Annotated in this window: 143 protein-coding genes and 2 tRNA genes; 75 read left to right on the top strand and 70 right to left on the bottom strand. The window is 45.6% G+C overall.

Going from position 1 to position 166,300, the window contains the following annotated elements; all coding sequences use genetic code 11:
- Window position 1: 1 nt before the first annotated feature.
- From JK130_RS06380 to orn, 3 genes are all read right to left on the bottom strand, one after another.
- Window positions 2-77, bottom strand: a tRNA-Gly gene (locus JK130_RS06380).
- 149 nt (window positions 78-226) lie between these two features.
- Window positions 227-302, bottom strand: a tRNA-Gly gene (locus tag JK130_RS06375).
- A gap of 121 nt (window positions 303-423) precedes the next feature.
- Window positions 424-969 carry an oligoribonuclease gene (orn, locus tag JK130_RS06370; RefSeq protein ID WP_218353475.1) on the bottom strand — a complete coding sequence of 182 codons (546 nt, stop codon included), beginning with the start codon at window positions 967-969 and terminating at the stop codon, window positions 424-426.
- Window positions 970-1,054: 85 nt separating this feature from the next.
- Here orn and rsgA point away from each other — a divergent pair, with 85 nt between their 5' ends.
- From rsgA to JK130_RS06350, 4 genes are all read left to right on the top strand, one after another.
- The gene (gene rsgA / locus JK130_RS06365) at window positions 1,055-2,080 is read left to right on the top strand and encodes a small ribosomal subunit biogenesis GTPase RsgA (protein ID WP_218353474.1); all 1,026 of its coding nucleotides are present in this window, start codon (window positions 1,055-1,057) and stop codon (window positions 2,078-2,080) included.
- 126 nt (window positions 2,081-2,206) lie between these two features.
- Window positions 2,207-3,082 carry an archaetidylserine decarboxylase gene (gene asd, locus JK130_RS06360; protein WP_218353473.1) on the top strand — a complete coding sequence of 292 codons (876 nt, stop codon included), beginning with the start codon at window positions 2,207-2,209 and terminating at the stop codon, window positions 3,080-3,082.
- Entirely contained in the window at window positions 3,082-3,951 is an 870-nt protein-coding gene (locus JK130_RS06355; RefSeq protein ID WP_218353486.1) for a DMT family transporter, read from the top strand. Before asd ends, JK130_RS06355 begins: the two co-directional genes overlap by 1 nt.
- Window positions 3,952-3,953: 2 nt before the next feature.
- Window positions 3,954-4,667 carry a glycerophosphodiester phosphodiesterase gene (locus JK130_RS06350; RefSeq protein ID WP_218353472.1) on the top strand — a complete coding sequence of 238 codons (714 nt, stop codon included), beginning with the start codon at window positions 3,954-3,956 and terminating at the stop codon, window positions 4,665-4,667.
- Here the strand turns inward: JK130_RS06350 and JK130_RS06345 are convergent, their stop codons facing one another.
- From JK130_RS06345 to JK130_RS06335, 3 genes are all read right to left on the bottom strand, one after another.
- Window positions 4,668-5,105: a MerC domain-containing protein gene (locus JK130_RS06345; RefSeq protein ID WP_218353471.1), complete on the bottom strand. Its 438-nt coding sequence runs from the start codon at window positions 5,103-5,105 to the stop codon at window positions 4,668-4,670.
- 98 nt (window positions 5,106-5,203) lie between these two features.
- Window positions 5,204-6,049, bottom strand: coding sequence for a divergent polysaccharide deacetylase family protein (locus tag JK130_RS06340; RefSeq protein ID WP_218353470.1), 846 nt, complete (start codon window positions 6,047-6,049; stop codon window positions 5,204-5,206).
- A gap of 85 nt (window positions 6,050-6,134) precedes the next feature.
- Entirely contained in the window at window positions 6,135-7,283 is a 1,149-nt protein-coding gene (locus tag JK130_RS06335) for a murein hydrolase activator EnvC family protein (RefSeq protein WP_218353469.1), read from the bottom strand.
- Between the two features lie 258 nt (window positions 7,284-7,541).
- Here JK130_RS06335 and JK130_RS06330 point away from each other — a divergent pair, with 258 nt between their 5' ends.
- Genes JK130_RS06330 through gpsA form a run of 4 tightly spaced genes read left to right on the top strand, consistent with a single transcriptional unit; the run spans window position 7,542 to window position 9,788 of the window.
- Entirely contained in the window at window positions 7,542-7,967 is a 426-nt protein-coding gene (locus JK130_RS06330) for a rhodanese-like domain-containing protein (RefSeq protein WP_218353468.1), read from the top strand.
- A 9-nt stretch (window positions 7,968-7,976) separates the two neighbouring features.
- Complete coding sequence (gene grxC, locus JK130_RS06325; protein WP_218353467.1) at window positions 7,977-8,234, top strand: glutaredoxin 3; 258 nt, start codon at window positions 7,977-7,979, stop codon at window positions 8,232-8,234.
- A 39-nt stretch (window positions 8,235-8,273) separates the two neighbouring features.
- A complete protein-coding gene (secB, locus tag JK130_RS06320; protein ID WP_218353466.1) occupies window positions 8,274-8,771 on the top strand; it encodes a protein-export chaperone SecB in 498 nt (165 codons plus the stop codon).
- Between the two features lie 6 nt (window positions 8,772-8,777).
- A complete protein-coding gene (gene gpsA / locus JK130_RS06315) occupies window positions 8,778-9,788 on the top strand; it encodes an NAD(P)H-dependent glycerol-3-phosphate dehydrogenase (protein ID WP_218353465.1) in 1,011 nt (336 codons plus the stop codon).
- Window positions 9,789-9,857: 69 nt separating this feature from the next.
- On the opposite strand, the gene JK130_RS06310 is transcribed toward gpsA, so the two are convergent.
- The 7 genes from JK130_RS06310 to JK130_RS06280 all read right to left on the bottom strand — a co-directional run bounded on the left by JK130_RS06310 (window position 9,858) and on the right by JK130_RS06280 (window position 17,734).
- On the bottom strand, window positions 9,858-11,276 hold the full coding sequence (locus JK130_RS06310) for a PepSY-associated TM helix domain-containing protein (RefSeq protein WP_218353464.1): 1,419 nt from the start codon (window positions 11,274-11,276) through the stop codon (window positions 9,858-9,860).
- A gap of 6 nt (window positions 11,277-11,282) precedes the next feature.
- Window positions 11,283-11,810, bottom strand: coding sequence for a hypothetical protein (locus JK130_RS06305; protein WP_218353461.1), 528 nt, complete (start codon window positions 11,808-11,810; stop codon window positions 11,283-11,285).
- Between the two features lie 16 nt (window positions 11,811-11,826).
- On the bottom strand, window positions 11,827-13,959 hold the full coding sequence (locus JK130_RS06300) for a TonB-dependent siderophore receptor (RefSeq protein WP_218353459.1): 2,133 nt from the start codon (window positions 13,957-13,959) through the stop codon (window positions 11,827-11,829).
- A 105-nt stretch (window positions 13,960-14,064) separates the two neighbouring features.
- Window positions 14,065-14,529, bottom strand: coding sequence for a tRNA (uridine(34)/cytosine(34)/5-carboxymethylaminomethyluridine(34)-2'-O)-methyltransferase TrmL (gene trmL / locus JK130_RS06295; protein WP_218353485.1), 465 nt, complete (start codon window positions 14,527-14,529; stop codon window positions 14,065-14,067).
- 58 nt (window positions 14,530-14,587) lie between these two features.
- A complete protein-coding gene (locus JK130_RS06290) occupies window positions 14,588-15,571 on the bottom strand; it encodes an alpha/beta fold hydrolase (RefSeq protein WP_218353457.1) in 984 nt (327 codons plus the stop codon).
- A 54-nt stretch (window positions 15,572-15,625) separates the two neighbouring features.
- Window positions 15,626-16,993 carry an ATP-binding protein gene (locus JK130_RS06285; protein WP_218353456.1) on the bottom strand — a complete coding sequence of 456 codons (1,368 nt, stop codon included), beginning with the start codon at window positions 16,991-16,993 and terminating at the stop codon, window positions 15,626-15,628.
- 3 nt (window positions 16,994-16,996) lie between these two features.
- A complete protein-coding gene (locus tag JK130_RS06280) occupies window positions 16,997-17,734 on the bottom strand; it encodes a response regulator transcription factor (protein WP_218353454.1) in 738 nt (245 codons plus the stop codon).
- 146 nt (window positions 17,735-17,880) lie between these two features.
- Between JK130_RS06280 and JK130_RS06275 the strand changes: the two genes are divergently transcribed.
- Window positions 17,881-18,660, top strand: coding sequence for a hypothetical protein (locus tag JK130_RS06275; protein ID WP_218353452.1), 780 nt, complete (start codon window positions 17,881-17,883; stop codon window positions 18,658-18,660).
- Window positions 18,661-18,682: 22 nt separating this feature from the next.
- On the opposite strand, the gene JK130_RS06270 is transcribed toward JK130_RS06275, so the two are convergent.
- A complete protein-coding gene (locus JK130_RS06270) occupies window positions 18,683-19,129 on the bottom strand; it encodes a methylglyoxal synthase (protein ID WP_218353451.1) in 447 nt (148 codons plus the stop codon).
- Between the two features lie 460 nt (window positions 19,130-19,589).
- Between JK130_RS06270 and argC the strand changes: the two genes are divergently transcribed.
- The 9 genes from argC to JK130_RS06225 all read left to right on the top strand — a co-directional run bounded on the left by argC (window position 19,590) and on the right by JK130_RS06225 (window position 28,708).
- Window positions 19,590-20,606, top strand: coding sequence for an N-acetyl-gamma-glutamyl-phosphate reductase (gene argC / locus JK130_RS06265; RefSeq protein ID WP_218353449.1), 1,017 nt, complete (start codon window positions 19,590-19,592; stop codon window positions 20,604-20,606).
- Window positions 20,603-21,394 (top strand): acetylglutamate kinase, encoded by a 792-nt coding sequence (gene argB / locus JK130_RS06260; protein WP_218353447.1) that lies wholly within the window; start codon window positions 20,603-20,605, stop codon window positions 21,392-21,394. The genes argC and argB overlap by 4 nt, the downstream gene beginning before the upstream one ends.
- The gene (locus JK130_RS06255) at window positions 21,391-22,302 is read left to right on the top strand and encodes an ornithine carbamoyltransferase (protein WP_218353445.1); all 912 of its coding nucleotides are present in this window, start codon (window positions 21,391-21,393) and stop codon (window positions 22,300-22,302) included. Before argB ends, JK130_RS06255 begins: the two co-directional genes overlap by 4 nt.
- Window positions 22,303-22,316: 14 nt before the next feature.
- Complete coding sequence (locus JK130_RS06250) at window positions 22,317-23,525, top strand: argininosuccinate synthase (RefSeq protein ID WP_218353443.1); 1,209 nt, start codon at window positions 22,317-22,319, stop codon at window positions 23,523-23,525.
- Window positions 23,526-23,536: 11 nt separating this feature from the next.
- Window positions 23,537-24,919 (top strand): argininosuccinate lyase, encoded by a 1,383-nt coding sequence (argH, locus tag JK130_RS06245; RefSeq protein ID WP_218353441.1) that lies wholly within the window; start codon window positions 23,537-23,539, stop codon window positions 24,917-24,919.
- Between the two features lie 8 nt (window positions 24,920-24,927).
- Window positions 24,928-26,241, top strand: coding sequence for an amino-acid N-acetyltransferase (gene argA, locus JK130_RS06240; RefSeq protein ID WP_218353439.1), 1,314 nt, complete (start codon window positions 24,928-24,930; stop codon window positions 26,239-26,241).
- A 68-nt stretch (window positions 26,242-26,309) separates the two neighbouring features.
- Entirely contained in the window at window positions 26,310-26,714 is a 405-nt protein-coding gene (locus tag JK130_RS06235; RefSeq protein WP_218353437.1) for a hypothetical protein, read from the top strand.
- A gap of 285 nt (window positions 26,715-26,999) precedes the next feature.
- Window positions 27,000-27,875 (top strand): alpha/beta hydrolase family protein, encoded by an 876-nt coding sequence (locus tag JK130_RS06230; protein ID WP_218353435.1) that lies wholly within the window; start codon window positions 27,000-27,002, stop codon window positions 27,873-27,875.
- A gap of 278 nt (window positions 27,876-28,153) precedes the next feature.
- On the top strand, window positions 28,154-28,708 hold the full coding sequence (locus JK130_RS06225; protein WP_218353433.1) for a TMEM165/GDT1 family protein: 555 nt from the start codon (window positions 28,154-28,156) through the stop codon (window positions 28,706-28,708).
- Window positions 28,709-28,738: 30 nt separating this feature from the next.
- Here the strand turns inward: JK130_RS06225 and JK130_RS06220 are convergent, their stop codons facing one another.
- The 4 genes from JK130_RS06220 to JK130_RS06205 all read right to left on the bottom strand — a co-directional run bounded on the left by JK130_RS06220 (window position 28,739) and on the right by JK130_RS06205 (window position 36,272).
- Window positions 28,739-30,052 (bottom strand): Na+/H+ antiporter NhaC family protein, encoded by a 1,314-nt coding sequence (locus JK130_RS06220; RefSeq protein ID WP_218353432.1) that lies wholly within the window; start codon window positions 30,050-30,052, stop codon window positions 28,739-28,741.
- A gap of 155 nt (window positions 30,053-30,207) precedes the next feature.
- Window positions 30,208-31,059 (bottom strand): glutathione-dependent disulfide-bond oxidoreductase, encoded by an 852-nt coding sequence (gene yghU, locus JK130_RS06215; RefSeq protein ID WP_218353430.1) that lies wholly within the window; start codon window positions 31,057-31,059, stop codon window positions 30,208-30,210.
- 824 nt (window positions 31,060-31,883) lie between these two features.
- Window positions 31,884-33,575: an NAD-dependent malic enzyme gene (locus JK130_RS06210; RefSeq protein WP_218353428.1), complete on the bottom strand. Its 1,692-nt coding sequence runs from the start codon at window positions 33,573-33,575 to the stop codon at window positions 31,884-31,886.
- 63 nt (window positions 33,576-33,638) lie between these two features.
- The gene (locus JK130_RS06205) at window positions 33,639-36,272 is read right to left on the bottom strand and encodes a penicillin-binding protein 1A (RefSeq protein ID WP_218353426.1); all 2,634 of its coding nucleotides are present in this window, start codon (window positions 36,270-36,272) and stop codon (window positions 33,639-33,641) included.
- Between the two features lie 139 nt (window positions 36,273-36,411).
- Here JK130_RS06205 and pilM point away from each other — a divergent pair, with 139 nt between their 5' ends.
- The 10 genes from pilM (at window position 36,412) to JK130_RS06155 (ending at window position 47,289) form a co-directional block, all read left to right on the top strand.
- Window positions 36,412-37,476, top strand: a complete 1,065-nt coding sequence (gene pilM, locus JK130_RS06200; RefSeq protein ID WP_218353424.1) for a type IV pilus assembly protein PilM — start codon at window positions 36,412-36,414, stop codon at window positions 37,474-37,476.
- Window positions 37,464-38,054 (top strand): PilN domain-containing protein, encoded by a 591-nt coding sequence (locus JK130_RS06195; protein WP_218353422.1) that lies wholly within the window; start codon window positions 37,464-37,466, stop codon window positions 38,052-38,054. Before pilM ends, JK130_RS06195 begins: the two co-directional genes overlap by 13 nt.
- Entirely contained in the window at window positions 38,051-38,668 is a 618-nt protein-coding gene (locus JK130_RS06190; protein ID WP_218353420.1) for a type IV pilus inner membrane component PilO, read from the top strand. Before JK130_RS06195 ends, JK130_RS06190 begins: the two co-directional genes overlap by 4 nt.
- Complete coding sequence (locus JK130_RS06185; RefSeq protein ID WP_218353418.1) at window positions 38,658-39,200, top strand: pilus assembly protein PilP; 543 nt, start codon at window positions 38,658-38,660, stop codon at window positions 39,198-39,200. The genes JK130_RS06190 and JK130_RS06185 overlap by 11 nt, the downstream gene beginning before the upstream one ends.
- A 64-nt stretch (window positions 39,201-39,264) precedes the next feature.
- Window positions 39,265-40,962, top strand: a complete 1,698-nt coding sequence (locus JK130_RS06180; protein WP_246587713.1) for a type IV pilus secretin PilQ — start codon at window positions 39,265-39,267, stop codon at window positions 40,960-40,962.
- A 269-nt stretch (window positions 40,963-41,231) separates the two neighbouring features.
- The gene (gene aroK / locus JK130_RS06175; RefSeq protein ID WP_218353416.1) at window positions 41,232-41,750 is read left to right on the top strand and encodes a shikimate kinase AroK; all 519 of its coding nucleotides are present in this window, start codon (window positions 41,232-41,234) and stop codon (window positions 41,748-41,750) included.
- An 18-nt stretch (window positions 41,751-41,768) separates the two neighbouring features.
- Window positions 41,769-42,836 (top strand): 3-dehydroquinate synthase, encoded by a 1,068-nt coding sequence (gene aroB / locus JK130_RS06170; RefSeq protein WP_218353414.1) that lies wholly within the window; start codon window positions 41,769-41,771, stop codon window positions 42,834-42,836.
- A 59-nt stretch (window positions 42,837-42,895) separates the two neighbouring features.
- Window positions 42,896-44,491, top strand: coding sequence for an SPOR domain-containing protein (locus JK130_RS06165; RefSeq protein ID WP_218353413.1), 1,596 nt, complete (start codon window positions 42,896-42,898; stop codon window positions 44,489-44,491).
- Window positions 44,492-44,734: 243 nt separating this feature from the next.
- Window positions 44,735-46,204: a sensor domain-containing diguanylate cyclase gene (locus JK130_RS06160; RefSeq protein WP_218353411.1), complete on the top strand. Its 1,470-nt coding sequence runs from the start codon at window positions 44,735-44,737 to the stop codon at window positions 46,202-46,204.
- 242 nt (window positions 46,205-46,446) lie between these two features.
- Window positions 46,447-47,289, top strand: coding sequence for a Dam family site-specific DNA-(adenine-N6)-methyltransferase (locus JK130_RS06155; RefSeq protein ID WP_218353409.1), 843 nt, complete (start codon window positions 46,447-46,449; stop codon window positions 47,287-47,289).
- Here JK130_RS06155 and JK130_RS06150 read toward each other — a convergent pair.
- The 3 genes from JK130_RS06150 to JK130_RS06140 all read right to left on the bottom strand — a co-directional run bounded on the left by JK130_RS06150 (window position 47,286) and on the right by JK130_RS06140 (window position 48,643).
- Window positions 47,286-47,483 carry a DUF2970 domain-containing protein gene (locus JK130_RS06150; RefSeq protein WP_246587709.1) on the bottom strand — a complete coding sequence of 66 codons (198 nt, stop codon included), beginning with the start codon at window positions 47,481-47,483 and terminating at the stop codon, window positions 47,286-47,288. The genes JK130_RS06155 and JK130_RS06150 overlap by 4 nt on opposite strands.
- Entirely contained in the window at window positions 47,484-47,780 is a 297-nt protein-coding gene (locus JK130_RS06145) for a hypothetical protein (RefSeq protein ID WP_218353407.1), read from the bottom strand.
- A 134-nt stretch (window positions 47,781-47,914) separates the two neighbouring features.
- On the bottom strand, window positions 47,915-48,643 hold the full coding sequence (locus tag JK130_RS06140; RefSeq protein WP_218353405.1) for a TorF family putative porin: 729 nt from the start codon (window positions 48,641-48,643) through the stop codon (window positions 47,915-47,917).
- A 421-nt stretch (window positions 48,644-49,064) separates the two neighbouring features.
- Here JK130_RS06140 and rpe point away from each other — a divergent pair, with 421 nt between their 5' ends.
- The 8 genes from rpe to JK130_RS06100 all read left to right on the top strand — a co-directional run bounded on the left by rpe (window position 49,065) and on the right by JK130_RS06100 (window position 57,555).
- Window positions 49,065-49,739, top strand: coding sequence for a ribulose-phosphate 3-epimerase (rpe, locus tag JK130_RS06135; protein ID WP_218353404.1), 675 nt, complete (start codon window positions 49,065-49,067; stop codon window positions 49,737-49,739).
- A 37-nt stretch (window positions 49,740-49,776) separates the two neighbouring features.
- The gene (gene trpS / locus JK130_RS06130) at window positions 49,777-50,784 is read left to right on the top strand and encodes a tryptophan--tRNA ligase (protein ID WP_218353402.1); all 1,008 of its coding nucleotides are present in this window, start codon (window positions 49,777-49,779) and stop codon (window positions 50,782-50,784) included.
- A 5-nt stretch (window positions 50,785-50,789) separates the two neighbouring features.
- On the top strand, window positions 50,790-51,395 hold the full coding sequence (locus JK130_RS06125) for an anthranilate synthase component II (protein ID WP_218353401.1): 606 nt from the start codon (window positions 50,790-50,792) through the stop codon (window positions 51,393-51,395).
- 61 nt (window positions 51,396-51,456) lie between these two features.
- Entirely contained in the window at window positions 51,457-52,689 is a 1,233-nt protein-coding gene (locus tag JK130_RS06120; protein ID WP_218353399.1) for an HDOD domain-containing protein, read from the top strand.
- Window positions 52,690-52,988: 299 nt separating this feature from the next.
- Window positions 52,989-54,194, top strand: a complete 1,206-nt coding sequence (locus JK130_RS06115; protein ID WP_218353397.1) for an aspartate aminotransferase family protein — start codon at window positions 52,989-52,991, stop codon at window positions 54,192-54,194.
- 24 nt (window positions 54,195-54,218) lie between these two features.
- The gene (gene astA, locus JK130_RS06110) at window positions 54,219-55,253 is read left to right on the top strand and encodes an arginine N-succinyltransferase (RefSeq protein WP_218353395.1); all 1,035 of its coding nucleotides are present in this window, start codon (window positions 54,219-54,221) and stop codon (window positions 55,251-55,253) included.
- An 11-nt stretch (window positions 55,254-55,264) separates the two neighbouring features.
- Complete coding sequence (astD, locus tag JK130_RS06105) at window positions 55,265-56,737, top strand: succinylglutamate-semialdehyde dehydrogenase (protein ID WP_218353482.1); 1,473 nt, start codon at window positions 55,265-55,267, stop codon at window positions 56,735-56,737.
- A gap of 11 nt (window positions 56,738-56,748) precedes the next feature.
- On the top strand, window positions 56,749-57,555 hold the full coding sequence (locus tag JK130_RS06100; RefSeq protein WP_218353393.1) for a DUF1338 domain-containing protein: 807 nt from the start codon (window positions 56,749-56,751) through the stop codon (window positions 57,553-57,555).
- Between the two features lie 77 nt (window positions 57,556-57,632).
- On the opposite strand, the gene JK130_RS06095 is transcribed toward JK130_RS06100, so the two are convergent.
- The 3 genes from JK130_RS06095 to JK130_RS06085 form a co-directional block, all read right to left on the bottom strand.
- On the bottom strand, window positions 57,633-59,252 hold the full coding sequence (locus tag JK130_RS06095; protein ID WP_218353391.1) for a methyl-accepting chemotaxis protein: 1,620 nt from the start codon (window positions 59,250-59,252) through the stop codon (window positions 57,633-57,635).
- Window positions 59,253-59,435: 183 nt separating this feature from the next.
- Window positions 59,436-60,917, bottom strand: a complete 1,482-nt coding sequence (locus tag JK130_RS06090; protein WP_218353390.1) for a mannitol dehydrogenase family protein — start codon at window positions 60,915-60,917, stop codon at window positions 59,436-59,438.
- 9 nt (window positions 60,918-60,926) lie between these two features.
- The gene (locus JK130_RS06085) at window positions 60,927-62,642 is read right to left on the bottom strand and encodes a purine-cytosine permease family protein (RefSeq protein WP_218353388.1); all 1,716 of its coding nucleotides are present in this window, start codon (window positions 62,640-62,642) and stop codon (window positions 60,927-60,929) included.
- Window positions 62,643-63,333: 691 nt separating this feature from the next.
- Between JK130_RS06085 and JK130_RS06080 the strand changes: the two genes are divergently transcribed.
- Window positions 63,334-63,993: an HAD family hydrolase gene (locus JK130_RS06080; RefSeq protein ID WP_218353386.1), complete on the top strand. Its 660-nt coding sequence runs from the start codon at window positions 63,334-63,336 to the stop codon at window positions 63,991-63,993.
- Between the two features lie 159 nt (window positions 63,994-64,152).
- Here the strand turns inward: JK130_RS06080 and parC are convergent, their stop codons facing one another.
- Complete coding sequence (parC, locus tag JK130_RS06075) at window positions 64,153-66,438, bottom strand: DNA topoisomerase IV subunit A (RefSeq protein ID WP_218353384.1); 2,286 nt, start codon at window positions 66,436-66,438, stop codon at window positions 64,153-64,155.
- Window positions 66,439-66,637: 199 nt separating this feature from the next.
- Here parC and JK130_RS06070 point away from each other — a divergent pair, with 199 nt between their 5' ends.
- Window positions 66,638-69,772, top strand: a complete 3,135-nt coding sequence (locus tag JK130_RS06070) for a hybrid sensor histidine kinase/response regulator (RefSeq protein WP_218353481.1) — start codon at window positions 66,638-66,640, stop codon at window positions 69,770-69,772.
- Window positions 69,773-69,788: 16 nt separating this feature from the next.
- Here JK130_RS06070 and JK130_RS06065 read toward each other — a convergent pair whose 3' ends face one another.
- Window positions 69,789-70,490 carry a DUF2982 domain-containing protein gene (locus tag JK130_RS06065; protein WP_218353382.1) on the bottom strand — a complete coding sequence of 234 codons (702 nt, stop codon included), beginning with the start codon at window positions 70,488-70,490 and terminating at the stop codon, window positions 69,789-69,791.
- A gap of 322 nt (window positions 70,491-70,812) precedes the next feature.
- Here JK130_RS06065 and JK130_RS06060 point away from each other — a divergent pair, with 322 nt between their 5' ends.
- From JK130_RS06060 to JK130_RS06050, 3 genes are read left to right on the top strand one after another with little or no spacing between them, the layout of a single operon-like run.
- On the top strand, window positions 70,813-71,829 hold the full coding sequence (locus JK130_RS06060; protein ID WP_218353380.1) for an aspartate carbamoyltransferase: 1,017 nt from the start codon (window positions 70,813-70,815) through the stop codon (window positions 71,827-71,829).
- 1 nt (window position 71,830) lies between these two features.
- A complete protein-coding gene (gene hemL, locus JK130_RS06055) occupies window positions 71,831-73,111 on the top strand; it encodes a glutamate-1-semialdehyde 2,1-aminomutase (RefSeq protein ID WP_218353378.1) in 1,281 nt (426 codons plus the stop codon).
- A 26-nt stretch (window positions 73,112-73,137) separates the two neighbouring features.
- Window positions 73,138-74,235 carry an adenylate/guanylate cyclase domain-containing protein gene (locus JK130_RS06050; RefSeq protein ID WP_218353376.1) on the top strand — a complete coding sequence of 366 codons (1,098 nt, stop codon included), beginning with the start codon at window positions 73,138-73,140 and terminating at the stop codon, window positions 74,233-74,235.
- A 50-nt stretch (window positions 74,236-74,285) separates the two neighbouring features.
- On the opposite strand, the gene JK130_RS06045 is transcribed toward JK130_RS06050, so the two are convergent.
- The 3 genes from JK130_RS06045 to ggt form a co-directional block, all read right to left on the bottom strand.
- On the bottom strand, window positions 74,286-74,933 hold the full coding sequence (locus tag JK130_RS06045; RefSeq protein ID WP_246587707.1) for a DUF6624 domain-containing protein: 648 nt from the start codon (window positions 74,931-74,933) through the stop codon (window positions 74,286-74,288).
- Between the two features lie 1,010 nt (window positions 74,934-75,943).
- Window positions 75,944-76,861, bottom strand: a complete 918-nt coding sequence (locus tag JK130_RS06040) for a Dyp-type peroxidase (RefSeq protein ID WP_218353374.1) — start codon at window positions 76,859-76,861, stop codon at window positions 75,944-75,946.
- A 59-nt stretch (window positions 76,862-76,920) separates the two neighbouring features.
- Window positions 76,921-78,600 carry a gamma-glutamyltransferase gene (gene ggt, locus JK130_RS06035; protein ID WP_218353372.1) on the bottom strand — a complete coding sequence of 560 codons (1,680 nt, stop codon included), beginning with the start codon at window positions 78,598-78,600 and terminating at the stop codon, window positions 76,921-76,923.
- Window positions 78,601-78,961: 361 nt separating this feature from the next.
- On the opposite strand from ggt, the gene JK130_RS06030 reads away from it, so the two are divergent.
- Complete coding sequence (locus tag JK130_RS06030; protein ID WP_218353370.1) at window positions 78,962-79,804, top strand: glycosyltransferase family 2 protein; 843 nt, start codon at window positions 78,962-78,964, stop codon at window positions 79,802-79,804.
- A gap of 704 nt (window positions 79,805-80,508) precedes the next feature.
- On the opposite strand, the gene JK130_RS06025 is transcribed toward JK130_RS06030, so the two are convergent.
- From JK130_RS06025 to JK130_RS06005, 5 genes are all read right to left on the bottom strand, one after another.
- Window positions 80,509-81,453 (bottom strand): transposase, encoded by a 945-nt coding sequence (locus tag JK130_RS06025; protein ID WP_218353367.1) that lies wholly within the window; start codon window positions 81,451-81,453, stop codon window positions 80,509-80,511.
- 371 nt (window positions 81,454-81,824) lie between these two features.
- Window positions 81,825-82,379, bottom strand: a complete 555-nt coding sequence (locus JK130_RS06020; RefSeq protein ID WP_218353365.1) for a DUF6470 family protein — start codon at window positions 82,377-82,379, stop codon at window positions 81,825-81,827.
- A 49-nt stretch (window positions 82,380-82,428) separates the two neighbouring features.
- Window positions 82,429-83,205 (bottom strand): PRC-barrel domain-containing protein, encoded by a 777-nt coding sequence (locus JK130_RS06015; RefSeq protein WP_218353363.1) that lies wholly within the window; start codon window positions 83,203-83,205, stop codon window positions 82,429-82,431.
- 452 nt (window positions 83,206-83,657) lie between these two features.
- Window positions 83,658-84,905, bottom strand: coding sequence for an ammonium transporter (locus JK130_RS06010; RefSeq protein ID WP_218353361.1), 1,248 nt, complete (start codon window positions 84,903-84,905; stop codon window positions 83,658-83,660).
- A 27-nt stretch (window positions 84,906-84,932) separates the two neighbouring features.
- Window positions 84,933-85,271: a P-II family nitrogen regulator gene (locus JK130_RS06005; RefSeq protein ID WP_218353359.1), complete on the bottom strand. Its 339-nt coding sequence runs from the start codon at window positions 85,269-85,271 to the stop codon at window positions 84,933-84,935.
- A 176-nt stretch (window positions 85,272-85,447) separates the two neighbouring features.
- Here JK130_RS06005 and JK130_RS06000 point away from each other — a divergent pair, with 176 nt between their 5' ends.
- On the top strand, window positions 85,448-86,272 hold the full coding sequence (locus JK130_RS06000; protein WP_218353357.1) for a hypothetical protein: 825 nt from the start codon (window positions 85,448-85,450) through the stop codon (window positions 86,270-86,272).
- A gap of 99 nt (window positions 86,273-86,371) precedes the next feature.
- Window positions 86,372-87,283: a DUF808 domain-containing protein gene (locus JK130_RS05995; protein WP_218353355.1), complete on the top strand. Its 912-nt coding sequence runs from the start codon at window positions 86,372-86,374 to the stop codon at window positions 87,281-87,283.
- Window positions 87,284-87,749: 466 nt separating this feature from the next.
- Here JK130_RS05995 and mrcB read toward each other — a convergent pair whose 3' ends face one another.
- Both mrcB and JK130_RS05985 read right to left on the bottom strand, forming a co-directional pair.
- Window positions 87,750-90,071, bottom strand: a complete 2,322-nt coding sequence (mrcB, locus tag JK130_RS05990) for a penicillin-binding protein 1B (RefSeq protein WP_218353354.1) — start codon at window positions 90,069-90,071, stop codon at window positions 87,750-87,752.
- Between the two features lie 405 nt (window positions 90,072-90,476).
- On the bottom strand, window positions 90,477-90,878 hold the full coding sequence (locus JK130_RS05985) for a DUF4168 domain-containing protein (RefSeq protein ID WP_218353353.1): 402 nt from the start codon (window positions 90,876-90,878) through the stop codon (window positions 90,477-90,479).
- 344 nt (window positions 90,879-91,222) lie between these two features.
- Between JK130_RS05985 and JK130_RS05980 the strand changes: the two genes are divergently transcribed.
- The 3 genes from JK130_RS05980 (at window position 91,223) to JK130_RS05970 (ending at window position 94,197) form a co-directional block, all read left to right on the top strand.
- Window positions 91,223-92,443, top strand: coding sequence for a lytic murein transglycosylase (locus tag JK130_RS05980; protein WP_218353352.1), 1,221 nt, complete (start codon window positions 91,223-91,225; stop codon window positions 92,441-92,443).
- Between the two features lie 568 nt (window positions 92,444-93,011).
- Window positions 93,012-93,503, top strand: coding sequence for a hypothetical protein (locus tag JK130_RS05975; RefSeq protein ID WP_218353350.1), 492 nt, complete (start codon window positions 93,012-93,014; stop codon window positions 93,501-93,503).
- A 31-nt stretch (window positions 93,504-93,534) separates the two neighbouring features.
- Window positions 93,535-94,197, top strand: a complete 663-nt coding sequence (locus tag JK130_RS05970; protein WP_218353349.1) for a hypothetical protein — start codon at window positions 93,535-93,537, stop codon at window positions 94,195-94,197.
- A 115-nt stretch (window positions 94,198-94,312) separates the two neighbouring features.
- Here JK130_RS05970 and JK130_RS05965 read toward each other — a convergent pair whose 3' ends face one another.
- The 6 genes from JK130_RS05965 to hrpB all read right to left on the bottom strand — a co-directional run bounded on the left by JK130_RS05965 (window position 94,313) and on the right by hrpB (window position 103,690).
- Window positions 94,313-94,981 carry a hypothetical protein gene (locus JK130_RS05965; RefSeq protein WP_218353347.1) on the bottom strand — a complete coding sequence of 223 codons (669 nt, stop codon included), beginning with the start codon at window positions 94,979-94,981 and terminating at the stop codon, window positions 94,313-94,315.
- Between the two features lie 99 nt (window positions 94,982-95,080).
- A complete protein-coding gene (locus tag JK130_RS05960) occupies window positions 95,081-95,518 on the bottom strand; it encodes a hypothetical protein (protein ID WP_218353345.1) in 438 nt (145 codons plus the stop codon).
- A 3-nt stretch (window positions 95,519-95,521) separates the two neighbouring features.
- Window positions 95,522-97,609, bottom strand: a complete 2,088-nt coding sequence (locus tag JK130_RS05955; RefSeq protein WP_218353343.1) for a site-specific integrase — start codon at window positions 97,607-97,609, stop codon at window positions 95,522-95,524.
- Window positions 97,602-99,506: a hypothetical protein gene (locus JK130_RS05950; protein WP_218353337.1), complete on the bottom strand. Its 1,905-nt coding sequence runs from the start codon at window positions 99,504-99,506 to the stop codon at window positions 97,602-97,604. The genes JK130_RS05955 and JK130_RS05950 overlap by 8 nt, the downstream gene beginning before the upstream one ends.
- Window positions 99,507-99,508: 2 nt before the next feature.
- A complete protein-coding gene (locus tag JK130_RS05945) occupies window positions 99,509-101,035 on the bottom strand; it encodes a site-specific integrase (RefSeq protein WP_218353335.1) in 1,527 nt (508 codons plus the stop codon).
- A gap of 78 nt (window positions 101,036-101,113) precedes the next feature.
- Complete coding sequence (gene hrpB / locus JK130_RS05940) at window positions 101,114-103,690, bottom strand: ATP-dependent helicase HrpB (protein WP_218353333.1); 2,577 nt, start codon at window positions 103,688-103,690, stop codon at window positions 101,114-101,116.
- Window positions 103,691-103,790: 100 nt separating this feature from the next.
- Here hrpB and thpR point away from each other — a divergent pair, with 100 nt between their 5' ends.
- Both thpR and purU read left to right on the top strand, forming a co-directional pair.
- Entirely contained in the window at window positions 103,791-104,438 is a 648-nt protein-coding gene (gene thpR / locus JK130_RS05935; protein WP_218353331.1) for an RNA 2',3'-cyclic phosphodiesterase, read from the top strand.
- A 67-nt stretch (window positions 104,439-104,505) separates the two neighbouring features.
- Window positions 104,506-105,360: a formyltetrahydrofolate deformylase gene (gene purU, locus JK130_RS05930; protein ID WP_218353330.1), complete on the top strand. Its 855-nt coding sequence runs from the start codon at window positions 104,506-104,508 to the stop codon at window positions 105,358-105,360.
- Window positions 105,361-105,384: 24 nt separating this feature from the next.
- On the opposite strand, the gene JK130_RS05925 is transcribed toward purU, so the two are convergent.
- On the bottom strand, window positions 105,385-105,915 hold the full coding sequence (locus tag JK130_RS05925) for a YgjV family protein (protein ID WP_246587706.1): 531 nt from the start codon (window positions 105,913-105,915) through the stop codon (window positions 105,385-105,387).
- 247 nt (window positions 105,916-106,162) lie between these two features.
- Here JK130_RS05925 and JK130_RS05920 point away from each other — a divergent pair, with 247 nt between their 5' ends.
- A complete protein-coding gene (locus JK130_RS05920; RefSeq protein ID WP_218353328.1) occupies window positions 106,163-108,346 on the top strand; it encodes a M3 family metallopeptidase in 2,184 nt (727 codons plus the stop codon).
- A 326-nt stretch (window positions 108,347-108,672) separates the two neighbouring features.
- The gene (locus JK130_RS05915; RefSeq protein ID WP_218353326.1) at window positions 108,673-110,592 is read left to right on the top strand and encodes a methyl-accepting chemotaxis protein; all 1,920 of its coding nucleotides are present in this window, start codon (window positions 108,673-108,675) and stop codon (window positions 110,590-110,592) included.
- Between the two features lie 12 nt (window positions 110,593-110,604).
- Here the strand turns inward: JK130_RS05915 and JK130_RS05910 are convergent, their stop codons facing one another.
- On the bottom strand, window positions 110,605-111,477 hold the full coding sequence (locus JK130_RS05910; RefSeq protein ID WP_218353324.1) for a hypothetical protein: 873 nt from the start codon (window positions 111,475-111,477) through the stop codon (window positions 110,605-110,607).
- 230 nt (window positions 111,478-111,707) lie between these two features.
- Here JK130_RS05910 and JK130_RS05905 point away from each other — a divergent pair, with 230 nt between their 5' ends.
- Entirely contained in the window at window positions 111,708-113,507 is a 1,800-nt protein-coding gene (locus tag JK130_RS05905) for a cation:proton antiporter (RefSeq protein WP_218353322.1), read from the top strand.
- Between the two features lie 209 nt (window positions 113,508-113,716).
- On the opposite strand, the gene waaA is transcribed toward JK130_RS05905, so the two are convergent.
- From waaA to rpsJ, 12 genes are all read right to left on the bottom strand, one after another.
- Window positions 113,717-115,027, bottom strand: a complete 1,311-nt coding sequence (gene waaA / locus JK130_RS05900; RefSeq protein WP_343210983.1) for a lipid IV(A) 3-deoxy-D-manno-octulosonic acid transferase — start codon at window positions 115,025-115,027, stop codon at window positions 113,717-113,719.
- 1,130 nt (window positions 115,028-116,157) lie between these two features.
- Complete coding sequence (gene rpsQ, locus JK130_RS05895; protein ID WP_218353320.1) at window positions 116,158-116,415, bottom strand: 30S ribosomal protein S17; 258 nt, start codon at window positions 116,413-116,415, stop codon at window positions 116,158-116,160.
- Window positions 116,415-116,606 (bottom strand): 50S ribosomal protein L29, encoded by a 192-nt coding sequence (gene rpmC / locus JK130_RS05890; protein WP_218353319.1) that lies wholly within the window; start codon window positions 116,604-116,606, stop codon window positions 116,415-116,417. The genes rpsQ and rpmC overlap by 1 nt, the downstream gene beginning before the upstream one ends.
- Window positions 116,606-117,019, bottom strand: a complete 414-nt coding sequence (gene rplP / locus JK130_RS05885) for a 50S ribosomal protein L16 (protein WP_195810561.1) — start codon at window positions 117,017-117,019, stop codon at window positions 116,606-116,608. The genes rpmC and rplP overlap by 1 nt, the downstream gene beginning before the upstream one ends.
- A 2-nt stretch (window positions 117,020-117,021) precedes the next feature.
- Window positions 117,022-117,723 carry a 30S ribosomal protein S3 gene (rpsC, locus tag JK130_RS05880; protein WP_195810562.1) on the bottom strand — a complete coding sequence of 234 codons (702 nt, stop codon included), beginning with the start codon at window positions 117,721-117,723 and terminating at the stop codon, window positions 117,022-117,024.
- A 9-nt stretch (window positions 117,724-117,732) separates the two neighbouring features.
- Complete coding sequence (gene rplV, locus JK130_RS05875) at window positions 117,733-118,065, bottom strand: 50S ribosomal protein L22 (protein ID WP_195810563.1); 333 nt, start codon at window positions 118,063-118,065, stop codon at window positions 117,733-117,735.
- Window positions 118,066-118,076: 11 nt separating this feature from the next.
- Window positions 118,077-118,352 carry a 30S ribosomal protein S19 gene (gene rpsS / locus JK130_RS05870; protein ID WP_013785731.1) on the bottom strand — a complete coding sequence of 92 codons (276 nt, stop codon included), beginning with the start codon at window positions 118,350-118,352 and terminating at the stop codon, window positions 118,077-118,079.
- Between the two features lie 14 nt (window positions 118,353-118,366).
- Window positions 118,367-119,191 (bottom strand): 50S ribosomal protein L2, encoded by an 825-nt coding sequence (gene rplB, locus JK130_RS05865; protein ID WP_218353318.1) that lies wholly within the window; start codon window positions 119,189-119,191, stop codon window positions 118,367-118,369.
- A gap of 14 nt (window positions 119,192-119,205) precedes the next feature.
- Entirely contained in the window at window positions 119,206-119,505 is a 300-nt protein-coding gene (rplW, locus tag JK130_RS05860; protein ID WP_218353317.1) for a 50S ribosomal protein L23, read from the bottom strand.
- Window positions 119,502-120,107 carry a 50S ribosomal protein L4 gene (gene rplD / locus JK130_RS05855; protein WP_218353316.1) on the bottom strand — a complete coding sequence of 202 codons (606 nt, stop codon included), beginning with the start codon at window positions 120,105-120,107 and terminating at the stop codon, window positions 119,502-119,504. Before rplD ends, rplW begins: the two co-directional genes overlap by 4 nt.
- A gap of 18 nt (window positions 120,108-120,125) precedes the next feature.
- Entirely contained in the window at window positions 120,126-120,764 is a 639-nt protein-coding gene (gene rplC / locus JK130_RS05850) for a 50S ribosomal protein L3 (protein ID WP_218353314.1), read from the bottom strand.
- A gap of 18 nt (window positions 120,765-120,782) precedes the next feature.
- Window positions 120,783-121,094, bottom strand: a complete 312-nt coding sequence (rpsJ, locus tag JK130_RS05845) for a 30S ribosomal protein S10 (RefSeq protein WP_006012796.1) — start codon at window positions 121,092-121,094, stop codon at window positions 120,783-120,785.
- Between the two features lie 793 nt (window positions 121,095-121,887).
- Here rpsJ and JK130_RS05840 point away from each other — a divergent pair.
- Together JK130_RS05840 and JK130_RS05835 are read left to right on the top strand one after the other, a co-directional pair.
- Window positions 121,888-124,104: a GspE/PulE family protein gene (locus JK130_RS05840; protein ID WP_218353313.1), complete on the top strand. Its 2,217-nt coding sequence runs from the start codon at window positions 121,888-121,890 to the stop codon at window positions 124,102-124,104.
- 290 nt (window positions 124,105-124,394) lie between these two features.
- A complete protein-coding gene (locus tag JK130_RS05835) occupies window positions 124,395-126,086 on the top strand; it encodes a potassium/proton antiporter (RefSeq protein WP_218353312.1) in 1,692 nt (563 codons plus the stop codon).
- Window positions 126,087-126,100: 14 nt separating this feature from the next.
- Here JK130_RS05835 and JK130_RS05830 read toward each other — a convergent pair whose 3' ends face one another.
- Window positions 126,101-126,835 carry a sugar-binding protein gene (locus tag JK130_RS05830; protein ID WP_425514591.1) on the bottom strand — a complete coding sequence of 245 codons (735 nt, stop codon included), beginning with the start codon at window positions 126,833-126,835 and terminating at the stop codon, window positions 126,101-126,103.
- Window positions 126,836-127,161: 326 nt separating this feature from the next.
- Between JK130_RS05830 and JK130_RS05825 the strand changes: the two genes are divergently transcribed.
- Window positions 127,162-127,737, top strand: a complete 576-nt coding sequence (locus tag JK130_RS05825; RefSeq protein WP_218353310.1) for a hypothetical protein — start codon at window positions 127,162-127,164, stop codon at window positions 127,735-127,737.
- On the opposite strand, the gene JK130_RS05820 is transcribed toward JK130_RS05825, so the two are convergent.
- Both JK130_RS05820 and JK130_RS05815 read right to left on the bottom strand, forming a co-directional pair.
- On the bottom strand, window positions 127,734-131,717 hold the full coding sequence (locus tag JK130_RS05820; RefSeq protein WP_218353309.1) for a helix-turn-helix domain-containing protein: 3,984 nt from the start codon (window positions 131,715-131,717) through the stop codon (window positions 127,734-127,736). The genes JK130_RS05825 and JK130_RS05820 overlap by 4 nt on opposite strands.
- A 253-nt stretch (window positions 131,718-131,970) precedes the next feature.
- Entirely contained in the window at window positions 131,971-132,480 is a 510-nt protein-coding gene (locus JK130_RS05815) for an HAD family hydrolase (RefSeq protein ID WP_218353308.1), read from the bottom strand.
- A 285-nt stretch (window positions 132,481-132,765) separates the two neighbouring features.
- On the opposite strand from JK130_RS05815, the gene JK130_RS05810 reads away from it, so the two are divergent.
- The 5 genes from JK130_RS05810 to JK130_RS05790 all read left to right on the top strand — a co-directional run bounded on the left by JK130_RS05810 (window position 132,766) and on the right by JK130_RS05790 (window position 137,093).
- The gene (locus tag JK130_RS05810; RefSeq protein ID WP_218353307.1) at window positions 132,766-133,170 is read left to right on the top strand and encodes a LexA family protein; all 405 of its coding nucleotides are present in this window, start codon (window positions 132,766-132,768) and stop codon (window positions 133,168-133,170) included.
- Window positions 133,167-134,435, top strand: a complete 1,269-nt coding sequence (locus JK130_RS05805) for a Y-family DNA polymerase (RefSeq protein ID WP_218353306.1) — start codon at window positions 133,167-133,169, stop codon at window positions 134,433-134,435. The genes JK130_RS05810 and JK130_RS05805 overlap by 4 nt, the downstream gene beginning before the upstream one ends.
- Before the next feature lie 185 nt (window positions 134,436-134,620).
- On the top strand, window positions 134,621-134,908 hold the full coding sequence (locus JK130_RS05800) for a YebG family protein (RefSeq protein WP_218353305.1): 288 nt from the start codon (window positions 134,621-134,623) through the stop codon (window positions 134,906-134,908).
- A 104-nt stretch (window positions 134,909-135,012) separates the two neighbouring features.
- Window positions 135,013-135,717 (top strand): ABC transporter ATP-binding protein, encoded by a 705-nt coding sequence (locus JK130_RS05795; RefSeq protein WP_218353304.1) that lies wholly within the window; start codon window positions 135,013-135,015, stop codon window positions 135,715-135,717.
- Window positions 135,711-137,093 (top strand): ABC transporter permease, encoded by a 1,383-nt coding sequence (locus JK130_RS05790; protein WP_218353303.1) that lies wholly within the window; start codon window positions 135,711-135,713, stop codon window positions 137,091-137,093. Before JK130_RS05795 ends, JK130_RS05790 begins: the two co-directional genes overlap by 7 nt.
- A 329-nt stretch (window positions 137,094-137,422) precedes the next feature.
- Here the strand turns inward: JK130_RS05790 and JK130_RS16735 are convergent, their stop codons facing one another.
- The 3 genes from JK130_RS16735 to JK130_RS05775 all read right to left on the bottom strand — a co-directional run bounded on the left by JK130_RS16735 (window position 137,423) and on the right by JK130_RS05775 (window position 140,483).
- Window positions 137,423-138,517, bottom strand: a complete 1,095-nt coding sequence (locus JK130_RS16735) for a methyl-accepting chemotaxis protein (protein ID WP_218353302.1) — start codon at window positions 138,515-138,517, stop codon at window positions 137,423-137,425.
- A gap of 354 nt (window positions 138,518-138,871) precedes the next feature.
- Window positions 138,872-139,033 (bottom strand): hypothetical protein, encoded by a 162-nt coding sequence (locus JK130_RS05780; RefSeq protein WP_218353301.1) that lies wholly within the window; start codon window positions 139,031-139,033, stop codon window positions 138,872-138,874.
- 133 nt (window positions 139,034-139,166) lie between these two features.
- Window positions 139,167-140,483 carry a methyl-accepting chemotaxis protein gene (locus tag JK130_RS05775; protein ID WP_218353299.1) on the bottom strand — a complete coding sequence of 439 codons (1,317 nt, stop codon included), beginning with the start codon at window positions 140,481-140,483 and terminating at the stop codon, window positions 139,167-139,169.
- Between the two features lie 548 nt (window positions 140,484-141,031).
- Between JK130_RS05775 and JK130_RS05770 the strand changes: the two genes are divergently transcribed.
- Window positions 141,032-142,216 (top strand): MFS transporter, encoded by a 1,185-nt coding sequence (locus JK130_RS05770; RefSeq protein WP_218353298.1) that lies wholly within the window; start codon window positions 141,032-141,034, stop codon window positions 142,214-142,216.
- Window positions 142,217-142,329: 113 nt separating this feature from the next.
- Here JK130_RS05770 and JK130_RS05765 read toward each other — a convergent pair whose 3' ends face one another.
- Window positions 142,330-143,544, bottom strand: coding sequence for a sensor domain-containing phosphodiesterase (locus JK130_RS05765; protein WP_218353297.1), 1,215 nt, complete (start codon window positions 143,542-143,544; stop codon window positions 142,330-142,332).
- A gap of 972 nt (window positions 143,545-144,516) precedes the next feature.
- Here JK130_RS05765 and JK130_RS05760 point away from each other — a divergent pair.
- On the top strand, window positions 144,517-145,365 hold the full coding sequence (locus JK130_RS05760; protein ID WP_218353296.1) for a siderophore-interacting protein: 849 nt from the start codon (window positions 144,517-144,519) through the stop codon (window positions 145,363-145,365).
- 168 nt (window positions 145,366-145,533) lie between these two features.
- Here the strand turns inward: JK130_RS05760 and JK130_RS05755 are convergent, their stop codons facing one another.
- Window positions 145,534-145,959, bottom strand: coding sequence for a hypothetical protein (locus JK130_RS05755; protein WP_218353294.1), 426 nt, complete (start codon window positions 145,957-145,959; stop codon window positions 145,534-145,536).
- 194 nt (window positions 145,960-146,153) lie between these two features.
- Window positions 146,154-147,446 (bottom strand): NAD(P)/FAD-dependent oxidoreductase, encoded by a 1,293-nt coding sequence (locus tag JK130_RS05750; protein ID WP_218353293.1) that lies wholly within the window; start codon window positions 147,444-147,446, stop codon window positions 146,154-146,156.
- A 428-nt stretch (window positions 147,447-147,874) separates the two neighbouring features.
- Here JK130_RS05750 and JK130_RS05745 point away from each other — a divergent pair, with 428 nt between their 5' ends.
- On the top strand, window positions 147,875-148,369 hold the full coding sequence (locus tag JK130_RS05745; protein ID WP_343210982.1) for a DUF2721 domain-containing protein: 495 nt from the start codon (window positions 147,875-147,877) through the stop codon (window positions 148,367-148,369).
- A gap of 70 nt (window positions 148,370-148,439) precedes the next feature.
- Here the strand turns inward: JK130_RS05745 and JK130_RS05740 are convergent, their stop codons facing one another.
- On the bottom strand, window positions 148,440-149,060 hold the full coding sequence (locus JK130_RS05740; protein ID WP_218353291.1) for a flavin reductase family protein: 621 nt from the start codon (window positions 149,058-149,060) through the stop codon (window positions 148,440-148,442).
- Window positions 149,061-149,924: 864 nt separating this feature from the next.
- Here JK130_RS05740 and gpmA point away from each other — a divergent pair.
- Window positions 149,925-150,674: a 2,3-diphosphoglycerate-dependent phosphoglycerate mutase gene (gene gpmA / locus JK130_RS05735; RefSeq protein ID WP_218353290.1), complete on the top strand. Its 750-nt coding sequence runs from the start codon at window positions 149,925-149,927 to the stop codon at window positions 150,672-150,674.
- 291 nt (window positions 150,675-150,965) lie between these two features.
- Here gpmA and JK130_RS05730 read toward each other — a convergent pair whose 3' ends face one another.
- Window positions 150,966-151,436 (bottom strand): arsenate reductase ArsC, encoded by a 471-nt coding sequence (locus JK130_RS05730; protein ID WP_218353288.1) that lies wholly within the window; start codon window positions 151,434-151,436, stop codon window positions 150,966-150,968.
- Between the two features lie 609 nt (window positions 151,437-152,045).
- Here JK130_RS05730 and JK130_RS05725 point away from each other — a divergent pair.
- The 10 genes from JK130_RS05725 to nagA all read left to right on the top strand — a co-directional run bounded on the left by JK130_RS05725 (window position 152,046) and on the right by nagA (window position 162,201).
- On the top strand, window positions 152,046-152,906 hold the full coding sequence (locus tag JK130_RS05725; protein ID WP_218353287.1) for an STAS domain-containing protein: 861 nt from the start codon (window positions 152,046-152,048) through the stop codon (window positions 152,904-152,906).
- Window positions 152,907-152,915: 9 nt separating this feature from the next.
- The gene (locus JK130_RS05720; protein ID WP_218353286.1) at window positions 152,916-153,275 is read left to right on the top strand and encodes an STAS domain-containing protein; all 360 of its coding nucleotides are present in this window, start codon (window positions 152,916-152,918) and stop codon (window positions 153,273-153,275) included.
- Window positions 153,276-153,281: 6 nt separating this feature from the next.
- A complete protein-coding gene (locus JK130_RS05715) occupies window positions 153,282-153,686 on the top strand; it encodes an anti-sigma regulatory factor (RefSeq protein ID WP_218353285.1) in 405 nt (134 codons plus the stop codon).
- Between the two features lie 2 nt (window positions 153,687-153,688).
- Entirely contained in the window at window positions 153,689-154,696 is a 1,008-nt protein-coding gene (locus JK130_RS05710) for an ATP-binding protein (RefSeq protein WP_218353284.1), read from the top strand.
- Between the two features lie 7 nt (window positions 154,697-154,703).
- A complete protein-coding gene (locus tag JK130_RS05705; RefSeq protein WP_218353283.1) occupies window positions 154,704-155,993 on the top strand; it encodes an ATP-binding protein in 1,290 nt (429 codons plus the stop codon).
- A 394-nt stretch (window positions 155,994-156,387) separates the two neighbouring features.
- Window positions 156,388-158,118, top strand: a complete 1,731-nt coding sequence (locus JK130_RS05700; protein WP_218353282.1) for an alpha-amylase family glycosyl hydrolase — start codon at window positions 156,388-156,390, stop codon at window positions 158,116-158,118.
- Window positions 158,119-158,294: 176 nt separating this feature from the next.
- A complete protein-coding gene (zntR, locus tag JK130_RS05695) occupies window positions 158,295-158,720 on the top strand; it encodes a Zn(2+)-responsive transcriptional regulator (RefSeq protein ID WP_218353280.1) in 426 nt (141 codons plus the stop codon).
- Window positions 158,717-159,949, top strand: coding sequence for an SO_0444 family Cu/Zn efflux transporter (locus tag JK130_RS05690; protein WP_218353279.1), 1,233 nt, complete (start codon window positions 158,717-158,719; stop codon window positions 159,947-159,949). Before zntR ends, JK130_RS05690 begins: the two co-directional genes overlap by 4 nt.
- 236 nt (window positions 159,950-160,185) lie before the next feature.
- The gene (locus tag JK130_RS05685; protein ID WP_218353278.1) at window positions 160,186-161,049 is read left to right on the top strand and encodes a glucosamine kinase nucleotide-binding domain-containing protein; all 864 of its coding nucleotides are present in this window, start codon (window positions 160,186-160,188) and stop codon (window positions 161,047-161,049) included.
- A 30-nt stretch (window positions 161,050-161,079) separates the two neighbouring features.
- On the top strand, window positions 161,080-162,201 hold the full coding sequence (nagA, locus tag JK130_RS05680) for an N-acetylglucosamine-6-phosphate deacetylase (RefSeq protein ID WP_218353277.1): 1,122 nt from the start codon (window positions 161,080-161,082) through the stop codon (window positions 162,199-162,201).
- Between the two features lie 50 nt (window positions 162,202-162,251).
- Here the strand turns inward: nagA and JK130_RS05675 are convergent, their stop codons facing one another.
- Window positions 162,252-162,836 (bottom strand): outer membrane beta-barrel protein, encoded by a 585-nt coding sequence (locus tag JK130_RS05675; RefSeq protein WP_218353276.1) that lies wholly within the window; start codon window positions 162,834-162,836, stop codon window positions 162,252-162,254.
- Between the two features lie 300 nt (window positions 162,837-163,136).
- On the opposite strand from JK130_RS05675, the gene JK130_RS05670 reads away from it, so the two are divergent.
- Entirely contained in the window at window positions 163,137-163,478 is a 342-nt protein-coding gene (locus JK130_RS05670; RefSeq protein WP_218353274.1) for an FKBP-type peptidyl-prolyl cis-trans isomerase, read from the top strand.
- Between the two features lie 239 nt (window positions 163,479-163,717).
- Here JK130_RS05670 and JK130_RS05665 read toward each other — a convergent pair whose 3' ends face one another.
- On the bottom strand, window positions 163,718-164,365 hold the full coding sequence (locus JK130_RS05665; protein WP_218353273.1) for a YrbL family protein: 648 nt from the start codon (window positions 164,363-164,365) through the stop codon (window positions 163,718-163,720).
- A gap of 895 nt (window positions 164,366-165,260) precedes the next feature.
- Complete coding sequence (locus JK130_RS05660) at window positions 165,261-166,157, bottom strand: DUF6492 family protein (RefSeq protein ID WP_218353272.1); 897 nt, start codon at window positions 166,155-166,157, stop codon at window positions 165,261-165,263.
- Window positions 166,158-166,300: the final 143 nt, after the last annotated feature.

Below are 166,300 nucleotides of genomic sequence, written 5' to 3'. Positions count from 1 at the left end.
TTGGAGCGGGAAACGAGACTCGAACTCGCGACCCCAACCTTGGCAAGGTTGTGCTCTACCAACTGAGCTATTCCCGCGCACCATATTGCAATGTCGTTCTATTGGATTTTCTACTTTCGTCACACCTTGCCAATGCTTGGCAATCACCTCGTGACGACCGTTTCTCGGCGAGGTAAGTGTGCTCTACCAACTGAGCTATTCCCGCATAGAAGAAGGGCTAGAAATTTGGAGCGGGAAACGAGACTCGAACTCGCGACCCCAACCTTGGCAAGGTTGTGCTCTACCAACTGAGCTATTCCCGCGCACCATACTTCTTAAACTTTTACGATTTAGGTGTCCCGTAAAAGTGGAGCGCATTTTACAAAAACTGTGCTAATGCGCAACACCTAATTTAGATTATTTATTAAAATTCCGTTCAATTGTCTAAATACTAAACACATTTTCGCGGTAAAATTTCATTTCTTCTATAGATTCGCGAATATCATCTAATGCCAGATGCACGCCTTTTTTGTTGAAGCCCTCCAGGATCTCAGGTTTCCAGCGTCGAGCCAGCTCTTTAACCGTGCTTACATCAATACTGCGATAGTGGAAGTAACTTTCTAATTCAGGCATATACTTCACCAAGAACCGACGGTCCTGTCCGATGGTATTTCCGCACAAGGGGGATTTGCCAGCATCGACATACTGACTTATAAAGTCGATGGTTTGTTGAGCAGCTTCAGCTTCGGTCACGTTGCTCTGTTGACAGCGTGCAGTCAGCCCGCTCTCGCCATGCACCCGGGTACACCACTCATCCATAGAGTCCAACAAACTGTCTGGCTGATGGACTGCAATAACGGGGCCTTCGGCTAGCACGTTGAGCTGCGCATCGGTCACTATCGTGGCAATTTCAAGAACTTTGCATGTTTCAGGGTCTAAACCGGTCATTTCCATGTCAATCCAGACCAGATTTAAATCATGCTTACTCATTTTGACAGATCCTTTTAATAGGCGTGGCACCTTAGCCACACACACGTTATTATTGCATCAGTATACGCTAACTTATCATGGAATCGTGGCGAAAAAACCTAAACTCACTCATCGACAAAAGCGTCGGGTAGCGGCAAATCGTAAGCGCCGCATCCAGGACACCCATCAACCTGAAACAGACAGCAATACCGACAACCTACAGGTTGGTAAGGTAGTGGGTCGCTTTGGTAAACATGCCGATGTTGAAGACACTTGCGGCACCGTCTCGCGTTGTCATATTCGCCGTACTATAGACTCGGTAGTATGTGGCGACAATGTGTTATTTCAGGCGGGCGACGACACCGGCGAAGGCGTGAGCGGTGTTATCGAAATTGTGCAGGACCGACATTCGGTATTAACCCGTCCCGATTTTTATGATGGTGTAAAACCTATTGCCGCTAATATCGACCAGATTATTATTGTTAGTGCTGTGGTCCCCAGTTTGTCTTTAAACATTATCGACCGGTATCTGATTGCTTGTGAAGACATCAATATTACGCCGGTTATCGTGCTTAACAAAGTTGAGTTACTGGATGAGGCCGAACGCAATTTGGTCAGGCAACAGCTGGCCATATACGAAGAGCTTGGCTATCAGGTCTACTATGCCAGCTGTAAAACCCAGGAAGGTATTGAAGATATAACAGCGTTGTTAAACGATAAAATCAGTATTTTTGTAGGCCAGTCAGGGGTAGGTAAATCAAGTTTAATCAATCAAATTTTACCCGAAGCAGCCGAGACAGTTGGCGCAGTCTCTGACAACTCTGGTCTGGGTCAGCACACCACAACCGCGGCTAAACTATTGCACTTGCCTAGTGGCGGCGAGCTTATTGATTCGCCAGGAGTGCGTGAATTCGGCTTGTGGCATATTCCTGTAGAACAGGTGACCCGAGGTTTTATCGAGTTTCGGGCGTTTTTAGGCGGTTGCAAATTCAGAGACTGTAAACACCTTAATGATCCGGGCTGCATTATTCGTCAGGCTGTCGATGAGGGTAAAATTAGCGCAGTACGTTTTGCCAGTTATCATAAAATACTGGCCTCAATGCAAGAAGGCAGACCTAGCCATCTGAGTTAGTTATGCATAATGTTAGTGCGTGATGACCAGGCCTTATGATATTTGGTGTTTTCTCATAACCGTAAAATCCTTTTATAAGCGTTAAGATAAGGTACAATTGCGCGGTCTGATTAAAGGAGAATTACTGTGTTGGATTGGTTTAAAATTAACCTGCAATATGTATTGCCCAAACACCTGCTGTCCCGGCTTGTGGGAAAATTAGCAGCGGCTCAGGCCGGCTGGCTGACCACCGCGCTAATCAAGTTATTTATTAAGCATTATAACGTCAATATGAGTGAGGCGTTGTATTCAGATCCCAAACACTATAAAAGTTTCAACGAATTTTTTACCCGCCCTTTAAAAGAAGAAGCGCGCCCCATAGAAGGCAATCCTGACACTTTGGTACATACGGTTGATGGCGCGGTAAGTCAGTTCGGCAAAATTCGTCACGACAGTATTTTTCAGGCTAAAGGCCATGATTATAGCCTGACGACTCTATTGGGCGGTAATCCGGCGCTGTCCAATACCTTTAAAGATGGCCAGTTTGCTACGGTTTATCTGGCGCCACGTGATTATCACCGTATCCATATGCCCATAGACGGTACGCTGACTGATATGGTCTATGTACCGGGTGAATTGTTTTCAGTAAATCCGCTTACAGCACAAAATATTCCTGGCCTGTTTGCCCGAAACGAACGGGTTGTGGCTTTTTTTGATACACCGGTTGGCAAGATGGCAATGGTGCTGGTAGGTGCAACTATTGTGGCCAGTATTGAAACCGTGTGGGCAGGCACAGTATCGCCACCGGCGGGCAAAAATGTTCAGCACTGGACTTATCAAAAAGACTCCGAAGCCAGCGTTAGTTTAAAACGAGGCGAAGAAATGGGTCGCTTCAAACTGGGTTCAACCGTTGTTGTCTGTTTTGAGAAAGATGCGGTTAACTTTACAGACCTTGCCCCGCGTCAGGTTGTTCGGTTGGGCGAAGAATTTGCCCGTGCTGCACAGGTATCAGATCAGGTTTGATGGACCCGGTCAAACGTAGCCTGCTGACGCTTCATGTCACCGTGGTGCTACTTGGCGGCACCGCCCTCTTTTCGCAAATTATCCCGCTGTCGGCTCAGGACATTACCCTGGGTCGTTCGGTGTTTGCCTGTATTGCGTTATTTGCTTTTATGGCGCTCTCTAAAACCTCGTTTTTACTCGCCACCAAGAAGGACTATATTGTTGCTCTGGTGCTGGGCTTGCTAATGGCAGCGCACTGGGTAACCTACTTTGCGGCAATGCAATATGCCGGGGTGTCTGTGGGTATGATAGCTCTGTTTACCTTTCCGGTGATCACTGTGCTTATTGAACCGTTATTTGAACGCACCCGGCTGGTATGGCAAGACTTCTTTAGTGCAATTATTGTTTTTGCCGGGATTGCATTAATTGTACCTGAGGGCTCGCTAAACAACGACATCACCCTGGGCGTGATGGTAGGGGTGGTTTCAGCGGTGCTTTATGCTATCCGAAACCTCGGACACCGACACTTTTTTTCTCAATACTCGGGGGCCAAAGCGATGGCCTGGCAAATTCTGGTGGTTTGTCTTTGCATGTTGCCAATGCTTAACTCTTCGTTGTTACAAGCCAGCGACAACAGCTGGTGGTTGCTGCTGGTTTTGGGTACGGTGTTCACTGCCCTGCCCCATGCTTTAATCGCTGCCACTTTAGCGCATTTGAAAGCCAAGACCTTTTCATTGATTGCCTGCATGCAGCCCTGTTATGGGGTATTACTGGCTATATTACTGTTAGGTGAATCGCCGTCATGGCAAACTTATGTGGGCGGCGTTTTGATCACTTTGGCTTCAGTGTATGAAACGGTAAAAACACATCGCCAGCAAAAGGCCCTTTAAATATGTGGATTTTAGCTCATCGTGGGGCAAGTAAGGCGGCACCAGAAAATACGCTTAAAGCCTTTAAACTGGCTTTTGAACAACACGCTGACGGAATTGAGTTTGACACCTACGAACTCGATTCTGAAATAATTGTTTTTCATGATAAGACACTTCGCCGAACCACTAATGGCAAGGGGCGTCTGTTAGATAAATCGCTTAGTTATTTGCGTGGTCTGAATGCGGGAGATAATCAACAAATTCCTTTGCTTTGTGAAGTGTTAACACTTGCCCCTGCCAGTGCACTTTGCAACATTGAAATAAAGCACTTGCAGGCCACAAATACCTGGCTACAAAAGCTGGAATCTGTCTGCCCGGCTGTTAATCAACCTAATAACAACCTTCTTATTTCATCGTTTCATCATCATTGGCTGGCCCAGATAGCCCAGCAAAAGCCTAATCTGCGAATAGGTGTACTTACTGCAAGTATGCCTCAGGAGGGCATTACGAAAGCAGTTAAGATGCAGGCTTATTCAATTCATTTTGCGCTAGAAAACATAGATGAGCGTTACGTTGTGCAGGCCAAAGAAGCAGGTTTGAAAGTTTTGGTTTATACGGTGGATACCCCTGCAGATATGCTTAAACTACAGAAGATGGGTGTAGACGGTATCTTTACTAATGTACCAGATGTAGCAAAATCAACGCTTAATGCCCTGCCTACAGCAACCACATCATAATTATCGGCTGGTTTGCACTGCTTTATTCAACGGGCTGGCTGTTACCGCCCTTTTTACACGCTGGGCACCTTTACACAACCGAATATTAATATAGTGCGCTACCACAATTAACAATGCGCCAGTTGCAATAGTGAATGGCTCGTATTGTTCACCAAAAATATCTTTATGCCAGTAAATAGCGCCGCCTACCGCCAGCATAGCTACCGGATAATATCGACTGTGATAACGCAGAGCGCCGCTTATCAGAGCAACCGCACCAATTAATATTGATATACTTAAAATCGTACGCTCAAACCAAGTTTGGGCAAAAAAGGTACTGGAAATCAACGGTAGCAGAGGTATCACTATAGGCAAAGATAGACAATGAAACGCGCACAAGCTGGAAATCCAGATTCCTACCCGGTCGAGTTTTGTTGGATTGTCTGTCGTTAGTGACATAGCTACACGGTACTCTTCGTTGACTCAATGACGTTATAATATAACATTAAGGCTCAATTGCAAAATACCAAGCATAAATTTAATGTTTTATTGCAAATCTACGGTTGCATAGTTTTTTGAGTCTGAGCCGGCTCTGTGGGCAAAGACGGCTTTATAGCATGTGATATGGGAATCAGCTGAATTTGCTGAGAGCCCAGGGTCTCAAATTGTTGTTTTAAAAAAGCCAGTGTCTGAGGGTGCGGATGAACAATACCGATAGCCAATGACTGTTGGTGCGCCAAGGCTATCAGTCGTGAAAATTGTTGCTGCATAGACTCAGGGCTTAACCGGTGATCAATAAATACATGGCGCCGGGCGACAGGAAGACCCAATTCGCGGGCGGTCGACTCTGCCACCGACTCTGAAGTTGTGCGGCTGTCGACAAAAAACAGGCCCCGGGTTTTAATGGTTTTCATCACCTCATGCATGGCCCAGTTTTTTTCGGTCAGCCAACTGCCCATATGGTTATTCACCCCAATGGCCATTGGCACGCTATTGAGGGCTCTGTGGGTTACTTCACCTATTTGTTCAGCAGACATATCTGCGGTCAGTGCTATCGGCCCAAGATTTGCCTGGGTATACGCCGCCATAGGCAGATGCAGCATTATCTCGCGTCCCTGCTGATTTGCCCGTTGGGCCAATTCTTGGGCAAGTGGCGCATCGGGTAATATTGAAAACGCAATCTGGAGCGGTAACGACAGCGCGAGGCGATCGCTTTGCCGGTAGCCAATATCATCCATAATCAGGGCGATGTGAGCGGGTACCGATGAACCTGTTTCGTTATCGGCTGACTGGGTCGCAGAAGTATTAGCCGCCTTAAGCTCACTATTAAAAAATAGTAAAAACAGCAAGGTAGCCGGCGCTATCCATAGTTTTGATAAATAGCGCCTGAAACGATTTGTCACATTATTATTCTTATATTACTGACCCAGGTCAGGTGCATTTTGGTGTTATTGTATTGTCGGCTTTTTATTTTCAAGCTTTGCCCAATCATAAGTTGAGCCAGGAAGTAGGGTTCAACGCCTTGCCTTTGTGACGTATTTCAAAATAAAGATTGGGGTAGCTTTGCCCCCCACTTTGACCCACCAGTGCAATTGACTCGCCGTTCGCGACATTATCGCCAGCTTGCTTTAGCAGCGCCTGATTATGCCCGTAAACGCTCATAAAGCCTTTGCCATGATCAACAATGGAAACCAGTCCGAATCCTTTGAGCCAATCAGCGTAAAGTACTCTGCCATGAGATATCGTTTTGACAGCGCTGCCCTCTGAGGCTTCTATAACAATGCCTTTCCAGCGCACCTGGCCCTGCCGGCGAGTACCAAATAATCGCCGAACCTTGCCTTTCGCTGGTACGCTAAGCTTACCTTTGTTTGCTTGTAATCCCGCCAAGGTGGTTTTTGCTCGCACGGCAGCACGGCGCGCTTCTTCAATTGCAGCGATAAGTGCCTGCTCATTGGCTTCCATATTTTTAACCCGCTCGGCATCGCTGGCAATCTTTTTGTTCAGTTTTGCAAGAGTTTGGGCGCGATCCTGTTGCCGGGCCTGCAGTGCAGCCTGTTGCGCTTTTTGCTGTTGGACCAGCTGCTGTAGCTGTTCGGCTTTATTCTGTAAACTGGCTGTTACTTCTTGCAGTCTGGCTACATTTTGTTTGAAACGCGTAATTTCTTGTTGACGTGCTTTGCTCACATACTTGTAATAGGTCAATACCCGCTCAAACGACTTTGCGTCTTCCTGAAAAAAAATCATTTTGGCATAATCGTAATGCCCAGCCATAAAGGCACTTCGAAGCTGACTGGCCAGCATGTCTTGTTGATCAACAATAGCCTGTTTAAGCGAACGCTGTTCTTGTTCAAGCTGCTGTTGTTGCTGCCGATTTTCAGCCAGTTTCTGATGCGTTTGATTTAATAAGCTCGCAGCACGGCCAATTTCAATTTCAGACTCAGATAAAAATTCTTGCAACTCTTCAGCATTAGCCTGATTTGCTTTTAATGTTTGCTGACGAGATTTTAGTTGCTGGCGTAAATCTTCAAGTTGAGCTTGTTGTGTTTCCTGACCGAACGCCTGCGAGGCAAAAAGAACCCCGGCGCCAAGCAATAAAAACCAACCGCCTACGGCCGCCCAACCAAGCTTTGATATCATTAAATTGCACTGCAGTAAAAAGAAAGTAAGAGGGCTATTTCAGCAGGTTTTACGGTTCCCGGCAAGCCAGCAACCTATTGCGGTCTATTCTTATTTTGATACCAAACACAAAGAACACCAGGGTGAACTGCAAAGCAATAACCGTCTGCCCCGAAGTTAAATGGCGTTAAAACGGGTTTGCACACGGGTCCCACTGGTTTCTTAGCTGTTTTTCTATATACTTTGCACTCTTTTTTATGGTCTGTAAGGTTTGAAGTAATGGATCAGCTGATCGAATTTGCAAGTAATAATATTATTTTGGCGGGCCTGTGGGTAGCGCTGGTGGTTATGTTGGTTTATAGCTTTGTTACCGGTTTTACTTCTTCAGTAAAAGAAGTCGGCACTCACGAGCTTACACAACTGGTCAATAAACAGGATGCGGTTATTTTAGACGCCCGCTCTCCTAAGGAGTTTAAAGCCGGTCATATTCTGGGTGCGCGACAGATAAAACCTGAAGAGCTTAAAAAGCGTGACTTCAAAAAGCTTGAAAACCAGAAGGGTAAACCCATTATCGTAGTGTGTGCAATGGGAAATACCGCTCGTCCGGTTGCCTCGGCTATGGCCAAAGAAGGCTTTAGCGATGTTAAAATACTGAAAGGCGGAATGAATTCCTGGCAGAGTGCGAATCTGCCGGTCGCGAAATAAGGGCTACCTATGAGCAAAGTTGAAGTTTACAGTAAAGGGTACTGCCCGTTTTGTCACCGTGCTAAAGCACTGTTGAACCAAAAAGGGGTAGAGTTTATTGAGTATGAGATTGATGTACGCCCTGAATTACGTGACGAAATGATTACCCGAGCTAACGGGGGCTACACCGTTCCACAAATTTTTATCAACGATCAGCACATTGGCGGTTGTGATGAAATGCTTGGTCTGGAAGCCCGGAACAAGTTGGATCCTCTGCTGGCAGTGTAACGCTAAGCTGGTATTAATAACGATAACTAGGAAATAAACATGGCTGAAGAAAATCAAACAAACGGCGCAAACAATGCGCAACAGGGTACACAGTTTAATATTCAACGAATTTACACCAAAGATATTTCTTTTGAATCACCTAATGCCCCTGCCATTTTCACCAAAGATTGGAAGCCAGAAATAAAACTCGATCTGGATACAAAAACCGCTCAGCTTGAAGAGCATGTTTTTGAAGTGACTTTGTCAGTTACAGTAACCGCCTCAATGGGTGAAGAAACCGCTTTTTTATGTGAAGTACAACAAGCTGGAATCTTTGCACTTGGCGAAATGCCAGATCAAAACAAAGCACATATGCTGGGTTCTTACTGCCCAAATGTGTTGTTTCCTTATGCTCGTGAAACTATTTCTAATTTGGTCAATCGTGGTACCTTCCCGCCACTGAATCTGGCACCGGTTAATTTTGACGCCATCTTCGCTGCGTATATGCAAAAGCGCGCTCAGCAAGAAGAAGGTCAGCAGCAAAACCTTGATTCGTAGTTGCGCATGACCTCTTTGACCGACTCGACCACGGTACTGGGGGCAGGCTCCTACGGTACCGCTCTGGCATTTTGTCTGGCCAGAAACAATCAGCCTACCTGGTTGTGGGGCCGTGATGCTGAGCACATGAGCCAGCTTTCGCAACAACGCGAAAATGCCCGGTATTTACCGGGTTCACGCTTTCCTGAAGCATTAAAAATCAGTGCAGATCTGGCCCAGGTGGTCGCTCAAAGCCGTGATATTTTAATTGTGGTGCCCAGTCATGGTTTTAAAGCGATGCTCGAAGCACTACAACCCTTGTTGCAGCCTGAGCATCGAGTTATCTGGGCCACCAAAGGATTAGAGCCAGGCAGTGGTCGTTTGTTACGTGAGGTCGCCTTAGATGTATTGGGTGACAACTACCCATTGGCGGTATTGTCAGGCCCTACCTTTGCCAAAGAAATGGTGGCTGGCTTACCCACTGCTATTTCTCTGTCTTCACATGACGAAGCGCTTATCGACAGTTTTGCCGCCAAGCTGCATTGCAGCAAAACATTTCGGGTGTATAAAAACCCTGATTTTATTGGCGTACAACTGGGCGGTGCGGTTAAAAATGTGATTGCGATTGGGGCTGGGCTTGCCGATGGTCTGGGATTTGGTGCTAATGCCCGCACCGCGCTCATTACCCGTGGATTAGCCGAGCTTACCCGGTTAGGCGTGCGCTTAGGTGCTCAGCCTGAAACCTTTATGGGTATGGCCGGGCTTGGCGATTTAGTGCTGACCTGTACTGATAATCAATCTCGTAACCGGCGGTTTGGCCTGGCCTTAGGTGCAGGTAAACAGGTTGATGAAGCTATGGCTGAGATTGGTCAGGTGGTCGAAGGCTTTCGCAATACGGAAGAAGTTCATACGCTGGCAGCACGAGTTGGTGTAGAAATGCCCATCTGCGAGCAAATTTATGCTGTCCTCTATGAAGGCAAAATGCCTAAAGAAGCTGCTTTAGCGCTACTTAGCCGGTCGTTAAAAACCGAAAGTTAAGTTACCCTGCTACATTGTAAAATTGCAAGCGACAAGCCCGTTCAAGGGTTTGCCGCTACTTTTATTGCATTAGTGACTAACCGCGTTTATTTTATTCTCCTGATGCGCCTTCCAGCCACACCACATAATAAACAACATCAACAGACTGTTAACTGGCAGACTTGCCGGCGATAGCGCCCACTCACCATATTTGACCAGGTGACAAATTAACAGCAGCAAGCAACTCCCCGCACAAATAAGCAGCCAAGTGAACTTATCTATTTTGGCCCAAAGCGTACTGACACTGCATCCCAGTATGAGTAACCCCCAAAACGCGGCATAAGACGATACATTAAAATATAGAGAAACGGCAGCGGTTATAGCCAGTGCGCTTATGCTTCCCCATACAAAGCCTTGCCAGAGCCTGTTTACTCGCGCTGGGCGGCCTTGCTTTTCTAACCAGATGTCCATTCCTGATACACATAAAGCGGTTAACATAATTCCTAATACAAAATACAAAAGCTTAACCGGCCAACCTGCAAAATCGCCAAAATGCAGTCGATACAGCGAATAAATAAGCTTTTTACCCCAAACGCCATCTTCATAGCCTGCGGTGCCTAAAAATTCACCGGCTGAGGTAAATCGGTAATTTTCAGAGTAGATGAGTTGTTCAGGTACCTGTGCGTAAATTTCAATAAATTGTTGGGGGGTGCCAACATCATGTACGGTTAAAAATATAGGCTTATGGCCGGTTTGCATCGTCTCAAAATACTGCAGTGCGGTGGTAATATCCGGCGGCTGAACACGATGACTAAGGGTGGGCTCGGGGGTGAATACTTTATCAACCACCGCTTGTCTGTCACCCTGAGTATCCAATTGCGCAACGACAGTAAGTACAATACCGGCCAAACCAAAATAGGTGCCGGTAATACCAATCATGGCATGAAAAGGCGAAGCCCAGACGCCAAAACGATTATGTAAATCAATACGTCCCGGCTGACCGGTGCCCCCTCGCCGCCATTTAAATGCATCTTTAACAATACGCTTATGAGCAATAAAACCGCTGACGACTAAAGCGCAGATAATGGCGCCTAAGGCACTAACCAGCAATAACCCCCAGGTCGAGGGCAAATGCAGATAATAATGCAAATCGACGAGCATTTTTGACCAGGGAAAATGTTCAGTCTGTAGCAGGTCACCCTGCGCGTTAGCGAAGACCGCCTGATGATCGTTTTCAGCCACCAGACGTGGAATTCCCGAGCCCGGAAAAACCACATGATAATGCTCAGTAGCCTGCGGATAACGCTGTATAAACGTTTCTAAGGCACGACCTGCGGCAGTAGGAGTAACCGTGTTTAATTCAGGAACATCAGCTTGTTCCCATCGTTCAAGTTCCTGATTAAATACCACCAGGGTGCCTGATATACACACCAGAAACAGCAAGGCGCCTAAAAAGACCCCCAGCCAGCGATGGGCGTTAAGCGCGGGTTGACGCGAAAATAAGGACATAAAATCTTACAACAATAATAGCGCGCCAAAAATCAGCGCCACAATAAAATGAAAGGCCAGTGTGCGTACCGGTTGCTTACTGGCTAAAAAGTGGTACGCCATAAATGCCCATACCACCGGCTGAGTTACGATACACAAAGCAAGCTGACCACTGTAGGTTATGGGTAGCCAACGAGCTACCGTCAGACATATCGTTAAGCTAAAGACAAGCTCTGCGCCAAGCACCACACCCGCCACAACAACGTGTTTACCGATATTACTCAGACTTGTATTTAAAGGCCTGGGCTTAGTTATGTAATGCTGCAAAGGTTTGGTAGTGGCCTGATAAATAATACCAATCCAAACCAATAAAGCGGGCAGCAGCAATGAATAAACCATTGCGTATTGCCAGCCAGTACCATAATAAAATAATACCATTGACCCCGCCCAAAGCAGCAGCGCTAACCCACCAAGCCAACGTTTACTTTGTCGCCAGCCAGCATACAACGAGCCCACTCCAAGACCAGCACAAACTAACGCAGAATAAACAACCACAGTGTGCTCCTTGTGTTTAGAACTGGTAAGTCAGCGATGCATTAATTTGTCGACGCACACCCGGAAAACAATCGCCCCGGGTCAGGCACGAGGTGAGGTAGGTTTTATCGGTTAAGTTACGCACATTAATCTGAGCAACCAGATTATCGCTAAGCACTTTTTCTATCATCAGGTCAGCCAGTGTATAGGAAGGAGTTTCATAACGAAGCTGTGCGTTTTGCGCTACGCTTTGTCCGACGTAACGCAGTCCGGCGCCAAAGCGCCACTGCGCCAGTATCTCCGGACGCCAGGTCACCCATAAAGATGCGTTTTCTTCAGGTTGTGCCGATAACGCATAGCCGTTGGGGTCACGGGTATCAGATACCGCGGCATTTAGCTCAGCAGTGAATTCGCCCAGCACCACATAACTTTCAAATTCAATTCCTTTGATTGAAGTTTCGCCTTGTTGTTGGGCGGCTTCTACCGGTAAAGAATTGGGGTTGGGCAAATTAGAGATTTCAATGTCATACGCTGACAGCGTCATAAATCCCGGAACATCCTGAAATGCATATTTAAGCCCGGCTTCGTATTGACGGCCTTCTTCAGGTTGCAGCTGCTCGCCGTCAAGGGTAAGACCTACCACGGTTTCAAATGACTCGGCGTAACTGACATACGGCGATAGTCCATTTTCAAATCGATATAAAATACCGGCTGAATAAGACGTATTTGAGTCTTGCTGAGAGGTACTGCCGTTGTCGTTATCTACATTGTCGTAACGCATACCCAGGGTTAAACGCCAGCTATCTAAAGACACCTGATCAGACAAATAAATACCCAGATCTTTTACTTCCTGAACCGGCCCGTTGACAAAATAGTTTGCCAACACTTCGGCATCGGGCGCCCCGGTATACTGCGGGTTAGCCAAATCAAGCACATAGCTGAAATCGCCCGAGTAAGCGCCGCCACCGGCGAAATACGCCGAATCGGTATCAGTTTCTACTTGCTGGTACTGTGCTCCTGCCAAAATATTATGTTGTAAAAGACCGGTGCTTACCGTTTTACTTAAACGTACATCTACAGCTTGTTGGGTGAAAGTATTATCGGCGCTATAGAAGGTGCGCGCGACAGTAGTGTCTGAGCTGGTGTCACCAGGCAGCTGGGTGTTATCTAGATAACGCGAATTACCAGCTCCGGTAAACACCGGCCAGGCTTGCTGATAATCGGCTTCACCGTCACGCCATAACGCAGTGAATGTTAATTGCGTAGTCTCATTAATGGCATGCTCACCCAATAATGTTAACTGACTTGACTGAGTATCATATTTATTAAAGTCAGGTTCGCCAGCGTACACATCCTGATCTGGCAGGTAGCCGCCATTAGCTAACGGCAATAAGGTTCCTTCAATGGGGATAAACTGTGCGCCTGTATCGCTGTTGGTATCCTGAAACAGCCCGATTAAAGTGAACCGGGTGTCCGATGAGGGGGCAAAGCTGATAGAGGGCATGGCTACCCGGGTATCATCGTTTACATAATCAACCTGCGAATCAGCATCACGGTAAATACCGACAAACCTTCCTAGCCAGGTGTTGTCATCACTAAGTGCATGGTTAGTATCAACACTAAGCTGCTTTTTATCAAAGCTGCCATAATCCAGCCTGACTTCGCTGGCCTGAGTCTCTTTGGGGGTTTTAGACACATAATTGACCAGCCCTCCCGGAGACCCCTGGCCATATAGCACCGAAGCCGGACCTTTTAATAGTTCTACCTGCTCCAGTGTGTACACTTCGGCGCGGGTACTATTGTAGCTACCAAATAATTCCTGAATAGAGTCGCGATAGCGAGGAATCGTTAATCCGCGGCTGCTTATAGTATCGCCGCGAGTAGCAAACCCGTATGTTTCACCGGTTACACCGGCCATGTACGTGGTCGTTTGCGATAAATTGAACGCCCCTTTGTCTAGCAAGTCGTCTAACGTTTCAACTGACACAGACCGCGCCATTTCAACAATGGGCACCGATGTTTTAGTAGCTCCAAAGGCGCTTCTTACCCCTTTCACCTCTATGGTTTCAAGATTCGATGAAGCGTCTGCTGAAGAGTTTTGAGCCTGGGCGGCCATGGGCGAGGCAAGCACGGCGCCTGTTACCAAAGCAATAGAAGATAATTTTCGCATTTTTATACTATCTGGTCAGTGAAGAAGCAGACAGTAGTCTAGCCAGTCCAAAATCAAATGTAAATAGGAATGGTTATCAATTGCGTTCTCAGTACCCTTTGGCTTTTATCGCGCGTTGGGGTATCCAAACTGCCGCCAACTTTCATAGACAAATACCGAGACCGCATTAGATAAGTTCATGCTACGACTGTTGGGCAGCATAGGAATTCGCACACGCTGTTCAGCAGGCAGTGCATCAATGACGTCGTCAGGTAGCCCTCTGGTTTCAGGGCCAAATAACAGTGCATCACCAAGCTGATACGTCACCTCACTATGAAAAGCTTTGCCCTTAGTCGTACACGCCAATACGCGCTCAGGCTTTTCGCTTTGAAAGTAAGCCTCTAAACTGGCATGCCGTTTTACGTTGGCAAATTCATGGTAATCGAGCCCGGCACGGCGCACCCGTTTATCATCCCAGTCAAATCCCAACGGTTCGATAAGGTGCAGGGCAAAACCACTGTTTGCGCAAAGACGAATAATGTTGCCAGTATTGGGGGGTATTTCCGGCTGGTATAATACTATATCAATCATGGGTATGTTTATTTGAAAGGTGGGCATGTTGAGCCGTTCAGCATAAAACCAAAGTTTGCTACGGGCAAGTTTTGTGACTATCGGCAAGCATAAATGCGCAAAGTTGTTGCATAACCGGTTCGCGGTATTGGTCAGCTTCAATCAGAAGTTCGTGCGCCGCGCCGTCAATTTCGACCCAGTGACAGTCAGGGATATGACGAGCAATGCGAGCCTGAGCGCGATTATCGACCACTTTGTCTGCGCCGGCAGAAAAAATAAGACATGGCAGGTTTAGCTGATGTGCCTGATGCTCAATAATTGCCATAGCGTCATGGGCCGCCGCCAGCCAGTCGGTAGTCACGCCGCCTAACTGAATTTGAGGTTGAGCATCGTAGATTTGACGAAACAATGTGTACCGCATGTAGCTGTGAGTAAGTTTATTGGCGGCAAAAGGAATGGCCTGGTAATCCTGTTGCCCGAAAAAATAATCGGTAAGTAATCCAGCCCGGGTATCTCGGCATTTTCCCAGCCATAATAAACTTTTTGCCAACAAGGCGGGTAATGCCGGTCGAATACCGAACATAGGCGAGCAAAACACGGCTTTATGAAACCAGTCGGGCTGACGCAAAATAGCTAACGCGCCAATGGCGCTGCCCATAGAATGACACAATAAGTTAAGCGGGCCGCGCTGATTGGGTCGCACGACACTGGAGCAAAATGCCAGCAAATCCTCTACGTAATCGGTAAAACTAACCACATAGCCATGATGCGGGTTGTCTGTCATACGCCCCGACAACCCCTGCCCGCGATGGTCAAAAATAAAGACTGCAAATCCCTGCTGATACAAATCAAAAACAACTTCTTTGTACTTCAGCAATGACTCGATGCGACCGGAACTAATTAACACACTATGTTCGGCCTGAGGAGGAACGCACCATGCATAATGAACCGGGACATCATGTTTGCCGACAAACTGACCCGTAGTGACCTTGTCATTCCAAAACGGCTCAATTTTATCGTCAAAACGAGCCGCCAACTCTTCTTCTTTAAATAAAGATACCATGCCTGTCTACTGTTCTGTTGCCTATTGACTGATGACTTATTAAACCGCCAGCGGTTAAGCTGTCTGGCTTTTAAAGGGAAAATACAACGTTATTCTTAACCCACCGCTATCACGAGAACTGGCCTGTATTGAGCCTTGATGCGCACTCACGGCCGCCCTAGCGATGGCCAGCCCCAGACCCACTCCGCCAGAGCTTCGGTCTCGTGCCAGCGACGCACGGTAAAAAGGGGCAAATATTTGTCGTTGGTCATCTGCAGACAAACCTGGTCCATCATCCTCAACAACCACTTGCCAGCCATTGTGCTCAATGGTTACCCACATCCATACCTGACTTTTTGCATAGCGAATAGCATTGCGAAGCACATTTTCAACCGCGCTACACAATAAAGCCGGATTGGCTGAGACTACCTGGTCAGGAAGATCGCTGTACTCGAAATTTTTTCCGCTGTTCTGGGCTTCAAATTGTGTGTCCTGACACAGGTTATCGAACAAGTCGATCATCGTCACCCGTTGCATTTTAGCCGGCGCGGCTTCGGCATGAGTCAGTGTTAAAAGCTGCCCAATCAGATCTTCCATTCGATCCGCTTCTCGCTCGATACGCTTCAACGTAGGCAGATTAATATTTTGCTGATGCGCCAGGCCCAACGCCATTTGCAATCGGGTTAATGGAGATCGCAGCTCGTGCGAAATATCGCCAAGCAAACGCTTCTGCCCTCGCCATAGCAATTCTAACTGGGTGGCCATGTTATTAAAATCCCGAGCCAGCATACCCAGTTCATCAGATCTTTTTGTAGGTTCATGGGCCCGCGCCTGCCAATCACCCTCAGCCAGCTTTTTACTGGCCTGGCGAAGCTGCTGTATGGGCCTGACAAGCGTACGCGCAAACCAGTAAGACAATAGCATACTCACTACAACGCCCACCGATATTATTCCGAACAGTAACTTTTGTGGTTTGATAGGCGGCCCTCTTTCGGCTAAAAACAAGACGTAGGGGCGAGACTGGTATACAAATGCTTGCGGGCCGATAAGTAAAAAATTACGCTGCTTTATTACAATGGGAGCTTGCTGGGTGACAACATTTAGCAAGTGTTTCTGTGCTGGGGGCGGCAAAGGAGAATTATCACTTCGCACTATCTCACCCGTATCCACTGCCACCGCAATAAGTTGTAACGGAAGTTTTTGGCTCAGTCGCGACAATTTTCTGGGTAGCGTCGATCCCATTATTGGTGTGCGCTCAAGTCTTTGGGATAACTGGGCCAGCATCTGGCTATGACGCGGTGTTATAGAGCCAATTTCGATAGTGTCATCGGTTAGCTTGCTTATCCAAACTGCAATACCGGCGGTGGCCAGCGCCGTTAGCCAAAACCACAAAAACAGGCGACCCACCAAATGCCGAGCGGGGTTCAGCATACCAATATTCATGTATTATCCTATGATCAGTAAATAACCTGACCCGCGTATCGTTTTTATTTTTTCCTCAGCATTTACCGCAGCGATTTTTTTTCGAAGATTGCTTACATGCATATCGATACTGCGATCGTAGGTCATCATCTTCTTTGCCAGCACCTTTTCTGAAATTTCTTTTTTGGTAACCAGCATTCCTGCGTTTAACATTAACAGGTGCAAAATAGAAAACTCGGTGCCTGTCAACGCAACCTCCTGGCCATCGCAAGATACTTGTTGGCGAGCAACAGAAAGTCTCAGGCCATGCACCAGCAAGTCTTGTTGTTGGAAGGCAACGCCGGTGAGCTCCAGCCGTCTTAAGATGGCTTTTATACGCGCAGCCAGTTCACGATGATTAAATGGCTTAGGCAAATAATCGTCCGCCCCAAGCTCCAGTCCTAAAATACGATCGTAGTCATCGCCCCGGGCGGTAAGCATAAGTACGGGTGTCAGTAAGGTTTTTCGTAAATTTTTAAGCACATCGAACCCATCCATACCCGGCATCATTACATCTAATAAAATTAAATCAAAGACGGCGCCGCCTGAGGCAACGTTAAGCCCTTCAAGGCCATTGTCAGCAACAGTGACCGAATACCCACATGTGCGTAAATAGCTGTCTAACATGTCGGTAAGTTCAGTATCATCATCGATAATAAGGATAGAGTGCTTAAAGCTTACCGGCGTTTCAGTACTGTTCACTAAGGCCTCTGAGGATGACATTTGTTGCGGATGTTACCTAGCTTACCCGCCTCATAGGCCAGTGCAATATTCTAATGCTTTCTTTACAGAAGCTTTACACTGTCTATACCCACCTTTGCACTGCACCAAAGTACACTTATCCTCGTCCTCACCCACAGAGTATTACTATGAATAAGCGTATTGCGATAATTTTTTTGAGCACCGTATTAACCTCAGGAGCAGTGTTTGCCAAGCCGGGTCCAAATCATGGCCCCCGAGCGCATCATTCAGATCTGCGACCAATAATAAAACAGTTGCAGGAACTGGATCTAAACGCGACGCAAAAAGAGGATATTCGGTTGATTATTAAGACCTTGCAAACCGATATCAAAACCCAGCATCCAAAAGCCCCGACAAATCAACAGCGTGACAAAACCGCTTTAGATGAAAGCGAAATGATCGCCAGGGTTGAGTCACGCTTTGAAGTCACCCAGGATAAAAAACTCAAGCAGGCACAGGCCAGCCATGCCATTTATCAGATTCTTGATGAAGGCCAGCGTCAGCAACTGCTTTCACAAGAATCAAAGCGTAGGTTAACTCACCGCGAAGCGCGCGATCACGCTTCAAAACCTGAGCTGCCTTTTGCTTTTGAGCTGCTTGATTTAGAGGCCAGCCAACGAACTGAATTAACGGCTCTCATGCAAAAAAAGCGTGAGCAACGTCTGCAATATGCTGAAACAATGAAGGTATTGCGTTTACAGGAACGTGCCATTATTTATACGCAAGATTTTGATCAGGACGCCTGGCTGACATTGTCACAGCAATTTAAACAAGCGTTAATCGAGCGTCAAGTGCATAAAATACAACACAAAAAGGCCATAGCATCTGTTTTAACTCAGACACAGCTAGACGAGTTGAAGAGTACCTTGAAAAGGCCTTTTCACGGTCCTCGTCAACCTCATAGCTAAGTATTTCTAAAACCTGTTTCAATCATTTTTTAAGAGTCTGCAAGGTTTGTTCAGGCTCTTGAAATTGCGGTTTTTTAATTTGATAGTCGGCCGACAAAAACAGCGGCGAGGTTACCAGCATGTCGGCTGTCGATTCGTTACAAGCTACCGGCACATTCCAGACTGAACACAGTCTGAGCAAGGCTTTAACGTCGGGGTCATGCGGGGCCGGGTTCAGCGGATCCCAAAAAAAGAACAACGCATCCAGCCTGCCTTCTGCAATCAGCGCCCCTATTTGCTGATCGCCACCAAGAGGGCCACTTTGATAGCGGGTAATTGGCAGGCCAGTGCGTTCTGCCAGCATGGTTCCGGTAGTGCCCGTTGCCACAAGTTTGCACTGCTGCATGATAGCCTGATGAGTTTTAACCCAGTTTAGCAGGTCGCTTTTTTTGTGATCATGTGCCACCAGCGCCACTGTTTTTTGTTGCATTAACCTATTTCCTTTTTATTGCGGCTTGTACCACCTGATTAACTTAGATCTTTAGTGTATACCCGAATGGTTTCAAAAGCGCGCAAAAGACATCGGATGAGATAATTATACATTTATATTGAATAACTATTCCGATTCTGTACACTGGTATTCGTCGTTAGCCAGCATAGATTGTGTGGCTGCGAACTTTGAAGGTTAATACGTTATTTTCAGGTGGAGGCAGAGCTTACTTATGGTAATTCATCAAAAATTGCAGTACCGCACTGCTTTCACGCTACAGCAGAACTCTCCCACCCTTGGCTACGCGATGTTTTACCGTCAGCGACGATAGTGGCTTTCTTCTTAAGAATCACGCGCTAGCACACTTTTTGACCTTGTTCAGACTCGAGGATTTCTACGGTAAATTCGGCAGCAAGGTTAAAAGGTGTATTTTCTTTTTTACCTATATGTAGTGAACATTATGTTGGATGTCTGTGTTATTGGCGCTAGTGGCTACACTGGCGCACAACTGGTTGAGTTGTTACTTGGCCATAGTGAAGTTCAGTTAAAACGTGTGTTTGTATCGCCTAATAGCGCTGATGCAGGTAAGTCTATTGGTACGCTACATGGACGTCTGGCCTCTTCCTCGTTAATGCTTGAACCGATAAGTGACAGCGCGCTGGCTGCTCTGCCTCAAACTATGGATGCAATTTTTCTGGCTACCCCGCATGAAGCCAGTCATCAATGGATGGCACAGCTAAGCAGTGGTAAAGCAAAAGTGCTGGATTTGTCCGGCGCCTTTCGGTTACAAAATACGAACGACTTTGAGCATTTCTATGGATTTGCTCATACAAGCCCGGAGGCGCTATCACAAGCAGTTTACGGGCTGGCCGAGTGGTATTCAGACAAAATCAGCAACGCCAAAATAGTTGCCGTCCCCGGTTGTTATCCCACCGCCTCGTTGTGTGCATTAAAGCCGTTGACCGAACACAATTTACTAAACCCAGACCATCGGCCTGTGATTAGTGCCGTATCAGGGGTAAGTGGTGCCGGACGCAAGGCGGCATTAGCAAATAGTTTTTGCGAGGTCAGTCTGCAGTCCTACGGTGTGTTGGGGCATCGCCACACGCCTGAAATTGAGGCTTATTGCGGGGTGCCCGTTATTTTTACTCCACATCTGGGTAACTTTAAACGCGGCATACTGGCCACCATCACGGTGAAGCTGGCCGCCGGGGTAAGCACCGCTATGCTGCGTGAGGCGTATCAGCAAGCATACCAACATCATCCGCTGGTGCGTTTAAGAAACGACTGGCCTAAACTAAACGATGTGGTGCATACCCCATTTGTTGATGTGTACTTTAAAGCCGATACCGATAGCGGATATGCGGTTATTTCTGCGGCTATTGATAACGTTATGAAAGGCGCCGCGTCTCAAGCCCTGCAGTGCCTTAATTTGATGAACGACTTCGCACCAGAAAAAGGATTGTTGCCGTTATGACAAGTTATCCGGTGGTCATTAAAGTAGGCGGGGCACTGTTAGAAAACACCACAGCGACCGACACTTTATTTCAACATATTCAGGCGTTATCCGTATCACGCCCGGTGGTACTGGTTCATGGCGGGGGCCCGGTGGTAGAAACCCTGATGGCCAAATTAGCACTCACCAGCACTAAACTGGATGGTCTGCGTGTGACCCCCGATGAACATATGCCCTACATTTGCGCGGCACTCGCCGGAACAGCCAATAAAATGCTGTGCGCCGCCGCTATTTCTCATCAGCTTATCCCGGTAGGATTATCTTTATTAGATGGCAATTTAGTAAAATGCCATAGCAAGGCGCCCCAGTACGGCGCAGTGGGCAGCCCCGAGCCTGCGGATGCCACTTTATTAAAAAACCTGCTGGTGCAGGATTATTTGCCGGTGGTCAGCTCAATTGGATGTGACGACACGGGACGCTTGCTTAATATTAACGCCGATGAAGCCGCTACCGTAATCGCCAGACTGTTACAGGCGCAACTTATGCTGCTATCGGATGTTACCGGGGTGATGGATGCTTCCGGTCAGGTGCTTGAGACCTTAGATGCAAACCGTATCAATGCGCTGGTGGCAAGCCGTACTATCACCGATGGGATGCAGGTGAAAACTGCCGCTGCTTTGCAGGCGGCCACGACTTTGCAGCGTCCGGTAATTATTGGTAGCTGGCAGGCCGATCTGTCTGCACTACTTGCCCATGCTGGGGGTACGCGGGTTGTGCCGTTACCGCCGACTCAGGAGTTAGATATATGAAACAAAATTTACTTACTTTTGCCGACTGGACACCCTCTGCTATGCAGAACCTGCTGGAGTTGGCACATACGATAAAACAAACACCTGCGGCCTACGCTAAAGTATTGGCCGGTAAGTCGGTGGCTGCGGTGTTTGAAAAGCCCTCTCTGCGCACCCGGGTTAGCTTTGATATTGGTATCAATAAACTGGGTGGACATATGGTCTATCTTGACTGTCAGGCCGGCAAGCTTGCTGGCCGCGAAGACGCTAAAGACATGGCCGCTAATTTGTCGTGCTGGGCTGACGCGATTGTAGGGCGGGTAAATGCTCATTCAACATTAGAGCAATTTGTCAGCGCCTCACGGGTGCCGGTAATCAATGCTTTGTGTGATATGTATCATCCATGTCAGGCTCTGGCTGATTACCTGACCCTGTATGAAACCTTTGGCAAGGTAGACGGCCTTACGATGGCCTATGTAGGCGATGGGAACAATGTCACTCATTCACTATTGTTGGTTGGCGCTTTGCTGGGTTGTCATCAGATCGTGGTGACGCCACCGGGACACACGGCTGATGCGACGATTGTAGCCAAGGCCAAAGCTATTGGTCAGCAAACCAGAGCGCAAATCAGCGAAACCACGCAAGTGAGTGATGCCAGGGGGGCGGATGTACTCTACGCTGACACCTGGTTGTCGATGGGCGACACTACACCACTTGCAACGATTAAAGAAAAATTCATGCCTTATCAGGTAAACGAAGCATTAATGGCACAAACCGGGGCGCGCTATGTACTGCACTGTCAGCCTGCGCACCGTGACCTTGAAATCACCAGCACGCTTATTGATAGCGAACAGTCCCTGGTGATGCGTCAGGCAGAAAACCGGATGCACGGCCAAAATGCCATTCTTACTCATCTTTTAGGCGCATAACGAGGATTAAAACTATGCAAAATGTGAAAAAAATTGTACTGGCTTATTCAGGTGGACTGGATACCTCGGCCATCATCCCCTGGTTGAAGGAAAACTACGGTGCTGAAGTGGTCGCCTTTGCTGCCGATGTAGGTCAGGGCGACGAAGAGCTTGAAGGTCTGCACGACAAAGCTATCGCGTCGGGCGCCAGCGAGTGCTATATCGTCGACTTAAAAGAAGAATTTGTTCGCGATTATATCTTCCCCACCGTAACCACAGGCGCCGTCTACGAAGGCGAGTATTTACTGGGCACCTCAATGGCGCGGCCGGTTATTGCTAAAGCACAGGTTGAAATTGCCCGTAAAGTAGGGGCTGATGCCTTATGTCACGGCTGTACCGGGAAAGGTAATGACCAGGTGCGCTTTGAAAGTACTTTTGCGGCTCTGGCACCCGACCTACGGGTTATTGCGCCGTGGCGTGAATGGGATATGGTCTCGCGTGAAGATTTGCTTGACTACCTGGCCAGCCGCGATATTAAAACCAGTGCATCGGCCACCAAAATATACAGCCGTGATGCCAACGCGTGGCATATTTCACACGAAGGCGGCGAGCTTGAAGATCCGTGGCAACAACCCTCTAAGCAAGTCTGGACCATGACCACCGATCCTGAAGATGCACCTGACAAAGCAGAGTATATTCAGCTGAGCTTTGAACAAGGAAAGCTGGTTAAAGTCAACGACACCGCCCTGTCGCCTTATCAGGCACTAGTAAAGCTTAATACTCTGGCTGGCGCTCATGGTGTGGGCCGTATCGATATTGTTGAAAACCGGTTGGTGGGTATGAAATCCAGAGGCTGCTATGAAACACCGGGTGGTACGGTGCTTATGAAAGCTTATAAAGCACTGGAAACCATGGTACTGGACAAAGCAGCAATTAAATATCGTGAACAGCTGGGATTGGAGTTTTCTCATGTTATGTACGATGGCCGTTGGTTTACCGCCCTCAACGATGCGCTGTTAGCTGGAGCGGCTTCTTTTGCTCAAAAGGTAACCGGCGATATTGTCGTGAAACTGTACAAAGGCCAGGCCACCGTCACTCAGCGGCGCTCAGTGAACAGCCTGTATTCAGAAGATTTTGCCACCTTTGGCGCTGATGATGTGTACGACCAGAAACACGCTGAAGGCTTTATCCGGTTATTTAGTTTGTCGAGCCGGATTGAAGCACTAAAAGCTCAAAGCAAATAAGGAGCACCATCATGGCGTTATGGGGAGGCCGGTTTGCCGCTGGCAGTAGCAGTATGTTTCGACAGGTCAATGACTCGCTGCCGTTTGATCAGGTAATGGCAGTGCAGGACTTGCAAGGGTCGGTGGTATGGTCGCGAGCCTTACACAAGGCCGGCGTACTTAGTGCTGACGAACAAAACCAGTTAGAAGACGCGTTAACTCAGCTTCAGCAGCAGGCCGAGGCTGGCGACCTGGATTTCGCGGGCTCCAGTGAAGAAGACATTCACAGTTTTGTCGAAGCTGCGCTTATCGACAAGTTAGGTGATGTAGGCCGTAAACTGCATACCGGACGCAGCCGTAACGATCAGGTTGCTACCGATTTTCGGTTGTGGGTACGCGAACATGTGGCCTCACTTAAGCAAGATCTATACACCGTAATTCGTTCATTGTTACATACCGCCAACCGTCACCAGCAAGCCATTATCCCTGGCTATACCCACCTGCAGCGGGCGCAGCCCATTATGTTTGCGCACTGGGCGCTGGCCTATGTTGAAATGTTTAAACGTGATATTTCACGGCTGGATGATTTAGAAGCGCGTATGAATCAGTGCCCACTGGGCAGTGGTGCTCTGGCAGGCACAACCTACCCGGTAGACCGGCATGATATTGCGCAACAGCTGGGGTTTGCCAGTCCCTGCCTAAACAGCCTCGACGCCGTTTCAGACCGGGATTTTGTGCTCGAACTGCTGTTTAGCGCCAGTACCAGCATGATGCATATTTCAAGAATGGCTGAAGACCTTATTTTTTATAATTCGGGAGAAGCTGGCTTTTTGCAACTGGGCGATACTGTAACCTCTGGCTCATCATTAATGCCGCAAAAGAAAAACCCGGATGCGTTAGAGCTGATGCGCGGGAAATGCGGTCGGGTCTTTGGCTCGCTGCAGGCCTTGCTGGTCACCATGAAGGGCCTGCCGCTGGCTTACAACAAAGATATGCAGGAAGACAAAGAAGGTGCCATTGATACGGTTAATCAGTGGCATTGTTGTTTGTGCATCGCCAGTGAAGTGCTGGACTCTTTGAGCCTTAACGAACAAAGATGTCGTGAAGCCGCTGCCCAGGGCTACGCAAATGCAACCGAACTGGCTGACTATCTGGTGGAAAAAGGCATTCCGTTTCGAACCGGCCACGATATTGCTGGCAAAGTTGTACTAAGTGCAATTGAAGCAAAATGTCCGATTGAAGATTTGCCACTGACAACATTGCAATCGGTCTGCGACAAAATTGAAGACGATGTATACGCGGTGCTACAGCTGGAATATGGCATTAATAAACGAAACATTTTAGGCGGCACCAGTGCCCAGACGGTTATTGAAGCGCTATACCGGGAGCTGGAAGCGATGGACAGTCAGGAGTAGCTACATCCATGAGGCTTAACCCGCAAGATGGCATTACCTTGTTTCGTAGCTCGCTGCCGTATATCAATGCACATCGGGGTAAAACCTTTGTGCTGATGTTTGGTGGCGAAGCAATTGAACAAGCCAATTTTGCTAACATTATTCATGATATTGCCTTATTAGCCAGCCTCGGTGTCAGGCTGGTACTGGTGCACGGAGCCCGTCCGCAAATTGATGAACGTGTCGCGCTGCGTCATGTAGAAAGCCGGTTTGCAGACGGAGTACGAATTACCGATAAGCAAACCTTAGAATGCGTGAAAGATGCCGCCGGTTCGGTGCGCTCACATATTGAGGCGCTACTGACTATGGGTCTGGCAAACTCACCCATGCACGGAGCCCAAATTCGGGTTTGCTCTGGCAACCTGGTGGTCGCCAAACCGATGGGCGTACGCAATGGCACCGATTTTGAAAATACCGGATTGGTGCGTCGCATTGACACTACGGGTATTAATGACCACCTTAGCGACGGTTCAATTGTATTGCTTTCTCCCACCGGTTACTCACCTACCGGCGAAGTGTTTAATTTGTCGCATGAAGATGTAGCCACGCAGGCCGCTATTGCTCTTAAAGCTGACAAAATTATTGTGTTTTCTAATCAGGCCGGGGTCTATCATCGTTCTGGAAAGCTGCTTAGAACCGTTGAGCGTCCCGAGTTAGAATCATTGATAGCCCAACAGCAAATTACAACCGAACCCTCGGTGCTCAAAGCATTGACCACCAGCGTGGCGGCGGGCATTTCGCGAGCTCATTGTATTAGCTATGAAACCGATGGCGCGTTGCTGCAAGAGCTGTTCACCCGCGATGGTACCGGTTCATTGGTACTTGAGCATCATTATGAACAGCTACGCGGTGCCACCATTGATGATGTGGGCGGTATTTTAAGCCTGATTAAGCCTCTGGAACAAAGTGGTGCGCTGGTAAAACGTTCGCGAGAGCGGCTAGAAAACGAAATTGACCAGTTTACTGTCATTGTCCGTGACGGCACCATTATCGCGTGTGCGGCGGTTTATGAATACCCTGAAGAAGCTTGTGCCGAATTAGCCTGCGTTGCAACGCACCAGGACTACCGCGGCAAAAACCGGGGCGAACGTATTTTAGAGGAGATTATCTCTCAGGCCCGAAATAACAATATCGAGACCTTATTTGTGTTAACCACCCTTACCGCGCACTGGTTTTTAGAGCAAGGCTTTGTGCCTGCTAACATCAATGCCCTGCCTGCAGCCAAACAACAGCTTTATAACTTTCAGCGCGGGTCGAAGGTATTTACCTTAAACCTGCGATAGTTTTCAATATAGCAGGACTTTAGTCAAACAGGTTACAATGGCCGTTAATTGTTTGATGAGGTTCTGCTATGAAAAAATATTCAGTGTTCTGGCTCTGTTCTCTATTGGCGCTGTTGATTGTCTCGGGCTGTAGTTATGTAAAACAGCCCAACGACAAAAAAATGAAAAAATTGCTTTCGGGTATGCCCGAATATTACGCTAATGAAGCCTTTGGCAAACGCGACTTTCGCTTTTTTGTGGTTAACGATGGCTCTGCAACGACCACACCCGATGTACCTACCTGTTTAATTATTCGTTTTGGGACTCGTGAAATGTCTAACGACAGCTACGAGGCCGGCACCTATGCCTACGAAAAATATGCAGCGGTAGCTAAGGTGTATGCCCGCTACTTTAATCAAACCTTATTAGAGCTGTTAAAGCAGCGCGACTGGCATCATTGCGAAGCTGATATTCCTGCGGCTGAAAATACGTAGTTAATTTGCTCTACAACTTAAACAAGCATAAGAAAAGCACTATACACCTCACCGTTGAGTCGTTAGCCGAAAGTTAACTATGCGCCATTGACTGCTGCTGTACACTGGGTCGAACGATAGAGTATTGTTATTGGTTAGTATAAGACTTAAAAAAATGTCGGAACAAATGGAATTCTGATCCACTTGTGCGGTCTATTGTAGATCTAATTATCCATTGATTGTTTTATAGATTCTAAGTCTTTAACCAATAACGATTATCCCAGCGATGTTTTGTGAGGAATATCTATGCAAGAGCCTGTCAGGCTTACCTGTGAAGATGGTCAAATTTTGTCAGCCACCTTGTTCCGGCCAACTGAACCATTAAAAGGCGCCGTTTTAATTGCCCCGGCTACCGGCATCAAACGGCAATTTTATACAAATTTTGCGACATTCTTAAATCGCCAAGGTTTTGCGGTACTTACCTTTGATAACCGGGGTATTGGCGAGTCTTTAACAACATCGCTAAAGCGCTGTAAAGCCGACCTGGTTAGCTGGGGCCAGCAAGATATGCCCGCTGCTCTGGAAGCCTTGAGTCAATACTACCCCAATCAACCTTATTTTCTGGTGGGCCACAGCGCTGGCGGTCAGTTGGTGGGGTTAATGCCTAATGCTCACAAGTTGGCAGCTTTTATAAACTTTGGCAGCTCGTCAGGCTCGCTACGTAATATGTCTAAAAAATACCGGCTTAAAGCGCACTTTTTTATGAATGTTTTTATTCCGGTGTCTAATTTATTGTTTGGTCATACTAAGTCACATTGGGTCGGCATGGGCGAGCCCTTACCTAAAGGCGTGGCTCGGCAATGGCAGCAGTGGTGTAATGGTTCAGGCTACGTGAAAACCGCGTTTGGACGACAAGTTCAGGAACATAATTATACCTCGTTAAAAATTCCGTCAAAGTGGATTATTGCCAGCGACGATGCCATTGCAAATCGTAAAAATCTTAAAGAAATGTTAGAGGTTTTTGAAGGCAGTAAAGCCCGCAGCTGTATATTGTATCCTTCGGCGTTCGGACTTGATGAGATTGGTCATATGCGCTTTTTCTCGCGAAATGCTGAACGTTTATGGCCATTGATTACCAATTTTTTCGACGAGTACTTACACCCCTCCCCTCATATGTCCTAGGTGACCCCCTTGCATGAAGTAAGCTGATATTTGCCAGTTCAGTGTTGTTGATTTATAATCCGGGGACTTCGTCAGGGGAGTAGCCGGCTTTACGGGTATCACATATTTTTGATACTTATAAAGAGAGCACATCAACATAGTTGCGCGCACAAGGCGCATGGTGTGTTTACTGTTTTATTAGTATTTACAGCGGCAAGACCTGAGGTATGATTATCACCGCACAGACAGGACGGCGATAAGATACCTTTGGTTTTTCTTTCCTGTCACGAGCCCTATCTATGGATGCGTTTTCTACTTCTGTTATTACCGTTGCCCTTGCCGAAATAGGCGATAAAACTCAACTTCTGACCTTATTATTAGCGACCCGCTTCAAAGCTCGTACTGCGCTTATTGCCGGCATTTTGCTGGCTACCTTAGTCAATCACGGAATATCTGCCTGGCTGGGCAGTTATGTAGACACGCTGTTGCCTGATGACCTTGCAACATGGCTGGTGGGGTTAAGTTTTATAGCAGTGGGTTTTTGGCTGCTGGTACCTGATAAAGAAGAAGCCACTACCGGTCGGTTTGATAAATTTGGCGCCTTTTGTGCCACTTTTATTTTGTTTTCGGTGGCCGAGCTTGGTGACAAAACGCAGGTAGCGACGGTTCTGCTCGGGGCTGAGTATCAGCATGTTATCGTGGTGACTATAGGCACCACCATAGGCATGCTTCTGGCCAATGTGCCGGTTATTTTCTTAGGCGAAAAGTTACTACGTCAGTTGCCGGTTAAGCAGGTGCACCGCGTCGCCGCGGCGCTCTTTATTGCGTTAGGTGTTGCTACGCTATTGTGGTAGCCCGGCACTGGTTTAGTCATCTGCTTTCGTTTAAAAGGTTTCTTTTGCAGGCGAAGAAAAGCGTGGCCAGCCCAGCGCTATACTAATAAGTCCGAAAACAAGAATTAACATGGGATACCAGCAATACGGAGTAATCGCCAAGGGGGAAATTCCGGCAATGGCGGCCGCACTAAGAAGCTGTCCGCCATAAGGTACCATTCCCTGAAAACCGCATGAAAAGATATCCAGTAAACTGGCAAGCCTGCGTGGGTCAGCCTGGTACTGATCGCCTAATTTTTTTGCAATTGGCCCCGCCGTAACAATCGAAATAGTATTATTCGCCGTGCTTAAGTCTAATACACTTACCAAAGAGGCGATGCTAAGTTCGGCGCCTCGTTTTGAACGGACTTTGGCGGTTAATGCACGCAATAACCACGCAATGCCGCCATAGGCGGTCATAAGGCCAACGATGCCGCCAATGGTCAGCGCAATCATGGCCAGATTCTGCATCCATCCCATGCCCTTTTGCACGCTTTGTAATAACCCCAGCACCGACAGTGCGTCGGTGTACCAGCCGGTAAGTGCTGCACTGATAATGCCCATAGCTAATACGACTACTACGTTTAGTCCGGCCAGCGCACAACCAATAATAACCACAAAAGGCAGAATATTAATCAGCTCAACCTCGCGAGGGTCCAAGGTTTTTGCTGTTCCCGTGTCAATATTAAACAGAATCAATACAGTAATAAGCGCCGCCGGAAGTACCACCAACAGGTTAGCTTTAAATTTGTCAGTAAGCCTGACCCCCTGACTACGGGTGGCGGCAATAGTGGTGTCTGAGACAAACGATAAGTTATCTCCAAACATGGCGCCACTTACTACAATACCTAACGCCATTGGCTCAGAGATATTCAGGGTTTGTGCAATACCAATACCTATTGGCGATAGAGCGGTAATGGTACCGACCGACGTACCCATGGAAAAAGAAATAAAACAGCAGATGATAAACAGCCCCGGTAACATCCAGTCCTGCGGCACAAAGTTAAGCGCAAGATTAACGGTGGCATCGCGGGCGCCAATATCAATAGTGAGTGCATAAAACGCCCCAGCCATCAAAAATATCATCACCAGCAAAATAATATTTTTGTTACCACCGCCTTCACAAAAGAGTTGTACTTTTTCGCCAATCCCTAATTTTTTTCCCTTAGGGTTAAGTAGCAGTGCATAGCCCGCAGCTATCATAAAACCCACAAGTACCGGCATAGAGGTAACGTCCTGGGTCAATACTCCGGTAGTGATAACCAAAGCAATAAAAACCAGAATTGGGGTCAGGCCCCAGGCGTTGGGGGTAATGGGCTTTTCCACAGCGACTTACTACCTTTGATAAAAATTAGAAAATGAATCGCAGAAGGGTACGTCAAACAATCAGGCTTGCAAGTAAAAACTCGCCTTTGACGAGTGCCAAAGGCGAGTTTGATAATGTCGAAGTCGGTGTATTTACTACAAACCAGACAAAATGCTTATTTTAATGCTTTATCGATATCTTTTGCACTATGGCGTTCTTTAAGGTTGGCGCCATCGCCCCAGAAGCGGTTAACGACCTCTCCGCGCTTAACCGCATCACGTTCACCGATTTGTTTAGCCCAGCGTAGCAAGTGGGTGTAATCCTCAACCTGCAAGAATTCCGCAGCATCATATACTTTACCTAACACCAAATTGCCATACCAGGGCCAGATAGCCATATCTGCAATTGAATACTCGTCGCCAGCCATGTAAGTGTTATAAGACAAATGTTTATCTAAAACATCTAATTGCCGTTTAATTTCTAAGGTAAAACGGTCGATAGGATATTGCATCGCATAGGGCGCATACGTATAAAAATGGCCAAAGCCGCCCCCTAAATAAGGCGCCGAACCCACCTGCCAGAACAGCCAGTTGCGACATTCGGTCCGGGCAATAGGGTCTTGAGGAATAAATGCGTCAAACTTTTCCGCCAGATATTGCATGATGGCCCCCGACTCAAACAAGCGTAGCGGCGGGTTTACACTATAATCCATCATGGCTGGAATTTTGGAGTTAGGGTTGTTTTGCACAAACCCGGAAGAAAATTGGTCGCCATCGCCAATAGAGATTGGCCAGGCATCGTATTCAGCCTCTTTTATTCCTGCTGCCAGCAATTCTTCAAATAAAATAGTGACCTTTTGGCCGTTTGGGGTTGCCATAGAATACAGCTGCAGGTCGTGATCGCCTACCGGCAATGCTTGGTCATGGGTTGGTCCAGAGGTAGGTCGATTAGTGCTTGAAAACTTGCTGCCGTCTTCTTTTTCCCATTTCCATACCCGGGGTACCTTGTATTCGTCCTGCTTGCTCATAAAAGCTCCTGTTGACATTCAAATGGACAATTCTCATTACGCAACGAAATCGATTTCGGTTGTTACAGATACAAAAAAGCCTCCGCTATGGAGGCAATTTTAAATGAAAAAGCGAGCCTTCCGTTGCCCGCAAACTGGCTTATCTCACACCGGCACATTTTTATGCAGACCAGTGTGACTAAATGTGGTCCTGTCCTGGTTTATCGTGAAAACCCCTCACAATCAGGGTCAAAGTAAACAGGTGATTACAACGCTGTATACTGTTCTTTCATAGTGTTGGTAAACAGCAAACGAAATCGTCTGAGGTTCAGCTTAAGGTAATTTAACAATTTTATGCTATCAGTCTATTGCTATCAACCTTCGTGCCAATCTATTAAATTCAATAAAAAACAATAAGTTAATTATTATAATGTAAGAGAAAAAACAATTATTTCAGAGTTTCTGTTACTTCTCGGTAACACATTGACTGCTGTTTGCTTGTTAACAATATTGACTCAAATGACCTATCAGGTTTTACGCATCCTGGCTGCCAAAAGGTCAGCGCCCTGTATTAAAATGTAACACAGCCCCATTTGATATCTGCTGAAGAATTGAGTCACATACTGTTTAAGATTAATTTATTTCAACGAAATCAATTCTTTAAATCACGTTGTGATTAATTAAAATTTATCGGAGCAAGCTCACGAAATTTTAGAAAACACATACCGAAGCGTCGCAAAACAAAGACAGTTATTATAATAATAAGGGTCAAAGTGAACGCTGAAATAAAATAGCCAAAGAAACAAGATTCGCGGCGCATCCGTTAAGATACGCCACTAAAAGGTTTATATACTCACGCGCTTATACGGACGATATTCAGGTGTCCAAAAATGCCGGTCGATAGCTTCGTGTAAGGCTTCATCGGTCATCTCCAGTGCCAGGTCCTGCTCCATGGCTACTCGCGCTACCGCAAAGGCGATACGTCGGCTTAGCTCTGCAATTTCGGTCAATGGTGGTAACAACGCCCCACTACCACAGTTAGCCATAGGAGAGGCTTCTGCTAACGCATTACTGGCCGCCATCAGCATTGCATCGCTGATTAACCGCGCCTTTGCAGCCACCACGCCTAAGCCAATACCCGGAAAAATATAGCTATTATTGCACTGCGCTATTGGGTAAAGTTTGCCCTTGTATTCAACGGGCCTGAATGGGCTGCCGGTAGCAATAACCACTTCCCCGTCGGTCCATTCGATAACCTGTTCAGGCCGAGCTTCTACCTGACGCGACGGATTACTTAGCGGAAAAATAATAGGCAGCTCACAATTTGCCTTCATGGCGCGAACAACCTGTTCTGTGAAAAGCCCAGGCTGGCCGGAAACCCCTATCAAAATATCGGGTTGGGCACAGTTTACAACGTCAAGTAACGAGGCGTATTCACCACTAAACGTCCAGTCGCTTATATTGTGGGTACGTGTGGCCAGCCGTTGCTGAAAATCGCGTAGATTTTCCATGCCATCGGTAACCAGGCCATAACGGTCGACCATAAATACTTGCTTGCGGGCCTGCTCGTCACTCAGGCCTTCTTTACACATCTGCTGCACCAGCATTTCGGCAATACCGCACCCTGCCGAACCGGCGCCAACAAACACTACTTTCATATCTGATAATTGCCGGGTCTTCATTCGGCAAGCTGCTAAAATAGTGCCCAATGTTACCGCAGCGGTGCCCTGAATATCATCATTGAAACAGCAAATTTTATCGCGATAGCGACCTAAAATTGGCATTGCATTGGGTTGTGCAAAATCTTCAAACTGAATCATGACCTCTGGCCAGCGACGCTTAACAGCATTGATAAACATATCAATAAATTCGTCGTAATCTTCCTGCCCAATACGTGGATGACGGGCGCCCATATACATCGGGTCGTTTAACAGTTTTTCGTTGTTGGTACCTACATCAAGCATTACCGGCAATGTATAGGCAGGACTAATACCACCACAGGCAGTGTAAAGTGACAACTTACCAATAGGAATGCCCATGCCTCCAATACCCTGGTCGCCTAGTCCTAAAATACGTTCACCGTCAGTGACCACAATCACTTTTACTTTACGTTTGGTCGCATTACGCACAATATCATCTAACTGATGACGCTCTTCCCAAGACACAAACAAGCCACGTGAGCTGCGATAAATATCAGAAAACTGTTCACAGGCATCTCCTACCGTAGGGGTGTAAATGATTGGCATCATCTCTTCAATATGGCGCTGTACCAAACGGTAGAATAAGGTCTCGTTGTTGTCCTGAATGGCCCTTAAATAAATATGCTTGTTAAGAGGATCATCAAAGGCGCTATATTGCATATAAGCCCGCTCAACCTGCTCTTCGATATTTTCAAAGCGTGGTGGCAACAGGCCGGCCAAATTAAATGAGGCTCGTTCACGGGCCGTAAACGCGCTGCCCTTATTAAGCAAGGGAGTTTCCAGCAATGAAGGGCCAGAATGAGGAATATAAAGATATCGGTTTTCGTCTTGTGACATTGTTCTTCCGAAATATATTTGCCCGAACAACTTTTTGTTCAGGCCTGCAGGGTACGCAGCAAGTTAAAAAATTTCTTCTGGTTCAGGAGCACTGTTGGTTTCTTCCTGAGCCGGATCGTTCACCTGATCATCCATGACGTAGACTGTTGGCTCCGTGCCAGTGATGAAGTATTCGAATAGTGTCGTATGGTCTGTTCTTCGGGTCAACTTTCCACTGGTACGATCAATACGAACCCGCACCATATCTTCAGGTACCGACACAAACTGTTCGGGCACATCTTTTAGCGCCTGCTCCATAAACCGAATCCAGGCTGGTTGTGCAGCATGCGCGCCGCTTTCGCTACCAATCATTGCATTACCAATCCAGTTAAAACGATCTGGATTACGATTGATTAAGTTTTGATTACGGGTAGCGCGTCCCAAATTTCGATTCATATCATCAAACCCTACCCAGGCGGTGACCACCAAATCTTTTTGAAAGCCAGAAAACCATGCGTCCCGAGAGTCGTTCGTGGTTCCGGTTTTTCCGCCTAAATCGTCACGTTTCAGTAGGTTTTTGGCTCGCCAACCGGTACCCATCCAATAGGTTTTTTTACTCCAGCTGCCGTTCGCCTGAACCCCGGTGCGCATCATATCGGCAACTAAAAATGCATTTTGAGCACGAATAACCTGCGGCGCTGAGCGCTTAATGGTGGGCGCTTCTCCGGTAGCTACCTTCACATCAAGTACCTGGGCCAGCTGTTCTTCCTGGCTAAGCTCAGCATTATTTCTGCGTGCTGCCGCTGACTGATCTTCACAAGGATCGCAAGCCCAAACCGGGTCAGCCTGCCAAAGTGTATTACCTTCTTCGTCTAACACTTTGTCAATAAAATGTGGCTGAATCAAAAAACCACCATTCGCAATAGTTGACATCGCTCTGGCAACTTCAAGTGGCGTGTGCGACCCAGAACCCAGCGCCAGCGTTTCATCACGAGGTATATCTTCTTTTGCAAATCCAAAGCGCTCAAGATATTCGGCGGTTTTTGACAACCCTACTCCACGTAGTAGCCGCACCGACACTACGTTTTTAGATTTCCCCAGCGCCACCCGCATTCGTATCGGGCCATCATACTGCGGCGGAGAATTTTTAGGACGCCACGCCACTCCGGTAGCTTCATTCCACTGGTTAATAGGAGCATCATTCATGATTGAAGCCACCGTATAGCCACTATTTAAAGCGGCTGAATAAATAAACGGTTTTATATTAGACCCCACCTGCCGTTTGGCCTGAGTTGCCCGGTTAAACTGACTTTGATAAAAACTATAGCCACCAACCACTGCCTGGACTGCGCCATTTTCAGGGTGTATGGCAATAAGCGCGCCGCTGGCCTGAGGCATTTGGGCTAACCGCCATTTTTGGTTGTGTTGACGAATATAGACCACCGCACCAGCACTAAGAATGTCGCTTGCCTGCTCAGGCTCATCACCCTGACGCGAGTCAGTGATATAAGGCCGGGCCCAGTCTAAGCCTTCCCAGTTTAAGGTATGACGCACGCCATTTATCGCTAAAACCTCAGCGCTTTGTGCATCAACCTGGGTCACCACCGCAGGTACCAACGGCGCAATCTGATCAACCTGTTGTAACGCTTTTAACAGGTCTGACTTGCTCCAGTCTTCAACCGTTTTGGCTACAGCGGGGTCTGAGTCGGTCTGTGTGGGGGGCGTATCACTATCTGGTTTATTCCACAAATACTGAATAGGCCCCCGATAGCCATGACGCTCATCATAGTCATGCAAATTTGAAACAACCGCCTCGCGTGCGGCCAGCTGTAAGTGGGTTGGGGCCGTAGCATAAACCTGGTACCCACCGGTCTCCGCTTCTTCCTTACCGTATATTCGAACCATTTCAGAATAAATGAGGTCGGCCAGATAAGGAGCCTGGGTTTCAATTTCTGCCCCATGTTTTCGGGCTGTTACCGGCGCGGCCTCGGCTTCATCAAACTGCGCTCGGGTAATCAATTTCTCATCAAGCATTCTTAATAGCACCACCCGGCGACGTTCAACTGAGCGTTGGGGTCCGCTAACCGGGTTGAGCACCGAAGGCGCCTTAGGCAACCCCGCTAGCGTCGCGGTTTGCGCTAAAGTAAGCTCTTTTAATGATTTACCATAATACACCTGAGCAGCGGCACCCACCCCAAAAGCTCGATGCCCAAGCTCTACCTTGTTCAGATAAAGCTCAAGTATTTCTTGTTTGGTCAGCAGCTGTTCCATGTGCCAGGCTATAAAAATCTCTTTTATTTTGCGAATATAGGTTTTTTCGCGGGTCAAAAAGAAGCCCCGCGCTAACTGCATGGTCAGGGTACTGGCGCCTTGCTGTTTTTCGCCGGTGGCAATTAAATTAACTACTGCCCGGGTCATGCCAATGGGGTCTATACCATAATGATCGAAAAACCGGCTATCTTCGGTGGCCAGGATCGCGTCGATCATTTGTTGCGGCACATCCTCAAGTTTTACCGGGATCCGCCGTTTAACTCCATATTGGGAGATCAAACTGCCATCTTTGGTGTAAATACGCATTGGTGTTTGCAAGCGCACGTCTTTTAGAACCGCAACGCTTGGCAAATCTGGTTTGAAATAAAAATAAATGCCAGCCAGTGCAGCAGAGCCGACCAGAGCACCTATGATGATAAGCAGAAAAAAGGTTTTTAGTAACTTCACAAAGATTTTAATACCGAGGCAAGCTCGCCCATTTGATTTATATTCTATACATACGTGCTTTTATTAGAACCCTATGGTTCAAAAAAACTGCGTATCATACTAATTTGGAGCTAAAAATTTTGACCACTGGCTGGAACCAATGAAATCGTTGCTGAAGAAAAAGTTGCCGCTTATTGTGGGCCTAGATATAGGCACCCGTCAAATCAAAGCGGTACTTATAGAAAAAACAGGCGATACTTACACCTTGCAAGGTTTTGCATGCGAAGCCATCACCAAGGTTGCCTTCAATGAACGCGAAATTCGCGATTACGAAGCGGTGAGTCTTGCGCTTAAAAAAGTACACAATGCACTTAAAGCAAAAACCAAGCTAGCTGCAATTGCTGTCTCCGGTACGTCTGTTATCAGCAAAGTGGTTCACATGGAGCCAGACCAGAGCGACTTCGAGCTTGAAGGTCAGATTGAAATTGAAGCAGACAGCTTGATTCCCTACCCTCTTGATGAAGTTTATCTTGATTTTGAAGAGTTGGGGATGAGCAAAACGCACTCAGGAAAAATGGATGTTTTGTTGTCAGCCGCTCACAAAGATTTGGTCGACAGTCGCATTACACTGGTGCGTGAAGTGCCGTTAGAACCTAAAGTTGTCGATATCGAAGGTAACGCCTTGGGTAATGCGCTAGCCAGGTTTTATCCGGCCGCCGAAGACGAGCGGGTATGCTGCATCAATATTGGAGCGTCGCTGTTACAGGTTTGTGTATGGCAGGACCATAAGATTGTTTATTCCAAAGAGCATAACTTTGGCATGAGCATGCTTGTACAGGATATATCTGTCATTCAGATGATTGAGCGCGATGAAGCTGAACGGCAATTGCTCGACAAATCTCTGCCTGCCAGCTGGGAACAGGAAACCCTGCCTATTTTCACCGCTAACCTGGTACAACAAATTAACCGGGCCTTGCAAATGTATGTCAGCACCACTCACGCAGAACGTCCTGCCAAGCTAGTGTTAGCGGGCGGCGGAGCTACGCTCCCTGCGTTGGTAGAAGCCCTTGCCCAGGACTTAGGGTTAGAAATTGAATTGTTTAACCCCTTTGCTGCAATGACCATAAATGACAAGCTTGATCGCCAACGGTTATCCCAGGTAGCCCCGCAACTGGCAATTGCTGCCGGTTTGGCCAGCCGGAGTTTTAATACATGGCACATATAAATCTTTTGCCCTGGCGCGAACAAATGCGCCAGCAACAAAAACAAAATTATCTGGCAATGCTGGGGTTAGTCGCGGTCATTGTGGGTTTAATTTTTTACTTGGTTGGTATGGCTATCGAACAGCAAACCGACAATCAAAATATGCGCAATCGCTACCTTGAACAAGAAATAGGTAGGCTGGATGCGCAAATTGCTCAAATTCAAAAAATCAAAGAAAGTAAAAATGCGATAGAGCAACGCATGGCATTAATCGGCCAGTTGCAAATCAGTCGAAATGTAGCGCCCAAAGTATTTGATGAGCTGGCTTCAATTGTGCCTGCAGGGGTAACCTTTAAAACCCTGAGACGCACGGGTAATTTGATTACTATCGAGGGTATAAGCGACTCAAACAATCGGTTATCTGACTTTATGCGTCGCCTTGAACGTTCAGATGTTTTTTCTGCCGGCGATTTATCTTCAATTGTTGCCGATACCACTGCGGCTGATGCCATGAGCGGGTTTAAGCTGACGTTTTATATCAACCCCGAAATTGCCCCGGTCACAGCGAAAGAAACAGCCCAGCAGGAGAGCGCTTCATGAAATTTGATGTCGCCAAGCTTAAAGAGCTAAACGAACTGGACTTTGAACAAGTCGCCGTCTGGCCTAAAGAAATTAAGATAGTCGTAGCCATTTTTGTGGCTATTGTTATCGCCGGCCTGAGTTACTGGTTTATTGTTAAACCCAAATTACCAATTTTAGAGCAGGCTCAGAAACAGGAATCTGAACTTAAGCTACAATTTGAAGCGAAGTATCGAATTGCGGTTAATTTAGAAGCGTATCAGGACCAGTTGTCGAAAATTAAAAAAGATTTTTCTTCCATGCTGCGTTCGCTTCCCACCAGTAATGAAACGCCGGGTCTACTTGATGATATCACCTATGTAGGCACTTCGTCGGGGCTCACCTTCAAGCTGTTAAACTGGCAAAATGAAGTACCAAAAGAGTTCTACACCGAATTACCAATAGAAATGGAAGTCAGTGGCGGCTATCATCACTTTGGTCATTTTGTTTCAAAAGTCGCTGATTTACCAAGAATTGTTACTTTGCACGACTTTTCTATTGAACAAGATGATAAACGTTTGCACCTTAAGCTACAGGCCAGAACTTACCGGACCGCGTTAACCGATGATCAACAGGAGGCAAAGGATGCACAGTAAACTGTTGATAATCGTCGTCGTTGCCGGGGCATTAAGTGCGTGTTCGCCCAAAATGGATGATTTAACGGCCTATACGGCGCAGATCAAACAAAATACTCAAATACAGGTAGAACCCTATCCTGAGTTTTCGTCGCAACCTGCGTTTCAGTATCAGGAAACTGATCGACGTAGCCCGTTTGTACGCCCGACCGACCGCACCGAGCGCCTGGTTACACAAGCGCAGACAAACTGTTTACAACCCGATTACGAGCGCCCTAAAGAAGCACTTGAACAATATGGTCTGGATGCCTTAGCTTACACTGGAAGCTTTAAAAGTCGCGGTACCCAGTGGGTGTTATTCAAAGCCTCCGATGGCAGTTTATTAAAAGCAAAACATGGCAGCAGAATTGGGCTGTTTTACGGAAAGATAAAAACAATAGGCCGGGAAGAAGTCAAAATAGAACAGCTTCTTCCTGACGGCGCAGGTTGTTGGCAGCGTGAGGAAACCTCTCTTAGCTTAGCCTCGTCTGCAGGAGAAAATAACAATGTCTAAGCGAGTTCCCATGCACCGTTTTTTATTCAACCACCGTTCTCTCATGTCATTAGAAAAATGCGTGATGGCGCTGGTGCTGCTAATGCCTGTTGCCCCCACGGTATTGGCTCAGGAAGATCCGGTACTGCTTGACCCCTACGAGCAAACCCAAACCGGTTTTAATAATGTACTGACGAATATTGATTTTACCCGCTCGAACGACAATACCGCGGTCACTACCCTGCAATTTGAGAGCAGTAATGTTAAGCCTCAGCTGGTAGAAGCCCAAGGCCGGCTTACAGTAACCCTTCCCGGGGTTAAATTAGATGATGAACAATTTGTGGCGCTGGATGTCACTCAGTTCGGAACGCCGGTTACACAGGTCGAAAGCTTTCAGGATGAAACCGCAACCCGTTTAGTCATAGAATATGTTGACCCGGTAGTGGCCCGGCATCAAATGACCGACGAAGGCATGCGTATTGAAATTACGCCCATGAGCGAAGAACAGCAGGCCGAGCTTGAAACCCAGACCCAATACACCGGCAAACCTATCTCACTGGATTTTCAGGATGTTCCGGTTCGTCAGGTTTTACAAATTATTGCACAGGTTAACGACTTTAATCTGGTAACGACCGACACTGTAACTGGCAATGTCACTATTCAGCTTGCCAGCGTCCCGTGGGACCAGGCCTTAGCAATGATTCTCAAAATCAAAGGATTAGATAAACGTCTGGAAGGTAATATATTGTTGGTCGCGCCCGCTGAAGAATTGACCGCCCGGGAAACTCAGTTGCTGCAATCAAAAAAACAGGTGTCTGATTTAGCGCCGTTAACCACAGCCAATATTACCGTAAATTATGCCAAAGCCCAGGCAATGGCCACTATTTTAAAGTCTCAGGAAGGCGGCATACTCAGTGAGCGAGGTTCGGTAAGTGTAGATGAGCGCACCAATACATTATTGCTACGAGATACACAGGAGTCTATTGACGAAGCCCGACTTACTATTCAAGCCCTTGATATTCCGGTAAAACAGGTCTTAATAGAGTCGCGCATGGTAACGGTTCGTGACAATGTAGGTGAAGAGTTAGGCGTTCGTTGGGGCGTAACTCAACGCGACGGCGACTTTACAGTTTCAGGCTCGTCTAATTCAGCTGACATTGCAGCCGGGGGTGTGGTACCTGCGGTAGACAACCGCATGAATGTGTCGTTGCCGGTTACCAGCCCGGCTGGCCGTATCGGTTTTCAGGTAGCAAGCTTGCTAGACGGTACCATTTTAGATTTAGAGCTCTCGGCGCTAGAATCTGAAAACAAAGGCGAAATTATCGCCAGCCCGCGTATTACGGTAGCAAATCAACAGGAAGCCTACATAGAGCAAGGTACCGAAATACCCTATGTTCAGGCAACTTCATCTGGGGCTACGTCGGTTGAATTTAAAAAAGCGGTGTTAAGTCTTAAAGTTACGCCTCATATCACCCCTGATAACCGCGTTATTCTGGATTTAGTGATTACTCAGGATACCCGTGGCGAAACCGTTTCAACTTCAACCGGCCCTGCGGTTGCTATTGATACACAAGAGATTAAAACCCAGGTATTGGTTGAAAATGGTGAAACCGTAGTGCTGGGCGGTATCTTTCAACAATTAAACACCGACGATACATCAAAAGTACCTTTATTTGGTGATTTACCGGTCGTCGGCAGACTGTTTAAGAAAACCTCAACCGTGTATCAAAAACGAGAATTGCTAATCTTTGTGACGCCAAAAATCGTAACAGAAAGACTCTGATAGCTGGGTAGTCGATAAAAAGGCACCTTTTTGGTGTCTTTTTGTTATTTATCTACTAACAAAATCATAGAGTTACAGAACTGTCGATTAAAACCGCAACAAAACTTGCATCGTCAGGGATGAAACTGAGATAATCCCGCTCTCGAAATTTTAGCGAGGTTCTAGGAGTGGTGCTTATTTAGCAAGTCTATAAGCACACATAAATGGGTGGGCAAAGAAGGTTAGACAGCACTACCCTTAACATAATGAAAGTTGTGATATAAGCAAATATGGCTGAGAAACGTAATATCTTTTTGGTTGGCCCAATGGGCGCAGGCAAAAGTACCATTGGCAGACACCTGGCAGACGAACTTCACCTGGATTTTTTCGACTCCGATCAGGAAATTGAGCGCCGTACCGGGGCTGATATCGCCTGGATTTTCGATTTGGAAGGTGAGGAAGGGTTTCGCCAGCGTGAAGAAACCGTGATTAATGATCTGACCGACAAACAAGGTATTGTGCTGGCCACCGGCGGCGGTTCGGTCACGAACAAAGCAGTACGTAATCGGTTATCGGCGCGTGGCATAGTGGTTTACCTGCAAACTACCATCGACAAACAAGTTGCTCGTACCCAGCGCGATAAGCGTCGCCCGCTGCTTCAAAACGGCGAGCCCGAAACCGTGCTTCGTGAGCTGGCTGATACCCGCAACCCACTGTACGAAGAAGTCGCCGACTACGTGATTGACACCGACGATCAGTCTGCCCGTGCGGTTGCAAACCAGATTATCAACAAAATTGGTCAGTTTTAATTAACAGGAGGTACGCTCATGTCCACGCTGACGGTGAATCTTAACGAGCGTAGCTATCCTATCCACATAAAAGCCGGTCTGCTGTTGCAGGCTGGTTTTTTTGTGCCCTATATAAAAGGTCCGCTGGCAGTCATTGTTACCAACCATACGATTGCGCCTTTATATCTTGATCAAGTAATTGCTGCATGTGGTGATAAACAAGTGGCAACCATCGTTATTGATGATGGTGAACAATACAAATCACTTGAGCAATATGGTTTCATTATGAACGAGCTGCTAACCATGAATGCAGCACGCGATACCACATTAATTGCTTTAGGTGGTGGTGTAATTGGTGATTTATGCGGCTTTGTGGCCGCCACTTATCAGCGCGGGGTTCCGTTTATCCAGGTACCTACCACGTTACTGTCACAGGTAGACTCGTCGGTAGGTGGTAAAACTGCGGTTAATCACCCACTAGGTAAAAATATGATTGGCGCGTTTTATCAGCCAATCCTGGTGGCGATTGATTTAACGACGCTCCAAAGCTTACCTGCACGCGAATTTGCCGCAGGTATGGCCGAGGTCATCAAGTACGGCATAATTTACGATGCGCCCTTTTTCAGTTGGCTCGAGAAAAATGCCGAAGCCTTGAAAAAATTAGAAACGGAAACCCTGGCCTATGCTATTGAGCGCTGTTGTTCAATAAAAGCCGAAGTGGTCGCAAAGGATGAACGCGAAGGTGGCATTCGTGCTATTTTGAATCTTGGCCATACGTTCGGGCATGCCATTGAGGCAGAGCAAGGCTATGGTAACTGGCTTCATGGTGAAGCGGTTGCCGCAGGAATGGTCATCGCATGTCATGTATCAAAACATCTTGGATGGCAGACCGCTGACCAGGTTCAACAGGTTGAAGCGCTGATTGCTTGTTTTGACTTGCCTGTTCAGGGACCTGATACAATGAATTTGGCTACGTACATGCCGCATATGCGCCGCGATAAAAAGGTTGAGGCGGGCAATATCCGCTTTATTTTACCGCAAGGAATTGGCCAGGCTGTGGTCACAAAAGAAGTCAGCGATTCCTTATTGCATACTGTATTGGGCTAATAAAAAACATCGTTTGTATGCCGTAATAGTCGCTTACAAACGTATTCAAGGATACGCGCATGCACTCACCGTTGCATGAACGGCTAGAGTATTTAGTCAATTATTCATCGCAACTGATTTTTGTCAGTGGCGATTCTATTGCTCAGCAGCAAAAAAATCTTGAAGCGTTTGTTTTTAACCAGCACGACGAAACCGAAATAGCGTATCTGACCGCGACCAGCAACCTTGAACTTTCAGACTACCGCCGACAATTGTGCCAGCAGCTTTTGGGCCAGCAGGTAGGCAGCTATATTAAGCCATTAAATGAACTTTTAGCTGGGCTCAAAAGTCATGATGGCCCCGTTTTAGTGACAATCACCGCGTCTGAAAATATCCCCGATGCATTTTTGCAGGAACTGTGGGATTTGGTATTACAAAGCCGGTTTGCCGATAATCAGCAACACCTCAATGTTCTGTTATTTGGTCAATCAGAGTGGGCTGAAGCCGCTAAGCAATGGCTTCCGGCCAATAACTCTGACACGCCGCTATTAATAAGCAGTCATTCGGTTGTGGCTGAGCAGGTTAAATCAGACCTAGACCAGCTAATAGATAGCCGTCGTAAAGCCTTTGAACGTCATTTATCTGAACGCAAGCAGCTTCAATCTAGCGATGCTACAAACCGGTTAAAGTCGCCGTGGTTCTGGACAACTGCAGTTATCTTATTTTTGTTGTGTTTTACCGGACTGGTAGCCTGGCAATACGGCAGTAATATCAACGATCTGTTCGACCCGATCAACTCATCGACTGATTCCAGTCCACTGGTCTCACCTGGCTCTGCGTATCAGCAGTTAACCCAACCACAGAGTAATTCGTCAGATTCAGGTAATCAGGTTGAGATAATTTCTGCCAACTCAGGCTCTGTCAACAGTGCCCTTACCAATAATACATCCGATAATGATACAGTTGAAATTAATACCCGGTCTGACGATTCAGCGGTTCGCTTGACCCCGGTTAATACCAAGCCTGGGCAAAACAATAACCAGACTGCAGACGCCAATGAACCGGTCGCTACGTGGGCGCAACAAGTGGCCTGGTGGGATAAAAACACCGGACATGAGCCATTAACTACACGAACGCAGGATACTGGCTCCCACAACACCCGCCAACCCAATGAAATAGCTAACCAGCAGGCGTCGACATCAAAACCGGTCGAAAACAGGGAGGCCTCGGATACCCTTGCCTCCACCGAATTACCCGCTTCTGGGGCCAGCGCAAACGTTTCGTTAAACCCTCAATGGGTACGCCAGGCCCAAAATCTGTTAAAACAGCTGGACCAAATGCCGGGTAAATCGTCTACGGCTCCTGTAACTCTTGATAATGCCCGGCTACAAAAACTGCTCACCCCCAACGACTATGTACTGCAGTTAGCAGGGCTTAAAGATGAAACGTTACTGCGGGATTTTGTGAATGAGCATAATCTCAATGATAAAGTTTGGATATACCAGACCCAACGTTATGGAAGTAATTGGTTTGTTCTGTTATTTCAACAGCCCTTTGCCTCGGTGGATGAAGCGCGGCGCGCCATTGAGTTGTTACCCAACTATCCTCGCAAAGAGCAGGCATTTGTTAAATCTGCTACTCAGGTATTAGAAGAGATTAGCATTAGTTCTTTATAATCATCTATTTATCTTCATTTTCCCGCTCTTTGCATGTATCCATACTTTATATATCCCGCACATTAGCCGCTATTTATTAGAATTTATCCGACGATAGCTTCAAGATCTCGTGATCAAAAAAAACGTTTACACGGTATATATCATAACTTTGATATATCATTCATTTTACCGTGGACTATCACCTATCCCGATGCATTTTCATCATGATGCCTCAACAGCCGCTGGATTATCTTAATTATTCGTATGCACAGATACTCAGAATTAGTCACCGCGTCGAGTAAGACGCAATACATTGTTCTAACCCTGCTGACGTTAGGGGTAGTAGGTGGCTCGGCATGGGTACTGACCATCGCCCAAACCCCCAGTATTCCCTCATATGGCTTTTTAGGGGTCTATGGCACAGCGGTTTTTATACTAGAACTTATTTCGGCCATTCTGTTATTTTCTCACTTTCGACAAACCGGCTCACTTACCTTTGCATTGTTAGGGATGGCCTATTTATGGGTTGCGCTGCTTGCGCCTTTTCAGGTGTCTCTGCTCACCGATAGCTTAGGTCAGTTTTCGCTTATCACCGCATCAAATGGTGATGCTGCCTGGCTTTGGCTTGCCTGGCACCTGGGTTTTCCTTTATTTGTGACGGCCGCCATGTGGGTAGACGATAGTGCCCCCATTTCTACACATAAAATCAGTCGCTGGGCGGTCAGCCTGATAGGTGTTGAAATAGCGGTTGTGGCGTTGCTGCTATTGGTAACCTTATTGTCATGGGTTACTTTTCCTACCCTGGTGCCCGACGGGCGTGATTTTTCTGATAGCTTGTCACTTATTTACGGGCCCGCCGTTATGTTTTGCTGTGCCTTGGCATTAACGGTGGTTGTGGTTAAGGGAAAGTTTGCGTCGACCATTTATTCGTGGCTGGCATTAGCATTGGTGGCCGCGTTGTGTGAAAGTATTATTGTGGTGTATTCCGGCTCCCGATTTAGCTATGGATGGTATGCTGCCCGGGTTCTGAGCATGATATCGTCAGGTGCTGTGGTTATTTCGCTGTTCATTGAAAACATCCAGCTTCAGCACAAAGTTGTTGAACAAAACGCAACTTTAAAGCGCATGGCAACAATGGATGAGTTATCCGGCCTGGCAAATCGACGTGAGCTGGATGAACGTTTAAAGGCAGAAATTAAGCGCTCAATGCGAGAGCGTACCCCCGTTAGTATGATTTTGGCCGATGTGGATAATTTCAAAAAATTTAATGACACCTACGGTCATGTAGTGGGCGATTTGTGTCTTAAACATGTGGCAAGCTGTCTGCAACGCAATATTTTGCGGCACACTGATTTGGCCGCCCGGTATGGCGGAGAAGAGTTTGCTATTTTATTGCCTAACACGTTTGAAGAAGACGCTGCCGATCTGGCTGAACACATCAGAAAGACCCTTGCCTATTCACCTATTATGCTAGAGACAGGTCAGATAATTTCAGTTACTGCCAGTTTTGGCGTGGCTACGCTTACCCCCAATTCAGCGGCCGATGCTATCGAATTAATTCGTACCGCAGACAGCGCACTGTACAAGGCAAAAGAGGCCGGGCGAAACTGTGTTATGCGTCCGCCCCAAAGCTGGCATCATCAGCGCGATACGCTAGAGCAGAAGATCAGTGAAAATACCCGCTATCTTCGCAATGGTACCGCCGTAACCTCTATCTCACAATCGGGTGGGTAAGCGGCTTATTGCTATTTTTGCTGTGCATCAGCAAGCTCATATCTGCTAACTATTCTTACACTAAAGACTTTTGCTGTTGTCCACAGGGGTGTTGCCAGATACAATCACCCTTTAACGGGTATTGTGTTGGTCTGTTCTGTACGACTTAAGAAGCGCTACACCTTTCAGATAACTTCAGTGCATTTGCTATCGCCAGCAAGTAAACAGCCGCATTGACTGCGTGTAGGTATGATTCAATCACCATGATGCAAAAGAAAAACCGGGCTTTTTTAAAATGGGCCGGGGGTAAATATAGTCTGGTAGAACACATTAATGCCAAGCTGCCACAGGCCAATAAACTTATTGAGCCGTTTGTGGGGGCCGGATCAGTGTTTTTGAATACCAGTTTCAAAAATTATTTGCTCAATGATATTAATCCAGATCTTATCAATCTGTACAATTTACTGAAGGCTCAACCAGAAGCAGTCATTCACGACACTCGCCAGTTTTTTTCTTCTGACTGTAATCAGGAAGCTCGTTATTACGACTTAAGAGAAGAATTTAATACCACCAGTGATGAATATTATCGGGCTATTTTATTTATTTATTTAAACCGTCATGGTTACAACGGATTATGTCGGTACAGCTTAGGCGGCAAATTCAACGTACCTTTCGGGCGCTATAAAAAGCCTTATTTTCCTGCTGCAGAAATGCATTATTTTGCCGAAAAAGCGCAAAAAGCCACCTTTACCTGTTTGTCGTTTGAAAAGGTGTTTAGTCGGGCCCGAAAAGGCAATGTTATTTATTGCGATCCTCCTTACGCGCCCATAAGTAAAACTGCAGCATTTACCAGCTATTGTGCACCTGGTTTTGGTATGGAAGCACAAAGTACTCTGGCGGCACTTGCTTCAGCCACCTCTTATAATCGTGGTATTCCGGTACTTATTTCTAATCATGATCTACCGGCTATCCGCCAGCTTTACAGCAGCGCAGCATTTACCGAACTTACGGTAAAACGCTCAATTAGTCAGAAAGGAAATATGCGTAAACCCGTAGCTGAAATACTGGCGTATTTTGCTCCCAACGAGTTGCCTGTAAAAAGCTAACCGGTAATTATTCTCACCAGAAAAAACAACATTACCACCAGCAGTATTACCATTACCACACCCACAATAATGTAAGGCAAAATGGACGACTGAGAAAAGTCTCTTTGATAGTTTTTTTGACTCTGCACTCCAAACAGACTTGCCAGCACACTCATTACCACCGCCATCCAATGGCCTAACGAGCAGAAATACATTTACTGACCTGATGAAAAGCGATTGTCGCTACGGCTACCATCTAAAAGTTCGAGTAAGTCAAAAAAGTGAAACTGATAGGAACGAGAATCGCCAGACATCCAGTCAAACCAGCTAACTGACGCAGTTTTTAAACATTCAGGCAAAGTGCCTGAAATTACCGAGGCCGATACTACTGTGTCGGGGGGGATTAAACACTGAGCTTGCTCTTGCGGAACATACACCCCTGCTATTGCCCATACAGCAGTAATGGCAAAGACTGCAGGGGCAACCTTTTTCAGGTATGTTTTAGTTCGCATGAGCATTAATTGTGATTAAATTTTAAACTCATTATAATGCCCAGGCTGCTAAGCACAAGTGTTAATTAGTACTGTTTTTTGACTGACAAAAACCACCTTCTACGGCTCTTAAAGCCGCTACACCCACCCCCGCTTTACAGTTGAATATCTACGGCATATGAAACCACAAATTTTATGTCATCGTTGGTATACGCAGAAGCCGCCGCAGGTTCTGAACTGTCCATGTCGGTACCGGTTACCGCCAGGGTAAATCCTTGTTTTGCAATCGACACCGCCCAATCGTTATAGCTTTCGGTTAATCCGTTAAACGCTTCGGCAAAATCTCCCTGATGATGACCAACATGCAGTCCAAGTTCGGTGCCCGAAAAAATCTCCAACGCATAATCCAGTGACAAGTACGTGGCTTTTCCGAAACCAAAGTCTTGATCAGCCACCTCATCGGCCTCGGTATGCGCTAACACGTATAAAGTAGCACTGGCGCCGCCATAACCTACGCCGGCATATACTTCGGCAAAATCGAAGTTAGCCTCATCATCATAGTTGTAATACAGATAGCCGATATCGTAACTCACACCCTGGGCTTCGCCTGCAAACCCTACGTACAGATCATGTTCGTACGAATACACATCATCAGCGGCGTACTGAACATTAGAGACCCACGTACCCACATATAATCCTTGGTCAAAGGCATAATCCAGCCCGCCCTGTATTGCCGCTTCGTTTGTAGTCTGCGTCAAGCCACGCCAAATATAGTTATTGGTAGCGCTGACGTTTGCTGTTGCCTGGGCATAACTTTGCGCCGACATCAGTAAGCTGCCAGCCGCGGCACCAATGATATAACAAGGTAATAATTTGGATTTCATAATGTGGTTTCCTTTGCATACTGTGCGTTAAAGCGTGTGCGTAAATTTGAGTGACATCGAATAATCACTTCTGCACAGGTAACGCAAATCAGAGGCCCGAAACTCACCCCTTTCATGTCGCCCTACTCATAATGAACATAACCACATGAAAATATTGATATTTTATTTTAATTCCGGCTTTTATATCTGGCTTTCTACACAAGCCTTGGGCTTAAGCATTGCACTAACAAAAAGCAATATCACTAAGACGGTGCACAACATAAAAGTATTAAAGCACTGTCTTTACGCTTAGCTTTTGCATTATATTCAAGCCCGGTGAGCAGAGCATTACCGACAATTTTCAGGTATGCTGCCCCCCTTCACAAATCGCCATCACCTTTTAAAATGGTGCTTTATTTTTGTCGAATTTCAGGAATGAGCTATGTCAGAATTTTTAATTGCGCCGTCTATTTTGTCGGCTAACTTTGCCCGTTTGGGCGAAGAAGTAGATGCAGTATTAAAAGCCGGTGCTGATATCGTCCATTTTGATGTTATGGACAACCATTATGTACCCAACCTCACCATTGGTCCGATGGTATGTAAAGCCTTGCGCGAGCATGGTGTTACTGCCCCCATTGATGTTCACCTGATGGTGAAGCCAGTGGATGAGATGATAAACCAGTTCGCTGATGCCGGCGCCAGCTATATTAGCTTTCATCCTGAGGCTTCTGAGCATGTTGATCGCTCTTTGCAGCTTATTATTGATGCCGGTTGCAAGCCGGGCTTGGTATTTAATCCGGCCACGCCGCTGCACTACCTTGATCACGTAATGGACAAGCTACACCATATTCTGGTGATGTCGGTAAACCCAGGCTTTGGCGGTCAGCAGTTTCTGCCATCAACCTATGATAAACTGCGCCAGGTTCGCCAGCGCGTTGTCGAAAGTGGCAAAAATATAAGAATTGAAATTGACGGTGGCGTAAAAGTGGATAACATTCGTGCCGTCGCTGAAGCGGGCGCTGATATGTTTGTGGCCGGCTCAGCCATTTTTAATGAATCAGATTACCAACAAGTTATTAATAGCATGCGTAACGAATTGCGGCATGCCGACTGTTAGATCGCCAATTGTAATGTAAGGATTTTGGGTAAGTATCATGAGTAACAAACCTATTGTGTTAAGTGGCTGTCAGCCGTCCGGGCAGTTAACCATCGGTAATTACATGGGCGCACTGAAGCAGTGGGTTGCAATGCAAAATGACTACGACTGTTTATATATGCTGGTCGATCTGCATGCTATTACCGTACGTCAGGAACCTAAAAAATTGTATGATGCGTGTCTGGACGGACTGGCACTGTACCTGGCCTGTGGTATTGACCCCAATAAAAGCACCTTGTTTGTACAGTCGCATGTGCCTGAGCATGCACAGCTCTCATGGATACTCAACTGCTACGCACAAATGGGCGAGCTTAATCGCATGACTCAGTTTAAAGACAAGTCAGCAAAAAACGAAAATAACATCAATGTGGGCCTGTACGCCTACCCGGTGTTACAGGCAGCAGATATTCTGGCCTATCAGGCTGATAAAGTGCCGGTGGGCGAAGACCAAAAGCAGCATTTAGAGCTTACCCGCGACATCGCTACCCGCTTTAATAATCTTTACGGCGAGGTGTTCAAATTACCCGATCCGTATATTCCTGAATTTGGTGCTCGCATTATGAGTCTGCAAGAGCCCGATCGCAAAATGTCAAAGTCTGACACCAATCCCAATAACTTCATTGGTTTGCTTGAAGACCCTAAGAAACTGACGAAAAAGATTAAACGCGCCGTCACCGACTCTGATGAACAAGCCCGCATTTATTTTGATACCAGCGAAAAGCCGGGGGTGTCGAATTTGTTAAGCTTATTAGCCCTGGCCACCGACCGATCTATAGAGTCACTGGTACCCGAATACGAAAATAAAATGTATGGTCACCTAAAGGGTGATGTGGCTGATGCGGTGGTGGCATTAGTAGAACCTATCCAGGCTCGGTACGAAACCATACGTAATGATCGCGCTTATTTGAATGAAGTGATGAAACATGGCGCCGACAAAGCATCGCAAAGAGCGAGCCAGACCTTGCAGAAGGTCTATGACACCATAGGGTTCATTGCTAAACCTTAATCCCTGTGCTGCTGTTAATAGATAATTTCGACTCATTTACGCACAACCTTGCCCGCTATTTCACCGAGCTGGGCGAGGAGGTATTGGTGGTGCGAAATAACGAACTTACGCTGGGTGATATCGAGGCGCTGTGCCCTGATAAAATTGTCATATCGCCCGGCCCCTGCACACCAAATGAATCAGGCATTAGTTTAGCGGTCATTAAGCACTTTGCCGGCCACATTCCGCTGTTGGGGGTATGTTTAGGTCACCAGGCTATCGGACAAGTATTTGGTGCCACCGTTACGGGAGCACGACAAATACGCCATGGCAAAGTATCTCAGGTCGAGCATCGCAAAGGCGGCTTGTTTAACGCCCTGCCTTCCCCGTTTACGGCTACCCGTTACCACTCACTGGTTATTGAGCCGTCCAGCTTACCTGATGAGTTTGTAGTAGATGCCTGGTGCAGTGAAGTTGACGGTTATCACGAAATCATGGCCATCTCGCACCGCAATCTGCCAGTCTGGGGTCTGCAATTTCATCCCGAGTCACTATTAACTGAGCACGGACACGCTATGCTGAAGAACTTTTTAGACTTAAGCCAACCAAGCCCAAGTCGCAATTCTGATTAAAGAAAATTTTTCGCAGCCGATATTGATAATATTCGTCTAAATTAATATCAGGTCATTGGCTATGCTCAGCGCTTATGCGGTTGATACTTCAGCAAAACAAGATTACCGAGTTCTTAATAATATTGTGCCTATAGATAACACAGTTTCACGCCCGCCACTTGAAGAGCGTTTTGCTAACTTGCTGATTTGTCCTGTCAGAGTAGCCACTATGCTGGGTCAGCGTAGTTCTGGTGAAGTCTTGTTTGAAGACTCTGAACAAAATTTTGCACGGCGTCGTTTGTTACACATTGAAAAAATAGCCATAGAAAACAAGCGACTCGAAAATCTAAGTGAAGCGTCTTTTATTGATTATATTAGCCATGAATTACACGGCCTGATATTACAGGACATTACTGATCAGCTTAAGCATGCCAATATCTTATTTTCCAGTACCCTACATTTTTCTGATGATGTTCCGGTGATGCTGGATGTCCTATCAAGTCGTACCGCTTCTGTTTCTCGGCTGGAGCCTAGTGTGGCATCCATGCCCTGGTTATATGACGAATTAATACAGATAGTGAACAGTCAGAAATTTCGTAAAAAAGATGCCCGGGGCCGGGTCATTATGGTCGAAAATCTGCGTACCGCGTTAAGTTTCATCGGTATTGACAATTTACGGCTATTGTTGCCCTCGCTGCTACTAAAACGGGCAATGCCACAAACCACCGATCCATTTTCACAAATAAAAGTGACCCTTACCCAGTATGCCACCGCAACCGGACTATGTGCCCGGGCCTTGGCCCCTCATTACCAGGCCGACCCGTTTGCAGCCTATGTAACCGGAATGCTGGCTAATTTAGGTCGCTGTTGTGTCACCCGGTTGTATTTTAAAACCTTTGCCTACATGCATCGGCATCAGCTTGAACAGGCTCAACGCTTGCGTCAGCGAGATGTACACCAGACACTATTAAAAATCACCCCTTCAGCGAACTACCTGATTGCGCTACAAAATGAATTTTCAGATAAACTCACCGCTGATTTATTTGAATTTATGCCATTTAAACGCTTACCGGCGTCGTCTATTATTGAGGCGGTTAGGCTGAATGACGTTGCAGTCAAAACGTCTTATCACAAAGTGTTAAATGCGGCCCGCAGTTATGCGCAGATCAAAATGCTACATCAGGCAAAGGCGGCCGACAAATGCGAAATTAAACACCAGCTACGCCAGCAGCAATTTCCCCCCGGCGCCTTAGAAACGCTGAAGTCGGTGGACATTTTTAATCTGCCTTTAACCGTCGACACCGATCGCCGATAAAAAAAATTTATGGATATTCATGCAAAGCCGGGCGTGTCTGGCTCTGTCCCCGGGCGCCTGTCTATGTCGTTAATAATTGTGCCGACAACGTAATAATAGTGTTAAGCACCGCTCGCTAAATAGTTATTCACTTTTCTTGCAAAACAAGCCAAAGCCCTTGAATATTAAGGGATTGAGCCTTATCGGCCGCAAGACAAAGCGGCAAATAACTGGCATACTGTTACGCTAATTCCTTTTCTTACTACGTCCTTTTTGCTGTAATTTTACACACAGGACGCCTGCTACAGAGGTAATGACCTATGAATGTGACTCGTGCAACGTTTGATGAAGTAATGGTTCCTAACTATAACCCGGCCGGCATGGTGCCCGTTCGTGGTGAAGGTTCTCGCGTGTGGGACCAGGACGGCGCAGAGTACATTGATTTTGCCGGAGGCATTGCGGTAAACGTACTAGGCCACTGCCATCCCGAATTAGTCAATGTATTGACCGAACAAGGCAGCAAGCTTTGGCACTTAAGTAATGTGTTTACGAATGAACCCGCCCTGCGTTTAGCGACCAAACTGACTCAGGCGACCTTTGCTGACAAAGCCTACTTTGCAAATTCTGGCGCCGAAGCCAACGAAGCGGCTTTAAAGCTGGCCCGTCGTTTTGCGCTGGAAAAATTTGGTCAGCATAAAGATCAAATTATCGCCTTTAATAAAGGTTTTCATGGCCGTACGTTTTTCACTGTTACGGTGGGCGGTCAGGCAGCATACTCGGATGGTTTTGGCCCTAAACCTGGCGCAGTAGACCATTGCGAGTACAACAACTTAGAAGCATTTGAAAAACTGATTTCTGAGAAAACCTGTGCTGTTATGATGGAGCCACTGCAAGGTGAAGGCGGTATTATCTCTCCCGATCCTGACTTTGTTAAAGGCGTACGCGAATTGTGCGATAAGCACAATGCTCTGCTTATTTTTGACGAAGTTCAGTCTGGCGTAGGCCGTACTGGTCAGTTGTATGCTTACATGGGCTTAGGTGTCACACCGGATATTTTAACGACTGCCAAGTCATTAGGCGGCGGATTTCCTATTGGTGCCATGTTAACCACCACCGAAATTGCTGATTACCTGAAACCAGGTACTCATGGCAGCACTTATGGCGGTAACCCGCTTGCTTGTGCGGTTGCCGAACGCGCTTTAGATATTGTTAATACCCCAGAGGTTTTAAACGGTGTAGAAGCCAAAGAAGCGTTGTATCGTGAGCGCCTGGCGCAGATAAACGAAAAATACAATGTGTTCAGCGAAATTCGTGGTAAAGGCATGTTGTTAGGCTGCGCGTTAAATGGTGAATACGAAGGCCGCGCACGTGACTTTTTAGTGGCTTCTGCCAATGAAAAACTCATGGTATTAGTGGCAGGTGCTAACGTTATTCGTTTTGCTCCTTCATTAGTTATTCCAGATGAAGACATTAAAGAAGGTCTGGATCGCTTTGAACGTGCGGTAGCTGCTGTTGCTAACGCATAAAATTGCGTCTAATGGATAACGACTATGAATATTATTCGCCCTATCAGGCAGAGCGATTATGCGTCCTTGTATGATATTGCGGTAGAGTCAGGTATTGGCTTTACCTCATTGCCCGTAAATGAAGGGCTGCTAAAGAAAAAAATTCAGCGTGCCGAAGACGGCTTTCGCAGTCAGGCCACCAAGCCTGGCTGTGAGTCATACTTGTTCGTAATGGAAGACACCCAAACTGGTGACGTAGTAGGTACCAGCGGCATTGAAGCGGCTGTAGGATTAGACGATGCTTTCTATCACTACCATATGGGTAAAGTTGTCCATGCCTCTCGTGAACTAAACATTCACAATACCGTGGATATTTTGACCTTCTGTAACGACTACACCGGGGTTTCTGAAATTTGCACCTTGTTTTTGCGCGAGCAGGCGCGAGGCGGTATTAATGGTCGGTTTTTATCCAAAGTTCGCTTTTTGTTTATGATGGAACACCGGGAACGGTTTTCAGAAACGGTTATTGCTGAAATGCGTGGGGTAAGTGACGACGAAGGAAGTTCGCCTTTTTGGGAGTGGCTTGAAGAACACTTTTTCTCTATGGACTTTCCGACTGCCGATTATTTAACCGGCATTGGCAATAAAGTATTTATTGCTGAGCTTATGCCCAAATACCCCATTTACGTTAACCTGTTAAGCAAAGAAGCTCAGGCGGTGATTGGTCAGGTACACACCAAAACCCGACCTGCATTGCAGCTGTTGCAAGAAGAAGGCTTTAGCTTTCGTGGTTACGTTGACATTTTTGATGCCGGACCCACCGTAGAAGCGAACCTTAGTCATATAAGAACAGCGCAAAACAGCCGAAAGCTGCCTGTGGTGATAGACGATCAAACCGCCGCGCAGGGACGTAGTCATTACATTATTAATACATCGGTAGATAACTTCAGAGCAGTAGCCACCGAAATCGCGGTGAGCGAAGAGCAGCAGGTGGCGGTGATTTCTCGTCAAGCTGCAGCAGCGCTAGAAATTTCAACCGGAGAGATAATTCGATTTGCCCCGGTTAACTATCGAGACTAACAATAGGACCTATCATGCAATCAACACACTTTATTAATGGCGAGTGGGTCGCAGGCCAGGGCCACGATATCCGCTCTATTGATCCGGCTAAAAATGCCGTGATTTGGGAAGCAAAATCGGCCTCTGCCGACCAGGTAGATGCCGCCATTCGCGCTGCCCGTCAGGCCAGTGTTCAATGGGCCGCTAAAACAGTTGATGAACGTCTTGAAATCATTAAATCGTTTGGGGCACAGCTAGAGCAAAATAAAGACGCCCTGGCTAAAGTTATGGCTCAAGAAACCGGAAAGCCAGAATGGGAAACGGCCACTGAAGTTGGTGCCATGATAGGCAAAATCGGCATCTCAGAACGTGCGTATCATGAGCGTACCGGTACGGTTGAAAACCCCATGCCAGTGGGTAAGGCAATTATTCGTCACAAACCGCATGGCGTAGTTGCTGTATTCGGACCTTATAATTTTCCGGGCCATCTACCTAATGGCCATATTGTACCTGCCCTACTGGCAGGCAATACAGTAGTGTTTAAGCCTAGCGACCTGACACCTATGGTAGCGCAGGAAACCATGAAATTATGGGAACAAGCCGGTCTTCCAGCTGGGGTATTAAACCTGGTACAAGGTGAAGTTGAAACCGGCAAGGCCCTGGCCTCACATGCGGGCATTGACGGCTTGTTCTTTACCGGCAGCTCACGCACCGGCAAGTTATTGCATGAGCAAAATGCAGGTAACCCGGGCAAAATCCTGGCGTTAGAAATGGGCGGTAATAACCCTTTAATAGTACGTGAAGTAGAAAATACCGATGCTGCGGTACACGATATTGTGCAGTCAGCCTTTATTACTTCAGGTCAGCGCTGTACCTGTGCTCGTCGTGTCTTTATACCAGCATCGGAACAAGGCGACACCATTGTAAAACGCTTAATCGAAGTCACAGGAAATATTAAAGTGGACGATTATGACGCTCAGGAACAACCGTTTATGGGCGCAATGATTTCCGCGCAGGCCGCCAGACAGATGGTTGATGCACAGCAGCAACTTGAAGATCTGGGCGCTAACGTGCTGTTGCGTCTGACTCAACCAGATGAAGCCAAAGGCTTCGCTACCCCCGGTATTGTTGACGTTACCGACATCGCAGACACGATGCCTGACGAAGAGCACTTTGGACCGCTGATAAAAATTATTCGCTATACCGACTTTGACCAGGCCATCAGGCAGGCTAATAATACCAGCTTTGGTTTGTCAGCCGGCTTGCTAAGTGACAGCCAACAGGACTGGGATTACTTTTTTGCCCGTATTCGTGCAGGTATCGTAAACTGGAACCGCCCCATTACAGGTGCCAGCAGTGCGGCGCCGTTTGGCGGTATCGGCGAAAGCGGTAATCATCGCGCCAGCGCCTATTATGCAGCAGATTATTGCGCATATCCGGTGGCCTCTGTAGAGCTGGATAAAGTCACCATGCCGGGCAAATTAAGCCCTGGCCTAAGCATGTAAGGACCCTAGCTATGCATTCGAATGTAGATACATTATTTGAAAACTTGTGGGAAAACTACGTCGACATTACGCCATCAGCTTATAAAATACATGAGCTGTTGGCAGACAACGAAAACGATTCTCACATTGTTAATGACCATGTGGCGTTTCGGACGTTTAATTTGTCTAAAACATCATTAGACAAACTGGCTGCGCATTTTTTAGCATTAGGCTATAAAGAAAAAGGTGACTACGATTTCGAAGCTAAGAAATTAGACGCCAAACATTTTGAACATCCTGATAAAACAAAACCCAAAGTTTTCATAAGCGAACTTCGTGTTCAGGAAATGTCAGACCCCGTTCAAAAAATCATTCATAAGCTTGTAGAGCAAATGGATGAGACCGCGGTGGAAAAAGAAAATTTTCTTTATTCAGGTCAGCACTGGTCATTGACAAAAGACGAATACGAAACCTTGTTAGAAGAATCAGAATACGCAGCCTGGCTTGCTGCGTGGGGTTTTCGTGCCAACCACTTCACTGTCAGCGTTAACTTTTTGAACAAGTCTCAGGAATTGTCTGACGTGAATACTCTGTTGAAAAACGCAGGATTTACTCTCAATACATCGGGTGGCGAAATTAAAGGCGGTGAAGACGTATTTTTAGCGCAGTCTTCGACCATGGCCGACCATGCCTATGTAAAATTTGAGACAGAATCAAAGCTCATCCCAAGTTGCTTTTATGAGTTTGCCCAGCGCTATAAAATGCCTGATGGTCACTATTATCAGGGTTTTGTCGCTGCGTCTGCCGATAAAATTTTTGAAAGTACGAACAGTAAATAGTGGATTAAATGCCAATAATAAAAAAAGCGCATAGCGGAATATCCGTTATGCGCTTTTTTGTTTTAGCCAGAGAGTTTTCAGACTGAAAACTGTTGGGTCAGCCCGTTGAGGTTTTCAGCTAATTTAGCTAACTCGGCGCTGGACTCTCGAGTATTGTTCACCCCAGTAGCAATATCAGCAGATAATGCTTTAATTTTTAATGTGCTGCGATCAACATCTTTTGACACCTGAGCTTGTTCTTCGGTAGTACTGGCCACCGACACAGTTTGTTTGTTCATACGCTCAATTGAGCCAGTGATTTTTGACAGTGCCGCTCCCGACTCCTGAGCTATTTTCTGTGTTTGTTGGGCTACCGTAAAGCTGGTATTAATCGCGGTGACCGTATTCTGGCTCCCCGTTTGCAGTCGCTTGATCATTTGCTCTATTTCTTCAGTCGATACCTGCGTACGATGAGCCAGCGCTCTGACCTCATCGGCAACCACCGCAAAACCTCTGCCTGACTCACCCGCGCGGGCTGCTTCTATGGCCGCATTTAAAGCTAGCAGGTTAGTTTGGTCAGCAATAGCGCGAATAACATCCAGCACTGCCCCAATATTATCAATATCACTGGCCAGCGTGGTTAATCCTTTTACACTGGAGTCCAGATTACTGAGTAAATTGTCCACCATGGTCAGGCTTTCCTCAACCTTTTGCGCACCCTCTATCGAAGCCTGCTGCGCCTCACGGGCATCTTGCGAGGTCGCATCTGCGCTACGGGCTACATCGTCAATAGATACCGATAACTGTGTGACCGCAGCTGAAGACTGTTCCAGCTGTTCGCTTTGCTGCTCGACCCCGTGGCTTGACTGTGAGGTGACAACAGCCAGTTGTTCAGCGGTAACCGATAAACGACCCGATGCATGCTGAATCTGCGAAATAGTGCCATGTAGCATCGACTGCATGTTACTCAGTGCCCGTAGCATAATGCCGGTTTCGTCTTTGGCATCATCCTGAATATGTTGAGTCAGCTCACCACGTGCAATACCTTCAGCAGCATTAAGCGCGGTGCGCATAGGCGTTACAATTGCCCGGGTGAATGTAATCGCAAAAATAATTACACAGCTTATAGCAAATAAACTCACCAGCGCGATGGCCCAAAGCGTACGGGTAATCATATCGCGTGCTTCCGACTGACTGTCTGTGATACGGGTTACCTGAAAAGCTTCAAGCTGTTCAATATTGCCAGCTGTACGCTCACGAATGGTTTTCATTTGCGCATTTTGCATAGCCACAGCCGCGGCTTTCTGACCTTGTTCAAGCAGTTGCATTTGCTGTTGTTGCAATGAGAAAAACTGTTCAATATCGGTACTGATATTGGTTATTAGTTGTTGGGCTTCAGACGCTTTGGCCAGCGTTTGCATGCGCTGTAACGCGGCATTAAGTGAATTCTTAGCCAAATCATAATTGCTTTTGTATTGGTTGCGTGCCGAAGCACTGGCTTGCAAAATATTCGCGTTTTCTAAGCGAACTTTGAAAAACTGTGATTCAATTTGTTTAATAGAAACCAACGCAGGAGAGCGATGATCAACAATCAGGTTAAAGCGGTCAGCCAGGTTGTTTAAACTAATAATACCTACGGCCCCCACAATTAAAACAAAACAGCCAATAACACCAAATGCGGCTGCCGAGCGTTTACCGATAGAAAAATTTCTTAACATAGGAGGTACTCCATTTACCCGCCAGAGTGGCGTTAAGAGAAAAGGAAGTACTTAGCTTAGCGTGTTACACCCGAATAGGAGGTATTAAAAAAACGGCTGCCTTAGCATTGTTAATACCTAAGCAAACCGTTTTTTGCTGTGGCCGGACATAGACCAGGATTGTGTTATGACACTATTTTTAAGCTAGCAACTTAGTTCGGTTATTATCGATTGGACAGACTCACCCCGTTGTAATCGATTCACCCCGTCTATATAGACATGGTTAAACTCTGAGAATTGGCTCAGATTTCCAAAAATATGGGTAAGTTTTAAAAACGCTTCAGGGCCACGTTGGGCTCCAGCTTTCAGCTCAGTTGCCAGACTATCGTCTATGTGCAATGGCTCGCCAGCCTGAGTGCAGCCCCGGGCGCTGTAATAATACCAACACGCTATAGTGAACGCGCCAATATGATAACGACCCGTATGCTTCAGATTGTCTAAAATAGTAGGAAGCAAAAACACCGGGATTTTGGCTGAGCTTTGTGAGCAGATACGCGTTAATGTATCTTTGATATTCGGATTGGCAAACCGTTTTAACAAAATTTGCTGATACTCTTTAATATCGATACCGGCAACCGGGTCAAGCGTAGGTGCAACTTCGCTTTCCATAAACACGGTCAAAAGATGGTAAAACTCATCAAGCTGCATACACTCATGAATTGTCTGCACACCCGCTAAAGAGCCACACAAACCTAAAATAGAATGACTGGCATTAAGCATGCGCAGTTTTAATTTTTCATAAGGTGCAACATCTTGCACAAACTGAGCGCCTACCTTATCAAGTGCGGGTTTATCATGACAGAAACTGTCTTCAATGATCCACTGAGCAAACGGTTCACACACCACCGGCCAGGCATCATCAACACCACACTCGGCCAGTTGCGCAATATCATCTGTTGTCGTAGTGGGAGTAATTCGGTCTACCATAGAGTTAGGAAATGCGACATTCTCGGTAACCCATTGCGCAAATTCTTTATCTGCCAGTTCAATGTAGGCACACAACATTTTCTTTAATACCGAGCCATTATGCTGAATATTGTCGCATGACAGTAACGTAAAAGGCGCGAGTCCACGCTCTTGACGTAACTTTAAGCCCGCCATCAAGTAGCCAAACACCTGTTTAGGGGTCTCAGGATTTTTCAGATCGTGTTGCACCGCGGCATCTTCACTCTGAAACTCTCCGGTAGACGGGTCCATATTGTAGCCGCCTTCCGTGATAGTCAGTGACACTAGCTTTACCGACGGACTGGCGAGTTGCTCAATAACTGCTTTGGGGTTGTCTACCGCCAACATAAAGTTAGTCAGGGCCCCAATAACCCGGGCACTGCGTTCACCATCTGCATGTTTTTCAACTAACGTGAACAGGTGGTCCTGACTGGCCAAAGCTTCTTGCATGCGGCGATCGCCTTCGCGTAAACCCACCCCACAGATACCCCAGCTAAGATCGCCCGTTTGCGCCATAAAAGCGTCGGTATACATGGCTTGGTGAGCGCGATGAAAGCCCCCTACGCCAATATGAACAATACCCGTCTCTACCTTTTCGATAGCATAGTCAGGCTTAGCGATAGTGGTGGGCAGCTGCGACAAAGTTTGCCGGCTAAGTTTTTTTGCTGTTGAAGTTTGCATAACAACCTCTTATTTACAAAGCGCTTTTTGACGACGCATCGCCCAGTAAGCAGAAGAAAAATAAATGAGCGTACAACCAAAGGCGATATTAAAGAACAAGTCACGATGGCTTTGATATTCCGACATTCCTGAACTGAACAAAAAGGTCTGCAGAGCCAAAGCAAGAGTCACTAACAAGCTACCGACGGCCACCCACTTTAAAACTCGTGAAAACATTGAAGTATCTGGCTGAAATGCAGGTTGGGCGTCGGCCTCGTGCTGCTGATGCTGCCTTACCTGTTTATAGAAAGATTCCAACGCCATTTTTTCTTCAGGATACTCTCGGTTAGCCCCATACTTTGCTGCTAACACCGTATAAACCCCGATAGTGAAGAACCAGGTAGGAATAAATAAATAGTAAAACGACATAACATCAAGCATGTTAAGACCAAAACCAAAGACTAATCCCAGACCCCAGCTAGCCACCGCAGGCGTACTATGAGTCAGGTTCTGGTAGTAAGCCCAATAGCGGCTAAAACCAATTTTGGGAAACAGAACGTGTTCAGCAAAAACGATAGCGCCTACAGGAACCACCAACAATCCGGCATACGTAAGCAGCGGCAATAACTTTGTAAATACAAAGGGGAAGCAGGCGATTGCTACGGTTACCAGACCGACTAAAAAGGTGGTCCGGTTACGTGAGCTTTTTGGAAATACAGCCTGAGCGGCTAATCCGGCTCGATACAGGTTTGCATTTGCGGTGGTCCAACCCGCCACAATAACAATGACAAGGCCTGATAGGCCCAGTGCATGGTAAGCCACATCCCCAGGGTCAAGCTGAACAATAGATTTTTGTACAATTATTGCGGTACCAGCGCCCATAATACCGGCTGATATCCAGGCGATGTAGTGGCCAAATAACATGCCCGCCGAGGTGGTCAGACCGTAAACTTTGCGTTTTGCAAAGCGCAGAATTGCCATATCGATAAGGCCAAAGTGGGTAATGGTATTCGCTGCCCAGGAAAAACCGATAACCTCTAATAGTCCAATTCCAGGCTCACCATTTGCATTAAGTCCGGTCCAGACCGACGCACTGCCTATCTCTAAAAAGTCGCCCCACCCGGCTACCGTAGTTTGTCCTATTACCGCTTCAGCTAATACCGGCATTAATACGAGGGGTCCGCTCAAAAACATAATAAAGAGCCATGGCGCACAGATACCGGAAAATTCTGAGACCGCATTAAAGCCATACATCGCAACAATAACCACAATGATGCCAACCGCCAATACAACAAGGACAAAAGCCAGGTTAGTGGGATACCAGTCCAGTTGCGCCGGTATATTTAAGGCAAAACGTACAGCGGTAGCAGATACCGTGATCATGGCGGCCGAAATGACCGTAAAAATGATGACATTGGCCCAGTTGTACAAACGCGTCATCGAGTCGCCCGCAATTTTTTGCAGGTATGTGTACAGACTCATTCTGGTTTCTACAGCAATGGGAGTGGTAATGAGCGTCCAGCTCAGTACTGCGAGCAGGTTACCGATTAACAGACCCAACAGAATGTCTGTCATTGTCGCGCCCAAGGCCACAAAGGTAGCCCCAAAGACAAATTCAGTCGCGGCTACATGTTCTCCGGCATATAAGCCCAAAAAATGTTTCCAGTTTTTTAGCTTATGCTCAGCCACCGGTAGCTGTTCTTCGCTGATCTGATTTAAATCAACATTGCCAGATGTCGACCTCATACGCTTCTCACTTTTAGATTATTTACAGTGCAAGCCAATACTTTGGCTTTCCGCGCGGAGACAAACGCCGGCGCGACACGAAATTAATTAATGAAACTCTATGCCTGGGCATTTGCCAAAAGAGTGAATTATTTCTCACCGACGATCCTACATATAACTATTTAAATGTAAATACAATTAACATAAAGTTTGATCAAGATGTGTTAAAAACAGCCTAGGCCGCTGATGTTTATAGCTATTTATTTGCCTCTTTTATTATTCAATAATGTAGCGAATTGAGTAAAATAATAACAACCTGATGTTAAGCTCAGGTAAATAGTCATTGCCCGCCTGTCTAACCTGTGAAATTATCGCCTGCAACTACCCGGTCTCACTTCTAAAGTTTCCTGCAGATTATTGATAAAAAGCAGCGAAGATCAGGCCGATTAAACCAAGACTCTTAGGCAACGAGGCTGCGTTTCTCGTTCACACTGCACTTTTTATTAAGCCTCCAAGACGGTTGTGCTATTGCCCTTTGTAATACCAGCAGGTTGTGGTGAGAAAGGCATTACGGGAGTGACAAAAGTTGTTTTGAGCCAGGTACATTACCCTTAAGGTCTGAAGTACCTGCCGTGCAATGCAAAGTAGCTAAGGGTGCACTAACTCATAGCCTTTTAAGGCAATTTTTTTAAATAGGTTTAGGGATAACAGCATGAATAGCACCATTGATATGGTTATTTTTGATTGTGATGGCGTACTCATAGACAGCGAGGTTTTATCGTTAAAAGCATGGCAGAACGTGTTGGAGCCTCGCCAATGTGCATTGACTGCAGCTTACTTTAATGAGCATTTTTTAGGTAAAAGTTTACAGCATGTTCTTGAGCGTTTAAAAATCGACTTTTCTTTAGTGTTGACCCAGACTGACGTCGATGTGTTTTATCGTGAATTGCAGCAACTGTTTTCTGACCATCTGCAGCCTATGCCCGGCATAAAAACGGTTTTGTCTGGATTGAAGGTTCCATACTGCCTGGCCACCAGCAGTAGCCCTGAACGAACAAAGTTTGCCTTAGAGGCAACGGGCCTGAGCACTTACTTTACAAACAATCGCTTTACGCGAGATGAAGTAGTGCACGGAAAACCCGCCCCTGATCTGTTTTTGCATGCCGCCAGGAAGATGAATGTAACGCCCGGAAATTGTCTGGTGATAGAGGACTCTGCTGCGGGATTACAGGCGGCGCAATCGGCCAATATGGCTTACCTGCATTATACCGGTGGCTCTCACTTAAGAGACTTAGAGCATACCGGCACACATAACTTAGCTAGCTGGGAGGCGTTTAAACCTAGTTACGCTTATTTATTTAAGAGTAACTAAGCTGGATAAAAGCCGGAAAATAAAGGCGACAGCCGTGGCTTTGCAAGCTTGCGCCGTGTCTGAAAAGACCGGTAGCGTGGGTCTGGAAAATTTAAAACAAAGTCACGGCACAAAAAAAGGAGCCTATGCGGCTCCTCAGTCTGGGGTTTGTGCCGCCGTTTATTCGGGGTCGGGTTCAGATGAACTGACTGTTTCTGCCAAAACCTCTATTTCATCGACTCGCTGTAATCCTCTGGGTAGCTTGTTGCCACGGCGGCCTCGTTCGCCGTAATAATGTTCCAGATCAGCGGGCGATAATGTCATATTCCTTTTGCCCGCCTGCACCCGTACTGAAGCAGACTTTGGTACCACCGCTATCACTTTTACAAATTCATCACGGCTTTTTACTTTAGCTGAGGGAATATTAATAATTTTATTACCTTTCCCTTTACCCAAACTAGGCAAATCTTTTAGAGGGAATATTAACATCCGGCCTTCATTTGATATCGCCAGACACAGGTCAGTGGTAATATCATTGACTCGCTGTGGAGGTAACACCTCAGCCGACTGTGGCAAGCTAAGATAAGCCTTACCTGCTTTGTTTTTACTGATCATGTCGCCAAATTTGCCTACAAACCCGTACCCTGCATCTGAGGCCAATAAGAATGGCTGCTCTTCAGGGCTCATTAACACCCGGGTGAACTGCTCTTTACCCGCCAAACTAAACCGGCCGCTTAGTGGCTCGCCCTGGCTGCGGGCTGAGGGCAGTGAATGCGCATCGCAGGCAAAGGTCCGACCCGAGGTGTCCATAAATACCGCCGGCTGGTTGCTGCGCCCAGAGGCGCTGGATTTATAGTTGTCACCCGCTTTGTAGTTTAACCCTAACACATCAACATCGTGGCCTTTGGCACATCGTGCCCAGCCCTTTTCAGACAACACCACGGTTACGGCTTCACTGGGTATCAATTCTTTTTCTGATAATGCTTTGGCCTCAATGCGCTCTTTTAGTGGCGAACGGCGATCATCACCATATTTTTCGGCATCAGCCAAAATCTCTTTTTTGATAAGCGTTTTTAGACGGCGGTCTGAACCTAATAACTGTTGCAGTTTATCTCTTTCTTGTTCAAGCTCGTCTTGTTCACCCCGAATCCGCATTTCTTCAAGTTTGGCCAAATGACGCAATTTCAGCTCAAGAATTGCCTCAGCTTGTTTGTCGCTAAGGCCAAACCGGTCTATCAGTTCGGGTTTAGGCTTGTCAAACGTGCGAATAATTTCAATGACTTCATCTATGTTTAAAAAGGCGACCAGCAAACCTTCCAGAATATGCAGACGTGCCAACACCTTGTCTAAACGGTACTGCAAACGACGGGTTACGGTATTTTTACGCGACTCCAGCCATTCAGACAGTATAGTTCGAAGATCTTTAACCTTCGGGCGCCCATCCAGCCCAATCATGTTCAGGTTCACCCGATAGCTTTTTTCCAGGTCAGTTGTAGCGAACAAGTGCAGCATCAGCTGTTGTGAATCGACCCGGTTCGAACGCCGGGTAATAACCAATCGGGTAGGATTTTCGTGATCAGACTCATCGCGCAAATCACTGACCATAGGAAGTTTTTTAGACTGCATCTGGCCAGCAATTTGCTCCAGAATTTTTGCACCAGAAGCCTGATGAGGCAGCGCAGTGATAATAATATCGCTGTTGTCTTCATGATAGACCGCGCGCATTTTAAGCGAGCCCCGTCCCGTTTCATACAGTTTGGTAATGTCCGCACGCGGCGTAATAATTTCGGCCTCGGTCGGATAATCAGGTGCCTGTACAATCTCTAGTATGTCGTTTAACTGAGCTTTACTATTATCCAGCATATAGGCGCAGGCGTGGGCGACTTCACGCAAGTTATGGGGAGGGATATCGGTTGCCATTCCTACCGCAATACCACTTACTCCGTTCAGTAGAATATGCGGCAGACGAGCCGGTAATACTTTTGGTTCTGATAAGGTTCCGTCAAAATTAGGCACCCAATCTACCGTGCCCTGTCCCAGTTCGCTTAATAACAGCTCAGAAAACCGCGATAACCGGGCTTCGGTGTAACGCATTGCTGCAAACGATTTAGGATCATCCGGTGCGCCCCAGTTACCCTGTCCGTCGACCAATGGGTAGCGATACGAAAAAGGCTGCGCCATCAATACCATGGCTTCGTAACAGGCTGAGTCGCCGTGGGGGTGAAATTTACCCAGCACGTCGCCCACGGTACGGGCCGACTTTTTATACTTGGCGGTCGCTGACAGTCCCAGGTCTGACATTGCATAGATAATACGTCGCTGCACGGGCTTTAGCCCGTCAGCAATGTTTGGCAATGCCCGATCCATAATGACGTACATGGAATAATTCAGGTAGGCATCTTCGGTAAAGCGGCTTAACGGAAGTTGTTCGATTCCGTCCTGACTGATTGTTATTTGATCGCTCATGGATTTTTTTCGTTGTTGGCTGGCCACTGCATCTATTGCCATTTTGGGGCAAAGCGCTTTGCAACGCAACTTTGCTGGTGGTCAGTCGTTACATATACCCAACATCAAAGACCCCAAAATAAACGGTCAGAATTTTTGTAATTCACCCCGCGTTGGTGTTTTAATAGACAACTTTCCTGGTTGGTTTAATGCTATCACTATGCGCGTAGTACTATTGATTTGGTTAACAATTTTTTCAGCATCAGTGCTATGGCCAACCGTTAGCCATGCCCAGTCGACTATTCAGCTATTTGACGAAGATGCGAAAGTAAACCTGTCCGATAACTTTGCTTTGTACTACGAAGACGATGAACCTCTTACTATTGACCAAATTCTTGAACGACAACAAAGTTTTCAATGGTTCATGGGCGGCAATCCTAACTTCGGCTTTCGGGATAATGGCCTGTGGTTAACAAATAAACTAAGTAACGTAAGTAATTTACAAAGCTGGGTGTTCAATATCGAATTTTCGCAGCTTGATAAAGTTGATTTTTATTTAGTGTCCGACGGGGTGTTGTTGCTTGAAAGTCATCAGGGAAAACTGCAATCTGAACAGCTTTTTCGTAACCCAACCTTACGAGCCGACCTGCCAATAGCCACCCCCATCGAGTTATTTATAAGAGTTCAAAGCAGCTCCTCAAGCCTGATTGTACCCCTTACCGTTGCCCCCGAACCTGTGCACAGTCTATCGGTACAAATAGACAGTACTATGTGGGGGCTATTTTACGGAGGCCTGTTTATTCTGGCCGTGTATAACCTGGTCATTTTTTTTAGTGCCAAAGAAGTTAGTTTGCTGGCTTATGTGGGTTACATTGCCGCCGTGACAATGTGGCAGTTTGTATGGGGGGGCCACTTACAGGTTGTTAATGGTGGCGAGTCGCCAGTGTGGATTATGCACCATACAGAGTTGCTGTTTGTTATTAACGGACTTATGGCGGGGCTTTTTACTCTTTATTTTTTGGAAACCCGAATTAACGCGCCGACGGCTCACCCGGTAGTGGTTTCGTTGTTGGTAATACAAATACTATTAGGCCTGATATGTGTAACCGGTATTTTGCCAACTATATTGAAACACAACCTTGTTTATGGTGTGGGTATAGCCAGTGTCTGCAGCTACCTTTATGCTGGGTTTGAGGCGTTAAGCAATCGTTTTCAGCCCGCGCGATATTTTACCTTTGCCTGGACAGTTTTAGCGCTTAGCGCCGTGGTGGGAATATTAAGTCTGACAGGGCTGCTTCCCTCGACCAAATTTACCACATACTGTTTTCAGGTAGGCGTGTTTTTAGAAGCGGCGTTGTTTTCGCTGGCGTTAATGGAAAAGAACCGAAGTAAACTTGAAGCTGAGGTAGATCAGGCCACCGACGACTTGCGCAATAATATGGAATTAATCGAAGAGCAAAATGCGCGGCTTGATATTGCCCGCAAAGATGCGATTAAAGCCAGTAATGTAAAGTCGCAGTTTTTGGCCAACATGAGCCATGAAATTCGAACGCCACTGAATGCCATTTTAGGGTTTAGTCGGGAACTGGGTAATGCAACCTTGCCCGCCGACCAGCAGGAACAAGTACGAATTGTAAATACCGCAGCAGACAATTTGCTGAGTATCGTAAACGATGTTCTCGATTTTTCTAAGATTGAAGCCGGCAAACTGCAAATCAGTAATCAGCCTTTTGAGCCTAATCAGTTGTTAGAAGAAATGGTCACCATCATGTCAAAATCGGCCCATTCTAAGCGGCTGGAGTTTGTGTTCGATTTAGGTCCTCTGCCTGAAAAGCTGATTGGTGACTTGTTCCGAATTAAGCAAATTTTAAATAATTTGTTGAGCAATGCTTTGAAGTTCACGTCCACGGGCACGATTACCTTAGGTGTGAAAGGACGTGCTTTGCCTCATGGCAATCACGAACTTACTTTTACTATTGAAGATACCGGTATTGGCATCAGTCGTCAGGATCGAAAAAAACTATTTAGTGCCTTTTCTCAGGTAGATGATGCGTTAAACCGAAGTTATCAGGGCACCGGGCTAGGCCTGGTTATTTGCCGCGAACTGGTAAGGCTGATGTCTGGTAGAATGGACTTACGCAGCGAACCCGGGCTGGGCAGTACCTTCATCATCACCCTGCATACTAACCGGCTAAGTAAAAAAAGTACTCTAAAGCCTTCCGCAGACTGGCTTAATAAACACGTGGTTATTTTTGACCCGATTCCACAAACCCGACATGCCAGCGCCCAAATGCTGACCGCGTTGGGGGCAAAGGTACACTGCGTAGAAACCATTGCGTTTTTACATACTCTAGAGGTTAAGCCTGATTTTTTGTTTGCTACCGTGCCCGGCAGTATGTTGGTAGCTCGTGATGCCCTGCTGGGTAATTTAATTCAGTTTAAAGCCGGCAAACGCATTTTGTGGTATTCAGGCCCAGAGCCCTTCAACCAATACCCCAGCCTGACGCAACATTTTGATACTCAGGTACGTATGCCGTTAACCTTATCCAAGCTTGATGATTTGCAGCATCGCAAAATTAATCAGGTCAAAAATCCGATGCAGCATAAGCTAAACCGGTTGCCCGGCATACGTATACTGGCAGTGGATGACATGGAAATGAATCTGAAACTGCTTACTACCTGGCTGGCTGATAGCCCAATAGAATTAACCACCTCGATGAGCGGCCAGGATGCAGTTAATCGTTGCCAGAGTATTGAATACGACATGATTTTAATGGATGTACAAATGCCAGGGATGGATGGTTTACAAGCTTCCCGGGCAATTCGCAAAACGCCATTAAACTTAGGCACCCCCATTATTGCCGTGACCGCGCATGCCTTTAAAGAAGAACAAGAGCGGCTGCTGGCTTCGGGAATGGATGACTATTTACCCAAACCAATGGAAATAAGCGGTCTGCTCGACCTTATACGGCGGTGGTGTCAAACTCAAAATGCACCAGAGATAAATACCACAACGCTTGACTGGGAACTGGCCACCAGACGAACCAATCACAATAAAGAAACCGCTCGCGAACTACTGACAGACTTTTTGCGATTGCTGCCTGAGTCAGTGCAGCATATAGAGGCAGCGTGGGAGGAGTGCGACTATGATACCTTGCAACGTCATGTTCACCGTATTCACGGCGCCTGTTGTTACACCGGTGTGCCTGCGCTGCAAAGAATCACCGACCAGCTAGAAAGCGCTCTGAAGCGTCAGCAATATATGCTGGTAGCAGAACTTGTCACCGCGTTTTTAGCTGAGGCAAAAAATGTACAGACACAAGGTAGTGAGCTACTTGTAGAACCGGGTTCATAAGCCTTTGACGCGCGTTTTATACGACCACTTGTTTGGTGTCAGGACGGGTTTGCTGGCATTGTCTTAAAAAGTGTACAAATTCCATGGGAGAGCGGTCCAGGTCAGCTCCCGAAATATAAATGTCATAACCCAGCTGCGTTCTTAACTGAGACATTCTGTTAGCCAACATCGCTTTTATACCGGTTAAAACGTGACCATCTTCAAGGGTGTAATGCCGGTCATTAAACATTTCCTGGTTAAAGCAATCGCCGGTACGGCAATTTTTGTCGTGGCTATGGATAAGCAATGGACGCTGTTCCATCAACAGATGAGTAGCCAACCGCGGAGATACTCTATGTAAAAAGGGGGCATAAGATTTAAGCCGGATACCTACAGCATCCAGTTCAACCTGGTCCAAACCCTGTGACACCCTGGGGCAATCGATTCGCTGAATATTGTCCCAAAAAATTTCCCAGTTGCCGCGCCGATGATGATACAAAATACGAGAAGGCGAAATTTCAATACTATGGTCGGGGTCGCGCAGTTTAAACCAGCCGATTAAAAGCGTAACCAGTGACGCACTGGTTAAAAATATCCCCGCTAAAAACAACCAATCGGGTGCCAGCGTTAACCACATCACTGACAACAATAGCCCCACCATGCCAATAAGCAACGTAGTAAAACCATTACGCTTAGACATGGCCTTGATATAAATGGGCGCAGACTCACCTGAAGACATACAAATATACCACCAACATTAGAATTGCCCATATAATGTATAGGCGGGTTCGACGACACGCGACGCAACTTGTTTGCCACCAGGATTGACGCGAATGACGTGGCGACTTTTTCATTATTACGACCGTATTTTAATAAGCTAGTTTTAAAGTACATAGTTTACATTATGTATTGATGAATACGACCATAGAGCATTTTGGTCGCTTTGTTTTGAATTAAATTTTACTTAACTGACCCAATTAATCAGATTGTTAGAGCGGCGACTCTACACCCTGACGGGAGTTTGCTAAACTAAGCCTTCAACACTTTCAGGTGAGGCACTTATGTCGCAGTTTACCGGTCATCATATTCTTTCGGTCAGCCAGCTTGACCGTGACGCTATTGAAAAAGTCTTTGCTGTAGCTAATATGATGCAGCCTTATGCCAAAAGACAAAAGCGTACTACTGTGCTAGATGGCGCTATATTAGGAAACCTGTTTTTTGAGCCCAGTACCCGTACCCGGGTGAGCTTTGGCACGGCGTTTAACCTGCTTGGGGGCGAGGTCAGAGAAACCACTGGCATGTCCAGCTCGGCACTCGCTAAAGGCGAGTCGCTGTATGACACCGCCCGGGTCCTTAGTGGTTATTCAGACATTATTGCTATGCGCCATCCCGCCGCCGGTTCAGTAGCTGAATTTGCGCAAGGTAGTCGGGTTCCGGTTATCAATGGTGGTGATGGCGCCAATGAGCACCCCACCCAGGCGCTACTCGATCTTTTTACTATTGAACGGGAGCTCAGATACGAAGGTAAAGGTATTGATGGACTCCACATAGCGATGATTGGCGACTTACGCTATGGGCGCACCGTACACTCATTGTCACGGCTGCTGTGTCTGTACAAAAACATACATTTTACGTTGGTGTCACCGCCCGAGCTGGCCATGCCGACCCCGGTAATTGATGCTATCGAAAACGCGGGGCACCGACTTACCATTAGTACCAGGCTTGAGGGCTCTCTGAATGCCGATATTTGTTATCAAACCCGCATTCAGGAAGAACGTTTCGAATCTCAGGCCGAAGCCAATCGATATCGCGGTAAGTTTCGTTTAAACCAGTCGATATATACCAAACATTTTCAGTCTAAAACTGTGATTATGCATCCGTTGCCCAGAGACTCTCGTGCTGAAGCTAACGAGCTGGACAACGACCTGAATCAAAATCCAAACCTTGCCATATTTCGACAAACCGATAACGGTGTACTGGTTAGAATGGCGTTATTTGCGCTAACGTTAGGTGTTGAGCACCTGCTTACCCGTTACGAAAAAGACGTTATATGGCACAGCAATAAGAGTAGCGAATAATATGCAAAAATCTGAAGCCTTATTTACCCGCGCACAGCAAACGATTCCTGGTGGGGTAAATTCTCCGGTACGCGCATTTAAAGCGGTAGGCGGAACGCCGCGCTTTATAACAAAAGCCGATGGTCCTTATATGTGGGACGCTGACGGCAAACGCTATATCGACTATGTGCTGTCCTGGGGGCCGATGGTCTTAGGGCACAACAACGATAAAATCAGAGAAGCGGTAATTGAAGCCGCAGCCAGCGGCTTAAGTTTTGGTGCGCCTACCGAAGCCGAAATTCTGATGGCAGAAAAAATTAACCAGCTGGTACCCTCAATGGAAATGGTACGGATGGTAAATTCGGGCACCGAAGCCACCATGTCTGCTATCCGAATCGCCCGAGGCTATACTAATCGCAACAAAATAGTAAAGTTTGAAGGCTGCTACCATGGTCATGCGGATGCTTTGCTGGTTAAGGCCGGCTCAGGAGCATTAACCATGGGCGTGCCCAGTTCTCCGGGTGTACCCGATGAAGTAGCTAAACACACTATTACGGTGGACTTTAACAATATCGACAGCGTTAAAGAGGTGTTTGCCCAGGAAGGTGACGATATTGCCTGCATTATTGTTGAGCCGGTAGCCGGAAATATGAATTGCATCCCCCCTGTACCCGGCTTTTTAGAAGGCTTGCGCGAGTTGTGCGATGAACACGGCAGCATACTTATCTTTGATGAAGTCATGACCGGTTTCAGAGTGGCTCAGGGCGGTGCTCAGCAGCGTTATCAGGTTACGCCAGATATGACGTGCCTGGGTAAGGTTATTGGTGGCGGCATGCCGGTGGGCGCATTTGGTGGAAAAAAAGAAATTATTACCTATGTTTCGCCTACCGGACCGGTTTATCAGGCAGGGACCCTGTCGGGGAACCCGGTAGCCATGGCCGCTGGTCTGGCTACGCTAGAGCAACTTGAAGATGCTACACTGTACGACAGCATTTTTGAAAATACACAAAAACTGGCAGAGGGTATGCAACAACTTGCCGACAAGCATGGTATTGCTCTTACAACTAATGTAGCAGGCAGTATGTTTGGACTTTTCTTCACAGATGTTGATAAAGTGACTAATTATCAGCAGGCTACTAACTGCGATACTGAAAGGTTTAAACGTTTCTATCATGGAATGCTAGAGCAGGGTGTCTATTTAGCCCCAGCGTCGTACGAGGCTGGCTTTGTCTCTAAGTTGCATGATGAAACCGTGATAGAAGCGACTCTGGCCGCCGCTGACAAGGTGTTTGCCAGTCTTTAACAGGTCATATAAAAAGAGGGATCGCGATGGCTGGATTGACGATATTACTACTATGTGTGGCAGTCACGGCCTGTATCTATGGGATTTGGGCTACCGTGTCACTGCGCCAATCAAAACACGCATTGCGCGTGGCTAATGAGCGAGTATTCAGTCATCACCAAGGCCCCCTGGCAGAAACCGAACAAGAAAAGGCACGTATGTATCGACAACGTGCCGACGAAGCGCTGGATCTTACCCATACATTCCAAAAGTTTGTGCCCCGACAGTTTGTAGACCATCTGGCTAAGAGTCAGGCCACTGAACTTAGATTAGGGCACGCAGCAGAAGATGAAGTAGCCATCTTGTTTTGTGATATCCGTGGGTTTAGCGGCCTATCTGAGATAATGCAACCACAGCAACTTATGCGGTTTCTCAACTCGTATTTTTGCCGCATGAATGAGCCTATCCATCAAAACCGGGGGTTTATCGATAAGTTTATAGGCGACGCCATTATGGCCTTGTTTGACCATCCCGGAGGCACTGCCAAACAAAAGGCGGCCGATGCATTACAGGCTGCCCTGGATTTGCGCGTAGCGCTGTCGCTTTACAATGAACATCGGGCAAAATCGGGCTATGAACCATTAGGCGTGGGTATTGGCTTACATTTTGGCGATGTAATTTTAGGCACCGTTGGCAGTGAAGATCGCATGGATACTACGGTTATTGGCGACAGTGTTAATATTGCCTATCGTTTAGAAACGCTAACGCCACGCTTTAACGCCGATATTATTATAAGTGAACAGATGCGTGACATACTAGGTGATAGCCCCGGTTTGCAAACCCGGCTGCTTGATTGGGTCAGAGTAAAAGGGCGGCGCACGCCACTGCGCATTTATGAAGTACTTAATCATTTATCCAAAGATGAGCAAAAACGCAGGCAAGCAATACAAACTGAAATTTCTGAAGGCCTGAAATGTCGAATCGAGCGTGACTGGGACGGCGCATTGTTACACTTTTATAAAGCCGTAGGCAAAAACCCGACAGACTCACTACCTCGTCATCACATCTTAGTGATAGAACAGTTACGCCAACGCGAGCTGGACGAAAACTGGGATGGGGCCAACGAAGCAAGCTCAGTGGGGTAAGCGGTAAAGCACTTTATCGGTGTTTAGAAGCTTCGCCCGAAATAGGCAACTTAGTCTAAATCTATGTCGGGGTGTTCTTTTAGACCATACATTTTTTCTAAAAGCTTTTTGTAGAGTGCCAGCGAAGGCATTTTCATCCTGGCCCGGCGGCTATCTACCGTATCGGGGTTTTCGATAGGCTCAAAAATAACTTTCCCGGTACTAATGTCAGCCTGAGTACCGTAAAGCTGTTTTTGTCCTTTATTTATGCGAATACGATCAGTTAAAAGAGCGACTTCCTGACCCGTAATCCCCTCACCATTGGTATAAGACTTTTTGAGCAGCGGCAGCATTTTTTCTTTGAATTTGTAATCAGCAGAGTGCTGAACGATTAAAAAGGCAGCGCTCATACCATCCTCCCCCACTTCTGATTTGGTAAACCATGTACGGCCAGAAAGTAGAGCCTTCAATTTAAGGGTGTTTTGTTTGTCTATGGTTATTACTTTGTTCCGTAATTCTTCGGATGCATCATGCCACCCTGCATCAGAGAGTTTTTTGCGAACAGCCTGGTCAACTTCAGCCATCTGCAATAATTGACTTTGCAGAGCGATATCTATTTTAGCTGACGCCAAAAAAGGCAGAAGTAATAACAAAAAAAAGAGCCGCATTATGAAAGTCTCCTTGAATATGAAATTCCTAAAAGCAATATACTTTAGCAAACTAGCCTAGGAAGAACTAGCCTAGGAAGAACTAGCCTAGGACACCCACATTTATTTTGGACACCCACTTTCCATCCATGTCAAACCAGGCCGAGCAACGAGCTACTTCTAACTAAAATTGACTACTATCACGAGTTACTGAAGAGAATTACCCTAGAGAAAGTGGCGTAGGACACCCACATTTATTTTGGACACCCACTTTCCTTCCATGTCAGACCAGGCCGAGCAACGAGCTACTTCTAACTAAAATTGATTGCTATCACGAGTTATTTAAGTGTTTCTGCTCCACTGATAAAAGCCCTGCTTCTGGAACACCTACGAATAATTGAGCATCCACATTTATTTTTGGACACCCACTTTCCATCCATGTCAAACCCGGCCGAGCAACGAGCTACTTCTAACTAAAATTGACTACTATCACGAGTTACTGAAGAGAATTACCCTAGAGAAAGTAGCGTAGGAGAAAGTAGCGTAGGACACCCATATTTATTTTGGACACCCACTTTCCTTCCATGTCAGACCAGGCCGAGCAACGAGCTACTTCTAACTGAAATTGATTGCTATCACGGTTTATTTAAGTGTTTCTGCTCCACTGATAAAAGCCCTGCTTCTGGAACACCTACGAATAATTGAGTGTGTCCTAACACAAGTCCTCTAACACAAGTCCTCTGAAAAGTACCTATACCCTACCAATAACAAGTCATTAACCAGCAAACGTCTAAGCCATCGAAAACTAATATCAGAAAGCGAACCTGGAAGCGAACCTGGACACCCACCTGCTGATTGTTTGTGATTAATTCGAAACGTGTGGATACCTATGGCTAAAACAGCCTCTTTTGGATTTATCTGTCGCCAACATCCGGCCTGAACATCCCTAAGGTATTCTGATGCTTTTCTTTTTATAAAGTGGGTGTCCATTTACAGCTTTATACACAGGCTACTCAGTTTCTCTCCCACAGCACTCCGGACTTGCAACAATCACAGGCTAACCAGAAAACAGCATATATAAATTAGCTAGCATGATGTCTGATAAATCCTATTGCCGGGGCAAAGAAAGCGCCCCCGGTCTCGGCACTGGCAAAGTCCAGCCAGCGATCATAATCACCGTCGGAATTACCAATAACCTGGCTGTAGAGCATAGATTCAAATGCTTTGCCTGAAGCAGCACAACAAACTGAAAACAAGCCCTGCAGTATTACGTTGCCATAGGGCATCCCCTGCTTGATGAGTGTCGGGGTTTGGTCTTCAGGTAATTCTGCAAGTGCCCGTACACAATGAGAAGAGGCTGATTGTTCGTTGCTGTCGATATTGTGTTGGCGGGTTTTACCTATAACCTGTTCTTGTTGTCGAGAGGACAACGTGTGCCAGCGTCGTAGATCGTACCGATATCGCTGTATATGTAAGTAGCTACCGCCTTCAAATTCAGGCTCTATATCGCCGTTGACTACTGCCACTTGCCGGCGCAACATACCCCGAGGGTTCTCCGCTCCATAGATAAATCCACTTAAATCACGGCCATCTAAATACCGAAACCCCTGAACCTGCTCTTGCAGCTCAACGTGTAAATGCAGCAACGCCATTACCTCATTGGCAATGGCGTGACATACATCTAGCCGGTCTGCACGTATTTGTATAAATACGTCGCCACCAGTGTCAGGTGCGCTTCTGTCTTCGCATTCCATTTTTGGAAAGGCACTAAGCTGGGTAGGCTTTGAGCCAGGGTAAAGTTCATCCCAAAACCCAGCACCAATGGCAATTATACCGGTGACCATTGCCTCAAAGTATTCGTTTTCGTAGTCATCAAAAACGTCAAGAATACGCGAAAGCTTTTCGCGTAATATTTGCGGATCGTCATCGACTACATTGAACAATAAATACTGCGCATGTAAGCTGGGTTCGGCGCAAACACCTTTTTGGGGTTGCATCATGGATTAACCATTCCTTGTTACTAACTAAATGATTGTGCTTAGTTTTGTTTCAAGTGTGGCTAATAGCCCGCAGCTTGTCCATCTTTTCGGCTTTCAGAAGCACCCACATAAACCTGTTGCTCTGCGTCATACATAATGGCTTGGTAACCACCATATACCCCAATAGCTGGCTGTAGAGTATGACCACGCTCAAGTAGTGCTCGTTGAACCTTTGGTGTAACGCCGTGCTCTAAATGTACCTGACCACCGCTAGTCATCATCGCGCCTACTGGACTTGATGAGCCGCTGTGCAACATACGCGGAGCATCGCCCGCTTCTTGTAGATTCATTCCAAAATCGACCAGGTTCATTACAATTTGCGCATGCATCTGGGGTTGTGTAGCCCCGCCCATCACTCCAAAACTGGCGTAGGGCTGGTTATTTTTGGTAATGAAGCCAGGGATGATGGTATGAAAGGGCCGCTTACCAGGCTCATATTCGTTAAAATGTCCTTGCTCAAGAGTGAACAATTCCCCTCTGTTTTGTAGTATAAAACCCAGTCCCGGCGGGGTCATACCTGAGCCCATGCCCCGATAATTACTCTGAATTAGCGACACCATATTGCCTTGCTTATCGGCTACCGTAAGGTATACCGTATCGCCTTTATTGATGCCAACATCTACCCGCTTCGCCGCTTGTCCGGGGTTAATTAGCTCGGCGCGCTTACGGCCATAGTCTGTGCTAATAAGCTGTTGTACCGGAATACGATTAAAAGCGGGGTCGGCATAAAATTTCGCGCGGTCAGCAAACGCTAACTTTTTTGCTTCTACAAAAGTGTGAATATAGTCTGTAGAGCCAAAACCCATGCCTTCTACATCAAAGTTTTCCATAATATTAAGAATTTGAAGTGCAGCAATGCCCTGGCCATTAGGTGGCAACTCCCAAACATCATAACCTCGATAGTTGGTCGAAACCGGCTCTACCCATTCACTGGTATGACTGGCTAAGTCGCTATAACTAAGGTAACCGCCCTGCTCTTTAATATAAGCGTCGATGGTATGTGCTATGTCACCTTTATAAAAAGCGTCGGCACCGCCAGTGGCAATTTTTTCGTATGTGGCAGCAAGATGAGGATTTCGGAAAATATCTCCTTTTTGGGGTACTTTGCCTTCAATTAAAAAGGTTTCTGCAAAACCCGGGTAGTGTCCTATTCTGTCCTGGTTCATCTGCCAGTAATAGGCAATAAGCTCAGACACCGGAAATCCCTGACGCGCATAGCCAATAGCCGGACTTAACACGGTTTGCATAGGCAAACTGCCAAATTTATCGTGTAATGCAAACCAGCCATCTACCGCACCAGGTACTGATACCGGCAAAGGTCCGAAAGTAGGGATTTTGGCATGTCCTAATTTTGCAAATTCTTCTTTTTTCAAACTTTTGGGAGAGCGACCTGACGCATTCAGACCAAAAAGCTTTTTATCTTGCGCTGACCAGACTATAGCGAAAAGATCGCCACCGATACCAGCTCCGGTTGGTTCGACCAAACCCAGCATTGCATTCGCCGCAATTGCCGCATCAACAGCGTTACCGCCCTGCTTTAGAATATCGAGCGCTACCTGAGTGGCGAGGGGCTGACTAGTGGCTGCCATACCCTGTTGCGCTAATACTTCAGACCGGCTTGCAAACGGCTCTCCGGTTATCCGATCATATGCCTGACCCGACAAACTGACTAGCGTCAGCAATAAAATACTCCACCGCATAGTTTTCTCTTATAAAAACAATAGTGTTGAGCAAATTATCATACAACATTGTAAATACGATGTAATATTTACTAAAATTAATACTCTTCCTATTAAGTCATCTGATGTTTATTTTTTTTAGAGGTCGCTTAACACCTTACTGATGCCATTCGGCGCGGCAAAACTTCCCTTAATCTCGAATTATTTTCTATTTATCAGACTGGCACAAATTACGCTTGTTTACCGGTTGTAACAAATCAACTATCGGTGACACGTTAGCCATTTTTGTGGGTAGCTGTAGGTCGTCGGAAGTATTGTCGGGACGTTTTAATGTTGCAGTTCCGTGCTCAGTATCTGCATTGTGCTAAGGAGGGACAACAATATGCATCCATCTGTCAGCGTTGTAACCATAGTGAAGAACCGGATCGACCAGTTAATTAACCTGGTCTCAAGCATCGAACAGGCCGACCAAAAACCCGATGAACTTATTGTGGTATGGATGACTTCACCGTGCCCCACATCATTGTTGACCAGCCCCTGTTTTTCAATCCGCCACAAGTTTATGACTCACGATGTATTGCCAATTACGAAAGCCCGCAATAAGGGATTTTTGGCTTGTATGCATGAGCATATAATTTACATGGATGTTGATTGTCTGTGTCCGCACAACTTTTTCACCCATGTGGTTGAGGCAATGCGACCCGGACGAGTAGTGACCAGCCAAATTCTTTATTTGTGTCACACACCCAAAACCTTTAATTATTCTGCGTTGCAGAAGGAAGCACAGTGCCGTCCGGATGAAGATTATTGCTTCAGGCAAGACGACCCACACTTTAGCGGGTTCAATACATACTGGTTCGCTATATTGCTAAGAGACTTTATCAAGATTGGCTGTTTTGATGAGCAGTATGAAGGCTTCGGCGTAAGTGATGTGGATTTTACCACACGCTGCAAACAGGCGGACATGTCGTTGTATATCTTGCCTGATAAGGTGTTGCATCAGTTTCACCCTCGTGTAGATCCCCCTATCAATCATTTATCAGATATTGTGAATAATGCTCAGCGATATCGCAACATTTGGGGAACATATCCTTTAAAAGAATGGTTGCATGCATTTGCCCAGAACGGATTAATTAACCAAGATTATGATACTAGGGGATTGAAAGTTCGCCGACTTCCAAGCTATGAAGAAATTCAGGCATATATGACTCAAAATCCCTATTGAGTATTGTTGGTTACAATACGGTCAATTCTGCGATATCACTAACTTAGCACGCTTACACCAACTCGGAATATCAATATTATCGTCGTGTATCCGGCAAAAATATAAGATTGCCTTTTACGAGCATTTAATAGTTCATCAATTTTGAAGCCGACTGGGCCTTTCAGGCGCGCTCGCCATAAGATAAACCAGAAAATTCTTAGTTGGTACGGCTGTTGATTCAATATCAGGTTAACACGTCTGAAGGGCCATAAGCCTAACCAACAGTGATAAACAGGTTTGGTTTGGGATATCACTGAAAATCGTGTGGTAAACCGATCATAACAAATATCGAGCGTTCCATGAGGTGTGTGATGTTGCTGACGAACAAGACGCATATTGACGGTAACTGACATTATAAAGTAGCCAACTTATAACGAAACGTCACAGCTTTTTCAATAAAAAGCTTATGGAGACGAATCCTTATGGACACTCACTATTATTTTGGACACTCACAAAAACTTTAGGCTGTACTTTGAGGCTGTACTTTGAGGCTGTACTTTGGACACTCACTTTACATTTAATTTTTGTTTTCTGTAATTTTAATGTCAGTTTATAAGCGATTATTTATGGGCGACTTTAATTAAGTTCATCCATGATGATAAAAAATACACAATGCAGGTGACAAATAGGGAAGACGAGTTATGAGAGCTAAGAATGGGGGTTTATTAGGCGATAGTAACTTTCTGCTGTTTTAACTTTTTTTGGGCCACGCCCAGACTGATATGGGTACTAAATTTTTTCTCTATATTAGCCACCAGCCAGTACCATTCTTCAATCGCTAATGTTGAATTTTCCAGCATGGATATCGATGCCGGTAATCGACTACCTTTAGTTGCATAATACTGGCGACTAGTGAGCTCAACTATTTGTATATAATCTTTCAATAGAAATGGCAGGCCAGAGGATAACCTTTTTGATGATTGCCCAATAAAAGGGCTAAGCCGACGGGGCTGCTTTTGATTCTTCGCTGCTTTGATACGCTTTTTTATACTTGTATACGATGACTGCTTCGGGGATTTCGCCAGGCCAGCGCGCATCGGATTCAAATCAACATAGGCCATACAGGCTGCCAATGCGGTCTCACCCAGAAGAGCTTGAGATTTGAAGCGTCCTTCCCAAAAACGCCCTGTACAGTTATCTTCTTTGTTCGCCCGCCTGGCAATTGGTTCGTTCAAAAGACGCATAAACCAACTAATATCATACAGGCGCTGGCGATAGATTGCTGCGGTACTTTCTACACTTGTAATTTCGGCCGAAGACATAGTCGCTCTTTCGGCGGTATTCAAATACCGATTAGTGAGTATTGTGCCTTTGTGGAGTTGATGCCAGCGCTGCAATACTTCATCAGTGGTCCATTGCTGAACTCTGTCTTTGTCAACGTGAAGTACTACGTGAGTATGATTACTCATCACCGCATAGGCGCAGATGTTTATACCAAATACCGACCCGAGAAATAACAAGCGATCTTCTACCCAGTGCCGGCGATGTTCATAGCTTCTGCCCGAAAATTTGTCCCGTCCACACAGAAACGCCCGGCGAACGCATCGTGAGATACAATGATAATAAGGTGTATCGGATAGTGACACTAAGCTTTTTCTTGGTCTGGGCATATAAGTTCAGGAGTTAATTATCAATACATCAATTTGACGTAAGACTGTATAAAAAACTACTGTACCTAAAGCCAGATTAAAAAATTTATTTCATTAGCTTCCATCTTAGGATGGATGTCCCAGACTTTACTTTTCACTCTCAAACGGTGGGTGTCTTGAGTTTTTATACTGCGTTTTTAAAGTGGATGTCCCAAATTTCTCCAAATTTCTCGAACGGTGGGTGTCCTAAATCTCTCTTGCTCTAAAAAATACTTAGGATGAATTTGATTTTATATATTTTTGTCTTTCATTAAAAGAAGAAGCCAACTCAGTTGGCTCCTTTTTATTCAATAATGATTTAAATGTCTTAAAATAATTATGACTGATAGGACCTAGCGGTCTTGGTCAATTTCAATTTCTGGCTCTTGTGACTCAATTGAGACATCGGCCTGCGGCTGCTCGACATTTATTTCGGGGTCTTCGCGCTCTACATCAACGGCTGGCTTACCCGCGCTCACACGAACTTTGGGGTCCGATTGGTCTACCGTAACTTCTGGCTTACGTTGATCTATGGAAATATCAGGGTCCTGAGTGGTAATAGTAACTTCAGGTTTAGGCTGCTTAACGGTAATATTAGCCGGTTTTTGATCAACGGTAACTTGCGCAGGTTTTTGGGTGACGGTAACTTTATCGCCCTTTCTGGCCTGCTTTTCGCCCTGCATAGCCGAATTATTAGATTGGATATAACGTTCTAATTCGTTTTTATCTAATGAGCCGTTGTTATTTACATCGTATTGAGACAGAATTTGTTCCATCTTCTGAGGTTTTTGAGACGCCTCTTTTTCCACGGTTGGTAATGATACCGAGCCATTGTCTTGGGTAAATGAATAAGCTGATTGGGCAGTAAACGCGGCGGCCACAACAATGCCTAAAGTAGTAATTTTCATGATGCTCTCCTAAATCTTTAAATAAACTGGATCGAATAAAAGAATTAAATTAATTGCTTCGTACAAGCTCTTTTATTTGCTTATTTTTTTCAGAAAGAGTGGTGTAGCCCGCTTCTGTATATTTTGGCAACTTCTCTACACTGGTATTTTCATTCCAAACCAGATTGTTACCTTCCAGTTTAACTTCTTCTAATGGTAAAGCGACTTTTGAGCCGCCGAATCCAAAAAAACCACCCGCTTCTAACACTAGCGACATTTTGCGGGTGTCTTTATTCATAACAACTTTACTGATGTCACCAACATCATCACCCATTGCGTTTTTAACCGTTTTAGATTCTAACTCTCTTATCGTGAGCTGACTGATTGCTGCAATGTCGCTTCCGTCACGCAACTGACCATCTTTATTCTTGCGAACAATTTTTATTTCTGGTTCGCTGGTTTGAATATCAATATTTGGCTCAGCTTTATTAACGGTAACTTCGGGCTCAGCTGAATTAACAACCACTTCTGCTTCTGCCTGTTCAATATCTACCTGAGGCTTTTGCTGATCGATATTAATATCCGGTTTTTCGTACTCAACATCTACCGTGGCTTTTCCCACGTTAACATCGACCTGGGCATCTTTTTGATCAATATCTACTGAAGGCGCTGGCTGTTTAACTTTTACATCGGTTTCGCCTTTCATTACTTCTACTTTAGCGTTATCTGATTCTTGGGGAATCGCAAATGCCGAGGCAGACACTACGCTTGCGGTAAACAAGCTTGCTAAAGTAAGTGCATGCGCTTTAAAGACCGGACGGCGGCGTTGTGAATTACGTAGCTTCATCGTTGTCTCCTGATATGTAGAAAGGTAATTAATAAAATAGGGTTTGTATTTACTTCTAGCAGAATGACAGCAAAGACCGCACCATTACTTGAAAATATATTTACCGGGGACCGTTCTTATTACTAATTAAAGCAGTAGCAAGTAATGTGTCTATATAGATTAACTTTTTGTAACAAAAGCGATTTTAGGGAAAGTTATTTAGGATTTGTTAATGTTTTCAGGAAGTATTAAATAGCAGTAAAATGTATTGCAAATGTTTATTAAAGAATGCCAGTGACAAATGAGAACTTGAACCTATTAGAATTTTTTACAATCACAATGATATTTATTTCATTACAGACTTTGTAAAAATAACCGTTATTAATTGCTGATCATTTAACTACTACTTATTTACTAAAAAAGTGTCTTATCCATACAGATAAGACACTTGGCGTAATTTCTTATTATTATTATTATTTCCGACTTCCAACAAAATCCGGATAGGCTTCTAAGCCGCATTCGCTGGTATCCACACCTTCGAACTCTTCTTCTTCGCTTACTCTTATGCCGAATAGGGCCTTTATTGTTAACCATACCAACAAGCTTACTACGAATACCCATACAAAGATGGTTGCCGCACCGACCAGTTGCCCGGTTAACGTTACCTCTGAATTAGTGACCGGCACCAATAAGAGTCCCAATAACCCTACCACCCCATGTACAGATATCGCACCCACCGGGTCATCAATTTTCCGTTTGTCTAACCACACAATACTTACTACTACCAATAATCCACCTAAGGCCCCAAACAGTGATGCCTGAAGTGGCGTAGGGGTCGAAGGTTCGGCAGTTATTGCAACTAAGCCCGCTAATGCCCCGTTTAATGCCATCGTTAAATCGGCTTTTTTAAACAGTACCCGAGCAAGTAATAGTGCTGCGATAGTACCACCAGCGGCAGCGGCATTTGTATTCATAAAGACTACCGCAACCGCGTTAGCACTTTCTACACTGGCTGTGGCCAGCACTGAGCCACCATTAAAGCCAAACCAGCCCATCCATAAAATAAAGGTGCCAAGGGTTGCTAAGGGCAGATTGGCTCCTGGTATCGCATTAATTTTACCGCCTGCGGTGTATTTACCACTACGCGCGCCTAATACCAATACCCCCGCCAGAGCAGCTGAAGCGCCAGCCATATGCACTATCCCCGAGCCGGCAAAATCAGAAAAACCTAAATCAGCCAGAGTATATAAACCAAATACCGCTTCTCCGCCCCAGGTCCAGGCTCCTTCCATTGGATAAATAAAACCTGTCATGATCACAGTAAAGGTTAAAAACGCCCACAACTTCATGCGTTCAGCCACAGCGCCTGAAACAATCGACATCGCGGTAGCTACAAACACTACCTGAAAGAAGAAATCGGCAGAAGGCGCATAAGTTGCTGCGTTCTCGCCTACCCCGGTCGCACCGTCGTCGGTAATGCCAGCCAGAGCCCAGGTAAAATCTGCGCCACCGTACATAAGCCCATAACCACACAGCATATACATGGTGCAGGCTATAGCATACAGAGCGATATTCTTAGTCAGGATTTCGGTCGTATTTTTAGCTCTGACCAGGCCTGCCTCAAGCATGGCAAAGCCCGCAGCCATCCACATAACTAACGCGCCACATATCAAAAAATAAAAGGTATCCAGGGCATAGCCCAACTCAAAAGTTATTTCCATTAGAGTTATCTCCACATCGGTTTCAGGCTACAAAGCTTCACTGTCTTTTTCGCCGGTACGAATACGTACCGCTTGCTCAAGGTCATAAACAAACACTTTGCCATCGCCTATTTTCCCGGTTTTGGCTCCCTGAGCGATGCCCTCCACGAGGCGATCTACCTGAGCGTCGTCTACCGCAATTTCTAATTTTATTTTTGGCAGAAAATCGACCTGATATTCAGCCCCACGGTATAGTTCGGTATGTCCTTTCTGACGACCGAAACCTTTTACCTCAGTGACGGTCAAACCTTCTATGCCAATCTCTGATATGGCTTCGCGAACATCATCCAACCGAAATGGTTTAATGATAGCGGTGACTAATTTCATACGTGGCTCCAAACCGGTAATGTATAAATTTCAAAAGTTGTTACCAGTAATACAAATGCTACGCCACTTAAACAAAACAAATAAAATCAATAATTTAAATAAAATTTAATGGATATTTGCCAGGCTTGATGCACCATTATGGTGCGCTTGCCCATTTATAAGGAAGAATGCAGGCAATGATAACGCCGCCATACCTGACGCCCTCGGCTACTGAAAAAAATGACTCATGGCTGGCATCGACCCCTTCAGGCCTCAGACCAGCTTCGCCTCATAAGTCATGGTTGGCCGGGGCAAACTCACTGCTGCTACACACTGTGATTATCAGTGCTCTGGTATGGCTGACGCCTTTTTCCAGCTCGTCCCCGACGCCCAATATCAAAGCTCGGGTCATTAATGCCAGCCTCTATACCTATTCAGACCCGGTGGTTGCACCGCAACAGATTCCGGTGCCGAACTCTGATAAATCGCCGCGACCTCAGGGTACAAATGTTCCCCTATCCGGGCTGACAGTTAACAAAGACAACAATACTATTGTGAAGGCACCCACACTGCGCGCCGCTTCTGGCACCGTACAAACCGAACCGCCCCGGCAAACTCTATCCCAGAGCGCTGAAGTACCGGTTCTCCCTTCTGCTACTTCCCCTTCTTTACCTAGTAGTTCCCCACTTTCTGATAACAAAAGTGGTTCTGTGAGACAGGCTACAGCCAGTTATTTTTCCGCAGCCCACGCCCGGCAAAGGCTGCAGCATGCCCAAGAAGCCGCGCATACTATTCAGCAACGTAAAACAACCCGTATTCTTACGGACCCCCGTACCGTGAGCCAGTTACAGCAATTACCTGATCCGGCTGCCCCGGTATCTGTAAATTGCACCGGAAATATCAATAAAACGCTGGCATTTATCAGTCAATACACGCAAGGCAGAGTCCGCTGCAGTGAGGTTACGCAACATCTTCAACACACCATTGACAGCCGGGTTAAACAGCACTCGGCTAAACGCTAGCTATTTACTATAAAAGCCGGTAGCGTTTACCAAATTATGTCTCTACCCCACCAATTCATTACTTTTGGTGGTAACCATCAACAACACGGAGATCTGCACGTGGCCGCAGCAAATTTACTGGCTTTAATAGACGACATTGCCACCCTACTTGACGATGTTTCGGTCATGTCAAAAGTAGCGGCCAAAAAAACCGCCGGTGTTTTAGGCGATGACTTAGCGCTTAATGCTAACCAGGTGCAAGGCGTGCGCGCCGAACGTGAACTTCCGGTGGTATGGGCGGTAGCAAAAGGCTCATTGTTAAACAAAGTGATTTTGGTTCCGGCGGCATTACTTATCAGTGCATGGGCGCCGGTACTCATTACAATATTACTGGTGATTGGGGGGCTATATTTGTGCTACGAAGGGGCCGAAAAGGTTATTCATCGTTTATTTCCTAAAGACTCTGCAACCGAAGCCAGCGTCCGAATACAGCGCTTAGCGGATGAAACGGTTGATTTAGTCGCGCTTGAAAAAGAAAAAATAAAAGGGGCGATTCGAACTGACTTTATCCTATCTGCAGAAATTGTTGTCATTGCGCTAGGTACTATTCAACAGGCAAGCTTTGTTACCCAGGTAGGGGTGCTGTGTGCCTTAAGCCTCGCCATTACTATTGGCGTTTACGGACTGGTCGCGGCCATTGTGAAGCTGGATGATGTCGGGCTTTATTTTATTAGAAAATCTTTAACCGGAGGCTTTAATCGCTTACAGCATTTTATGGGCCGGGCATTACTTGTTGGTGCGCCTTTACTTATGAAAGCGTTAGCCTTTATTGGCACCATTGCTATGTTTTTGGTAGGCGGCGGTATTTTAACCCACAGTATTGCGTATCTGCATCACCTTATTGAACCCGTTTTGACTGCAACGGGCGAGATGGCCACTGTAACCAGCATTGTGCTTGACGGCATTACCGGATTTATTGCCGGCGCACTGGTGGTAGGTCTGTTAGCGACAATTAGCAAACTGAGAAAATAGCATTATAGAGTTGGTTATTTTCACCACCTCTATAATGCCGAAGTAGCTAAAAATTAGCTAATCTCACCCAGTAAGATTTTTTCACTTAGCTTATATATGATAATACGCTATATTTATCATACGCTTAGCGAAAATTCTTAATGTGGCACAACTATCGCTATGCTTTAGGCAACTAAATGTAAATGCTCCTGCCCATAATGACGGAGCAATCGCGTTGGTATTTACAGGCCAGGATTAGGTCTGATTGTAGTTGCCAGCACAGGGTTAAGTGAGGCCACCATGATAAGCTATACTGCTGTATTTATTGCCGCTATGGCACCGCTCGTTGCCTATATTACCTGCGCTTTAATTTTTAGCAGCGTATATAAATTTATCGAGCGCAGATAACCTGCTTGGTCAATTTTAATTTGCCTGGACTTTACCCTTACCTCTCAACCTTGTTGGGGTTATTTGGTAAGGGTATTTTTTAAAACCAGCGCTCCCACCAGCTTTTTTCTTTGTCACCATTACCAGACGCATCGATAGACTTGCCTCTGCAGTCAGTTCGCGGTGGTGGTAACACCTCTAAAATAGCCGGAACACTTAATGAGTCCGGGCACCCGGCTACCGTAACTTCTCCGGTGTCTTTATTGAAGTGGGCGATACCCAGCCCGTTGGGAAAACGGCGTGACAACGATTTAGGTGCCTGCATTTTTTGATAATTAATAAATACTGGTAACGCGCCACTGGCTCCTGTCAAATTTACCGATTTATTTTCATCGTTACCCACCCAGATGGTACTGACGTTATTTCTGTCAAAGCCGCTGAACCAGCTGTCACGATAGTCATCAGTAGTTCCGGTTTTACCTGCCATATTGACCCTTGAAAATTCTCGTCCCAGACGCTTAGCAGTCCCCTCTCGGGTAACTTTAAATAATCCATAATTCAATAAATACGTGGCAGCTTCATCGGCGCGCTGCGCATAAAACTCAGCATGCTTCCATAGCAATTTATCACTGGCAGAGACCACCGCTGAAACAGTATGCAAAGGAATATAACGCCCATTATTTGAAATGGTCTGGTACATCTGGTTGGTCTGTAATACAGACATACTCATTGAGCCCAGTGTTAATGCCGGTACTTTGCGAATGTCAGTTTCTACGCCCAGTTTTTCTACCGTCTTTATGACTTTATCCAGCCCTACTTCCATGCCCAGATTTACCGTAGGTACATTCAGCGATTCAATCAATGAGGTGATAAGCGGTACCTGCCCGCGAAACTCCTTATCGTAGTTACGAGGCGACCACATTTTGTCATCGCGACTTTTAAGCGTAATGGGTTTATCTTCTAATGGCGTGGCCAAATTGTATTGTGTCGGGTCCTCCAGTGCACTTAGATACACCGCAGGTTTTATCAGTGAGCCCACCTGTCGCTTGGCGTCCAGCGCGCGGTTGAAACCGTTATAGTCAGGCTGACGTGACCCCACTATAGCGCGTACCTCCCCACTGCCAATATTGGTGACTACCATCGCCCCTTCAAGTGCCGCTTTACGATCTTTTTGTAAATTATCAAGAGTTTGAGTTAACGCTTTTTCGGCTCGACGCTGCGCGTAGATATCTAAGGTAGTAAATACTTTCACACCCGAGTCGCGCAAGCTTGAATCGGCTAAAATCTGCTGAAGCTCTTCGCGGACTTTTTGCATAAATGCCGGATGCTTACCACTGGCCAAACTTGCCCCTGAAGCAAGCTTTAAAGGCATAGTCAGATATTGTTCGTACTGCTTGGCGCTTACTTCATTGGCTTCAAAGAGCAAGCGCAAAATTAAATTACGACGCTCCAGAACACGTTCAGGATGACGGCGGGGGTTATAGTATGAGGGGCCCTTTATCATCGCCACCAGGGTGGCAATCTCTGGGACATTTAGCTCTGCAGCAGGCCGGTCGAAAAAGTAATAGCTGGCCAGACCAAATCCGTGTACGGCGGTTTCACCGTCCTGGGCTAAAAAAACTTCGTTCATATAAGCCTGAAGAATTTCACTTTTACTGTAACGGGCATCAATGATAATCGCCATTAATGCCTCTTTTGCTTTACGAACCAACGACTGCTCGCGGGTTAAAAATAAGTTTTTCACCAGCTGCTGAGTTAGTGTACTGCCGCCCTGCACGGTTCTGCCCGCTTTTATATTTGCAATTAGTGCTCGTAAAATAGACAGGGGCGCAACGCCGTGGTGATCGTAAAAGTCACGGTCTTCAACCAAAGTTAGTGTTTTAGGTAGCATGGCCGGAACAGTTTCAAGATTTAGCAGCATTCTATCTTCTCGCAAGCTACTGACCAGGCGCGTAACCAGCCACGGCTCAAGACGCACTGTACCCACCTTTTTACCCGCAGTGTTGTCGGTAATACTGTTAATACGATTACCCTGCCAGGCAATAGTTAGCTTACGCATACCCTGGGCTCCGTCAGGAAACTGAAAACCTCTACGCATGACTACCAGGGTTTTGTTCCAGTAAACGTACTCGCCGCTGCTATCTGGCCGACTAACCTTGCGGTAGCCTAACAACGATAGTTCTTCAAGAACTTCATTTGGGGTAATTTCGAGATTTTTGCTGAGCACCAATGGACGCGCGTAAATTTGAGCAGGCACCTCCCATTTATTACCGGTAAAGGTATGCTTTATTTGGGCGTCCAGATAAAACATGTATCCTGCAGCGACCACAACCACCACGATAAAAAGCTTAAAAAATAAGCCTGGAAATTTTTTCTGCGAGGGTTTGGATTTTGTTTTAGATTTAGAGTGTTTTTTCGCCACAAGAATGCCTGCTCTGTTTGCACAAAAATGGTGCCTGAAATACGGATATTAAAACGTTATACGCTTTTTTAACGCTAACCGCTGGCATTGTATCATTCCCAAGGCGTTGAGCGCATTGCGCATGTATACACAGTTGGCAAAAATTGAGCTCATTCTATATCTATTATATTAAAAACAGGAGGATGGTAATTTATGAAGATAGACTATCAAACAATGATAAGACGATTTAACTGAGCGTTAAATCCAAAGGTAAGTGACAATAAGCAATAGCAGACTATGGTGCTGAACAGGTAGGAACAAAAAATCAGAAAAAAGTTAGCGGCATATACACACAGTACATTAAAAGGTCAGGCAAACTACAACCCCAGGGAAAAAATCCCTGAGTATTGTATGACAGCGTCTGAATTAGCTGTTTTCCTGACGGTTGTCGCGAGCAATAGTAAGCACTCGCTCACGCAGTTTTTCGTTTGTTTGAACCTGCTGAGCAATGGTGGTATAAGTTTCTACCGTTAAACCGGTTTCCTCAATTTGCTCTACCATTTCAGTTTGCGCTTGCTTTTGAATTTCTTGCGCTTTTTCCGGACTCTCTACACTTTTAAACTTCGAGTCGTACTTATTAGCCACATCGCTTACTGCTTCCATTGCCATGGTGAATTTAAGCAAGGTGGTGTCGTCGAAGTTTGCAGACTGTTGTTGCATGCTATCTTTGGGTGCCTGCTGCATAGTGTCTTGCTGCGCATTTACAGAAAAAGAAGCACAGCTTGCAATAACGGCACCGGCGGCAATAGTCTTAACAAAATTATTCATACGTTGACTCCAGGTCAGTTTCGATTTGCTCATTAAATTCAAATAATGAGCGTGCACCATAACCAAAGCCAATTTCATACCAGGTCTTTATAATCAATAAAAATCAACAAGTTAAATGTCACCTCAATAATAAGATGTAAAAAAACCGTGGTAATGTGTCTGTTTTTCTCACACCCCCACCCGGTAAATTTGCATCACTTTGCCGGTTTTGGTCGTAGCAATCATTTACACAATAATTTACATCGATAAGTTAAATAAACACGCGTTCACTCGATATGAAATTTTTGTCGCATCTGAGCGTGGCTTTGCGATAGCATGAAAATACGGTATTTTGGGGTAATAGTATGAAGCGTTTTTCCAGTAAGAAAGCCGGTCTTTTGACCGCCTCAATTCTTTTTTCTATCGGCGCTCAAGCGGCTGAAAATTTTGAGCAATGTAAAACCCGGTTACAGGCGAAAGCGGTCGACGAAGGCGTAGCTAAGTCAGTGGCAAATGATGCCTTTGCCAGCATAAACTTTGTGCCCCGAGTGATTGAGCTTGACCGAAGCCAGCCCGAATTTGTGACGACATTTCCTTCATATTATAGCAAGCGGGTGACAGATTGGCGGGTAAACAAAGGGCGCGAACTGCTGCAAACGCATAACGCCCTGTTAACCAGGCTAGAAGAAAAATACGGAATACCAAAACATTATCTGCTGTCGTTTTGGGGATTAGAAACCAACTTTGGTTCTTACAAAGGCAAAATGCCAGTACTTAGCTCACTGGCTACCCTGGCGTGTGATAAGCGTCGCAGCAGCTATTTTACCGGCGAACTAATGACCGCGCTTAAGCTGATTGAGCGTGAGCAGCTTTCTACCGACACGATGGTAGGGTCGTGGGCCGGTGCGATGGGACACACACAGTTTATGCCGTCTGCTTATTATCGTTATGCCACTGACGGCGATAACGACGGGCTGGCTAACTTATGGGAAAGCATTCCTGATGCTCTGACCTCGGCAGCTAATTTTTTGAACAATCTGGGATGGGAACCCGGCTTTCGGTGGGGCCGCGAAATTGCTTTGCCCGAGAACTTTGACTATCGGTTATCGGGTTACAGTAATCGCCAGTCGGTTTCTCAGTGGCAGGAAGCTGGCCTGACCCAACCAGATGGTACTCCATTACCCGACAGCGATTTATCGGCCTATGTGGTAGTGCCGGCGGGTCATCAAGGCCCCGCCTTTTTGGCATACCCAAACTTTCGGGTCATCATGCGTTGGAACAATTCTGAGTTTTATGCGATCGCCGTGGGCAAGCTTGCTGAGCAAATTGCCGGAAGCAAAGGGTTAAGCGCCAGTTTGCCTGAATTACCTGCTTATAGTCGTGACGATATTATGAAGCTTCAGCAAGCCCTGAATCAAAAAGGGTTTGATGTAGGCAAACCCGATGGCATTTTAGGTCCGGCGACACGTGCTGGTATCCGAGATTACCAAATTAACAATGACATGATTGCCGATGGATTTCCGGCCCAAAAAGTAATGCAGCAGTTACAGGTGTCACCTTCTGCTGACAGCAAAAACGCTGGCTAACCGCACCCAAGGGTAAGGGCAGAGCCTTTTAAAAGGCGGTGTTCTTATCCTTTCATTGCGCGCTTAGTTTTGGTAGTTGGTTCTGCGCTAGCAGGGTCATCAGGCCAAAAATGATTCGCAATGTGAATACACAACCATCGTTGACAGACACTACAACCCACTATATTCAATAGATATAGCGACAATCATATAGTACCCGTTGACAAGCCAACATGTTACCATTGTTGACACTTTATCACCTCTAAGTTGACAGTGATTAATTTAGAGTTGACAGCTCAATAGCATACAACGTTGACATATTTTTCATCGATACGTTGACAAAAATGGAGAGAAGTACACTTAATGTTACCCAGTAACAGTATTGTACCTATTTACTAATTACAGTTTCTGTTACCCAGTAACATTAATGTTTTACACGGAAGATATGTCAATGTTCTACTTAATACTTATAGTTAGTATTCAGACTCTTTAGAAAGTACGATAGTAATTCTGCCAAGTGTGAGTGATATATAGGGATTCCAGAGGTCACAAAGAGATGTCGAAGCGCATATATTCACAAGAGTTGAACTTGCAAGATGAAGCTAAAGAGCAGTTCATTCAAAGGGTAAACTCCGTCCTCCCCAACTTTCCTGACGAGGTTATTTCACAATGGGTATTCAGACATAATGCTGATTTTATAAAGAAGTTTACGCATCTAAACATCGAGGATTGGACTTTCAATTTAACTGAAATGTCTACCGAAGAAATAGAGAAAATTGAGCTTTTCAAAGTGACTAAAGCAAGGTGCTTAGAAGCTGGCAAAAACATACTCACCAATCCAGATGCAAAAGAAAGTTTCCTTGGAAAATATATGCTGGAATTCGGTACATTTCCCTCTCCGATTGTAGTGTTTAAGGACTTTTATGACCAAAATGACTTTACTGGTGAGAGCTTTCTGCTGCCGTTGCATTTAGCCGAGGGACACAGACGCTGGAGTTTTTTGATGACTATGGCTGCATTCCGTCTAAAACACTTTACAAATTTACAAGACAACCACAAAGTGTACTTAGTGGAATTTTGATCTTAACCAAGGACATAAGGCAAATAGGAAAATGAAGCTTCAATTAAATAACAGGAACTTTAAAGCACTAGGGGGTTGGCTGGTAGTTGTTACCTTAGTATCAGCATTTCTGTTCCCTGAGTACTTGCTTTGGACCACATATTTCACAATGCTTCTTCTCGTGAGCAGTTTTTACATCCGGCGTGCAACTTTTTTTGACAAACTCAAAGCGAACTACACAGTAAATATTTCATTAGGGATTTTGATCTTATCAGGAATTTCATGTCTCAAAACGGGGTCAATTGAAAGCGCGTATATAGGAATTTCCCTAACCGCTGTACTTGTAACATTTTCTTACATCGCAAATGAGTATAATGCGGGGAATGTGTCTGCTAACTCACAAGAGCTTCAAAAAATAGATCAATGGGATGTCTATTCCGAACCAAAAACAGAAGTAGTGACTGCCGTAGATGGGAACGTCGTTTCAGAATCTATGATTGTAAATCGGGTAGCTTCAGAAGTTTCATACGACGACGCCTTAAATCTGCTGAAACATTTATATTCAGAAGGCAAAGATCCTCACGCAGTGTCTAGCCGTCAATACTCAATCCTCGCTCCTAAAATGAATCACGAAGGAGTGTTTATTGGGTATCAGTATGATAACGAGTCGAAAGAGTACCCATTTAACTTTGATTTATTGAATAAAAAAAAGTAGGGAGTGTCCGCTTTATTGTAAATAGGTTGCTTAAAGGGCAAGGTATGAATAGCTAGTATTTAAGAAGCGCAGTTCTGATTTAACATTGGATTAGTGTTACCAGTTCAAGTTGCTCTTAATAATGCCTCTCATCATAACCCTCTTCAATCACGCCTGAGGATTCTAATTTCTTTATTAGACCAGAGAAGCTCGTGACATTCGCATCAGCCATTAATCGAGTTAAGTCATCATGGTTTTGCTTCATCTCGATTAAGAGCGCATCCCATGTTTTATTTTGCTTGCGACGAGTTAGTTGTTCAAAAAGCCTAAGTTCAATAGAGATTTGTTTTTTACGCTTTTGGCGCTTGTGTATGCTTTGACGTTTACTTGCCTGATAGCGTTTCCAGAAGTCTGGGCCAAGCGCATCAATCGCTTCTTGAAGTTTATCTATATCTTCTTGCTGGGCTTTGACTTCACTCTCTTGCGCTTCTTTAATCGCTTTTATTAACTCTTGCCCTTTCTCTTCAGAGACGCCATCACCAGCTAATTGTTCGAACAATTCGTCAACTTTTTCTTTAACCCACTTAGAAGATCGAGTTACTGAATATCCTTTGCTGTTAAGGTAATTCACCACTTCCTTAAGGTGCTCTCTGGCATCAAAATCATACTGAAATTCGTCTTTGTATTTGTATGTTTCAAAGCACAAATCGAATACAACTTCATGGATATTGTCTTCTGAAATACGCTTGGGCTTGCGACCAAATCTTTGATAGCTTTCGATGCTGATCTGTTCTTGTTCGCTCATAAAGAACTCCTGACTTTTAAAATGTGCTAACGCGCTTCGCTTGTTGAATCCCTGCTGAATGTAAAAGCAAGTTTTACAATCACCAGCGATTGACTGTTATCAGTGCCTTGAACCCATTTGAACCGGGATGATTTTTCCACTTTTCAAAGCTAGATTTTCCTTCTCAAGCTCTCTGCCTCGCTCTACTAGCTTGAGGTTATCAGCCATCATGATGTGAAGCTTGTACGTAAGCTCTTTAATTAGTTCGGCGTCTTTTTCTTTTTGCTGCTGCAACTTCTCGTTTTGCTTTTGAAGAACGCTTTTACCCTTTTTAGCAGGTTGACTAGCGACAGTCGCTTTATGATCTTTAAGCCTGTCTACAATTGCTTTGAATTTGTCTCTGTCTTGCTTGATGTAGCCTTTGCTAACAGTGCCAGCTTCACGCTCTATCAGGCCAAATGTGATCTCGTCATAACTGTTAGCGTCAACATTAACTGTTTCTCCGACAATTAAGCGCTCCAGAGCTTCTTCACATGCTTTAAGTTTACCATCTGCCATAACCTATACCTCTGCCGCCTCTGAAGGCTCTCTGTTTATCCTGTGCTTTTTAAACTTAACTAGTGCGTCTAGATTCGCCTTAGTTAATTGATGCTCACCAGAATCATCTTCATATAGCTCAAGCTCTTCTGCGGTTAGCTCTATTTCTCGATCAACGTTAGATTCTTTAATAATTGCCCCTTCACACGTTAGGCAGCTAGTAAAGTCACCAAGCATAAAGCTGTCACAATCACCGACCTTGGTACAACCGCCTAAGAGGGTTTCTCGGTAGGCAAATTCACCTTTTTCCACTTTCTTGACGGTCTCTTCCCTTACCTCTGTAATCAGTACTTCGCCATTACGGAGTGCTTCGTTTTGTCGCTCAATGTATGAACCCGTTTTGCCATAGAGCGGTTCATCACTACCAAGGATGTCTGAAAGCACTCGGTCAGCCATGTTGTATGGGATACCTGTACGAAACTCTTTGATGATATGCTCTGGCGGCAACTCATATTTGCCCGTCTTCTCATTGAAGTAACCGAAGATAGACTCAGTCTTTTCAAAGTTGTTACTGTAATAGCGCGTCATGGCTCGTGTAACATGCTTTAATTGGGCTTTAAGCGATGCCTCAGAGACAAAGCCTGCATTGCTGGCATAGTACGCTAGAGAGCGCCTAAATTGATGGCTGTGAAGAGGCCACACTTCACCTATTTGATACTTCTCTTCCAATAAGAAATCTCTTTCATCATCACTGTTATTTAGCTCTTTAAAGTCAAGCTCTGTGACGACAAGGTCTTTCAACCATGACGGTTTGTGCCGCTCTCTGAATGTAGCAGGATAGATTTCTGAGATTTGTTTATTTACCTTTATAAATTCGGTGGTTGTAAATAGCCAGTCATCTTTCAGATTTAAGTTATGGAGAGCGCTTAATCCTTTATGAATCCTCTCCAATACCGCTACTGCCATCTTCACTTCATCTGGCGCAAACCAAGATACCTTAACCCTTTGTCCTGTAAACTTAGTTGTAGATGAGATAACCTCAACCACTTTTTTCTTATCAATGACTTTACCATCTTTAGCCTTCACTTCTTCTGAACAAACAGATTTTGAAATCGATTTAGGCTTCATACGCTGCACTTCTTGGTTACGCATGCCTGTATAGTAATGAAGTGTTAATTTGCAAATGTACTGTATTTTAGCAAGTACTTTTTGAAGTTCATTGCGATTAGAAACACCAAATTCACCCTTAAAAAGTTTATTTAGTCCATGCCCTTTTAACGCTTGACTCATATCGGGACGCCATTGTGCTGTGCCACCCACAGCTAATGCTTTTTGTCTCTCGTGAGACAGGCCGTAATAAGGATCTTTAAATTTGGCTAAGAAAGCAGCTATGCGTCGAGAATACTTATGTATGTGCTTGATATCACTTTCTAAATGATCTCCAATTAGCAAGTATATACGTTGTGGAATTATTACAGTTTGGTCATTGTCGAGTCGGTCAATGTCCACATCTGCTATTGCTGTGACATCAAATCTAAGTATTGACTCACCAAGAAACAACAACCCATTGACTAGTGCTTTTGCTTTGCTATTGAAGGCAGGTTTTTGGTGTTCTGTGACAAATAAAGCGAATAGTCTTTCATCTGAGAACAATTCCTTTAAGGTTACTTCGCCTAAAGTAGGGATCTCACTCAACCTAATACAGTATTTGGCTGCTTTTGATAAGACGATAAAATAATTGTATAACGTACTCACGGCCAGCATTCCTGTGTGGCCTGCGGGTCTTGAATACATCAGATGAAACAAAATGATCTTCATCTCATTGATAATTGCACTTGTATGTGGGCAGCTACTCCCTTCTGTAATTGTTTCGAAGTTAAAAACGCTTATTCGATTAGCGCTTAATCGATAAGGGTTAAAGTCCCAAACGTTATCGCCAAACATTGCCGTAACCTTGTTGTTCGTATCTCTGCACAGCACAAAGTCATGCGGTATTTCGAGTTCAACTGATTTATCAAATGATAGCGAATCAGGAGCAAGGGCATCTGTTAGTTCATCTGCGTTAAAGCATGTATTTTCCAGCGTTTTTAGTCTTTCATTTAGATTAGGCACTAGCGATCACCCCCATTCGTTCATACTGGTCTAATCTTCGCTCCCAAAAAGGGGTTAATATTCCGGTAACCATCACTTTTTTCTCCACCCACTCTATCATGGCTTGATGGTCAGCAGATTTTTCGCCCACGGATTTTAATATCTCATTGATGCGGATTGAGAGGGTCTGGAACTTTTCTTCGGCATGGTTAAAATCCGGTGATTCATTTCTAACTATGTCTATAACTCGAAGTACACTGTAGAGCTTATGTGCATCTTCTTCGTCAGCGTGACAACTGTATTTGGCGCAGAATAAGCAGCCATACTGGGTTTTGCAGTCTGGTTCGATTGGAGGGTTATCTATCTCTGACTCAGGCACACCTTCTTCAACACAGTGGCCCGTTGTAATTTTTTTACTGTGCTTGCCTGTTAAATCTACATGCTTTCTTGCTTTTTTAACTGCTTCCCAATGAGCTTGAAACTCCTTTGCCTGTCTTTCTGGCGTGGTTTCAGTGTAATCCGACGTGTTTGTTTCTTCAGTGTGATTTAACAAAGAAGCCCTTGTTTTCAAGTTTACTTCTAACTGGTTGAGTATTAAGTTTTTATACTTTCTTGCAGGGCAAGAAGTTATATCCTTCAAATCATTAGACAAGTAGATACCTCGAACCCTATCAAAATATCTATTGAAGCCTCGCCCACTTCTGAGCTGCCTTGGCTCTATCGTGTTGCCAGACCCGGTAGTAAAAAACAAGTACTTACACTCTGTTCCGTTTAAGATCCATTTTCTGACTTCAAGATACTCTTTAAATAATTTGTATCCATAGATATTACCCAAGTTATATGAAACCTCTCTGCCTTTAGCCCGAAGTTTAATCGCCCTGAAATCATTGCTGAACTTGTCTTTTTCATACTCAAAATTTTCTGAATATTCTAGTTGCTTTACTTCGGATGGTTGAGCACCTGTTAGTAAGATAAAAATTTTCATATAGGCTTGCATGCTCAAGGTTGCAAAATCTATACGCCTTTCATGCCGTTTGTCTTTGTTTACTTCTTCGAAGTTAGATACCCTGTCGCTGTAATCCGATTTCAAACCATGATTTACAGTATCTTTCCACTCGTCGAACGTGGCCAGCCTCCCTTGTTCAAAGTTGTAAATGCCACGATGGAATGTCGTGAAAGGTGTTTTGACGTTACCTCCTTGAGACTGAAATACAAACGCTTCATAATCAGGCATTTTCAGCTTTATCGGGAAGTCTTTCTCTTCAATAACAAATGATTTTAGTTGTCTTGCCAAAGCTATTGCTGTTTGTATGAAGGTCATGAAATGCTGCTCTTTAGGCGGCTTTGTGCGATTGCGCTGACGTGGTATCGGATTGATACGTTCAACTATGAAAGCTGCTTCATCTTTTCCGAAACAGAGCCTAATGAGTGTTCTAAAAGTACCTTGCCAAAGAGATGCTTTGCCATTTGACATATCTTCCATTTTAAGTTGATGCCTCCACTCATTACTTAAATTTTTATAGGCATGGCGGCATTTCTGAGGACTTTCCATAAAATCAGCAAAGCCAAGCTGGTCACAGGCATCAATAACACTTTTGAAGTTGTCAAAATAAGTCTCTCTAGTGGTATCTTGATATTTTGTACTTGAAAGGTAATCAAAAAGAGCTACCAGCATATCGAGTCTCTCTCTTCTAAAAGAACTAAGAACAACAGGAGTAGGAACTGCTGCCTCCTTCCACATATTGTAAGTAAATCTTCTTTTCGAAAAAGCTAGACTTCCGATATCAATTGGAGATGCGCGAACAGCTTCATCCAGTTTCAGCCTGACGTTCTCAGGATGATCAATATCTCCTCTTAGCTGAGCAGGAGTTAATACAACGGTCTCTCTTATGACCATATTTGCTTCATTTAATGACACTGTTACTTCTCCTCTCCAGTGCTATTGAACTCTTCATCAAAGTCCCTAAAAACAAAGTCTTCAAAGGCATTTTGAGCTTCCTGACGCTCATCAAAGTTCTCGAACAAATTAAGGTATGACTGTGTGACTTTAATATCTCTGTGACAGAGCCTAACCATCACATCTCGCAGTATCATGTCAAAACGTCTGGGACGCTCTTGAATCCCTTTTTCAACCTTGTATTCCTCAATCTTTATTAACGTCTCGTAATAGCGCAGTGCATAGGTTGCTCTTAACCAGTGGAATACAAAGTCTTTCGGGAAGTCCTCTGAAGCAAAACGCTCAATCTTCTTGCATAGCACATCTGTGCGTTTACCCTTGGGACGTGAGTCCTTTCGCATTACTTTGTAACGTGGGTCATTCTTTGCCATGTAGTGGCAATTACCCTGTTCAGAAATGAAGATATACATATCTTCGTCTGCAATAGGCTCTAAATCAGGATGTTCTTCCGCATAATTTTCCTGAAATTTTGCTCTGCGCTTTTTAGCAACACTGCTATTTGCATATACCTCTAGCTCTTCCGCCAGACCTTTTGGTATGTAGAACGTATATTTCCTATCGAATTTTGTATCTATTCCTGTGCCGGGGCCTGCGGTAATACGATATGTTCTATCTTTCTCAATCAGCGCCTCTGTTTTAAATAGCTCAAGATGCTTCATTCGTAGTGTTAGGACTGTTTGTTTTCTGACACCTGTATATAATGCTAGCTGGGCTATTAAACGCTCCTCTACGCTGAATTCATCTCGTTTTAATATGCCAACGATTTCTTCACGCTCACCTTTTGCTAACGGCCTTAGATCTTCACCCTCGTCTCGTACTTTGCCAGAAGAGACAGGCGCTGATTCTTTATATACAGAGACAGTTTGATTTCGCTTCTTTCTCTCAACTGAAGCTGAGCCAGTTGCGGTGTCAAAGAAATGAGTGTAATCCTGAGCCATATCAACTCTATCAATATCATTTTCATAACCCGGCTGTTTGAATAGCCACTCGAAAAAGTAATAGACTTTGCCCGTTCTCAAATTGATTGAGCCAGCAGCTACACGGCCACTGTCAACCATGTTATTAAAGTACCTATAAGATGGTCTGTTTACAGCTCTACGCTGTGAGAAGTCTAAATAGTCGATTCCTTGTTCTTCACAGAAAATGAGATAATCGAGCAGGTAGGTAGCGGTGGTTTGAATTGCGTCTGTTTCTGAACCGAGCTTTTTAAAATCAGACGCTAGATGCCAAAGGTACATATTGCCTTCTTTCCACGGTCGCCCGTCTTTATGAAGCAAAAATGGAAAGTTATAGACGGAATCGTCTGGAGCAATCCTTGAATCAATCGGCGTGTAAAAATAGCGGTACTCTTCTTCCACACCCTCTTCTTCCGTCGCATGCCTAACAACTTGCGGCAATGCGTTCGAGGGCGCTTTATCAAAATAGATATCAGCACTTACGTCCTTGGTTCTGCGGATAAAGGTGATTCGTTGTGCTTTGGATAACTCCATTATTTACTGCTCCTGACAAATGTGAAGTACTGTCAACGAGCATTATAGTTCCTTTTCTATAGTCAACAAACATTTTGTTCACCTTCTTTTGTCAACTTTATTTCTACCTCCCCTTCTTTTTAATAACTTCTTTTTGTCAACACTATTTTCACTTCCCTTTTCCATGTCAACCTCCATTCTTCGCATAAGCTTGGGATACCTGCCTTTCATTTCTTTTTTAATCTCCTGATAACTGCCTTGCCAGAATTGTCCTATGTCAGTGGTCATTTGCAGTGGGCGGCCGGCCGGAGATAACAACGAAATCACCACAGGTTTTCGGCCTTGGGCAACAGTGACCTTTTCGGCTTGTCCATACATCTCCTGCATTTTCACAGCCAGTACCACCTGTCCATCGCTCTGATAATCAAGTTTGTGTGTCTGTCCTGAAGGAGCTTTATAACGCCTGGGCAAAAGCGTATCCAGGGCATTTTGCATAGGCCAGGGCAAAGACTCGTGGAATAATTTACTCCAGGGTAAGTCACTCACCTGTCGCCAGGTACGACAACGTCCCAGCGCACCGTCAAGCCTTGCCGTGTCTATCAAATTTAGCGGGCACTCATTTTGGGGCCACGATGCTGGCTCACTAAAAGCCTGGGGTTGTGGCAGAGTGAGTTGTCCGGCCAACGATAACCGCTGTAACCATTGTCGGGCGCTATCATCTATTGGCCAGTCACCTACAGACAGAGTTTGCAAATGCTCTCGCCAGGCGTGGGCCAGAGGTTTTAACGCTGGCGCCGGCAACGGTGAGCTGTTGAGCTCTATTGCTTTAAAGTAACGTACTTTGCGTGCTTCCATCCGTAGCTCAGCACTGTTAAAACTCACCTGTTCGGTTGTGTGAAAATGATCGCCGAACCAGGCAACAATATCTGTTTCGGCGATTGGCTCAGCCAGACTGACTACCATACGACCTTCTCGCTGATGCCCATTTAACACCGCCATCCACCCACTGTTACCCAATTGCGCCGAAATAATAGCGCCTTTGCCACTGGCCAGCTTCCATTGTTTATGTTGAGCCTGAAAGGCAATCAAATCGGTGTACGCCATGCCTACAGCCACCGCAATTACCGCGCTTGAAAGCCTGTCAACCGACACCAGCGTAGTGTTTGAATCAAGCTGTTGTAAATATCGAGCCGCCTGTCGCTGCAGGCGTCGAAGCTGGGGTTTATCAAGCGTAAGTAACGTATCGCGCACACTGGTATCGGCTTTTACTTTCATCGTATCTTCCGCCAGCGCGGCCACCCACACTGCTGCTTGCACCAGCTCATCGGCCAGTGCATGAGTACTACGCTTTGCCTGAACCAGCATATGCGCCAGGCGGGGATGACACGGCAATGCGGCCAGACTACGGCCATAACCCGTCACCTGACAATGCGCCTTATCTAATTGACTGTGAGCATCACCCTGGCTATGGACATCCACTGCCCCAATCTGGTTCAGCACCTCTATGCCAGCATTACACTGGGCCTGACTGGGTTGATCAAGCAGAACTAAATCTTCAATTTGCGTTCCCCAACAAAGGGTATCAAGCATAAGTCCCGTAATGTCTTCTCGTAAAATTTGCGCTGAACTTTGGCGTGCCAGACGTTCATGCTGTTCTTTGGGCCACAACCGGTAGACGGTACCGGGCCCCAACCGACCCGCGCGTCCTTTACGCTGGGTTGCCGAAGCTTGCGAGATCATCTGGGTTACAAGCTGAGTTAGCCCGGAGCCAGGATGAAACTGCGCAACATTTTCAAGTCCGCTGTCGACGACTGCGCCAATATTAGCAATGGTCAAAGAGGTTTCGGCTATATTGGTGGCCAGAATAATCTTTTGCCGCCCCTGTGGGTCAGGTGCTAAGGCGGCATCCTGTTCATGTTTGGTCAGCGCGCCATAGAGCAGGTGCACCACCTGGTGGGTATTTATCTGCGCCCCAAGCAATTGGGCCACTTTGTGTATTGCGCCCGCTCCGGCTAAAAAAACCAATACATCTTGCCGGCAATTTTCGCACGCCTGCAGGGTAACCTCGCTAACCTTTCGATGTAACTGATGCCCTGGCACCTGACCGCAATAGACTTCTGCTACCGGGTACATTTTACCTTTAGAAGACAGCACCTGAGCCTCAGGCATTAAGGCTGACACAGCGTGGGTGTCCAATGTGGCCGACATGACCACCAGGCGTAAGTCTTCGCGCAAACTTTGCTGTATCTCCAGGCTTAGCGCCAGTCCGAAATCACTGTGAATACTGCGCTCATGAAATTCATCAAATACTATAATGTCGACCCCGGTAAGTTCGGGGTCGTGCTGAATACGGCGAGTTAAAATACCTTCGGTGATAATTTCAAGACGTGTTGCTGCGCTAACCTTGTTTTCGCCTCGTATCCGATACCCTACCTGTTGACCTACCTCTTCACCCAGTTGCGCGGCTAAATAGCTCGCTAAACTGCGCACGACTACCCGGCGGGGCTGCATCAATACAATTTTTTTGTTAGTAAAGTGTGCAAGTAACGCTAAGGGCAGTACAGTAGACTTTCCAGCTCCCGGTGGGGCCGATACAATAGCATTTCGCTGGTAAAGCGCGTCACATAATGGGCCAGCTATAGCCTGGGCAGGAAAAACAAAAGTAGAGCAAGACATACACATCTCAGGCAATAGACAATCAAAGAAACCCTATTTTACGTAGTCATTAGCAAAATGCCCACCGCACATTTGCTCAGACGGGCCAAAAGGAGACTCTATGAATATGCGTTGTTTTGTCGGGCTGGATTTGTCAGTACGCAATAAACTGGCTTTAGATGACTGGCGTAGGAAGGCTCTTCCCGATTTAACACCGTTAGCTTCGGGCCGGGACGAGCGAGGCCAACGTGAACCAGGCTCATACAAGAAAGTCGCAAAAACAGGGGGTAAAAAGTCTGCAGTGGCCGTTCCGGCGGCTAATTTTCATCTGACACTGGCGTTTTTAGGTAATGTAGAAGCCCGACAGCACGAAACGCTGATTAATGCCTTAGACGACATTCAGCAAACGCCTGTGAGTCTAAGTCTGGATAGCACTGGCTGGTGGGCCGGCCCTAAAATTTTACATTGCGCCCCCTCCAATGTACCTGACAATTTAATCGAACTGGTACGCCAGGTAAAAAAAGCGGCCCGGGCTGCTGGCATTCAAACCGAACAAAGGCCCTACCAGCCCCATGTGACTATTGCCCGCAAAGCCACCGACAATATGCCACCGCCTTTATTTACCCCCCAAATAGAGTGTCATTTTACTCAGTTTCATTTATTTGAGTCGTTTAGTTCATCAGGCTCTGTCGCCTATCCTATTCGCAAAAGCTGGCGGCTGACTGAAAATCTGACTGTTCGTGAACGCTTAAGACGCGGGCTGGAGTAGATATTTTCTTTACAATTGCACAAGGGGTGGGTAAAAAAGGACAGCCGTTTTCATTATAGAGTTTGCTATGCAACATACATTTCGACTTGTGATTGACTGTCCCGACCAAATTGGTCTGGTCGCAAGTGTTTCTCAGTTTTTAGCCGATCAACAGGCCACCATTGTTGAAGCAAATCATCATACCGACCAACAGACTGGTCGTTTTTTTATGCGTCACGAAATAGGCACCCATCGGCTAGCCTTGGATCATCGTCAGTTTATCAAAGCGTTCACACCACTGGCGCAAGAATACAACATGCAGTGGAAACTTACCGACTCGTCACGTAAACAGCGTCTGGCGCTATTAGGTAGCCTTGATTCTCATTGCCTGGTCGATTTGCTGCATCGCTGGCACAGTGAAGAATTGTATTGCGATATTCCATGTATTATTTCTAACCACCCTCAGCTTAAGCAGTTTGCTGACTGGTACAAAGTCCCTTTTCACTGGGTTGATTTTAAAGGACAAAGTAAATCACAAGCCTTTGCTCAAATAGCTACTCTACTTGATGAATACAAAATTGATTTGACCGTACTGGCCAGATTTATGCAGATTTTTCCCGATACCTTATGCGATCAGTACAAAGGCAAGATCATTAATATTCACCACAGCTTTCTGCCATCTTTCGCCGGGGCCCGGCCTTATCAGCAAGCCTACAACCGGGGCGTTAAATTAATAGGCGCTACCTGTCACTATGTCACCAGTGATTTAGATGAAGGTCCTATTATTGAGCAGGCGGTAAAACGTATAAGCCACAGTGATGATGCACAGGATATGGTTCGTAAAGGCAAAGATTGTGAGGTAACTGCTTTGGCCCACGGTGTACGCTACCACTTAGAAGACAGAGTGATAATTCATCGCAACAAAACGGTGGTATTTGCCTGATAATGAGCAAATACCACCCTTGGACTAATAAGACTCGCTCAGCATACGACGATGACGACGACGAATTTGCAACAGGTACCAACTGTTTGATAGGGCAAACAAACTTTCAGTAGCCGCTACACCCCAGCTATGATTAACAAACGCGTAAGTAGCAAACAACAAAGAGCCGCTGATCATGCACAACCTTAAGCCTGCTTCGCGGCAATGCAGCTCCCCAAAGCGATATAAAATAAAGGTCACTACCGGAAATATTTCTAACCAGCCTGTTTTACCTGTTATCGTATTTAAATAGCCGATAAGTGATGACATTAATATAATAAGAACTGCAGTAATACGTTGATCTACCAGTTTGTCTGTAATAAGCCGATAACTGGTGCTTAAGCCAGCTATGCTCATTACCAGTACCCCGGCCCAGGCTTCCTGCAGCGCCAGTGAAGTAGAGATAGTAATACACAGGCCCAAATTTAAAAACAGGACTTTACGCTCGGTATTTGACCAAAAAGACAGCACTGCCATTACCAGTGGCAAGCCGTGTATCAATATTTCTGTCAGCATTGCCTTTTCACCCCTTAAAAATGCCATCGATTAAATTTCGAGCAGAGTGTAAACCCTTACGGTTATTGGCCTCAAGCCTTTTTTTGTTATCATTTTGTGACGAACATGCTGCTGCGACAAACTGCCTGATTTTTACGTTTTATCACTGTAAAAATCCCGTTTATAAAGGCCATAACGATTTACTTCTCGTTACTATCCACTAGTATGGATTTTGCTAACAAAATGATAACGATTGACAGGAACTACTATGCATAAATTTACTGCATCATTAACGGCCGCTGCGGTCGTTTTTGGTTTAGCTGGTTGCTCAGGCAATAGTGAAACAAAAACACTTTCAACTCAGACAGCCACCGACACCCAAACCCAGCAGTTTGAAAACCCGCTGCTTAAGCCTTATCAGGGGCCTTACAGCGGCGTACCTGCTTTTGAAAGCATGCAGCTGGCTGACCTGAAACCGGCCCTCGAAAAAGGGATGGAACTAAACCTGGCTGAAATTGAAAAAATTGCCAATAACCCCGAGCCGCCAACATTTCAAAATACCATTGTAGAAATGGAACGCGCCGGCGAAGTGTTAAGCCGTGTGTTTACTTATTACGGCATCTGGCGTTCGAACAAATCCAGCCCTGAGTTTCGTGAAATTCAAACTGAAATGTCACCCCGTCTATCGGCTTTTTTTACTAAAATAACTCAAAATAAAAAGCTGTTTGACCGGGTTAAAGCCGTTTACGAAAGCGATGAGCTTGAAACGTTAACACCTGAAGAACAGCGTATCACCTGGTTGACTTACAACAGCTTTGCTCATAACGGGGCAACGCTATCTGGGGACGCCAAAAAACGCTACGCTGATATCAACAACGAACTGGCAAAGCTCTATACAAAGTTCTCTTCCAATGTATTGGCTGATGAAGAAGACTATGTAACGTATATCGATAAGAGCCAACTGGATGGTCTGCCTGAGTCGTTTGTGAAAGCCGCTGCGGCTGCCGCTGCTGAACGTGGTAAAGAAGGCCAATACGCTATCACCAATACCCGCTCTTCGATGGATCCGTTTTTAACCTATTCCACCAACCGCGAATTGCGCGAACAGGTGTGGCGCACCTATTACAACCGCGGCGACAATGGCGACGCGGAGGATAACAATGCCATTATCAAACAAATTCTGGAGCTACGTGACGAACGTGTAGAATTGTTGGGGTATGAAAACTATGCCCAATGGCGCTTAGAAGATCGTATGGCTAAAAACCCTGAAAACGCCATGGACTTAATGATGAAAGTCTGGCCTGCGGCCATAGCCCGGGTAGAAGATGAAGTGGCTGACATGCAGGCTATCGCCGACAAAGAAGGCGCTGACATTACGATCAAACCCTGGGATTATCGCTATTACGCTGAAAAAGTACGTAAAGCTAAATACGACCTGGACTCAAACGAGGTTAAACAATACCTACAGCTAGGTAAACTTCGTGAAGCAATGTTTTATGTTGCCGGCCGGTTATTCAACTTTGAGTTTGAGCCAGTTGCTGAAGGCAAAGTGCCGGTATTCCACCCAGATGTTAAAGTATGGGAAGTAACCGATAAAACCACTGGCGAACACATTGGTTTGTGGTATTTAGACCCGTTTGCCCGTAAAGGCAAGCGTTCAGGTGCCTGGGCAACCACCTATCGGAACTTCACTACCTTTGATGGTAAAGAAACGGTACTGTCGTCAAACAACTCAAACTTTGTTAAAGGGGCCGAAGGCGAACCCACGTTGATTTCCTGGGATGACGCTGAAACTTATTTTCACGAATTTGGACACGCCCTGCACTTTTTGTCCGCAGATGTGGTTTACCCCTCCTCACATTCAGGCGTACGTGATTACACCGAGTTTCAGTCGCAGTTACTTGAGCGCTGGTTAACTACCGATGAAGTGATTAACAACTACCTGGTGCACTATCAGACCGGCGAGCCTATTCCTGCTGAACTGGTTGAAAAAATCAAGCGGGCAGCCACCTTCAATGAAGGCTTTAAGACCACAGAGTATATGGCCTCTGCCATTATGGATTTGAAGTATCATACTACCGATCCTGAAAATATTGACCCGGACAGTTTTGAAAAAGAAGAACTGAAAAAACTGGATATGCCAGAAGAAATTGTGATGCGCCATCGCAGTCCACAGTTTGGTCACGTTTTCTCAGGCGAAGGTTATGCAGCCGCGTATTACGGCTATATGTGGGCTGAAGTGCTAACCGCTGATGCCGCTGAAGCATTTGTTGAAGCCCCGGGCGGTTTTTATGACGAAGAAGTTGCTGATAAGTTGGTAAAATATTTGTTCTCGGTTCGTAATGCGATGGAGCCAGCCGAAGCGTATCGTAAATTCCGTGGCCGTGAAGCTAAAGTTGATGCATTAATGCGCGACCGTGGTTTTCCCCTTCCGGAAGAACAAAAGCAGTAAATTTCAGACCTTGTAAACCAGGGCCTTGTTAGTGTCTTTGACAAGGCCTTTTTACTATCCTCAGGTAGCAATCTGCATACCTAAAATTTGGCTACATCCTCGTTGTAACTGGCTATACTGACAGGGCTAATCCGGAACCTTTTCCTCATCTCTTGGACAGGTCGCTAGCATCATAAAAACTGCGAATATCTTGCAGTATCTGTTAACAGACCTCACACCTTACCAGCATTCCAGCGTATGACTCGGTGCAAACTTCTGGGCAAACAGTGGCGGGGTTTTTATATAGATTTTATCCACACCAGAATGGTAGTTATCTCAGGCAAAATATGAATATCAGTGCATTAAGTATTAAGCAAAAGCTCATTGCTATTTTGATGGTGGCGGTCTTATTGTCTACCGCGTTAGTGGGGCTTCTCAGCCAATATATTACCCGCGATTTATTACGTACCAACGTTGAGCAGACTCAATTACCCAGTATTGTTAAACAGCTGGGTAATCGTATAGATAAAGAAGCCACTATGATGACTACGGTCGCCCACGCGATTGCCACGAATCCCGATATTATAGCGTGGTCAGCGGCCGGAGCCGATGCCGCCGGTGAGTCAAAAGTCGTTGGTTATTTGAATCAGCTGGCACAACATAATGATTTAGCTGCAGCTTCGTATGCCGACCGTAAGACCTTTAAATACTGGAACCAGGATGGCTTTTTACGCACCCTGCAAAATGATAAACGCGATGGATGGTTTTTCGCCTACAAAGACAGCAATAACCCCGTCTCACTGAGTCTGTATAACGAGCCTGGAGTTGGCTACCGGCTTTATGCAAATTATCAGCAATTGCAAGGACGCGGAATGTCAGGAGTTGCTAAAACAGTTGATGAGTTAGTCAACATTTTAAACAATGTACATATTGCTGACTCTGGACTGGTGTATCTTACCGACAAACAAGGCAATATTATTGCTCATCCTGATCCTGACGTAGTGGGCAAAGCCACGCTTGCCCGCTTTAGCTCGCCCGAAGTCGCTAACACACTGCTTAACACCAACGACTTTAATCTGGCACAGCATACTGCAAAAGACGCACAGTATATTCTGGCGAGCTCTTTTGTCCCGAGCGCTAACTGGTACGTTGTTGCACAAGTACCAGAGACTGAACTTTATACTGGTTTAAACAGTGCCATGCGCCAACTCATATTCTGGGCTATTGCGATAGCCGTCGTATTTGCAGGTCTTGGGGTACTACTAGCCGGTTCTATTACCCGCCCTATCGAACAGTTATCTGCAACGTTTGCCAAACTGGGACGTGGCGAAGGGGATTTGACCACACGGTTACCTCCCCCCGCACAACAAGAAATGCGTCAGTTGGTTGAGGGGTTCAACCGGTTTGTCAGCTCTCTGCACACGACTATTGTCGCTGTGGCTGAAACGTCTAAGCAATTACGCGACTCTGCCGCCGGAGTGGCTGAGCGTTCGAAAGTGACAGAGCAAAATAGCATCGCTCAGCGCGACCGAACCAGGCAGGTTGCCGCTGCGCTAACCCAAATGGGCAGTTCGGTCGCGGAAATAGCCCACTGGGCCAGGCAGGCGGCCACCGATGCGCACAGTTCCACCGCCACAACTTTACAGGGCCGTGAACAAACAAGCAGTGCGGTGACCGCCATTAATGTTCTGGCGTCTCATGTTGAAAGCGTGTCGGGCACTATTGGTTCATTAGATGACCATACCTCTGCCATAGGCGGTATTTTAGATACTATTCGTAGTATTTCTGAACAAACCAATTTATTGGCCTTAAACGCGGCGATAGAAGCAGCTCGAGCCGGCGAGCACGGCCGCGGGTTTTCAGTGGTAGCCGATGAAGTGCGTACCCTGGCTCAGCGTGCAGCCAGTGCTACCGATGAAATTCAGGACAAAATCGACAGTTTTCGCCAAGACTCGGTTCAGGCGGTTAGCCAAATGCAGGCCAGTCGCGAGCAAACCGACCTGGTGGTATCGGCGGCGAACGAAATAGACTCACTGTTACAACAAATTTCGCAAGGCATTACCCGTATTAATGATATGAACACGCAGGTGGCAGCAGCAACTCAGCAGCAACACCAGGTGGTAGAGGATATTAATCACAATATCAGCGATATAAGTGTCAATAGTGATGAAAACCTGTCTACCGCCAGTGGTTTGGTAAAAGTGTCTGAGCAATTAGACCTTTTAGCCAGCGAGCTGACCGGTCAGGTCGGAAAGTTTCGCTACTAAGCTCACTGTGTATTATTGAGACAGCTGCACCACCCCAAGACGCGCCGAGTCAAGCGGCGTGCTTTCTTGTGTTAGCCAAATGTGCGAGGCATCTTTAACACACACGCCCTCTACCTGAGCAAACTGGTCAAGCCTGGCCACGCCCTCTATTGTAAAGTCAGGCGTTACCACCGCGACAAATGCTTCAAATAAGCCAATAGGACTGGGTTCATACCCCACCAAAACATAGCGCTGGTTCGCGACATCCCAGTCAGCGCCGGTAACTAACCCAGGCAAGCCCTCAATATGGGCAACAGGCTCTACCGTCTGATTTTTGTTGTCTTTTGCTATGCGGTACACCTTCACTTTTTCCGTGGCCCAGCTTTTGGAAAACAACAGTAAATGATCATCACGGCTCACTAAAGCTTCAGCATCATAATCATGGGCGTAAGGACGATTTTGCCCAGGGACATTGCCCGTATAAGTTATCTTTAAGGTTTGCTGCTTTTTGAAATTACTGCGTGAAACCTGCTGAATATAAACGTAGGGCCGCTGGCCGCGGTTATTACCGACATCCCCAATATAAAAGAATTCATCATCGGCGGTGACGGCTTCAAAATCATGGTTATCAAAACTAAGCAGTTGATGATGTTGAATATGACCCTTTGCATCAATACGATATAACGCAGCTTTATTGCCAGAATCGTTCAGCGTAATTGCAGTATCAGCGGTACAGACCAATCCGGAAGTTTCGTTTAATTGAGACTCAAGCCGGTGACTTTCTATTACCTGCGCCGACAGTTGAGAAAAAGAATCTGATGCGCTACATGCGGGTAATGCTAAAATAGTAACTATCACAATCAGTCGATAAAACCACGGCGCGGTTTTATTGTGCATTTGTGTCATATTGTTTGTGTCCTTGCTTACCTAAACCCTGATACCAAACAGTCTAATAGGTGTTTTGACCGATACAAGACTAAATTATTGTAAAACAGCAGCATTTTGTATTAGCTGAATCATATGAATTGTCATCCGTCTGATACTTTGTTCAGTATTAAGACGCAGACGAAAATAAAAATAAGCCGTAGTCAATCTCGATACTAACGGCCGGCTTCAATGTATAAGGAAAATATGCCTTGTCCGATCCCCTCATAAGCTTAGTAGGTGTAGGCCTGCTATCTATTGCCTGTCAGTTTCTGGCTTACAAAATACGTTTACCTGCCATTCTGCCACTGTTAGTTGTCGGTATTCTTGTGGGTCCGGTACTGGGACTACTCAATGCCGATGACCTTTTTGGCGATCTGTTCTTTCCGGTCGTATCATTGTCAGTGGCCATTATTTTGTTTGAAGGTTCACTCACACTTAAGCTCAGTGATATTCGTGGCCACGGCAATATGGTGCGAAACCTGTGTAGTGTCGGAGTACTGGTAACCTGGATAGTTGCTGCAGTGGTATCTCGTTATGCCTTAGACCTCTCGTGGCAGTTGGCGTTTTTGTTTGGGGCAATTGTAACGGTGACCGGGCCTACGGTTATTGTACCCATGATTCGAACCGTGCGTCCCAAAACCAATACCGCCAATATTTTGCGTTGGGAAGGGATCATCATAGACCCTATCGGCGCTTTGCTGGCGGTGCTGGTGTATGAATATATTGTTGCTTCGCAATCTGAAGCCGTCATGCATACTTTGTTTATCTTTGGTAAAACCATTGGTATTGGCGTGGGTCTTGGGGTATTGGGCGGCTATGCACTTGGCGTTTGTTTACGTAAAAAGTGGATCCCTCATTACTTACAAAATACCGCAGTACTTACCATTATGTTGGGCGTATTCGCCGCCTCTAATTATGTTGCTCATGAATCTGGCCTATTAGCCGTTACCATTTTAGGAATGGTATTGGCCAATATGAAAGATGTCGAAGTTGAGGATATTTTAGAATTTAAAGAGACGTTGAGTGTACTGTTAATCTCGGGGTTGTTTATTTTGTTGGCTTCGCGACTTCAACTAGATGCCATTACCGGCCTTGGGGCCGGGGCCATCATTGTACTGGTTTCTATTATGTTTGTGGCGCGCCCCTTGTCGGTAGCGATTTCGGCCATAGGCACAGACCTCAACTGGCGAGAATTAGCATTGTTAAGCTGGATAGCGCCGCGGGGGATAGTGGCGGCAGCGGTATCGGCTCTTTTTTCGATTAAGCTTGAAGAAATTGGATTTGAAGGGGCCGGTATTATTGTACCTATAGTGTTCCTGGTCATTATTACTACAGTGGTAATTCAGAGCTTAACAGCCAAACCGGTCGCTCAAATGTTGAAAATGCGTGCGCCACCCCCTAATGGCTTTTTGATATTTGGCGGTAGTAAGTTCAACCGTATGTTAGCCGAAGAAATGCAAAACCAGGAAATTCCTGTGGTTATTGCCGATACTAACTGGGATGCAATTAAAGTGACCCGGATGCAGGAGACCCCTGCTTATTTTGGCAATCCTGCGTCAGATCACGCCGCTCGACATATGGACATGAGTCGCATAGGAACGGTCTTGGTTATGTCACCCTACAAACAGCTTAACCCGCTTATCTCTTATCATTTCGAGTATACGTTGGGTAAAGACAAGGTATGGGGGCTGACCAACAACGAGCAATCCACTCGTGCCAGCCATCAGGTTGGAAAACACTATGCGAACCGCATGACACTGTTTGATGAAGGGGTAACTTATGGTTACCTGGCGAATTCTGTAGGTCAGGGATCGGTAATTAAAACCACAAGGTTAACTGACGAGTTTTCCTATGACGATTATCTGGAAACGTATGGAGGTCGGGTAACGCCGCTGATAGCGATTGACCCTTCTAATAAAACGCATGTGGTATTGTTTGGACAAGAAATTAAAGCACAGGCAAACTGGCGTTTAATAAGTCTGATAAGACCCGAAGATAAGGCCGTCTAGAAAAAATGCACTCTGTCGTAATAAGGACAGAGTGCAACCTCCCTTTAACTAACGACAGTTTAGCGCCAGCAATCGCCAACATATTGTTATTTTTTTTGCTTACTACGTCGTTCAATCTGATACTAACAAACTCGCCAAACAGGTGAATTAGACTTTAGGTGTGAATCAGCCTAAGGCTATGCTGTTATCACTCAGCTTTATCAATGTTGCTAGCCCTTAGATGTAAGGGAGTTGCTTATACATAAGAGGGTTTTGTCTAATGCGCCCTTATTCTCCTGCAATACCTGATATCCGGCATGACCGGCCGCCTGGGCCAACGAATGATTTGCCAGCCACAAAGATAAAACATCCGACAACTCTGCTTGGTCTCGGGCCAGTTTTAAAGCGCCGTTTTGCTCAAGGTACTCGCATATAACCGGGTTATTATACCTGTGGGGGCCCATAATTACCGGCTTAGACAACGCCGCTGGCTCTAAGGCATTATGGCCCCCACGATTAGCTAGCGACCCACCGACAAAGGCAATATCCGCTTGCTGGTAAGCCTGATTCAAAAGACCCATTTGGTCAAGCAAAACGACCTCACAGTCTGCTTCTATATTACGGGTTTCGCTGGTCTTCACGTATGAAATCTCACGCTCGGCAAGAAGGTTAGCGACTACACTAAAGCGCTCAGGGTGCCGAGGTACCAAAACCAGCAATACCTGTGGAAAGTGTGGACGCAGTTCATTAACCGCATTGAGCAATATTAGTTCTTCAGGATCGTGAGTGCTGCCGGCAACGATTATTGGGCGTTCAGAGTTAAGCGTCAAAAGCGCATTGTCTGTGGTATTGGCCACGGCCTGATCAAACTTTATATTATTCGTGAGTATCAACTTTTCAACAGGCATACCTAACCTGAGATAATTGTCATAATCACGCTGCCCCTGCGCACAGACATAGGCTAATTTTTGCAACATTGGTGAGAATAAGGCAGATATTTTTTGATAGCGTCGGGCTGAGCGGTCGGTCATTCGAGCGTTGATAAGCACTACCGGAATGGCTTTTTGCCAACAGCGATGCAGCATATTTGGCCATAATTCTACCTCAGTAATAACGACCGCTTTAGGCTTAATACGCTCCAACAGTCGCCGCATTGCGTCTGCCGAGTCAAACGGTAAATAGCTGTGCTGTACCTTATCGCCGTAAATTGTTCTTACCCGCTCGGCGCCCGTGGTGGTGGTGGTGGTTAAAGTAATAGGGGTGTGAGGTTCATGCGCCAACAGTTTGTTTATAACACAGGACGCTGCGACAACCTCTCCTACCGAAACACAGTGAAATAAATACCCCCCGGTACGCCTGGGCTTTTGTACGACACCAAAACGCTGAGCTAATTGCGCGCGGCTTGACAATAGCGTATCGGTATTACGCCTGAAAAGTTTTATTATTGCGAAAGGGATCACCAACCACACCAAGACTGAATATACTCCACGCATTATTTTTTGAGATAAGGTAGGGGTAAAACGTGGGGGTGGTCTGCTCACAAATATCCTTATGAAACGGCTGCTTCGGCCTGTTTATTTTGAAGCTGATAAGTAGCTGCTGATAAAATTAAAATTATTTTCGTTATCAGGCAATAAGTCTGTCGCGAAAGAGTAGTCATTGTAATGACACAATCAATAGCGTCCAGCGCTATATGAGCCGCCGTAAAAAAAAGATCCCTAAATAACAGAATGACTAGAGGCTACAGTACATTGTTGCCCTAAGCTTTAGCGCTATAGTTTCACATTGTTATATAAGCAAGCCCAGCTTAGCCTACTGGACATGCATTAGTCGCCTGTTTGCGGCCTTCTGCAAGCTATTTAAGAACAAGCCCAATAGTGGTGAATTTGCGTATTGTGGTCTGAATACAGATAAATCTGAAAAGATTTTTATAGCATGGATTGGACACCCACGGTTTTGCAATTGGACACCCACTTTTATCTGTCACCTACAGATATCTTTGCAAACCTAAAGACAGCCAACAAGGGCTAAACGTGGATTGGAAACGTGGGTTGGACACCCACCGTTTTTCGACTGAACACCCACTTCTTAGCTGCCATCAACAGTAACCCGGACACACACATCGGTGGCCTGTTTTTAGGCGTTCTGCAAGCTATTTAAGAACAAGCCCAATAGCGGTGAATTTGCGTATCGTGGTCTGAAAGCATTCATGGATTGGACACCCACGGTTTTGCAGTTGGACACCCACTTTTAACTGTCACCTACAGATATTTTTGAAAACATAAAGACAGCCAACAAGGGCTAAACGTGGATTGGAACGTGGATTGGACACCCACCGTTTTTCAGTTGGACACACACATCAGAGGCCTGTTTTTAGGCGTTCTGCAAGCTATTTAAGAACAAGCCCAATAGCGGTGAATTTGCGTATCGTGGTCTGAATACAGATATCTTTGAAAAACAAAGACAGCCAACAAGGGCCACAATAATGGCTTATTGTTTGATAATAAATTTAACGAATTGAAAGATAAGAAACCGTCGTTTTGGTCTGGGGGCGGGAATATTTTTTGTTAGATTCAGAAGATGTGAGGATTCATAGCCATTACTAGCACAAAGCTTCAGACACAAAAAAGCCGCTCCAGAAGGAGCGGCTTTTTTAAGAAAGAGTTAGTGTTTACACACCAGCTTTTTCTACAACGTTAACCAATGCCCAAGTTTTGTTCTTAGACAAAGGACGACATTCGCGAATACTCACAAGATCGCCCTGGTTACATACATTGTCTTCGTCGTGAGCGTGCAACTTAGTAGAACGCTTCATAAACTTCCCGTAGATAGGATGTTTAACGAATCGCTCAACCACAACTGTGATGGTTTTATCCATTTTGTTGCTAACCACACGACCTTGAACTGTACGAATATTTTTTTCAGTCATTACGCATCAGCCTTTTGAGTCAGAATGGTTTTAACACGCGCGATGGTACGACGCACTTTTTTCAACTGATCAGATTTTTCAAGCTGACCGGTCGAGTGCTGCATGCGCAGATTGAACTGTTCGCGTAGCAGGTTTAATAACTCTGCATTCAGCTCTTCTACGCTTTTGTCTTTCAGTTCAGTCGCTTTCATTACATCACCGTCCGAGTTACAAAGGTTGTTTTAAATGGCAGTTTTGCCGCTGCCAGTTCAAACGCCTCGCGTGCCAGAGCTTCAGGAACACCTTCCATCTCATAAAGAACACGGCCAGGTTGAATCTGGCATACCCAGTACTCAACGTTACCTTTACCTTTACCTTGACGAACCTCAAGAGGCTTCTCAGTAATTGGCTTGTCAGGGAAAACCCGAATCCAGATTTTACCTTGACGCTTAACGTGACGAGTCATAGCACGACGCGCTGCTTCGATTTGGCGCGCAGTCATACGACCACGACCAACTGCTTTCAGGCCATAGGTACCGAAGCTTACTTTGCTACCAGCAACAGCAAGACCACGGTTACGACCTTTATGCTGTTTACGAAATTTCGTACGCTTAGGTTGTAACATGATTAGCCCTCTCGCTTAGCGCTGCGGCCTTTCTTCTTAGGTTGAGCAGGAGGCTGCTCTTGGTTTGTAGGCAGACCGCCCAGAACCTCACCTTTGAAGATCCATACTTTAACGCCGATGATACCGTAAGTAGTCGCTGCTTCAGATGTTGCATAGTCGATGTCTGCACGGAATGTGTGCAGAGGAACACGACCTTCACGGTACCATTCAGTACGGGCAATCTCTGCACCGCCTAAACGACCGCTAACTTCTACTTTGATACCTTTAGCACCAAGGCGCATTGCATTTTGTACCGCACGCTTCATAGCACGACGGAACATTACACGACGCTCAAGCTGGCTTGAGATGCTATCAGCAACTAGCTGACCATCAAGCTCAGGCTTGCGTACTTCAGCAATGTTAATCTGAGCAGGCACGCCGGCCAGCTTAGATACATGGTTACGCAGCTTTTCTACGTCTTCACCTTTTTTACCGATAACAACACCCGGACGAGCAGTGTGAATTGTCACACGGATGCTCTTCGCTGGACGCTCGATAACGATTTTTGACAGTGAAGCGTTTTTCAGTTTCTTTGTCAGGTACTGACGTACCAAATGATCGTTGTACAGGTTATCTGCATAATCTGCGGTATTAGCGTACCAGGTAGAAGTCCATGGTTTGCTGATACCCAGGCGTATACCTGTAGGATGTACCTTCTGTCCCATTATCTACTCCTAGTTATCCGCTACAACCACAGTGATGTGACTGCTGCGTTTAAAGATACGGTCAGCCCGGCCTTTGGCGCGTGGCTTGATACGTTTCATTGTTGGACCTTCGTCAACAAAAATCTTTGCAACGCGCAGTTCATCAATGTCAGCACCTTCGTTATGCTCTGCGTTAGCAACAGCAGACTCTAGTACCTTCTTGACAAGCGCAGCGCTTTTCTTAGGGCTGTATGTTAAAAGCTCAAGTGCTTTTTCGACATGCATCCCGCGAACTTGATCCGCAACCAAGCGTGCTTTTTGAGCAGACGTGCGGGCAAAACGGTGTTTAGCTAATGCTTCCATCTTCCTACCCCTTAACGTTTGCTTTTCTTATCCGCGACATGGCCGCGGTAAGTACGCGTTGGCGCAAATTCGCCCAACTTATGGCCGACCATTTCATCGCTGATGATGACTGGAACGTGCTGGCGACCGTTATGGACCGCAATGGTCAACCCAATCATATCTGGGATGATCATAGAACGGCGTGACCAGGTTTTAATTGGTTTACGCTCGTTCTTTTCCACTGCAGCCTCTACCTTCTTCAGCAAGTGAAGGTCGATAAATGGACCTTTCTTGAGAGAACGTGGCATGGTGAATCCTCGCTTTATTTGTTACGACGACGTACGATAAGTTTATCAGTACGCTTGTTGCTTCGGGTCTTCTTACCTTTAGTAGGAGTACCCCAAGGTGATACTGGGTGACGGCCACCCGATGTACGTCCTTCACCACCACCGTGTGGGTGGTCAACCGGGTTCATGGCAACACCACGAACGGTAGGACGAACACCACGCCAGCGGCTTGCGCCTGCTTTACCCAGTGAACGTAGCATATGCTCTGCATTACCCACTTCACCAATGGTGGCGCGGCAATCAGACAATACTTTACGCACTTCGCCAGAACGCAGACGCAATGTAACGTAGTTTCCGTCACGGGCCAGGATCTGAGCGTAAGCACCAGCAGAACGTGCAATTTGTGCACCCTTGCCAGGCTTCATTTCAATAGCGTGTACAACCGAACCTACTGGAACATTGCGCATTGGCAAAGTATTACCAGCTTTAATAGGCGACTGAGTACCAGATTGAATCTGGTCACCAGACTTCATGCCTTTAGGTGCAAGGATGTAACGACGCTCACCGTCTGCGTACAAAATTAACGCAATGTTTGCAGAACGGTTTGGATCATATTCTAAACGCTCAACTGTACCGACAATGCCGTCTTTGTTGCGTTTAAAGTCAATCAGGCGGTAGTGATGTTTATGACCACCACCCACGTGACGTACTGTAATACGACCATTGTTGTTACGACCGCCAGACTTGCTGTTTTTTTCCAGCAGGGGTGCATAAGGTGCACCTTTGTGAAGGTCGTGGTTAACAACCTTAACAACGTGACGACGACCGGCAGAAGTTGGCTTAGCTTTCATTAATGGCATTTCTAATCCCCTTCTTACTCAGCGCCACCGACAAAGTCGATGTCCTGACCTTCTTTAAGCGAAACATACGCTTTTTTCCAGTCGCTGCGTTTACCGAAAGACGAACCGTGACGTTTAGATTTACCCTTAACGTTCACAGTGCGAACACCTTCAACTTCAACTTCAAACAGCTTTTGTACGGCTGCTTTCACTTCAGCTTTAGTCGCGTCTTTCGCTACCTTAAATACAACTGTGTTGCCTGATTCAGCAGCCAGAGTCGATTTTTCCGATACGTGAGGTGCTACAAGCACCTTTAGTAGACGTTCTTCGTTCATGCTAACGACTCCTCAAGCTGTTTCACTGCATCTGCAGTGATAAGCACTTTTTCAAATGCAATCAGACTTACCGGGTCGATACCAGCTACATCACGAACGTCAACCTTGTATAGGTTACGTGCGGCCAAAAATAGATTTTCTTCTACTTCTGACGTTACGATTAGAACATCTTTCAGTTCTAGTTCGTTTAGCTTGCCAACAAGGGCTTTAGTTTTAGGTGTATCAACACCGAACTTTTCTACCACTACCATACGATCCTGACGAATCAGTTCTGATAGGATGCTTTTGATCGCACCACGGTACATTTTCTTGTTAACTTTTTGCTCGTGATCACGAGGCTTAGCAGCAAACGCACGGCCACCACCAACCCAAATTGGGCTGCGGATAGTACCAGCACGCGCACGGCCAGTACCTTTTTGACGCCATGGTTTCTTACCACCACCGCGAACTTCAGCACGTGTTTTTTGTGCTTTTGTACCCTGACGAGCGCCGGCGCCGTATGCAACAACTACCTGGTGTACCAGGGCTTCGTTGAATTCACGTCCAAAGGTCGCTTCGGATACTTCAAGAGCGCTCTGCGCGTCTTTCAATGTTAATTCCATCAGTTCACTCCCCAGACGTTACGCTTTAACAGCAGGCTTGACGATAACATCGCCGCCCGTTGCGCCAGGTACGGCACCTTTAACCAAGATAAGGTTATTTTCTACGTCTACACGTACCACTTCCAAAGACTGCGTAGTCACTTTCTTGTTACCAAGCTGACCTGCCATTTTTTTGCCTTTGAAAACTTTACCAGGTGATTGGTTTTGACCAATCGAACCAGGTGCACGGTGAGACAAAGAGTTACCGTGAGTTGCACGTTGCGCTGTAAAGTTCCAACGCTTAATTGCACCCGCGAAACCTTTACCCTTTGAGGTGCCAGTCACATCAATCTTTTTGGTGTCGTTGAAGATTTCAACAGTGATTTCACTGCCCACTTCAATTTCGCCACCTTCGTTTTCTTCAAGGCGGAACTCCACCAGAGAACGACCTGCTTCAACACCGGCTTTAGCAAAATGACCTGCTGCAGCTTTGTTGACACGGTTCGCTTTCTTGGTTCCAGCTGTAACCTGAAGAGCGCGATAACCGTCGGTTTCATCAGTGCGTAACTGAGTAACACGGTTCGGGGTCGCTTCAATAACAGTCACAGGGATAGACGTACCATCTTCAGTGAAGACGCGAGTCATGCCCACTTTACGACCGACTAGACCAATCGCCATTGTTATAACCCTCTCTTGTTAGCCCAGGCTGATTTGAACATCAACGCCGGCAGCCAAGTCCAAACGCATCAGAGCGTCAACTGTTTTATCAGTCGGCTCAATGATGTCTACCAAACGCTTGTGAGTACGAATCTCATATTGGTCACGTGCGTCTTTATTCACGTGAGGAGATGTCAACACCGTATAGCGTTCTTTGCGAGTAGGCAGAGGAATTGGACCGCTGACCTGAGCACCAGTACGTTTCGCCGTTTCAACGATTTCAGCCGTAGACTGATCGATCAACTTGTGATCAAACGCTTTCAAACGAATACGAATTCTTTGATTTGGCATCGATTAAGCTCCAATCGAAAGAACAAAAAAATTCACCCTTTCTCTCCCTTTATTTGATGGGAAGAAAAGATGTGCGTAAACCGGTGGTTCCATATCGGAACCCTGTTCTTTTTCTAGCACGCCAGTAACAGTGTTGAATCCGCCAGGACTCTATCCGTCACGTTGGCATCCACCCTAAAAGCAGTGTGGTTGCGGCTAAAACTTCTTAATACCCATTACTGGGCAGAGGCGCGCATTATATATAGTTTGAGGTATTAATCAAGCGCTATTTGAAGAAAAAGTGAGCGTGTTTGGCTGATGCGATGACACCAGAATGTATGAGTGGGAATAAACGGTCTTTTACGGTAGAAAGCCAGCGTCCTTATAAAAACCAACAACTACAGCTGGCTGATTATCACCGGCCGGGCACTCACTGCTGCAGGTTTATCTAAAACGTCTTTGTTATAAATACTGCCTTATACAATTACTATTTATTGCGTAAGTTAACCTCCTAATTTGCCGCACGTTTTACCTCACGACTGCCCCCAGTCGGCCGTCTAACTAGCCCGGTTTATGTTAGTTAAAAGCATACGCCTGTGTTTTAAGCTTACTTTTTGTCTTTACTATGGTTTTTGCTATATTAGCTTTAAGGTCAATATGAGCCAATTAACATTGCTGCCCGTGAATGAACGGTATAAGGTGAAGATCTTTTGTAAACACATAAGAAACTGCATAGGGTGGAGGGTTTTCTCCACTGGCTGTCATCTGGTACAGGGCTACGGGCAGGTTTCAAGGATCAGTTAGAAAAATTGCTATGATAGCGAATAATAACCAGCCGCTGCTGGATGAAATAAAAAACACACTCGGTAGCCACTCTACTTTAATGGGCGCGTACTCTCAGCTAGAAGGCATTTTATTAAAGCTATTTGATGCCACCCGCATGAGTATTTTTCAGCGTCGCCGTCAGCATCAGGATTTGGTAGCCCGATTTAAAACGGGCATGGAAACCACCGAAATTAAGGTGCCTATCAGCCCTCTGTCTATTGCTGGTTATGTCGCCCTGGCGCAGCGGCCTCTGCTTATTCGTAATCCTTACAGCGTAGAAGAACTACAGCGTATACACCCACGGCTACGTTTTGCTGATAAGTTTGATAAAACCGGTTCTTTTCGCACTCATAATATTCTGTGTGTTCCTATATTAAATGCCGGCGTCCTGCTGGGTGTTATGCAGATCATCAATAAGAACAACGGTACATTTGAAGAAGAAGACCTGGAACTAGCTAAGGAAGTTTCTGACATTCTGGGCAAAAAATTTCGTTACGAGCTAGGAGGCACGGCCAACCCCTTCGACTCGCTATTGCACCAGGGTCTTATCAGCGACACCGCTTTAGAAGATATTTTAAAATCAAATCAGGATTATCGCCAGGTCGTTCAGCGTTTGATGAGTGAGCATCGCGTTAGTGAAGAACAAATCGGCAATTCGTTGTCTACGCATTATCAGGTGCCTTGTTTTACCTATCAGCCTGACAAGTATCACTTATACCAAACCGATAGCAAACTGAACCTGTCCTATCTTAAACGCAATTTTGTGGCGGTTATTGCTGATGTCAGAGACAATCCGATTGTATTGATGGCCGAACCCAACAATGCCGCGCTGTTAATGGAAATTGAAAGCGCGATGGGTATTGATGTCTACGATATTGCGGTGGGCTTACCTAATCATGTACTGCAGTACCTGGGTGAAGGTGCCGGAGGCGCAGCGCCCGGTGAAATGAGTGAAATTCTCGATGAAATTGGGTCCTCGGCTGAAGACAACGACGAACAGGTTGACGAACTATCTGATGACGCCCCCGCCGTAGTACGGTTGGTCAGTCGCATTTTGCACGACGCTAAAAGACTCAACGCATCAGACATACACATAGATCCGGAAAAAAACGCCCCTACCCGCGTTCGTATGCGTATTGACGGCGTTTGCCGGGATATGAGCCAGGTGCCCAATTCTCACCATAGCGCCGTTATTGCCCGAATCAAAATAATGTCAAACCTGAACATTGCCGAAAAGCGGGTACCGCAAGATGGCAAACTGGCATTTAAAATGGCAGGCCAGTTGGTTGAAGTGCGTGTAGCGACTATTCCGACTGTGGCAGGCGAAGGCGTTGTGATGCGAATCCTCGCCTCTGGGGGCGCCATGCCTATCGATAAAATGAACCTGGCTGCAAACAACATGAGCCGTTTAAAAGGCATGATTAAAAAGCCTCATGGTATTTTGCTGGTAGTGGGCCCGACCGGATCAGGAAAAACCACTACACTGCATGCCGTGCTAGGATACTTAAATACCCCTGAGAAAAAAATCTGGACGGCTGAAGACCCGGTAGAGATTACTCAGGCCGGACTGCAGCAGGTGCAGGTCAGCCCTAAAATCGGTTTTACCTTTGCCAACGCTTTGCGTGCCTTTCTGCGGGCCGACCCGGATATAATTTTAATTGGTGAGATGCGGGATAAAGAAACCGCTCACGCCGGTATCGAAGCATCACTCACGGGTCACCTTGTGTTGTCGACCCTACATACCAACTCGGCCCCCGAAACCATCACCCGTTTGTTAGATTTAGGACTCGATCCGGTAAACTTCTCTGATGCCTGTGTGGGTATTCTGGCGCAACGACTGATTCGAACACTATGTGGTAATTGTAAAGAAAGCTACACCGCGAACGAAGATGAAGCTGGGTTTATTCAGCGCCAATATGGAGAAGACTACCTTAGCGAACTTAACCTTGATAAGGCGATTACTTTGTATCGGGGCAAAGGCTGCGATGAGTGCGGAGGTACAGGATATCGAGGTCGTACTGGCGTACATGAGTTATTAGGTATGACTCCTGAACTGCGTTCTTTGGTCTATAAAGAAGGTAGTGTTGCTCAGATGAAAAGCCAGGCCATGGATGATGGCATGCGTACACTTATTCAGGATGCCATTTTAAAAGCACTGAAAGGCGACACCGATTTGGGTCAGGTGCAGATTATCGGTGGTGACTAACACCTGCACTCCTATTACACGGTTCTGTTTGGCCTTTTACTCTAAAAAGCTGAACGGGCCCGTGTCTTTCACTTAGTCACCCACCATTAGCCTCTTTGTTAACCATTAAGCCCACTAACTATCCAACTACAGCAAAACCAGCTGCCTTAATAAAACCTTCGCCGCAAGCCTGTACAATCTAAAGTTACTCGTATGGTATATTATACGATCTTCGTTGACCGTATCCCCTTTGCCTTATTGATTTCGCGAGCTTCGGGTACAAATTAACTCCTCTAATCGGAAGGTACGAAATGTTTGCGGTAGATTTCGAAATATTAATTGCAGCCGTATTGCTGTTTATCGGGATTTTGTCCAGCATGTTGTCTCCCCGCCTGGGGCTGCCAATGCTGGTGCTGTTTTTAATTGTAGGTATGCTGGCAGGTGAAGCTGGCATCGGTGGTATCGCATTTGATGATGCCCAGGCTGCCCATGCTATGGGTACATTAGCGTTGGCAATTATTCTGTTTGATGGTGGGCTGCAAACCTCAAAAGCTGCCATAAAAATGGCTTGGAAACCTGCCTCTTTGTTAGCCACGGTGGGCGTGGCTATTACCGCTGGTATTACGGGCATTGCCGCGGCGACCATCTTGGGGATACCTCCGCTTGTTGGACTTTTGCTCGGTGCCATTGTTGGCTCGACCGACGCCGCAGCGGTTTTTTCCATCCTTCGTGGTGCTGGTATCAATATAAGTCCCCGACTCAAATCCACATTAGAAATTGAAAGCGCATCTAACGATCCCATGGCCATCTTTTTAACCGTTGGGCTGTTGGGCCTGATTACCAGTAAAATGACCCCTGGGATGGAAATGGTCTGGCTCTTTGTTAAGCAAATGGGTATTGGTGCACTAGCGGGGTTAGGCATCGGTTGGCTGGCAGTTAAACTGATCAACCGCTTAAAGTTAATCGCTGCGGGGCTGTATCCGGTGCTGGTAGCCGTATGCGGCACCCTTGCTTTTGGTGTTGCAGCCGCTCTGGATGGCAGTGGATTTTTGGCTACCTTCATCGCCGGCGCTATTATCGGTAATAGTCGCTTTGTGTATCAACACGCGACTTTTTTGTTTTTAGATGGTTTAGCCTGGCTGAGTCAAATTGCCATGTTTGTAATGCTGGGACTGTTAGTAAATCCGCCATCGCTGCTGGAGGTGTGGGCCGAAGGACTGTTGATTGCTGTCATTTTAGTGTTTGTAGCGCGGCCTCTGGCAGTGGCTCCGATGCTGGCGTTCAGCCGTTTTAATCTACGGGAAATTACCATGATCTCCTGGGTGGGTTTACGGGGTTCTGTGCCTATTATTCTGGCTATTTTTCCGCTGTTGTTTGGAATTGCCGAAGCTGGTCTGGTATTTAACGTGGTGTTTTTCGTGGTATTAATTTCAGCAACTCTGCAAGGCTCTTCGCTTCCCTGGGTAGCACGTAAGCTTAAACTTATTGAACCGCCAGTACCCAGTGTATCGAAAAAATTAGAAATTCCTTCGTTAGGCGATGTTGAGTCTGATTTGGTTGAGATAAAGCTAAATGCCTCCTGCAAAGTGATAGGGCGATCTCTTGATGAGCTCCCCCTGCCCCTGGAAGTGGACATTGCCATGCTTATCAGAAACAACAAAGTGGTTACGCCACAAAGCCATCCGGTGCTGGCTGTAAACGACTACTTATTTATGACCGTACAGCCCCGTTTGCACGGCTATGTAAATACATTATTTTCAAGTGTTGAACGGGCTGAGAAAAGCGGGCTTGAGCGCCGTGCTGCGTTGTTTCACGGTGACGTCACATTGGGCGAGTTAGCCCAGTTTTACGATCTTGATTTGTCACCTAACGACGGCACGACGTTAACCAGTCTGGTAAGCAAACAACGTCACCCTGTACAGTTATCTGTAGGCACCTTTGCACGTGTCACCGATGCTGAGATAACCGACACCATGGTGCGGTTCTCTCCGGCACCCTACTGAACAGTAACACCCCGTTATTTTGACAGTGTTAACTTGCCAAAAACTGAAGCATCGATATAACCCCGGTTTTTATCCCCATTGACCGGGGTTATATCGTGCGAACCCATAAAGTGTTCTCGGGTTTCACTGCCGTCATTATCACAATAGGCCAGCATAAAACCGATTTTTTTGCCATCGAACAACATAACGGAATCGCCTGGCTCGAAAGTGTTAAAAGTATCCGGGTAAAGCTTTATGGCAACTTCCCAGATAATAGTGTGTGGGGCTTTTGTTTGTCTGCGCCATACCGACTCAATATGATCGTTGAGTAAGACAACCTGATTGTTGTTGTGTTTATTGCCAATATCAGCAACGTTGCCATCAAGCGCAATGTGGTAAGCAAATGCATTAAAGCTATACAAATGGTTACCTCCTGACGCATCTTCATCTATAAATATTTCCAGGCAATCATCATCCCAATAGGCGATTTTCGGATCAGGGTGAGTATCAATCAAAACGTCATCCGTAATCTCTGCCAATAAATACAGTTGTTGTTCATTCCAGGCTAGCTTGTAACGACCGGAAAAGTCATCATCGTCAGGGGTAACGCCTGCCATATTGTATTTAAGAGGTGAGAACTCAGAATGTTGCCAGACCGGTTCATTAGCATATCCATCAATGGTAACGGGCGAAGAGGCGTAAGGAACAAGCGATTTCGCTGTACCCGTAGTTTGAAAAAGTAGCATGGTAATAAGCAATAAATAACGCACGGGAAATCCTCAGGGTGTGTAAAACAAATTGACACTATTTGTGTTTAGTGTTGGTAATTTTTACACATTATTCGATAACTTGTCTGTTTGTGCTCTAAACGGCGCACCAAATTTTGTTTCAATTGACCATCAGCATCTGGTTAACTTATAGTCAGTATTAGGTTTTTTAAATCTTTTTTTATATCTACGTTTTAAAAAAGAAACTGGCATCTACTATGCAGCGAATAGTTAGCAATAAACACAAAAAGTCACTTTTTAACGTCGCTACAGGCCTTACTATCGTTTAACAAGGCGTAGCGGGACCTTGGGTAGACACTGGAATCATTATGACGCTGAATCAACTTCCCGCTCTTGCCACACGGCTTATGCAGGCAAAATATTCTGTGCCTCAGGTCTCGCATGTTGGATACCGCGCCAATCCGCCGCAGGCTATCGATACCGATTCGCCTGAGCCGGGAAGCCATACAGCGGCCGCTTTTGCCAGTGCGCTAAAAAGCAAAAAAGATAACCGTCGTAAAGCTTCGGTCCCGCGCATGCTGAAGTTTGACCGCGATGATGGGCAAACACCTCTTTATACAATTCATACAACCGGGCCTCGCGGAAGCTGGGAAGTTGCAGCCGAAGAATCGCAGCGTCAACAAGCCTCTGCATTAGCATACGGAAGGCCGGTATTATCGGGTGAAGAAGAAATTCAGCAGTTACGTGAACATGCACACAGTATTCAGCTTAAAATACTGCGCGAACACCGCGACAGCGGACGCACGCCTTCACCTGAACTGTTTTATGAGTTAAATGAAGTCCAACGAAGGCTTCAACAACAAGTTGAACATCAAGCTCATAAATTGCAGGGGATGCAGTCAGCGACTCAACGTTCTGGCAATCTGCTGGACGAGCATGGCTAAAGCATGCGCTGTGAAGTTGATGGCGTCTGGCAACGCTCCTGATATTGACGAGGTGTTTCTTTTACCTGCGCTTTAAAGCAACTGCTAAAATACGAAGCGGTACCAAAGCCTACATCATAAGCCACCTGAGTGACCTGCGAACCGTTTCGCAATAGCGCTTTAGCTTGATGCAATCGATATAACTTCAAAGTATCTGTAAAATTCAGTTCGAATAAAGCATTAAGCTTTCTCGATAACTGCCTTTCACTGGTGGCCATCTTGTCTGCTGCAAAGGCGCGACCAAAGTTATCATCCTGATAATGACTAGCCAGTAATTTTAGAAAGTTGATATAAAATGCCTGATCCCGTGCATTGTCAAATTCAGGAAGTTTAAAAGGTGAGGCTTCATGTAATATCGGAGTTTGCTTTTGCTCGGAAGAACGTCGAAGTATTATTCGTTCAACCAGTTGTAATAGCCGGGTTGTATCTACAGGCTTACTTAACACAGTATCAATATGTTTCAACAGCGGCCCAGAAAGATCAGACTCGTCAGCAGATGTTGCTAATAATATAAATGGTACAGATTGCAACGAGGGCACCTGCTGCATCTGCTCACAAAGCTGCAGCCCGGTTTCGTTTGGCATTCTTAAATCGCATATCACCACACAAACGGTAACCACCTTCAGCAAATCCAACGCAGTTTTCACACTATTCGCTTCAATACAGCGATACTCTACACCCAGACGCTCGTTTAAATAAGAACGCAACGCCGTATTATCATCAACAATTAATATCGAGGGACGCAAATCTGTTGGTGGTGTCTCAGGTACCTCTGAAATTTGGTTTTCCTGAACTGGGTGCTGTGTCGTATCGGGTTGCTCAAAAGACACTAAAGGCAGATATACTACAATACTGGTGGTTTTTTGTGGGCGTGTTTCGATATCAATCCAGCCTTTGTTGGCCAGAACCAGCTCTTTCACCAGGATCAAACCTACATTACAGCTGTGACCAGATACGGTGTCATTATCGCATGCAATGCGCTGAAAAAGGGTAGCCGTCTGAGTGTCGTTGAACGTGGTTTTTCCATCAGCATCTTTGCCATGAGCCACATTGATCACAAGCTGTAAAGCTTCACATCGGGCGCTGATATTTATTTTTCCACCCGGAGGGGTCTTTTTAATAGCATCGGTGACCAAATGAAGCAGGATTTTTTCCAACGAATCGCGCAATAAAAAAATTTCTCCGCGTGTTCGGACTTTTGCTTCCAAAGACTGACCGTGCAGCTCGGTCAGGGCGCTGAGATTACCAATAAGTTGGGGGAAAATCGTATTAAGATTATAGCTCTGACAAGGCAATGTTTTGAGGCTTTCGAGACGCTCAATTTCAATAACCTGATTTACCAAAAAGTGCAAACGTTTGGCGTTGTCTTCTATCATTTCTAACCGCCGCGCATTTTCTTCATCATCCGGATTTTCAATAATTTGCCGAACCGGGCCTGAAATTAATGTGATAGGTGCCTGTAATTCGTGAGTAACATTGGTAAATAGCTGCTGCTTACGATCAAGAATATGATGTATATAGTGGTTGGTATTTTCGAGTAAGGATTGCTTTTCCCGGACCTGCCCTTTTAGCTCTTTACCTTGTTTAAAAAACTGACGCTTAAGCCAAAGACCACAGTAGCCAATGACCCCCATCAGCACAAGAAAGTAAACCCCATAAGCTGTAGGGCTAAGCCACCAGGGGGGAAGAACAATAATACGCAAACGAGTAATAGGTTGCTCTATCAGACTATTCGATACCCGCGCCTCTAAAGTATAACTGCCATGCTGGAGAGAAGAAAAGATAAGCTTAGAGATAGAGCTGTCGTTACTGACCCATGCATCAGTAAAACCCAATAATCGGTATTCAAATTTTAAATACTCATTTTCTGCATAGTTTGCGATACTTAAATGAATCTCTACAAAAGATTCATCGGCCGATAATTTCACGCCATAGCTCGAATTTTCTTTTGTAATACGGTACATTATGTCTTGATAAGTATTTCTAGAATGATCAAACACCTCAATACCAAATAATTGCACCTGATTAATTTCTCTGCTAGCACTTTTCACATGCTTTTTTAATGCAAAATTGTCTATGATATAAGTAAAATCATCTCCATTTATTACGCTCTTTCCATGAGAGGAAACTATAGAGTTATATTCAAAGTCCACATCTGAAATACCGTAGCTGGCGTGTATTCTAGTGTAGTTACTATTTATGTCATCAAAAAAGTAAAGTCCAGAATTAGTTGATATAAGATAGTGTGAATTACCTATAGCTGCGAATCCACGAATATACCGAAAGGGAAAACGGTCTAGATAAGATTCCGTTTTACCGGCTACAACCTTTAATAACCCCGCGCCAGGTGTACATATCCAGATATGGCCGTTTTTACTTTCATACAAACAGGAAGCATCATAAAAAAATGAATCAGAGATTTTTTTAGTTTGATGTCCCTGCTCGGTAAAATATGTTTTATATATGCCATCTGAAATAACAGCTGAAATTAAGGACTCGTCCTGTGAAAATGCTAACCTCTGTATATCACCGGTTGATAGCATAGAAACGAGGCCACCTTTATATAAGACCACCCTATTTCCTGAGTCGCTTTCAATTAAAATTGCAGCTATTCCTGACTTAGTTCGAGCAACTGACTTTACACCTCTAAAACCGAAGTCGAAATCTTTTAAATTCTGAATATTTGTTGTTTTTTTGGTCAAAGTATCTATTTCAAAAATTTGTCCTTTACTAGTAATTACCTTAATACTTGTAGAGCTTGCCCCCAATAAATAAATAAAAGATTCTGAGTCAATATTAATAACACTTTCTTGAGTACTCTGATTTCGACTAATAGTTACCGAGCCCATACCTCCCAACACAAAATGCTCTTCACCTATTACCATCACATCAACATAGTTTTCTCGACTCAATGCTAAATCACCACCCAAGAGTGCAGTACCCTGTGATTTTTGCGATAAATGGAACAACCCTTTTTGAGTATCTACACCATAGATCCCCCCTATATTATCGAAATCTAAATCTAATACCACTTCGATAATTGAAGACGATAACAATGGGTATAAATGAGGGGGCGCTTTAAGACTACTCGTGCTCTCGTCGAATATGAAAAGTCTTTCTGCGGCTACCCACAACACACCGGATGGATCTCTTTTTAATTTGTGGACAGGTTGCCAAAGCTTTTTCTCTGATGTTTTTTTTCTTGATATTAATACTGACGTTTCACTGGTAGACAGTATCATTTTATAGATCGCTTTAGTCCCTGCTACAAATAAAGTATTGTCTTCGACTAAAAAAGTTGAGAGACTTTCTATTAGAGGGAAGTTTCTTTTTGTATCATAGGTGCTGATTGCTTTTGATTTAGCAGAAACACTACGCAACCCCTGATGCTGATCTAGCCACCACAAAGTACTTCCAGATATGGCTACCTCTGTAATTTCATGAGCGGTTCCACCATCAATAGCGCTGAGAGAGAGAATTATTGAAAAGTTATCTTTATTTAAAAGGTATAGGTTTCGAACAGTATTTATAGCTATATATTCGTCAGATATACTTACCGACCTAACGTTAGCAATATCTTCTATATCAACAGCTATATACTTTAATCGACGTGTTTTTCTATTGAGCTCATAAATGCCATCGCCAATAATACTTAACCAATACTTTTCTTCAGAAAACTCAGTAATATCGTTAACGAAGCTATTTCTAAGAATGGAGTTATTTTCATTAAACGTAACAGTATTGTTTCCAATCAGGCCAAATAGCCCATTCTCGCTACCTAACCATACGCCATCCTGATCCGCTTTCACTGACCAAATAACACCCGTAGACTGACCATCAAAAACTTTTGAAAACGTTAAGGGTGACGCATTAGATGCCATTCCTTCATTACGAAAGACTAAAACTATAAAAATAAGGACATATTTCCATATTCCTTTCATAGAACCCTATCCTTGTCCTAATTATAGATTTATCAACCTTAAACATATTACATAATAACGGGAGTTATAAAACTAGACTTAAGAATAAGAAAGAGGGTTTATGAACAACGTGAAGAGTAAAAACAAAAGTAATCTTTTAGAATTATCTGAAAAACAAGTTGATAAGATATATGGAGGAACTTTATTAAACAAGAATTTATCTGTTTTGATTCAACCATTTAAACCAATCCGCCCTCCAATCCCAAAAACTTAGCTACACCATCAAAAATTGCATTCCTGCACGATTAGCTGCTTGCTCGTCATAGATAAAATCGCCTACATACAGGCATTTTTTCGGTGGGATATCCCAGTGTCGGGCAATCGATAACAGAGCGGTGGGATCTGGCTTGGGGGGCGCGTCCTCCCTAGTCAACACTAATTCGATAGGAATCGCATTATTGGCTATTTTAAGGCGTGTGGCCTCAATGCTATTGCGCGTTACAATTGCTATGGGCAGCTGCCTGGATAACGCAGTGTTCACCAGCCATTTTCCCGTATCAAGCCAGCCTGCATGCTGCGCGTCGGCTAATTCCTGGTCGAGAATGTATTGATGAGCCTGTTGTTGTGACTGTTCATCAGTAAGCGAACTTAAGTACTCAAGAATATCGGACGTGTCGGGACAACCCAGGTGCGCCTTAATCGCTGAAAAATTTAATTCTGAAGCGACGAGTGTACCGTCTAAGTCAAAGATAATTCCTTCTATATGCGTAAAATCAATATCCATAATGTTTCTTTATTGTTTTGTAAAAAATCATCAGAGTGTGTTTTCAGAGCAAACCTACCCTCACATTAGCATGAACCGGGTTTGCTGCACCTAAATTAAACTTCATAGTGGGAAGTGCTTGTTGGCCGAACTCTGCAGCAGCATTACTCAATCTATATTTTTACTTTCACTTATTTCTTCATACCGGCCAGAAACTTAGCGTGCGCGTGTCATACCTTTATTGCAGAAAGTAAAAACGCGCCATAGAATAACTGTACACATATACAGTTATTAAGTTGTTATATCATGCTAAAGTTTATTCCTATCAGAGCCCAGGCGGGCATTGTTGGCTTTGAGTCGCCGGCAACCGAATACAAAGAATTAGGGCTTGATCTGGATACTTTGCTTATAGAGCACCCCAGTGCCACTTATATTGGTATCGCACAAGGAGAATCTATGGTGCGTGATGGTATTTTTGATGGTGATTTACTTATAGTATCGCGCGCAGAGCCTGTTACTGATATGTGTATTTGTGTCGCTAACCTAAACGGTGTCTTTGTGTGCAAACGGGTGGATATAAAGCAACATACACTTATTTCGGGGTGTTTGCGCACTCCCCCTTACCGTTTATCTGAAGGCGACGACTTTCAGATAGAAGGGGTAGTTATTCGATCGATTCGAATTCATAAACCTTTACGTCAGGCGTTATGAGTATCGCTCTTATTGATGCGACCAGTATGTATGCAAGCGCAGAAAAAATCTTTGACCCGGCAATTCGCCATCGGCCCGTAATTGTATTAAGCAACAATGACGGTGCTATTGTGGCAATGTGCCCTTTAGCAAAGCGCTTAGGCGATAAACTGGGAATTAAAAAATTTTCGCCGTATTTTTTACATGCAAAAGCCGCCGAACAAGCGGGCTTTGTTGTACGTAGCAGTAATTACGAATTGTATGCAGATATTAGTCAGCGACTAATGGATACCTGCAGTCAGTTTGGCGAAACCCACGTTTACAGTATTGATGAATGTTTTATGCGTTTTCCTGAGCATTACAACGCGCAAATGTTAGAAACGCTAGGGCATACTATTCGAAAAACAGTCTGGCGCCATGTTCGGTTGCCGGTGGGAGTAGGATTTGGCGCTTCAATGACACTCGCCAAAGCCGCTAATCATGCATCTAAAAAGTTACCGGGTGCCACTGGGGTTGCATGCATATCGAGCGTATCTGACAGTCAGCGAATATTGAGCCAGATGCAGTGCACCGACATTTGGGGTATAGGTCGCAGACTTGGTAAACATCTGGAGACAATGAACATACATAATGCCTGGCAGTTATCTCAGCAGTGCCCGGTATTAATGGGGAAAAAGTTTTCTGTATTAATTGAAAACACGGTACAAGAACTTAGCGGAAAACCTCGTTTTTGCTGGGATGATGTACGTGCTGCTAAAAAAGAAATTTATTCTACTCGAAGCTTTGGCCAGAGGGTAAGCGACAAACATGTATTACATCGTTCACTGTCTGGCCATGTCGAAACGGCAAGCCGAAAGCTACGACAACAACATAGCTTAAGCCGCGCTATGGTTGTATTTGCGGCCTCTTCGCCCCATGATGTTCAGCCTTTTTTTAAAAAATCGGTGTTGCACAAATTTGCTGTGCCCACCGCTGATACCCGGTTATTGTTAAAAGCGACCGCCCAATGTATTGATGCTATTTATAAACCGGGAGTGCAATACTATAAAAGTGGTATTAGTCTTGTAGACCTTATTGATGAAAAATTTAATCAGGCTGATTTATTCGCCCAGGCGACCGACGATACAAGATTGATGAATACCTTAGACTCTATTAATCAAAAATTTGGTCGCAATACGTTGAGCTTTGCCAGCAAAGGAAGTCAGGCTGGGTTTGCTATGCGCCGTGAATTTTTGTCTGGCTGTGCGACTACCCGCTGGCAGGATATTCCGACGATAAAGTGTTGAAGCGAACCCCTTAAGCTGCCTGGTTAAATACGGTGAGCCTTATAAAATATTAAAGGGCGTGCCAATGGTGAAGCAGTCTTGTTAACAGGTTAAATAAGTTACAAAATGGTTGCATTTTATACTGTTTTTTTATACAGTTGTTTATGTAGTATATTAATTCTTAAATTACCCTCGGGGAGTAAACTATGGCGATCACCGTTCAGTATGTTGTAACTCATAAAAATGTGGAGAAACTCGTGACCACCGACAAAAAAGCCGCTGATCAGTATGACAAAATGTTGGATGCTGCCGATAATCTGGCCGGTTACCTCACTGCTATGGGTATTAAGATGGAAGAAGATAAAATGGAAGAACTTTCTATTCTACTTGCCAAAAACAAAGATTCGGTAGCCAAGCTATTAAAGGGCTCGGCTTTGGATAATGTACTGGAAGATTCGTCTGCGGAAGTGGTCAAACTTCAGGCCGGCCAGTAATCCACGTTAAAGCAATAACAAATTACCGTGTGTTTAATGGTCGAAATTTGTTATAACCATCAGAGAAAAATGTCTTTAACAACAAGGTGGTTTCTCTGGTACCTATGCAACAACCTGTTAGCGATTCTATGTCTTCGGTGGCGATTCAGTTAGATAACATAGTATTTAGTTACCCTGGTACCAGTCAGCCTGTACTTGCTATTGATCACTGGCACGTTGCTAAGGGTGCCCACGTATTTGTTGAGGGGGCATCGGGGTCTGGAAAAAGTACATTATTAAATTTGATCACAGGTACATTAACCCCGACATCGGGTAGCCTTTCGCTACTAAACACACCTTTTTCTGAGCTTTCGGCCCGAAAAAAAGATAAGTTTCGGGCCCAGCACATTGGCGTGGTGTTTCAACAATTCAATTTAATCCATTACTTAAGCGTAGCTCAAAACATTGAAGCAGCGGCATACTTTGCAGGCCGTAAGCAGCACTATACCATCAATAATGCGGCTGCAATGTTGGACAAGCTGCAACTTCCAGATTCACTGCTTCATCAAAAAGCCAGCACATTGAGTGTTGGGCAACAACAACGTATAGCGATAGCAAGAGCTTTAATAAACCATCCTCAAATTGTGATTGTTGATGAACCTACCTCGGCGCTTGATGCCAATGCCCGAGACAAATTTATGCAATTATTACTAAGTACCGCTAAAGATGCGACGCTTCTATTTGTAAGTCACGATACCAGTTTATCCCACCATTTTTCCCATCATTTTAAAATGGAAAACTTAAATTCAGCGCGAAGTATCTCATGTTAAGTCGGATAGCTTTAGCCAGCCTTCGAGAGCGTCGGGTGTCGGTAGTACTTACTCTCGTATCTATAGTAATAAGTGTAAGTTTGCTGATTGCCGTTGAATTTGTTCGAGGCCAGGTTAAACAGAGTTTTACACGCACCGTTTCAGGGGTAGATTTGATAGTGGGGGCGCCTACCGGTCAGTTAAACCTATTACTGTACTCGGTGTTCAGAATGGGTAACGCAACCAATGGGATAGCCTGGGAAGAAGTTGAAAAACTTGAGCAGAATAAGTTAGTAAAGTGGGTGATCCCCCTTTCTTTAGGCGACGCTCATAAAGGGTACCGGGTATTAGGAACAGATAATCGCTATTTTCAGCACTATAAGTATGGCGATGGCGAACCTTTGCAATTTAGTGCCGGTAACGCATTTACGCACCCGTACTCTGCAGTTGTGGGCTCAGCAGTAGCGGCATCGTTAAACTACACGCCGGGCGACAAAATTGTGCTTTCTCATGGGCTGGGCAATGTTAGCTTTCGTCAGCATAGCCAACACCCATTTTCTATCTCGGGGGTGTTGGCTCCTACCGGTACTCCTGTCGACAAAGCTGTGCATGTAACCTTGCACGGTATTGAGGCTATGCACAGCTCGGCCCCTCCAAGACGTACATTACGTCGTATTTCATCTAATGCTGATAGCTTAAATCAAGCTAGCGCGCCTGCTAGCACCCCGACTCACGATAACCCGGATGATGACAATACGTCTCACCGCGCGGTGCATCGTGACGACGCTCATCACGATAATAAGAAAACTTCTGGCCCGGATTCAAACCAGCATAGTTATACGCCTGATAAGGTGACTGCTGTCTTTGTCGGGCTCACCAGTCGTGCCGCTGCTTTACAATTACAATATCAGCTGAATCAAAAGGATAACGCTGCTTTATTAGCAATACTGCCGGGCGTGGCGTTATCGCAATTATGGAGTTTGATGAGTAATCTTGAGCGGTTATTGCTGGCGGTATCGGCTCTGATTTTGGTCGCCTCTTTAATAGGCTTAATTACCATGATGTTAGCCAGCATGCGAGAGCGACGCCATGAAATTGCAGTATTAAGAACAATGGGAGCAGGTCCGGTAACTATTTTATGGCTAATACAGGCTGAAGCTCTTTTCATCAGTGCTCTGGCCTGTGTCATCGCAATAGGCTCTGATGCACTACTGTTCATTATGTTTAGTGAGACTCTTAGTACGCAGTTTGGCTTATTTATTAGCGGTAGCCTGCTTAATACGCAAACCTGGAGCATTGTGGCGCTAGTTATGGCTGCTACCTGGCTGTGTAGTTTTATTCCGGCTTTGGTCGCCTACCGCCAGGCATTGCATTCGGGACTTACCCAACGCACTTAAATAAAAACGTTGTTATTCGCGATTTATGTATACGACGGATTGGCATCGGTATTAAAGCGGGCACAGCAGGGTAGCTACAAAAGCGATGGTACTTAAAGGGTACATGAGCGATGTATAGCCGCTCGTTATTAAAAAACGTATACCTGCATAACCATCGCGCAGTGGTACTTACCTGAAATGCAGTTACGAAAACATTTGAATAAAGTAAAAAATGCAACTGTTAACTAAAAACACCGATAACCTGATTACAAAAACCCCGCGTAGTTAAAGGTTAGCTACCGGGGTCTTATAAGGTATTAAGCATATTGTCAAAACAGCCATAACATGGGCTAGTTTGAAGGCTGAGCCTCGAGTCTGTCTAACAACTGCATAACCTCTTCACTGGCGCGCTCCATTTCCTGAACCATACGTCGTGCTTTAATGTTGTCTTTTGCTGACGCGGCATCGATAGCGCTTTTTCCAGCCTTGTGCACTGCGCTGTGGGGGCGTTCAAGCCGCGAGAATGCGTCACTTTTGCCTAATCTATTGCCTTGTTGTGTTGCATACCACTGCCCTAACCGGCACTGTGTATGGTCAGTAAGCTCTGCAGCGGTCTTACTGCTTTTGCCCCCTAATATTGCATACACATCGCTTTTCCAGACGACCTGGTCTAGCTTAACCGTTTGAATAAAAGTTTGATGAGAAGCACTATTGATGGTTTGGCGCATACTTTCGCAATGGTTGACCATTTTGTCGTAACACACATTAAGATCGTCTACTCCCCCCGCTAATTGGGTATTATTTTCTTGTAGCTGCGAGACCGCGCCTACTGCCGCCTTAGTAGATTGAATGATGCCCTTAACAAGCTCTGCAACTTCACTGGCAGATTTATTTGTTTCATTAGCCAAAGCCCTGACCTCGTCAGCTACTACACTGAACCCCCGGCCGGCGTCTCCTGCCCGCGCGGCTTCAATGGCTGCATTTAACGCCAGTAGGTTTGTCTGATCTGAAATACTGGTGATGGTACTCACAAACTTATTGATGCTGTCAGCGGTGTCTGATAACCCCGAAATTCGCTCGCTCATTTGGCCCATTCTATCGTTTAATGCGGCCATATGTTGGCTGATACCCTGCAACGAATTAGCGCTGGTAGTAAACAGGTCGTTGATATCTGAAAGAGCACTGCTTTCTTCGTTAATTTGTTCATAAGACTGCGACACCCCTTCGCGAATGCCATTTACCTGATGCATAGAATCAAGTAAAGCGCTGTACATGCTGTCTTCATCACTTGCCGTAGCTTGGGCATCCAGCTCATCGGCTCGGCGTCGTTGCTTATCCAGCGCCAACTCCAGTGCATCAATTTTTTCCTGCATCGCAATTTTTTCGGCATCCCGACGCGACAGTTCTTGTTGTGAATTGGTAAATTTGGATTTTAAAACGAGCATAACTGCCTCTGAGTAAACATGAAAACTGCCCTGCCGCACTAACTTCTTTTAATAAAAAAGCCAGGGCGATGGTCCAAAGCAACAATTCAAAAGTCGATACAATGGTCAATCGATGATTGACTAAGTTATTGAGTATTATCGGACACACGAACAAAAACTTAACCGGTTTGTTGCTTAATAAGGTCTTTTACCGTAACCGGGAAATATTACCCAAAAAACGCACTAGCCCATGATCAGATGCTCGAATTAAAAGTAGCTGCAGAAATTAAAAGAAAAGGAATAAGGAACAAAAGGCGGTGTTTTGCCAACCTGTTGTAAGTGAAGTTTGGGACCACTCAATTAAATGTGATCATCTTATTTATGGCTGGTTTTTCGAGGATAGCGCAAGCTAAGCCACACCACCAATTCTAGAGCCATAGCCAACAGAATTAATGCAAAAACACCTGTATGAAAGCCTGCGGCATAGCTAACTATTGCCGATAGTACTGCCATAGTTACCACTATTGCTCTGACCATACCAAGACACTCCATAACTTAACGAATGCTTTTAGCATATCGGGAAACAGCCTATATAGAAAAAATTAAATGTAACAGCCTGTGATTACAGGCTGTTTAAAAAATGAACGGCTAGTGATGACGGGGGACCGGCTTATTGATTTAACTGCTGGGTAAACTGACCAATAGCGCCCACCGCTTCTTTGGCGCCGTTTTGAATGTCAACAATAACTCGTCCGGCATCATCAGCAAGCGTAAAACCTTCATCGGCTTTTTGTTTGCCTTCATTAACGCGTGCAACCGCTTCAGCGGTCAGGCTTTGGTTACGCTGAACCACCGATACAATTTCTTCAGTCGCCGCTGTGGTGCGAGATGCAAGCTGCCTTACCTCATCGGCAACCACCGCAAAACCGCGTCCCTGATCACCGGCCCTGGCCGCTTCTATTGCGGCATTTAATGCCAGTAAGTTGGTTTGTTCAGCAATACTGCTGATGCTACTAATAATAGTCGCGATTTGTTGTGATTGTTCATCAAGCTCGGCAATGCCGGTACTGGCTTCACTCATTTTAGCTGACAAGTCTTTCATTACGGTAACCAGATTATTAATAACCTGACTGCCTTCAATGGCGGCATTATCGGTGCCTGATGAGGTATTTAAAGCAATTGAGGCTGCCTGAGATATGGCCATTTCACGTTCGACCTGTTCGGTAATAACCGTGGCAAACTTAACCACTTTGTAAAGCCTGCCAAACGAATCATAAACCGGGTTATAAGAGGCTTCCAACCAAACTGTTGCCCCGTCCGCATCTATACGTTTAAAGCGGCCGGCTTTAAAATTGCCATTACGTAGTTGCTGCCAGAATTGTTCGTACTCAGGAGAGTTTGCCTCTTCAGAATGACAGAACATACGGTGATGCTGACCGACTATTTGCTCAAGTCGATAACCCATGCCCTGTAAAAACGGGGTATTGGCAACAATAATGGTACCGTCTAAGTTGAATTCGATAACAGCCGTGGAGCGCTGCAAGGCTTCAACCAAATTTTCTTGCTCGCGTGCTTTTGTGATAGTTCGGGTCAAATCGTTGCAGTGTAAGGAAAAGTGCTGAAGCTTACCCTTTAAGTTAATAACCGGCTGAACAACTGCGCGTAACCAGCCTTCTTCACCGTTTTCTTTAACAAACTGAATAATACCTACGTAATGTTGTTCATGACGCAGAGTTTCGCGCAACTTTTTATAGTGAGGAGTTTGATTTGCCGCATCAGGTACAAAGTCGAGCAAGGCTTTACCCACTAATTGCTCTTCGCTATAACCCGTTTCGTCACAAAACTGTCGATTGACTGACTCTATATGCCCTGACTTTGACAAAATACTCATCATCATTTCATCATCAAGATGACGATGAATGTGATGCAAATGTTGTAACTCTTCCTTGAGCCGGTGATTTTCCTGTTTGATTTGGCGGTTAAACATTATTATTTTTACCTGCAAGAAGTGACTGCGCGAACAATCCGATTTGTTTTAGTAGTATATAAATGTTTTTGTATTTATATAGGTCAAAATCTATTCTTGTGTATGAAATATACGACGTTTGGTGTGAAAATTTTTCTTATTCATGCTGCATCAAAAAATCCCAAACGCCACAAACCATAAATACGTACAATAAAACAAAGGCTTACAGATAAAACTTACTATTGGCATGAACCTCGCTTAGTAAATAGTAACTGTTTAGAGATAGTGCTTTGTTAAGTCAGGTTTTTTCCAGCTAAACATCTTCTATCTGACATGAGTTAGAGTATTTGCCTAACGTTGATGAATATTCGATGTCGTATGACAGTTATTCTCCCCCCGGGTCCCCTATGACCCAATCAATACCTCTGATTTTCTCCCGCTGTTTGGCGGGAGTTTTTTTCTTAAGGCCGATGTTGATTTGTCGGTGATATACTAAGTTCAGTGCCGCTTAGTTTTACCGCTTACCTGCCTGCACACTTTAGACTTCTTTTTATCAATGACTGGTTCAAATGACATACCTGATATTATTTTGCGCATTACTGGCGACTGCTGTTGGCCAGAGTGTATTTCTGACAACCGTGCCCTCATTAGGTCGACTGGCAAATCTTTCAGAAATGCAGGTCGCCGTTATGATGTCATCATCTGCGCTGGTTTTTGCTATTGGTGCAAATGTATGGAGCAGATATACCCTGCGCTACGGTTACCGAAAACTGTTGTTACTGGGATTAAGTGGTTACACCCTGGGTACCTTTGTTTTTGCAACTATCTGGTGGGCTGGGCTTAATGGCTGGTTGTCAGGTACTATTCTATTTACCGGACTACTGATAAGTCGCTGTTTGCAGTCTTCAGTTATGTCTGCCACGCCCCCGTCAGTAGTCGGGTATGTGGTAGCCGTAAGCTCATCTAAAGAACGGGCTTCGTCTATCAGCAAAGTGACCTCGGCAAATAATCTTGGCCAGATACTAGGACCGCCGCTGGCAGGGTTGCTGGTTGGTGCCGGAATTTTAGCGCCCTTTTATTTTGTTATTGTGTTTACCCTTCTGGCGATTGTTCTGGTAGCAAAAAAACTGCCCGATCTTAACGCGGCACAAGCGGGTCAGTCAGGCTCTGATACGATAAAAAGTGATATAAAAATTAAGTCCAGCACCCTGCTGTTGATAAGCTGCTGCGTGTGTTTATTTGGCTGTATGGCGATAATGCAGCAAAGTCTGGCTTTTTTCCTGATGGATACACTGGATTTTAGCGCGGTGGGCGCTGCCCGACAGGCCGGCCTAGCCATGATGGTTATGGCGGTATTTTCTTTAATCATTCAATTTACCGTGGTTCAGCGACACTGGTTACGCCCGACGGCATTGATTTACATTGCTCTACCCCTTACTGCTGTAGGATATGCAGTGCTGTACTTTCAGCAGGAACTATTGCATTTGTATATAGGTCTGGCACTGATGGGAGCGGGGTTTGGCGCCGCTTACCCTTCTATTGCAGCTGTAGCCACCGCTCGTTGCGAGGCGGCGAAACAAGCAAAGGTAACAGGGCTTATAACTGCGTCTCCAGCGATGGGGTATATAACCGGCCCACCCATATCGGCGGCCCTGTTTAACCTAGATGAACGCTGGCCTTTTTTGGCAGCCGCGCTATTGATGGGGATAGCTTCACTGGTGGTATGGCTACGATTACCTAACCGTCCAGTATAATGGTTGGGTTCCTTACATTGAGTAAAGCGCCGTTGCGTATTAACTAAATTAGCAGTTCGAAAAGCCCGAAACAAGCGGCTTTACTACATAGCCGTCAAAGCAGCCCTGTGCTTTCATACTGCCGTCGGTATCTTCAGGTTATTGTCCAGTTGCTCAAATTTTACGGGCCGCGAAAAATACCATCCCTGAAAAAAGGTCACACCAAGCTTTGCTAACGTTTGGTATTCTTCTGCGGTTTCAACGCCTTCTGCTACTACCTCGCAATTGAAACTACGCGCAAAAGCAAGCAAACCTGTAACTAACGATTGTCGTTTAGAGTCAAGATGGATGTTAGTGGCAAGACTTAAATCAAGCTTAATAACGTCTGGTTCTATTTCTAAAATATGTTTCAAACTGGCAAAGCCGGCGCCTACATCGTCAATACAAATCTTGAAGCCTCGCTCAATCAACGGGCGTAGATAAGTGCGAAACTCTTCATAGTTGGTCACGCTCACATGCTCAGTAAGCTCGATGCGAACCTGTTCACTGCTTATCTTCGATAAAAGCTCTGGAAGCAAGCCGCTTTCCATCATGCGTGGACTGACATTAATAGATGTTTTTAATTTCAGTTCCCGAGCGCCCGCCATATGCAACCGTTTTACCACCTGCTTTATAATGGCGCTTTCTACTTCAAGACCCAGCCCGACCAGATCGGCATCGTGCAACCATTCGTTGGGCGGACGATAGGGTTGGGTATTAAAGCGTGCCAGTACTTCATAATATTCATACGAACGACTGTGTTTGCCATAAATAGGCTGAAACACTACTTCTATAAGGTTTTCGTCAATCACATTGCGTACAGCTGTACGAAGCTGGTCTTTGTGCTGTTTTGTTGCAAGATTTCGACCCAACACCTGACCGGCATAAGAGGCGATGATATGTAGCAGATCCACGTCTCGCTGAGACAACTGTGAATTGGCGGCTTTGTCGTAACAGCACAAGGTGCCGTATACATCACCATTTTTCAGTGTGATAGGTACGCCAATGTACGCTCCAATTTCCAATTTTTCGGTCACTGGCATACTTCGAGTTATGGGATTGGCCGCCGTATCTTTAATCAAATTAGCCAGTTCACCATTGGCAATTTTGAAGCAGTACGAATTATTAAGCTCATCTGATACACCTGATACCAGCGGGTGTGAGAAGCTGGAGTCATCATTGGCACTGACTAACTCAACTTTGCGTTCATTTTGGGTAAACCGCGATGTAAAAGCGACCTCCATATTTAAGAACTGGCGTATAGCTTCCAATAGCATCGACAAATCAGCGGTACTACTTGAACGTTCCACGCCCATTCCCTCTAATAATTTGCTTATATCCTGCTGCATTCTGATATCTCTGGTATCAACTTCTTAATTTAGACGCCGGTAAACCCTGGTATATTTAACCGTGATTAATATAGGGCTATGTGCGAAAAAGCACGGTGAACGTACACTAAAATACGCCCCTTCATTCTTAGCATGGTTTACTCTGGGAAAATATCAAGCTACAAATATTGACACTGTGCGTCAAAATTCACCACCTTGCATAAAATAGCCATTGCAAACTGAGTCTGTATTGTACCTACCTCATGCGCATAGAATGATTATTAAAACGTAACAATTAGTGTCGTATACCCATTAAGATACCTGGCATTAACAGGTACCGTTCTTAGACATTAGTTGAGTCTATGTAATCTATCTCTGCAAGCTACCACTTTTAAAAAAATTTAACGTATTTAAATACATACCGGTTTATAAGTAGTCTAGGTGATTAAAACGAAAGGTATTGTTATGGTTATTTCACTGATGTAGTCATTTGCTTTTCAGTATCCATGTGTATTCCAATGTTTTGACCGGAGCGGTTGCTCCGGTTTTTTTATGCCTGAAAATAAACGTTCGGTTCGATTTCAAAGTTTGTCTTTTTCAGGTGCTTCGTATCAGGTACTTCCTCTGCCTCATCTTCACTTACCTATCACTGTAGCCAAACTAAAAAAAACGCCTGATAAACTCTGAATTTATTGGTTTTATTGCGCTATGTTGCCTGCCTGCGACACAGTCACAAGTTAAAACGCGGAACATAGGCTGAAAGCATGCCGTGCAATATTTTCATCCGCATTACTTAAGCTTGCTCATACTTATGATAAAAGGGGTGTTCAAGAAGGGAAGTACGCATCTTACTTACAAATTAAGGGGCGGTAATTCCAGGCTACGAGACCTGCCATAGCAGCCCTACCCATTTATTTAGCCTTTTTTATCAAAATTGATGAAGTTTCGAACAAATTGGTTCAAATCTGGCATATCAAAATTCAGACATTTACTTCCTATATTGAGCGTTTTCCGGTGGCATACTGGCAACAATTGAAAAAACTTTTCAGCGCAAAACCTAAACCTGCAATGGCGCAGAGTTTTAGTCTGACCGTACAAAAGATAACTCACATCAGCGAGCATGTTCGCCGCCTTACGCTGGGCGGTTCAGCGGTTCGCCATCTGCCTCAATTACGACCAGGAAGCTGTATTCGTTTGTTGTTTGAAAGTGATGGGCGCCCCTTACAACGCAAGGCGTTACAAGAGGAAGCACTGTTAGAGCGACCCTTTACCGTGCGTTTTTGCGATACCGATATGCTGTTAGTAACGATTGACGTAATGCTGGGCGGGCATCTTCCGGACGGACCGGCTCGTCAGTGGGCTAACCAGGCACGTATTGGTGAAGATATTCAGGTTAAAGGCCCGTGGTTTTCACCTGCATTAAAGGCCAGTACCGACTGGGTATTGCTGGGGGGTGAAGTGCCTGCTATTCCTGCAATTGCACATCATTTGGAAGCGTTACATCCTGCTACCCGCGGCATTGTGGCTATTAATAACAGCGGTATGTTGGAAAATATCCTGTTGAGCAAACCCGTGAATATGGAAATTGTATGGAACAATGGGCGGTTTGCTACATTACCTCAGCTGCTACAAAATATCCCCCGGCCGGCAGGCTCTCCGGCTGCCTGGATTGGCGCGCGCCAACAGGATATTGCACCGCTTTCTCAATGGTTAGAACAAAGTGTGGGGGTACCAGAAGAAGCTTTGTCAATCACCGCTTATGACAGTCAAACAACCCGCCAGGTTTTTCAGGCCGCGAGCTAATGTTTGGGTGAAGTAGCTGACTTATATTTTTACAAACAGACTGTTGTGGCTCAAGCAGTAGCCACATACAGTTTATTGCTACATAGCAATACCTGTCTTCCCTAACGTTCAGCGTCTCGTCTATCGAGTGGCAATAACAGAGCACATACAATGACTATTAGTTACCTTTTAGCGGGTCTCTAGCTTTGCTTCATGCGGCACTTGCTGACGACTTGCCGCTAATACAGGTGTGACCGCTAAAGGTTCATTTTGCTGGCTTTGTATATAATCGCTGACATAACGTATACCGGGTAAGTTACTGCAGGCTTTTTTAGGAACCACATCTAAATGCGGATTATAACTATTAAACCAGCCTGACATCGTATCACTACTGCCATCTGACTTAGCGTAGAGTAAATGATACATTTTAATGAACTCTATCTGCACTTCGCTTTCAGATGACGCTACCTCAAAACCTACCAGCGCGGTTTCACGTAAGGCAATATCACTGACGCCCAATATTTGCGCGGCTTCGCTACTGGTTAAGCCAAGTTCTTCGCAGGCCCAGGTAAAAGCTTTCATTACAACAGCAGGAGGGTTATTAGCTAATGTCATATGATTTTCCTATCAGGTTTTCGATACAGGCTTACTCGTTAATAGAAGCAGCTGCAAGAACTGTGCAAAAAGTGCTCTAAAAGGAAATGCGTGTAAACTTTTTGTTAAAACCGTTTTTCGAAAAATTTATAGTCAGCTCACTAAACCCCTGCCCGTTTTGTTACCTGCATCTTGCTACCTGCTTACTACGTGTATCAATGCAGCTTAAACTTTGGTCCTACAATGTTACTGAGTTTTCGACTAAATAATGTCAATATGCCCTTGAACCAGCCATGCACAGTAAACTGATGATTGTTGTATAATGATACGTACACAATTTTGGCAAGCCGACCTTCTATAAACATACTGCTATTAGACAGCGAGCCCATTAAGCTGCCTACCGTACTGTATTTGCTTAAATGCACTAAAGACCCGTAGTCTTTATACTCATACTGGCTAAGTGATTTGTTTTTAAATACCGCTTCAAGGTTAGTCGCAGCAGTACTGGCCATTTGATGCGCAGACTGAGCCCGTGGCGGTACCCAGCTACCGTCTTTTTGTTGAAACCCACAACAGTCGCCAATGACAAAAATAGTCTCATCAACGGTACTGCGTAGCTCTGGGGTTACCAGAATTTGATTAGCTCGATTAGTTTCAAAAACGTCCATTGCCACTATAAAATCCGGGGCTTTTACGCCTGCCGACCAAACCATCAGGTCAGCTTCAATAAATTCGTCTTCGCTGGTTAAAAAGCCTTTTTCGGTGGCCTCAGATACCATTGTAGATTCGCGTACCTTGATACCCAGTTTTGTAAGCGCTTTATGCGCCGAAAGCGCTATTTTTTCTGGTAGAGCCGGCAAAATTCGGTCTCCTGCTTCAAGAATCGTGACCTTTAATCGATCAGAAGACATCTGTGGCATACCGTACGCACGTGCCAAATTTGCGACATGATGAAGCTGGGCGGCAAGTTCGGTTCCGGTAGCACCTGCCCCGACAATACCTATTTGTAGCTGGCGTTTGTCTCCTGCTTCCTGATTAACTTTAAGTAGTTGATTCAGCAGCGCCCGGTGGAATTTCTCAGCCTGAGGCAATGAGTCCAGGGCATAACAATAGTCTTTAACCCCCGGTGTACCAAAGTCATTGCATACACTACCCATTGCCAGTATCAGATAGTCGTACCGTACCTGGCGCTCAGGTAAAATTAAATGCTCGTTTTCATCATACAGCGGGTCAAGAGTTAGCTGTTTTACCTGGGAATCGATATGGCTAAGGTTACCTAGCTGAAATTGATAGTGGTGCCGAACGGCGTGCATTCGATAATCGACACCGTCAGAGTGTTTATCGATAACCCCGGCGGCCACCTCATGCAAAAGAGGTTTCCAAACGTGTGTACGGTTTCTGTCGATAAGAATAATCTCGGCTTGTTTTGTTTTACCCAGGGACCGACTAAGCTTGGTTACGAGCTCTAGCCCACCGGCTCCGCCTCCTACTACCACAATCTTTTTCATACTTGCGCCTTTACAGTAATCTTTCCAGCCATATGCACTCAGGTTTTGCTATGCCGCTATTTAGCAATGCCGATGGCTGGTGAGACTACACTCGATAATGAACGTCCAGACGTCTAAATACAATAGTATTTTTCGCGATCAGGTTTATTTTATTTTTAACTAAAAAGCCGAGCACCATAGTCAGACAAAATTTTATGACGGCATAAGACAACAGCATAACTTCGAAAAACTGTCATACTGTAACAAAACCGAATCAACCCAGAGTAAGACGCTTTGCACCATCAATAATAACAAGGTACAAACGCCTGCTATTATTAATAATTATCTGAAAAACACAAAGTTGTTATCTTAAATTACATCGATCATACTTTTTTATCAAAACCGGCGAAGCATTTGCATAGTATCGTTTATCAAAAACCGTAAATAACGTGAGTGTAACTTTGGATACATTAATACCCAGCCTTGCTCAACTTATCGAATTTGCCATAGCTCCGGTTTTTCTGCTGACTGGCGTAGCGGGTTTTCTAGGTGTTATGTCAGAACGTTTAGGGCGCATTTCCGATCGTGTCCGGGTTGCTGAACGCCGCATTCAGACATTAGCCGATCCTGAGCTGGTCGAACGGTCGAAACAGGAAATTATTTTGCTGTGGGAGCGAGTGCGTGCAACTAACTGGGCGATAGGTTTTTGTGTAGCTTCAGGATTAATGATTTGTCTGGTTATTGCTCTGCTATTTGCCGGCTCTTTGTTAATTATTGATCTAAAATTACCTATCGTGCTGTTATTTTTGGCGGCCATGTTCTTTTTGGTTTTTGCACTAATTCTCTTTTTAGTCGAAGTACGAATGGCAACACGCGCCATAAATATAGTGCGTACTATTCACAAACCGCGAAAATATCGTCCCGGGCAACCTCCACCACTTTAAATCAAGCCAAATAATTAACCTGCGCCGCCGTTTATTTTGGTGCAGGTTACCTACTATTTTATCGGTTGCCTTATTCTGGCCGTGACATAAATTTTTTATCTGTCTCACTAATAGTAAAATAGTCGCCCGGGCCGCCTCCTCGCGATACCGGCTGGCCAGCAAGCGTTTGGTAACTGCCCTCTTTAAGGGTATCGGGGTGTAAATGTACCGCCACCACTTCCCCAAATACCATCCAACTATTACAAGGCTCACCTTCCTTATTCTGCAAGCGTATAATCTGAGTTTTACGACACTCCATTATCGCCGGGCTGTCTGCAACAAAAGGCACATCCACTTTTCTGGAGACGCCTTTTCTTAAACCGCTTAGTCCAAACTCATCGGTACCCGCATCGACCATGGCGCTCGTCGTGTTCATTTTTTCCATTAACGGTTCACTGACCAGATTCCAGCAAAACTGACCCGTTTCTTCTATATTTTGCACGGTATCTTTGTAGCCAACACTGGCAAAGCCAATAATGGGAGGCGTGTAATTAAAGGCATTAAAGAAGCTATAGGGTGCAAGATTCACAATCCCTTCCTTACTTTTACTGGATATCCAGCCAATAGGACGCGGCGCGATAATAGCGTTGAACGGATCGTGGGCCAGCCCGTGACCACTTTCAGGCTCGTAGTAGTGGTACTTCGTTGACATAGCGTAAGTAACTCCTTTGTCATTTACATCGTTAAGATTACGTATTCTATCGCAGAATAGTTTGTGAACCGACCGAACAACCTGCAGCCGCTATATCTGTTTACTATTTTTGACGATTCAGAGCGCTCATTGAGTGGGATGACCTGGCGTGTAGCACAAGGATTATCAATAACGGTAGGTAGCAAAGCTCTCGATAGACGAATTTATCTATCCCCTACTATAGGCAGGGTTTCTGCTTGCTATTAATTTGAATGCGGATGGTAGCGGAGGTTGCCACCTATTTTGATTAATGTGAAATGTGGGGATTATGCACAGTGTGATACAACATAAGGTACGAGAGGACCCACCAAGCTATGCAAGCTGGGCCATTTCACATTGAAATTTTAAAGCACCGACAAGTAAAACGTAGTGCTTTTATACTGTTGCAACGCATACCATAATTGCGTGTTATTAATGAACAACACGCTTTGGTTTGCCCAGTAAGTCTGGTGTACGAGTTCCCCTGACTTTATTGCGGTAATGCTTAGCAGAAGAATCTAAATCCTCTGTAGCAGCATTTAACAGGGGCCGAGAGGGCCGTTTTCTGGTCTTAGTAACATTGGTTTTAAAACACATACCGCTACCTCATTACAGGCTAAACATCGAAATAATTGTGATAGTGGAAATAAATTTCCTACTTGTAAGATAGATAAAGCACAATGCATGCCAGCTGCAAAATATTATGCCGCTATATTTGTATCTTCGATACGCTGGATTTTATGAGGCCGATAAAGGATGATAATGTAATTCATAGATCAAAATCGGTCACCGCGACCAATACGGCATTCGTATTTTCGTATAACTTGTCTTTAGGGTAACTTTTGTATGTATAAACTGGTACTGATTCGCCATGGTGAAAGCCAATGGAACCTTGAAAACCGCTTTACAGGCTGGCACGATGTTGACCTCACCGATACAGGTGTAGCTCAGGCTAAAAACGCGGGGAAGCTATTAAAAGAGGCTGGCTTTGAATTTGATTTGGCCTATACCTCGGTATTATTGCGGGCTATTAAAACGTTAAATCTAACCTTAGAAGAAATGGGGCAGCATTATTTACCGGTTCAGCGTCATTGGCGGTTAAACGAGCGTCACTATGGAGCACTTACCGGACTAGATAAAGCTGAAACCGCAGAAAAGCACGGTGCCGAGCAGGTAAAAATTTGGCGTCGTAGCTTTGATGTACCCCCTCCGGCGGTTGAAGAAAGCAGCGAACATTTTCCTGGCCAGGATACGCGCTATAGTAATATTGACGCGTCTATTTTACCTAAAGGCGAAAGCTTAAAACTCACTATTGAGCGTGTTTTACCTTACTGGCATGACGTTATTCGTCCCAGCATTCAACAGGGGCAACGTGTGATTATTGCTGCGCATGGGAACAGTTTACGCGCTCTTGTGAAATACCTGGACGGCATGAGCGAAGAAGAAGTTCTTGAGCTGAACATACCCACAGGTGTGCCTTTGGTTTACGAACTGGATGAAAACCTTAAGCCCATATCTAAAAACTATTTAGGCGATGCAGATTCAATTAAAAAAATGCAAGACGCCGTAGCTAAGCAAGGCGCTGCGAAAAAATAGTCCTGGTGAAATATCAGGTCGGAACCACCGCACTAAGCTGTGCGGTGGTTTACGCGTTTAAGCAGAACACACCAGCGGCAGTATTACCGGCACACTTCTCAAAGCCATCCTTCCCACGAGCTAGCCTAAACCAAATAGTGCACCCACCATCAGATTAAGCTGCGTAATCTCTGCTAAGGCTATAACTTCAAAAACGTCGAAAACCAGACTACCGGCTACGACACAAATAATACACAGTACTACCCGCCCCCATAAGCAACACTCTACAAGTCCAATAAAAAATTCTGCTGGTTAGTTTGCGCCAAGTCGATTTAGGACTACGCGCAGAGCATCACCCTCCAGGTTAATCGTAGCAAACCGGTTTAACGCTTTAGCCCGTTCTTCAATCTCTCTTATTATGGCCTCAAAAGCTCTTGCCTGGGCTTCTTCACTGTCTTGTATCTTTGATGGATCGGCCAGGCCCCAATGTACTTTTAACGTTTTGCCAAAATATACCGGACACGCCTCACCTGCGGCCGAATCACACACGGTAATTACCACATCAGGCGCAAAATCTTCAAAGTCATTCCACGACTCACTTTTTAACCCTTCGGTTGGGTATCCAGCTTGCTGTAAATGCTGCAATGTAGCAGGGTGCACTTCACCAGCAGGATGACTGCCGGCACTTTTAGCGTCAATATTGTTGTTACCTAGCTGATTAAAAATGGCTTCGCTTAAAATACTGCGACACCGGTTGTGAGTACAAACAAATAATATTTTCATGCGTTTTCCTGATTATTACAGCGCTCACCAGATTGGATAAATAAGTTATTTTTTACATCCTGTAAATACTCGAAGTGATATGTGAACCTCGTTATTACTATGAACCCGAACCCGTTCAGACAAAGTGACCGGCAACCGACAATATACCCATCTACCCTGGCGTTTAGCCAATAATAGCGTGTATTTTTGCAGGTCAGCAAGAAGACGGTAAATTTTGGCTGGCTATGTTACCGGCTATGTTGCAACGCTTCAGCAATCTTGCAGTCGCAAAGCGCCTAAGGCACTACCAGTAACATGAATATTTAGCCGTGCATCAATAGGCCATGTATTTGCAAAAAGTAAGAAAATTCATACACTTTCAAATATAAAATTTAACCTGTATTAAATAGCAGGTTTTTAAGATATCTTGTCTACTGGTTTATATATTTTGCCCCTGGATACTGCCAGTACAATTTAGCAGATTAAATGCCAGAAAATTTGTTATAGCCAGACGAACAGAAACGAATAATGCCAGATTACAATTAGACTTTTGGGTAATTTATTGAATTTGTATTGTTAAGTCGTTGTCTTTATAATTTTAAACTTTAAATAGTATGTCGGAATTAAGTTATGCCTGAACCATTAGACCAAGTACTTCATCTTATTTTCGACGAATACCAGGAACAACTACTCGAAAAATGGGTAGAATCGCAGCTTCATTCCGATGGATTTCGATCTTATCTCGTCCAGGAAGATGAGCTACGTGAGCAGTGCTCTTCCTTCGTTACACTGTTTGTGAATTGTTTTTCAAAGAAAAACCATCCGGATATGACCAGCGACGCCTGGGCTCCTATGGCTGCACTGTTAACTGATATCGCCAAGCGCCGCACAAACCAGGGTTTTACGCCTTCTGAAACAGCGACATTTGTTTTTTCACTAAAGCGTCCTCTTTTCCACCTAATAAAAGAACAAAGCCAGGCAGATGCAAAAGTAACAGAACGGCTTTGGGAAATTTCGCTGGTATTGGACACGCTAGGGTTGTTTACCACCGAGGTCTATCTGGCGACCCGAGAAGAAGTTATCACCCGCCAACGAGAAGAGATGTTTGAACTCTCGTGCCCTGTAGTGCAATTGTGGGATGGCGTACTGGGCTTGCCTATTATTGGCACGCTGGACTCCAAACGAACGCAGCTTGTGATGGAGTCGTTACTGGAAACCTTATCTTCTACTCAGTCTGAAATTACTATTATTGATATTACCGGCGTGCCTGTTGTCGATACGCTTACGGCGCAACATCTTATTCGCACTGTCAGCGCGGCGCAGCTCATGGGAGCACGCTGCATTATATCAGGAATACGACCACAAATTGCGCAGACTATGGTTCATCTGGGTGTGTCATTGGGAGATGTTGTAACTAAATCAACCATGGCCGCTGCAATAAAATATGCGTTCGAATTTCAAGGTCTTGAAGTAAACCCAATCAATAAATAGGACTGTAAGTTGGAAAGAATACCTATCTTACATGTCGGAACGCTCTTACTTGTTACCATTCAAGTTGATATGCATGACCGACTTGCAACAAATCTTCAGGAAGACCTTACTCACCGGCTAAGTGAGACCCACGCAAAAGGAGTTTTGATAGATATCTCTGCGTTAGATATTGTTGACTCTTATATCGCACGCATTGTGGGAAATATTGCACAAACATCACGGATATTAGATGCACATACGGTGCTGGTGGGTATGCGCCCACCGGTGGCGATGACTCTGGTTGAGATGGGGGTAACGCTTGAAGGTGTAAGTACGGCGCTGAATATCGATAAAGGCATGCTATTGCTCAATAAAATAATAAATAAATAGCATCAGATGCTCAATTCTGAGTACGTCCCTATTAAGATGGAAGAAGACCTTCTGCTGGTGCGAAAATGCGTACGGCAACTGGCTTCGTCTGTGGGCTTCGGTGTATTGGATATGACCAGGCTTATGACTGCTGCAGTCGAATTAGGCCGAAACACACTTATTCACGGTAAAGGCGGCCACATGCGGGCTGTTATCGTTGTAAAGGACAAGGCCAAAGGTATACGCCTGGATTTTGAAGATGCCGGTCCGGGCATCCCAGATCTTGACCTTGCTCTGACCGACGGGTATACCTCAAAAGATGGTATGGGCCTGGGCTTAAGTGGCGCAAAGCGATTGGTAAATGAGTTTACAGTAATTCCAGTTACACCGCGGGGTGTGCGTATTATCGCTATCAGTTGGCTGGACGAATAATATTGAATACCTATAAAACTATACTGGTGTCAGACGACTCCTCAGTCGGTTTTGCCAGACGAACCGCTGTTGCGATGGGTGAATCTGTGGCCATGACCTGCACTGCGTCGGGTCGTCTGTCTATAGCGATTACTGAAGCTTGCACAAATATTCTTCAGCATGCGGGCACCGGTGAAATTCTTATTAGTGCCTGGGCCGATAGCGACGACACTCATGTGGTGTTTTTTGCTATAGATAAAGGCCCCGGCATGCATAACGTGGCCAAATGTCTGCAAGATGGCTTTTCAACCGGAGACTCACGGGGAGTAGGATTAGGCGCCATAGCAAGGCTTTCTAACTCTTTCGATGTCTACTCTATGCCTGACAAAGGCTGTATAATTCATGCAGAATTTTGTAACCATATTTCTTCCTTACCTAAAGCATCAGCGGTTAATGGTATTAATGTAGCAAAACCAGGTGAAATCGCGTGTGGCGATGCCTGGGACTTTGCACAGTGGGCAACAAATATACTTCGTTTAACGATGGTAGATGGTTTAGGACACGGTGATATTGCAGCGCTTTCCGCTGAGCAAATTATTTGTAATCTTAATTCGGTGACCTCTTCATTAAAAAACTCGTTAATACATGCCCACCACTGCGTTAATGAGCTTCGAGGCGGCGTAGCCGCTATCGCAGAAATTGATTTAGCCGCCGGCTATCTTTCTTTTTGCGGTGTGGGCAACCTTTCAGGAACCGTCTGGGAAGGCAACAATAAAGTCAGAGGCTTAGTATCCCACAATGGTACGCTGGGTGAGTCGGTGCATACGCTACGCGAATATACCTACCCATTTTCACCCCAGAATATTCTTATTTTACATACCGATGGTCTGAAGTCTGGCTGGGAATTATCCGACTATCCGGGGATTACTATGAAATCGCCCTCTCTTATTGCCGCTGTTTTATATCGTGATTTTGCCCATCGACAAGATGATGTCGGTGTTCTTGTGTACAAACCTTTGGATTTTTGTTGAAGATACTATGGATGTAGTACTAACCGAAGTAAGAGTAATGAAAGAAGCCGATGTTGTATTCTTACGCCAACGTGCCTCGCATATTTGTAAGCTTCTGGGCATCGAAGGATTAAAGCAAACGCGTTTCGCCACTGCAATTTCTGAAGTCGGCCGCACTGTGTTTATGCATACAACTGAAGGAATGGCGACTTTTACTATTACCACTGACCATCCAGCCTGTATACGGGTAGCAGTGTGCGGCGAAGGCGCAGAGGTGAAGAAGTTACAACATGACGCCAACACTCCCTCTTCTAAAAACTACTTTAGTGGTTGCGGCCGATTAGTTGATAGGTTCACTGTTTCAGACAGCGCCGATACCATTAAGGTTTTGCTGGATTGCCACCTTAATTCAGACAAACTGGTTACTCAAGAAGAGATACAAAAGATTATAGGCGAGCTGCAAAAGGTAAGCCCCCCTAATCAGGTAGATATCATTCGTCAGCAAAATGGTGAGCTTATGCTGGCACTTCAAAAGCTAAAAGAGCAGCAGGCTGAGTTACAGATTTCCGAAGAAAAAGAACGCGAAGCTCGATCTGTGGCCGAAAACGCCGTTCACGCCCGGGATGCCATGCTCAATGTTGTGTCGCACGATTTGCGTAATCCGTTAAATACCATTTCGTTAAGTACAGACCTGCTGCAAAGTACGCCCGGTAGCGAGACCAATGAGCAACAAGCGCGTCTTATCAATACTATCGCCCGGTCAGTAAAAACGATGGACCGGCTTATTCGTGACCTTTTTGACTTGGGAAGTCTTCAGGCAGGGCAACTTACTGTTGAGATAACCGCTACTAGCCTGACCGATGTTTTGCTCGAAAGCGAAGAGCAAATGGTTCCAATAGCTGCAAAAGCAGAATTAACACTTTTCTATAATTTCCCCACCGATTTAAATGTTATGTGCGACCGTTCACGGTTTTTACAAATACTGTCAAACCTTATCGGTAACGCCATCAAATTTACCTCACCAGGTGGCCAGATTTACGTCGGGGCGACACACAAAGAAGATGACCTTTGTATCGTGGTTACTGACACAGGCCAGGGCATTGCTGCTGAGCAGCTTCCCTATATTTTTGACCGGTTCAGACAAACAGGAACCATGCAAAAAGCCGGGATGGGGCTGGGTTTAAGTATTGTTAAAGGCTTAGTGGAAGCACAAAATGGAAAGATTTGGGTCGAAAGTGGGCCTGGCAAGGGAAGCGCCTTTTATTTTACGCTTCCGGCTAGTAAATCATCCCTCACCAGCGACCCGTCAGCGAAATGAAATAAATTGGATTTGTTGTACTGACATAGAGCTATCAGCATGGTCACTGCCATTACACGCACTTAGGGACAAGAGCAAAGTACACTATGAACACCCACTCGCCCACTTTTGCTAAGTCCAGACTGCCAACGTTACTTTTCTTTGTCTTCGCAAAAATGTTTTAAAAACGGCGGCTCAACAGATAATACGTCGTCGTAAACCAGACTTAACCGGTTTTACCACACCCGATACAATCGGTAATTATTCCCCCAATCCAGTAACTTATGAGTAATATATGCATAGACCATTAATTACTCATCAAGGTCTGTGCGTTGATATTTGAGCATATTTAACTGGCATTGCGCTTGCTTTCAGAGATCAGCCGATTGCCGGCTTTTAATGGAGAATTCTGCGCATGTCATCTTACAACAATAATCTTGGGGTTACGCCTTTAGACAAAGGCTATCAATTTGCCGTTTGGGCTCCAAATGCGACTGCGGTCCATTTGATTGGGGACTTTAATCAGTGGGATGAAAGCTCAATGCCCATGTCCTCAGCAGATGGAGGCGTATGGTGGTGTGAATGTGCTGACGCTGAAAATGGGCAAGGCTATAAATTTTTAATTACTACTGCCGATGAGCAAAAGCTGTCAAAGAACGACCCACGGGCCCGAAATCTTACCAATAGTGCCGGACACAGCCTTATTTTTGCCGATGACTATACCTGGGAAACGACTGACTTTACCCCGGCCCCGCTGCATGAACAAGTTATCTATGAATTGCATATTGGTACGTTCGGTAAGACCGAGGATTCGGTAGGAACATTTGATAGCGCTATATCGCGGTTGGACGATTTGGCTGAACTGGGAATCAATACAGTAGAGCTTATGCCGGTTAACGAATTTGCCGGAGATTTAAGCTGGGGCTATAACCCCGCTCATCCGTTTGCCGTTGAGCAGGCTTATGGCGGGCCCCAAGGTTTGAAGCGTTTTGTCGATGCGGCACATGCCCGCGGTATAGCGGTAATCATGGATGTGGTTTACAACCACTTTGGCCCCGATGATCTTGATTTATGGCAATTTGATGGTTGGCAAGAAAATGACAAAGGCGGCATCTATTTTTATAACGATGAACGCAGTGACACCCCCTGGGGTGATACCCGTCCTGACTATGGCCGCCAGGAGGTGCGCACCTACTTAACTGACAATGCGATGATGTGGCTCTCAGAGTATCGCGTTGATGGTCTTCGTATGGATATGGTGCCGTTTATGCGCAGCGTTTCAGGGGCCGATGACGGCAGCGATAATATTGATGATGCCTACAGTCTGATCCAGCAAATCAACCAGGCTATTGCGCAGAACTATGATAACAAAATCACGGTTGCTGAAGACTTGCACCAGCACCACTTCATTACCGATTACGCTGATGATGGGGGCTGTGGCTATACCTCGCAATGGGATGCCGCTTTTGTGCATCCGGTGCGTAATCTGCTGTTGAGCAGCAACGATGAGCACGTTCAGGTACAAACACTGGTCGAGGCTATAACACACCAGTACAGTCAGCGTCCCTATGCCCGGGTTATTTATACAGAGTCGCATGACGAGGTAGCAAACGGACAAGCCCGAATAGTAGAAGAAGTTGCACCAGGCGAGGTTGATACTGATTACTTTGCACGCAATAAGGGTATTTTAGCCGGCGCTCTGGTATTAACCAGCTGTGGCCTACCGATGCTGTTTCAGGGACAAGAATTTAAGCAACCAGGTTACTTTACCGACGGCGATGATATTGACTGGGGACGCCGTGAGCAGTTTGGCGAGTACCTTCAGGCGTATAGAGAGTTAATTCATTTACGTACTAATAACCAGGGCGATAGTGCGGGTTTAACCGGTGGTTTTACTGATATCGTACATACGGACAATGACAACAAAGTTATTGGCTATCGGCGCTTTAACGAAGTGAATGACAAACCGGTATGGGTATATCTCAACCTTTCTGGTCAGCATTTATCAGAATATGTGCTAAATGGACTACCCGACAGCCCGCGGTGCTTATTTGCGTGGCAAGAAGGTTTGGCAACACAGGAGATGAAAGTTAACAACAATGCGGTGACATTGGCCCCCTTCGGCATCGCAATTTTTGCAGGTTAACTTTCTGCTGGGTTAATCCCATTACGCTGATACAAACCAACCGTATCGGCATCAGCGGATACCACAATACACGATACGCCGGATCTTAGGGGCCGGCGTATCGCGTTTTGACAATTTTATTAATTGGCGTATTTTGCTTGACTCTGGAGCCAGGTCCAGGGTTTATACTCAGCAATATGAAAACACCCTCACTTTTAAAAATTGGCGAATTAGCCACACGGGCGAAAGTGTCTGTAGACACGATTCGCTTTTATGAAAATAAAGATCTGTTGCGCGCATCGCGGCGCTCATCCACAGGCTATCGGTTATTTATTGAAGAGGATTTGACCAGGCTTTTGTTCATTGTACGTGCCAAACAGGTTGGGTTCACATTGGATGAAATTGGCGAATTACTTGAGCTAAAACTGCATCCTGAGGAACACACCTGCCAGGAAGTTAAACAAAAAACCCAGATTAAAATTGATAAAGTCAGCCAAAAAATTGCTGAGCTGGAACGTATTCGTCGCTCTTTGGTGAAGTTGCATCGGGTCTGTGGTGGAGGTACATCAAGTGCTCAGCATTGTTCTATTTTGCAGTTGCTGGAGTCGGACAATTTACTATGAATGACATATTGCTGTTAGCTCAAAATTTTATTGCTTTATTTGTAGAGTCGGCGCCATGGCTGCTGCTGGGACTAGCGGTTGCTGCCATAATGCATGAACTGGTGCCTATTAGTGTGCTACAACGCCATATGGGCAGTAGCAGTATTGCATCAATTAGCAAAGCGGCGGTGATAGGTGCTCCTTTACCTTTGTGTTCATGCGGGGTAATTCCGGCCGCTGTAGGCCTGCGCCGAAGTGGCGCGTCAAAACCGGCCACCGTGTCGTTTCTGGTTTCTACACCCGAAACCGGCGTAGACTCGGTGTCGGTGTCTTATGCCTTGCTAGGACCTTTGTTTGCAATAGTACGTCCGGCAGCTGCGATATTCAGTGCACTGTATGCTGGCATTATGGTGAAGTTATTTGCCCGTGCTGACGATAAGCAAGCCGAAGCACCAGTAAGCTCGGCGGTCAGCAGTTCTGCAACTGCTGCTAATAATCAACACACTGCAGAGTCTGCGATTGCTTCGGACTGTTGCAGTAGCAAACAAACCGAGCCAACGCCTGCTAGTAGCTGCTGTAGCAGTAAAAAGCCTGAAACCGCCCCTGCAAAGGTAGAACACAGCAGTTGCTCAGGTAAAGCTACCGTAAAAAAAGACTCTCAGCCGAACAAAGTGAGCGCGATGTGGCGTTTTGCCACCGGGCAATTGCTGGAAGATATTGCGGTATGGTTGATGATTGGTCTGGCGCTCGCCGCCGCCATTCAAACCTGGGTCCCTACCGACTTTTTAACCCAATGGGGCGACGGATTATTAGCAATGATGGTAATGGCGTTTATCGGAATACCTATGTACATCTGCGCCACCGCCTCTACACCTATTGCCGTAGGCTTTTTGGCGGCAGGGTTATCTCCAGGTGCGGTACTGGTGTTTTTATTGGCCGGTCCGGCCACCAATATCTCGACCATGGGTATGATTTTAAAAGAGCTGGGACGCCGCTCTTTGGTGTTGTATGTGTTTAGTGTCACCTCGGCCGCTATTGGTTTAGGTTACCTGCTGAACTGGGCCGTAAGCACATTTGGCTGGCAAAAGTTTATTGTGACCGCTGGCAGTGGTGAGCTTCACAGTGGCGCTACCGAAATCATTTACGCCGCGTGCGCCGTGCTGCTTGCAGCACTTATGCTGCGAATTGCCTGGCAAAAGTTAAGCACGCGTCTGAACAACCAAAATGTATCAGACAGCTGCTGTAGTTAATCACAGGCGCACCCGCGGCAATGAGCGGCGGGTACTATTAAACTGAACCTATACATCGCACCGTAATTTGCTGAGCTATGGAAGGGCCGGTAGCCGTAATCTGACCTACCGGGATAAAATGTTCAACCGCTCCCAGTCCACAACAAAGTGATCTGGCAAGCTCGGTAATATTGTTATATTTGCTATGATTGTGTTTTGATCGTACCTAACGACGATGACCGGAAGTTTGCACAACTGTGACCAAAGACACCTTTTTACTTGGCATTGACGGCGGAGGCACTAAATGCCATGCGAAACTACAAAACGTACAGGGTGAAGTATTGGCAGAATGCCGCACCGGCCCGGCTAATCCGGCCCAGGATGCGGCCGGGGCGTTAGACCAGATTCTGCTAGCCTGCGACATGTTATGCAAACAAGCGGGCCTTACCGAAAAAATCTGGCAATCGACTTCGGCGGTGCTGGGGTTAGCCGGGGTTAACATACCAAAATATCATCGTATAGCAGAATGTTGGCCGTTACCCTTTGCCCGGTGCACTGTTACCAGCGATTTGCATATTGCCTGCCTGGCCGCCCATAACGGACACGATGGCGCCATAATGATCACCGGTACGGGCAGCTCTGCATTTTTGTCACATAATCAACAGACAAAAATGCTGGGCGGGCATGGTTTTCCGTTGGGAGATAAGGCATCGGGCGCCTGGTTAGGCTGGCGAGCATTAAGCCTTACCCTTGAAACCTTTGACAAAGTACATCCAGGCAATGATCTGGCGCGGGGAATATGCGCTTATCTACAAGTAGCAACCGCAGAAGAACTTGTCGCCCTTACGTTAAAATATCGGCCGGCCGATTACGCTCAACTCGCCCCTTTAATTTTTGCACACGCTGCGCACTGCTCTTTTAGTCGCTCAATTATTCTTGAAGGCGCGGCTTATATTGAGCACCTGGCGCGACAACTCGTGTCTGGGACTGCATTACGCTTCGCGCTAATCGGCGGGCTGGCCGACAGCTGGATCCCCTGGCTCAACCCCGACGTAGTAAACGTGCTGGTACCCGTTCACGCTGAACCGGTAACCGGGGCCCTTTTGCTGGCGGCGCGTTAAACGCGTTTTATTTTTAACTGAAGAGTTTTTATGACTGACTTTTTTTGCCCTTTGTTGTTCGATGGCACCACCATGCATCACAATGTGCGTTTTTCAGTGAATGAGGGGCGCATTAGTGCGTTTTTACCAAACAGCGATGCCGCCGATACCACGGTATTAGCCGGCCTGGTTTGTCCTGGTTTTATCGATACCCAGGTTAATGGCGGGGGCGGGGTACAGTTTAACGACCAGCCTACCTTTGGGTGTTTACAACAAATGGCTACAGCACATGCCCGTCATGGTACCAGCAGCTTGTTACCCACGGTCATCACCGACGATATTGAAGTAATGCAACAGGCCGCCAACGCCCAGGCCAAGGCGCATCATCACGCTCCTTCACGATTTGTTGGTATTCACTTTGAGGGACCACATTTAAGTGATGCCAAAAAAGGGATGCACAGTGCCAGGCATTTGCGGGCGCTGGGTGACAATGAAATGGCCATTTTCTGTCGGGGCGATCTTGGCCGGGTGTTATTAACTATTGCGCCAGAAATGGTAACACCAGAGCAAATCAGTACACTAGTTGCTCATAATGTCATTGTGAGCGTAGGTCATACCAACGCCACTTTCGAACAATGTCGACAAGCCTTCGCTGCCGGAGCGACGGGGGCTACACATTTATTTAATGCAATGTCCGCATTTACTAGCCGAGAACCCGGTGTAGTAGGCGCATCGCTTTACCATGACACGGTGTATTGTGGATTGATTATGGACTTTGCGCATGTGCATCCAATTAGTGCCAGTCTTGCTATTGCACAAAAAACCGCCCAAAAAATGATGTTGGTCACTGACGCAATGGGGCCCGCCGCCAGCGACTCTGACCACTTTTTTTACCAAGGTAAAAAAGTACAAAAACAAGAGGGTACGTTAAAACTCAGTGACGGAACGCTAGCCGGTTCGGTGCTAACCATGGACATCGCGGTAAAAAATGCAGCTTCACTGGCAAATGTAACGCCTGAACAGGCGCTGATGATGGCAACCCATACCCCCGCCCGATTTTTACGACTGACCGATATTGGGCAGCTGAACGAAAACAGCTACGCCAATTTTGTGTGCCTGGATGATAACCTGCAGCTTACCGGCCACTGGCACCAGGGTGTGCGTCAGGTTTAAATAAGTCAGCCCGGTAAGGGGTGTGAAAGTGGGCTGACATGATGGACTTATTAAAAGTTATAGCGGCCGTTAACACCGATGAGGTTGCTATTTTCAGCAATGTCATAGTTCACGCCAAGCGCTAACTGAGGCGTAAATAAATAATCTGCAGCTAAGCCTAATGTGGTGGTGCTGTCTGTATCAATATCAACATAGCGTATTGCCGCTTTGGCCTCTAGCTGCGGCAGCACCATTGCTCTTACCCCGACAGTAAGGCCGTAGCCATTATTATCAGTGCTGGCCTTGTTGTTCCCAAAGCGTGCACTTACGTCTATCTCCTCGTAACTTAATGCAGCAAACACATCGGTAGTATGGGTAAGGTTATAGTTGTAACCAAGCCCGGCGGTAATCTGATCAATGTCTACATCTATACCTGCCACGTTGTCGCTTAAGCGAATATACGAGCCCGCTAAGAAAATATTATCGGTGAGCGCTTTTGAGACAAAAAGCATGGGGCCTTTGGGCTCAATATCACCCAGGTCATCGTCTGCGTCGGTCTGAATATAACTCAACTGCACATAATCCCAGACTGGGGCTACAGCCATCGCTTTGTCAGCGGTTAATCCTAACGCAAGTATTAAAAGTATTTTTTTCATTTCATTCCTTGAAGATCGGTAAAAGTTTGACCCGTGTTCGGGTGATGTTGCCTATCGTAGATGATAAACATGCTATTGGATAATTAAACACAGAAATGTATTAAAAATTAATACTTTATAATTAAAAATAAGTAAATTACAGGATGATGACATCAATAAATTAACCTTTTAGTTTTACTCAGGGTAGAACGACCCCTTCCCCATGCATCACTTTACGTAGCCGAAACGCTGGTCACATATGAACGCTTCAGGCTAAACTTACTGTTCAATCGTGTTTTAAACGCAGGTAAATACCGAGTGATGGATTCAGAGATACAAATAGACGACATTATCGAGGGCACCGGTAAGGCTGCCGAGAAAGGCGCGCTTATCACAGTACATTATCGCGGTACTTTAGACGATGGGAGCGAGTTTGACTCTTCTTATACCAAAGGGCACGCTTTTCAAACCGTATTGTCTAAAAACAAACTGATTCAAGGTTGGTATTTGGGCATGATAGGGATGAAGGTCGGAGGCAAACGCAAACTTTGGGTACCTGCCCCTCTGGCTTACGGTGAGCGTCAGATTGGCAATAAAATACCGGCAAATAGCAACCTTTCATTTGAAATTGAGTTACTTGAAGTGCTTACCCGTGACGACTAGTCTTGGAAAATTTAAAGTTTTGCTATCAGATTTACCTGACTCTCAATAAACGGCAGATTGTAGATTGAACCACAATTTTTTGACCAAAAATACAACGGCAGTGGCTCATGTACCGCGAACTGCGGGCTTTTTGCCGGGGCTAAGAGACTGATACCTAGCGTGTAGAAAGAAACTTTTGTAATGTGTTAGACGTGCACGATAGTAAGCTTTACGCCGTTACTACCCAATAAAAGTGTTATTCACGTAACAATAAACGCTTTAGTGTTCGGGCCTGAGTCTCGAGCAGGTTTTGGAATCTTGATAATTTCATCGCGCACACTGTAGTCGTTGAACCAATTATACTTTTCACGGTTCCATTTACGTAAATTCTTACGTTGTCCCAGTGCGGTAATGTAATCGCACAATGGAATAAAATCGTTGTGTCCGATACCATCTACCACTACTGGAGTATATTTGTTTGTACCCGTTCGGCGGAGCATCACATTTTCAGTGATAAGATCGCGGAAAATAATATTTTTTTGTAACAGATGCTTAATCAACTCATCTAATTTGTCGACGACTATCCGGTTAAAAAACGTATCCTCTTTTCTTAAATAATGTCCTACCGTTTTCGCCACCTGACCATCTATGTCACGTACTAACTCAAATACCACACCGGTACCACGGTTTGTCGGCACAACCTCAACTAAATCAGCCACCATGGGAGAGGAGATCTTACGCCGCTTTAATAATCGGAAATAGTTGATTTCGCGGGTCTGTGTTTTAGCGGGACTGTCATTATGCAGTACTTTTACGCACAAGTTATCATTGTAGGGATGATAATAGCATTGGCGGTTTGAGCCGCTGGAAAGCAGCATATCAGGCGTTAATTGCAAAGGTTCAGGCATAAGCTCACGGCATCTAAAAGTATAAGGAAAGCAACGCGTTATGCTTGTATAAAACGTAAGCACACGCCAAACTATACCTATATATAGATATACATAACTTATCCGGATTACTTTACACCAAAAAAAGCGGCCAGGAGCCAGTTTTTGTCACCTTGTAATTGAGTTAGAAGGTAGTTTTATACAGTGTATCCAGATTAATTAAATAAATGGAAAGCGGTTGAATAGCTCACCAGTGCTCTTCGACTTCAGGCAATTAGCGCGATGCTCCTGGTTAATAAACGGTCAGAAGAGAGCCGCTGTCTGTTACCGGTACTCTGTAGTCGCCAAAAAGCAAAAGTATTACCATGATCACAAACAACTGTTCGAAGGGCAGCGATACCAGTTCGAGCTCTACTTACATGAAGGTTTGAGCTGTCTGGAGACTTTGAAGCTGCTGACGTAAATCACGTATTGGATGACATGTTCTGGCTCTAACGTTTCAATGTACACGCAATTACCAGGGACTACGGGGCTGAGTTCCGCGCTCGTGAGCTGTTCGCAGATAAAAACTAAAACGGATATCTATTCCGCTAATTCGTATTTACCTTGGTAGCGTGGCTTGGTTGAAAATTTCAAGGGGTTACTGCGGCAATATATTCGGAAAGGCTCGTGGCCACTTTTCCTTGTTGTATCTGCCCTTAGCCTTAAGTAAAAAGTACTGAATACTCTTAGCAACTTGAGCTTAGATGTCTTTGTAACCAAAAAAGTCGGACTTGATTACGTGCAACTTCATGGACTAAAGTTGTTTTATTAAAAGTAACGGTCACTACCCACTCATAAATTCAACCACTTACTATAGTTCTTTATGTGTTTTCAACGGTATTATCACCACTGCAACTATTATCTGCACTTGAGCTTAAACAAACGGTTGAATTTTGTCCCATACAGAATCGGGACTAATAAATGACTTACTACCAACTACACAAAAGAGTCCAGGGCAGCTTTGGTTAAAGTTTATAGAGGGCGCCCATTTTTCAAATGGGTGCGCGTCGTGGACGAGCAGCCTTTGGGGTACTTCCTCTGTGCTACACAAAACGTGATATTTATCAAAAAGATCATACTTGAGTAATGTAAGATAATACAAAGAATATTCTGTCCATTTCAACATTAAAAATCTTTTAAGGCACCAGTTTTTAGGGTGTTTTGGTAAATGAAGGTTGCACAACCAATCTACCCAATCTGAGGTATTGTTAGACTTTTCAATTTCAGTTTGAGTAAGAAGAACAACATGCCGTGAGAGTATCGCCGGAGTAACAGATATAGCGTCTTTCATTCCAATAACTATATGTCTTGCATCAATAATCCTGCTAGAAGACTTCCACCACTTTGGATGCAAAGAGCATTTTTCAAGTTGCAAAATCGCTTTTCCGCCCGGTAAAAGATCATCTTTTGAAATATCCTTCAAACAAATTATATCAGCGTCAAATGTTATATAATAATCGCATGTAAAATGATTAGCTATTGCAAGCTTCAATATCTGCTGTTTCCTCCACCCTCTCATATTACGATAATTATTGAGTTGAGGTGCAATTTCGCCTTCTCCCAGGACGCGAATATTGAAATGATCTATCCATCCGAAATATGACTCTTTAATTTCTCCCACTTCATTATCAGGGACAATAATAGCAAACTCTTCGAATAAATTACCTTTCGTAAACTTTTTAAGTGTTTTAAAAAGAATATGACCTCTATCAAGATCGTTATCTTTGTAGCTTCCAGACTTCTTTAATAGTAGTACCGCACCTAGTTTCATGACATGCCTTTCGATATTAATAGAGCGAAAACCCCGCAAAACCCTACGACATTACTTCTTACTTAACGCGAATTCAACCCCGAAGTGCACCACTCGCTAAATTAAGCCGCGTCTCGTAACTGCTTGAAGACTACAGCAGGTTG

This window comes from Alteromonas lipotrueiana (genome assembly GCF_019249245.1).
Lineage (GTDB): Bacteria > Pseudomonadota > Gammaproteobacteria > Enterobacterales > Alteromonadaceae > Alteromonas > Alteromonas lipotrueiana.
This window is presented reverse-complemented; position numbering and strand designations above follow the sequence as displayed.

Coding starts and splice junctions, on each gene's coding strand:
- orn (WP_218353475.1), bottom strand. CDS start 969: ATGAGTAAGCATGATTTAAATCTGGTCTGGATTGACATGGAAATGACC.
- JK130_RS06355 (WP_218353486.1), top strand. CDS start 3,082: ATGGACCCGGTCAAACGTAGCCTGCTGACGCTTCATGTCACCGTGGTG.
- JK130_RS06350 (WP_218353472.1), top strand. CDS start 3,954: ATGTGGATTTTAGCTCATCGTGGGGCAAGTAAGGCGGCACCAGAAAAT.
- JK130_RS06345 (WP_218353471.1), bottom strand. CDS start 5,105: ATGTCACTAACGACAGACAATCCAACAAAACTCGACCGGGTAGGAATC.
- JK130_RS06335 (WP_218353469.1), bottom strand. CDS start 7,283: ATGATATCAAAGCTTGGTTGGGCGGCCGTAGGCGGTTGGTTTTTATTG.
- JK130_RS06330 (WP_218353468.1), top strand. CDS start 7,542: ATGGATCAGCTGATCGAATTTGCAAGTAATAATATTATTTTGGCGGGC.
- grxC (WP_218353467.1), top strand. CDS start 7,977: ATGAGCAAAGTTGAAGTTTACAGTAAAGGGTACTGCCCGTTTTGTCAC.
- secB (WP_218353466.1), top strand. CDS start 8,274: ATGGCTGAAGAAAATCAAACAAACGGCGCAAACAATGCGCAACAGGGT.
- gpsA (WP_218353465.1), top strand. CDS start 8,778: ATGACCTCTTTGACCGACTCGACCACGGTACTGGGGGCAGGCTCCTAC.
- JK130_RS06310 (WP_218353464.1), bottom strand. CDS start 11,276: ATGTCCTTATTTTCGCGTCAACCCGCGCTTAACGCCCATCGCTGGCTG.
- JK130_RS06300 (WP_218353459.1), bottom strand. CDS start 13,959: ATGCGAAAATTATCTTCTATTGCTTTGGTAACAGGCGCCGTGCTTGCC.
- trmL (WP_218353485.1), bottom strand. CDS start 14,529: ATGATTGATATAGTATTATACCAGCCGGAAATACCCCCCAATACTGGC.
- JK130_RS06290 (WP_218353457.1), bottom strand. CDS start 15,571: ATGGTATCTTTATTTAAAGAAGAAGAGTTGGCGGCTCGTTTTGACGAT.
- JK130_RS06285 (WP_218353456.1), bottom strand. CDS start 16,993: ATGAATATTGGTATGCTGAACCCCGCTCGGCATTTGGTGGGTCGCCTG.
- JK130_RS06280 (WP_218353454.1), bottom strand. CDS start 17,734: ATGTCATCCTCAGAGGCCTTAGTGAACAGTACTGAAACGCCGGTAAGC.
- JK130_RS06275 (WP_218353452.1), top strand. CDS start 17,881: ATGAATAAGCGTATTGCGATAATTTTTTTGAGCACCGTATTAACCTCA.
- JK130_RS06270 (WP_218353451.1), bottom strand. CDS start 19,129: ATGCAACAAAAAACAGTGGCGCTGGTGGCACATGATCACAAAAAAAGC.
- argC (WP_218353449.1), top strand. CDS start 19,590: ATGTTGGATGTCTGTGTTATTGGCGCTAGTGGCTACACTGGCGCACAA.
- argB (WP_218353447.1), top strand. CDS start 20,603: ATGACAAGTTATCCGGTGGTCATTAAAGTAGGCGGGGCACTGTTAGAA.
- JK130_RS06255 (WP_218353445.1), top strand. CDS start 21,391: ATGAAACAAAATTTACTTACTTTTGCCGACTGGACACCCTCTGCTATG.
- JK130_RS06250 (WP_218353443.1), top strand. CDS start 22,317: ATGCAAAATGTGAAAAAAATTGTACTGGCTTATTCAGGTGGACTGGAT.
- argH (WP_218353441.1), top strand. CDS start 23,537: ATGGCGTTATGGGGAGGCCGGTTTGCCGCTGGCAGTAGCAGTATGTTT.
- argA (WP_218353439.1), top strand. CDS start 24,928: ATGAGGCTTAACCCGCAAGATGGCATTACCTTGTTTCGTAGCTCGCTG.
- JK130_RS06235 (WP_218353437.1), top strand. CDS start 26,310: ATGAAAAAATATTCAGTGTTCTGGCTCTGTTCTCTATTGGCGCTGTTG.
- JK130_RS06230 (WP_218353435.1), top strand. CDS start 27,000: ATGCAAGAGCCTGTCAGGCTTACCTGTGAAGATGGTCAAATTTTGTCA.
- JK130_RS06225 (WP_218353433.1), top strand. CDS start 28,154: ATGGATGCGTTTTCTACTTCTGTTATTACCGTTGCCCTTGCCGAAATA.
- yghU (WP_218353430.1), bottom strand. CDS start 31,059: ATGAGCAAGCAGGACGAATACAAGGTACCCCGGGTATGGAAATGGGAA.
- JK130_RS06210 (WP_218353428.1), bottom strand. CDS start 33,575: ATGTCACAAGACGAAAACCGATATCTTTATATTCCTCATTCTGGCCCT.
- pilM (WP_218353424.1), top strand. CDS start 36,412: ATGAAATCGTTGCTGAAGAAAAAGTTGCCGCTTATTGTGGGCCTAGAT.
- JK130_RS06195 (WP_218353422.1), top strand. CDS start 37,464: ATGGCACATATAAATCTTTTGCCCTGGCGCGAACAAATGCGCCAGCAA.
- JK130_RS06190 (WP_218353420.1), top strand. CDS start 38,051: ATGAAATTTGATGTCGCCAAGCTTAAAGAGCTAAACGAACTGGACTTT.
- JK130_RS06185 (WP_218353418.1), top strand. CDS start 38,658: ATGCACAGTAAACTGTTGATAATCGTCGTCGTTGCCGGGGCATTAAGT.
- JK130_RS06180 (WP_246587713.1), top strand. CDS start 39,265: ATGGCGCTGGTGCTGCTAATGCCTGTTGCCCCCACGGTATTGGCTCAG.
- aroK (WP_218353416.1), top strand. CDS start 41,232: ATGGCTGAGAAACGTAATATCTTTTTGGTTGGCCCAATGGGCGCAGGC.
- aroB (WP_218353414.1), top strand. CDS start 41,769: ATGTCCACGCTGACGGTGAATCTTAACGAGCGTAGCTATCCTATCCAC.
- JK130_RS06165 (WP_218353413.1), top strand. CDS start 42,896: ATGCACTCACCGTTGCATGAACGGCTAGAGTATTTAGTCAATTATTCA.
- JK130_RS06160 (WP_218353411.1), top strand. CDS start 44,735: ATGCACAGATACTCAGAATTAGTCACCGCGTCGAGTAAGACGCAATAC.
- JK130_RS06155 (WP_218353409.1), top strand. CDS start 46,447: ATGATGCAAAAGAAAAACCGGGCTTTTTTAAAATGGGCCGGGGGTAAA.
- JK130_RS06150 (WP_246587709.1), bottom strand. CDS start 47,483: ATGTATTTCTGCTCGTTAGGCCATTGGATGGCGGTGGTAATGAGTGTG.
- JK130_RS06145 (WP_218353407.1), bottom strand. CDS start 47,780: ATGCGAACTAAAACATACCTGAAAAAGGTTGCCCCTGCAGTCTTTGCC.
- JK130_RS06140 (WP_218353405.1), bottom strand. CDS start 48,643: ATGAAATCCAAATTATTACCTTGTTATATCATTGGTGCCGCGGCTGGC.
- rpe (WP_218353404.1), top strand. CDS start 49,065: ATGTCAGAATTTTTAATTGCGCCGTCTATTTTGTCGGCTAACTTTGCC.
- trpS (WP_218353402.1), top strand. CDS start 49,777: ATGAGTAACAAACCTATTGTGTTAAGTGGCTGTCAGCCGTCCGGGCAG.
- JK130_RS06120 (WP_218353399.1), top strand. CDS start 51,457: ATGCTCAGCGCTTATGCGGTTGATACTTCAGCAAAACAAGATTACCGA.
- JK130_RS06115 (WP_218353397.1), top strand. CDS start 52,989: ATGAATGTGACTCGTGCAACGTTTGATGAAGTAATGGTTCCTAACTAT.
- astA (WP_218353395.1), top strand. CDS start 54,219: ATGAATATTATTCGCCCTATCAGGCAGAGCGATTATGCGTCCTTGTAT.
- JK130_RS06100 (WP_218353393.1), top strand. CDS start 56,749: ATGCATTCGAATGTAGATACATTATTTGAAAACTTGTGGGAAAACTAC.
- JK130_RS06095 (WP_218353391.1), bottom strand. CDS start 59,252: ATGTTAAGAAATTTTTCTATCGGTAAACGCTCGGCAGCCGCATTTGGT.
- JK130_RS06090 (WP_218353390.1), bottom strand. CDS start 60,917: ATGCAAACTTCAACAGCAAAAAAACTTAGCCGGCAAACTTTGTCGCAG.
- JK130_RS06085 (WP_218353388.1), bottom strand. CDS start 62,642: ATGAGGTCGACATCTGGCAATGTTGATTTAAATCAGATCAGCGAAGAA.
- JK130_RS06080 (WP_218353386.1), top strand. CDS start 63,334: ATGAATAGCACCATTGATATGGTTATTTTTGATTGTGATGGCGTACTC.
- parC (WP_218353384.1), bottom strand. CDS start 66,438: ATGAGCGATCAAATAACAATCAGTCAGGACGGAATCGAACAACTTCCG.
- JK130_RS06070 (WP_218353481.1), top strand. CDS start 66,638: ATGCGCGTAGTACTATTGATTTGGTTAACAATTTTTTCAGCATCAGTG.
- JK130_RS06065 (WP_218353382.1), bottom strand. CDS start 70,490: ATGTCTTCAGGTGAGTCTGCGCCCATTTATATCAAGGCCATGTCTAAG.
- JK130_RS06060 (WP_218353380.1), top strand. CDS start 70,813: ATGTCGCAGTTTACCGGTCATCATATTCTTTCGGTCAGCCAGCTTGAC.
- hemL (WP_218353378.1), top strand. CDS start 71,831: ATGCAAAAATCTGAAGCCTTATTTACCCGCGCACAGCAAACGATTCCT.
- JK130_RS06050 (WP_218353376.1), top strand. CDS start 73,138: ATGGCTGGATTGACGATATTACTACTATGTGTGGCAGTCACGGCCTGT.
- JK130_RS06040 (WP_218353374.1), bottom strand. CDS start 76,861: ATGATGCAACCCCAAAAAGGTGTTTGCGCCGAACCCAGCTTACATGCG.
- ggt (WP_218353372.1), bottom strand. CDS start 78,600: ATGCGGTGGAGTATTTTATTGCTGACGCTAGTCAGTTTGTCGGGTCAG.
- JK130_RS06030 (WP_218353370.1), top strand. CDS start 78,962: ATGCATCCATCTGTCAGCGTTGTAACCATAGTGAAGAACCGGATCGAC.
- JK130_RS06025 (WP_218353367.1), bottom strand. CDS start 81,453: ATGCCCAGACCAAGAAAAAGCTTAGTGTCACTATCCGATACACCTTAT.
- JK130_RS06020 (WP_218353365.1), bottom strand. CDS start 82,379: ATGAAAATTACTACTTTAGGCATTGTTGTGGCCGCCGCGTTTACTGCC.
- JK130_RS06015 (WP_218353363.1), bottom strand. CDS start 83,205: ATGAAGCTACGTAATTCACAACGCCGCCGTCCGGTCTTTAAAGCGCAT.
- JK130_RS06010 (WP_218353361.1), bottom strand. CDS start 84,905: ATGGAAATAACTTTTGAGTTGGGCTATGCCCTGGATACCTTTTATTTT.
- JK130_RS06005 (WP_218353359.1), bottom strand. CDS start 85,271: ATGAAATTAGTCACCGCTATCATTAAACCATTTCGGTTGGATGATGTT.
- JK130_RS06000 (WP_218353357.1), top strand. CDS start 85,448: ATGATAACGCCGCCATACCTGACGCCCTCGGCTACTGAAAAAAATGAC.
- JK130_RS05985 (WP_218353353.1), bottom strand. CDS start 90,878: ATGAATAATTTTGTTAAGACTATTGCCGCCGGTGCCGTTATTGCAAGC.
- JK130_RS05980 (WP_218353352.1), top strand. CDS start 91,223: ATGAAGCGTTTTTCCAGTAAGAAAGCCGGTCTTTTGACCGCCTCAATT.
- JK130_RS05970 (WP_218353349.1), top strand. CDS start 93,535: ATGAAGCTTCAATTAAATAACAGGAACTTTAAAGCACTAGGGGGTTGG.
- JK130_RS05965 (WP_218353347.1), bottom strand. CDS start 94,981: ATGAGCGAACAAGAACAGATCAGCATCGAAAGCTATCAAAGATTTGGT.
- JK130_RS05960 (WP_218353345.1), bottom strand. CDS start 95,518: ATGGCAGATGGTAAACTTAAAGCATGTGAAGAAGCTCTGGAGCGCTTA.
- JK130_RS05945 (WP_218353335.1), bottom strand. CDS start 101,035: ATGGAGTTATCCAAAGCACAACGAATCACCTTTATCCGCAGAACCAAG.
- hrpB (WP_218353333.1), bottom strand. CDS start 103,690: ATGTCTTGCTCTACTTTTGTTTTTCCTGCCCAGGCTATAGCTGGCCCA.
- thpR (WP_218353331.1), top strand. CDS start 103,791: ATGAATATGCGTTGTTTTGTCGGGCTGGATTTGTCAGTACGCAATAAA.
- purU (WP_218353330.1), top strand. CDS start 104,506: ATGCAACATACATTTCGACTTGTGATTGACTGTCCCGACCAAATTGGT.
- JK130_RS05925 (WP_246587706.1), bottom strand. CDS start 105,915: ATGCTGACAGAAATATTGATACACGGCTTGCCACTGGTAATGGCAGTG.
- JK130_RS05920 (WP_218353328.1), top strand. CDS start 106,163: ATGCATAAATTTACTGCATCATTAACGGCCGCTGCGGTCGTTTTTGGT.
- JK130_RS05915 (WP_218353326.1), top strand. CDS start 108,673: ATGAATATCAGTGCATTAAGTATTAAGCAAAAGCTCATTGCTATTTTG.
- JK130_RS05910 (WP_218353324.1), bottom strand. CDS start 111,477: ATGACACAAATGCACAATAAAACCGCGCCGTGGTTTTATCGACTGATT.
- rpsQ (WP_218353320.1), bottom strand. CDS start 116,415: ATGACTGAAAAAAATATTCGTACAGTTCAAGGTCGTGTGGTTAGCAAC.
- rpmC (WP_218353319.1), bottom strand. CDS start 116,606: ATGAAAGCGACTGAACTGAAAGACAAAAGCGTAGAAGAGCTGAATGCA.
- rplP (WP_195810561.1), bottom strand. CDS start 117,019: ATGTTACAACCTAAGCGTACGAAATTTCGTAAACAGCATAAAGGTCGT.
- rpsC (WP_195810562.1), bottom strand. CDS start 117,723: ATGGGACAGAAGGTACATCCTACAGGTATACGCCTGGGTATCAGCAAA.
- rplV (WP_195810563.1), bottom strand. CDS start 118,065: ATGGAAGCATTAGCTAAACACCGTTTTGCCCGCACGTCTGCTCAAAAA.
- rpsS (WP_013785731.1), bottom strand. CDS start 118,352: ATGCCACGTTCTCTCAAGAAAGGTCCATTTATCGACCTTCACTTGCTG.
- rplB (WP_218353318.1), bottom strand. CDS start 119,191: ATGCCATTAATGAAAGCTAAGCCAACTTCTGCCGGTCGTCGTCACGTT.
- rplW (WP_218353317.1), bottom strand. CDS start 119,505: ATGAACGAAGAACGTCTACTAAAGGTGCTTGTAGCACCTCACGTATCG.
- rplD (WP_218353316.1), bottom strand. CDS start 120,107: ATGGAATTAACATTGAAAGACGCGCAGAGCGCTCTTGAAGTATCCGAA.
- rplC (WP_218353314.1), bottom strand. CDS start 120,764: ATGGCGATTGGTCTAGTCGGTCGTAAAGTGGGCATGACTCGCGTCTTC.
- rpsJ (WP_006012796.1), bottom strand. CDS start 121,094: ATGCCAAATCAAAGAATTCGTATTCGTTTGAAAGCGTTTGATCACAAG.
- JK130_RS05840 (WP_218353313.1), top strand. CDS start 121,888: ATGATAGCGAATAATAACCAGCCGCTGCTGGATGAAATAAAAAACACA.
- JK130_RS05835 (WP_218353312.1), top strand. CDS start 124,395: ATGTTTGCGGTAGATTTCGAAATATTAATTGCAGCCGTATTGCTGTTT.
- JK130_RS05825 (WP_218353310.1), top strand. CDS start 127,162: ATGACGCTGAATCAACTTCCCGCTCTTGCCACACGGCTTATGCAGGCA.
- JK130_RS05820 (WP_218353309.1), bottom strand. CDS start 131,717: ATGAAAGGAATATGGAAATATGTCCTTATTTTTATAGTTTTAGTCTTT.
- JK130_RS05815 (WP_218353308.1), bottom strand. CDS start 132,480: ATGGATATTGATTTTACGCATATAGAAGGAATTATCTTTGACTTAGAC.
- JK130_RS05810 (WP_218353307.1), top strand. CDS start 132,766: ATGCTAAAGTTTATTCCTATCAGAGCCCAGGCGGGCATTGTTGGCTTT.
- JK130_RS05805 (WP_218353306.1), top strand. CDS start 133,167: ATGAGTATCGCTCTTATTGATGCGACCAGTATGTATGCAAGCGCAGAA.
- JK130_RS05800 (WP_218353305.1), top strand. CDS start 134,621: ATGGCGATCACCGTTCAGTATGTTGTAACTCATAAAAATGTGGAGAAA.
- JK130_RS05795 (WP_218353304.1), top strand. CDS start 135,013: ATGCAACAACCTGTTAGCGATTCTATGTCTTCGGTGGCGATTCAGTTA.
- JK130_RS05790 (WP_218353303.1), top strand. CDS start 135,711: ATGTTAAGTCGGATAGCTTTAGCCAGCCTTCGAGAGCGTCGGGTGTCG.
- JK130_RS16735 (WP_218353302.1), bottom strand. CDS start 138,517: ATGCTCGTTTTAAAATCCAAATTTACCAATTCACAACAAGAACTGTCG.
- JK130_RS05780 (WP_218353301.1), bottom strand. CDS start 139,033: ATGGTCAGAGCAATAGTGGTAACTATGGCAGTACTATCGGCAATAGTT.
- JK130_RS05775 (WP_218353299.1), bottom strand. CDS start 140,483: ATGTTTAACCGCCAAATCAAACAGGAAAATCACCGGCTCAAGGAAGAG.
- JK130_RS05770 (WP_218353298.1), top strand. CDS start 141,032: ATGACATACCTGATATTATTTTGCGCATTACTGGCGACTGCTGTTGGC.
- JK130_RS05755 (WP_218353294.1), bottom strand. CDS start 145,959: ATGACATTAGCTAATAACCCTCCTGCTGTTGTAATGAAAGCTTTTACC.
- JK130_RS05750 (WP_218353293.1), bottom strand. CDS start 147,446: ATGAAAAAGATTGTGGTAGTAGGAGGCGGAGCCGGTGGGCTAGAGCTC.
- JK130_RS05740 (WP_218353291.1), bottom strand. CDS start 149,060: ATGTCAACGAAGTACCACTACTACGAGCCTGAAAGTGGTCACGGGCTG.
- gpmA (WP_218353290.1), top strand. CDS start 149,925: ATGTATAAACTGGTACTGATTCGCCATGGTGAAAGCCAATGGAACCTT.
- JK130_RS05730 (WP_218353288.1), bottom strand. CDS start 151,436: ATGAAAATATTATTTGTTTGTACTCACAACCGGTGTCGCAGTATTTTA.
- JK130_RS05725 (WP_218353287.1), top strand. CDS start 152,046: ATGCCTGAACCATTAGACCAAGTACTTCATCTTATTTTCGACGAATAC.
- JK130_RS05715 (WP_218353285.1), top strand. CDS start 153,282: ATGCTCAATTCTGAGTACGTCCCTATTAAGATGGAAGAAGACCTTCTG.
- JK130_RS05705 (WP_218353283.1), top strand. CDS start 154,704: ATGGATGTAGTACTAACCGAAGTAAGAGTAATGAAAGAAGCCGATGTT.
- JK130_RS05700 (WP_218353282.1), top strand. CDS start 156,388: ATGTCATCTTACAACAATAATCTTGGGGTTACGCCTTTAGACAAAGGC.
- zntR (WP_218353280.1), top strand. CDS start 158,295: ATGAAAACACCCTCACTTTTAAAAATTGGCGAATTAGCCACACGGGCG.
- JK130_RS05690 (WP_218353279.1), top strand. CDS start 158,717: ATGAATGACATATTGCTGTTAGCTCAAAATTTTATTGCTTTATTTGTA.
- nagA (WP_218353277.1), top strand. CDS start 161,080: ATGACTGACTTTTTTTGCCCTTTGTTGTTCGATGGCACCACCATGCAT.
- JK130_RS05675 (WP_218353276.1), bottom strand. CDS start 162,836: ATGAAAAAAATACTTTTAATACTTGCGTTAGGATTAACCGCTGACAAA.
- JK130_RS05670 (WP_218353274.1), top strand. CDS start 163,137: ATGGATTCAGAGATACAAATAGACGACATTATCGAGGGCACCGGTAAG.
- JK130_RS05665 (WP_218353273.1), bottom strand. CDS start 164,365: ATGCCTGAACCTTTGCAATTAACGCCTGATATGCTGCTTTCCAGCGGC.
- JK130_RS05660 (WP_218353272.1), bottom strand. CDS start 166,157: ATGAAACTAGGTGCGGTACTACTATTAAAGAAGTCTGGAAGCTACAAA.